At 36.7% G+C, this 230686-nt stretch carries 219 protein-coding genes, 3 pseudogenes and 1 riboswitch (2 of these 223 only partly in view); of the genes and pseudogenes, 36 read left to right on the top strand and 186 right to left on the bottom strand.

The annotated features are described in order from the left end of the window. The 4 genes in view from RBU59_RS06975 to RBU59_RS06990 are tightly spaced (at most 51 nt apart) and all read right to left on the bottom strand, a layout consistent with a single transcriptional unit that may run on beyond the window. Positions 1 to 97 carry the 5' end (the start) of a hypothetical protein gene (locus RBU59_RS06975; protein WP_308147160.1) on the bottom strand. 407 nt of this gene lie to the left of the window's left edge, so only the first 97 of its 504 coding nucleotides appear in the window; its start codon is at positions 95 to 97; the stop codon falls past the left edge of the window. Positions 98 to 148: 51 nt separating this feature from the next. After that, positions 149 to 2404 (bottom strand): siphovirus ReqiPepy6 Gp37-like family protein, encoded by a 2256-nt coding sequence (locus tag RBU59_RS06980; protein WP_308147161.1) that lies wholly within the window; start codon positions 2402 to 2404, stop codon positions 149 to 151. Positions 2405 to 2407: 3 nt separating this feature from the next. Further along, positions 2408 to 3259 carry a phage tail family protein gene (locus RBU59_RS06985; RefSeq protein ID WP_308147162.1) on the bottom strand — a complete coding sequence of 284 codons (852 nt, stop codon included), beginning with the start codon at positions 3257 to 3259 and terminating at the stop codon, positions 2408 to 2410. Between the two features lie 14 nt (positions 3260 to 3273). Then, positions 3274 to 5700 (bottom strand): phage tail protein, encoded by a 2427-nt coding sequence (locus tag RBU59_RS06990; protein ID WP_308147163.1) that lies wholly within the window; start codon positions 5698 to 5700, stop codon positions 3274 to 3276. Between the two features lie 136 nt (positions 5701 to 5836). Between RBU59_RS06990 and RBU59_RS06995 the strand changes: the two genes are divergently transcribed. Beyond that, complete coding sequence (locus tag RBU59_RS06995) at positions 5837 to 6289, top strand: hypothetical protein (protein WP_308147164.1); 453 nt, start codon at positions 5837 to 5839, stop codon at positions 6287 to 6289. Here RBU59_RS06995 and RBU59_RS07000 read toward each other — a convergent pair. The 34 genes from RBU59_RS07000 to RBU59_RS07165 all read right to left on the bottom strand — a co-directional run bounded on the left by RBU59_RS07000 (position 6286) and on the right by RBU59_RS07165 (position 32498). Beyond that, positions 6286 to 6420, bottom strand: a complete 135-nt coding sequence (locus RBU59_RS07000) for a hypothetical protein (protein WP_308148672.1) — start codon at positions 6418 to 6420, stop codon at positions 6286 to 6288. The genes RBU59_RS06995 and RBU59_RS07000 overlap by 4 nt on opposite strands. Positions 6421 to 6473: 53 nt before the next feature. Further along, positions 6474 to 6866, bottom strand: coding sequence for a hypothetical protein (locus RBU59_RS07005; RefSeq protein WP_308147165.1), 393 nt, complete (start codon positions 6864 to 6866; stop codon positions 6474 to 6476). A 15-nt stretch (positions 6867 to 6881) separates the two neighbouring features. Continuing rightward, a complete protein-coding gene (locus RBU59_RS07010) occupies positions 6882 to 7472 on the bottom strand; it encodes a major tail protein (protein WP_308147166.1) in 591 nt (196 codons plus the stop codon). A 3-nt stretch (positions 7473 to 7475) separates the two neighbouring features. Next, a complete protein-coding gene (locus RBU59_RS07015) occupies positions 7476 to 7817 on the bottom strand; it encodes a hypothetical protein (protein ID WP_308147167.1) in 342 nt (113 codons plus the stop codon). Further along, positions 7814 to 8245, bottom strand: a complete 432-nt coding sequence (locus RBU59_RS07020; protein WP_308147168.1) for an HK97 gp10 family phage protein — start codon at positions 8243 to 8245, stop codon at positions 7814 to 7816. The genes RBU59_RS07015 and RBU59_RS07020 overlap by 4 nt, the downstream gene beginning before the upstream one ends. A gap of 5 nt (positions 8246 to 8250) precedes the next feature. After that, positions 8251 to 8586, bottom strand: a complete 336-nt coding sequence (locus RBU59_RS07025) for a head-tail adaptor protein (protein ID WP_308147169.1) — start codon at positions 8584 to 8586, stop codon at positions 8251 to 8253. A gap of 1 nt (position 8587) precedes the next feature. Then, a complete protein-coding gene (locus tag RBU59_RS07030; RefSeq protein WP_308147170.1) occupies positions 8588 to 8908 on the bottom strand; it encodes a head-tail connector protein in 321 nt (106 codons plus the stop codon). A gap of 20 nt (positions 8909 to 8928) precedes the next feature. Further along, a complete protein-coding gene (locus tag RBU59_RS07035) occupies positions 8929 to 9141 on the bottom strand; it encodes a Head fiber protein (protein ID WP_308147171.1) in 213 nt (70 codons plus the stop codon). A gap of 13 nt (positions 9142 to 9154) precedes the next feature. Continuing rightward, entirely contained in the window at positions 9155 to 10360 is a 1206-nt protein-coding gene (locus RBU59_RS07040) for a phage major capsid protein (protein WP_308147172.1), read from the bottom strand. A gap of 18 nt (positions 10361 to 10378) precedes the next feature. Further along, positions 10379 to 11065: a head maturation protease, ClpP-related gene (locus RBU59_RS07045; RefSeq protein WP_308147173.1), complete on the bottom strand. Its 687-nt coding sequence runs from the start codon at positions 11063 to 11065 to the stop codon at positions 10379 to 10381. Then, positions 11062 to 12315 carry a phage portal protein gene (locus RBU59_RS07050; protein ID WP_308147174.1) on the bottom strand — a complete coding sequence of 418 codons (1254 nt, stop codon included), beginning with the start codon at positions 12313 to 12315 and terminating at the stop codon, positions 11062 to 11064. Before RBU59_RS07050 ends, RBU59_RS07045 begins: the two co-directional genes overlap by 4 nt. Beyond that, the gene (locus RBU59_RS07055; protein WP_308147175.1) at positions 12312 to 13913 is read right to left on the bottom strand and encodes a terminase large subunit; all 1602 of its coding nucleotides are present in this window, start codon (positions 13911 to 13913) and stop codon (positions 12312 to 12314) included. The genes RBU59_RS07050 and RBU59_RS07055 overlap by 4 nt, the downstream gene beginning before the upstream one ends. Before the next feature lie 117 nt (positions 13914 to 14030). Beyond that, positions 14031 to 14207, bottom strand: coding sequence for a DUF5049 domain-containing protein (locus RBU59_RS07060; protein ID WP_308147176.1), 177 nt, complete (start codon positions 14205 to 14207; stop codon positions 14031 to 14033). Beyond that, positions 14167 to 14652, bottom strand: coding sequence for a gamma-glutamylcyclotransferase family protein (locus tag RBU59_RS07065; RefSeq protein ID WP_442871701.1), 486 nt, complete (start codon positions 14650 to 14652; stop codon positions 14167 to 14169). The genes RBU59_RS07060 and RBU59_RS07065 overlap by 41 nt, the downstream gene beginning before the upstream one ends. Before the next feature lie 30 nt (positions 14653 to 14682). After that, positions 14683 to 15582: an amidoligase family protein gene (locus RBU59_RS07070; RefSeq protein WP_308147177.1), complete on the bottom strand. Its 900-nt coding sequence runs from the start codon at positions 15580 to 15582 to the stop codon at positions 14683 to 14685. Between the two features lie 137 nt (positions 15583 to 15719). Further along, positions 15720 to 15944, bottom strand: a complete 225-nt coding sequence (locus RBU59_RS07075) for a DUF4314 domain-containing protein (protein ID WP_308147178.1) — start codon at positions 15942 to 15944, stop codon at positions 15720 to 15722. Next, the gene (locus RBU59_RS07080) at positions 15931 to 16716 is read right to left on the bottom strand and encodes a virulence protein (RefSeq protein WP_308147179.1); all 786 of its coding nucleotides are present in this window, start codon (positions 16714 to 16716) and stop codon (positions 15931 to 15933) included. Before RBU59_RS07080 ends, RBU59_RS07075 begins: the two co-directional genes overlap by 14 nt. 99 nt (positions 16717 to 16815) lie before the next feature. Further along, on the bottom strand, positions 16816 to 18846 hold the full coding sequence (locus RBU59_RS07085) for a DNA cytosine methyltransferase (protein ID WP_308147180.1): 2031 nt from the start codon (positions 18844 to 18846) through the stop codon (positions 16816 to 16818). Further along, the gene (locus RBU59_RS07090) at positions 18839 to 20056 is read right to left on the bottom strand and encodes a site-specific DNA-methyltransferase (RefSeq protein WP_308148554.1); all 1218 of its coding nucleotides are present in this window, start codon (positions 20054 to 20056) and stop codon (positions 18839 to 18841) included. Before RBU59_RS07090 ends, RBU59_RS07085 begins: the two co-directional genes overlap by 8 nt. Before the next feature lie 185 nt (positions 20057 to 20241). Then, positions 20242 to 20820, bottom strand: coding sequence for a P27 family phage terminase small subunit (locus RBU59_RS07095; RefSeq protein ID WP_308147181.1), 579 nt, complete (start codon positions 20818 to 20820; stop codon positions 20242 to 20244). 115 nt (positions 20821 to 20935) lie between these two features. Continuing rightward, positions 20936 to 21295 (bottom strand): HNH endonuclease, encoded by a 360-nt coding sequence (locus RBU59_RS07100; RefSeq protein ID WP_308147182.1) that lies wholly within the window; start codon positions 21293 to 21295, stop codon positions 20936 to 20938. A gap of 131 nt (positions 21296 to 21426) precedes the next feature. Continuing rightward, on the bottom strand, positions 21427 to 21882 hold the full coding sequence (locus tag RBU59_RS07105) for a hypothetical protein (RefSeq protein ID WP_308147183.1): 456 nt from the start codon (positions 21880 to 21882) through the stop codon (positions 21427 to 21429). A 71-nt stretch (positions 21883 to 21953) separates the two neighbouring features. Beyond that, positions 21954 to 23321, bottom strand: a complete 1368-nt coding sequence (locus RBU59_RS07110) for a DEAD/DEAH box helicase (RefSeq protein WP_308147184.1) — start codon at positions 23319 to 23321, stop codon at positions 21954 to 21956. Next, complete coding sequence (locus RBU59_RS07115) at positions 23302 to 23583, bottom strand: VRR-NUC domain-containing protein (RefSeq protein WP_308147185.1); 282 nt, start codon at positions 23581 to 23583, stop codon at positions 23302 to 23304. Before RBU59_RS07115 ends, RBU59_RS07110 begins: the two co-directional genes overlap by 20 nt. Before the next feature lie 147 nt (positions 23584 to 23730). Next, the gene (locus RBU59_RS07120) at positions 23731 to 25977 is read right to left on the bottom strand and encodes a phage/plasmid primase, P4 family (protein WP_308147186.1); all 2247 of its coding nucleotides are present in this window, start codon (positions 25975 to 25977) and stop codon (positions 23731 to 23733) included. Beyond that, the gene (locus tag RBU59_RS07125; RefSeq protein WP_308147187.1) at positions 25977 to 26402 is read right to left on the bottom strand and encodes a DUF7768 domain-containing protein; all 426 of its coding nucleotides are present in this window, start codon (positions 26400 to 26402) and stop codon (positions 25977 to 25979) included. Before RBU59_RS07125 ends, RBU59_RS07120 begins: the two co-directional genes overlap by 1 nt. Continuing rightward, a complete protein-coding gene (locus tag RBU59_RS07130) occupies positions 26392 to 27189 on the bottom strand; it encodes a phage antirepressor KilAC domain-containing protein (RefSeq protein WP_308147188.1) in 798 nt (265 codons plus the stop codon). The genes RBU59_RS07125 and RBU59_RS07130 overlap by 11 nt, the downstream gene beginning before the upstream one ends. 98 nt (positions 27190 to 27287) lie before the next feature. Then, positions 27288 to 29270 carry a DNA polymerase gene (locus RBU59_RS07135; RefSeq protein WP_334307752.1) on the bottom strand — a complete coding sequence of 661 codons (1983 nt, stop codon included), beginning with the start codon at positions 29268 to 29270 and terminating at the stop codon, positions 27288 to 27290. 71 nt (positions 29271 to 29341) lie between these two features. Further along, positions 29342 to 29482 carry a hypothetical protein gene (locus RBU59_RS07140; RefSeq protein WP_308147190.1) on the bottom strand — a complete coding sequence of 47 codons (141 nt, stop codon included), beginning with the start codon at positions 29480 to 29482 and terminating at the stop codon, positions 29342 to 29344. 98 nt (positions 29483 to 29580) lie between these two features. Beyond that, the gene (locus RBU59_RS07145; protein WP_308147191.1) at positions 29581 to 30147 is read right to left on the bottom strand and encodes a DUF2815 family protein; all 567 of its coding nucleotides are present in this window, start codon (positions 30145 to 30147) and stop codon (positions 29581 to 29583) included. 14 nt (positions 30148 to 30161) lie between these two features. Then, entirely contained in the window at positions 30162 to 31301 is a 1140-nt protein-coding gene (locus RBU59_RS07150; protein WP_308147192.1) for a DUF2800 domain-containing protein, read from the bottom strand. Beyond that, positions 31298 to 31651 (bottom strand): DNA ligase, encoded by a 354-nt coding sequence (locus RBU59_RS07155; RefSeq protein ID WP_308147193.1) that lies wholly within the window; start codon positions 31649 to 31651, stop codon positions 31298 to 31300. The genes RBU59_RS07150 and RBU59_RS07155 overlap by 4 nt, the downstream gene beginning before the upstream one ends. Then, the gene (locus RBU59_RS07160; protein ID WP_308147194.1) at positions 31648 to 31854 is read right to left on the bottom strand and encodes a hypothetical protein; all 207 of its coding nucleotides are present in this window, start codon (positions 31852 to 31854) and stop codon (positions 31648 to 31650) included. Before RBU59_RS07160 ends, RBU59_RS07155 begins: the two co-directional genes overlap by 4 nt. Before the next feature lie 86 nt (positions 31855 to 31940). Then, positions 31941 to 32498 (bottom strand): sigma-70 family RNA polymerase sigma factor, encoded by a 558-nt coding sequence (locus tag RBU59_RS07165; protein WP_308147195.1) that lies wholly within the window; start codon positions 32496 to 32498, stop codon positions 31941 to 31943. An 852-nt stretch (positions 32499 to 33350) separates the two neighbouring features. Here RBU59_RS07165 and RBU59_RS07170 point away from each other — a divergent pair. Continuing rightward, positions 33351 to 34538, top strand: a complete 1188-nt coding sequence (locus RBU59_RS07170; protein WP_308147196.1) for a hypothetical protein — start codon at positions 33351 to 33353, stop codon at positions 34536 to 34538. 56 nt (positions 34539 to 34594) lie between these two features. Here RBU59_RS07170 and RBU59_RS07175 read toward each other — a convergent pair whose 3' ends face one another. The 7 genes from RBU59_RS07175 to RBU59_RS07205 form a co-directional block, all read right to left on the bottom strand. Continuing rightward, a complete protein-coding gene (locus RBU59_RS07175; RefSeq protein ID WP_308147197.1) occupies positions 34595 to 35863 on the bottom strand; it encodes an LlaJI family restriction endonuclease in 1269 nt (422 codons plus the stop codon). A gap of 32 nt (positions 35864 to 35895) precedes the next feature. Further along, positions 35896 to 37794, bottom strand: a complete 1899-nt coding sequence (locus RBU59_RS07180) for an AAA family ATPase (RefSeq protein WP_308147198.1) — start codon at positions 37792 to 37794, stop codon at positions 35896 to 35898. A gap of 18 nt (positions 37795 to 37812) precedes the next feature. Further along, positions 37813 to 38928 (bottom strand): DNA cytosine methyltransferase, encoded by a 1116-nt coding sequence (locus RBU59_RS07185; RefSeq protein WP_308147199.1) that lies wholly within the window; start codon positions 38926 to 38928, stop codon positions 37813 to 37815. Then, entirely contained in the window at positions 38925 to 40052 is a 1128-nt protein-coding gene (locus tag RBU59_RS07190; RefSeq protein WP_308147200.1) for a DNA cytosine methyltransferase, read from the bottom strand. Before RBU59_RS07190 ends, RBU59_RS07185 begins: the two co-directional genes overlap by 4 nt. Further along, positions 40049 to 40270, bottom strand: a complete 222-nt coding sequence (locus tag RBU59_RS07195; RefSeq protein WP_308147201.1) for a helix-turn-helix domain-containing protein — start codon at positions 40268 to 40270, stop codon at positions 40049 to 40051. Before RBU59_RS07195 ends, RBU59_RS07190 begins: the two co-directional genes overlap by 4 nt. Positions 40271 to 40735: 465 nt before the next feature. After that, positions 40736 to 41659, bottom strand: a complete 924-nt coding sequence (locus RBU59_RS07200; protein WP_308147202.1) for a recombinase family protein — start codon at positions 41657 to 41659, stop codon at positions 40736 to 40738. Between the two features lie 42 nt (positions 41660 to 41701). After that, positions 41702 to 42418, bottom strand: coding sequence for a sulfite exporter TauE/SafE family protein (locus RBU59_RS07205; protein WP_308147203.1), 717 nt, complete (start codon positions 42416 to 42418; stop codon positions 41702 to 41704). A gap of 131 nt (positions 42419 to 42549) precedes the next feature. Here RBU59_RS07205 and RBU59_RS07210 point away from each other — a divergent pair, with 131 nt between their 5' ends. Continuing rightward, a complete protein-coding gene (locus tag RBU59_RS07210) occupies positions 42550 to 42996 on the top strand; it encodes a hypothetical protein (protein ID WP_308147204.1) in 447 nt (148 codons plus the stop codon). 181 nt (positions 42997 to 43177) lie between these two features. Here RBU59_RS07210 and rlmD read toward each other — a convergent pair whose 3' ends face one another. From rlmD to RBU59_RS07230, 4 genes are all read right to left on the bottom strand, one after another. Then, the gene (gene rlmD, locus RBU59_RS07215) at positions 43178 to 44638 is read right to left on the bottom strand and encodes a 23S rRNA (uracil(1939)-C(5))-methyltransferase RlmD (protein WP_308147205.1); all 1461 of its coding nucleotides are present in this window, start codon (positions 44636 to 44638) and stop codon (positions 43178 to 43180) included. Between the two features lies 1 nt (position 44639). Next, positions 44640 to 45542 (bottom strand): radical SAM protein, encoded by a 903-nt coding sequence (locus RBU59_RS07220; protein WP_308147206.1) that lies wholly within the window; start codon positions 45540 to 45542, stop codon positions 44640 to 44642. 275 nt (positions 45543 to 45817) lie between these two features. After that, positions 45818 to 46291 carry a GNAT family N-acetyltransferase gene (locus RBU59_RS07225; RefSeq protein ID WP_308147207.1) on the bottom strand — a complete coding sequence of 158 codons (474 nt, stop codon included), beginning with the start codon at positions 46289 to 46291 and terminating at the stop codon, positions 45818 to 45820. 671 nt (positions 46292 to 46962) lie between these two features. Then, complete coding sequence (locus RBU59_RS07230; RefSeq protein WP_308147208.1) at positions 46963 to 47769, bottom strand: HD-GYP domain-containing protein; 807 nt, start codon at positions 47767 to 47769, stop codon at positions 46963 to 46965. 285 nt (positions 47770 to 48054) lie between these two features. Between RBU59_RS07230 and RBU59_RS28565 the strand changes: the two genes are divergently transcribed. Both RBU59_RS28565 and RBU59_RS28630 read left to right on the top strand, forming a co-directional pair. After that, on the top strand, positions 48055 to 48402 hold the full coding sequence (locus RBU59_RS28565; protein WP_330698494.1) for a tyrosine-type recombinase/integrase: 348 nt from the start codon (positions 48055 to 48057) through the stop codon (positions 48400 to 48402). Positions 48403 to 48427: 25 nt separating this feature from the next. Beyond that, positions 48428 to 48616 carry a hypothetical protein gene (locus RBU59_RS28630; protein WP_334307753.1) on the top strand — a complete coding sequence of 63 codons (189 nt, stop codon included), beginning with the start codon at positions 48428 to 48430 and terminating at the stop codon, positions 48614 to 48616. Between the two features lie 214 nt (positions 48617 to 48830). Here RBU59_RS28630 and RBU59_RS07240 read toward each other — a convergent pair whose 3' ends face one another. The 10 genes from RBU59_RS07240 to RBU59_RS07285 form a co-directional block, all read right to left on the bottom strand. Then, positions 48831 to 50189 (bottom strand): MFS transporter, encoded by a 1359-nt coding sequence (locus RBU59_RS07240; protein WP_308147209.1) that lies wholly within the window; start codon positions 50187 to 50189, stop codon positions 48831 to 48833. After that, positions 50182 to 50757, bottom strand: a complete 576-nt coding sequence (locus RBU59_RS07245; protein WP_308147210.1) for a winged helix-turn-helix domain-containing protein — start codon at positions 50755 to 50757, stop codon at positions 50182 to 50184. The genes RBU59_RS07240 and RBU59_RS07245 overlap by 8 nt, the downstream gene beginning before the upstream one ends. 434 nt (positions 50758 to 51191) lie before the next feature. Further along, positions 51192 to 51908 (bottom strand): ABC transporter permease, encoded by a 717-nt coding sequence (locus RBU59_RS07250; RefSeq protein WP_308147211.1) that lies wholly within the window; start codon positions 51906 to 51908, stop codon positions 51192 to 51194. Further along, positions 51908 to 52804 (bottom strand): ABC transporter ATP-binding protein, encoded by an 897-nt coding sequence (locus RBU59_RS07255; protein WP_308147212.1) that lies wholly within the window; start codon positions 52802 to 52804, stop codon positions 51908 to 51910. Before RBU59_RS07255 ends, RBU59_RS07250 begins: the two co-directional genes overlap by 1 nt. 1 nt (position 52805) lies before the next feature. Beyond that, complete coding sequence (locus tag RBU59_RS07260; RefSeq protein ID WP_308147213.1) at positions 52806 to 53258, bottom strand: DUF3021 family protein; 453 nt, start codon at positions 53256 to 53258, stop codon at positions 52806 to 52808. A gap of 108 nt (positions 53259 to 53366) precedes the next feature. Continuing rightward, positions 53367 to 53804 (bottom strand): LytTR family DNA-binding domain-containing protein, encoded by a 438-nt coding sequence (locus RBU59_RS07265; protein WP_308147214.1) that lies wholly within the window; start codon positions 53802 to 53804, stop codon positions 53367 to 53369. 247 nt (positions 53805 to 54051) lie between these two features. Then, entirely contained in the window at positions 54052 to 54888 is an 837-nt protein-coding gene (locus RBU59_RS07270; RefSeq protein ID WP_308147215.1) for an alpha/beta hydrolase, read from the bottom strand. Between the two features lie 144 nt (positions 54889 to 55032). Next, complete coding sequence (locus tag RBU59_RS07275; RefSeq protein ID WP_308147216.1) at positions 55033 to 55455, bottom strand: MarR family winged helix-turn-helix transcriptional regulator; 423 nt, start codon at positions 55453 to 55455, stop codon at positions 55033 to 55035. Positions 55456 to 55595: 140 nt separating this feature from the next. Further along, a complete protein-coding gene (locus RBU59_RS07280) occupies positions 55596 to 56942 on the bottom strand; it encodes an amidase family protein (RefSeq protein WP_308147217.1) in 1347 nt (448 codons plus the stop codon). Positions 56943 to 57249: 307 nt separating this feature from the next. Beyond that, entirely contained in the window at positions 57250 to 58938 is a 1689-nt protein-coding gene (locus RBU59_RS07285; protein WP_308147218.1) for a methyl-accepting chemotaxis protein, read from the bottom strand. Positions 58939 to 59377: 439 nt separating this feature from the next. On the opposite strand from RBU59_RS07285, the gene RBU59_RS07290 reads away from it, so the two are divergent. From RBU59_RS07290 to RBU59_RS07305, 4 genes are all read left to right on the top strand, one after another. Beyond that, positions 59378 to 59848 (top strand): NUDIX hydrolase, encoded by a 471-nt coding sequence (locus RBU59_RS07290; protein WP_308147219.1) that lies wholly within the window; start codon positions 59378 to 59380, stop codon positions 59846 to 59848. A 2-nt stretch (positions 59849 to 59850) separates the two neighbouring features. Then, positions 59851 to 60522, top strand: a complete 672-nt coding sequence (locus RBU59_RS07295) for an HAD family hydrolase (RefSeq protein ID WP_308147220.1) — start codon at positions 59851 to 59853, stop codon at positions 60520 to 60522. A gap of 196 nt (positions 60523 to 60718) precedes the next feature. Further along, a complete protein-coding gene (locus RBU59_RS07300) occupies positions 60719 to 61081 on the top strand; it encodes a BlaI/MecI/CopY family transcriptional regulator (protein WP_308147221.1) in 363 nt (120 codons plus the stop codon). Between the two features lie 2 nt (positions 61082 to 61083). Continuing rightward, positions 61084 to 63147: a DUF5301 domain-containing protein gene (locus RBU59_RS07305; RefSeq protein ID WP_308147222.1), complete on the top strand. Its 2064-nt coding sequence runs from the start codon at positions 61084 to 61086 to the stop codon at positions 63145 to 63147. Positions 63148 to 63267: 120 nt separating this feature from the next. Here RBU59_RS07305 and RBU59_RS07310 read toward each other — a convergent pair whose 3' ends face one another. The 7 genes from RBU59_RS07310 to RBU59_RS07340 form a co-directional block, all read right to left on the bottom strand. Continuing rightward, a complete protein-coding gene (locus RBU59_RS07310; protein ID WP_308147223.1) occupies positions 63268 to 64185 on the bottom strand; it encodes an aminoglycoside phosphotransferase family protein in 918 nt (305 codons plus the stop codon). A 14-nt stretch (positions 64186 to 64199) separates the two neighbouring features. Then, positions 64200 to 66356 carry an ATP-dependent helicase gene (locus RBU59_RS07315; RefSeq protein ID WP_308147224.1) on the bottom strand — a complete coding sequence of 719 codons (2157 nt, stop codon included), beginning with the start codon at positions 66354 to 66356 and terminating at the stop codon, positions 64200 to 64202. A gap of 136 nt (positions 66357 to 66492) precedes the next feature. After that, on the bottom strand, positions 66493 to 68151 hold the full coding sequence (gene ilvD / locus RBU59_RS07320; protein ID WP_308147225.1) for a dihydroxy-acid dehydratase: 1659 nt from the start codon (positions 68149 to 68151) through the stop codon (positions 66493 to 66495). Between the two features lie 435 nt (positions 68152 to 68586). Beyond that, a complete protein-coding gene (locus RBU59_RS07325) occupies positions 68587 to 69261 on the bottom strand; it encodes a FadR/GntR family transcriptional regulator (RefSeq protein ID WP_308147226.1) in 675 nt (224 codons plus the stop codon). Between the two features lie 109 nt (positions 69262 to 69370). Continuing rightward, a complete protein-coding gene (locus RBU59_RS07330) occupies positions 69371 to 71437 on the bottom strand; it encodes an SPFH domain-containing protein (protein WP_308147227.1) in 2067 nt (688 codons plus the stop codon). A 151-nt stretch (positions 71438 to 71588) separates the two neighbouring features. Then, the gene (locus RBU59_RS07335; protein ID WP_308147228.1) at positions 71589 to 72779 is read right to left on the bottom strand and encodes an aldo/keto reductase; all 1191 of its coding nucleotides are present in this window, start codon (positions 72777 to 72779) and stop codon (positions 71589 to 71591) included. Between the two features lie 140 nt (positions 72780 to 72919). Continuing rightward, a complete protein-coding gene (locus RBU59_RS07340; protein WP_308147229.1) occupies positions 72920 to 73678 on the bottom strand; it encodes a nitroreductase family protein in 759 nt (252 codons plus the stop codon). A gap of 414 nt (positions 73679 to 74092) precedes the next feature. On the opposite strand from RBU59_RS07340, the gene RBU59_RS07345 reads away from it, so the two are divergent. Further along, positions 74093 to 74521, top strand: a complete 429-nt coding sequence (locus tag RBU59_RS07345; RefSeq protein ID WP_308147230.1) for an FMN-binding protein — start codon at positions 74093 to 74095, stop codon at positions 74519 to 74521. A 157-nt stretch (positions 74522 to 74678) separates the two neighbouring features. Here RBU59_RS07345 and RBU59_RS07350 read toward each other — a convergent pair whose 3' ends face one another. Then, positions 74679 to 75005, bottom strand: a complete 327-nt coding sequence (locus tag RBU59_RS07350; RefSeq protein WP_308147231.1) for a hypothetical protein — start codon at positions 75003 to 75005, stop codon at positions 74679 to 74681. Positions 75006 to 75247: 242 nt separating this feature from the next. Here RBU59_RS07350 and RBU59_RS07355 point away from each other — a divergent pair, with 242 nt between their 5' ends. Beyond that, the gene (locus RBU59_RS07355; protein ID WP_308147232.1) at positions 75248 to 75553 is read left to right on the top strand and encodes a YerC/YecD family TrpR-related protein; all 306 of its coding nucleotides are present in this window, start codon (positions 75248 to 75250) and stop codon (positions 75551 to 75553) included. A 124-nt stretch (positions 75554 to 75677) separates the two neighbouring features. On the opposite strand, the gene RBU59_RS07360 is transcribed toward RBU59_RS07355, so the two are convergent. Then, the gene (locus RBU59_RS07360) at positions 75678 to 76292 is read right to left on the bottom strand and encodes a DUF1836 domain-containing protein (protein WP_308147233.1); all 615 of its coding nucleotides are present in this window, start codon (positions 76290 to 76292) and stop codon (positions 75678 to 75680) included. A gap of 129 nt (positions 76293 to 76421) precedes the next feature. Between RBU59_RS07360 and RBU59_RS07365 the strand changes: the two genes are divergently transcribed. The 3 genes from RBU59_RS07365 (at position 76422) to RBU59_RS07375 (ending at position 79565) form a co-directional block, all read left to right on the top strand. After that, on the top strand, positions 76422 to 76625 hold the full coding sequence (locus RBU59_RS07365) for a DUF6774 domain-containing protein (RefSeq protein ID WP_308147234.1): 204 nt from the start codon (positions 76422 to 76424) through the stop codon (positions 76623 to 76625). Positions 76626 to 76791: 166 nt separating this feature from the next. Further along, the gene (gene pcrA / locus RBU59_RS07370; RefSeq protein WP_308147235.1) at positions 76792 to 79143 is read left to right on the top strand and encodes a DNA helicase PcrA; all 2352 of its coding nucleotides are present in this window, start codon (positions 76792 to 76794) and stop codon (positions 79141 to 79143) included. A gap of 77 nt (positions 79144 to 79220) precedes the next feature. Beyond that, on the top strand, positions 79221 to 79565 hold the full coding sequence (locus tag RBU59_RS07375) for a DUF4366 domain-containing protein (protein ID WP_334307743.1): 345 nt from the start codon (positions 79221 to 79223) through the stop codon (positions 79563 to 79565). 116 nt (positions 79566 to 79681) lie between these two features. On the opposite strand, the gene RBU59_RS07380 is transcribed toward RBU59_RS07375, so the two are convergent. From RBU59_RS07380 to RBU59_RS07405, 6 genes are all read right to left on the bottom strand, one after another. Continuing rightward, complete coding sequence (locus tag RBU59_RS07380) at positions 79682 to 80239, bottom strand: ABC transporter substrate-binding protein (RefSeq protein WP_308147237.1); 558 nt, start codon at positions 80237 to 80239, stop codon at positions 79682 to 79684. After that, positions 80217 to 82103 (bottom strand): recombinase family protein, encoded by a 1887-nt coding sequence (locus RBU59_RS07385; RefSeq protein ID WP_308147238.1) that lies wholly within the window; start codon positions 82101 to 82103, stop codon positions 80217 to 80219. Before RBU59_RS07385 ends, RBU59_RS07380 begins: the two co-directional genes overlap by 23 nt. A 211-nt stretch (positions 82104 to 82314) precedes the next feature. Beyond that, entirely contained in the window at positions 82315 to 82509 is a 195-nt protein-coding gene (locus RBU59_RS07390) for a hypothetical protein (RefSeq protein WP_308147239.1), read from the bottom strand. A 591-nt stretch (positions 82510 to 83100) separates the two neighbouring features. After that, positions 83101 to 83574, bottom strand: coding sequence for a hypothetical protein (locus RBU59_RS07395; protein WP_308147240.1), 474 nt, complete (start codon positions 83572 to 83574; stop codon positions 83101 to 83103). A gap of 12 nt (positions 83575 to 83586) precedes the next feature. Continuing rightward, complete coding sequence (locus tag RBU59_RS07400; RefSeq protein WP_308147241.1) at positions 83587 to 84978, bottom strand: Y-family DNA polymerase; 1392 nt, start codon at positions 84976 to 84978, stop codon at positions 83587 to 83589. A 148-nt stretch (positions 84979 to 85126) separates the two neighbouring features. Beyond that, the gene (locus RBU59_RS07405) at positions 85127 to 85651 is read right to left on the bottom strand and encodes a TetR/AcrR family transcriptional regulator (protein ID WP_308147242.1); all 525 of its coding nucleotides are present in this window, start codon (positions 85649 to 85651) and stop codon (positions 85127 to 85129) included. A 155-nt stretch (positions 85652 to 85806) separates the two neighbouring features. Here RBU59_RS07405 and RBU59_RS07410 point away from each other — a divergent pair, with 155 nt between their 5' ends. Beyond that, positions 85807 to 86322 carry a hypothetical protein gene (locus RBU59_RS07410; RefSeq protein ID WP_308147243.1) on the top strand — a complete coding sequence of 172 codons (516 nt, stop codon included), beginning with the start codon at positions 85807 to 85809 and terminating at the stop codon, positions 86320 to 86322. Between the two features lie 179 nt (positions 86323 to 86501). Here the strand turns inward: RBU59_RS07410 and RBU59_RS07415 are convergent, their stop codons facing one another. The 5 genes from RBU59_RS07415 to RBU59_RS07435 all read right to left on the bottom strand — a co-directional run bounded on the left by RBU59_RS07415 (position 86502) and on the right by RBU59_RS07435 (position 96152). Continuing rightward, positions 86502 to 87560: a glycosyl hydrolase gene (locus RBU59_RS07415; RefSeq protein ID WP_308147244.1), complete on the bottom strand. Its 1059-nt coding sequence runs from the start codon at positions 87558 to 87560 to the stop codon at positions 86502 to 86504. A gap of 28 nt (positions 87561 to 87588) precedes the next feature. Next, a complete protein-coding gene (locus tag RBU59_RS07420) occupies positions 87589 to 89424 on the bottom strand; it encodes a glycoside hydrolase (protein WP_308147245.1) in 1836 nt (611 codons plus the stop codon). 13 nt (positions 89425 to 89437) lie between these two features. Further along, positions 89438 to 91306 carry a glycosyltransferase family 2 protein gene (locus RBU59_RS07425; protein WP_308147246.1) on the bottom strand — a complete coding sequence of 623 codons (1869 nt, stop codon included), beginning with the start codon at positions 91304 to 91306 and terminating at the stop codon, positions 89438 to 89440. Between the two features lie 88 nt (positions 91307 to 91394). Further along, complete coding sequence (locus tag RBU59_RS07430) at positions 91395 to 94811, bottom strand: polysaccharide deacetylase family protein (RefSeq protein WP_308147247.1); 3417 nt, start codon at positions 94809 to 94811, stop codon at positions 91395 to 91397. Positions 94812 to 94832: 21 nt separating this feature from the next. Continuing rightward, entirely contained in the window at positions 94833 to 96152 is a 1320-nt protein-coding gene (locus tag RBU59_RS07435) for a nucleotide sugar dehydrogenase (protein ID WP_308147248.1), read from the bottom strand. A 147-nt stretch (positions 96153 to 96299) separates the two neighbouring features. Beyond that, positions 96300 to 96394: riboswitch (cyclic di-GMP riboswitch) on the bottom strand. A 538-nt stretch (positions 96395 to 96932) separates the two neighbouring features. On the opposite strand from RBU59_RS07435, the gene RBU59_RS07440 reads away from it, so the two are divergent. Further along, on the top strand, positions 96933 to 97661 hold the full coding sequence (locus RBU59_RS07440) for a DUF5131 family protein (RefSeq protein ID WP_308148555.1): 729 nt from the start codon (positions 96933 to 96935) through the stop codon (positions 97659 to 97661). Positions 97662 to 98040: 379 nt separating this feature from the next. Here RBU59_RS07440 and RBU59_RS07445 read toward each other — a convergent pair whose 3' ends face one another. From RBU59_RS07445 to RBU59_RS07460, 4 genes are all read right to left on the bottom strand, one after another. Beyond that, positions 98041 to 98487 carry a hypothetical protein gene (locus tag RBU59_RS07445; protein ID WP_308148556.1) on the bottom strand — a complete coding sequence of 149 codons (447 nt, stop codon included), beginning with the start codon at positions 98485 to 98487 and terminating at the stop codon, positions 98041 to 98043. Then, on the bottom strand, positions 98459 to 100636 hold the full coding sequence (locus RBU59_RS07450) for a glycoside hydrolase family 2 TIM barrel-domain containing protein (RefSeq protein WP_308147249.1): 2178 nt from the start codon (positions 100634 to 100636) through the stop codon (positions 98459 to 98461). Before RBU59_RS07450 ends, RBU59_RS07445 begins: the two co-directional genes overlap by 29 nt. Beyond that, positions 100590 to 100967 carry a PHP domain-containing protein gene (locus tag RBU59_RS07455; RefSeq protein WP_308147250.1) on the bottom strand — a complete coding sequence of 126 codons (378 nt, stop codon included), beginning with the start codon at positions 100965 to 100967 and terminating at the stop codon, positions 100590 to 100592. The genes RBU59_RS07450 and RBU59_RS07455 overlap by 47 nt, the downstream gene beginning before the upstream one ends. Before the next feature lie 219 nt (positions 100968 to 101186). Beyond that, a complete protein-coding gene (locus RBU59_RS07460; protein ID WP_308147251.1) occupies positions 101187 to 102260 on the bottom strand; it encodes a hypothetical protein in 1074 nt (357 codons plus the stop codon). Between the two features lie 259 nt (positions 102261 to 102519). On the opposite strand from RBU59_RS07460, the gene RBU59_RS07465 reads away from it, so the two are divergent. Both RBU59_RS07465 and RBU59_RS07470 read left to right on the top strand, forming a co-directional pair. After that, positions 102520 to 103002: an RNA polymerase sigma factor gene (locus RBU59_RS07465; RefSeq protein WP_308147252.1), complete on the top strand. Its 483-nt coding sequence runs from the start codon at positions 102520 to 102522 to the stop codon at positions 103000 to 103002. Continuing rightward, positions 102992 to 103582, top strand: a complete 591-nt coding sequence (locus RBU59_RS07470; RefSeq protein WP_308147253.1) for a hypothetical protein — start codon at positions 102992 to 102994, stop codon at positions 103580 to 103582. Before RBU59_RS07465 ends, RBU59_RS07470 begins: the two co-directional genes overlap by 11 nt. 331 nt (positions 103583 to 103913) lie before the next feature. Here the strand turns inward: RBU59_RS07470 and RBU59_RS07475 are convergent, their stop codons facing one another. From RBU59_RS07475 to RBU59_RS07670, 40 genes and pseudogenes are all read right to left on the bottom strand, one after another. After that, on the bottom strand, positions 103914 to 104483 hold the full coding sequence (locus RBU59_RS07475; protein ID WP_308147254.1) for a 2-phosphoglycerate kinase: 570 nt from the start codon (positions 104481 to 104483) through the stop codon (positions 103914 to 103916). 66 nt (positions 104484 to 104549) lie between these two features. Continuing rightward, the gene (locus RBU59_RS07480) at positions 104550 to 105308 is read right to left on the bottom strand and encodes an SAM-dependent methyltransferase (RefSeq protein ID WP_308147255.1); all 759 of its coding nucleotides are present in this window, start codon (positions 105306 to 105308) and stop codon (positions 104550 to 104552) included. A 38-nt stretch (positions 105309 to 105346) separates the two neighbouring features. Then, the gene (locus RBU59_RS07485; protein WP_308147256.1) at positions 105347 to 105844 is read right to left on the bottom strand and encodes a VOC family protein; all 498 of its coding nucleotides are present in this window, start codon (positions 105842 to 105844) and stop codon (positions 105347 to 105349) included. A gap of 474 nt (positions 105845 to 106318) precedes the next feature. Beyond that, positions 106319 to 106885, bottom strand: a complete 567-nt coding sequence (locus tag RBU59_RS07490) for a class I SAM-dependent methyltransferase (RefSeq protein ID WP_308147257.1) — start codon at positions 106883 to 106885, stop codon at positions 106319 to 106321. Between the two features lie 325 nt (positions 106886 to 107210). After that, on the bottom strand, positions 107211 to 107594 hold the full coding sequence (locus RBU59_RS07495) for a VOC family protein (RefSeq protein WP_308147258.1): 384 nt from the start codon (positions 107592 to 107594) through the stop codon (positions 107211 to 107213). A 244-nt stretch (positions 107595 to 107838) separates the two neighbouring features. Next, positions 107839 to 108363, bottom strand: a complete 525-nt coding sequence (locus RBU59_RS07500) for a GNAT family N-acetyltransferase (RefSeq protein ID WP_308147259.1) — start codon at positions 108361 to 108363, stop codon at positions 107839 to 107841. Between the two features lie 129 nt (positions 108364 to 108492). After that, on the bottom strand, positions 108493 to 108951 hold the full coding sequence (locus tag RBU59_RS07505) for an HIT family protein (RefSeq protein WP_308147260.1): 459 nt from the start codon (positions 108949 to 108951) through the stop codon (positions 108493 to 108495). Between the two features lie 139 nt (positions 108952 to 109090). Then, positions 109091 to 109696 (bottom strand): lactate utilization protein, encoded by a 606-nt coding sequence (locus RBU59_RS07510; RefSeq protein ID WP_308147261.1) that lies wholly within the window; start codon positions 109694 to 109696, stop codon positions 109091 to 109093. Positions 109697 to 109808: 112 nt separating this feature from the next. Next, a complete protein-coding gene (locus tag RBU59_RS07515; protein WP_308147262.1) occupies positions 109809 to 110306 on the bottom strand; it encodes a GNAT family N-acetyltransferase in 498 nt (165 codons plus the stop codon). 41 nt (positions 110307 to 110347) lie between these two features. Next, entirely contained in the window at positions 110348 to 110578 is a 231-nt protein-coding gene (locus RBU59_RS07520) for a hypothetical protein (protein WP_308147263.1), read from the bottom strand. A gap of 5 nt (positions 110579 to 110583) precedes the next feature. Next, complete coding sequence (locus RBU59_RS07525; protein WP_308147264.1) at positions 110584 to 111288, bottom strand: helix-turn-helix domain-containing protein; 705 nt, start codon at positions 111286 to 111288, stop codon at positions 110584 to 110586. Positions 111289 to 111640: 352 nt separating this feature from the next. Continuing rightward, positions 111641 to 112444 carry a SagB/ThcOx family dehydrogenase gene (locus tag RBU59_RS07530; RefSeq protein ID WP_308147265.1) on the bottom strand — a complete coding sequence of 268 codons (804 nt, stop codon included), beginning with the start codon at positions 112442 to 112444 and terminating at the stop codon, positions 111641 to 111643. 268 nt (positions 112445 to 112712) lie between these two features. Next, positions 112713 to 113810, bottom strand: a complete 1098-nt coding sequence (locus RBU59_RS07535) for a helix-turn-helix domain-containing protein (RefSeq protein WP_308148557.1) — start codon at positions 113808 to 113810, stop codon at positions 112713 to 112715. Positions 113811 to 114017: 207 nt separating this feature from the next. Then, the gene (locus RBU59_RS07540; protein WP_308147266.1) at positions 114018 to 114626 is read right to left on the bottom strand and encodes a class I SAM-dependent methyltransferase; all 609 of its coding nucleotides are present in this window, start codon (positions 114624 to 114626) and stop codon (positions 114018 to 114020) included. Positions 114627 to 114804: 178 nt separating this feature from the next. Then, on the bottom strand, positions 114805 to 115335 hold the full coding sequence (locus RBU59_RS07545; RefSeq protein ID WP_308147267.1) for a GNAT family N-acetyltransferase: 531 nt from the start codon (positions 115333 to 115335) through the stop codon (positions 114805 to 114807). A 151-nt stretch (positions 115336 to 115486) separates the two neighbouring features. Beyond that, on the bottom strand, positions 115487 to 116206 hold the full coding sequence (locus RBU59_RS07550; protein ID WP_308147268.1) for an HAD family hydrolase: 720 nt from the start codon (positions 116204 to 116206) through the stop codon (positions 115487 to 115489). A gap of 481 nt (positions 116207 to 116687) precedes the next feature. Next, complete coding sequence (locus RBU59_RS07555; RefSeq protein WP_308147269.1) at positions 116688 to 117440, bottom strand: hypothetical protein; 753 nt, start codon at positions 117438 to 117440, stop codon at positions 116688 to 116690. A gap of 223 nt (positions 117441 to 117663) precedes the next feature. After that, a pseudogene (locus tag RBU59_RS07560) lies at positions 117664 to 117882 on the bottom strand (ABC transporter substrate-binding protein); the annotation flags it as partial. Next, positions 117873 to 119510, bottom strand: coding sequence for a recombinase family protein (locus tag RBU59_RS07565; protein ID WP_308147270.1), 1638 nt, complete (start codon positions 119508 to 119510; stop codon positions 117873 to 117875). The gene RBU59_RS07565 and the pseudogene RBU59_RS07560, both read right to left, overlap by 10 nt. A gap of 31 nt (positions 119511 to 119541) precedes the next feature. Then, the gene (locus tag RBU59_RS07570) at positions 119542 to 119802 is read right to left on the bottom strand and encodes a hypothetical protein (protein WP_308147271.1); all 261 of its coding nucleotides are present in this window, start codon (positions 119800 to 119802) and stop codon (positions 119542 to 119544) included. 288 nt (positions 119803 to 120090) lie between these two features. Further along, a complete protein-coding gene (locus tag RBU59_RS07575) occupies positions 120091 to 120960 on the bottom strand; it encodes a carbohydrate ABC transporter permease (RefSeq protein WP_308147272.1) in 870 nt (289 codons plus the stop codon). Further along, positions 120960 to 121859: a carbohydrate ABC transporter permease gene (locus RBU59_RS07580; protein WP_308147273.1), complete on the bottom strand. Its 900-nt coding sequence runs from the start codon at positions 121857 to 121859 to the stop codon at positions 120960 to 120962. Before RBU59_RS07580 ends, RBU59_RS07575 begins: the two co-directional genes overlap by 1 nt. A gap of 246 nt (positions 121860 to 122105) precedes the next feature. Then, a complete protein-coding gene (locus RBU59_RS07585) occupies positions 122106 to 123557 on the bottom strand; it encodes an extracellular solute-binding protein (protein WP_308147274.1) in 1452 nt (483 codons plus the stop codon). Between the two features lie 98 nt (positions 123558 to 123655). Further along, the gene (locus RBU59_RS07590; protein ID WP_308147275.1) at positions 123656 to 124672 is read right to left on the bottom strand and encodes a LacI family DNA-binding transcriptional regulator; all 1017 of its coding nucleotides are present in this window, start codon (positions 124670 to 124672) and stop codon (positions 123656 to 123658) included. Positions 124673 to 125257: 585 nt separating this feature from the next. Next, a pseudogene (locus RBU59_RS07595) lies at positions 125258 to 125458 on the bottom strand (ABC transporter substrate-binding protein); the annotation flags it as partial. 223 nt (positions 125459 to 125681) lie between these two features. Continuing rightward, positions 125682 to 126413 (bottom strand): zinc ribbon domain-containing protein, encoded by a 732-nt coding sequence (locus RBU59_RS07600; protein ID WP_308147276.1) that lies wholly within the window; start codon positions 126411 to 126413, stop codon positions 125682 to 125684. Between the two features lie 189 nt (positions 126414 to 126602). Continuing rightward, positions 126603 to 127445, bottom strand: a complete 843-nt coding sequence (locus tag RBU59_RS07605) for a serine hydrolase (protein ID WP_308147277.1) — start codon at positions 127443 to 127445, stop codon at positions 126603 to 126605. A 112-nt stretch (positions 127446 to 127557) separates the two neighbouring features. Continuing rightward, positions 127558 to 128553, bottom strand: coding sequence for a dipeptidase (locus RBU59_RS07610; RefSeq protein WP_308147278.1), 996 nt, complete (start codon positions 128551 to 128553; stop codon positions 127558 to 127560). A gap of 359 nt (positions 128554 to 128912) precedes the next feature. Beyond that, the gene (locus RBU59_RS07615) at positions 128913 to 129737 is read right to left on the bottom strand and encodes an SH3 domain-containing C40 family peptidase (protein ID WP_308147279.1); all 825 of its coding nucleotides are present in this window, start codon (positions 129735 to 129737) and stop codon (positions 128913 to 128915) included. Positions 129738 to 129960: 223 nt separating this feature from the next. After that, positions 129961 to 130740, bottom strand: a complete 780-nt coding sequence (locus RBU59_RS07620) for a serine hydrolase (RefSeq protein ID WP_308147280.1) — start codon at positions 130738 to 130740, stop codon at positions 129961 to 129963. A 20-nt stretch (positions 130741 to 130760) separates the two neighbouring features. Continuing rightward, positions 130761 to 131480, bottom strand: a complete 720-nt coding sequence (locus tag RBU59_RS07625; protein ID WP_308147281.1) for a hypothetical protein — start codon at positions 131478 to 131480, stop codon at positions 130761 to 130763. Then, positions 131473 to 132312 (bottom strand): ATP-binding cassette domain-containing protein, encoded by an 840-nt coding sequence (locus RBU59_RS07630; RefSeq protein WP_308147282.1) that lies wholly within the window; start codon positions 132310 to 132312, stop codon positions 131473 to 131475. Before RBU59_RS07630 ends, RBU59_RS07625 begins: the two co-directional genes overlap by 8 nt. A gap of 344 nt (positions 132313 to 132656) precedes the next feature. After that, complete coding sequence (locus RBU59_RS07635; protein ID WP_308147283.1) at positions 132657 to 133598, bottom strand: ATP-binding cassette domain-containing protein; 942 nt, start codon at positions 133596 to 133598, stop codon at positions 132657 to 132659. Next, positions 133595 to 134635: an ABC transporter ATP-binding protein gene (locus RBU59_RS07640; protein WP_308147284.1), complete on the bottom strand. Its 1041-nt coding sequence runs from the start codon at positions 134633 to 134635 to the stop codon at positions 133595 to 133597. The genes RBU59_RS07635 and RBU59_RS07640 overlap by 4 nt, the downstream gene beginning before the upstream one ends. Positions 134636 to 134647: 12 nt before the next feature. Then, a complete protein-coding gene (locus RBU59_RS07645) occupies positions 134648 to 135640 on the bottom strand; it encodes an ABC transporter permease (protein WP_308147285.1) in 993 nt (330 codons plus the stop codon). Beyond that, positions 135640 to 136581 carry an ABC transporter permease gene (locus RBU59_RS07650; RefSeq protein WP_308147286.1) on the bottom strand — a complete coding sequence of 314 codons (942 nt, stop codon included), beginning with the start codon at positions 136579 to 136581 and terminating at the stop codon, positions 135640 to 135642. The genes RBU59_RS07645 and RBU59_RS07650 overlap by 1 nt, the downstream gene beginning before the upstream one ends. 267 nt (positions 136582 to 136848) lie before the next feature. Next, positions 136849 to 138735, bottom strand: coding sequence for a peptide ABC transporter substrate-binding protein (locus RBU59_RS07655; RefSeq protein WP_308147287.1), 1887 nt, complete (start codon positions 138733 to 138735; stop codon positions 136849 to 136851). A 577-nt stretch (positions 138736 to 139312) separates the two neighbouring features. After that, positions 139313 to 140395 (bottom strand): dipeptide epimerase, encoded by a 1083-nt coding sequence (locus tag RBU59_RS07660; protein ID WP_308147288.1) that lies wholly within the window; start codon positions 140393 to 140395, stop codon positions 139313 to 139315. A 60-nt stretch (positions 140396 to 140455) separates the two neighbouring features. Continuing rightward, positions 140456 to 141316 (bottom strand): serine hydrolase, encoded by an 861-nt coding sequence (locus tag RBU59_RS07665; protein ID WP_308147289.1) that lies wholly within the window; start codon positions 141314 to 141316, stop codon positions 140456 to 140458. Positions 141317 to 141379: 63 nt separating this feature from the next. Next, positions 141380 to 142477 carry a KamA family radical SAM protein gene (locus RBU59_RS07670; protein WP_308147290.1) on the bottom strand — a complete coding sequence of 366 codons (1098 nt, stop codon included), beginning with the start codon at positions 142475 to 142477 and terminating at the stop codon, positions 141380 to 141382. 242 nt (positions 142478 to 142719) lie between these two features. Between RBU59_RS07670 and RBU59_RS07675 the strand changes: the two genes are divergently transcribed. Beyond that, positions 142720 to 143286, top strand: coding sequence for a hydrolase (locus RBU59_RS07675; RefSeq protein WP_308147291.1), 567 nt, complete (start codon positions 142720 to 142722; stop codon positions 143284 to 143286). Positions 143287 to 143657: 371 nt separating this feature from the next. On the opposite strand, the pseudogene RBU59_RS07680 reads toward RBU59_RS07675, so the two are convergent. Beyond that, positions 143658 to 144740, bottom strand: a pseudogene (locus RBU59_RS07680) (M23 family metallopeptidase); the annotation flags it as partial. Positions 144741 to 145048: 308 nt separating this feature from the next. Between RBU59_RS07680 and RBU59_RS07685 the strand changes: the two are divergent. Beyond that, on the top strand, positions 145049 to 146806 hold the full coding sequence (locus RBU59_RS07685) for a M3 family oligoendopeptidase (protein WP_308147293.1): 1758 nt from the start codon (positions 145049 to 145051) through the stop codon (positions 146804 to 146806). A 161-nt stretch (positions 146807 to 146967) separates the two neighbouring features. On the opposite strand, the gene RBU59_RS07690 is transcribed toward RBU59_RS07685, so the two are convergent. Next, entirely contained in the window at positions 146968 to 147504 is a 537-nt protein-coding gene (locus tag RBU59_RS07690) for a nitroreductase family protein (RefSeq protein WP_308147294.1), read from the bottom strand. Between the two features lie 147 nt (positions 147505 to 147651). On the opposite strand from RBU59_RS07690, the gene RBU59_RS07695 reads away from it, so the two are divergent. Continuing rightward, positions 147652 to 148251 carry a TetR/AcrR family transcriptional regulator gene (locus RBU59_RS07695; RefSeq protein ID WP_308147295.1) on the top strand — a complete coding sequence of 200 codons (600 nt, stop codon included), beginning with the start codon at positions 147652 to 147654 and terminating at the stop codon, positions 148249 to 148251. A gap of 159 nt (positions 148252 to 148410) precedes the next feature. Here the strand turns inward: RBU59_RS07695 and RBU59_RS07700 are convergent, their stop codons facing one another. Continuing rightward, on the bottom strand, positions 148411 to 149739 hold the full coding sequence (locus RBU59_RS07700) for an MATE family efflux transporter (protein ID WP_308147296.1): 1329 nt from the start codon (positions 149737 to 149739) through the stop codon (positions 148411 to 148413). A 362-nt stretch (positions 149740 to 150101) separates the two neighbouring features. On the opposite strand from RBU59_RS07700, the gene RBU59_RS07705 reads away from it, so the two are divergent. Continuing rightward, positions 150102 to 150866 carry a MerR family transcriptional regulator gene (locus tag RBU59_RS07705; protein ID WP_308147297.1) on the top strand — a complete coding sequence of 255 codons (765 nt, stop codon included), beginning with the start codon at positions 150102 to 150104 and terminating at the stop codon, positions 150864 to 150866. Between the two features lie 141 nt (positions 150867 to 151007). Here the strand turns inward: RBU59_RS07705 and RBU59_RS07710 are convergent, their stop codons facing one another. Next, positions 151008 to 151604, bottom strand: coding sequence for a DJ-1/PfpI family protein (locus tag RBU59_RS07710; protein WP_308147298.1), 597 nt, complete (start codon positions 151602 to 151604; stop codon positions 151008 to 151010). 316 nt (positions 151605 to 151920) lie between these two features. On the opposite strand from RBU59_RS07710, the gene RBU59_RS07715 reads away from it, so the two are divergent. Both RBU59_RS07715 and RBU59_RS07720 read left to right on the top strand, forming a co-directional pair. Beyond that, complete coding sequence (locus RBU59_RS07715; RefSeq protein ID WP_308147299.1) at positions 151921 to 152487, top strand: chromate transporter; 567 nt, start codon at positions 151921 to 151923, stop codon at positions 152485 to 152487. A 33-nt stretch (positions 152488 to 152520) separates the two neighbouring features. Then, the gene (locus RBU59_RS07720; protein WP_308147300.1) at positions 152521 to 153093 is read left to right on the top strand and encodes a chromate transporter; all 573 of its coding nucleotides are present in this window, start codon (positions 152521 to 152523) and stop codon (positions 153091 to 153093) included. A 4-nt stretch (positions 153094 to 153097) separates the two neighbouring features. On the opposite strand, the gene RBU59_RS07725 is transcribed toward RBU59_RS07720, so the two are convergent. The 24 genes from RBU59_RS07725 to RBU59_RS07840 all read right to left on the bottom strand — a co-directional run bounded on the left by RBU59_RS07725 (position 153098) and on the right by RBU59_RS07840 (position 185125). Then, positions 153098 to 153268 (bottom strand): hypothetical protein, encoded by a 171-nt coding sequence (locus RBU59_RS07725; RefSeq protein ID WP_308147301.1) that lies wholly within the window; start codon positions 153266 to 153268, stop codon positions 153098 to 153100. Between the two features lie 157 nt (positions 153269 to 153425). Further along, positions 153426 to 155243 carry an ABC transporter ATP-binding protein gene (locus tag RBU59_RS07730; RefSeq protein WP_308148558.1) on the bottom strand — a complete coding sequence of 606 codons (1818 nt, stop codon included), beginning with the start codon at positions 155241 to 155243 and terminating at the stop codon, positions 153426 to 153428. A 37-nt stretch (positions 155244 to 155280) separates the two neighbouring features. Continuing rightward, the gene (locus tag RBU59_RS07735) at positions 155281 to 157536 is read right to left on the bottom strand and encodes an ABC transporter ATP-binding protein (protein ID WP_308147302.1); all 2256 of its coding nucleotides are present in this window, start codon (positions 157534 to 157536) and stop codon (positions 155281 to 155283) included. 36 nt (positions 157537 to 157572) lie between these two features. Continuing rightward, positions 157573 to 158067: a MarR family winged helix-turn-helix transcriptional regulator gene (locus RBU59_RS07740; RefSeq protein WP_308147303.1), complete on the bottom strand. Its 495-nt coding sequence runs from the start codon at positions 158065 to 158067 to the stop codon at positions 157573 to 157575. A gap of 298 nt (positions 158068 to 158365) precedes the next feature. Further along, on the bottom strand, positions 158366 to 160936 hold the full coding sequence (locus RBU59_RS07745) for a homocysteine S-methyltransferase family protein (RefSeq protein ID WP_308147304.1): 2571 nt from the start codon (positions 160934 to 160936) through the stop codon (positions 158366 to 158368). A gap of 36 nt (positions 160937 to 160972) precedes the next feature. Further along, positions 160973 to 162118, bottom strand: a complete 1146-nt coding sequence (locus tag RBU59_RS07750) for a metallophosphoesterase (protein ID WP_308147305.1) — start codon at positions 162116 to 162118, stop codon at positions 160973 to 160975. Positions 162119 to 162256: 138 nt separating this feature from the next. Then, complete coding sequence (locus RBU59_RS07755) at positions 162257 to 164038, bottom strand: bifunctional homocysteine S-methyltransferase/methylenetetrahydrofolate reductase (RefSeq protein WP_308147306.1); 1782 nt, start codon at positions 164036 to 164038, stop codon at positions 162257 to 162259. Between the two features lie 270 nt (positions 164039 to 164308). Continuing rightward, positions 164309 to 166420, bottom strand: coding sequence for a beta-galactosidase (locus RBU59_RS07760; protein WP_308147307.1), 2112 nt, complete (start codon positions 166418 to 166420; stop codon positions 164309 to 164311). 45 nt (positions 166421 to 166465) lie between these two features. Beyond that, entirely contained in the window at positions 166466 to 167272 is an 807-nt protein-coding gene (locus RBU59_RS07765; RefSeq protein WP_308147308.1) for a carbohydrate ABC transporter permease, read from the bottom strand. Further along, positions 167269 to 168159 (bottom strand): carbohydrate ABC transporter permease, encoded by an 891-nt coding sequence (locus RBU59_RS07770; RefSeq protein WP_308147309.1) that lies wholly within the window; start codon positions 168157 to 168159, stop codon positions 167269 to 167271. Before RBU59_RS07770 ends, RBU59_RS07765 begins: the two co-directional genes overlap by 4 nt. A gap of 149 nt (positions 168160 to 168308) precedes the next feature. Further along, a complete protein-coding gene (locus RBU59_RS07775; protein ID WP_308147310.1) occupies positions 168309 to 169664 on the bottom strand; it encodes an ABC transporter substrate-binding protein in 1356 nt (451 codons plus the stop codon). Positions 169665 to 169799: 135 nt separating this feature from the next. Continuing rightward, positions 169800 to 170819 carry a LacI family DNA-binding transcriptional regulator gene (locus RBU59_RS07780; protein WP_308147311.1) on the bottom strand — a complete coding sequence of 340 codons (1020 nt, stop codon included), beginning with the start codon at positions 170817 to 170819 and terminating at the stop codon, positions 169800 to 169802. 254 nt (positions 170820 to 171073) lie between these two features. Beyond that, entirely contained in the window at positions 171074 to 171469 is a 396-nt protein-coding gene (locus tag RBU59_RS07785) for a DUF2500 domain-containing protein (protein ID WP_308147312.1), read from the bottom strand. 96 nt (positions 171470 to 171565) lie between these two features. Then, the gene (locus tag RBU59_RS07790) at positions 171566 to 173122 is read right to left on the bottom strand and encodes a sodium/proline symporter (RefSeq protein WP_308147313.1); all 1557 of its coding nucleotides are present in this window, start codon (positions 173120 to 173122) and stop codon (positions 171566 to 171568) included. Positions 173123 to 173433: 311 nt separating this feature from the next. Next, entirely contained in the window at positions 173434 to 173580 is a 147-nt protein-coding gene (locus RBU59_RS07795) for a hypothetical protein (protein WP_308147314.1), read from the bottom strand. A gap of 116 nt (positions 173581 to 173696) precedes the next feature. Beyond that, a complete protein-coding gene (locus tag RBU59_RS07800; RefSeq protein ID WP_308147315.1) occupies positions 173697 to 176153 on the bottom strand; it encodes a transglutaminase-like domain-containing protein in 2457 nt (818 codons plus the stop codon). A gap of 16 nt (positions 176154 to 176169) precedes the next feature. Beyond that, positions 176170 to 176916: a copper homeostasis protein CutC gene (locus RBU59_RS07805; RefSeq protein ID WP_308147316.1), complete on the bottom strand. Its 747-nt coding sequence runs from the start codon at positions 176914 to 176916 to the stop codon at positions 176170 to 176172. A gap of 2 nt (positions 176917 to 176918) precedes the next feature. After that, positions 176919 to 178361: a leucyl aminopeptidase family protein gene (locus RBU59_RS07810; protein ID WP_308147317.1), complete on the bottom strand. Its 1443-nt coding sequence runs from the start codon at positions 178359 to 178361 to the stop codon at positions 176919 to 176921. A 46-nt stretch (positions 178362 to 178407) separates the two neighbouring features. Then, positions 178408 to 179169 carry a DeoR/GlpR family DNA-binding transcription regulator gene (locus RBU59_RS07815; protein WP_308147318.1) on the bottom strand — a complete coding sequence of 254 codons (762 nt, stop codon included), beginning with the start codon at positions 179167 to 179169 and terminating at the stop codon, positions 178408 to 178410. 231 nt (positions 179170 to 179400) lie between these two features. Further along, on the bottom strand, positions 179401 to 180378 hold the full coding sequence (locus tag RBU59_RS07820) for an ABC transporter ATP-binding protein (protein WP_308147319.1): 978 nt from the start codon (positions 180376 to 180378) through the stop codon (positions 179401 to 179403). Then, a complete protein-coding gene (locus RBU59_RS07825) occupies positions 180378 to 181376 on the bottom strand; it encodes an ABC transporter ATP-binding protein (protein ID WP_308147320.1) in 999 nt (332 codons plus the stop codon). The genes RBU59_RS07820 and RBU59_RS07825 overlap by 1 nt, the downstream gene beginning before the upstream one ends. Positions 181377 to 181387: 11 nt before the next feature. After that, positions 181388 to 182290: an ABC transporter permease gene (locus RBU59_RS07830; protein ID WP_308147321.1), complete on the bottom strand. Its 903-nt coding sequence runs from the start codon at positions 182288 to 182290 to the stop codon at positions 181388 to 181390. 10 nt (positions 182291 to 182300) lie between these two features. After that, positions 182301 to 183221, bottom strand: coding sequence for an ABC transporter permease (locus tag RBU59_RS07835; RefSeq protein ID WP_308147322.1), 921 nt, complete (start codon positions 183219 to 183221; stop codon positions 182301 to 182303). A 221-nt stretch (positions 183222 to 183442) separates the two neighbouring features. After that, positions 183443 to 185125, bottom strand: a complete 1683-nt coding sequence (locus RBU59_RS07840; RefSeq protein WP_308147323.1) for a glutathione ABC transporter substrate-binding protein — start codon at positions 185123 to 185125, stop codon at positions 183443 to 183445. A gap of 674 nt (positions 185126 to 185799) precedes the next feature. Here RBU59_RS07840 and RBU59_RS07845 point away from each other — a divergent pair. Next, on the top strand, positions 185800 to 186828 hold the full coding sequence (locus RBU59_RS07845) for a substrate-binding domain-containing protein (RefSeq protein ID WP_308147324.1): 1029 nt from the start codon (positions 185800 to 185802) through the stop codon (positions 186826 to 186828). Between the two features lie 660 nt (positions 186829 to 187488). Then, positions 187489 to 187707 carry a hypothetical protein gene (locus RBU59_RS07850; RefSeq protein WP_308147325.1) on the top strand — a complete coding sequence of 73 codons (219 nt, stop codon included), beginning with the start codon at positions 187489 to 187491 and terminating at the stop codon, positions 187705 to 187707. Positions 187708 to 187833: 126 nt separating this feature from the next. Here the strand turns inward: RBU59_RS07850 and RBU59_RS07855 are convergent, their stop codons facing one another. The 16 genes from RBU59_RS07855 to RBU59_RS07930 form a co-directional block, all read right to left on the bottom strand. Continuing rightward, positions 187834 to 188715 (bottom strand): transposase, encoded by an 882-nt coding sequence (locus RBU59_RS07855; RefSeq protein ID WP_308147326.1) that lies wholly within the window; start codon positions 188713 to 188715, stop codon positions 187834 to 187836. 223 nt (positions 188716 to 188938) lie between these two features. Beyond that, positions 188939 to 190417 (bottom strand): leucine-rich repeat domain-containing protein, encoded by a 1479-nt coding sequence (locus tag RBU59_RS07860; RefSeq protein ID WP_308147327.1) that lies wholly within the window; start codon positions 190415 to 190417, stop codon positions 188939 to 188941. 129 nt (positions 190418 to 190546) lie between these two features. Continuing rightward, complete coding sequence (locus tag RBU59_RS07865) at positions 190547 to 191398, bottom strand: hypothetical protein (protein ID WP_308147328.1); 852 nt, start codon at positions 191396 to 191398, stop codon at positions 190547 to 190549. A gap of 218 nt (positions 191399 to 191616) precedes the next feature. Continuing rightward, positions 191617 to 192627 carry a GGGtGRT protein gene (locus tag RBU59_RS07870; RefSeq protein ID WP_308147329.1) on the bottom strand — a complete coding sequence of 337 codons (1011 nt, stop codon included), beginning with the start codon at positions 192625 to 192627 and terminating at the stop codon, positions 191617 to 191619. Between the two features lie 18 nt (positions 192628 to 192645). Next, positions 192646 to 193338, bottom strand: a complete 693-nt coding sequence (locus tag RBU59_RS07875) for an iron-sulfur cluster assembly scaffold protein (RefSeq protein WP_308147330.1) — start codon at positions 193336 to 193338, stop codon at positions 192646 to 192648. A gap of 224 nt (positions 193339 to 193562) precedes the next feature. Beyond that, positions 193563 to 194156, bottom strand: coding sequence for a DNA-3-methyladenine glycosylase (locus RBU59_RS07880; RefSeq protein WP_308147331.1), 594 nt, complete (start codon positions 194154 to 194156; stop codon positions 193563 to 193565). Positions 194157 to 194546: 390 nt separating this feature from the next. Next, complete coding sequence (locus RBU59_RS07885; RefSeq protein ID WP_308147332.1) at positions 194547 to 196439, bottom strand: thioredoxin domain-containing protein; 1893 nt, start codon at positions 196437 to 196439, stop codon at positions 194547 to 194549. A 38-nt stretch (positions 196440 to 196477) separates the two neighbouring features. Further along, positions 196478 to 196648 (bottom strand): DUF255 domain-containing protein, encoded by a 171-nt coding sequence (locus tag RBU59_RS07890; protein WP_308147333.1) that lies wholly within the window; start codon positions 196646 to 196648, stop codon positions 196478 to 196480. 90 nt (positions 196649 to 196738) lie between these two features. Further along, positions 196739 to 197620 (bottom strand): hypothetical protein, encoded by an 882-nt coding sequence (locus RBU59_RS07895; RefSeq protein WP_330698501.1) that lies wholly within the window; start codon positions 197618 to 197620, stop codon positions 196739 to 196741. Next, on the bottom strand, positions 197589 to 198155 hold the full coding sequence (locus tag RBU59_RS07900; RefSeq protein WP_308147334.1) for a leucine-rich repeat domain-containing protein: 567 nt from the start codon (positions 198153 to 198155) through the stop codon (positions 197589 to 197591). The genes RBU59_RS07895 and RBU59_RS07900 overlap by 32 nt, the downstream gene beginning before the upstream one ends. 277 nt (positions 198156 to 198432) lie before the next feature. Then, on the bottom strand, positions 198433 to 199035 hold the full coding sequence (locus tag RBU59_RS07905) for a recombinase family protein (protein ID WP_308147335.1): 603 nt from the start codon (positions 199033 to 199035) through the stop codon (positions 198433 to 198435). A 192-nt stretch (positions 199036 to 199227) separates the two neighbouring features. Continuing rightward, complete coding sequence (locus RBU59_RS07910; RefSeq protein WP_308147336.1) at positions 199228 to 199710, bottom strand: hypothetical protein; 483 nt, start codon at positions 199708 to 199710, stop codon at positions 199228 to 199230. Between the two features lie 187 nt (positions 199711 to 199897). After that, positions 199898 to 200302: a hypothetical protein gene (locus tag RBU59_RS07915; protein ID WP_308147337.1), complete on the bottom strand. Its 405-nt coding sequence runs from the start codon at positions 200300 to 200302 to the stop codon at positions 199898 to 199900. Between the two features lie 115 nt (positions 200303 to 200417). Then, positions 200418 to 201062: a HEPN domain-containing protein gene (locus tag RBU59_RS07920; RefSeq protein ID WP_308147338.1), complete on the bottom strand. Its 645-nt coding sequence runs from the start codon at positions 201060 to 201062 to the stop codon at positions 200418 to 200420. 341 nt (positions 201063 to 201403) lie between these two features. Beyond that, on the bottom strand, positions 201404 to 201688 hold the full coding sequence (locus RBU59_RS07925) for a hypothetical protein (RefSeq protein WP_308147339.1): 285 nt from the start codon (positions 201686 to 201688) through the stop codon (positions 201404 to 201406). 40 nt (positions 201689 to 201728) lie between these two features. Continuing rightward, a complete protein-coding gene (locus tag RBU59_RS07930; RefSeq protein ID WP_308147340.1) occupies positions 201729 to 202148 on the bottom strand; it encodes a hypothetical protein in 420 nt (139 codons plus the stop codon). Positions 202149 to 202532: 384 nt separating this feature from the next. Here RBU59_RS07930 and RBU59_RS07935 point away from each other — a divergent pair, with 384 nt between their 5' ends. Next, positions 202533 to 203129: a recombinase family protein gene (locus tag RBU59_RS07935; RefSeq protein ID WP_308147341.1), complete on the top strand. Its 597-nt coding sequence runs from the start codon at positions 202533 to 202535 to the stop codon at positions 203127 to 203129. A 3-nt stretch (positions 203130 to 203132) separates the two neighbouring features. Further along, positions 203133 to 203597 carry a hypothetical protein gene (locus tag RBU59_RS07940; protein ID WP_308147342.1) on the top strand — a complete coding sequence of 155 codons (465 nt, stop codon included), beginning with the start codon at positions 203133 to 203135 and terminating at the stop codon, positions 203595 to 203597. 180 nt (positions 203598 to 203777) lie between these two features. Here RBU59_RS07940 and RBU59_RS07945 read toward each other — a convergent pair whose 3' ends face one another. Then, positions 203778 to 204170: a hypothetical protein gene (locus tag RBU59_RS07945; RefSeq protein WP_308147343.1), complete on the bottom strand. Its 393-nt coding sequence runs from the start codon at positions 204168 to 204170 to the stop codon at positions 203778 to 203780. A gap of 2 nt (positions 204171 to 204172) precedes the next feature. Next, on the bottom strand, positions 204173 to 204931 hold the full coding sequence (locus RBU59_RS07950) for a ParA family protein (RefSeq protein ID WP_308147344.1): 759 nt from the start codon (positions 204929 to 204931) through the stop codon (positions 204173 to 204175). A 1163-nt stretch (positions 204932 to 206094) separates the two neighbouring features. Here RBU59_RS07950 and RBU59_RS07955 point away from each other — a divergent pair. Then, positions 206095 to 207888 carry a hypothetical protein gene (locus tag RBU59_RS07955; RefSeq protein WP_308147345.1) on the top strand — a complete coding sequence of 598 codons (1794 nt, stop codon included), beginning with the start codon at positions 206095 to 206097 and terminating at the stop codon, positions 207886 to 207888. Between the two features lie 198 nt (positions 207889 to 208086). On the opposite strand, the gene RBU59_RS07960 is transcribed toward RBU59_RS07955, so the two are convergent. The 14 genes from RBU59_RS07960 to RBU59_RS08025 form a co-directional block, all read right to left on the bottom strand. After that, entirely contained in the window at positions 208087 to 209049 is a 963-nt protein-coding gene (locus RBU59_RS07960) for a hypothetical protein (protein ID WP_308147346.1), read from the bottom strand. Positions 209050 to 209060: 11 nt separating this feature from the next. Further along, positions 209061 to 210221: an AbiH family protein gene (locus RBU59_RS07965; protein ID WP_308147347.1), complete on the bottom strand. Its 1161-nt coding sequence runs from the start codon at positions 210219 to 210221 to the stop codon at positions 209061 to 209063. Between the two features lie 34 nt (positions 210222 to 210255). After that, on the bottom strand, positions 210256 to 210564 hold the full coding sequence (locus RBU59_RS07970) for a hypothetical protein (RefSeq protein WP_308147348.1): 309 nt from the start codon (positions 210562 to 210564) through the stop codon (positions 210256 to 210258). Positions 210565 to 210707: 143 nt separating this feature from the next. After that, on the bottom strand, positions 210708 to 211319 hold the full coding sequence (locus RBU59_RS07975; protein ID WP_308147349.1) for a hypothetical protein: 612 nt from the start codon (positions 211317 to 211319) through the stop codon (positions 210708 to 210710). Between the two features lie 354 nt (positions 211320 to 211673). Next, positions 211674 to 212165 (bottom strand): hypothetical protein, encoded by a 492-nt coding sequence (locus RBU59_RS07980; RefSeq protein ID WP_308147350.1) that lies wholly within the window; start codon positions 212163 to 212165, stop codon positions 211674 to 211676. A gap of 266 nt (positions 212166 to 212431) precedes the next feature. Further along, a complete protein-coding gene (locus RBU59_RS07985) occupies positions 212432 to 213127 on the bottom strand; it encodes a M48 family metallopeptidase (RefSeq protein ID WP_308147351.1) in 696 nt (231 codons plus the stop codon). Positions 213128 to 213130: 3 nt separating this feature from the next. Beyond that, on the bottom strand, positions 213131 to 216235 hold the full coding sequence (locus RBU59_RS07990; RefSeq protein WP_308147352.1) for a type I restriction endonuclease subunit R: 3105 nt from the start codon (positions 216233 to 216235) through the stop codon (positions 213131 to 213133). A 3-nt stretch (positions 216236 to 216238) separates the two neighbouring features. After that, positions 216239 to 217507, bottom strand: a complete 1269-nt coding sequence (locus RBU59_RS07995; protein WP_308147353.1) for a restriction endonuclease subunit S — start codon at positions 217505 to 217507, stop codon at positions 216239 to 216241. Beyond that, positions 217501 to 219840 carry a type I restriction-modification system subunit M gene (locus tag RBU59_RS08000; protein WP_308147354.1) on the bottom strand — a complete coding sequence of 780 codons (2340 nt, stop codon included), beginning with the start codon at positions 219838 to 219840 and terminating at the stop codon, positions 217501 to 217503. Before RBU59_RS08000 ends, RBU59_RS07995 begins: the two co-directional genes overlap by 7 nt. A gap of 18 nt (positions 219841 to 219858) precedes the next feature. Beyond that, positions 219859 to 220047, bottom strand: a complete 189-nt coding sequence (locus RBU59_RS08005; RefSeq protein ID WP_308147355.1) for a DNA-binding protein — start codon at positions 220045 to 220047, stop codon at positions 219859 to 219861. A gap of 583 nt (positions 220048 to 220630) precedes the next feature. Further along, the gene (locus RBU59_RS08010; RefSeq protein ID WP_308147356.1) at positions 220631 to 220792 is read right to left on the bottom strand and encodes a DUF255 domain-containing protein; all 162 of its coding nucleotides are present in this window, start codon (positions 220790 to 220792) and stop codon (positions 220631 to 220633) included. A 368-nt stretch (positions 220793 to 221160) separates the two neighbouring features. Then, the gene (locus RBU59_RS08015) at positions 221161 to 221985 is read right to left on the bottom strand and encodes a linear amide C-N hydrolase (RefSeq protein WP_308147357.1); all 825 of its coding nucleotides are present in this window, start codon (positions 221983 to 221985) and stop codon (positions 221161 to 221163) included. A 261-nt stretch (positions 221986 to 222246) separates the two neighbouring features. Further along, positions 222247 to 223188, bottom strand: coding sequence for an alpha/beta hydrolase (locus RBU59_RS08020; protein WP_308147358.1), 942 nt, complete (start codon positions 223186 to 223188; stop codon positions 222247 to 222249). Positions 223189 to 223221: 33 nt separating this feature from the next. Beyond that, positions 223222 to 223749, bottom strand: a complete 528-nt coding sequence (locus RBU59_RS08025) for a helix-turn-helix domain-containing protein (protein ID WP_308147359.1) — start codon at positions 223747 to 223749, stop codon at positions 223222 to 223224. Between the two features lie 593 nt (positions 223750 to 224342). On the opposite strand from RBU59_RS08025, the gene RBU59_RS08030 reads away from it, so the two are divergent. From RBU59_RS08030 to RBU59_RS08040, 3 genes are all read left to right on the top strand, one after another. Then, entirely contained in the window at positions 224343 to 225089 is a 747-nt protein-coding gene (locus RBU59_RS08030) for a hypothetical protein (RefSeq protein WP_308147360.1), read from the top strand. A gap of 223 nt (positions 225090 to 225312) precedes the next feature. Further along, positions 225313 to 225993 (top strand): YoaK family protein, encoded by a 681-nt coding sequence (locus RBU59_RS08035; protein ID WP_308147361.1) that lies wholly within the window; start codon positions 225313 to 225315, stop codon positions 225991 to 225993. 37 nt (positions 225994 to 226030) lie between these two features. Continuing rightward, complete coding sequence (locus RBU59_RS08040; RefSeq protein ID WP_308147362.1) at positions 226031 to 226399, top strand: HsmA family protein; 369 nt, start codon at positions 226031 to 226033, stop codon at positions 226397 to 226399. A gap of 75 nt (positions 226400 to 226474) precedes the next feature. Here RBU59_RS08040 and rd read toward each other — a convergent pair whose 3' ends face one another. Further along, a complete protein-coding gene (gene rd / locus RBU59_RS08045; protein ID WP_308147363.1) occupies positions 226475 to 226639 on the bottom strand; it encodes a rubredoxin in 165 nt (54 codons plus the stop codon). A 337-nt stretch (positions 226640 to 226976) separates the two neighbouring features. Between rd and RBU59_RS08050 the strand changes: the two genes are divergently transcribed. The 4 genes from RBU59_RS08050 (at position 226977) to RBU59_RS08065 (ending at position 229234) form a co-directional block, all read left to right on the top strand. Then, positions 226977 to 227180, top strand: coding sequence for a hypothetical protein (locus RBU59_RS08050; protein WP_308147364.1), 204 nt, complete (start codon positions 226977 to 226979; stop codon positions 227178 to 227180). Between the two features lie 165 nt (positions 227181 to 227345). Further along, positions 227346 to 227846, top strand: coding sequence for a GAF domain-containing protein (locus RBU59_RS08055; RefSeq protein WP_330698502.1), 501 nt, complete (start codon positions 227346 to 227348; stop codon positions 227844 to 227846). Between the two features lie 4 nt (positions 227847 to 227850). Then, positions 227851 to 228666 carry a MerR family transcriptional regulator gene (locus tag RBU59_RS08060; protein ID WP_308147365.1) on the top strand — a complete coding sequence of 272 codons (816 nt, stop codon included), beginning with the start codon at positions 227851 to 227853 and terminating at the stop codon, positions 228664 to 228666. A 91-nt stretch (positions 228667 to 228757) separates the two neighbouring features. Next, a complete protein-coding gene (locus tag RBU59_RS08065; protein WP_308147366.1) occupies positions 228758 to 229234 on the top strand; it encodes an SAM-dependent methyltransferase in 477 nt (158 codons plus the stop codon). A 134-nt stretch (positions 229235 to 229368) separates the two neighbouring features. On the opposite strand, the gene RBU59_RS08070 is transcribed toward RBU59_RS08065, so the two are convergent. Both RBU59_RS08070 and RBU59_RS08075 read right to left on the bottom strand, forming a co-directional pair. Next, entirely contained in the window at positions 229369 to 230037 is a 669-nt protein-coding gene (locus RBU59_RS08070; RefSeq protein WP_308147367.1) for an acyltransferase, read from the bottom strand. 129 nt (positions 230038 to 230166) lie between these two features. Next, on the bottom strand, positions 230167 to 230686 hold the 3' portion of the coding sequence (locus RBU59_RS08075; protein WP_308147368.1) for a DNA topoisomerase. It continues 1595 nt past the right edge of the window; the window shows 520 of its 2115 coding nt (coding positions 1596-2115); the start codon falls outside the window, past its right edge; the stop codon is at positions 230167 to 230169.

Consider the following 230686-nt stretch of genomic DNA (forward strand, 5'->3'; position numbering starts at 1 on the left):
TGCCATTAGAAACCAGACTTCCGAAATATGCTGCAAAGTCGGTAGCATTGTAAATTCTGTCGCCACTGGAAGAATTAAAAAAACCACTCTTTTCCACCTCTTATACCCTCCTTTCATCATGGTAATGCCACACTTTTTCCCGCTTCTATCAGCTTACAAACCATGTAGCATTAAACGTCAGCCATTCTGTTCCTGCAATGCTTGTAGCATAGGCATTTGTTCCATATCTGCTACAGGAGCACACGCCCACGTTAGTTATCTGTAACAGCCAGGTATTAATTCCTGATCCCTGGCATCTTACCGTAACATATCCTGATATTGGTCTATACTCACTAGGCAGAGTATAAAAGCTTAAATTCGTTGCTGAATTTATTGCAGCTCCTGCGGCAGGTGACATCGCACCATAAAAATGTACCATTTTTCCTATTTTTCTTAATCTAGGTCGTTGAGCCGTAGAATAAATCGTAAAACTGTTTTCCAAATCTATATCCGATAATTCAAGATACCCTGTATCCCCACCGTAAATAATACCAGTAGTAGAGTCACCGTTAACGCATACCGCACCTCCCTCTAGGTTGAGATACATTGGGGAACCCGAGCCATTATTACGGGCTTGTATTTCGTTTGCATCAAAAACCATGTTCACACCCGTGGAAACGCCTATCTGCAATGGATTGTCTGTTGATGTAAGGCTGACATCACGGTTTGGTAGCTGTAACTTATAAAATGAGCCATCCTCACTATAGGTAGACGTCTTTATCACTCCGTTATCAACTGCCAATACTGTAAAGGTCTGACCGCCATATGAGAAGGTAGATGATACCGTCGGAAGGTTTGCAACAAGGATTAGTGCCCCGTTATCTGGATCTGCAATCAGATTTCCTGATTCACTAAATGCATACTGACCATTCAAATAAGCAGTTCCGTAATCCGATAGCCAAATATAGATATCCCATATTGTCTTGGTGGAACTTGCTGACTTTACAATTTTAATATCCGTCGATAAAAACGGACTTTTATCCCTTGTATAGGACTGCACAAAGGATTGTATGGACATTGTTGCAAAAGAGGACGTCGAGTAAACATAACCCTCTATCGTACCTGACTTTGGAGTTGTCCCCGTCCCGAAGTAATCAAACTTAAAGGCAATACGATTATAGGAACCGTTAACGACCACTCTTGCTGCATGAAAGTATTTTGCTAGAGTCGGGTCATTCCCTCCGGCAGTTGAGGTATTCACAGCCAACTTTGCAGAGTTTATCATGACACCACCTAAAAACCTCTGTAAATCAGCCCAACTGTTTTCATCCACCAGTAATTCCGAAATTCCCGCCGGAGCACCAAGAGCTGTCCTTACCTGACTAAAATCAGATTTAATCTTTTGTGTAATCGTAAGTTCTGCTTTTCCAAATGTAACGCTGATGCTCTGTCCGTCCCTGTCATAGCTTTCTTCTATCTCCACAATGCGTGTGGTCATGGATACACCCCACTTTTTCGAGATGACCTGTACCGTCTGACCAAGATCATAATCTGTTTTATAGATTAAATTCCCATGGTTATTTACGGTGACATCAAAGGACTGCGCTGTGGCAAGTTCCGCAAGCTTTGTCTGCCCACGGTAGGTTAGAGCCTCCGTATAATCAGAAGGAAAATCTGCAGAGCGAAGATCCTTTGCATCTACAAAGGCTTCTCTTCGATTTTCTCCAGTACCATCTGTGATATATGCAAAGATACGGTCTGCATCATTCTCCCCTTCTCCTCCTATTTTGGCGGTATTGGCATACCCTGCTGTGTTTTTTGTAAAGGTCTGATCAAGCAGGTTCTCATATTCCTTTGAAAATACAGCCTGAGAAGGCTCTCCGATATAAAGTGTTACCGTAAGGTGCCCCGATGATGGTTCAAATACAGTTTTGATACCTACGGATGATGCATCACAAAGTTCTTGTATTTCATCTAGAAGATTGTTATAGGAAACCTGTTTTTTCACTGGTTTACTTAAAGTTGATGATGAAAAGCTTAGGTTAGTAATCTTACGATTCGTGTCTGTAGGTGATATGACATTATGGTTAATCAACTGTGCAATACAGGAAGAAAGATCACCATTTAGGATTTCCGTATTCCAAATGATACGCCGACCTAATAGTACGGTGGCAAACCGTCCGCTTACCGTTATACTTTCACTGTTAGTCTGCGACAGCTGCAGATATTCGATTACCCCCACTTCCTCATCATCATTTTTCCAGATATAATTTCCTTCTTGGAGAAGAGTGGCATTTTCGGAAGATGCATTTGCCTTTAGTTCAAAGGAACCGCACTGGGAGTATCGTCTGGTCCATCTTAGATACTCAAAGGATTCAACAACTCCGATTAATGCACGGTTCTGATTAAATACATATAGTTCCATAAGCTACACCCCCAAAAACTGCGGACGATAATAAATACTTACATCAAGCAGTTCAAGATTAACTGACGCATCATAACGAAGGTTGTTTATTCCAGGTGCGAGCTGAAAGAAGTCTGAGTCAGTATCCAACAGATAAAAGGCATTGCTCAGTGTAGTACCAATGATGCTTATCACCCGTTTTCCAGCAAAGTGTGTATATATGTGAAATTCATCTCCTGAATTCATAGTGGTGAGAATTTTTACATACTCTCCGGTATCCAAATGCAAAAGCTCCGGATTTGTAACAGAGCCAAGTGCCTTGAATACAATCTCACAGCCACAAGGTACATCTCCGATGTTATCCAATGCAATAATCTGACTTGGCTGTCTTGCTCCAAATTCCATACCACTCACTGGTATCTCTAAATCAAACTCAAGCATTGCATCCCAAGAGGCAAGCTCCTGTCTCACCTCTTCGAGCAATTCAAAGAAAGGCGAAGGGCAAAGCAAACTTAAGAAAAACTTTGGTATTCTCTCTCTTACAGATACAATCAGTGTTACTTCCTCCACAATGCAAGAAATCTGCTTATCACGATAGCATAAGATACCAGTCTTTTTTGGACTGAAAAATCGAAGGAGTTCTTTTCGTAACTCATAGGCTTTACTTGCATCTTCTGCTACAATCGTACCCTCTAATATGATGTTTCGCATATCCAGAGTGGAAGATACGAAAAAAGCACCATCTTGCTCCGGTGCCTTGAAGGTATTGATAATGTTCCGGATGCTTCCCGTTCCATCCAGCTTTTCTAAAAAATAGGGTTTTGCTTGCTTTATCGTAAGACTTTCCCCATTGGAATTAATATAGGTTATTTCCACATGAGCCCTCCTTCCTAATATGACATGGCTAACTTCTGTGATAGGTTCTTGAACTCTCTTGCCAGTTCCTTTTCAGAGAGAGCCTTCGGTGTCACCACAGAAAGATTTTGTGTGATGGTTGTACCAGTAGGAGCAATCCCCCCTTGTCTAGCTTGACTGCTGTAATTTAAATCAAGGTTTGTTGGGATCGCATTTTGCATATCTCTCGCAACATCTGACATAGCAGCTTCAAATCCCACACCAATCCCTTCACCCATGTTGCGACCTAGTCCTGCAAACAAAGTGGAAGGCGAATGGATACCAAAGAAGTCTTTAATGTTTGATACCACATCTCCAAAGAAGCCGGAGATTTTGTCTCGCAACCATGCCCCTGCATCAGAAATACCATTCCATAAACCATGAATCAGATCGGTTCCTACCTGTTTGATTTGCCCGAGAGAATCCGTAAAGCCTTTTACAATCCCTTCAATAATCTGTGGTACTGCTTTGACTATTTCAACGATAATGGTAGGTAAATTTTCAATGAGTGCTACAAAGAGTTGAACTCCGGCTAAGATTATCTTATCGATATTATTTACAATGGCACTCACCAGAGAGCCAACGATTTGTGGAATTGCTGGCACAATCGTTGCAATGATGGTTGGCAATGCCTGAATGAGGGCTACTAATAACTTGATACCTGCCTCAATAATAATTGGAATAGACTTAATCACTGCAGTGATAATACTATTCACAATTTTAGGAATTGCCGGAACAATCGCCGTTATTATGGTAGGTAGTGCGGTTACCAAGGAAGTCAGCAATTGAATTCCCGCATCAATAATCAGAGGAATGGACTCCACAAGAAAATTTACAAGTGCTGTAATAATAGCAGGCAAAGCAGAAACAAGCTGAGGAATTGCATCAAGTAGTCCTTGTGCCAAGCCAAGAATCAGCTGTAAAGCTGCGTCCAGGAGCATAGGCAGATTATCTACCAAACCTTGTACGATGGTTGTAATTGCACCTACTGCCACTGGTATAAGCTGTGGCAAAGTCTCACCGATGCCACTCACAAGAGCCGTCACAAGTTGCACCGCTGCATCAATGAGAAGAGGTAGGCTTTCAATCAAAGCACCAACGATTGTCATCACTGCGTCAACAGCGGCAGGGATAAGTTCTGGAAGTAGACTTAAAATAGTTTGCAATACCTGTGTGAACAGTTCCGTTACGGTTTCAAGTAGCATTGGCAAGAGGTCACCGACCGCTTGTAAAATTGCTCCTGTTGCCTGTGGTATAGCTTTCACAATGTTCTCAAGCACAGGCACGATATTTTTTACCACGACCTGAAAGGCATCTACAAGATTTTCTGTCAGGTTTGTCATATCAGCATCTGCATTTCCAAGTCCTGCTGTGAAACTACCGACTGCAGCTTGCAGCAGACCAATGGAGCCCGTGACGGTTTGTGTTGCCTCACGGGCGAAGTTTCCTGCGTATTGCTCCGTATTCTCAAAGAACATCTGCATAGCGACTTCTGCTTTTTCAGCATTGGAAGCCGTTGCCCAAGTGAAGTCCAGACCTTTGGCGAGGGCATAGGCTTCCACATTGGTGGCATTCATTGAAACACCGAGGTTATCCATCATTGTAAAGTTGCCCTTTGCAGCACCCGCTACGGAATCAAGAGCCATCTGCATATCGATACCCATAACAGACGCCATATCAGCGGCTCGTTGCATTGCTTTTTCCGTGAGTTCCAGCGATTTTTGTTGCTCGATGCCGCTACCTTGAAACAATGCCCCCATTTTGTTTGCGGTGGCGAGATATTGGCTCTGAGACACACCGAGATTTTTGTAAGCCTCCTCTCCAGACTTCTGAATGGAGGTAGCGTACTTTCCAAATACAGCTTCACTACCACCGAGGTTCTGCTCCAACTCTCCGAACTGTTGAACAACATCTTTACCCAGTTTAATTGCAGCAGCGCCTATGGCAACGGTGACAGCACCCATTGCCACACCGACACCTTTGAGGACTCCTCCCATCTTTTCAAACTTACCACATGACTTCTCAGCTTCATCTCCTGTTGCTTTTAATTCATCTCCCAGATCGTCAGTACCCTCACCCGTTTGTGCAAGTTCACGCTCCATGCCGTTAAGTTCAGCTTGTGCTTTATTTAACTGTATCTGCCAATTCTGTGTACGACGGTCGTTTTCACCAAAAGAGGAGGATGCATTGTCCAGTGCAGCCTTGAGGGTAGCAATCTTATCTTTTTGTGCATCGATTTCTTTATTTAAAACTGCATTACGGGCGGTGAGTGCAGTAATAGATTTATCATTTTTATCAAACTGACTAGTCACAAGAGTCATCTCACTGCCTAATACCTTAAAGGATTGATTGATATCAGAGAGTGCCTTTTTAAACTCACGTTCCCCTTCAACACCAATTTTTAATCCAAAATTATCTGGCATACAGCCTCACCTCCGTTCATAAAAAATTTAACTTGACAAACCTAAAATTCTCCAGTATTATATTTGCATAAGCATTTGCTTGTGCAAACAAATGTGTACGCAATAAACTTACATAAAAATACAGGAGGTAGTTATAATGAGAAAATCTTTAATTGCGCGCTACGAGGTCTTAGTTTTTAACACGGGTGAAATTGAGTTTCGCCCAATCACCGATGATGGTGGCTACACCAAATGCTCCAGTTCTATTAGACAAATTTTATTAATCGTCGAGTCCGTATTGGAGTATATGGAAGATTACCCAGAGCGTAATATTCACTTTGCTGTTGTAACAGCCGTTAATCAAGTGGCAGCGACAGAAAGTGTGAAGCAATCGACAGTTCATTCCAAAATACTTCGTAAGCTTGGATTTTCTATGCAGGAATTTAAAGATCATTTAAGAGACTGCATAGATAATAGAGCTCCTGAGGGTGATGTTTTTGTGAACACTCTTTTTAATTCATGCGTAAGCAGGACAAAAACTGCTGACGAAGAAGGAGTGAGAAAAGTAGTAGAAAAAATCAGGAACAGACATGTTCCCACGGAATCTTAAATACCATTAGGGATAATGTCGTCAATCGTAATAATCTTCTTTGGTTTCTCCAACCCAAGGAACTGTTTATGGCAGGTCCATAGGTCAAAAAATAAACCGATGGGCATAAGCCAGAATTCATCTGTACTCATACCCATCTGCACTGTTCCATAATAAAAAAGCCGGGTAAAGACTTCATTGTCCGTTACCCGACTTCCACGTTTTTTGTTGCAATGCCTTCTTCCTCACTTTCCACGTTTCGCTTGGTACCGCGAAACATGGCTTCGGTAATCGCATTTTTATATGCTGCTAAATCAAGTGGCGAAGTTAATAGTTCTACCTCTTCCTCAGTTAGCAAATCTTCTGGTGTATTCTTGTTCTTAAGGTTTTGAATCAGAATTGACTGATTAGCTAAAAGTGTTAAAAGCCACACAATCTCATCCAATGCCATCTCAAAGTTTTCAGATTTCATCAGTTTTTCTCCGAGGTTCTCAAGACCGCCATAACGGTTTGCTATTGCTTTGGTAGCACGCGTAGTTAATATCAGTTCAAACTCTTTGCCGCCAATTTGAATCGTGGCACTTCTTTCATGATCCATTCTTTTATCCTCCCATTAAGGTGCTGGTGTGTATACGGGTTCATAAACCTGTGTATACCAACCGGTAATAACAAGTGCCGGAACACCTGCATCCCCTTCGGTAACTTCTGCTTTCCAAGGGTGTTTCCCATTACCATCCAATTTGTTTCTACGCATCACCGTTCCTTCAATGGTAGGTGTAGAAAAGGTGATGGATTCACCTTTCGTTTGTAGATTGGTTGCCGGGAGACCAAATTTTACGCGGTAAAGCCAAAAATAGCGGTACTTTCCATTGGCTTTCTTTGCTCGAAAACCGACTGCGACTGGTGCGCCTGTACTCTCACTGGCAGAGATTAGTACACCATTATCATCTGCTGTTGCTCCGGTTAAGTCCGATGCTACAGCAGTACCAATGTCATCAATTCCAAGAGAAAGTGTGCCATTATTAAAATCCTTTACTACTTCAGCAGCACCATCATCTGCATATAAAATTGCCTCCACTAGTTCCACCGATAACTCAGCACTGATAGCTTTGGCTAATACTTTGGGAGTACCATAGGTTTCTTCCCCTAACGTATCTTCTGTAATCGTTGCATAGTATAATTTATCAAGACCAATTGTTGCCATACATTATTCCTCCAATTCGTAATGTTTTTCTACATCTATCGCCATATGGTGATACCCCGTATCATTTTCATACCCAAGGTATCGACGGTCTGTCACCGTAAAGTCTAATTGAATCAGACCTCCCACAATTTGTGTTTTGGTTTGCTGATAATTTCCTTTGGAAAACAAGGAGATCCTTGCTTCCTGTACATCAAATTCTGGTTGGTTATCTGCATGGTATCCAAAGGTATCTGCAATTGGGGTAATTACAACATAGACATCCGGGGCAGTGTCACTAAATACACCCGTTTCCACAGGAATTAGGATGCTATTGAAAAAGCTGATAAGCTCTGTCAAAATACTCATATCTTCCCTATCTCCTCCTCCAGTTTTGTAACTATGGCATCTACACAAGCACGACGAGAAGCGGATTTTGCAGGTGCCAGGAATGGTTTTGCAGGCTGACCATGTTTTCCATACTCGATAATACTTGCTATCTTAGCATTGGAAACTCCATTAGAACGCGGCTCCGCAAAGCCTATCTTCACGTTATGGTTACCATTCTTATCAATCATTGCTTTCGATAGTCCAAGCGCTCTTTGGAGCTCTCCCGTTGCTTTTGAAGGATATTTTGTGCCACTACCAATGACAGATCGAAGATTATCCTTAACCTTGTTTAGTACCACTTCTCCTCCTACCTCCAACGCTTTTGGAAGTATCTCATCTGTTTGATTTCCTAGTCTAGATACCTTCTGCATAAAATCTTCCGGTAGTTTTGCTTGCAGCTTAGCCATTCTTATCACCTCACGGAAGGTTCCAGCTTCTCTGCAAGAACCTCGATATACATTTTTCTGCCACGGACATCTTCTGCACTTAGGATACGAAATCTCTCTCCAATACAGACAATGGTCATTTTCGTGGTTACTATTAATCTGGGAATCCTACGAAATCGAAAAAGAGCACTCGCATCTTGAAATACGGCTTGGTTTGCCCATCGCTCACTCCCATGACGCTCCTCTCGGTATGCCCGAACTGATGCTAATACCGTATCAGTCTGTGTCGCAAATCCCTCACTGTCTTTTTGGGTAACGGTCTGAATAATATCAATTGGTGTATTCATCTTTCCATAACTCATATTAAACACTCCATTCCCGGTCAAGTCTTAAGAGTAGATTTACTGTGTTCCACACCTGTTGTCCTGCCTGCACATTATCAACAAAAAATCCTGCTGTCGAGCCATCTCTACTTTCATAGAAATGGCCAGACAACATAATAACAGCTTGCTCGGTAGTAGGCGGCATGGTATGTGTTTCATACCAATCAACTGGTACATGTTGATAGCTTTCTGCATAGGATACTGCCGCTGTAATGTATTGAATAAGAAGGCCATCATCCTCATCATGCGACAGGATCAGGTTTGCTTTGGCTTTTGGAAGAAGATTTTCTGCAATTGCCATACCACCGCCTCCTTCACCGATTATTCATCTGCCATAAGCCCTGCTGCCTTTAACTTTGCAAGCAGTGCATTAAAGTCAGTAACTAATCCCTCAACTGTTGTGGCTACACTATCAGCTTGGTATGTTGCGGTAGGGAGTCCTGTAACTTTTGCTCCCGGTAGAACTTCCAATGTGCCGCCAACAACCCATTTCTCGCCACCTTGTTCCATATGGTTTTTCGAGTTATAACTCATAGGTCAGACCCCCTTATGCTTTCTGCTGAAGAACCTTGATAGCCTCAGGTAAAATCAACTTGCCATCCACACGCTGGGTAGCAACAAAACCTACCTGCCCTGTTGCGGCATAAAGTTCATTCAGACGCTTAAACATACGTCCTTGACGGTCAGCTACCCAATAATAGCTGAAATCACCGAATGCAATCGTCTTAGCAGTCGAAGCAATCGTTGGTACATATGCCGAAGTGTACAAAGGACGATTCAAAATAGTATCAGGAGTACCTGCCTGCAAGGAAGGCTGCCATAAATACTGACCTTGACCATCTTTCAGCTTACGGATTGCTTTTACAGTAGCATCATTCATAACGAATGCGGACTTATTACGATAAGGTGCTTTTAACGAATAGAACAGATCTAGCAACTCATCAATGGTGATAGCTGTAGCGCTTGCTGTGGTTACTCCAAGTTGAGCACCACCTGTTGCAGCAAGAATTCCAGTTGGCTTGCCTGTACCATCACCAATAAAGAATGCTTCCTCTTCCTTATTACCGATACGTCTAGCAAATTCTCTAGAAATATAAGCTTCAATGTTGAACACGCTGTCATTTAAAAGTTCCTCGGAAACCTTAATCATGGTTCCAAGCTTGTAAGCACCGATGGAAGTTTGACCGAAGCTATCATCACTTTCTGGAATAGCACCTTCCTCATCAATCCAAGATGCTGTGCCCTTGGAAGCAACAACCGGAATTTTACGGTCGCCGGATGAAGTTGTGATTACTTTTGCCAGTCTACGGAAGATGTTCTCATCCTCAAGAGCTTCCACAAGGGTACGTTCAAATTCATCAGGGACAAGGTAGCCACCTTCGGTGTCGGTTCCAACCTGCAGTGCATTTCTCACAACTGGATCAAGTCCTTCACCAGCACGGGTACGCATAGCATTCCAGAATGCCTTTTTATACTCAGCTGATGCACGACCAGTCTTTTCTTCCATACCTTTGTAAGGGGTATTAATAATAGGATTACTTGTGGCTTTCGAGAGTTCCATGTCAATCGATGCCTGACGTTCCAATCGCTCGATTTCTTTACCTAGAGCTACAACATCAGCCTCCATCTTGTCATAGGTAGCGGTGTCCTCAGTGGATAAAAGACCATCGCCACCACGTTTGGTATCAAGGAATGCCTTGGCAGCATCCCATGCCTTTGCACGTTTTTCACGCAGTTCTAAAATTTTACTCATCGTATTTCCTCCTTCAAATTAGTGGGTAATTAAAGAAAGCCGCTTATCAAGCGACTCAATTGGTGTACCTGTTTTCGGTTTTGATTGTTTTGGCAGCTTGTTGATAAGGGAGTTCGTTATTGCCATACGTGAGAAGATAAGACTGTCAGTGCTGGTCTTTTCTCCTTCTGTAAACATAACCTTATCAGCGAAACCAAGTTCAATAGCTTTATTTGCATTCATCCACGTCTCAGCATCCATTAGGTGTGCTAGCTTAGTTCGAGAAAGACCCGACTTCAACTCATAAGCATTAATAATACTTTCCTTGACCTCATCTAATAGAGCCTTTGCTCGCAGCATTTCCTCGCTGTCACCTATTGCAATAGTCGATGGGTTATGGATCATAAGCATGGAAACCGGGGACATATATACATCTCCACCTGCCATTGCTATAACAGATGCTGCACTTGCTGCAAGTCCATCAATTTTTACAGTGACTCTTCCGGAATACTCCATGAGCATGTTGTAAATCTGAGCTGCTGCAAACACATCACCACCAGGAGAATTAATCCACACTGTGATATTCCCGGTGCCTGCCAGCAATTCATCTTTGAACATCTTAGGTGTAACTTCATCACCCCACCATGTTTCATCAGATATTACTCCATTGAGATAAAGAGTGCGTTCTTCGTCAGAATCTCGCACCCAGTTCCAGAACTTCTTCATTTACTGACCTCCTTTACTTGATTTGTGGCAAACGCTCCTGCGTCAGCCAGTTTTGTCATATTGCCGTTGACTAGATACAAATCTCCGCCTTCCTCTGTTGTGATGCGGTTCATATCTTCCAGTTCACGGATATCATTGGCTGACATCCATCCGTTCTGTCGCCCAACAGCATAGCCATTCATACGACTTTGGTAATCGCCTCTCAGAAGCCCATCCAGATTGAACTTAATAAACAAAGATGATTTCTCAGAAGGCAAAATTAATGACTGCTGAAGACTTTGCTCCCAACGTACCACCCAAGGGTCAAGGGTGTATTTTACGAACTCCAATGACTGCTGCTCTATGTTAGAGAAACTTGATTTCTCTAAGTCACCCACCATATGAGGTGGTATTCGAAATATCCTTGCAATCTCATTAATCTGAAACTTGCGTGTTTCAAGAAATTGTGCTTGCTCCGGCGGAATTCCGATTGCCTGAAACTTCATGCCTTCTTCCAAAACAGCAACTTTATGGGCATTTCCGCTACCTTGATAGGCACTGTTCCAACTATCCTTAACCCGCTGAATGTCTTTAATTACCCCTGGGTGTTCCAGTACACCACCAGGATTAGCACCATTGGCAAAGAATGCTGCACCGTACTCCTCCGTAGCAAGTGACATACCGATAGAGTTTTTCGCCATGGCAATAGGACTGTAACCAACTAGCCCATCAAAACCTAAGCCAGGAATATGAAGAACGTCTTCTTTTCGAAGTGTAATATAGCCACCTTTAGGGCTTAGTCCGTTTTCATCATAATCACGGTAGTAGGTGTAGATTAACTCACCGTTATTCGCACGATTGACCTCCATCTTGCTTGGGAGAAGAGGATAAAGCGCTACCGGCTGACCACGACCGTTTCGTACTATTTGTGCATATGCATTTCCCCATAATAAAAGATGACTCATCAGCGTTTCTCGAAACACAAATGATGTCATCTCTGGGTTTGGTTCATTATGAAGAAGATAATACAAAGGATGCTGAGGGATACGTTCCTTGCCGCCGTCCAATCTGTATCGATAAACGTGTAGTGGTAATCCTGCTATGGCCTCAGCCAGTATCCTTACACAAGCATACACTGCTGTGGTTTGCATGGCGGTGTGTTCATTAACATTTTTACCACTGGTTGTACTGCCGAAGAGGAATGACCATCCACCACCGATACGATTTTGCGGTTTATCCCTTGAACGAAATATTGATGAAAATATGCTCATAAAATTAATAACCCCCTTTCGTTGTACACAGAAGCACCAGTTTCATTGCCACAACGAATTGCTCTATCAAGAGCCATTATCGTAGCTACAGCACCATCTATTTTTTCAGTAGATTTTTCTTTATCCGCTTTGATGTTTCCGGCTGGGTCAGTTCTAATGAAGATATTATCCATCATCCATCTAAGAACCGGGTGACCTCCATGAGCAATTTTTTGCTCTAGTGTCAATTTCATAAGTTCCTTTGTTGGCGGACTCATATCTTTAAAACCCTGTCCAAAAGGAACTACAGTAAATCCCATACCTTCAAGGTTCTGTACCATCTGAACAGCACCCCAACGGTCAAATGCGATTTCACGGATATTATACTTTTCACCAAGCTTTTCAATAAATGTTTCAATAAATCCATAATGCACTACATTTCCTTCTGTAGTTTGCAGAAAGTCTTGCTTTTCCCACACATCATAAGGAACATGGTCACGTTTTACACGAAGGTCGATGGTTTCTTCTGGTATCCAAAAATAAGGCAGGACACAAAACTTATCATCCTCATCAACTGGAGGGAATACTAGCACAAAAGCTGTGATATCCGTTGTACTGGAAAGGTCAAGTCCACCGTAGCAGACACGACCCTCCAAATCCTCCTCACAAACCTTAAAGGAACAAGCATCCCATTTATCCATCGGCATCCAACGTACTGCTTGTTTTACCCATTGATTTAAACGTAGCTGCCTAAATGAGTTCTCTTCGGCAGGGTTTTGCTTTGCTGATTCACAAGCAACCTTTACTTTGTCAATCCCAACCGTAATACCAAGTGACGGGTTTGCCTTCTTCCACACCTTAGAATCTGTCCAATCATCACTCTCTTCTGCTCCGTATATAACAGGGTAGAAGGTAGAGTCATTTTTTCTACCCTCTAAAATGTCCTTTGCCTTTTGGTGTGTTTCATAGCAGATGCTCTGTGTATCCGTTCCTGCTGTTGTTATAAGAAAATATAGTGGTTGCATTCTGGCATCGCCAGAACCCTTGGTCATAACATCAAACAGCTTTCTATTTGGTTGAGTATGGAGTTCATCAAACACCACACCGTGAATATTAAAACCGTGCTTAGAATAAGCCTCTGCCGATAATACTTGATAAAAACTATTCGTAGGGATATAAATAATTCTCTTTTGGGAAGCCAGTATTTTCACCCGTTTACTGAGTGCAGGACACATACGCACCATATCAGCAGCTACCTCAAATACAATAGATGCCTGTTGGCGGTCAGCTGCACAACCATAAACTTCGGCTCTTTCTTCAAAATCACCACAACACAAAAGTAATGCTACTGCGGCGGCTAGTTCTGATTTACCTTGCTTTTTTGGAATTTCTATATAGGCTGTATTAAACTGTCGATAGCCATTTGGCTTTAATGTACCAAAAACATCACGAACAATCTGTTCTTGCCAATCAATCAGTTCAAAAGGTTTACCTGCCCATGTACCTTTGGTATGACATAAGCACTCAATAAAATTGACAGCATAATCCGCAGCTTCCGCATTGTAAACAGAGTCCTTAGTTTTAAACTTGGTAGCCTTATACTTTTTCAGTTTTCGCATTTGCCGTCACCATCCTTTTCTGCAATAAAAATAGCCGCCTGTGATAGCGACTTTAAAATGTATGTGTACGAGGAACAGCCCCTCTGTGGAGCTGTCCTTTGCGATATAAATTATTTGCTATTCTTCACCATAGAGAATAAAATGCACATACTCCTCGTGGTGATTTTCCAGATAAACAACCAGTTCAAACAGTTCCATGTCATGGGCAATTCGTTGCACCATTGATAAATCAAACATATTGGTAAGTCCTGTATTACGAATCTTTAGAATCTGTTCCTTGATTATATTGTCCATAGCCATCCTCCATAGAATCTTCAACAGCCTGTTTTAGAATGTCGATGTCAAAGCCTGAGCTTTGATATCCTACCAAGATGATGCTGTAGTAATGACAACTTGGAGTGCCTAAGGGGCGACCTTCGTTCATGAGGTACACCATAGCTTCCACGTTCTTTTTACCAAGTTTGACTTTAACCGTTTCCTTACGGTAAAGGAATGGGAATCCCTCATATCGGTCAAGTGCTGCTTCATCATCCGAGGTAATCTCCCACAGCAGACACGGTACTGTCTTGCCCTTACAAGGCTCCACAGTCGCCACAGCGCCTCCCTTTCCTCCGTAAAACAATAATCGGTAGTCCATTAGTACGGTCGCCCCGACAGTCTTTGCCGTGGGACATCGGTGCGCCATTTGCTCAAGGTTGAGGTTCGAACCATAGGCAAGATAAAGTGTTTTATTCATCATATTTTGTTCTCCTTATTATGGAGCAACCGTTCAGGCTGCCCGAAATCTCCATGCCGCTGAACCATCAAGGTGTGCGGTCAAGTGCTCTCTGCAGTTTGCAAACTCCTCACCAATAAATCCAATGCGGTTGAGGTAAGTTCTCATTGCAAATTTCTCATTGTCGGTTTGTGGTTTTTTACTGCTCGCACACTTTTGTGTCAAGGCTTGGTTGTTAAGTGCTAGTGCAAGCACAATGTAGCTTCTAACCTTACCTGCGTGGAGTTCACTGTTAAATCCTCGTAGCTCAACCGTGTGATTACCCGTAAAAAAGCTATGCAGGTTTAGGAAATGGTACCGACTTTGATGATAATGTTGGTGGGTGCTTTCGCTGTAGCCCTCATACCAAAGTTTCTCAATAGCTTCCATGGTCTCTGGCTTGTGATGGTTTGCTTTCTCTACCAAAAGGCTATCCATCTTTTTGCAATAATTCATCCGTTCTGGAGCAATCTGCAAAGCCTTGTAAAAAAGGTCATTCTTACTTGCAACAATATTAATGAAGTTTCGAATGCTCCTTGGTGTATGGTCTGCACCGTTTAGGTGAATGTGAATTCCGCAGGAGTTGTTGGCAAATCCACCCGCACAACGAAGTGCCCTAACAAGTTCTTGTAAAGCTTCAATGTCCTCTCGGTAAGTAAGTATCGGGCTGACCAGTTCAACACTGTAGTCCTTGCCTGCAGATACAGTTCTGCCGTTTTCCTTGCGGCGACAGTTAATCGAGCCGTCACTCATCAGCTTCCAAGTGCGTCCGTCTACTGTGTGAATTTTATAAGCGTCATAATAATCGTGGGTGCGTTCGATTGTCCCATTTAGAAACGCCGCTGTAACCTCTGCGGCTTTTGCTCTAGTGATTCCTGTGAATTCAATTTCGATTCCAAATTTTGTTGTAAGCATGGTTGTTTGCCCCTTTCAAATGTGTAGTTAACCTTTCGGTATTACATATATCACTCTAAAAGGGATATATAGCAAGTCATATTTAAGGTATAAACCACACAAATGTAAAAGCTGTACCGTTATAGAAATCGTGTATTCTACACCTCAATTTTCCGGCACAAATCTGCACCATAAACAACATTTAATGAACTTCCATTATCCCAACGAACCATAATAGAGCCAGTATCATCAACACCCTTCACTGTACCTTTAGTTCCTATGGGTGGTGCTTGGCAATCATCCATCTCTACCAGTTCTACTCTTGTGCCTGCGGGATATTGCTTTCGTAGCATTTCAACTATATTTCTATTAGGAAACTGCATTCTTGGCACCCCCTTTAAAAGCTGATGAACCAGAAAGGTTCTTCAGCAGAATTTTTCTTTCAGCCTTGAACTCTGCCCCGATAAACCCAAGTCTTAAAAGGAAACAGCGAAAGGCATACTTATCATTTTCTATCTCTTTTTCTTTGGCGTTAATACGCTTTTGGCTTTTTGCCATTTCACATAATGCTGTAACAAAATGGGTATACGCTTTTACTGTATCGCTGTCCTGTTCGCCATGAAACCAAGGAAAGCTGATTGCTTCTTCATCTGCAATGATAGGAATAGAATCCGTACCGATTGCTCTTTTTATAAGTCTCGACTTACTTTCAACCAATCGCTTAAGGTTTTCAAGTGCTGAATCGGTATGAGTTGACCTCGGAATTTCTACGGTCAAACCATCAAGTTCCATTGTTTCACTCTGATCAGGACTTCCGTACATCAGTGGCTCCATATAATCATGGTAAGGGTTAACCCTACCGCCAAGTGCTGCCTCATATGGGATTGTTAAACCTTCTGGTATAGGTTCTGCCTCTGGAATAGGTGTATCATATTCCTCATTGACTGGTACCAAGTTGTGTAATCCTTGCAGATCTGCTATTAACTCATAATTATCTTCACCTGTAACCACACCATTTTTATCAATATGATATCCATCCACTTCATAAGCAAAGGTAGGTGCACCAAGGTATTTTGTTGGAACGTTTAGTTCCTCACTGATTGCACTGACCAGAGATTTTCGTTTATCTCCTGTCACATTATAATTAATTTGCATATTTCGTACCGCCTTTCTTTTTTCGGTACTACATATATCACTCTAAACGCTATAAATAGCAAGTCATTAAAGGATTTTCTGTAGAAAATAACTGTGGGATTAATCAACAATTTCTTGTGTAAATAACACAATGCCTGTCAGAACGAAACACACACATGGCAGAGCCACACCATTTCCCCACATCTTATACTCTGCAGAATCAGAAGGAGGGTCTTGCAACCACTTTATAATCTGCCTTTCTGTCTTTGGTTTTGCAGACTCGCCTATAATCTTTCGATGTGTTTCAAAGACATCTATCCAAAATGCGATATCTTCTTTATTCGGATTCTCTGTGCCAAGGTTCTCACACCAAAAGTCTGGAAAGCCTTGAAGTCTTCCGCATTCCATTGGAGTAAGTCTGCGAACCGTATAGTTTGGTTCAACCACTGATGTGAAGTTGCCCTTATCCGGCATTCTCTGATTACCACCCGCATTATTTACTGTAAGTGTTGGAGATACAGTTTCCCCATTCCAGGCAACTGCCGATGGACCCTGTGCATTTAAGGTTGCTGCAACTCCATCTTCCTTAATTCCAAGGTTTCTCGCAAAGTTCTTACCACAGTTAAAGGTTTCTCTATCGATAGAATAACAAGGCTGTGACACAACATTGGGATCTTTATAATCTCTTGCTGCCAAAGTCGGTGCTTTTTCAATGTTGACCTGCATAAAATCACCCGTTGTCATTGCGTAAACTGCGTGTCTATCTGTGGTATTAAGGGTGAAAGATACCTCTTTATTAATGCCATCACCGTTAGGGCCGTTTTCATCTTTACGACCAATCATAGAACCCTGCAGAGAAAAGCTTTCTACAACAGCAATCCCACCCTGATTGCACGATGGATTACCTCCGTTTCCATCAATCGTTCTTGAAGTATCAGCCTCATAAATACCACTGTGAGGATTGTTTGATTTCATGGAGTTACTGCCATCAGAGCATATTCCATATGCCTTCGGCTCGAACAGTGTCTGATCGTTATTACAAGATAAAGTTGCAGATTTATTATCCTGTATTAATGCACCTTTTCCTCCACCCTCGCAGCCACTACGGATTTTAAGGGTTTTGGGAGTATCGTTTAATTCCATAGCTGCTGGAACTGTTCCTGCCCTTAATGTCGGTGAAACTTCCTCCTCATAACCAATTCCACGGCTTTTGGATGAATGCTCTGTGCAAAATCCTGCCGTTGTTACAAAAGGCTGATTGTTTCCACCAGTTCCATAAGTTGCAGAAACTGTTGGCGCAACATCTAAAGGTCCGGTGTAGCGGGTATCCTGGCTATGATTTTCAAACATAACACAAGGTGGGTGGTTCGCCTTTGCTCTAAGTGTCGATGTCCTATCATCAAGCACATCCATACGCTGACCGCCCTGGTCATTTAAAACAAGAGTGCTTGCCTCTCCAAAGCCAACCTCAGCACTTCCGGCAATTCCTTGCCACGAGCAGAAGCTCTGCGGAGAATACCCTGGCAAGCCTTCGGACTCAAATAATATTTTTCCGGCACACCTATCTGCAAAATCTGCGACAAGGTAGATACGTTTTCGACGTTGGGGTACTCCCCAGTATTGCGCATCAAAAGTTCTCCATGCGATGGAGTAATCTCCTCCCACGATTTCTCCTGCGTTAAGCCATTTGTTAGGCTTAGGAATAGATATGGTTTCATTTTTAACTCCTGCGATGCTTTCAAGGACGGCTTTAAAGTCCTCTCCTTTGTTTGATGAGAATGCTCCCGGCACATTCTCCCATACGATAAATCTTGGATATTTGCCATTAGTAGCACACCTCATCTCTTTTATAATTCGTATTGCCTCATAAAAAAGGACGGATTGTTTTCCATCAAGTCCTGCTCTTTTCCCAGCTACCGACATATCGGTACAGGGTGAGCCAAATGTAATAATATCGACTGGTTGTATTTCAGCGCCGTTAATAGTGCTAATGTTTCCTAAGTGCTTTACCCACGGCATTCGCTTTGTTGTGACCCGAATAGGAAAAGGCTCAATTTCCGATGCCCACAAAGGTGTAATACCTGAAATTAAGCCGCCTAAAGGAAACCCACCACTTCCATCAAACAGGGAACCAAGCGTAAGATTACTCATCTTTAGCCACCTCACTGTAAGGCACTTGATTTCCATCCCTTATTAAAAACACACCCTCATCACCAGAAATCTGTTCTATATACCTTTTTACAATAACATCACAGAACTTCTCATCCAGTTCTGCGGTGCAGCAAATTCTATCTGTTTGCTCACAAGCAATCAATGTGCTACCAGATCCACCAAATGGATCAAGAACGATTGAGTTTGTAAGGCTTGAGTTTCCGATTGGATAAGCTATAAGCGACACTGGTTTCATCGTTGGGTGATCTGCGTTTTTGCTTGGTCTGTCAAATTCCCATATAGTGGTTTGCTTCCTATCCGAATACCATTGATGTTTACCCGTTTTCTTCCACCCGAAGAGGATTGGTTCGTGCTGCCATTGATAAGGGCTTCGCCCTAGAACAAGACTTTGCTTTTTCCATATACAAGTACCACTCAAATAGAACCCACTATCTGCAAAAGCTTTTCTTAAGTTAAGTCCTTCTGTATCAGCATGAAAAACATAGATAGAACCATCAGCTGCAAGAACCTTTTCCATATTAGTAAAACTATCAAAAAGGAATTGAAAAAAGGCATCTGTGGAAAGATTATCATTTTGTATCTTTCCTGCAGTGCCTTCATATTTTACATTATACGGTGGATCGGTAACGATTAAATTTGCTTTCTTACCATCCATCAATTTATCATAGGTTTCTGACTTTGTACTGTCCCCACATAAAAGGCGGTGTCTTCCTAAAATCCACAAATCACCTTGCTTTGAAAACAGAGGCTTTTTCAGTTCTTCTTCCACATCAAAATTATCTTCTTGTACATCCTCAGCAGTATTTAAAATTGTATTTAACTCGGCGGCATCAAATCCTAAAAGGTCAATATCAAACTCAAGTTCCTTCAAGCTTTCCAGTTCTACGGATAACAAATCTTTATCCCACCCTGCATCTTCAGCGAGCCTGTTATCTGCAATAATATAAGCTTTCTTTTGTGCCTCAGTTAAATGGTCTACAAATACACAAGGCACTGTATCTAATCCATCTTCTTTTGCAGCTAATACTCTGCCGTGTCCTGCAATGATGTTATATTTTCTATCAATCAAAATTGGGTTCACAAAACCGAACTCCCTAAGACTTGATTGTAGCTTTTTTATTTGCTCTTTGCTGTGGGTTCTTGAATTGTTCGCATATGGTACCAGCTTTGATATCTCCACTTGCTGCATTTCCTGTGTATACTTATTTTCTTTGTCCAAATTAATCACCCCCGGCTTAGTAATTTGATAAGACCTTTATTTGCACCAACAATATCACCGGCCATTGCTTGCCCTCGTATTGTTTTATACTGTTGCTTGGTTAATCGTTCTCTTTGCATTTTCAAATGCTCTAAAAAAATATTAAGAGTCATATGCTACCTACCTTTTCTGCCTGATAAAAGTGCCTCCATGATATCGTCTTGAGGGTTTCCAATAAATGATGTAGTGCAATTTTGCTTTACAATATCAAAAATCTCATACCAGATGAGATTTGCCTGCTTTTGAAACGATTGGCTCATCTGTACAAATGGACTTGTTATAGCGCCACCTGTTGTTGGATGTTTTCCTAAAAGTCCGTATGTACTAATCGCTTCCTCGCACTGGATATACCTGGTGAATGCTTGAGCATAGGCCTCAATCAATCTAGGGTTGACGAACTTCTCACACCCACGTTCTTTCAGCCATTTCCATGTTTCAGTGAATAATAAATCTGCACCTAACGGCTTACCATCCCTTTGTCTTGCGCTAAGGTAGTCACTTGGTGCTGGCATATCTTCGCCGCATAAATCCGCTACTTCTTCTGGTTCATCAATCTTAAGTACTGTTTCAGGCTGTAGGTCTGGCACATCCAATACCTTTGCCGACTTTCCCTTTGTAATTTTTTCTGAAAGAGGTAGTGGCTTATCACCTGCGCGAACTCGTCTGCCGCCTCTATTTGTTCCATCTTTAGCCACTATTTTCACCCCTTTCTGAACTTGCTGGGTTTAATCCCGTGTTTGAACCGTGGTTTTTGTGCGTGTGCCCCCACGCCCGTTGTCCAATTAAAAAGCTGTAGAGATTTGACTCCCCCTACCGGTCATGCCAACGATCACCATCTCTTGCTGTTATGGCAGAGTGACAAGGAGTACAAAGAGCCATAAGATTACTCTTCGCATGGGTTCCCCCACGAGATAAAGGAAGAATATGATGTACTTCCTCGGCTCTTGTCAGCTTTCCGTTCCTTTCACACTCCTCACACAATGGATGCTGTGAAATATAACTGTCACGGATTCTCTTCCATGCTCTGCCGTATCTACGGCGTACAGCCGGATCTCGGTCGTACTTCTCGTAGCGTTTATTCTCCTGTTTCTCATGTTCTTCACAAAATCTATTGTCTGTAAGATTAGGACAGCCAGGGAAGGAACACGGCCTTCTAGGCTTTCTTGGCATCTGCTCACCTCCATTTGGGCATAAAGAAAGCCCTGCAGGATTGCTCCCACAAGGCTCGCTGTTCTCTATGCAGTTTTTCATGTTACCATTATACATCGAGTAAAAGGCAATTGCGTCCACGATATTACTCATTACTTCCCAAACAACAGAACTGCCAAATGCTGCACCGCACGGTTCTTTTTGTTATACGCAGAGGAACGCTCAATGTGGAAATGGTCGCATATGTCATATACCGCACCTGTCTGACCATCCTCATCTATATAAAATGTTTCAAGTACATAATGCTCATCATCGGTCAGCTGTTCCCATGCAGGCTTGAACCATTCCATGTACTCCAACGCTTGTCTGTAACGTTCTTTCAGCACATCTATTTCCTCAATTCCATTTAAGATACGTGCTTCTCCCGCCTGAGGATTATGGACTCTTGGCATCCCGTCAAACTGGGGACTTTGGATACCGCTCATCTTATCATAGGCATTTTTGATTTCCTCATCCGTATGACTGATAATATATTCCATACTGCTGTAATCCTTCAGTGCATTCACGGCTGCACTGCGTTTGTCTAAATACTGCCAGATAATGTTCATATCCTTACCTCCGAAATTTTATTTGCACTCGGATTGGCTTGGATTGTCTTAGGTTGTCTTAGATTTTCCTATTATTTTACTGAAATTTCTGCCTTAACAGCATCAATCAATGCAGACTGTGTGCTATCTTTTAAGGATAATGCCCTCATCACACGTTCATCGATTGTGCCTTTGGCAATAATGTGTTGTACTACTACGGTATTAGAACTCTGACCCTGCCTCCATAATCTTGCCACTGTCTGCTGATACAGTTCCAGGCTCCAAGTAAGTCCAAACCACACAAGGGTTGAACCTCCACTCTGAAGATTAAGTCCGTGTCCGGCAGATGCCGGATGAATCAGTGCCACAGGAAGTTCTCCTGCATTCCACTTTCGGATACTTGCATCGGTATCCAGTCTGGCAAACGGTACTTTCAGCTTATACAGCCTTTCGGTGATTCGCTGAAAATCATGTTTAAACCAGTAAGCCACCAATATAGGTTTTCCATTTGCCGCCTCGATAATATCTTCAAGGGCATCCAGTTTCTTATCATGAATTTTTAAGATATTCTCATCATCGGAATATACTGCACCATTTGCCATCTGACACAGCTTGGTGGAAAGTGATGCAGCATTGGCAGCTGTTATATCACCATCAGGCATCTGTAATACCAGGTCCTTTTTCAGTTCTTCATATCTTTCCTGCTCTTTTTCTGATAAATGCACCACATATCTGGAATTTACAAGTTCCGGCATCTTTATATGGTTGGTAGACTTCATGGAAATCGTGATATCTGATATTTTGTTGTAGATTTGCTGTTCTGCTCCTGGCAGTGGCTTATAGGAAAAAACAATCTGACCATTCATTTTATCCGGCTTGAAATATGCACTTCTGTACTGACCAATAAATCTTCCAAGCCGTTCTCCCATATCCAGCAACTTAAATTCTGCAAATAAATCCATAAGTCCATTGCTCGATGGCGTACCCGTAAGACCTACCATTCTTCTGACCTTCGGTCTTACTTTCATTAAGGCTCTGAATCGTTTTGCCTGGTGGTTCTTGAAAGATGACAACTCATCTACAATCACCATATCAAAATCAAAAGAAACACCACTTGCCTCAATCAGCCACTGTACATTTTCACGGTTGATGATATAAATATCTGCTTTGGATATCAGCGCCGCCACTCTTTCAGATTCTGTGCCAACCGCTATGGCATAACGCAGGTCACTCAGATGTTCCCATTTGCTGATTTCATCAGACCATGTATTTCTTGCTACACGAAGAGGCGCAACCACAAGGACTTTATGAATATCAAAGCTATCAAACAGCAAATCATTAATGGCAGTCAGCGTAATGCTCGTTTTTCCTAAACCCATATCCAAAAGAACTGCTGCCACAGGATGTTCCTCAATATATGAAATGGCAAACTGCTGATAACTATGTGGCTCGTATTTCATCCAGTATCCCTCCAATCTTGCTTTCATCATCCAAGATGTATACTCTAAATCCTAAACAATGTAATAATTTATGCCTTGCTGCCTGCAGTGGTCTTGGTTTCTGCCCCGGAGCCTTAACCTCTACAAAAGCAAACCTACCACCAGGCATCAATACCAATCTATCAGGCATTCCATCAAAGCCTGGAGATGTGAACTTCGGACAGATACCACCATTTTTCTTTACTGCTGCCACAAGCTTCTGTTCTATTACTTTTTCTCTCATGAATACCTCCATCAGTCATAATTTTGGGTAGGTGAGGAGGTCTATGGAATGCATTTCCTTAACTTTTTATATAGTCTTATTTTTTTACTTCTAAGAGAAGTTATATATAAGACTTCCATAGACCTCCACACTATTGGGAAAATGGCTTTATTCCAAGAATTCCGACTTTAATCGGAGTCCAGTGATAATGTTGCAGGCTCTTGTTTTCTTACGGCCGAATCCTGCGGATTCCAAGGCAGTGTAGAAATCTGCTGTACTGCGAATAAACTCACCCACCTGTATACAATAGGCACGGTATGAGTTATAGACCTCGCCGGACTTTGCGGTATAAGAATCTTCCACCTCACAGCATTCTGTCAAAAAATGGCTAAGCCAGTCATTGTTTTCTTTGTAATCCTCAATGGCATCCTTGACTTGCTGCGGAGTGGTAATTTTATAGTTATGGCTGATTACCTTTTTCGCACCCTCAATGACCCATGAAAGAATTGCTCCTCCTGCATTTTCAAACAGAAAATCCGCATAGTTCTTCACATCTGCACTGCCTTCAATCTTTGCCCCAAAAGGAATTACAATCAACCTTCGCCATGTGCCTTTGTCAATCGCACCGACCTTTGGCAGATGGTTGGTATACAGCACCAATGTATGGCTTGGAATATAGGAAAACGGGTCTTTGTATTTTTTCTCTGCATAAATTTCATCGGTGGAACACAGCTGTTTAACATTAGAGGTGTTCAGCCTCATACCTTCTTCCAACTCAGCTGCAATCAACAATCTTTTACCTTTGGCTTCAGCCAGTTCAGGCTTTACATTTCTCCTGCAGCCAACGGTCAACATATCTGCAGACATATTTCCGCTGTATGAGCCAAGAACCCTGGACACTGCATTCCAAAAGGTTGACTTTCCGTTTCGTCCTTCACCATAAGCAATGATAAGAGCCTCTACATATACTTTTCCAATAGCAGATAACCCTACAATTTCCTGCACATAGCTGGTAAGGTCTGCATCACCACAGAAGAATGTATCAAGTGCATTCTCCCATATTTCAACACCCATATTATCAGGATCAACAGCCGTCTGCTTAGTAATAAAGTTGAGCGGATCATGTTCCATTGGTGCTGTTATTCCATTACGAAGGTCATAAGTAACTGATGGAGCATTCAATAAAAATTCGTCGGCATCCAAGGTACGCTGTTCAATTTCGAGCATAGGGCGAGCCTCCTTTAATGCTGAAGTAATATACTTGGAATCCCTGCGTTTGATGGCATAGTTTCGGTAGGTAACAGCACTTTGATATTTATCAAAAGAGTGTGCCTGCTGTTCATTAAATGAGGATACAGCTTTCTTCGGACCCATTGCCGCAAGTATCTCCCACGCACCATTTTGCATCATTTCGTTGGTAACTTTCTTGATTTCAGTTTCAGCCTCTTCAAGCTGTCTGGAAGTAAGTTCCTGTGCAACCGCCTGTGATTTAGGTTTTGATTCTTCCCAGAAGCTTCCGTTGTACACAATATAATCTGTAGCAGGTGAATATCGTAAAAGACATTCATATTCTTTTGCCATTACCGTTGCCTGACCTACATCAGAATAATCCTCCGGCTTAAGCTGCAAGTTTGAATTAAACTGCTCCGGTGGTATATAGCCATTCTGAGAGGATACCTTTTTTCCAAAATTGACAGCACTGCCCCAGATGATTTTTAACTCACTTTCTTCAAGCGGTGGATTGCAATTCTCTGCCTGTTTCAAAAACAGATTATATGCTTTTTCTGAATTCCCATAGCGCTTGATGATTTTTCCGGCATAGTGTGACATGGTGCTATTACGCTGCCCTTGTGGGATTTCCTCTTTACTTTGTTCCCACTCTTCAAATGCAATTTCATCAAGATACTCCACAATATTTTTACTGCCGCTATAAATTTCTACTTCTGCATCCGCAGTACCAAAAAGGAGTCTGGCACTATCCAGTGCATTGTTATCAAAATATGGGAAAGAGGCAGCAATTTGTTTTTTCAGTTCAGCATATTCCTCTGGAGCTGTAATCACAGGTGTAATGAAGTAAACATGAAATCTTGGACGGGCAGATTTATTTTCTTTTGTTTTCATATGGTTTCGGCTGTAAACAACTGCAAAAGAAACATCTTGAAAAACAAGTGCAACTTCAAATGGAGTAACCCATTCGTCTGGGTTATCTGAATGATCATTATCACAATCAAGCGGAACATTATCAGCTTTTATAAAATTTGCATTACTGCGATAGTTGTTCTTATACTCAGCTGTTACATGATCATGTATTACCGCTCGTTTTAATGATTCTTCATCTTTAATTACAGCTTTGTGAGGATAAACACAATTAGACAGACTCCCCACACAGTCTGCCGTAAATAAGGTTAATTCCATTATGCTTTCTCCTCCAAATCTTCCGTAAAGTAGCGGATTACTTTTCTTTGTTTCTGTGCCTTTGCAATCTCAGCTGACATCCCTTCCGATATGGTGTTGCCAAATACCCATACTTCACTGCATTTTCCAAGCAGAACCATATCCATAAACATAGCAAGACCTCTTTCCGTGCTTTCATCCATAAACTGTGGGAAAAGAAGATGTGGTGCAATCGGTATTGCATTTTTCACAACTGCAAATCGACTAAATAACTTTGCTAGATATACGTTTCTCGCCACATCGCCTGAATAGGGAGAACAGATATACACCAAAGGTCGGAAAGAGGCAGCCTTGCGGGCTGCTCTCTCTTCATTTTCAACTTTGGTTAATGCTTCATAGGGAGTCGGGTCAAAATAACCCTCGCTGTTAAATTTATCAATTCCCATATTCATCCTCCTGTTCAATCAAAGGATAATATCCATCTTCCTTCATAAGACTGTAGATAAAGAGTCTGCCTTTTTGCGTCCAGTAAGTATGAACCTTTGTATGAATACTGCCGTCATTGCCAGGATAGCTGTGAGTTTTCGTGCTTGTGTATCCTTTTTCCGCATATTTCTGATACAAAAGCCAGATAGCACTCTGCTTAAACTGAACACCCTTGTCATGAAGATATCTGTTCATACGATTGGCACTCCAGCCGTAATCTTTCGCAATAACAGAAATGGCAACTAGGTCTTTACAGTTAAGTACCACCTCATAATAAGATGCTTTGGGTTTCATCTCTACAATCTGCTGATTTTGTACTGCTACCGTTTCAGAAAGAGCCTTATTTCTATCACGCTCTGACTTTAGTTTCGTAAGTGCTGCAATCAACATATCTGGGTCAGCCAATAACTCGTCAACTGCATAAACACCATGTTTGCGGATAGCAGGGAGAACCTCACTAGTTACCCAACGCTTGAACTTTTTCGCACTTGGCATCCTACTTGAAAGAATAAGACTATAAAGACCACTTTCATTAATAACAGGTGTGTTTTGCATTCTTCCGATGGCGTCCTGAATTGGGACTTCATCTTTATCATCTTCATCTACATGATCGAGAATTGCCTTTGCGGGTCTTTCATAGCCAAGAATATCGGCTATATCTCTTCCCACAAAATAGGGAACACCATTGACTGTGACTGCTCTTACAGAGCCAAACTCTGTACTTTGGAAAACTTGTAATTCATTCATAAGAATTACCTCCTGTTATAAGATTTTTTGAAGAACCTTTGTCCCTCAAGTCACAGTCAAAAAAAGAAGGCTATATTTTAGCCCCCTTGAAAAAATATTTAATCTTTTTTATAGAACATAGTTTCATATCCATCAGCACGAAGTAACAACCCGCTAATCCACGGTGGTGTCCTGCCCATTTGTTTACATATGGTATCAACAGAAGTTCCCATGCTGCATTCAAGAATCAGTTCATCATGAACATGACCACAGATAAAGCAGTGACTCAGTGTTTGCATTGCAAACATAAGAATATCCCGACTGATTGCCTGCACGATATTTTCCACGAACTTAGGTCCATAGCTTTCGATACGTTCCCATTTCTTTGTGCCACCGATACCTTCGTAATTTACAGACTCACCACCAAACTGATTCTCTCCGATGCGAGGTTTCACATAAGCAAGTCTTCTCCTTGATGGCAGCTGAATAAAGAGCATTCCACTTTTACAAATAAAATAGATCCCGTGGCACTCTATTGTTGCTTTCTGTTTAATAGCAGTTTTAACAGCACGGTCAACATCCCACCAGAACTGCACAATATTTGGATTTGCCTTTCTCCAGGCATCCACAAGCGGCTGCAATTCTTCTTCCTTAAGCCCCATATCCAAGGCACCCATTGCTGTTAATGCACCAACCGAGCCACCGTATCCCAGTGCCAATTCAGCTATTTTCCCTTTTTGTCTGAGACTACTGTTCAATCCGTGCTTTTCTACAGGTACACCAAACATAGCTGATGCAGATGCACAATAGATATCACCATTATTCTTAAAGACATCGCTTCGCCAGGACTCATCTGCAAGAAATGATAACACTCTTGCCTCGATCGCCGAAAAGTCTGCTACCACAAACTTATATCCTTGTCTTGGCACAAAGGCAGTACGGATAAGTTGTGATAAAGTGTCTGGAATATCGTCATATAAAAGTTCCAGTGCCTTATAATTTCCGTTTCTCACAAGACCACGAGCCTGTTCCAAGTCCGGCATATGATTTTGTGGTAGGTTCTGCAATTGAATCATCCTGCCAGCCCATCTTCCACTGCGGTTGGCACCATAAAACTGAAACATCCCTCTCGCTCTGCCATCTGCACATACTGCGTTCTGCATTGCTTGGTATTTCTTTACCGATGATTTGGCAAGCTGCTGACGGAGAGATAGCACCGTTCTTAGTGGTTCAGTAGTTGCCTTTAATAATTCTGCCACTGCCTTTTTACCTAAGGTATCTGTTTCCAATCCATTATCAGAAAGCCACTGTTTCATCTGCTGCACAGAGTTAGGATTATCAAGCTGTGTCAGTTCCTTAATTGCGTTATTAAGTTCTGTTTTTGAGCGAGCATCCATATCAATAGCCTGTTCTACTACAGTCATATCAAGTTCAATACCACGGTCATTGATCTCCTGGTCAAGATGATATTCATCCCATATAAAATCGGGGACAGGGAACTTGGAGAGTTTTTTCTGTATGGACATTTCCACTTCAACATCCCGCTTATTGTAGAAAACAAAAGTATCCCACTTAGCTTTATCATGATGTGGCAGATTACGATTACGTCCACCATTCGTCTTAGTTGGTTTACAAGGAACACAGAAATATCGGATAAGGTCTTTGCCTTCTTTCAACTTCTGTTCTTCTAGTCCCAGTACAGCACCTGCTCCTGCCAGTGATAACGGCAGTCCCATATAGGCAGACCATATCATGGAGCATTTCCACGAAGACGGGTCTAGGAATTTTTCTACCATATCTTCCTCTATACTGTAACTGCAAAAATGTTCAGGGTAATTTCTACGAAGCCATGCAGATAGGCAGATACGCTCAAAGGATGAATTAAATGCCCACTTGGTCACAGTATCATCTGTCAGGGCCGCAATAATCTCCATTGGAAGTTTCTCACCATCGACAAGGTCTACCACCTGCACTTCACCGCCGTTTACCGCGTAGCCAAATAGCAGAATTTCAAAGTTCTCGGACTCAGCATATTTATATACACCGCATTTACTCAGATCGATATCACTGTATGTTTCAATATCAATTGAGAGCGTTTTTATTTCACTCAAGAATTTCCCTCCTTCCATAACAAACAAGGCGGCAAAGATTACTCCTGCCGCCCGCTCGTGATTTACTGCTGATTAAGCTGTTCTTTTTTCTTCTTGCGTTCGGAGCGAATGTCATCACGAATCAGTGTGAAGAACATATAAGCACTGCCACCCATATTGATACTGAAGAATGTAACTAAAATAATTACCAAAATTGTATTCATATCCTTTACCTCGTTTTCTTAGATTATCGTGAACATAGAGGCTGGCTCAAATATGAGCCAATCTCCACGGCCACTTGATTGACATTGTTACATTGCGATTAAGACAGGAAATCGTTCTCGTCTTCGGTTTCAAAATCATCCTCCGCACGGGATTTGCCACCTAGAGGTTCACCATCCTTGATTTTCTGAAGGTTATTGAGGCCACAGGCAATACCCTTGTTGCCGTTGGAATTAAAAGCATAGAAGTTAATGCTTGCACGTCCGTAAACACCAGAGTAAACCTCAGAGCGGTCAATGATAGGTTGGCGGTCTGCATCCACAATGCCAGGAGCTGCTGCACTGTTGGCATTGATAAAATAGCAATCAGCATATGCCTCATCATCTGGTCTTTCGGTATCGCCGTCACGAAGAGGTGTTTTAAGTACAGAAAGTGCAGGAACTGTTCTGCCATTGCCCTTCAGCTTGCTTTCGCCCTCCTTGTATGCGGCCTCAATTGCAGCCTGGATTTTTGCTACCGTTTTGGCATCAGACTTTGGAATGATAAGAGATACGCTGTACTTTGGAGTGCCACCATTAATAGACTTTGGCTCATGAACATTTGCATAACTCCAGCGAGTATCTGGACCTGTGATTACCTTCATAGGGTTGTTAACTTTGTTTGACATAATATTGTCCTCCTTTAATTTTCACTAAAATCTTCAGCTGCTAATGCAGCATTGCTGTTATTGATAGCCGGACGCTTATCACTCTCCGGTACGAGTGTTGGTTTACCCTGTGGCTTATAAGTAAAGTTGCCAAGGATTTCATCAAATTTCTTTTTGCCAAGTTCTGATACCATTGCCGTGATGCCAAGCAGTTTCTGTTCATATGGATCAAAACCTGCTGCAGTAACGGCATCTGCCACAGCGGATTCATCCGTGTATTTTCTGTTGGAACGACCCTCGACAACCTTGAATCCGTGATAATCGGTACCACTAAGAGCCTGCTGAAGAGCATATTCCTTGATGTCATTCACCCAGGAAATCAGTTCATCCACCTTTGGTAGAATTGCTGCAATCTCATCAGTTTCCAATGTTGCAGGCATCTCAAAATCATAACGGGCAAGTTCCAGATTGTACTCAGCACGTTTACGGCATACCGCCTTTGCCTGACAGAACTGACAGTGTTCTCCTGCTTTATATTCGCCTTCTCCTGCATAAGCAAGTTTCGCTGTAGGTGCAAGGATGTTTTCTGCCCAGGAATATAGATCATCCTTTGACATAGTGAACATACTGACATTTTCTTTACGTGGCTGATAGATTGTCATGCATACAGCATTGATATCATAAATCCCATCAAAGAGTTCCAATGCACCTATGGCATAACATTGCATCTGCGTGTTCTCCATAGCCGATACAAGAACACCTTGACCATGCTTATAATCGATGACATACAGTGTACCGTCTGCAATAATTACGCAGTCCCCAGTACCAAACCCATTCTCCACAAACCTTGAAAAATCTAGTTTCTGTTCAATCAGAACAATAGGATCTTTACAGATTTGTCTTACCGCCTCCAGCAGTTCCAGAACATAGCCTGCATAATCTTCCGCACACTGTTCCATCTCTGCATCATAATAAGTAAGGTTGCCTGTGGGGTCTTTGGTTTTTATGCCCAATGCTTTTTCTAATTTGTACTGACAAAGGCTGTGAGCATCCGTACCTTGCTGTGCATATTCGCTACCCTTGTCCTCATAGCTTTCACTAAGCCTTGCTGAGGGTGGGCACTCCAGCCACCTGTGACTGGAGGATGCAGAAAGTAATGCGTGTTTGTGGCTCATCCAATTGCCTCCGCATCCGCAAGCAGTGCCGGATATTCTGCTGGGTCAATCTCAGACAACTTGTCTGCACCATGCTTATTTAAAAGTGCTTTAACCTCTGCCGTATAACCGTTACGGGATTTCTCAGCAAGAACTGCACGAACATCCGTTAGGGATAGGATTTTCTCCTGTTTTGGAGTTTCCTTTGGCTTTTCTTCCTTTTTAACAGCTGTCTTTTTTATATGCTGCTTTTCCGTATGTTCCTCTGATGCAGAAAATATCGCAGTCAGCGATTCTGAAATACCAATAAGAATTTCACCACAGTGTTTCAGTTCAGCAATTTCTGCTGCCAGTTCGCTCATCTTACTCATGAAACGTTGCCTCCTTCCTCGACTTCTTTTACATCCACGGATGCAACCGACTGTCCCGGTGCAAGAAGATATACCTGGGTGAAATCTCCAAAAAGGAACTTCACAATTCTCGAAGGCAATCTCATATCTGCACCTCTTAAAACAGTGGCTTTCTTTCCGCTAGGATCAGTGACATTAATAATGATTTTGTGTTTCAATGCCATATCACCACCTCGCTTTCTGTAAGGTCATCTCCCTTACAAGTCACAGTCAAAGAAAACAGTCGGTTTATTAGCCCCTTGGAAATTTTTTAGAAATTCTTTTTGATAATTTCTAAGATACGTTTTTTATGGTTGTAAACAGTTGGTACGCTCATACCAAGGATTGCTGCAGTCTCTGTTAATGAGCATTCTTCTATAAAGAGAAGCTTGTATACTTCCTGCTGTCGGTCAGTCATGGTATCTACTAGTTCATGCAAATGCTCTACTTCTGACGATACATCATCTCCATTTGAAACAGATGTATCTTCTAAGAAATTCTGCTTGTCCGCTGAATCATCATCAGAATCTGCATAATAATCTAATGACAGATTCCAGCCAGTAGAGTACTTTTCACCTGGATGTTCTTCTTCCCAGTCCTTTCTTGCAGCTTTTTCATCTGCTGTCATAGGTGGATGTCCATTCTTACAGTTGTAATAAACCTCACTGTCATCCAATGAATGAAGTGTAGATATCCAAGCTTCGGTTATTTCATTTTCTCCTGGTCGAATAATAATGTTGTCTTGACGATAGCCTCCATTACCATCTGGTACACTGATTGGGTATCTATATACCCCACGTTCTTCTTTTCTTGTTTTACGAATTTTCATAAAAATTCCTTGCCTTTCTGCCTGGTACTCGCATAGGGGCAAGGAAACAAATAAGGTATGTGCTTTTGAAGTACACCAATTGAAAAGGCCTGATTAGGGCATAGGAAAATTAGGGTACTTCATATTGCACCCATCACTGCTTTCACAGTGACGGTTTCAATATTTGTATCCCAGCCCCTATAGCTAATCAGGCCTGTGATATTATTTATTCAGCCTATTAAGGTTGACTGCTCACCTTATAAAAAATGATAAATGCTCACATATTCCATACCAAAAAGAAGAAGTTGTCTTTAAGGTGGAATACAATTCGTTCGAAAACTTCCGGACTATAAGCGTGAAACCCGCATAACATATCCTAAAATCTATCTTCTGAGTTACTGGCAGGTGCCAGATTGCGCAACAAATGAAAATGAAGGCTGCGTTATTACAGAAGCCATTCAATGCGGCAATGACACTTGCATGAGACCACTGAACGTTTTTCATTGTCACTTCATAGAAATTTTTGATCTCTATGTCAAAAGTGAATTTCCAAGGAAACTTATAATTAGATTTTATCTGATATGCTGAACCGTCTACATGAAACGTGATATTTCAGTTCAATTTATCCATTAGCTTGTCACCCTTTTAAGCACTTTTTCATTTTACTATTCAACTAATAATAAGAAAATACACCTAAAAAAGCCCATTACTGATAACGTTATAGTAATGGGTTTTATATTGTATTCTCTTTATTTTTAGTATATAATAATATAAAAAGTAAATGTTAATATTCCACAAATCCACTTCATAATGAACACTGTCATTTTTGAGATATTTTTTTTATCATTTTTTTCCAAGAGAGGTGTAATAAGAATGAAAAATAATTTAGATTTTTTTCTTAATAATCTATTTGAATATGAGAACTGCACTTGCGTGTGCCAAAAAGAGACAGTCTACACAACGCCAGGGCAACCACCACATTATAACTTAAAGCTGTTTTCCGTTCCGGAGGAGGTAATCCATTTTTCGTATGCACCACAGAAAGGGTTGAATCAGTCAGGAAACGCTGGTGGCGTTATTTCGGAGAATATACTGGGGCAGCTTTTAGCCGTACCAATCGGAGATGTGGATGCAATTATCGCATTCTTTGAAAAATATGGTTTTCTTTTTCCTATCAGCAGTGAACAATATGAAGCCATTGATGATAATGCTCTGCTTGAAATCGTAAATCGTATCAAAGCAACTGTAATGCTAATGAGTACGATTGCTGGGAAAAGAGATTATAAGAAAATGCTAATCTGCGCTACTTACTTATTATTCACCGAGCCCGTCCATTTGACAATGTCCACAGGGGAGTATGACTCAAATAATCATTTATTTACTAAACTCATTCGAGAATACAACATCATGCCTGACACAAACAGAAACCAAGAATTATATGACAATGAATGCATTGCTATTAAAGATACTATCGTCAACGGCTATAATAAGGTATACATTGATGAATTAGCAGGAATGGTCATGAGTGATGGGATAAGCGGATTAACAGGAAGTAGAGACTGGCATTTTAAAAACCTCTTTGCCTTATACACAAATTATCCTAGTTCTGATGATAAGCTGCGTACAATTATAGATTTTTACTACCACTACGAAACAAAAGTAGGAGTATTCAAAGATGTCGAGGTTAATCGAATATTATATCATACAGAACCAAAACGAGATAAATTTACGGATACAATGAAAGATTCTCTGTTGAAGATAGCAGAAATTGTTATAAGTGAAGAAATTAATGCAAACCTAAAAGGAATCTCCCCTCAGTTTAGTGCAAAAACCTTAGCTCCGTCATGGAAACTCAACAGTTTGCTTGAAGCACTTTATTTTTCAATCTTCTATATGAAGCCGGGAGTAGAACTTTACAAGGAATGTGAAAACCCGAATTGTCAGCATCAGAAGTATTTTCTGATAAATGCCACTGTTACAAACAAAAAATATTGTTGCCCAGCTTGTGCAAATGCGGCAGCACAACGCAGAAGCCGTCAACGCAAACTTGCTAACAAATAAAAAAAGACCTCCGCTTAATAGCAATCAACTGCTATAAGCGGAGGCCTTTATATTTGTTAGCTGCGTGGCGGTGAAACCAATCCTCTGGACACAACCTTTTCGATGCAACGAATTAAATCTTGCTTTTGCTGTTCCGGTGTACCAATATAATTATACATAAGATACCTGGTATCCATTACTATTCCTTGAATACGCTCGTAATTCTTCATTTTGGGGTTTGAAGCATCATATCTCCAATCTCCCACTGCCTCACCAATATTACCAACATTACCGTTCATATGAAACAAATTATCATCTTTGTTGTACGGCATGATGAAACAATTGAACAATCGCTCATTGGGAATACCCTTTACACGTTCTATGTATTCGCCATAGGTTATCTGCTTATTGATATCAGTGCCATTTGGCAAATTCTCTCCCTTTGCAGTCCATCCATATCGGTAGCATTTCGCATCCAGCACATAGTATTTATCTCCGTATATCATAATGGAATCTGGATACAATGGTGTTTTCTCTTTATCTGGGCCGTAATCCAAAAGCCATCGTGTACGTGGGAAATACTGTGCCTTATCTTCAACCCCAAATGCCTTATCAATCATTTTTTCCCAGACAGTATCAAAATGATCCGTTCCAAAAAAGTACTGTGCGTCCGAACTTTTTTCATCCAAGTATTCAAGCATGGCTTTCATTGCACCAAACAATTCCTGTTCCACATCATTATTTGTACTTGCTAGTTTCTTTGTAAGCATATAAATGGATGCACGAATTCCAGAATATGTTCCAGGTTTCTCCGGCATAAATGGAACATATAACCATCCTAATTTTTCAAAAGCTTCATACACACAAAAGCGATGAATTTGCGTTATTTCTTTGTTTGCGTTTGGAGTTGATGAACGCACTGTCATGTTAGTGAACACTAAGGATCCATTTTTTTGAATTAATGCCCTTTGATCTCTCACTGTACGAGGCCAGGATGTTCTTCCTTTTGTGTCAGTTATGAACTGTGGGTCTGTCTCAACATAATAGCGCCCAGTTCTGAGAAAATCTCTGATTACTGTTAAATATGCATGAATTGGAAAATCTACGGTTCTGGGTGCTTCAAACTTTGGTGATTCAATAACTCTATCCTCTTTCATGAAAGCAGCCAATACCCCAAACAAATTATTGATGTCGACCCTTAAATCATCATCATTGTCTGGAAGCCGATAACCGATTGGGAAGTAAATTACGGCATCATCGGTATCAGCTTTAACACCAACAAAACTGTCTCCGTCTTCATTTGTATTTACATGACATCGTTGCCTTAGATTTTTTGTTAAATCCAACTATTATTCACCACCGTTCTTTGACATCTTTTTTACTGCTGCTGAGCCGGGTATAGTTTCTCCCGTACAGACTGTCTAAAGATGCTGAAACGGTTTTCACCTCTTGAATATACAAATGTACGAATTACTCTTTCAAGACTATCCATATTATCAGTGTTAAACAATGCTTCTGGATTAAATTTAAAAGCATCATCCCAAAGATACTTAATGACCTTTTCAGGGAACTGCCGATTATGAATAAGAGCTTCACGAATCTCAGATAAACGCTTTTTCTGAGGCTCCGTAATATCTTTCAGTAATTCATGTCGAACTAAATCATTTAATTCTATTTGTAAAGTTTCAAAGCCTTCTGATGGCATTGCTTTTTGATCAAATAACAAATCGTTTTCATGAACAAAATACACGCCCAATCGTTTATCTTCAGCGGATGCCATCTTAGCCTTATTCCCGATAATAATTTCATTTACTGTTTCACAGAATAGTTTCCAAGTAACTTTTGTATCAAGAATATGCGCATTTGCCAAAGACTCTCTCACATTATCAAAATTGTTTTCTATGAGACGCATACGCCATCTACGTTGAAAAGCAGTATCTAATGTAAACACATTTTGGTCAGAAGTATTCATTGTACCCAATATAGATAAATTGGATGGAATACGCACTTTGTGTTCTGCATTACCATAAATACATTGAGCAACATTTTCATTTGTAATGTAATATTCGCTTGTTCCTATTGGATACAAAATTCCATTCTCGGTTTTTTCAATCACCATTCTATCTAATAATTGAAAAACATCTCCAAAAATTGCAGGAGCATTTCCTCTATTGATTTCTTCAATAATCAAGATGTATTTCTTGTTGGGGTGTACATATGCATTATGCATAATAGTCGTAAATGGTCCTGGTGTGAACTCATAAGTGACCTGTTTATCTTCATCAACCACTGGAAGGATTTGTCCAACGAAATCTGCATTTGTATAATCGGGGTGAAAAACTAAACGCTCAACTGCACAATCAGAAGAACAATATTCATGTTCAATAGTCCAACTTTTACCCGAACCTGGAACACCATATAAAAGTGTATTCATTCCACCCGAAATTCTTTCTACACGGTCATAATCAATACTATCATCTGAACCTGAATGTTCTTGATATGATATAGTATCAACTTTTCCTTGTAACATATTTAATTGCACAATACGTGCAAAATCCCCATTTAATGCAAAACAAGTTACGGTTTCATTAGGAACGTTCACCTTATTTAATACCTGCCATAACACAAGACGTGTGAGAATTCTGTCACTCTTTTTAGCTTCACACGAATTTCCATTTTTTCTAAATTGTAAAATGGCATTTTTTATAGTCGGATATTGCGAATCTAATAAATACGAAGAATTATTGATGAAACTGGCCCATTCGTCTCTGGTTATATATCCATTTAGTTCTGCTTCACTTAACAGTTTGAACAATATCAAATAAGGTCTTATATTACGTCCGTACTTTTCTTGCTTAACAGAAATTCGAAGAAGTAAATCCAATAATAGCTGATTTTTATCATCTAACGTCAAAAGATCTGTTAGTGAAAGTTTAACTTTTCCTCCATCTGTTGGAGTCTCAACCAACTCAAACGAAGCAAGAAATTCATTCCCCAAATCGGAAACCTCAAATTTTGACTGTTCTGCATCTACATAGCGAATAAATCCCATTTCTCTCAATGTCAGTTCAGCATGGGTATCTCTTTTGTCTTCAGACCATTCGCCACCACGTTCCTGCGAGATACGCGCCCTGGCAACAGGGAAAATTGTATCCTTACCATCAGCCGAAGTCATTGGCTGATTTTCTTTTACCACTTTCAGCAAGTAATAAATTGCTTCAAGACTGGTAAAACTGGTTTGCAATATGGTTTTGTTGTATTCTTTTGTTACACCCATATGGTACCTCCTCATATGTTACACAATCTGTGCAATTATTTTTTTAATCAGTAAAGGTGGAATTCCTTCTCCAATCACAGTTCTTATTAAATTATCTGTAGCCCATTCAGGAATGTGCCAATCCACAGGTAAACTGGAAACTACAAGTAATTCGTAAATTGTCAGTACACGTGGATTCGTATACATCATATCACCATTAGCATCTTTCTTCCAAGGCTTACCCGGATGAACATTATTCTGTGAACCAATTCTAAAATTATATGTTGTTATCGTAGTTCCAGGCTTATCCCAAAACATTCTATGATAAGCTGTGTCATAGCCTTTTACTCTTTCGCCATTTGTTTTCTTGGGGTAATGAACTGAATTGTCATAGGCTGTGTTTCCAGTTGGCGTGTACAGCATACATTCAATATTACGCCATACATGAGTCATTGGCCGATGCCACTTATTGAAAGCCAGTACTTCTTCTGTGTTTTTAGGCAAAATATCACGAAACTCTTTTTCTTTCACATTAGGCCATATATCTGGGATCCCAGAAAACACCTTCGAAAGTGTAACAATTTCTTTCTCTTTCTCCGGAAACTCCCATATAATCCCAGTGCCTTTTTCCACACAAAGAATAATTGCACGTCTACGCATCTGTGGAACACCATAATCCATTGCATCCAACACTTTATTTTGATTTATATTGTAAAAGGCACCTATTCTTTTCTCAATATACTCCGGAATGGTTATTTCCTTATTTTCATATGTTATTGGTGTCGTAAGCTGTTGAGGAACATTTTCAATCAGCACATATGTTGGTTTCAAATCGAGAATAGCATCAATTGCATACTTAATTAAGCTATTTCTTTCATCATATGGATTCATTTCTCCCGCAATGCTCATTCCTTGACACGGCGGAGTAGCTATCAACAAATCAACCTTTTCTTTTCGTGCAGCAGAAATGACTTCACTATAGATTGACGGATCTGTAATATCACCAACAATCATCTCTGTTGTTGGATAAAGATGTTTATAAAAAGCTGCTCTTTGCGGTATCAATTCGTTTGCAACCGCAACATGAATATTTAAATCTCCTAAGTAGGTCTCTGCAATTCCTACATTGGAAAATAGTGAAACTGCTCTAATCATAATTCCTCCGCATTTAGCCCAAGCTGAGCTACTATTTTTTTAATAAGCAACGGTGGGATTCCTTCTCCTATTACTTGTCTTATCAATTGCGGTGTAGCCCACTCTGGAATATTCCAATCATCTGGCAAAGTGGTCACTCTCATTAGTTCCAATATGGTAAGTACACGGGCATCTGAATATATGCCTTCCTGACTTGTCGGACGTCCTGGATGTACATTTTGGAATGAAGAAATTGTGTGATTATATGCAGTAATGGTTGGAGCAGGACGATCCCATTCCATGCGCATATAAGTTCTTAATGCACCTCCGACCATTGTTCCGTCTTTCTTCTTTGGAAAGTATACAGGATTTTTCCTTGCACTTTGTCCCTCTGGCGTATGCATCATAACTTCAACATTTCTCCATACGTGTTCTCGTGGACAATGCCATTTTGAAACCTTAAGTCCTGCCACCTTTTTCATTTCATAATCTGGTAAAATATTTCTATGCTCTTTTTCTTTAATCAATGGGTCTAATGATGGTAAATCTCCTATTACATCACGCAATGTAACAATTTTATCATCCTTTTTAGGAAATTCCCAATGTACTCCAGTTGTCTTCTTTGAGAGAAGAAATATAGCCCTTTTTCTTTGCTGAGGTACTCCATAAAATTTTGAATCAATAACTGGATATTCATTAAAGTTATATACTTCTCCAAGTCGGCGCTTCAAATACTCTGGTATAAGGATTAACTCTCCATTATACTCTATTTTCGTTTTTAACTGTTGCATGACATTTTCAATCAAAACAAAATCCGGATTAATTCTAATTATCATATCAACAGCACTCATAATCAAATTATTTCTTGAATCTCTCGGGTCTTTTTTCCCAGCCGGACTCATTCCTTGGCATGGAGGCGTAGCAATGATGAATTGAACATTGCGTTCAACAGATTCCCTATATACCTCCTCGAAAACTTCTGCATCAAGGATGTTCCCACATACCATATGACAGTTCGGATAGACATCTTGGTAAAAACGTGCGCGTTCCTCCAGAACCTCATTTGCAACTACAATATCTACACCAACTTCGGATAAATAGGTTTCAGCTATTCCGACATTGGCAAACATCGATAACCCGTTCATTTAACATTCTCCTCATCGTCTTTTTTATATTCAAGCAAATCAGATATACTACAATCTAAGACGGTACATATTCTATCAAGAATGTCAATATCGATTTTGTGAAGCTTTTCATTATACAAATCACAGATTGTATTAGGGCGAACATTCGTAAGTTCTGCTAACTTCTTACGCGTCATTTTCTCTCTTCCCAATACCTCTGATAATTTTATTTGAATCATTACATCCTCCAAATAACGAATTTCGTTATTTATTATCATAAGTTTGTTAATTTGCAACAGACCTATGTTACCACAAATTCCCCGAAAATTCAACAGTTCATAGGAAGCTTAATAGGAAATAACCGCTGTCAACTCAATCTTCAAAATAACAGTTCTGTCAACTCAACCTACCAAAAAACACTCCTGTCACCACAACCCTATACCACTTCCAGGCATACCTAAGTTCTGACAGATAAATGAAAAGAGATTCCCGGCATCCGGCAATCAGCTGCTCGATACCAGAAATCCCTTATTTAAGCCGTTTTTCGGCACTTATTTATCAATCCTTGACATCAATACTACTGTCTCAACATGTAATTTTTAGGCTATTTTTCACATTACGCTTTTTTCAGTAAAAACACTGTATTTAAGCGGTCTAAATAGTATTTTTGTCATGTCGAGGTAATCAATCTCGATTAGGCTATTTTACTTTTTGGAACTGTATTTCTTGTTCTTTCTTTGATTTCCGTCTTCTGCTTGTGTCACATTACTTCGACGAGACTTTTCAATTTGAACTGCCTTAAAAGTCTCTTTTGATATAATTGCCGGATTATTATTTTCTGAAACATACTGCACTCCATGCTCTCCAGAATCTAAGAGCCGTACTGTGCCTACATATTTCTCATTACTCAGCATCACATCTATGCTACGCTTACACCATTTATCCTTTCCGGTAGGTGATTTGATACCTTGCTGTTCAAGTTCCTTCAAAATTCCAAGAACGCTTTTCCCGTGAAGATAAAAATTAAAAATTTTTCTTACATTATCAGCCTCGACATCATCAATGATAAGGCTGCCATTAGGATCGTGTTTATAACCGTAGCATTTTCTATCATAAAGTTTAGAACTGCCATTGGCAGCTCGTTGTTTTATGCCCCATTTTATATTTTCACTTCTTGATTCGTTTTCTGATTGAGCAATTGCTTCTACAATAGAAATCATCAAGTCACTATCTGTATTCGCAGTATCCAAATCTTCTTGTTCAAATATTACACGAACACCGAGAACCTTTAACTGATTTAAAGCCTCCAAAATCTCAACGGTATCTCTTCCAAAACGGCTGATGTTTTTTGTCAGAATAATTTCTATTTTATGAGCCTTGCAGTCCTCAAGCATACGAGCGAATTCTTTTCTTGCTGTGCCAGCTTTTCCGGATGCAACATCCATATAAACATCTACCAGAAGCCATTGAGGGGTAGATGCTACTAACCGTGTATATGCTGATACTTGTGCTGAAAGGCTTTTTAATTGCTCTGCATCGTTTGTGCTTACCCGAGCATAAACAGCTACCCGTTTATCTCTTTTAGGAGGTTTGGGCGGTATAAAATGTATTCTTGATTTTTCTGACATACTGCACCTTCTATAACACCATTTTTATGAGCATCTATGAACTTATGCACCAATAACTGCCATATATATCCCTACTACACACAATAAGACTGCAACATATTTTTGGAACTTCCCTTTTTCCATTTTCTTTATGAAATGATTAGCAACATATGTTCCTATTATCATACACAAACCCATTGTAAGTCCAATTAATAATGCACGATAATTCATATTTGTAAATTTACTATATATTACGCTTTTAAGTATATGCATAGCTGTTGCGGTAGCCGCTTCACTTGCTATATAAGCCACTGGTGGCAATCCTAGCGAAAGAAAAACTGCTGCTCCGATAGGACCTCCGCTCCCTGCAAGTCCTGATACCCCACCAGTTATGGCACCACCGACTAAAAGTGTAGATTTCGATTTTGGTAAATTCTTTTTACTTACAAACTTTACAATTACCAAAAGAATTAACGCTACTCCTATACATCTTGTTACAATATCCTTTGGTAAAAGTGCAAACCCAAAAGCTCCAAGCGCTGCCAACGGAAGTGATGTCAAAGAAAATAGGCCAACCGATTTCCAGTCAATCTGCTTCCAACCAGTAGTCATTCTCGCTATATTTCCTATCAGCTGTGCAATTGTTAGTACTGGCACTGCTACCTCTGCACCAACACAAGCCGTTGCTATCGGAAGAAGAAGTAATGAACCACCAAATCCTGCCGCTCCCGAAACTAAAGCTGCTAAAAAGCTACCTACTAATAGGATTAATATCTCCATTTTGCCCCCTCCAAATCCTTCATTTTTATTCGATATAACTTATATTCAAATTCTAATTTAATGTTCATTATACAACTTGATAATAGTAGTCTTTAGAGTTAATATGTGATACTACCAAAGGAGGTATTCTCATGAATAACAACAAACCGATACTACACATTTCCATTTATTATCGAGGTAGTTTGCAAATTAAAAGGGAACTTAGGAAAGCCTTAAAGAATTTCTCAAAAAAACAATCTGAAGATCCCTGCAATCCTATTGTGAATATAAAATTTGATACCTTGGACACACAAAAGGAAAAGCAAGTTCTTCTGGAATTATCATACTATGATGTGGTAACCACCAGCTTTGAAAAACCATTTAAAAACTTTAGTTATTTTTATACTTTCATCGCCATACAATCCAGTTTAACCATAAACCGATTCTATGAGAATAATCCAAATACAGGAACAGAAAACTGGTTGTTAATCTCACTTACTCCATTAAAAGCAGGCGATGAAACATATACCATTCAATGGTGCACAGGCTATAATTGTTGCCAGGCTAATCATCATTGGGATTCATTTCAGCAATGTTAATTAGCCTATTTTACAGCATTTCTATCTCCACAACCTACCCAAAAGTAATTCTGTCTACTCAACTATGCGACTTTTTCACAGTAGATATATTCCCAAGGAATAGCCATTTTACATAGGGTTCTGCCATTCTGCAAATCAGCAAAACACGCAGAACCCCATATTTTCTACACTTTCCAAGTTTCTACTTTTCAACCCTTGACATCAATACTACTGTTTCAACATGTTCCGTTCCTGGGAACATATCCACCGGTATAATTTTCTCAACCTTATATTTATTTTTAACAAGGTAATTAAGGTCTCTCTCCAATGTTACCGGATTACAGGAAATATATACAATCTTTGCAGGTGCTAACGTGCACACGGAATTTAAGAATATTTCATCACTTCCGGCTCTGGGCGGGTCCATAAAAACCACATCCACAGATTCATTCTGTGCGGCCATCTGCCGCATAAATTCTCCCGCGTCTTTGTTGTAGAAATCAACATTTTTAATGTTATTTCTTGATGCATTGGTTTTGGCATCCTTTACTGCATCCGGATTTAATTCTACTCCGATAACTTTTTTAACATTGCTGCTGGCTATCAGTCCTATAGTACCGATACCACAATATGCATCTACTATAGTTTCTTTACCTGTAAGACCCGCAAGCTCTATTGCTTTTTTATATAGTATCTCTGTCTGTACCGTATTTACCTGGTAAAATGATTTGGGTGAAATACGGAAAACTCTCTCGCAGAGAGTGTCTTCTATATAACCTTTTCCATAAATGACTTGTTCTTTTTCTCCCAAAACCATACTAGTCTTTTTATTATTTACATTTAATACGATGGTGGTGATCTCCGGGTGCTGTTTCAAAAGTGCCTTTACAAAATTGTTTTTCGATGGGAATATGGGTGAAGAAATTACTAAAACCACCATAATCTGCCCGCTGTGATATCCTTTACGGATCAGCACATGGCGAAGTAAACCAAATTCCGTGTCCTCATCATAAGTTTTAATTTTAAATGATTTTAACATTCCACGTATCGTTCCAATAATTTCGTCTGCTTTTTCATCTTCTATTAAACAGCTCTCTACAGTTAATACCCGATGTGTTCCGGCTTCATAAACACCGGAGATAGGATTGCCTTTCCTGTCATGATCAAAAACTGCATGTACTTTATTACGGTAATGATAAGGATTGTCCATACCAATAATTCGTTCCGCTTTAGTGAATTTATTTAGCAGTCCCTCCACCTGTTTCTGTTTTGTTATCAGCTGCTGTTCATAACTGATATGCAGCAACTGACATCCGCCGCATTTTTTTATCACGGGACAAATTAGTTGATTTTTATTACTCTTATCCGATCTGTTTTTATTACTAACACCTCTTTTATTCTCCTCAAATATTTTTTTATCTCCAGTTATTTTTTTGTCTCCAGCTATTTTTCTATCCCCAACTATTTTTTTATCTCCTGCTAATTTTCTATCTCCGGATAATTTTCTATCTCCGGCTATTTTTTTATCTCCTGCTATTTTTCTATCTCCGGCTATCTTTCTATCTCCGGATAATTTTCTATCTCCGGCTATTTTTCTATCCCCGGCTATTTTTTTATCTCCTGCTATTTTCTTATCTCCATTTTTCTCTCTGTATACTGACATGTTAAACTCCTTCTTCATTAAATTCCGGGATGAAACTGTCCGATGCTGTTTCTCCCTCTTGGATAAAACCATTCTCAACTCCCAAGTAAAGTGCATAATCAATTAATTCATCATATTCTTCTTCTGTTATCTTCCGGTTAATCTCAGGATATTGTATTACATTGGGCATTGGCGTATACTGATTCATAATACTTATATAGATATGATTTCCGAAAGTTTCATACAAATATTCCATTATATCTTTTGAATCCTTTAGGCATCCCGGAAGAGCTAAATGCCTTACTATGACACCTCTTGTCATAATACCAGCTTCATTAAAGGCTGGTTCTCCAGTCTGGCGAACCATCTCATTTATCGCCTTTGTTGCATACTGAAAATAATTTTCCGCATTGGAATACTTTTTTGATATTTCACCGGACTTATATTTTAAATCGGGTAAATATATATCTACATAACCTTCTAATAACTTTATCGTTTCTACCTTTTCATAACCGCTGCTGTTATAAACGATAGGTAGTTGAAGCCCTTTTGCTTTTGCCAACTCGATTGCTTTAATAATCTGGACTACAAAGTGACTTGGTGTTACCAGATTAATATTATTGGCTCCCTTATCCTGCAGTTCCAGAAATATATCTGACAGACGTTCTATACTAATGTTCCTGCCGGCCAGGCCTCTGGCTATATTATGGTTCTGACAATAGACACATCCCAGGGAGCAGCCGGAAAAGAATACGGTTCCAGAACCTTTTTCACCGGATATACAAGGTTCTTCCCACATATGAAGTGTTGCCCTTGCAACCACCAGTTCATCAGTTTCCCTGCATACGCCCATCTGCCCCACAGTCCGGTCTATGTGGCAATTTCTTGGACATAAGGTACAATCTTTAAGCAAATTATTATCCATAATAATTAATTCCTTTTATTCGTTTATCTTAAAATATCTGCACTTCATACATTTTAACTGAAATACCTTTAAAATACAATTACTACGTATTTAGAACCGTAAGAATATTTACTGAGTATTTAAAACCAGTTGATATTTTATACTTTCAGAAAAAAATAAAGTGATTCAAAATAATAATTTTCATCATTTTGAATCACTTTCGTCAAATATAATCATTCATTATATCAGCAGATTTTCATCTGTCTAGTAAACTCATTCGCTTCTATATCCTTTTGTTACAAAATTATTTCAAACTCAATTTCATGTTTTAAAGGAATACCAAAGTCTCCTGACATAGGAATAGTGGGTTTTAATTGTCTTGAAATATCCAAAGCGTTGGGATAAAGATGTACCATGTCAAAGCCTCTTTTCTGATAATAACGAAGAGCATTAATATTATCATTAGTTGTTATTAATTTAACTTTTTTGCAGTTCTGTTTTACCGCTTCTTCTTTTACTTTATTAAGCAGGCTGGTTCCGATCCCCTGATTTTCCCTCAGACTGTCAAATGATGTAATTTCACACTCATCTTCCATTATTCTATAAGTGATGAGTCCGATCAAGTCTTCCGCGTCAAATACCGCAAAGCCATCCACTGTGGTCAAATCCACAACCTCTCCTCTTATCACCATATCTGTTGAATACCATTGGGAACTGATAAATTCATTAATTTGCTTCCGGTTTGCAGGATTAACAGAGCATATTTCCATTTTGACCTCCTTTATGAATATCGAATCTTTAAATTAATATTTATATTTACAATATTATAAAAATCGCACTGGTATACTTTTATTAGGTTCTAATAATTTCTAGGTTCTATTAATTTCTAGATTCTATTAGCTTCTATTTTCTAGTAGTTCTATTTTCTATTGCTTTCTAACTTTATTAATTACTAAAATATGTTATTTTTCATTTTATCACATCTATTTACTTTGTCAATTTTCCCACTCTGTCTTTTTTTATTATAATTGTTTTCTACCGAAAGAAGCTACTTATCACTTCGTAAAGAGGCAGTATTTCTCGCCGCCGAATATCATCCCAGAGTACTGCTTTTGTTCCAAGTTTTATTTTACAAGTAAGTTCCACGCTTACAATTGTAAGCGTAATGGTGGGCTTGGAACTTACTTGTTTCAGTCGGAGGTAGGGCTCCGACTGAAAGACCTGCGTAGCAGGAATAAGTCGGTGTCCTGTTAATCGTCCTTAAAATACTGTTTTATGTAATAATCTGTAAGTGAACCATCTGAAATACAGTTCTGGACCATTAACGCGGCACCTGTTACAATTATACTTTCATCAGACGGTTCCTGTAATTAGCAATTTTAATGTTTCTATCTCAATATAATCCCTATCTTATGTAAGAATCTGATAAGTTATCACTCTGTCAGCTCATTAGTATTAATTCCAACACAGGAATAATCTCCTGGGGATACTTCCCAGTTTCACTGCTCAATATTTTTATGGCTGTATCCATGCTTTTTGGCTGTTTATACGGCCGACCGGAAGTGATGGCATCAATCGTATCTGCTACCATTACGATTTTGGCATTAAAACAGATTTCATTTTCTTTAAGGCCGTATGGATAACCGCTTCCATCTAGCCGTTCATGATGCTGTATTACGATATCTGTACAATCTGCAGAAAGATTATACGCTGTGAGGGAGCTTAAACCTAATTCGCAGTGCTGCTTCATATAAAACATTTCCGTATCATTCAAGGGTCCTGGCTTTTGCAGTATGGATTTCGGAATCATAATCTTGCCTACATCGTGCAATAAAGCTCCCAAACCCAGGTTCCATAACTCATTATCCTTATATTTTAATTCAGCTGCAATCATAAGTGAGATCATTGCAACATCAAGGGAATGGGTGTACATCCAATCCACATAGTTCGTTAATACATTAACCAACATCCACCAGGGCTTTGTTTTAGACTCAAATATGATCGTACTTAATACCTCGTTGGCATAAGCAAGAATGCGGTCATCCCGGAGATTCCATCTTTCTTTAAATTCCGGTGTTACCGGAACAGCCGGTACTTTTATCTTATTATTTGTTGCAGCCTGTTCCTTTTCATAAATTTCATGTAATCTTAATTTTTCCAGAACAATGTCTGTTGCTTTTTGTCCTTTGGCCAATAACAGGACCCCGTTTTTGTCATAAATGTTTTTACTTGCGATTATATCTGCCATTTACCCAGCTCCTTTCTATCGATTTGTCCTGGAAGCCATAACTGTCACTTTTGGCTGTTTTTCTCTAAACTCAGGATGTGTACAGGTATCGATGTTAATCAGTATTTTCTCATTTAGAAAATAAACATTATCATAATTATGTTGCATTTTTAATATCTTAAAACCCTTTTTTAATCAGCCTCTAAACTACATTTTAATAAATTCCTATCAAATTTATGTATATTATGATGTAATTTTTTTGTATAATATATTATAAAAAAGATGCATTAGGAGGATATGTTAAAAATGACTGTAGAACCAATTCGAGAAAAAGCCAAAATCAGACAATTATACCAATATCTGAACGGAAATGATCCAAAATATGCTTTACTATTTAAGTTTGGGATTAATACCGGCTTAAGAATCAGTGATATAATACCGATTAAAGTGAATGACATTTTTAATGATAAATGGCATTTCAAAGAATACCTTATTTTAAAAGAAAAGAAAACGTCTAAAGAGAAAAAAATCAAATTAAATGACACTCTCCGCAGGTGCCTTATTAATTATGTTAAAAGCCGGGATGTTAAGTTGAATGATTACCTTTTTAAAAGCCAAAAAGGAGGTTATCTTGGAAGAATCCAGGGTCTATAAAGTATTGAAAGAGGCCGCATCCGTAATGGGCATTGAGAACTTCGGAACGCACAGTTTAAGAAAGACATGGGGTTATTGGACTTATAAAATATCGAAGTATAATATTGGACTTATTATGGATACTTTCAACCACAGTTCGCCCAACATCACACTCCGGTATATAGGCATTAATCAAGACCAAAAAGATGAATTATACTCCATAGTTCAACTATAACATCCATTTTTAAACAATATTTTTAACTATTTTTATACAAAATATTTGATGTATTGACATTTAAACTGTGGTAGTTTAAAATGATTTAAAATAAATGCAACAATATTATGATATTGTTGTATTTTTAGGATTAATTTCCCATATATAGAATAAATTTCCATATAAATAAATCTCTGCATTTAATTTATCTTATGGATTGCTTTTATGCATCTCATTATACTTTATACTCGTAATCAGCCCTCGCCTTTTCTGTCAGTTCATCTTTATCTTCGATTTCTCCCGGCATTTTAACCATATGATGCGCAAGTTCATTACCTGGTTGTAAACTATCCTCTATTTCACAGCTATTATCCTGCTGTAATTCTTTAACAACTTTACCGAATAATAGACCCCTCTTAAGATATGTAACGGAGGCTGTTATTAAGACATAACCTCCAAGCAGTAAGCCGGTTATCATCCATAACCCGGTAAAGTGCAGCCGTTTAATCATGATACTGCTGAAAACGGAAGCACACATTACTCCAAGTTGGGTTATAAAAGAAATCAGGGAAAGTAAACTGGCTCTCATATGACTGGGTGTGACCTGATTGACTAACGTATTTTCCGATACATTACCGGCACCTAACATAAAATAGATTCCTGCATACCCTAAGATAAAACCGATACTGCTTTGTTGAACTGCAAAGATAAGAATACCTATCGCAAGGATGAAACGGAATATATTATAGATGCACCAATGATAGTTACTGAATTTATCAAGGATTTTTTGTGAAATTGAATTTCCTGCTGCAGCGGCCAAAAATCCCAAAAATGTAATAATTCCAAGTACCCAGGTTCTGTCCGATGCTGAAGATAAATTTATAAATGCCGGCTGCCAATAGGTTTCTATAGTAATTAAAAAAAATCCTACAAAAAATACACCTGCAAAAATATATCGCAATAAAGGAGCAGACACTATTATTTCCCACCCTTTTTTTAAATGAATAAACAAGGATATCGTTTCTTCCCTTTCAGCCAATACCACCGATTCTTTCATATAAATAAAGCATAAAATAAAAATAACAGCTGTAAAAAATATTCGAAGAATCAGGTTTGAGAAATAGGAACCATATAGATATGAAATAAATCCGCCGGCAATCCCTCCGGCTGCTAAACCGCTTCCCTCTAATATAGCCAAACGGGAGGTAACTTTAGCCAAGCAGGAATCCCCATAAAGAGCCAGCGTTTGATCGATAATCAATGCATCCAGACTGCCGGAAGAAAATGCACGGCTTAACCCATTAAAGATTACAACGAATACCAGTAACACAATATTATTTGAAAAAATTAGAAGTATCAGGGAAATTATTTGAAATCCACAGGATATTAAAAATACTGTTTTACGCCCATACAAATCCGCACATACTCCACTAGGTAATTCAAGTGCAAGAACCGTAACCGCGTAAATTGCCATAAGGATCGGAAGTGTCTGTAAGCTTGCACCTCTCTCCAGTAAAACCAGATTTAATACAGGGAGTATAATCCCTAAGGAAAAGCTATTCATTGTTACAAGTGCCTGCTGCAGTTTAGTCATCCAGATTCTCCTTTGCATTATATAAAATAATGGCATATTCCCAAGGTGTCCGGTCTGCATCAGGTATTGCATGCAAACGGATGTATTCTGAAATCATACTTAAAAGTTCCTTGGATTCCTCTTCTTTTAAATAAAGCACACCGGTTACTATATCACCCCATTGATTTAAAAATTCCGAATCCGCATTCTCATATTTCTTAAGCAACTTTTCTTTCGTCGACTGGAAACCATCATAGACCTGGGCTATTAAATTCTGCGTCAGCGCTTCCCTCTGAGGAGCTGTTTCATCGCTCTTTTCCAAGCCAATCTGAACTGTCACATAGGTAGGTTTATAAAAACTTGCTGTAATACCATTAATAATTTCGGTATGATCTAATTCAATTAATCCTAAGGATATAAGCTTTTTAATATGGTGCTGTACACCGGAGGCCGATATATTCAATTTATCTGCCAGCATTTTAGGTGTCATAGGGATACCGGTAATATTTAACTGACGAAGCAGCTGCTGTCTCACCGGATTCATGTAGATACTCAATTCTTTTTTTGTAGTAAGTTTAACTTTGTTCATAAAACACATTTTCCTTTCCATCTCTAAATATTTGTGCTTCCTAATTAATTTTAGATATACTAATCATTACACAGATTATAACATTACGCATTGCGTAACGTCAAGGCAATATTTAATAATTTATTATCATATAATTGATTAGGTGTGTCAAAAGCCAAGTTTAAATTGTGGTTTGCCAATTTACACAATTTTATTACTTGATTGCGTAATACGGAATATACTTCATCCCAGGTACGCCCTCCCTTGGATGAAGTACATAATTACACAAGTACACCACTGCCTCTACACTTGCCACCACTGCATTCTTAGATTATTATACCCGATCCGTAGCTAGGTACATTCAATCTTTTTCCATTTTTATTTGATTATCCGGGATTTAATGAAATATACAAAGATTACTCAAATCCAAGAGGTTATCCCTTATACCTTACTCTTTATTCTTTCATTATCCTGATTAACCGCAAACTAATTAACAGAATTGCTATCCCTAAGATAATAAATTGCGGCAACACAAAGGATAATTGGAATTTCGCACTTTTCATGGCTTCAAAACCCCAGGTTGCAGGAAGCAGTTTACCTGCCAGTTCAAATGCTTTTGGCAGCATCGCAGCATCGAACATAATACCGGATAACATAAGAGAGGGCATATATACTATTTGGGAATAAATCGTCAGTTTTCCCTGGTCCTTTACATATAAACCAATAACACATCCCACAGAAATGGACGTAATCAAAAAAAGTAACAGGAATATCACATAAAGCGGGATATTTTCAACCGCTTTAGTATGAAAAGTAACCGGTGTTAAAAAATATATAATTACACTGACTATGCTTAAATGTATAAATGCTGATATAAAGTTACTAATGACACCAATCCATAATTTTATATTTCCGGCAATATAGGATTTTTTAATATCACCGGTATAGGATTCACTTAACGATATGGGTACACCGAGCAACGCTCCGGTGGATACTGCAATCACCGTCAGTACTTCCAATAATACACTTTTCATATTCGGATTGATCGAAGAGAATATTGCGCCCATAAAAGCCCAAAATCCCAGTGGAATTATATAATAAAGCAACAGGACATTTTTATTCCGTAAATTTCTCTTCCATTGCAAAATAATCGAATAAGCTAATACTTCCATCAGACTAAATCCTCCTTCGAAAACTCCATGAACTTTTCTTCTAACGTTGCATGGTTAATTTTAACGTCCAGAACTTTTTGATTGTTCTCTTTATAAGTTTGTAAAAGCTCCAATAATGCATCGGATAAAACACCTGATTTATAATAAACATATCCATTATCCCTTTTTAGATATTCACTGAATTTTAAACTGCCTGTTTCATAAGAATTCTCTGTCTTTAGAGCAATTTCAGTTGTGTCGGTAAAAGCCGGAATCAATTCTTCTGCACTTCCGATATAACCGATTTTTCCCTCTTTCATAATAGCAATCCGGTCACATAATTTCTCAACCTCTGCCATATCATGAGAAGCCATAAGGACGGTTTTACCGGATTCTTTAAGTTTGCTTATTTCTTCGTGGAGAGCAACCTGGCCTTCCACGTCAAGCCCGGCAGTAGGTTCATCCAGAAATACAATTTCCGGATTATGTACCAGCGCAAGAACTAAATGAAGTCTTCGTTTCTGCCCGGCAGATAAAGAGTCATATTGTTTGTGAATTACATTTTTAAGTCCGAATCGTTCTAATAGATTCTTATTTGTTTTAACCTTATTAGCCAGACAAAATAAACGGTACGCTTCGTAGACTGTAATATTTCCCGGTAAAACACTGGATTGCAATTGGATACCGATTAAACTGTGCAAATTGGTCTGATTCTCTTCTTTATTAAAAAATTGTATCCTGCCGCTGTCATATCGCTTTAACCCTTCCAGACATTCTAATGTAGTCGTTTTACCTGCTCCGTTTACACCAAGAAGTGCAAATATCTCACCTTTCTCTACCTGAAAGGAAACACCATGAAGCACTTCTTTTCCGTTATAACTTTTCACCAGATCTTTTACATCCAATATAGCAGACATATTACTCTCCTCCTTTTTCTTTTTCTTTATTCTCTTTATATTCCGCTAATTTTGTATTCATTAATTTCACTCTTTTTCTTTGGATAACTCCTTTAATAAGTAAAATTATGATATATCCTGTTGTAAATAAACTGATGATAATTATAAAAAAGGACTTACCGCCAAATATTCCCTGTCCGTTATCATACCAACGGAACATGAGGGAAAATGATATAATTACGATAAACGTAAAGATATAGGTTAATACGACCTGTAAATAATAGTTTAGCCGATTGGAAGAAAAAACCGCACCGATAAAAGAACAGCATGCAGCTAATCCAAAAGCCTCAATAATCATAAATACCGGAATGGAATCCAACCCGGATAATATAACTGCAACTGCCATAACCAATATCTCAATTGTATAAGATATAACTAATCCGAATAGAAAATTTAATAAAATTTTTTTATACATATTTATTCCTTCCTGTCATTATATTTCTTACTGGTTTTACTAACACCATGTTTCCCGGCATCCTCTAAACAAATATCTGCTTTGATCAAATTTCTAATGCCAGGCAGATTATATCCCTAATTTCTTTTTAAAATTATGTATATATTGTCTGGATATAATAATAGATTCCTCATTTTGCAGGATCGCTTTAATCCTTCCGTTCAACAGCGGAGTTATCTGCTCTACTTTCATAAGATTTAAAATGGAAGATTTACTTACTCTGATTACACTGGTATCTGCAAATTTTTCCTCAATCTCATATAGTCTCAGACCTGTCTCATATACCTTGTTTTTTGTATAGATAAAAACTCTCTCATCCACTGTATCAAAGTAAAGAATATCTTCTAACTTTACAAAATAGGTTTTTCCTTCTGCTTTTCCCGTAATGGTATGGTTCAGTAACTGTATGGCCGATATGATTCGCTCTACCTCTTCCGTCTGACTTTGACATTTTATAGTAATCTCAGTTTCATTAACATCCTTGGACTGTTCTATATTTATCCTCAAGAGTTCTCTTCCTCCCATAGAGTTTCATTAATTCTATCTTACTATAATCTCTTTATTTTTCAATAGATTTCCGGTTTCCTGCCATAATTTAGGATGTAAGTTGCATACTCATATGGTTATACTAAGAGTCTGGCTTGCCGGTCGGGTTTTTAATTCTTAGGAAGTTCGGAGAACTTTCTATGTATTAAAAAAAGAACAGGTTTTCCCTGCTCCTTTTATACCTGCAGCAATATGAATCTACCGTGATTTAAAAACGCTTGAGCCATTTAATTATTCTTTCCACTGCTTCTATATATCTTTGCCCAACCAGAAGACCTGTATGAGTTGTTTTATATAGTCCTAAGTACTCCCCTCTTAGGTGCAGCGCTTCGGTCTGTCCCCGTCTGTCATCTTCTTCACTGTTTATCGCTTTGATAACCAGGCAAGGAGTCTTTATGAGACTGCTGTCAATGGATATCCCATCTTTCGCTCCAAAGAGAAAAGAAGAGGCCAGAAATGCATGTGTCGATTCCGCTGCCAGGTATTTTTTCTGAAATGTTATGTCCTCCGCTGATTCGTCCATGCTGTATTCCTCATTCCGTTCCGGAGCAGGTACAATGATTCCCGGTTTCACATTTTCCGTATTTTCGTAGGGAGCCATATCATGCACTTCCCTGCTGATACTCGAATCAATTAAAACCAAACCTGTTAATGAAATACTTTCCGCTGTTTTTTGGCACAGAATTCCTCCCATACTAAATCCAAGAATAATAGGTGGTTCACCACATTCCCTTATTACTTCCCCAATTACTTCCTTAATATCTTCCAAATAATCTTCAAAGTACACTTTCGTTAGATCCATAACCCTGCTTTTGTAATGACCTCTCATATTCATTACATAGCAATCCCATCCACCATTCACAAAATGGGGGATATATTTACTCCACATCCAGCTTCCCGTATAGGCACCATGTACCAATAACAAAGGAGGCCTTTTGTTCTTTGTACCGGCCCTTTCTATACCTTGGTATATTTCTAAGAATAAATCATTTTCTCCGATATATCTCTCCATATGATCCGGTAGTATTTTTGTATAATCTATCATTTCTTATTTCCTTATAATCCGCAGACCTACTGCGCTATAGCCACAAATTAGAGTGAAAGAATTGTTCTCGTGGCTCCTTTTCTTTTTTATTTTCTATCACCTTTTGTTGTTTAGTTTGATATCAAACTATTATAATAAATAAAATTAGAAGTTACTATAAATTTTATTAAGCATTTGAAATAATACCTCCTTTTCTTTATCTGATATGTCATTATAAAAAACCTTTAATACTTTTTGTGAAATCTCGTCAAATACGGGTTTTAAATCAAATCCTTTGACGGTAAGGGAAACATAAATGATTCTTGTATCCTCTTCATCTCTTTCCTTTTTCACATATCCAAGTTTGACTAATTTATCAACCAGCGCAGTAACGGTAGACTTATCTTTGCCGATTTTTGCGGCAATCTCTGCCATGGTCATCTTAGATTTATGAATAAGAGCAAAAATAATATCTCCATGAGATGTTACAAGTCCATCCACACCATGTGCTGCCAATTCTGAAATAATCAGACGATTGACTTTCTCTCTGATCTTTGAAATTAATGAAATAATGTCGTTTGAATTCATGGTTTCATTATAGTTTTATATCAAACTATTGTCAACATAAAATTTTATTACTATACAAAATAAATTTTCAGCACACCAAAACAGCCCTTGTTTCTCCGGTGCCATCTGTTATTATAGAAACACCTGATTCCACAGCATACTTATAATGGCTTTACTCTCTGTCCAACAATCATTTCTACTGCATTGGCATATTTTAAGAGCTCGAAATCAGTTTTTGCTGTTAATATAATGCCATAAGGCATTCCGTTTTTGTATAAACCGCAGGGTACCGTTATACTGGGAAGTCCGGTATAGTGCAGAATATTATTTGTTATGAGCATAATACAGACATCAATATTCCTTAACTGATAACGGATCTTTTTTAACTCTTCCGTCCTGTCAGCCAATATTTCCTGGTATTCTGCCTGATTTTGGTTACCCCATGTATTTTCCTCGGCTTCAATAAGGTATGATTGCCCATACCGTAATGTAAGGTCTTTATGCTCCATATTAAAATGAATAATATCCTTTAAACTCCGAATTGGATAACCGGCCGGCAGCTCTGACAAATAATGGTTTATGGCATTTTTGAATTCATATTTCATTAAAGGCATTACATTTTTTGTTGCCGGAATCTCTATTCTCTTTATATCCCCTCCTGCTGCTGCCAATTCTTTTATAATTTCATCCGTTTTTACAGTCTCTTCCTCTGTCATTACCTCTTTTCCCCATTCATTGATTCCGACGGTAACTCCATCTAAATTAATAATATTATTTATCTTTATTTGAGTATTGGTCAGTTCAGAGAAAAGAATGGAAGCATCGGTTACCGTTCTTGTCATTGGACCGGCCGTGTCAAGAGTATTGCTGATTGGAATGATGCCTTTCCGGCTAATAGTGCCTATACTGGGTCTAAATCCTACAATACCATTCTTTAACCCGGGAGCTATAATGGAATTACAGGTATCCGTACCAATGGAAGCAACACATAAATTAGCTGCTGTTGCAACTGCAGAACCTGAACTGGAGCCGGAGGGATTCTCCGTAACTTTATAAGGCGATTTGACCTGACCTCCTCTTGAGCTGTAACCACTGGGCATATCTTGTGTCATATAGTTGGCAAATTCCGTCATATTAGTCTTACCAAGAATAATCGCTTTGCTTTCCCTTAATCCCTTAACCAGATCAGCATCGGAGGCCGCAATTGAATCTGCTAAAGCTAATGATCCTGCTGAGGTATGCATAAAATCAGCGGTATCAATGTTATCTTTTATAAGAATCGGAATACCGGCTAACATTCCGGCTCCTTTGAACCCTTTTTTATCTAATTGATCTGCAATTTCTATTGCCTCCTGATTTATCTCGATCACACTGTTTAATCCATTCTCTCCCTGATCCAATAATTGAATCCGTTTTATGTAGTGCTGCACTAACTCTTTAGCGGATATGTTTTTATTTCTTAACATAATAACAAGTTCTAATATTGTTATCTCATTCAGATCTTTCATAAATCATTCTCCTTGTATAAGCATTCTGTTTTCACCGATTTCTAAAAACTCTTGTTTGTATATAATGTTGTTCCTTATACATATACTATAATGAGGTGATAATTATGATTATTACAATACAGGATTATTACAAATATACCCGCGGTTGGAATATCGTGTTTTTAAAGAAGTTATAAGCAACCGTCTTCTAACAGATGCCCTAGTGGAAATGCAGGTATCCTTTTAATACTAATTTCTCAACCAAGAAAAGACCTCCTTGAACCGGATCAAACCGGGAAATCGGAGGTCTTTTACGTTAATACAGTCTTTACACTTTAAATTTTTCTATAGAAATCCGAAGTTCATTAAATAAACGGGATAAATCTAAACTTAAGTTTGCTATCTCTTCAATCATTGCAGTTTGTTCTTCCATTGAAGCACTGGCTTCCTGCGTACTTGCTGCGTTCCCCTCAGCAAGGCTCGACAACTTCTTTATGGTATCCAGTATTTCATTTTTCATCTCTTCCATCTGATTACTTTCGGCTTTCATAACATCTGCCGATTGAAAGGAGGTTCTGGCTGCCACTGCTATATCCCGGTAATTACTTTCCGTATCGCTTACATTACGAGCCTGTTCTGCTAATACGGCTTTTACTTCTTCCATTGTATCAACCGAATTACCGGAGTCATTTTGCAGACTGGACACCATATCAGTTATGACTTTTGTTGTTACTGCAGACTCTTCCGCTAATTTTCTGATTTCCTCTGCTACTACATTAAAACCTCTTCCTGCTTCTCCTGCTCTTGCAGCTTCAATTGCGGCATTTAATGCAAGTAAGTTCGTTTCCTCAGCAATTGAGGCAATTAAATTGCTGGCTTCGCTTATTTTCCGAACGCTCTCATTTGTTTTTAGTATATTCTCATATACACTTTCAGTCGCATGGCTATGTTCCTTGGTTTTTATTGCAAGATTATCAATGACCTTTAAGCCCTCTTCCACTAGTACATCCACTTTAGAAGAAGCTTCTGCCGCTGCTTGGGCCTGCCTTTTATTATTTTCAATGAGTCTGCCTAAAATCAATAGTTTTTCAGAACCATTTTCGGTAAAAACAGCCTGGTCTGTTGCATCTTTGGCTATTGCATTAATAACCTCAGCAACTTCTTCTGCTGCCGTTGCCGATTGCCTTGAAGATACGGATAATTCATCTGCCGCTGCCGATGCCTGCAATGATAAATTTCTTACTGATGTAACTATGCTTTTAACAGTATCTGCAAAATTATTAAAATAAACAGATAAACTTCCAATTTCATCTTTCGATTTTACTGTAACGCGTTGTGTCAGATCTCCCTCACCTTCCGAGATATCTTTTAAGGTATTGGTCACCAGATTAATTCGATGTAAAACAGTCCTTATGATAATAATTACAGAAAATATGCTGGTCAGAATAATTAAAATAAATAGAATCATTGATTTTATGTATAAATTTTTTGTATTCCGTATAATCAAAGCATTTCCATTATTAAAGTTTTTATCAGCTTCATCCAGTAGAACCTTTACACTTTCTTCCATCTTGACCGCATATGGATCAAACTTCTCCATATAAGTATTTCCTGCATCCGTACCTTCCTTAATGTAAGCATTTGCCATATCAATACCCATTTGATAATATTCATCCAGGTTCTCTGATATAGATTCAAGAATTTCTTTCTCTATGCCCAATCCTTTTAAAACTTCAAGTCTGTTTTTGGCACTGTCATAATAAACGGCTGCTTCATCAAAGCCATCATCAAACCCCGGTTCTGCTCTGGTTGCTGAAATATCCGTCAGCCACTGCTGTATCTGAATAATGTCTTTTTGCAGCGATAAAGACTGTATCATAGTAGGTGAATTAATCTGCTGATGAGTCCTTGTAACATTCATAATATGGTTTAATCCTGTAAGTATTAAGAACATCAAGATTCCTGTATAAATAGTAATTCCTAACATCAAACTGATAAATTTTGCTGATATTTTCATAAGTACCTCCATCTGTATGCTGTGTGTTATGTGCTGTTAAACTCAGAATGCTAATAATTTTCTTAATATTTACCAGTTCCTGCTATAATATGGTAATTTATTAATAAACCGGATAATTCTGTTTAGTTTATTATACAATAATATTCGACTTCTTTCTATATCCATAATAGGAATTATTCTCAACTGTTATTTATACGTTACTGTCATTGGGAAGTTCTTAATATAGTAAAATTTATAATAAATTAGAAGTAAAATCAATTAAATGGGATCACCATAAACTATGAATTACAATTTTAGGAAATGTCTTTATGGTAATTGTTAGTAATATAATGTATAATAGTATCAAATTCTTGTTATATCGTCTAACGAACAGTTATTGAATATCTATTTATTATTATGAAACCAATAGTTTTAGTATATTATATTTAGGGAGATCTTTATGGAAAAAAATCATTTTGTATCAGTTGCCGGATTAGTTATTAATAATCAGAATGAGATTTTATTAGTAAAAAATCCTTGGAGAGGGTGGGAATTCCCCGGCGGAATGGTTGAACCCGGTGAATCTTTACAAGAAGCACTGCATCGGGAAATTTTTGAAGAAAGTGGTATTCATGTTATTATAACTGGATTCATCGGAGTTTATAAAAATGTGAAAAGTGACATCGTTAATTTAGATTTTTGCTGCAGGTATGAATCAGGCACCCCTACGACCAGTGAAGAAAGTCTTTTAGTCAGCTGGTTTCCAATAAATCAAGCCGCTAATATGATGGAAAATCCTTTATATGAAACTAGAATAAAAAATATGCTTTCCAACAATCCAGATATGTACTGTTATGCTTTTGAAAAGGATCCTTTTAACTGGACAGTTAAAGATGAGTTCGAAATTGGGTTGAAAGGAGCATTGAATTAAAGATGAATAAAGTAATATTTTTTGATTTATTTTTCACGCTAATAACACCCAGTTATTTAGAAAGTAAAAATGAAAATGATGTATTAGGACTGACGATAAAAGAATGGGAACAATACGCAGAAAATGATGTATTATATAATAGAAGAGCAACAGGGCAAGTCTTAAGTCCAGAGAAAATAATTGATGATATTGTTTCAATGATACCTGCCAAAGTAAATGAATTACAAAAAAGAGAAATACTTCTCCTCCGGCAAAAAAGAATGCAGGCAGCATTGATAAATATAGATCATCAAATTTTATCTACGATTCAGAAACTTAAAGAGAATGGAATAAAAACTTGTATCATTAGTAATGCCGATGTTATTGATACTATGTATTGGGATAAATCACCACTGTACGCTTTATTTGATGATGCTGTCTTCTCCCATAAGGTTAAATATTTAAAACCTGACAGTTACATATATAACGTAGCAATGAAAAAAATGAATGTAAATTCAAGTGAATGTATTTTTGTAGGTGACGGAGGTTCAAACGAATTGTTCGGCGCCAAACGAACAGGTATGAGAACTGTTTTCACTGAATATTTAGAGAAAAAACCGGAAGAAAAAAGAATAGATTTATTGGAATTTGCAGATTTTCATATTACAGAATTCAGTGAATTATTAAAGATATGAAATAAAATCAAACTTAAGCAGGTGATATACCATATAAATATCTCACGTATACGAGAATATAGGTATTGACATTTCGGTCTAAATAATATAGACTATGTTCATATGGTCTATAATTCATAGACCTTTTTTAAATTTATTGTATACTAATTTAGGATTTGGTTGTCAAATTCATACTAATTGTTAAGGAGGAATTGTTTTGAAAGAGATAAAACTAACCAAAAGTGAAATGAAATTCGCAGAACTAATTTGGAGATATGAACCAATCGGCTCCGGGAATCTGGTAAAATTATGTGAGAATGAATTGAATTGGAAAAAATCCACCACCTATACAGTCCTTAAGAATCTATGTGAAAAGGGAATTTTTCAAAATCGGGGCGCCATTATTACATCCCTGATGAAAAAAGAAGAGTTTTATGCTAAACAAAGCAGATTCTTTGTGGAGGATGCTTTTGGAGGTTCTCTGCCTAAATTTCTCACAGCTTTTATTGGAGGCAGCAAATTAAGTGAGGCCCAGGCTGCCGAACTGAAAAAACTGATTGATGAACATAAGGAGGAATAACGTTGGATCGATTATTTCTTACTGTTTTAAATATGAGCCTTACAGCAAGTTATGTAATATTGTTTATTATGCTGGTCCGGCTGCCTTTGAAAAAAGTACCTAAATTCATTTCCTATGCTCTTTGGAGTGTTGCGGCTTTCAGACTTGTATGTCCTGTTTCCTTAGAAAGTATATTCAGTCTTATACCGGCAGGAACCGCATCCGTTCCCAGCTATATAACCAATCGGCAGATAACTGGAAACGAAAGCGGTATTAACGATACCGGCTTCCATGCAGGATATACCCTGGTCACTCCAACTCACAACATTGCAGCTAATGCAACTCTTCCCCTTTATTTAAAGATAAGTATAGTTGTCTGGGTCGCAGGTATCCTCGTAATGCTGGCTTATAGTATTTTTTCCGTAATATCCTTAAAAAAGAAGCTGCAAAATGCCCGTAGTATAGGGAGATATCTCTACGAAGCCGATAACCTGAAAACTCCTTTCGTTCTTGGAATTATAAGACCCGTAATTTACATTCCCTCCGGTTTAGGTGATGAGGAAAAAAGATATATTATCCGGCATGAGCAAACCCATATTCGTCGTTATGACCCTTTGATTAAATTTTTATCCTATTTAATACTTAGTATCCATTGGTTTAATCCGCTGGTTTGGGCCGCATTTGTTCTGATGAGTACTGACATGGAACTATCCTGCGATGAATGTGTTATTAAAGAGATGGGCAGTGAAATTAAAAAACCGTATTCTATGTCACTGCTAACGCTTGCATCAAAGAAGCGCATTATAAGTGGAAATCCCCTCGCATTCGGGGAGGGAAAACTTAAGACCAGGATTAAAAATGTACTGGGTTATAAGAAAACAGCATTTGGGATTGTTATCGCTGTGGCCGTAATAGTAGGCGGAATCGGTATAGGATTAACATTAAATCCAAAAGAGCTGAACAAGGTTAATGATAATGATAATACTATTAATTATATTCAAATTGAAGTCACTGAGATTACCGACGATAAGATAACCGGAAGGATTGTTATGGATAAAGGTGACTATAAGGCCGGAGAAATAGCTTTAGTATCTATTGGCGATACCGTTACTTATGACGTAACTTCGCTCAAACCCGGTGATTGGGTTAATTTCGGTTATGACATGGCCAGTAAGTATAAACCTATGGAATTTGAGGCCTGTGAATTATCTATAATTGCAGACCATGATTACCTGACTACTTTTACATTGTTTGACAACGGTGCGATTATAAAATCAACTACCGTGTATAACCCTGATTTATCCGCTGAAATAGGCTCGTTTATATTAAGCGGAGCCCCTACCCTAAAACGAAACAAAAATGATTTTTTTGATACTCCAAATGTCTCTCGTTATTTAAAAATAAAAATTGGTTTGGGCGATGATAAATTTAACATATATTACGCCTATAAGAAAAACGAAAAATATTATATAGAAAATCCATATGATTCGATTTATGAAGTATCCCGTGAGACTTTTGATACACTGAATGAATACTTATATAAGGATGAAATCACGATATATCCCGCCGAACAGAAAGAACTTGAACCAGCAGTTCCCAAATGGTCGCCCGAACAGATCCTTGGTACCGATATGACAGAGCTTGATTACGCTTCGGATGATATTGTAATCTTTCACGGTTATTTCGGTCTGTATTTCTATGATATACAGGCCCGTCAAATCATACGCAGCCTAGACTTAAAACCTCTTGGCTGTCATCAGACCCAGGGTGACAATTATTGCGAAGTATCAGTCAGCACGGACGGAAACACAGTGCAGCTGCATCCTATGAGCAGGGAAGAAATGTATGTCTATGCGGTTTCGGACAATACCCTGACTAAAACAGCTTATGAGCCCATGAAAGACCGCTTTATCAGTTTTGTCCCGATTCAGGAAGTTATTGATCCTGCGGAACTTGGCAGCTACAGCTACAACGCGGTCAAGTTTGATAACAGCGACTATGGAATCCTCCACACTTACGACTGGACATTAGGCACTCTCTCCTATACACGCGGCGATATGATGTATGAACTGTTTGATACATATTGAATTGAAAAAGGCAAATATTTTTAGGAATATGTTAAGTTCTGATTGTATTCCCAGTCCCACCGCATAACTTGTAAGACCACCGCTTAGACTTCGCTGAAAAGCGGTGGTCTTACCGTAACGTTAGAAAATATTTTCTTTTAGTATTTGTTTTAAAGTCTTAAGATCTTCTACCTGATTATAAGGGATATTAAGCCTGGTTAAGTAATCTTTAATTAGATTTCCGCAAAAATCATGAAGAGCTAAACCATTGATTAAATGATTCAGGAATACTTCTTTATTTTGATGTCCTATAAATTCATTTATATAGTCTTTATCACCCTTAAATAACTCAAACACAATTGGTGCCAATTCGTAATATTCCGGTGCCAGGGTGCAATCAGCAAAATCGATTAACCGTATATGACCATCCGATTGAACTAATACATTTTCCCCTGTGATATCACCGTGAACCAAAACACAAGAATTAAGGCTCTGTCCGTTCACGTTTTCCTCTAAGTCCTTGATTAAACCACTAGTTAAGCCCTCTAAACGTGAATTATATATGGTTTGCCTTTTTAAATCCTTTTTTATAGGCAGATTATCTGCCGGCTGATTCAGGTTTTTCAGCGTGGCTTTCAGCTGTTTAACAACTTCTCTCTTTTGTTCCAGATCATAAAAAGGAAGTACATCTTTTGCATCTGCACCAGCTATATATTCCATTATAATATAGCGGAACAGGTATTTATCCTTTATCTCACCTTTTGAAATAATCCTTGGGGCGGAAATTCCTCTCTTACCGATCTGTTCCATAACTGAAAGCTCTGCTATAAAGTCATATTCCGTATCAAGACCTGATTCCTTAGGTACAAATATTTTAATAACATATTGATCCGCCTTGAAAACCGCATTGGTTCCGGGTGTCAGAATACTAATATCCTCTTTAATATTTAATCCCTCTTTTTTAAAAATGGCTCTGGTTAATTCTCTGAAAGCTTCCGTGGAATTAAAAACCTCAGACCAGGATTCCCATCCGTCTATAACCTGTTTAAAATAGTACATAATGAACTCCTGCCTTACTCTTCATGCCCGATATATTCCAGCATAATCTTAAAACTGATATTTCTTGTTGTCTCCATATTCTCAAATTTAATGACATAGGATGACGTATCCTGGTTAATATCTAATATTCTACCTTTTCCAAAAACATGATGATCAACTAAATCATTTATTGCAAGACAACGGCTGTTTTGTTCCAGTTTCTGCTCATTCAGCTGGATATACAGCTTAGCATCACTTGCAAGCCTGCTCTCTAACTCAACCATATAGTTGATATAAGTTTTCTCTATATTAAAAATAAAACGGGACGGATACCGGTAAGACCCATCATAATTAACACCTTCCGCATCACTTAAAAATAAAGCATTCTCAGCCCGGGTAAATGCTACATAAGCAAGCCTTCTCTCCTCTTCCATCTTATCCGCCGTATCAATATGCTTCGTAGGGAAGATTCCTTCATTCAAACCACATACAAACACATAGGGAAATTCCAGTCCTTTCGCAGTATGAATCGTCATCATCTGCACAGAATCGGAATTCTCTTTTTGATCTAAGTTGGTAAATAAAGATATTTTCTCCAAGTAATCAGCCAGAGAACATTCTTCTCCGGCAGAATTCTCATAATCAAAAATGGATTGTTTTAACTCAGCTAAATTATCCAATCTTTCCTGTTCACCATCTGTTCGCAAAAGGGCTTCATAACCGCTATCATTTAAAATATCGGATAGTAACTCTGATATTTTTTTATCTTCGTTAATTTGCTTATTTTTTTCAATTAATGACACGAATTCCCCGGCTCCGGTTTTACGAAACAGGTTATCTTCCAGATTATCCAATAAGGAACGGTACAAAGAACAGGCATTGTTATTAGCATACTCCTTTAAAAATGCCATACGCTTTTCCCCAATGTTTCTTTTGGGAACGTTTATAATACGGCTAAAGGAAATATCGTCGGAATAAAGAATCATCCTCAAATAGCATAAAACATCTTTAATTTCCTTTCGTTTATAAAATTCTATTCCGCTGTAAATAGTATATCTGATATTTTCTTTAATAAAAACTTCCTCAAAGCTTCGGGATACAAAATGGGATCGGTACAGAATCGCAATATCTTTTAGTCTGATACCTCCCTCCTGTATCTTCTTTATCTGGGTCGCTATCCATTCTGCTTCTTGCTGTGATGTTTTCATATGGTTGTAAATAACCGGGATATCGGTCTGTTTTATGGGAACTAAACTTTTATCAATACGCCGTTTATTTTTCTCGATTAATGAATTCGAAGCCTTAATAATATTAGGGGTTGAGCGGTAATTTTTATTCATAATTATAGTCTTGGAAGAGGGAAATGCTTTATCAAAGTTTAAAATGAACTCCACGTTGGCACCCCGCCAGGAATATATGGTCTGGTCAGGATCACCCACGATAAACAGGTTATGGTGATAATCACTTAATAATTTAGATAATGTGTACTGCTTTGGACTTACATCCTGAAATTCATCTACCATAACATATTCCATTTTTTTTTGCCATTTGAGCTTAATCTCTTCTTGATTCTCAAATATATATAAGACATAATTAATTAAATCATCAAAATCAAGAGCATAACATTTCTTTTGTTCATAGAGATACCTGTAAAAGATCGCATCTTCGTTGCTTTTTGCAGTTATAAATTTATCTTTTAAAACATCATTATTGGTATCTAATATATAAGTTAAATAGGGTTCTTTCTCTTTTCTTGCTGCTATCATATCTGTGATAGTACTAAAGGTATAATTTTTAGAATTGAGCCCCATGTCTTCAAAAATAGTATGTAGAATAGAGGTTACATCTTCCGTATCTATAATCAGAAAATTCTTAGGGTACTTAAGCACATGAATATCCTCTTTTAATACCTGTACGCAAAAACCATGAAAAGTGCAGATATAACCCGTATCGTTATCCCCAATCATATTACGAATCCTATTTTTCATTTCATTTGCTGCTTTATTGGTAAAAGTAACGCAAAGTATATTGGAAGATGCGATTCCAAGGTCATTTACCAGATAAGTAAACCGGTGGGTCAGTGCTCTGGTCTTACCGGAACCTGCACCGGCAATGACCCTTATATATCCCTCGGTTGCTGTCACTGCCTGAATTTGTTCTTCGTTTAAACCGTTCAATAATGTATCTGCCACTTACAGAACCTCCTGTATTTATTAAGAATCCGGCACTCGGCCTGATTTATTTTCATTTTTATATTATCACATACAAACATATGTTTCAATAATATATACTGAAGTTATATAAGTAGTTTGAACAAGAGGTTACCAGCTAATTTAAAATTGCTCCTTTACACCCGGAGGATACACTTTTTGCATACCTTTTTAGATATCCGGTAGTGATTTTTGGCTGTCTTGGCTGCCATTTCTGTCTCCGTTTATCTAATTCTTCTTCACTTAATAGTACGTTAATGGTACACTCCGGAATATTTATTTCGATGATGTCTCCGTTCTTTAGGAGTCCTATATTACCACCATCCGCAGCTTCCGGTGATACATGACCGATAGCAGCTCCTCTGGTCGCACCGCTGAATCGTCCGTCCGTAATAAGTGCTACTGTGCTGCCTAAACCTCTTCCCATAATTGCAGAAGTAGGATTTAACATTTCACGCATCCCCGGGCCGCCTTTCGGACCTTCGTAACGTATCACCACAACATCTCCGCTCACTATATGTCCATTATTAATTGCTGTGAGGGCATCCTCTTCACAGTCAAATACTTTGGCGATACCTTTGTGGTATAACATCCCATTTGCTACCGCTGACCGTTTAACGACACAGCCATCCGGTGCAATATTTCCCTTTAACACCGCGATTCCGCCTGTGTTGCTATAAGGTTCTTTTATTGTTTTAATAATATTCGTATCTTTTATCCGGCATTCGCTTATATTTTCCGCTACTGTCTTACCAGTACAGGTTAAAATTTCGGTATGTAATAAGCCTAGTTTATTTATTTCGTTCATAACGGCATAAACACCACCGGCTTCATTTAATTCCTCTACAAAATGGTCACCGGCAGGAGTGAGATGGCATAGAGTTGGAGTTTTTGCAGATATTTCATTTGCCTTATCCAAATTTAACTCAATACCGCATTCATGGGCAATAGCGGGAAGATGAAGCATACTGTTGGTACTGCATCCCAGTGCCATATCAATGGTAAGGGCATTATAAAAAGCATTTTCAGTAAGTATATCTCTTGGACGGATATCTTTTTCCACCAGCTCCATTATCTTCATACCTGCCTGTTTTGCAAGACGGATACGCTCTGAGTAAACTGCCGGAATCGTTCCGTTTCCTTTTAGCCCCATACCAAGTACTTCTGTCAGGCAGTTCATACTGTTGGCGGTAAACATTCCGGAACAGGAGCCACAGGTTGGACAGGCTTTGTTCTCATAATCACTTAAAGTAGAAGCATCTATTTTCCCTGCCCCATACCGGCTGACTGCTTCCGATACTGTAGAATAACTGATTTTTTTACCGTTTACAGTTCCTGCTAACATAGGACCGCCGCTGACAAATATGGTTGGAATATTTACTCTCGCCGCTGCCATTAACAGTCCCGGAACATTCTTATCACAATTCGGAATCATAACCAGTGCATCAAAAGCATGGGCAATTGCCATAGCTTCCGTAGAGTCTGCAATTAATTCTCTTGTGACCAAAGAATATTTCATACCCTGATGACCCATTGCAATTCCATCACAAACCGCTATCGCCGGAAATACGATAGGGGTTCCTCCCGCCATAGCTACTCCCTGCTTTACTGCTGATACAATTTTATCCAGATTCATATGTCCCGGAACGATTTCGTTATAGGAACTGACAATTCCGATTAAAGGTCTGTTAATCTCTTCTTCCGTTAATCCCAGCGCATGAAGTAAAGCTCTTTGAGGTGCTGCGGCGATCCCTTTTGTTATCTTTTCACTGTTCATAAAAATTACCTCCTGGTTAAATTATTAATAGAATCTGAATGTCAGAAGTCAAATTTAGTTTTCGAATAAATACAAGTCTAATACTTTATCTTGACTTTTGAAAATCAAATCAAAATGATAAATATTTCAATATATGTATGATTCATTATACGTTGTATGTTGTCTGATGTCAATACACATATCGTACAGCTTCAAGGTAAAAAATAGTAAAAAATAAAAATCATAGCTATAAAGAATAATCGGAAAAACGCCTAAACAAACCTTTATTGATTTGTTTAGGCGTATTTCCGATCGCAGTTTTTACTTTTGAAATCCTATACGTTAAAATTGAAATGATCTCTTATAACTTTCTATTTAACTACAATACCTTTTTGAAATACTGTTTATGCTTTTCATTGCTGCACTCTGTTCTTCACTCCTGATTGCAACAACTTCTCAGATATCAAGTTCTTTCATAGCATGGAGGATATGCAGCTTCATTGCTGTCTTTGCTCCTAAGGCATTCCTCTGTTCCAGAAACTCCATAATCATACGATGATCATATAAAGTATCCTTTACAGCCTGTTCATTTTTCTTTGAAAGAGTGACCCCTTTATGAATGGCCTGATATATAATCGGCATTAATTTATTCATAAACTCATTATGGGTAGCTTTAGCGATAGATTTATGAAAAGCCTGTTCCTCTTCGGTTCTGTCTTCTCCGTTGATTATTTTTTGCTCAACCTGCCTGCCATATAACAAAATTCTCTTTAATTCATTTTCCGTAGCTCGTTCTGTTGCATAATAGGCAGCTTCCGGTTCAAATATCAACCGCATTTCATATAAATCTTTCGCATTTACTTTAACGCTGTTAAATTCCTCAAATCCAAGATTCTGGGCAATATTTGTATGATGAGTTACAAAGGTTCCTTTTCCCCGTCTTATCTCCAGAACATCATTGGTTACCAGAATTCGAATGGCCTCCCGCAGGGTAGTACGGCTTATATTTAATTCCTCTGATAATTCATTTTCATTGGGCAGTTTATCTCCCGGAAAAAAACGTTTATCGATTGTTATCATGGATAAAATATCGTCAGCAATTCGTTCTGATAACATTTTTGACTTTGGCATTCTAATATTCCTTTCGCTGCAATAAAGTAATAAACACAAAATAACTGAATTATACTAATCATACTACAAAAGATATTTTGTATCAATGGGGATGTCTGATGTCTGAGTTTTAATTTTGGCTTGTAATCGCATCCGACTTCTGATCCGGATCAGTTTCTATTGCATCGGCATTATCTTCTGGCAGAATCTCACTTGCAGGTCTTCTGACTTCCTGGGTTGTAAGGACGGAATCTGTTGAATGTTCCAGATTAACACCCAGTTTGTCTAAAGTAATAAACTTTAATAAAGTATCCATAACCGTATTGCTGCCGGTATCACCCTGACCGCCGTTTCCGTTACCCATGTTAACAACAGTCTTAGGTACAATGTCTACCTGTGAATTCTTGATTGCATCCGCCAGTTTATCAACAACTTCCTGAATTACCCTATATTCTGCTCCGCCGTATGCCTTAACCTGGGCATCAATAGCCTGCGCTCTTGCCAGTCCGACATTCGTTTCTTTGGAGGCTTCTGCCTCACCCTCTAAGCGAATTCTGGAAGAATTTGCTTTAGCCAGGGCAACAATCTGATTTGCTTCCTGTTCTGCTTTACTTGCAAGTGCAGCACCGCTGTTACCTTCAATTTCAATTTGTATTTTAGACTTAGTCAAGAAACTTTGCTGTTCAGCAATAGCCTGAGCTTCTCTAAGTGATTTCTCACTTTCGGCTGCGGACTGTTGTTTCTGATAGGTGATTTTCTTCTCTTCTGCAATTTGTCTTTCCCTTAATTGAGTCAAAATATTTTCTATCTGTAAATCACTGGCCGTCGTTTTGGGGGTACCAATAAGAACTTCTTCCAACTGCAGATTGTACTTCTGAAACTTTTCTTTCATTTCAAGGACAGCCCTTTCACGGATTTCGCTTCGTTCCTGTATTAACTCGATCAAAGTCTTAGTCTGGGCAACATCTTTAAAATATGCGCTGACTAATGGGTCTAAGGATTGATTGACCAGCATATTAATATCACCGAATCTTTGGATTACCCAAGGAGCCTGCTTATAATCAATATGCATAACAACGGACAACGGCAGCGAAGGTTCAAAAGCATCCTTAGTTATTATATCTACTTCCGTAAGGTTTTCATCGTACTTATGATCACCGGTTTCGGTTTTGTTCCATTTTAAGATAATATTGGTAGTGGGTACTAATACCACTTTACCTGCATCCGTGTTAAATGCATATTTACCTGGCATCAAAGGTTTCTCCAATACACCCTTACAGCCTTCTCCTACTAATTCACCATGTTTATAATCGACTCCGGTGGTATCCACACCCTCTTTACCGAAGAATGATACCACAACACCTACGAAACCAATCGGCACTACGGTTTTCGGCCTGAATTCCACAGTTGCAAATAAACGGTTAACATAATACGTACCATCTGTCAGGACCTGAATCTGCTTACCTCTTCTGCCGCCAAGTTCCAAGAATTTCTCCGGGTCCTGGAAGTTGGAATGTTCCGCACCTACATCCTCGGCAATGATTTCTCCCTGCAACAGAGGAAGTCCGTCATGGATGGTAACAATACCCATAAGGTCACTGGATTCATTTCCGTTACCCATAATTACGATCGGACTGAATGCACCTCTGGCAGCAAGTGTCTGCTGCATACTCACAAGTTCTGATCGCTCCTGTTTGGAACCTGTGTTAATCGCTTTTATATCATTTGGAGTAATTACAATAAATTCTGCTAAATTTATAGCGTAAGTACCTTCTCTTAGTATTCCTCTCTGTGGTCCTCTCTGTCCGCCATTCTGCAGAAATCCTCTTACATCCTGGAAGTTGTTTGCCTCCTTCACTACTTTGCCTAAAGTCTGGGTAGGGGATAAAGGCAGTCCGTCACGGGCAAATATATAAGCAATCTGACCCTGCGGCACCGTGATTAAAGGATACTTATGAATCTTGTACATTAATACGGATTTGAAGTGAATACCCCCGCGAAGCAGATCGGGTGAATATCCGGCTTCTCCATTCAGAGCAATAATGGAATCCTTTAAGGAACCTTTCATGCTCCACCATTTTTCAATTACAGCTACTTCGTCGGAATCAATTACCCTAAGACCTAATATTTTAAATATAATCAGATACAATAGAAGTAATCCGCCAACTACAGCTCCTGCCACATAATATAACACCATATTACCATCTCCTCATCAATATTAATATATATATGACTCTACATTCCTAATCATACTCCTATTATGGTAGTTAAGCAATGACATATTATGCTAAGAAAGACGAAAAAAGGACTGAATTCACCATATGGAATCAGTCCTCTTTGGTATCACATTATTTTACCTTCATTATTTTTCTTGCTATACCAACCATGGGTTTATAGAAGATACCCTCCATCTCTTTGCTTACCACCTTAAGTTGGGAACGTATTGCTATATGCTGTGGACAATGTGTCTCACATTTACCGCATTCCTTGCACATGGAAGCATTGGCTGGTTTTACGGACAATGCACCCAATGTCTGCATATATTTCCATCGCATTGATTTATCATTTAACAGATATTTATCATTATAACAGGAAAAACAGCCCGGTATATCGACCCCAGCCGGACATGGCATACAATAACCGCAGGCAGTACAAGGTATTTTGGTCTTTTCCAGCATAACAGACTTAACTTTATCAAAGATGGCAAGTTCTTCCCTGCTCAGCGAATTTGCGTCTACATCACTGGCAATTCGAATATTATCAGTTAATTGCTCTTCGGTACTCATACCGGATAATAATACATTTACTTCCGGATGATTCCATACCCATCTAAGAGCCCATTCAGCCGGAGAACGTTTAACAGCATAGCTATTGAATGTTTTGGTAACTTCATTCGGTAAATTATTAACTAATTTTCCACCGCGTAACGGCTCCATAATAATGACCGGAATCCCTAAACTTGCTGCGAGCCGTAATCCATCCTTCGTGGCCTGATTATTTTCATCCATATAATTATATTGTATCTGGCAGAAATCCCAGGGGTAAGCTTTTAGAATTTTTTCAAAATCCACCTTTCCTCCGTGAAAAGAGAATCCGATATTGCGTATCTTGCCCTCTGCTTTTAACTGCTCCATCCATTCCATAACACCCAGGGATTGCAACCGTTCAAACATCGGTTGGTCCGTTAGCATATGCAACAGGTAATAATCAATATAACCAGTCTGTAATCTGGCTAATTGTGTAGCGAATATTTTCTTGGCATTATCTAATTTATTGACCATAAACGGAGGCAGTTTCGTAGCTATTTTAACCTTTTCCCGGTAACCGCCGGCTAATGCAGCACCAAGAAACGACTCACTTTTTCCTCCATGATAAATATAAGCTGTATCAAAATAATTCACCCCTGCTGCAATAGCATCCCGAACCATAGCAGTGGCTCTGGGTTCATCAATACTGCCGCCCTTAGTAGGAAAACGCATACATCCAAACCCTAATATGGAGAGGTTATCCCCGTTTTTTTGATTTATTCTCGTTTTCATTATTTTCTCACTTTCCGCTGTCATCAGCTACAGTTTACTGTAAAGCAGCCGTTGGCGGCATCTCAATTATTAGGGGCAAAACATATATGGTCTCCCTAATGTTTATCTAATACCCTTATAAAAATATCTTTATCCGCCTATTAACGAGATTCACTTACATGTATCGTTGTCATATAATCATATCCTTTTGGTACATTTACTTTCTCCCAGGCAAAATCAGGCGTTAAACCATGATATTCTAATGACAGCCATAAATGACATAAGGCTATACCAATATCAATCTGATTCATTTTATTAAATAAAGGCGCCATTATAATATTTAAACTTTTACGGCTGACTATAATCTCTTCCTTACTTCCGCTGATATACCAGGGCTGTGAGTTTGATGCCGACGGAGCAAGCCTCACAGGTTCCAGCAACTCCTTACAATCCGTTAAATTAGTAATCTCGGTTAGGTTCTTACGTTTGAATTCAGAAACATTACTTCGATAGAGCGGTTCCGTTGTTTTACCGAAAGCAATCATAATAACAAATTCCATACCGTTCCTTTTATCCGGTATATCTCCCGCTACCTTAGCCATACCAAGCCAGCAGCTGCCTAAATGATTTGCAGAGAAATAAAGATCCATCTGCTGAAGTAAAAAGCCGGCATTTGTAAGGAAGCCCTCTGTTTTCTCCGAATATATGCAGATATAGTGGGGAGCTTTAATCGGTAAAAGATTTTTAATATCATTGGAACCAAGATATACAAATTCACATTTTATTTTCCTATCCAAAGGTCTTATTTCTGCTGTATGATTCTTAATGTCTGTTAACACTGCCGCATCAAGAGGTGTCATGTCAAATTTGCGGATTGACTTCCGTTTATAAATTGTTTCATACAATTGTGAATTTGTCATTTTTAATACCTCCTTCTAATTTTCATTTTATTGTTCCTTGTCTTCTGCTAAGATTTTACTTATAAATAATACTTTACGTATTATACCATTTTACTTACCCTATGTTAATAATACAGCGGGAATAACTAAAAATTTAATAAAATTTTTACATGTAATTCAAAGTAAATTTATAAGTATTTTACATGTAATTCTAAGATAAATTTATAAGTATTTTACAGATTGAAAAGAGAATAAGTGTTAATAATAATATCAACTGCAGAATCAATAAATTTACAGTTAAATTACACCAAAGGATAACTTATTACAATCAAATTATAATTTACCTATACTAACGGAATTCTTTGTTATGGCTTTATTATGGAGGTCATCGGTCTTTATAAATATTTTCTAATATTATTAATGGAGGATTTTAGTATGCAATTTCATTTCAATAGCAAATTAACACTTAACATTAAAGTGCATAAACTAATGGGGTTAAAATTATATATTCTGCCTTTTCTCATAACTGCACTGTTATTAACCGGATGCAGCTATATTAATACTAAGGATACTAAAGTCAAAAAATATTCTGCTGCCGCAGCCGGATATGGCGGAGATGTTACTGTAGAGGTAACTGCAGCAAGTACCGGTAAAATAGGTACATTACGGGTTGATGCCTCACAGGAAACTCCTGATATCGGGGGTAAAGCCGCTTCCAGAATGGCTAAAACGATTGTGGCCAAACAAAGCCTTTCAATTGATTCCATATCCGGTGCCACCATTACCTGTAAAGCTGTTTTAAGTGCTGCAGAAACAGCACTAAAAGAAGCCGGAATTGATACGGAAGCATTAAAAGGTAAGTAATTTAAAGGTCTATGATGAAATATTGAGTAATCTTTTGCAGAAATAAAGTACAAGCTGATTACTCAATAACACCCAGGCTTTCTTAGCAGTCATCGCGATGAATAGCTAATTGCTATTCTTCCCAAACCTCGTATCCAAGGCTTTTGGCCCGCTAATTTCAATATGTCCCCTCCGATATATCTAATTCTAATTTTATATCCGCTTTATTTTTTCCTACCAGTTTTAATTGGTTTGTTCCCTTTTTTAAAGAAAGAGTAGTTTGTTTCTTATCATCGTTTTCTATCTTCTGATCACCGAAAGCAATCACATGAATTATATTATCAGGAGTTATAAGAACTAATTTTGCTTTTCCAGAAGTAACCGAAAAAAGATAACTGATATTAATATCCGTATCTTCGTCACATTCATATTTCCAAATGGTATAGGAGCCGCTTATTTTAATTCTTCCGGAATATTTATCCCCATCAGCTTCCAGTTCATTCACATGAATACCGCTTTAAACTGTTTATAGTCATAATGTGTATCATAATACATATTATTCCATACTGCAATCATTTCTGTTTGTTGCGGCAGTCAATTATAAGTCATTTTATAAGTCAATGAATATAATCAATATCCCAAACCCAGTAAATAAGCCATTCCCGGCACCCAAAAATAATCCTTTACTTTACGACTTCATCGTGTTAAAATTATACTGTTAGAATATACTTATCAGGAGATGGAAATATGAGCAAAAATATCAGAACTTCTGCCGTGGACCATTTATTTGAAGCAATATTAAGTTTAAAAGATTCGGAAGAATGTTATACTTTCTTTGAAGATATCTGTACTGTGAATGAACTATTATCCTTATCCCAGCGTTTTGAAGTAGCACGCATGCTGCGTAATCATAAAACCTACTTAGAGATAGCCGAAAAAACAGGAGCTTCTACTGCAACCATCAGCAGAGTGAATCGATCACTTAACTATGGTAAAGATGGATATGATATGGTCTTTTCAAGAATATCGGATACAAAAGATACCAATGACTAATCAGTAGTAATACTTAACATCAATATGACTTAACAACTGACCAGCAAAATTGTTATAATTTAAGGAATTGGACATGTATGTTAAAACCCCCTCCAAGTATTACTTTGTGAGGGGGTTTTTATAATTAATCTTTTTTCTTTACTTTCTTTTTATCTAGAATGGATTCATCAATTAATTTTTCTATCATCTGTTTTTTAACATATACATCAAAACTCAGCATACATATAAAAGAAAAAGTATTAAGAAATTCTCTTTCTTCCTCTGATTCTATATTGGGGAAAGTTTCTCGTGATTTATTAAATTTTCGAATAACATCTTTTAGCAGATTATCCATCTGGTCTTTTTCATAACTGAATACTTCTTTATAGATAGCTTCCAAACCGATGTCAGAACCTTTACCGTAATATTTTTCCGTAAGGGGATTAAAGATATGCTGAATATCACTTATTGTCAAAATATTCTTAAAATAATAGATAAAGATTAATAACAAAATATGCTCTTTTGAGTATTTCTTTTTATTCGGCGGTGGTAACAACTCATTTTTAGTATAATTATTAATCATGGTTTTTGTAAGAAGCTTATCTTCACTGTAGCGCTTGGAAGATTTTAAGTGTTCATCCATGAAAGTGGTAACCTGATCCATATATAAATCAATATTAGGAATATCATCCGGATTAATATAATCCAGTTTTCTAATACTTTCTATTAAACTTTTCAAACATTCTTCATCATTACTCATATCCACTGTTATCACCTCTTACTGTATATTATATAGTATTTAATACTAGATGTAAACACATATTTTTCTTTTCACCATGCCCAAGCACGCTTCCAAAGGGGATACATATATTAAAACTGAGGTGATTCTATGAGTCCGGAAGAACTAGCTGCTTTGGCAACCTCTCTGGCGATAGCAATAGCAAAGGATAAAACAACAGATGAAATTGATTTGATAGCCATATTGTTAGCACAAATCGGTACGACTTTAGGAACCATTTCTCTCCAGAGAGAACGTTTAAAACCTAAATCGGAATCCGGTACCACACCGCCTGTACCTCCAATTATCTTATAAATCCAATCTGATTTGGCCGGAAAAGATACAGGTTGTACAGTCCCTGTTTTCATGTTATAATATAAACATATGTTTGCAATTAACCGGCGGATTGTTGTACCTTTTACCGGTTTATCATTATAATTAGAAAATTTACATGAAATACATAAGTCAGGTGGTAATAAACATGAGCATATATGATACACTTAATAAAGAACAACGAAGAGCAGTTGAACATGATAAAGGTCCTTTGCTTATATTAGCCGGTGCCGGTTCAGGAAAAACCCGAGTCTTAACTCACAGAATAGCATATCTGATTGAGCACCGGGATGTAAATCCCTGGAACATATTAGCTTTAACTTTTACAAATAAAGCGGCCAGTGAAATGCGTGAACGTGTCGATAAAATCGTTGGATATGGTTCTGAAAACATATGGGTGAGTACCTTTCATTCTACCTGCGTAAGAATTCTAAGACGATGGATTGATCATATCGGATATGACAGAAGTTTCACTATCTATGATTCGGATGACCAGAAATCCTTAATGAGGGAAGTCTGTAAGCATCTGAATATTGATACCAAGATGTTTAAGGAACGCTCTCTTTTATCCGTTATTTCTTCAGCCAAGGATGAGCTCATATCCCCGGAGGAATATGAACTCCGTGCGGTAGGAGATTTTACAAAAGCTAAATTTGCCGCTGTATATAAAGAATATCAAAGAAGATTAAGGTCTAACAATGCTTTGGATTTTGATGACTTGATTTTTAAAACAGTTGAGTTATTCCAAACCAGCAGAGAAGCTTTAAATTATTACCAGAATCGGTTTCATTATATTATGGTGGATGAATACCAGGATACGAATACCGTCCAATTTAAATTAATCAGTCTTTTAGCGAATGGAATTAACGAGGATGGTAACAGGGAGCATAATCTCTGTGTTGTTGGTGATGATGACCAGTCCATTTATAAATTCCGTGGTGCCAATATCTATAATATTCTTAATTTTGAGAAAGAATATACTAATGCTAAAGTTATTAAACTGGAACAGAATTACCGTTCAACCAAGCGGATTCTGGAAGCGGCAAATGAAGTAATCAGCAATAATGCCGGCAGAAAAGAAAAAGCTTTATGGACAGATAATGCAGAGGGTGAACCTGTACGTTTTACACAGTTTGATCATGATTATGAAGAAGCTGACAGCATTGTAAATGAAATTGCCGGGACCGTTTCATCCGGTGAAGCAACTTATCAGGATTTCGCCATACTTTATCGAACCAATGCGCAATCCCGTGTATTTGAAGAAAAATTAATACTAAAAAATATTCCATATAAAATCATCGGAAGTATCAATTTTTATGCAAGAAAAGAAGTAAAGGATTTATTATCCTACTTAAAAACCATTGATAACGGTTTGGATAATCTGGCAGTGAAACGAATTATTAATATTCCAAAACGTGGTATTGGTCTGACAACCATTGACAAGATTGATGATTATGCCTTTAAAAATGGGATCAGCTTTTATGAAGCATTAAAACGTGCGGACTATATCCCTACCCTTGGACGAGCCGCTGCTAAAATATCTTCTTTCGTCAGCATGATAGAAGTATTAAAGTCCAATTTGTCTTCCTCTGATTACACCCTAACAGATTTATTGGAAGAAATCCTAGATGCAACCGGTTATATCAGTGCATTGGAAGCACAGGATACGGAAGATGCGGAAGACCGCATTGAAATTATCGGCGAGTTAAAAAGTAAAATTAAGACATATGAAGAAAATGCATTGGAACAACCAACTTTAAGTGATTTCTTAGAGGAAGTTGCATTGGTTTCCGATATCGACAATTTATCGGAAGACAATAATATGGTAGTCCTTATGACCTTACATTCTGCTAAAGGTTTGGAATTTCCCTATGTGTATTTATGCGGTATGGAAGAAGGTATATTTCCAAGTTATATGTCCATTCATGCAGATGATCCGGAAACAGAAATCGAAGAAGAACGCAGATTATGTTATGTAGGAATTACCAGAGCCATGAAACGGCTGGGATTAAGTGCCGCATCTCAGCGTATGATAAGAGGCGAGACACAATTTAACCGGCCGTCCCGGTTTATTAATGAAATTCCCAGGTATTTGTTAACCCTGGAACGTAATCCTTTTAAATCAAACCCTCTAAAAAGTAATTCCTATATGAGTTTATCCCGTGATTCAAATAACCGCCTATATCCTGCTGGTGTTAACTTAAGAGGTGCTGCTTTCGTTTCTAATGGAAAAACAGATTATGGTACCGGAACTTCTAATAAATTAAATGATATAATCTTTCAAAAACCATATGCTGCCTCCGCTCCCAAGGAATTTGAGGGTAAAAATATGGGTACTTTGGATTACGGTATCGGCGATACTGTGCAGCATATAAAATTTGGTGTTGGTATCGTAACGAATATTAATTCCGGCGGTAAGGATTATGAAGTTACGGTAGAATTTTCTAATTTTGGTATTAAAAAAATGCTGGCTTCTTTTGCAAAGCTAAAAAAATTGTAGCAATTTCATGCATTTTCCAGAATTTCTATAGTAAAAAGCCTCATATCGTGGTATAATAGGATAGAACTCATTTTACGATGAAAGGATGTGTTATAATGAACATGAACAATAAACTAGAAGAATTATTAAACGCAGCTAGATTAGGTGATTTACTTCACAGTAAAAAAGCAGCAGAGGAAAAAAGAACCAACTGCGTACTTATGATATTAGCTGTAATTGGTGCAGTTGCTGCGGTTGCCGGTATTGCTTATGCAGTATACAAATACTTAACACCGGATTACCTTGAAGATTTTGAAGACGATTTTGATGATGATTTTGATGATGACTTTGATGATGAAGAAGAAAGTGCCTGCAATTGTAAGTTTGGAGACAAAGCTACGAAAGCTTCTTCATTAGAAGATGAGGCGACTCCGGAAGCTTAATTATAACTTCTTTTATACCTCAATATTAATAATTATACAAACAAGTAATGAGCCTGCAATGATAACAGGCTCATTTTTAAGTGAACAATTATTAAACTTGCTTATTGCTTATTTAATTACTTTTTATAAGCTTTGGCTGCGTATTCTGTAGTAACTAAATCTTTATAAGGTGCCCTTGTAGTGATAACCCCGGCATCCTCCAGGATATCCTGTAATAAATTAAAACTTTCTTCTTCAAAAACCGTATTTTCTTTCCAGGTATTCTGTTCATAATATCTTGTTACAATTGCGGTAACCGTATCAAGATCAGTTTCTTTAAATTGTGGAGCAATCACCTTAGCTATCTCTTTAGGAGTATGTGAATTAACATAATCTAATCCTTTTTGAATAGCATTGGTGAATTTCTGGATTACTTCAGGATTTTTTTTGATGTAACTCTTCTTAGCAGAATATGCAGTATAAGGAACTTTTCCGCTTTCTACTCCTAAAGAAGCCACTACTTTACCATTTCCTTCTTTTTCAAGTGCAGTTGCGCTTGGTTCAAATTCCACTGTATAATCTCCGGTACCTGCAGCAAATGCCTGTGATGTTAATCCAAAATCAATATTCTGTACAATTGTTAAGTCATTCTTAGGATCTATCCCATTTTTCTTAAGGATATATTCCAAAACCATTTGCGGCATACCACCGGTTTGACATGGACTCCATGTAAATTTTTACCCTATTATTAAGTTCACTCTTTGAAACAAGGATTTCATAAGGTTTTAACCGGTCCCCCGTTTCTTTCAGGATACCTTTGCTTATCATGATTTGGATATAGGGACGTACTGCTTTTTTACATTTTTTATAGCCCCGTTTTGTCAGCTCCTCCGACAGATGTTTTGCTGATGTATACGTTCTGTCTTCCTGCTGAATTAATTTCATGGTTGTAAGAATAATCTCATGCTCATATTTGTTGAGGTCTTCTGCCGGACTGTATTTAACTAATTTACTAAGACCGTATTTTAATTCGATTTCAGGTAGTCCGTCTTTATCTACTATGATTTTCTCAACCAGAATTTCTATATCCTTTCGGTTGATATTGCCTTTATCTATTATGGAATCAACAACCTGCAGAGCAGTTGCTAATTTGCCCTGGTTGTTGGAATTGGTAATTCTGGTATCCTCCAGTTCTTTCAGTTGGGATTCATAACTGTTTATTTTCGCTAATATTTCGGTCATCAGTTCAGAATAAGTTTCATTAATAATCTTTTCATCCCCGGCATTCGATGTTAGTTCATTTAATTTCTGTGAAAGCAGAACTTTTAACTTACTTTTGTTTTTCTTTATAGAATCCTTTAATATTCTTCTTTTGTCCTCAATCGACTCTTTCTCCTTGATAAAATCACTCATATCATAAGTCCTGATAATTTCTGCCAGAACATTTCGACATAACTTTATATAATTAATAACATCCTCTATCAGATCGGACTCATTAATCAGATGGGTATATTCACAATATCTTTTTCCTTTTTGATTATAGGTATTACACAGATAATATTTCCGTTTGGTATTATTTTTACGAAGTATCGGCGTAAAGCGGCTGCCACAGTCTTTACAGATTAAACATCCTCCTAAAATATTACCCTCGCTGCTCTGTCCGCGGTAATTGGTATGTATTCTCTTCTTCCTGATTTCCTGTACCAGATCATAGGAATTTTTATCAATAATAGGTTCATGGTTATCCCGAAAGAGAATCTGGTCTTCTTTCGATACTCTCCGATCCGTACCGTTAATCGTAACCCGTGCTCTCTTATGAGCTCTTAGGTTACCGATATAAAAATCATTTTTTAATATATCAGCAACCATTCCGTCCGTCCAGGCAGAAGAAATTTTATGTTTTAAAACTTTACCCTCGCTCAGATATCTATTATGAATCATCATAGAGGGAGTTGGTATCCCCTGCTCCGTAAGTTTAACCGCAATTTTCCGATATCCGTATCCCTGAAGATAAAACTCAAAAATCAGACGAATATATTCTGCTTCTTCCTCAATAATAATAATTTTTGATTTATCATTTTTATCTCTAGCATATCCAAATGGTACTCTTAATATCAAAGTTCCTTTTTCCTGACGCGCTCTTATGACTTTACGTATTTTCCTGCTTGTGTCTTTTACGTATCTCTCATTATACCACGTTTTAATACCTATAATATCGTCTTCATCCTCTAAGGTATCATAATTATCGTCAACCAGCAATAAGCGTTTACCACGTTCTTTAAAATCGTCAAGAAGTAAAAGCACTTTTGCATTATGTCTCCCGATTCGTGATAAGTCTTTCGCTATTACTGTATCAATATTATGATCCAGATCTTCCAGTAATTTTTTAAAACCGGGCCGGTTGAAACTGTATCCGGAGATACCGTCATCTTCATACCAGGTATCGATGACATAACCTGATTCAGAAGCGAACTGGTTAATCAATAACTTTTGATTCTCTATAGAAACATAATTCTTTTTATCATCATCTCGAGAAAGTCGTACATATCCCGCAACCATTGAAATCCCTCACTTTTTATGTAATTATGTATTATAGTTCCCTGCAAATATAAGTTATAATTGTTTTATGATTGAGCTGATAAAAGCCATATGAATCATTCACTTTCGTCGATCAGGACATTTTATAATTCTACGTTGAATATCATGCAATAAATAAATAGTGCAATTGGGCAGAATCACAAATTGATTTGATTTTTTTCGGGACAATCATTCAGCATTTATCAGATGTTATATGATTCTTTATCACTGCCTTTAATCCTTCGTTTATATCTTTATTACTGCTTCCATCTACAAAAGTAACCGTACGGAATCCTAGTGAGGTCCAATAATTCTTTATATATTCATATTCTTCCTGTTTCATCTCATCTGTTTTCCAGATATAATACGTTGGTTTCGAATGTGTCACTCCATACACATCCTCTCTAAATATGATACTTAAGATAATATATTTTAAAGTTTTGTAATTAACAACAAAAAAGAAGCTGCAACTGCAACTTCTTTTCTTTCAGTTTATGAATTTAAAATTTCAATATTCGCTAAAACTTAGATTTAAAAAATAATGTTTGAAGTATAATTTTTTAATACCTGCCGGTTTATGTATCCATTTTCACCGGATTACGCAAAATGACGGGACAGCTAGGAAAAATTCCATTAATCGGCAAGGCCTTTTTGCGCGTTCTTGTGTGCAATTTTCTATTCTAAAGCAATGGTCATGAGTGTACATCATTTCTAAAAATTATTATAATTGAATACATTGCTATATAAATTAAGCATACAAATATTCTAATTATATTGAACATGCTCATTTAAATAATCCAATGCTTCTTCTTTTCTATTTATTGTTGGTACCTCTAAAGTAAATTTTTCCATGTCAACACACTTTCCGTTCGTGATAATCAATTACTAATCATATTGAAAGTACTTTTTGACTATTTCGCTACGATAATCATCACTACGTATTTTTAAATCGCCCATTATTCCTACTTCTCATTCATCTTCAGATACCATCCAGATCCTCACCCTCAATACCATAGATATCGTCCAAACGCAATTTCTTTTCAACAATCTGAAGGATACGTGAGGTCAGGTCAAATTTGGCTACCAGGCCAGTGAACTGAATATATTCTCCGCCATCTATATTCCTCGCTTTATCCTTTTTAAAATATACAACTGTGATGACCGGGTGCTGCCCTTTTGTCAGCAAAAGCTCAATCTTACCAAGCTGTAAATCTAAATATTCTTTTGCTTCCTCTGACAATTCTATACGAGGCACAACAATTTTCTGTTTTGCTGCAATCGCTTCCTCATAACCTTTTAGAGCCGCAAAAGGAGCAAATATCTTTGCCCGGTCTTCTACCTGCATTCTTGGATGTTTGATTCCATCTGAGCTTTTCAATGGATATTCTAAATTAATAATGTCATCATATTTATGTGATGCCTGCGCACCTAACTGTACCGGATTCTTTACCATGATAAATCTCTCCTATGCTTTATGTCCACCAATCTGATTATTTCTTTCCTTTGTAGTGGCACCCTCTTCCAGATTCAAACCTTTCAAAATAGCATTCTTTCCAAACTTCTTTTTAATATTAAGCATGGCTTCCTGCATCTTACGCTCTTTTGCCTGTTCCACCGGATCCGTAAAGAAATCAAACTGCTCATATCCCTCTTCCACAAGATTATTGGCACAAAGAGTAACCCGCCTGACTAAGAGTTCTTTTGAAACGATTCTATCGTAAAGCTCCATAACTGCTGTCATAATTTTTTTGGTGCTGCTGCTGGTTGTACCAAGATTCGCAGTACCATGAGCGGATTTGGGTACACCCCGCCCGTATCGATCATAAGTAACTACCCCCGTGTATTTTCCTTCATCTACACTGCTTCGATCATAACCAATGGTCAAGGTCAGACTATCTGTTACCACACCCTTGTCCACAAGGTCAAGTACCAGCAAATCTGTCATCTCCTGTACAATAATTCTTGCCTTAAAAAAATCATACGGACTCTGCAGGACTTGTCCTGAAGAAATACTGTTTGTGCTGGGTTTATAGAATTTAATATCTTTCATGCTGCAGGGTTCATACCCCCACGCATGGTCGATTAATAGTTCAGCATCAATACCAAGCATTCTATATAATAAATCTTCATTATATATCGAGGTTCTCGCTATATCGCCCATCGTTTGCAGACCGCTGTTTTCAAGTCTTTTGGCTATACCTCCACCAATTCTCCAGAAATCAGTTAACGGTTTATGATCCCACAATAACTTTCGATAAGTCAGTTCATCAAGTTCAGCAATCCGTACTCCGCTTGCATCCGCGGCTACATGCTTTGCAACGATATCCATAGAAATCTTACACAGATACAGATTCGTTCCGATTCCTGCCGTTGCAGTGATTCCGGTCTTCTTAAGTACGTCAGAAATCATTTTCACCGCTAATTCCTTTGCAGACATCTGATAAAGATGCAGATAATTCGTCACATCCATAAAACACTCATCAATACTGTATACATGAATGTCATCCGGACTGATATATTGCAGGTATGTCGCATAAATCTCTGAGGATACTTCAATATAGCGTGCCATCTGAGGTGGTGCAATAATATATTCTATCTCTTTACCTGTATGCTGTTTTATTTCCTTTAATTTCTGTTGCACCTCAAATAACCGGGCTCTTCCAGGTATGCCATATTTCTTCAAAGATGGTGACACTGCAAGACAGATTGTTTTCTCGGTACGAGTTGGATCAGCCACTACAAGATTGGCAGTCAGTGGATTTAATCCCCTTTCAATACACTCAACGGAGGCATAGAATGACTTCAAATCAATTGCAATATAAATATGATCCTGTGTTCCTGTTCTTATATTAGACATCCTAACTGCCTCCTTTCTTAGGTCTCTATTCACCTTGGTATTGTAATACCATATATCTTCACATATACATGTATGATATTGCCCTTGCTTGATATTTGGTTTCCTACTTTATTGACTTCAAATGATAATTACATAGATTTAAATGCTTTCATATTTGAGTGATGATCGTGGCCATTTCATCTGGAGACAACTTTGCATCACCAGCCATCCATGTTAGCATAGCATTCCAAAAACCACCGATTCTATATGCAAATACATACTCTATTGGTAACTTTAATACATTATCACCTATCAGCAGTGCAATATGTTCTTTCGTAAATTTCTCAAACTGCTGAAAAATGAAATCACTCAAACCGCATTTCTTTATTTTTTTTATAAAGCTCAAATGTCTACTCCAGAACTCAAAAAAGAATTTTACCGCAGTATAACTGCAGAGGTTATCGATTGCAGAATACATTTTAATATATTCTTCGCCCAGAATCTTGATATATTCTTCCAATACATCATTTTTCGAATCAAAATTGCGATAGAAAGTGCGCCGATCTAAATCAGCCCTACGGCAAATCGCTGATACACTGATTTTATCGTACTCTGTGATTTCCATCAAATCCAGTAATGCCTTAATGATCCATCTCTGAGATTGCTTTGCTGTTGGATTAATACTTTGAAGCATATCCTATTCTCCTCTATTACCGCTACAAAATCAACTTCTATGTAGCACTTGTTTTCAACTTATTGATTCCTATCATATTCCATATTATACTATATGAGACAAACCGCTACAAGTGTTGCGGTTTGTCTCATTCAAATTTAGAGAGGAGCATTTCATTGATAAAATTAATAAGAGTAATCGGCATATTCGGATTTCTTATATGTCTGTTGGTCATGTATATGACCGGCCATGGAATACGAAGTATTCAAACTTTTGACAGTTCTTTTCGTCTGCTGGATATGCGTTTTCATTACAGCAGTGAAACAGTGAAGCAAACTTTTGAGCAAATACAAAAGGGTGGGCGAATAGCTTACCAAAAGTATCTTGTGTTGGATTTTATCTTTATATTGTGTTTTTTAATTACTATGGTCACACTTTCAGACGCTGTACACATGTCCCCAGAGATCAAAACATTTCTTTACATACTGTGCGTTTTGAGAGCATTGTTTGATGTTTTTGAAAACATATTACTTTTACATATGCTTAAACAATATCCTGTGTTCAGCAAGATCACGGCAACAATATGCTCCTGGTTTACAACATTAAAATTTGTTATGCTTTACATCTGGCTGCTGACTATTATAACGCACACTATCATATGTGGGATAAAATCAATCAGGAAATATCTGTAATGTCTATACACTGTCCAGTTTGATAAGACCAACAACCAGTTGAGCAAGGCGGATGCTTTCCTCTATAGACAACTCGCGCGCATTATTCCTCCCAATCAAAAGGATATCCGTGTCTTCCCTTGCTTACAGCAATAGCTTGGGCATCCGGTCTTTCCGCAGCTTAGTAAACCGTTTGTCACTTATTGTAAATCAGTACAAACATTACCACCGATTCTCCAAAGAGTAAATCCATAATCTCCGTACTTATTGATTACACTGTACCAGAAATTCAACGTTTCTTTATCTGCATACCATACTTCATGGGATAAACCATTTAGGTCTTTATACTTAAATACAATACAATTACTATCCTTATCTCTCGTTATAGCGGTATTGTATTCCGTTCTTAGAGTTTCCGCTTCTATTTCCGTTACCTGCTTCGCTGTCCCGTCTTCTGCAAAATCATATCCTCCGGAAGAAAATGCAAAATTTACTTTTCCAGGAAATGCTTTCATTTTCTCTGCCATTTGAGTCAAAAATTTCTCATTAGCTTTCGGCCCCGGTACTGTTCCCGCTCCATATAAATTATAACACATTATAACATACTCCGGACCTTGGGTAAATTTTAGTTCTTTTTCCGGCACATTTGGTTCTAATACAATTCTTACCGGAATACTTTTAGCCAAAGCAGCTGCATAAAGCTGATTTATAAAGTTTAAATATAAGTTCCACAGTTTTATATCGCTTTTTATACCCTCATAATCAATTTCAATTCCGTTATAACCGCCGTTTACTGTCATATTTATAATTTCGTTAATATGGTTTTCTATCTGCTCCGGTGTTGAAAACAAAGTGTATAAAAGTTCTGTGTCTTTCAGTGAAGAGGTCCCGTCAGGTTTTAATAAATCATTTACAAAGGATAGATAGCTGTGATATTTATTCTCTCCGTACTTGCTCTTTATCTGTTTATATGTATTTGTTATTTCCTGGGGGATAAATAACTTTCCGTCGGTATTAAAATAGGCAGCAAAGTAACAGATGTTATCTATATTATCTTTAGCCGCGCTTATTTCCTGTTCAAAGTTTTTCAAATCCCAATAAGTAAGCCAAACGGAAAAGTCCTTATTATCCTCTATGATTACGTTCTCTGTTGTTTGACTGCTATTGATGTTATTAGTATCTGATGAATCCTTCTTCCCGCAGCCTAAAAGCAACAGACATAACGTACACAGGATATATGCCGATATTATTCTTCTCATCTTTTTCTACTCCGTTATTATAATTATTTTATAGTGTTTTTATAAACCAGTTCAGTATACTGCTCCACGTATTACTGATATAGAATTTTCCCTTTTCTAAGCCATGCAGTTGATTGTCATATAAAACTTCACTGCTGTCATCGATATTGGTAATATTAAGATTTTCAAACACACCATCATATACATCATCTGCGATATTTCTCTGACTATATCCATATTCTCCCCAGGCCGATTCAAGATAAACAAACCCTGCGGACTTTCCGGTTAGAGCTAAATCTTTAACCGCTTCTCTACCATCAATAGATAAGGATATTTTATCATTCTTTAAAAACACAGTTAGCTTTCTTGACCCTGCTTCCTGAATCTGAATCGGTGAGACATATTCATCAGCCCCCTCTTCTATTGTTTTGGCCCTATCCTCAATAACCTTTGACTGCCTATCCATATTGGTGACTTTTCCAAAGCTTGAATTCTTCTTATATACTTCATATTCTGTTCTCAAGGCTTCCTGCTTATTTTCATCAATCGATTGTTTTTTAACACCATCAAATTCATCAAGATCAAGCTCAAATAAACGTTTTCCATTTTCATCAATATAAATATGATTATTTTGCAATTTAACTGACAGATATCGTTTCAGCTCTTGATCTGCACGCATAATAATTGATTGCGTACCCAGTTTATTCCCTTTTAGAATAACAGATAATTTGAAATTCTGGTAATCCATGCTGTCTTTTAATCGAAGCAATCCATTACTCTCTGATTCTGATGTAAGAGCAATAACAGATTGTCTAAATTCTGCAGCCCCTCTAATTACATCCCAGTCTTTTTTTCTTTTTAAATCTCCCTCCACAAAATCTATGTCTGTTTTCGCATCATCTTTAATTCTCATTAGTAAATGATTGGGATACCAATAGGACTGGGGCTGCATCCTTGTTAAATCATAGATATCGTTTTTTCTATTGTTTAACGAATAACCCTCCCTGTTAAAATTCATAGTAAATAGATCTTTGATACAGGTTTCATTAACGGAACTAACCTTTTCATTATTAGCAAAACTTCCTGTATTAGCATGCATTAATGCATATAATTTAGGTACTTCCCCTATTTCTTCCGTATAGGTATCTTCCATCAGCTGATAATCTTTTTTAATACGGTTAGTCATCTGGAGATAGGATTCTTTGGGTATAAAATTGCCATCCCTTATATAATCCATAAGATATTGGTTATAGTCTCTGTCCAGGTAGGGCTTAACGTCATAATATTCCAACGAACTAAGCTCTCCCAAATAATTGCTGTATCTGTCAAATACATTAATATAAGATAAGCGGTATCCATTGGTACCCAATTCCCAGAAAGTGCTTTTCTTTAAGCTTATTAAATCATTTCCTTTTAAGAACTTTTTATCCCTATTCTTTAGTCTGTCTCCATAACTTAACATGGTTCCGATGTAATTGTATTTTTCCATAATTTTTCCGGCAAATATGGAAGTATCTGTTCGTCCGTCTTCAAACATTAAAAACATTGCTTTTTTAGGAAGTGCCATCCCATTATTATAATAATTTATTATATCATCCTGGGTTATTGTAACATATCCATTCCGATACAAGGCTTCCAGTTGTTCCTGCAGCCGTTTGGTGCCAATCATTGTTTCGCTGCCACTTCTGTCGACTGCCAGATAGGATATTCCCAGAAATCCATTATCCTCGCCTGTTACAATCGTATTATCATTCTTATCATAGGGTTCATATTTACCAAAATCTAAAAATGCCCGTATTAATATGACCAGTAATCCTGCTATAATAATGCCCTCAATAATGCCGCGCAGAATCTTTATTTTATCCTTATCCCTTGTTGATATCATGGGAGCTTTCCCCCTATTCTATACTATGCTCGCTTCTTTTGTCATTACTGCCCTGCCCTCTTTTTCTCTGCTGTTCTAAAATATCGCTGGGTGTCAAACGTGTACCCCAGGTTGATTTCCAAAATGTAACCCAGGCAATCGGCATCTGCCATAATAGAACTGCTTCATAATAAAAACAAAACAGTAAACCAAAAATCCATGTCTTGCTCTTTCTAAAAAACATCTGAGCAACACTCATTAGAAGTGACATTAATAACAAACCGATAAGAAACGTTTTTGGAAATATTCCCTGCGTCAATGGTACATATAAAAGATTATATAATACCACAACCGGAGCTGCTATGGGAACTACTAATCCCATATAAAAAGACAGAGCTGCAAAAGGTTCCTTTCTCCACATAAATTTTCCGGCTATCAGCGATTCCCGCAGCCAGGACCGTTTCCAACGCATTTGCTGCTTTAGAAAAACCTTGTATTTATTTGGAACAACCGTAGAGCATATTGCCGAATCCTGATAACTTGTTCTGTAGTCCTTTAATACAAAGTTTGTCATTGCCCTGTCATCACCAAAGGTTGCCTTTTGACCAAGAAATTTTTGGTTTAACCAAAGCTCCCGGTTCTTTAAAATAATCTCTTTCCGGTAACATGCCAGGGGACCTGATAAACAGGTTACCGTATCAAAATAGGCTTCCGCTGCTTTCATGATCCGAAATGCGATGTAATAACGGACGGACTGCATTTTTGTTAAATCATTGGTATATGTATTAGCTACATCCGTTCTTCCTGAAACTCCGCCCATTTTAGGATCTTTAAACGGCTGTACCAGATTACGAATTGCAAAAGGGTCTAAAAAACTGTCAGAATCAACGAAGACAATAAGATCATGTTTCGCCTCTAATGCTCCTCTTGCCAAGGCTTCCCTTTTCCCGCGGTTTACTTCCTGTACCATATATTTCAGACGATTTTTAACATCATATTGTTCACCGGCTTCATAGAGTTTTTGACAAATTTCATCGATTCTTTCTACCGATTTATCAGCAGAACAATCATCAATCACAATTACCTCTAACTTATCAACCGGATAATCCTGATTCATACAGCTGGTTATGGTCCTTTGTATCCATTCTTCTTCATTAAAACACGGAATTAATATGGTCACACCCGGTGTATAATCAACATCAATCGGTACTTCCCGGTACAAAAATCCAAATACATACCTGCTAAGTAAAAACCCGGCTGTAATTAAACTATAGAAATATAACCATTTATTAAATTTAAAATATATAATGCTTTCTGCACGCATTAAGATAATAAAGACTGTGATACAAATCAGTAATAGGCTGGATAAGGTCAGCATAAACCTGCCTTTTCTTTTGGAAGCATAAACTGATAACGGTTGTATAAATGCCATACCGCATAAATATTCTTGATCGGATACCATTTTTATTCTGGCTATTTCAGCATACATATTTACTTTCATCTCCAGGCCTTCCGGCATGGTACCAGGTAAAATATCAAATTTCAGATGAATCTTCTTAGCCTCTTTCATCCCGTCTATATGGTATTTTTCAGTAATTTTTAATAAAATACCTGACATGGATATATCAATACCCGAACAGATAAAACTTACCTTTCTTCCATCTCTTCTATACGTAACCAGTATATTATACTCTACTTTGTAACGGAGTCCTTTCTGAAGATTTTCAATGTACTCATAAATAGTTTCTTGCGAACCGGTATCGGTTTTCTTGCCCCTTCGATCCAGATTACTGCGTACTTTCGTCTTATCCGGTACATTGGGCAGTATCCTCCTGTCACTCTTGGTTTCCAGCAGTATGTCCTGCCCATTGTTATTTATTTTTTTTGCATTTTTATATAACATATCTCGCCTTTACTTTATGTGATAAATTAAAACCCTGCTTGCTGATCTGCTCAGTTATTATTTTATTTCCTGCCGCATCGGTTATAAATCAATTATTATTTAAATAATCACTTAACCTTGCGAATTTATATCCGTCTGCTAATAATTTCGGAATTGCAATATCTAAGGCCTGCGCTGTCACATCGGCTTTTTGTGTTGGTGTAAATGTATCATCCGACATATGCATAACCATTATACTTCCGTTATTCAGCGGCTGTATAGATCCATCACCACGTTTTAAACCATTCACCAGGCTGTCAGCCAGGACTGCAGAATCCGTTTCAGCATAATCATGAGTACTGTAATCCCCGCTTACGGAATATTGAAATCCCATATCAAATATAGCCTCCATGCCCTCTTTACTCATTGCCAATGTAGGCGGCCGGAATATTTTTGTTAAGGATGGCTTTCCATCCGCTTCTATATCACCGATAATACTCTGAAGCTTATTATAAGAGGTTAATAAATCAATTTTTCTTAGATTAATCTCATCATATGTCAGTGGAGTAAATTCCGTACTGATATCAAATACATCTCCAGTACGGGAATTAGCGAAAGGCAGATGCTTATCCGTATGGCTGCCTACAGCATGCCCGGCCTCTGCAATTGCTCTTAGTAAATTGGGATTATCCTGTACATAACTGGTTCTGACAAAAAAAGTTGCCTTTACCTTATATTTATTTAAGACATACAGTATCTGAGTAATCGGTTTGTCTGACCCCCAGTCATCAAAGGTTAAAAATAATACTCTGTCATAGGTAAATCTGCCTGTCTGATCCAAATCCGCTACTTCAGACGAAGTAAATCCGGGCAGCGTAGAACACGTATTAATATCCAGATTGCCTACATAATGACTTTTCATAAATTCAATTTGCTGTTCTGAATCCAGATTCCGCATGTGCCCCGGATATATAGCATCTTTAACGGCCGGTAAAATAACTTTATCCGATAAGGGATAGGTATATACTTTATCACTGGCAAGTAAGCTCCCCAACGTTTTAATGGAATAGGAGGAATCATTATTCTGATATTCATCTTTAAATGTGATTGGCTCAATTCTATTTTTTACTATATTTAGAATCAGGTTACCCACTAATTTAGAGTCTTCATAATAATCCATTCTGATATAAATAATATAACCTCTCTTTACGGTTACATTACCGCTGTTAAATGCAAATCTGGTTACATCCTCTAGCGTTGCATCAGCCCCCAATCTGGAACTGGTAAGCGATAAGTCCTGCCAGACAACTTTACATCCTGTGCTGGACACCGCTTTTAGTATTTCATCCGATAGCTCCACCGTATAAGCATATCTTACTAAGGTTGGTTTTTTACCGCATAACTTTTTTACTTGGCTCTGAATCGTCAAAATGTCCCTGCAGACAGAATAAAAATCTGCTTTTTCAGGCATAATCAAACATATTCCGATTTCATGTCCTTTCTTAGAAATATTTTTTATTTCCTTTGCATTAGTCAGCAGATCCTTTTCTGTAACAAAAAAAGTACCTTTTGCATTTATCGAATCCAACTTTTCTAATACATCCTTTGTAACAGATTTATTACTGACACCATAGAAAGTAAAGCTAAGCGCCTGTTCGGTTGTATGTACTGTATTAATAACTTCCGCTTTTTTATTTTTGTTCGTTTTACGTAATGCATCCAGTTTCTTTTTTGTATAACTTGTTTTTTCTGTCTGTTTTGAAAGTTTTACTGTATTGGAATTAACCGGATTAATAACCGGAGGACTTAAGTAAATTGGCATCCGGCGGCTGTAACTTAACACATTGATAATTGATTTTTCTGTTCCATTTTGTTTTTTGGAATTATTATTTACAATTGTATTACTGTAATCTGCATTATTGTTACTCTCTGTTCTGCTACTAACTTCAGCTTTATATGTTTGTTCTTTGTCTGCACTGTTAATCAAAGCTTCGACATCATATACTTTATATTTACCTTTAATATAAAACGCATAAATCTGGGTAATTACGTTTAGAATCTGCTTGTAGTCCGTATTAAAATAAATAATATCACCTTTACTGTAACCGTGTTTGTATTTATTCATAATATTATCCAGAGTCGCTTTTTGATTTGAAACGGGTACTCTGTTGTAGGTTACAACATTATATTTTAATGCGGCTGCCGCTTCCAGAACCTGATCATTATATTTACCATAGGCCGGCATAAATAAGTCACAGTTAATCAGGTATTTTTCCATGAGAAGTTTGTCACATTTATAAATCTCCAAACAGATTTCATCAAAATCCATGGCGGTAAGATCTTTACCGGTCATACCTCCATTGGCAATCGTTTGATTTTTATCTATAATAAGCTGAATTCGATCCGGATAGTGTATGATATCCTCAGCTGTAACAAAAAAAGTAGCTTTCAGATGGTTAAATTCCAGAAAATCCAATACTTCAGTCAGCTTAGTTTTATCATCGATACCTCGAAAGGACAGAGATATCCTATTTTTACTTGTTTTCACATTTTTATATACCTTTGCAAGTACTCCTTTATTTTTCTTCTTTAGGTCAGCAAAATTTATATTATAATCCGCATCATAATAATTTTGTAACTCTTCCGCAAACACGGTCTTATAGTTTGTATCACCAAGAGCTTTTAATACCCATTCAACAACTGAAAGTAACCTTTCCTGCTCCGTTAGCTCCTCCTCTGTTGATTTACTCTTTTTCGTACCCGGAGCTTTATCTTTTGCAGGAGTAGATTCTCTTTCTGCAGGTTCATATTCTTCTTTATCCAGTACTCCACTCATTTTAAATGTCAAAATACTGCCTTTATCCAGATTATTAACATATTCCAGAACCTGCTCATAACTGTTAAAACTTTGATAATTTAAATAATGGGTGCTCTTAAGAACCTTTTGATTTCCCGATACATAAGCAGCTTTTAATAAATCTTTCGTATATTCGGTGGAATTACATAATAACAGCTCAGGTTTTCTCTTTACAATGGACTGAATTATACTGTTGGTATTACAGAAATCATCCACTAATTCAAGTGCAGAAGACTTTTCCATGTGTTTTGTCTCTGATAATGTATTGCTTTCTATCTGATTTCCGCCTGCATACATAACCTCTATAGATTCTGCATCTTCCGCAGCCAAAATACCAGGTACAAAAAAGCTTGCTTTCCTTTTATAAGTATCTAAGAGTTTAACAATTTCTTTATTGGTGTCGGTATCGGATAAACCTTGAAATGTTAGTGCAACTACTTTTTCAGAAGTCCGGACATCCTTAATTATCCCAGCCTCTTTCGCGTCCTCCGTTTGCAGCTGGCTCATTGCTTTGCTTATAGCGTCTGTTACTTCATTTTGAGTCTGAGTCTGCATAACAGGTTTCGCATCCTTTTTTATATATTTGATACGCGTAAATACAGTAATTGTAATAGTAATACAAATTAGTAAAAATACTAAAACTTTTACATACCTTGATAATTTTCCCACTTTCTATATTCACCTCTTTTCTTACAAGCTCCAGTAGGAGAACCCCATATTTTCCATCTCTGATTTATTAAATATACTTTTTATGTCTATAATCACTTTTTCCTGTGCCGGAAGAGTCCGGAACATACCATCTAGCTGCTGTTTTGTTAAGGCAGCAAATTCTTTATGTGCAACTGCAAATACAATACAATCCGCATCTTTAACCTCCGATAATTTTACAACATCCAAATTATATACCGCTTTTACCTCGGAAACTTCTGCCTGTGGATCTACAACCGTAACTTTTGCATCGTATTCTTTTAATTTATTAATAATATCAAATACCTTAGAGTTTCTGATATCAGGGCAATTTTCTTTAAAGGTGATACCCATAATGTAAATTTTGGCTTTATTAACAAGCTTTTGGGCCCTAATTATTCTCTTCACGATGATCTCGCCAATAAACCTGCCCATGTCGTCGTTAATCTTTCTACCTGCTAATATAATCTGGGAATGATAACCAAGTATTTCGGCCTGATAGATAAAATAATATGGATCCACACCTATACAATGCCCTCCTACTAAACCCGGTGTAAATCTAAGTGCATTCCATTTTGTATTCATAGCATCAATAACTTCTTTCGTATTAATATCCATCTTATCAAATACCATAGCAAGTTCATTCATGAAAGCAATATTAATATCTCTTTGCGCATTTTCTACTAATTTAGCTGCTTCCGCGGCTTTAATACTTCCTACTCTATGTATTCCTGCCTCAATAATCAATTCATATACCTTAGCTATCGTTTCTCTTGTTTCAACATCCATCCCCGATACAATTTTAACTATATTTTTAAGTGTATGGACTTTATCTCCGGGATTAATTCGTTCAGGGGAATAACCTACTTTAAATTCTTTACCACATATTAATCCGGATTCACGCTCTAAAATCGGTACACATATTTCCTCAGTAACCCCGGGATATACTGTTGATTCAAACACTACAACGGAATCCTTAGTAAGATTACGTCCAATCAACACACATGCTTCTGTCACAGGTGATAAATCAGGTGTTTTATCAATATGAACCGGTGTTGGAACCGCCACAATAATAAATTTAGCTTCCTGCAGTTTTTGTTCTTCATATGTAAATTCTACAGTAGTATTTCTTATGGCCTCTTCTCCGACTTCCCTGGTAACATCCTCTCCCCTAAGATATTGTTGGATTTTAGCCTTGTTAATATCAAATCCAATGGTTTTTACTTTTTCAGAAAATGCAACTGCAATTGGCAGTCCGACATATCCTAGACCGACTACCGCAATCTTTTCTCCACCTTTAATTAATCTTGCATATAACTCCATTATTTGCCTTCTTTCTCTAATGTATAAATACGGAAAAATTTTTACCACATAAATTTTATTCCTCTTTTACAGGTAAGCTTCTATTCTAAATATATCAATTTCCGGGACAAAAAAAGCAACCGAAGAGAATTAAATTAATTCTGCTCTAGTCGCAACTGAACTACCATAAAAAGATTATCCTAATCTTTTGACAGGCTCTAGCTTTGCGCCCTTATTTTTCAATAAGTTTGCCAAGTTTTTAAATTATGTACTACTGTTAAGTTCCCTTATTCTACCACAATCTCACAAAAATTACAAGTAGATATATGAATAGCAGCATAAATAAGAATAGGCAGATTATTGTTCACAGGCAACAGCGCGACAAGTTTTTTGTGAGTGTATTGTCACAGAAAACCGGAGAATTGCAGCGTAGGAACGCTGCCCCCTCGTTTTGTGTGCATCGCGAAGCATGTTATTGTTCGCGGAACTGCTGCTTTTTGCATGTTAGTGAACAGTAACATAGGCATGAGATTTACATTGTGTTTTGTCGGCCATCAATTTTTTTTATTTTCTAAATTCTCTGCATATAATCGATAATTGTTGACTCAGCTACAATTGTATATTACGATATTACTAAGGATATTGAAAATAATCAATAATCAAATCTGTCCGACTGCATTCTTGTTTGGAAAATCGTAAAACAGTACGCGTCGTGCTTGATATATGAAACATATCGTACACTTATTATAAAAAATGGGGATTGTACATATTATGACATTAAAACCCAACAAAATCAGGAGGATGCCTATGAACTGGGAACCGTGGACAGGTTGCTATAAAGCAAGTGATGGCTGCACAAATTGCTATTTTTATGGACCACTTGCGAAACGCTATGGTCAAAACACCATACAAAAAACAGATAAATTCGATTGGCCTATAAGGACAAATGCAAAAGGTGAATACAACATCAAAGGAAACAAGATTCTTGCAACCTGTTTTGCAACCGATTTTTTCCTTCCCGAAGCGGATGAATGGCGCAAAGAGATATGGTCTATCATCAAGGAAAGAACCGACATCGATTTTTTATTTTTGACAAAACGAATTGACCGTTTCCCTGTCTCCCTTCCGTCCGATTGGGGTACAGGTTATGACAATGTGAATATTGGCTGTACTGTCGAAAATCAAGAATTAGCCGATTACAGACTTCCACTCTTTTTATCCTATCCAATAAAGCGGCGTTTTATTGCTTGTGCCCCACTTTTAGAAACAATAGATTTAACGCCGTATCTTCATGGGGTAGACCATGTTACCGTAGGCGGCGAAACAGGTCGAGAAGCTCGTGTGTGTGATTATGATTGGGTGCTTAATATTCGTGAACAATGCGTAAAAGCAGATGTAACATTTTGGTTCAAAAATACAGGCTCACTTTTCAAACGTGACGGCGTAGTAGAAAAAGTAAATCCATTTAGGCAAACCAGTGTGGCAAAAGAGCTTGGTATCGATATTTTAGATGGAAAAAGGTTGTTCTGACAAAATAATTCATTTTCTGCTGCAAAGCCATGGAGCAAGATGCTATCACCCTGGAAAGCATTCCCTCCCTGGCAAGCTTTGATAAAATGTATGACAAAATAGTGATGAAGATAAAAAATCTTCATTATTCAAAGAAATAGAGATTTTCCAATGTGACGAGGCTGCATTGCCTTTGAAGTCTATTTTATTCAATTTCTGTTTATAAAGACGTTGGAGATGTTTGCGGGTTTTTGTGGGACAAAAGTACGCATGTCTGTGGCTTGTGCACAAAAGCCGGTACCTCCTGGAGGAAAATATTATCTGAAAACATCTCCTGGATAAATCTGAGTTAAGCTTGATTCCTTATCTATGAAAATCGAGAAAGGCTTTATTATTTACTCTAGTAAATAATAAACTCTTGAATGTATTCCTGGAGCGGATGTATACGATAAGGTGGTTTTAACAGTGTAAACCCGGGAACATCCCCACCCACACCACATTGTAATGAATCAATATGCAAAGTGATAGAATCTCTGACAGGTAGTTCAAAAATATGTTCTGCTGCGTCCAGATCTTCCTGACTGTAAGGCTGGGCGCTAAAACCCATATGTTGTCCGGTTAAATCCTGCACTTTAAAACCATTGCCATAGGGTGTCGTTATCTGCAGGAAACGTACATCCGTCCGATTGCCGTTCTCCTGAGGTCTCATATAATTATGCTGTAATTCCGGTAATGCAGCATGCCACAGTCCCACTTTTGATGCACTCTTACGATCACAGTAATTTTCATATGGACCGCGCCCAAACCAAGTAAAGTGATTAAAGTCCGGCCGCACTTGTGCAAGCATACCCAATACGGTAAGGTTCTTCTAACGGTGTCGCTATATGTTTTACTCTCAAGGCACCACTGGCTATGATTGTATATTCCAATACAATTTCCTTCCGGAACAGAGGGTGGGTAAACCGGCAATTTAATAAAATACCATTATCATCATCTGAAGCAGTGCATTCTAAAAGTTTAAATTCCTGGGCTGCATTTTTCCATTTAAGTCCTGTTACGGTTCCAAGCATTCTGGAAGGATTGATATTAGCAAACATACGATCATTGTCAATCAAAGCCCGAAAATAGTTCGGCATCAGAGTGTCGATAACCGGCATACCGGCGATAGATAAGTTCTGGGCGAATCCTGTTCTCGTATTTAATTTGAGAGAGACATTTGAGTTAAACACCGTTAAAATCTGATTACGTTCTTTTAAATGCAGTGAATCTTTGACTATACCAGTGAGGATGGGCGGTGTTATAAATTCCGGCTTTTTTAGTTGAAACTGTTCATAAGCCACCACATGACCACGCTTCGCCCATTTAGTATCCTTTTTTAATTCAAAGCTAACATTGAAAAAGCATTCCGCTTCAGGAAGCTCATTTATATGAAAAGGAATACAGTAATCCGTCTGATCACATGGTTCCAGTTTGAAACTACTGTCAATGCCGTTTGAAATTACTGTGCCGGCTGATTCTATGCTCCAAACCAGTTGAAAACAATCCAAATTTATAAATCTATAATCATTTCGGATTATTATGATTCCTTGAGGCAGATCTTTAGCAACTATACTAATATTCTGGTAGACTTTTTTTACTTCATACAAAGACGGATGAGGAGTACGGTCAACAGCCATAATACCATTGGCACAGTAATAAAAATTTGATTCCGATTCTCCGAAATCTCCTCCGTAAAGCCATTGATCCTGTCCTTGTACCGACTTTTGAATCGCCTGATCTGCAAAATCCCAAATAAATCCTCCGGCATGGCAGTCATAACGGCTTAGTATATCCCAATATTCCTGAAAATTGCCAAGACTGTTTTCCATGGAATGAGCATACTCACACAGCATGATCGGGCGGTTTTTAATAATATCTGCATTAATTTCAAATCGGCTGCCCAATTGTATCTGTTTCGCCAGTTCTGCCATGCCAAGCTTCTCATGGGTAACATTTTCTCCATTGGCAAGGAGCTCCATGGCCAATGGAGGCATATACATGAACGAGACGAAGTCGGTGCATTCCGGACGCTGATCTCCCTCATAATGAATGGGTCGCATCGGATCAATCTCCCGTAGCTTATTATAAAGAGCATCGAAAGCGTTTCCTTCTCCCGCTTCATTACCCAGACTCCATATAACAACACAGGGATGATTTCTATCACGCAGAACCATACGTTTGGCCCTGTCTAACATAGCAGGTTTCACATCGTCCCGGTCTCTTGGAAAAAAATCCCGGATGCCATGTGTTTCCAAATCACACTCATCCATCACATATATTCCATATTCATCACAAAGCTGATAAAAATAGGGGTCATTTGGATAGTGACTGGTACGTACCGCATTTATATTATTGCATTTCATTAACTGGATATCTTTTATATAAATATCTTTTGGAACCGCCCAACCCGTCTCGCCGTAGAAATCATGCCGGTTAACCCCTTTTAGTTTCACTTTCTGTCCATTAATCAGGAATACTCCATTCGAAATCTCCGAACGACAGAAGCCGTGTTTCACAGCCTTATATTCACAAGGAGCATTTTCCGATTGAAGTTCAAGGATAAGGGAATAGAGATTGGGGCTTTCTGCTGACCATAACTCAATATTTTCAGAGAGGCTTTTCTCGTTAATCTGCAAATCACTATTTTCATTTATGACAGCTTCCACTTCACATATGAGCTGTTTTAATTCATCTTTGCATAACCATGCGCGGAGCCTTATCTTATGGCTCTGTAATCCGGCATTGTGCAGCTTTACAGTCAATACGTTCTCAGCGCAGGTAAAATTGTCTGACACCTTACTGGATAAATGAAAATCGAATATTGACACGTTAGCCTCACTGTAAATATATACCTCTCTGTAGATGCCGCTTAATACCCACATATCCTGATTTTCAAAGTAAGACCCGTCACTATACCGAAATACCATTGCGGTAACATAATTTGTTCCTTCTGTCAAATAATTTCTTTCCGGAACATACTCTTTCTTGATGAAGAATGTTTTCTTCCAGATTATCAAATGCCTTACTTTTACAATCTATTCCATATCCAAGAACATGTAGATTTATATCTCGGTATGTGCAGTCTATTTCAATTGCATTAATATAATGAATATGATGTTTAAAAGCTTCTTTTCTTGCCTCTTCTACTGCCTTTATATTGTTATGATCCGCAATAGCCATAATAGTAACTCCTCGGTTACTGCATCTCTTTATTAGCTCAGCAGGTGAGAATTCCCCATCATCACTATAATAACTGTGCATATGTAAATCAATGAACTTGTCTGTCATAAATTTTATTCATCCTTTCTACCATTACAGATATAAAAATACTAAAAAACATTAAACATATTGGATATACGAATGCTGATTACTTGATTCTCCAATCATTATTCTTCGAATTAATGCACTATCCATACTTTCTCTATCACTCTAAATAAAATTACTTCTATCTGCAAAAAAACTATGTTCTCGGCGTGCACCTTGCTATTCCACAAAACCAGTACTAAATCATAAAGTTAATATACCGGCTGTTTTTTTTATTTTAAGAATCCAAAATGTAGATTCAATTTCATTCGCTAGCCGTTGTCTTCGATTCTCTCCCAGTCCCATATGCATCCCCATTACCCAATACCCTTCCTTTTCCGTAAGAAATTGTTTTGGCAATATATATGTACCATCTACTGTTCGAAAAGATTCCAAATAGTTAACAGCAGAAATAAACCACCAAGAGTTAACTGCATTTTTAAAATGTGCCATAAGTTCTAATCTTTGCAATAATAATGAACCACATTTATCAAAATCGGTAAACGAACTATTAAAACATGGCAGCTTTACATCCCATCCCATAGAATAATATTTTCTTCCCTGCGCAGAAAGTATTCCATATCCATCTGGTAAAACTTGATATTCCGTATTAAGAATATAATCTATAATATTATAAATTTTATCCTTATCACAAATATCGCAAGTATCAATCATTGCTGAAAATCCATATACATCAAATATTAATGGATATTTATACCACCCGTTTTTATATAAATCAGGTTTTATGATAGGTCTTCCCCTAAAAGCTACTGGAATTCCCCCATATACCTCTTCATTATCATATAGGTTATAGTCAAGCGAACGTGTGAAATCATACACATAAATTAACCTCTTTTTTAAGAAAGTTATAATAGCTTCATCCCTGTAACCTGCCAGCAGAAAGGATGCAGCAAAAATAATCATGGCAAATACATCCCACTTTTCTTCCTCTTTCTGTATCATATTCGAAAACCATCTTCGTAGAGGTAAGGTCTTTTCATCAAATTCCTTGATGCCTGCATGTAATCCCAGATTAACAAGTTTATTCATGCAGTTTTCAAAACAGGTGTTAAAGCTCCCATGATAATTTTTTAAGCTTACTTCATTTGGATTGAAATATGAGAGCCATGTTTTAACTTCATTACTACTTAATAATTCTTCTTCCAATACTGAAATACCTACCGGTATATTATCTTTACATATTTCATCAGCAATTCTATAGCGAATCACTGCATTACCATTTTTAAAAAGCCAGTCAAGTACGCTCTGACAACCCATGATATATCCTCCATTATACTGTAATATCTATTATATCAGATTGTCAAATAAATACAATTACCATGTCTTTTTTAGAAAAAATATTAGTTTAAGCTTATTTTTGCAGATCACCGTATATTTTACGAATTTACTATAATTTTTAATGCCTTCGTCATATAATGGTATTTTATATTTTTTTATTTGTTTTTGTAACTTTTCCGTTCTTTCATTTGTACTATAAGTGAAAGGCCTTTCATAAACATAAGCTAAAGGAGCGCTCATGAAACAACCTATACAAGAAATGATCGAACGTTATCAGAGCAACTTATATGCAGTAGCATTTAATGTTTGCAAAAATGCTGTGGATGCAGAAGATGTTGTTCAAGATACGTTTATTCAGTATCACTTATCAAAAAAAGATTTTGATAATGAGCAGCACATACGTGCATGGTTAATACGGGTGACAATCAACAAAGCAAAAAATGTGAATCATACTTTTTGGCGACAAAATAAATTGTCTTTAGATGATTACATGGAAACCTTGACCTTTAAAGCGCCGGAATCCGAAAACCTTTTTGAAACAGTAATGAGACTTCCGGAAAAGTACCGCATCGTCATTCATCTATTTTATTATGAGGATTACAATATCCGGGAAATTGCAGATATCCTAAAAATAACAGAAAGCAATGTTAAAGTCAGACTATCCCGTGCACGAATGCTGCTCAAAGAAAAATTAAAGGAGGAATGGGAAGATGACGAATAAAGAAAAATATAAGCAGGCATTTTCAGTTTTACAAACCTCCGAAAACTATTCTTTGGAGGTAGAAAAAATGGCTATGTTAAATAAAAAAAGGACAGTGAAAGCTGTAGCAGTTGCTGTCGCTGTTTGCTTAATACTTATTGGTGGCAGCGGGATTGTATATGCTGCTAATCTAGGAGGAATTCAACGAACTATCCAGCTTTGGATACATGGTGATCAAACAGATGCCGCAATAACATTTAATTCTGATGGTTCCTACAATATGTCTTATCAGGATGAAAATGGGGAACTTATTGAAGCAGATGGTGGTGGTGTCTCCATAGATGATGACGGAAACGAACAAGCATTAACAGATGAAGAGTTAATGGACCACCTCAATGATCCAGAGGTAGAATACGAAGATGATAGTACTGTATGGGTATACTATTATGATCAAAAAATCGATATCACTGACAAATTTAAAGATAACGTCTGCTATGTAAAAGTATCAAATGGAGATGAAACCCTTTATATGACAATCAAGTATCATGGGGGTTGGTGCACAAGTCCAAATAAATACCTTTCTCCATCAAACTCCAATTAGGCTCTTCAATATATTTAATAACATTTACTTATAAAGCCACATCTAACAGATGTGATCTAACAGATGTGATCTAACAGATGTGGCTTTTCTCCCTATATCAGCTGCGAATAGTAACGTACAAATTCCTGTTATCAATCCTCAATTCTTATTTTACAGACTTTTTACATGGTCACTATTCTTTATTATTTCACGCTTATAAAATTTATATAAATAATAGTTTTATCCCAACATCTTGGATAAGTCTAACCTTTTAGAATATGGATTTGTTACAGTTACCTTTTTATGTTAGTTCGCTACATATCACAATTATAAAATTAATAAAAAGTTATTCTTATCGCAATATTTCTACCTGTTTGTCAATCCACATGTATATATCGTTCATTTCCCCCTCATAATCATCTATGATTTCAAAGAACTTTGAATTATTCTCCTGACAGCATTTTTTTAATTTTGTGTGGAGTTTATAAAAATTGTCCAAGTTCATATAATCATCATGTTCATTATATTCTTTCAGCTCAATCTCACTTCTATGTTCGACAATCCCTGAAATAAAATTCTTTTCAAGGTACCTCTTTGAAAAACCTATATATAGAGTAATTATCTGTTTTAAATATTCAGGTTCAAAATCATTAACATGCTCAGGTGGCAAGTAGCAACCTTCTATTATAATATTTTGCCCATTTTCAATATTTGTCATTATAATACCTTTTACTATCGGCCACAGTTTATTTGTAATTTCATCATCGTCATCAGTTGCAGAAAAATCACAATATTTATTTCCACGAATCAGCCCCATTTTTATATGGTCTATCGACAGATATGGAATCTTATACTTCTCAAGTAATTTTTGAGCCATCAATGTTTTTCCTGTACAACTAACCCCTCCAATTAATATAACCATCGCTATCTCCTTCTAATATCCTAGTGTGACTGTCTCCTACACCACGCGTACATCCCTGCCAATATTTCAAACTTTTTTCTGTGAAAATGCCATCATCTGAATACTGTTTGCATCAGCGGGTGTTCCATTTATATCCGCATAAGCCTCTCTAAAGGTCATTCCTACTAACTTCATGATGTCTGCTACTTCATCAATCGTATATAATCTTGTCGGTGCCCAAGGGGTCATTTCAGGTTTGGGTAAAACTTCTCCGTACTTGTAATCAAATTGTCCATAAAGCATAACTCTGGTATCCCGGTTCCAATTGAATTGTGATAATGTCAATGCCTTATCACCTGCATCCCAGAGTTTGCACGGAAAATGTTTATCCGCATAATCTCCGCTTACGATATCCATAAAATGCTGGCCGCCTGGCTTTAATGCCCTTGAAATCACTTTAAATATCTTCATATTTTCTTCATCGGTCTCTAAGTATCCTATAGCACCATCTGCCATATTTAGGACTACATCAAACTTATTTTCATAAGAAACCTCCCGAATATCAGATAAAATAAATTCGGCATTTAACCCTTCCTTTTTGGCCTGCTCATTTCCATAGTTCACAAAGTCAACCGTAATGTCAACACCTACAACCTCATATCCCTTTCTTGCAAACTCCAGCGCATGCCTGCCATAACCACATGCCAGATCCAGAATTCGTTCATGCCCCTTAAGTCTCATCTTATCAATTATGAAATCTACCTGTGCCACTGTATTCTCGGTCCATGACTGATTCATGATATCCAGAGACCATCCTTGTTTATACCAATCAGAATTATTACTCATATCAATGTGTCCTTCCGCTTATTATGATGCATCTATTCTCAAATAGTACCTGTAGATAACGGCTTACCATTCCAGTAATCAAAATCTTCTGGTGGACGATGTGAAGCTGCAGATAAATACCACCATATGCCAAATCTATCAACGATTGAAGTCGCACAAGGACTCCAGGGCAGCTCCCCTATCGGCATATCAATTTTTCCTCCTTCTTTTAGTAAATCATAGGCACGTTTTACTTCCTCCGGACTACCAAATTCGAAACCTAGCTGAACTAAACTCTCATTTACATTATCCCTTGATGCTTCCACTACGGATAAAAAGCATTCTCCATTTCTAGAAAGCTCTGAATGATAAAAGGAACCATCTGGATTTTTTACATGATACCCCAATTTCAATCCAAATACCTGTTGATACAGTTCAACTGCTTTCGCACTATTTTTCACATATACTCCAATACCTAATCCCATTTTTTCTTCTCCCATAATTTCTAATTTATCTGTTTTATTGATTGTAAAAATTTTGATTCCCAATTGTAACAACTACGAATCTCTATTCCTTAACACGACCCATTTTGATAAATACAATGAGAATACTTTATTTCATAAATATTGGTAATTCAAATATTGGGTAGGCAGTAATCACCATGTATTACTACATCATTTTTTAATAGTCCTTTCATGGCTTTTACTTCTTCAGCCGCATTATTAGCATTTGCTTTCCCAATATACTCTGCAATATCATATAAAGTTATATCATTTACCCATTATAGAGAGTCGGCAGAACCGCAGAGATATAAAAATTGCACTGCCCAGAAGGTCAAATCACATTCAAGGGCGTATTTACGCTTGTAATCCGATTCCAGACGCACATCAGCATAAGGATTAGGATATTCAATACAAACTAAATCAACTTTACGTTATTTTCACATATTCTATCGTAGCAAAATACTGTACTTGAATATCGTGTGGATCTATTCAATTCTTTCACTTGATATAAGCCGTTCACAAGAACATTTAGATTTTCAATTTGTAAATCTTGAATTCATTGGTTCTATAACTCTTGGTGATATGTAACCATTGCTCCATTGTTTCAATTTTTTCTTCTGTAGCTGTAGTTCTGTAAGATTGTCGGAAGAATAACATAGGTGCATCATTTTCAAAACAATTAAAAGCATTTTTTAGATATTTCATTCGGTCAGCATCAAGAATAAGCATATGAAAGCCCATTATATCAATAGCAGCATCATATTTTTCGAGTATTGGATCATTTACCATATCAAGTAATGACACCGTAGCTTGTGGATATTGTTTTATTGCAGCTTTTGCCTTTATAATCGCTGATGGGGCTATATCCACACCATGATAAATACATCCGAGCTTCGATAATATTTCGCCGCCCGCACCCTCACCGCAAGCAAACTCAATGACCCTTTTATCTTGAAGCTTGTTTTCTTCAACCCATTTTGAAAGAGTTGAAAATAGGACTTTATCGTCAGGGGCATGTCCCCATCTTTCAATACCGGCTGAAAATACTTTCTGATATCGACTTTCATATGCTAAATAATAAGGTATTTCATCCATAATCGCACACCAACCTAATAAGTTATTTTTAATTTGCATTATCCTGTTAATAAAATGAATATTATGCCAGTGGACATAAATGAGACTACACAGCTTTATCGTAATATATTACTGATATCCATGGCAAATAACAAAAAGACATTTGTAATCGAAAACAATTACATCCATAACTATGAAACCCTCCCCAAAAGTGCATTCTGTGAATACAAAATAAATAAAGTTCATTTCAATATATACTGCAATTTCATATATCCTGTATGATGCTTTACTTCATAAATATAATGGGTAGTGTGGATAACTTCTGATTATGCTTAGTTGCGGAAAGTTATTTTTGTTTCATTCCAAAAGCAATCCATCGTCCGTCTATATCTTCTAACACAAATTCCATATTATTATAATCTGTCATATTGAGCGGACTAACAATTTTAGCTCCTTTACTTATAAATTCATTTTGTAATGCTTCTTGATTGTCTGTAATAAAATAAGCATCTTCCCCATAACCGTATAGTTCCCTATTCGTGTAGACTTTTTCGGCATTAGCCTTAGTCAATACTATTTCCACACTATCACGATAAAGGCATATGTGGGGTTCTTTTACATCTAAATATTTAACCATTCTAAATCCCATAATCTCGTTATAATACTTAGCGGTTTCTTCGATATTCGGTGTAGGAAACACCGCAAGTATTGAATAAATAAATTTTTCCATACATAATTTCTCCTTTATGATATTTAATATATATTCATCGCGTCAATTTTTATAGCTGCCTTATCATCCTTTAGAAGTTTAATTAATCCATCAATCCCTTTTGTAATGGCATCTTCCATTTTCGCAAATTTATTTTCTGTATAATTTGTTTGAATATATTTACCACTAGAATCCTTATCCTCATAAATATCTCGTTCAGAACAAATATCGTTAATATTAGTTGAAATTTACTTTAAATCGCAAATTAGAATTCTTTCTTATAAATCAACATACCATTGCCATTAGGATCATCTTCTGCTCCAAATTCTTCTTTGACAAATTCATAACTATTCTTTTCAAGAACTCTTACAGAAGCATCATTCCCATGCATAACTCGGCCATATAAAACTTTTATTTCAAAAGTCTCAACTATAAACTCTGTCATTGCCTTTAAAAGTTCTGTAGCATAGCCTTTTCCGCTATGCTTGCTACAAATTCCGTAACCTATTTCTACTTCACCTGATTTTCCTTCAACTTCATTTACTCCTGTATCGCCTATCAATTCACCTGTTTCCTTTGACTCGACAGCTAGTACATAAGGTAAATGCTTGTTATTCACACAATTAACATAGAAATTGATTGCCCCTTGTGTTTCTTCAATATTGCTATAAATTTCATTGGGAATCCATTGTTTCACTTCTGCCTCCAAATGGTTTTCATATAAGCGTTGATCATCTTTAAACACGAATTTTCTGATTCTTAAATGCTCTGTTTCAAACATATAACCCATTTTGCTTCTCCTGCAAATTCAAGATTTTCTTTTCTATGTAATACCAACTTATTCAAAATAAGTATAATCATATTTTTTCTTCATTTGACTTATATAACTTACATAAATATAATGAGCAGTTGCATTAATTCATCTATTTACTCCTTTGGCAAGTAACTGATCTATTTCACTCTTAATCATTTGTTTTAAATCTTCACGTTCTTCATCGGAAGGTCGTGTTGTTTCATCAAATAGAACAGAATCAGGAAGTTGATACACAGAACTTACTATTGGAGTATCACCTTTTCTTCTTGGATATAGATGCCAATGAATGTGAGAGCATCCATTTCCTAATAATTCATAATTCATTTTATCCGGTTTGAAAATATTACCTACTGCTTCGGCAACAATTGCCATTTCTTCAAGATGTTTTATCATGAAGTTTCGCTCTAAATTATACAATTCAGGCCCATGCTCTTTACAGTTAAACACAGTATAACCTCTAAAACGTTGAAACCACCCTAAGATTACATATCCGGTCTGAAGTTCCATAATGAAGTATGGATCCTGATAAATATTTTTTTGACTTTCACACATTTTACACGCCATTGTTATTTCCTCCCCGTCTTTACTTTTGCACTTGTACCAGTCATTACAAGCAATTGCTTTTTAATTTCTAGCTGGATTTTAGAGCGCAGACAAACTGATTTTAACTTTGGTGGGATTTACTCAATTAAATATCATAAACCTAATATCCAAGTTTTTCATGAATTAAAATTACTTCATATTCACTCCCTGTAGGTTTTTCCCATAATACAGAAGAATTTCTGCATATTCTCTGCGGGCTTTTACAATCGTAACATTTATCACCCTTTAGCGCACATGGCGTTTTTACTCCTAAACGTTTTGCATTAAGGGGTGCAGCTATATTTCTTGCTCTGTCTAAGGCCTCTTCATAACTTGAAGCTATTTTATTTTCGCCAATAATTAAATAAACTTTATCATGTCCAAAACTGATCGCAGATACACGATTTCCAGTATTATCAATATTGATGATTTCTCCTGTTTCGGCAATTCCATTTACCGAAGAAATATAAAAATCTGCAAGATTTGCCCTCTTTCTTACTTCCATGGCACTCATGTTTTCAGGTAATCGCATATGCCAATACACATCATTATGAGACACCAGTGCATCATACAGTTTCATTTCATCTACTGTAACTGAACCTCCGATTCCAATAGTTCTATTACTCATTTGATTAGATAAATACTTAGTTGCTTCTTCTGCATGATTAAATTCACTTACGATATACCCTAAGCACTCTAGACTATTTTTGATTTTTGTAAATTCCATAATTGTAGTACTCCTATTCATACAAGTTTTCTTTTTATAATCTGCATAAGACCATGGAATTAATTTAAGATTATGTTACCAACCATATTGCATTTTTTATAACATGGACCTTTCATATAACTCGCTTTTCCATCAAAAAAAATCTGCCTTTTCTCCATTCCGCATATCCTACATTTTTGTAAAAAGCTTTTGAATACAATTTTAAGGCAAATGGATTATTAGAATAAGCATCCAATCTGACTGATTGATATCCCCTGTCTATCATTTGTTTTTCTGCATATTCAAGAGTTATTTTCCCAATTCCCTGATGTTGAAATTCAGGATTTACACATAATCTATGGATTACGCAATATTCATCGTCAGGATACTCCCAAGCTCCATTTCTATAATCCGCATCGCATTCCTCGTTGATAACATAAATAACAGCAATTATTTGATTCTTTAGCCCGATAAATAATTGTTTTTTTTCGATGTCGTTGGCAAAATCTTTTCTGGTGGGATAGAGTTCATCCCACTGGTAAATTCCATTTGCCTCCATATTTTTGACGGCTGATTTAACAATAGTAAAAATTTCTTCTAAATCTTGCATTTCTGCTAGTCTAAAATACATATTATAATCTCCAAATATTTAAATTTCCTATATACCATTCTTTACTTCATGGATATAATGAAAGCTCGTTTAATAAAGTTCCTCATGCCATTGGGATATGCGTATGCTGCAGCAAAAAGATACTGTCCAAAACCAAAGCCAAAATCTAATATCCGCGGGCTGTCATTTCCATTTAATGGCATTGACTTCATGAATTTAACGCCTTCTGTTTTTTCCCACATAGCGATGTCTTCATATAAATATTCATTTGTATTTTTATATTTATTTTCCATATTTATTATGAATCCTTTTCCTCAACTGCAATATACACATCCATATATGGAATTCCATCTATATCATATTCTTTTTCAAAACATGAGATAAGCTTTTTATCCTCTTTATGACTTATTCCATTAACATGCATATGTGTCATCAACACTTTGTACGCATTTGGAATTAAACGAAATGGTGCTATTATTGGATTTTTTATTGTGATAACGATATATTTTTGTTTTTCTTGGCTAACAACATCCATTGTATCAGCAGTTTGTGCTACATTATCTGGCAATACCAATGCAGCGGCATAACCATGCATATTAAACACATTTATCTGCTCCTGTGATAAAACTGGAAAATCCCAGCCAATAATTTCCGGAGTGCCTATTTTCAATATATCTGCCCATTTTTTCACATGACTAATGGCATCATCTTCTGGTTCTGTGCTAACAACTGCATATCTAATATATCTGAATGGCTCTACATATTCCATTCGAATATCAGAATAAGCTTCGTCGCACACATTCATATCTTCTCGTATTAATTCATCCATACTACAAGAAAACAACTTACATATCTCGATAACTTTATCCATTTCTGGATACATCACATCCAACTCCCACTTCGATACGGTTTGTCTACTGACTCCAAGTTTTTCTGCCAACTCTTCCTGTGTCATCTTGTTTCTCATTTTCCTTAAAAATTGAATATTCTGTCCAAAACTCATAATTTTTCTCCTTTATAAAAGTTGAAACAAGCTTACATCAAGAATAGTATATATTCCACCAACCTTATGTTTCTTTATAAATAAATACAGCAACTTCAAGTTGCGGGATTTCAAGATTAGATTATCTCTTTAATTTATAAATAATCTTTGCTACGATTTAAATTTGTTGATGAAATCATTATACTATTTCATCACTGAATTTTCTTCATACTAACATCCATGCTATATGGGCATAAATCCTGAAGAATAACGTCTTTGACTACAGTTAATATAATAATTACTTTCCTCATACTTAACCCCACTTATTTTTTATAGTTAAGCTCTGCTAGATAATAATATAGGAACAGAATTATTAATCCATTACTTTTAAATCTGCCCTTAGGCCTACTGCTGAACAGAGAACCGTAAACTGCCTTTCTCCATCTAATCCTAGTAACTTGTCCGCCTCTTTTTGTTGAAAAGCCCCTATTGCACAATTACTGCAATTTGATGCTTCAGCTGCTAGATATAACTGTTCAGAAATGTGTCCAACGTCAATAAGCATCAATCGATGTGCAGTTCCTTTATATCTCCATTCACCTTTATAAGGAGTGCAACACCAAAAAAATACAACTCCAGCCAGTGTAGTATAATTCTGATTCTGTGAACCATTCGAGAATATCATGTCCATCTTATCAGTTAAATCAGGAATCTCATCTTCCATCACCAAATAATGTTCCACCGGAAGATAGCGCCATATTCCGCTCTTCATACCCTCTACATTAAGTATAGCTAAATATGTATCATAAGCATTAATACATCCACCAGTTGCAACTGTCCTTAAATAGTTCCTGCCTGAACCGTCTTTCATATATCTCAAATATCCAGGCACAATATCTCTGACTCCCTGTGTAGCCCACAACAAAAAAGAAAGTGTCTGTAATGAAAGTGCTTGCTGCCCATAGGTTCTTCTACTTTTTCTTTCCCTTATAGCATTATAGAGTGTCATTTTCGGAGCATTGTCATCTGAAATCTTAGGTAGATATAAAACAATAGCATCTTTCGAAAATTCTTTCTCGAAAACTGGTTGTGGAATCCCTTTCGCAATATCAGCTGTAGCAATCAAATCTTCATTACTCATTTGTGATTTCATAAAATCCCTATTATCTTGATACAACTCATCGCCTCCCAAATTATGGATAATATGATTATAGGCGTATTTTCATGCTAAAAACAGTCTGTTTTTAATTAAATGGCTATGTTATAATATAAGTGTAAGGAAATTATATATTTGTAAATATTACATTTTCCTTTTTCTCCACTGCACAGAATTATTAGACCATCGCATACATTTCTCCTAACCTGCTTTCTAATACATCCAATTCCAAATTTGCTAGTTCCATAAGTGAATAGTCTTTTGACAAAGACTTTATCAATTCACAGCCCTATGTTCTAAGTTTTTTAGAAATAAAAATATATTCAGCCATCCATTGAGCCATTTCATTTTCAAAAGGAAATGTTTCACAATCGGGAGCAGGAAGCTCCCCATAGATTTGGATACTTTTATTTTCTAAAAACCCTGAAGATATACAGATATTAAGCCAATGCTCCATATCATTAAATTCACTCTTCCACCATTCCTTTTCTTCTTCATTAACAGAAGCAAGAAGAAGATTCATCCATTTTTTTGAATTTTCGCTTTCAAAACTCTCAATAACGGATTTATTATAAATAGTATGTTTTTCATTTTTTAAAACTCTGTTTGCTTCACGAAAACCATCTAACATTTTTGCCTGCATACTTTCATAACCGGAATATGAGAACACAAGATCAACAGATTCGCTTAGAATTGGCAAGTTAGCTCCGTCACAGGCAAGATAGATCATTTCAACATAAGGATTTTTCCATTCGGTTGAGTAGAATATTTTGTTCCATTTTAAAATGCGGTGGCTTAAATCGACCATAATAATTATTACGGGCCAATTTATACGTTTTATTTGATGTTTTATTCCTTGACCCGTTCCACAAGCGATATCAAGTATAACTCGCGGACGGAGTTCTGATATTTTTTCCCAAATAACCTCAGATTGATTTAAACCTCTGTTATAGTTTGGATTACACGGCCCGTATTGTTCATGCATGTATTCTTCGTAATTACGATAGCTCAAAGACCATTGTTCGCCGGATATTTCTCTTGTTCTAAAGTCGACTACTCCATCAACCACATAGTATTGATGATTATTTTCACATTCATATATCAAAGTATCATTTTTCTGTATTTTTAACTTCATTTGCTTTTTGCATTTAGGGCAAATAAGAAGTTTATTCAAGTGCATAAGACCTCTGTCGATATTTATATTTTCATCAAAAAAATTATCACCTTCAAGAATTGCATTGATTGAGGTATTGCAAATCCATGAAATATTCAATAATTTTTCAATATCTGGAAGGGAAGCCCCTGTTTCCCATTTTGATACAGCTTGTGTACTTACATCCAGTTTTTCAGCAAGTTCCGCTTGCGAATAATTTAGATTTTTACGCAGATGATTCTTTTACCAACCTCAAGTTTGTCAATCATTTGAATTCCTCCTGTCTTTTAGTTTCATGTTACTGCTAAAAACTAACCAGTGCAATGGATTGACGGTTTAACTTTTTGACTTTGCTATCAACTAACGGTAGATATTCTTAAAATTCTCTACTTTTTATATGTAATGATCATTCCGTAATCGATGATAACAACGAGGTAAATATTATTTTCTTTGTTTTCGTTGTAATTTTTTAGATAAGTGATTTGTATTCATAGATTTTATAGGAATATGTGCTAAACGCTTTTCTGCGATAAATACATAATAGCCATTTAAATTGATTACTTTAGTACCTCCAAAAATAGATGTGAGTTTATTTTTATACCAATCTTTACGTTTTGTAACCATTACCATTTTTCCACCAATTGTAAGTTTTTTAAACCCCATTTCAATAAATTGTTTTGGTACAGAAAAATCAACATGATAAGGTGGATTAGAAAGAATCAATGTAAAATCATTGTCTATGATATTTTCTAAACCATTACTCTTAATTATTTTTAAATCTGGTACTTCGTTTATATCTGCGTTAATTCGCGATAATCTGATTGCATCATCAGAAAAATCGCACAATGTTACATTGTTTTCACCAATTAGTTTACTTGCCAAAATACCAACAACGCCATATCCACAGCCTAAATCAAGAATTTTATCAGTACTTTGAAATTCAATTTGAGTTAACATAGTGATTGTTCCCATATCAATTGCCGATGGAGAAAATAATTTATCATCCGTCTCAAATTTGAGTGTTATGCCCTTTATTTCTGTTATAATCATTAATTGTACCTTCCAATCTTAATGCATATTTAGTATTTGCTAAACAATTGCTCCACGTATACGAACCAACTAAATATCATTTTACATATCACTTTCACAAAGGTGAGTGTAATCACTGTTCGTAATCTCCAATGATGACAAATGGAATTATTTAATGCATAGGATATGTTCTGTGCCATTATATAGTTATCCAATATCTTTTTATATACTCTCCATCAATGTATACTTCTTTTTCATAAATCCCACCATTGGCAATGATAGTTTTCTCACTTGCAAGATTATCCCGGTTACAAGTAATCATAACTCTATCCATACATCGATCTTTGCATTTTTTTAAGTTTTGTCTTAGCATTTCTTTTGCATACCCCTTATTTCTTTCGGAAGGGCGTATAGAGTAACCCATATGACCTCCCCAAAGTCCTAAAATAGGATGGTTTATATGATGTCTAAGGTCGATTACTCCAACTATTTTGTTGTCAGAAATACGAACTGCAATATATGTATTTGATGTGACGCTTCCAGTTGGACAAGTTTCAATATTTTCCTTTTCAGCGAGAATATTAAGCCATTCTTCAATAGTTGAACATTGTCTTAAACTACCACATCCTGCAAATGAATCCTTATCGTTAGCTTCTAAAATCTCTTTACGAAACTGCATTATATCATCACCATATTCTATTGATGGTCTGATTACTTTAATTTCTTCCATTTACTCATCTCCATATATTCAAATTTTATCTTAGTATTACAGTAAAAAACATCTATTTCATTGAATGTAGGAATATCTGCAGGATTTTTAAACTTGTCTAAAATATATTCGTCCACATAATCCTTGCGCAGTATTTCTTCTAACGAGCAAGTTACATGAACATATAATTGTGGGTATTCACATCTAAGATATCACTAAATTTTGATATGCTACAAACATCCAGATTCTTAGCATTAATCAGTTCTTTTTCATTGTACCAAATCGTTTTCAAACCGACGTTCAAAGCGCCTATAACATCGGTCTTATAATCATTACCCATATAAACGATATCTTTCTTACATACTTTGGGGTTTTCCTGTAATATTATTGATATAGCATATTCAAAAAAACTATTATCAGGTTTCCTTTTTCCGAAATCTGCACTTGAAAATAAATTAATAAAATATTTACCTATTCCAAAGTCATTTAATAAGTGCTTATTAGAGGAAGAAAGAAAAATACTATTTGAAAGTATATACATTTTTATTCCCTGAGCATGTAATTTTTCTATTGTGATTCGTGTTTCATCTTCTAAATACTCCTCCTGCATTTCGTTCATAATTTGATAATCAAGTACTTCCGTATCTACTTGTAAATTCACATCAAAATTTTTGCAATACATTGGAAAATCATCACGTATAAATGAAATTTCATTGTTTGTCGTTTTTCTCTCCTCATAAAAAGGTATGAATGTTTCTGAATATTCAATTAACTCCTCATATGAACAACTTTGTTGGAAAAGCGTATGTAAATATTTCAAACCTCTATCAAATTCAAACGATTTATCTTTTAATATTGTATCGTATAAATCAAAAAGAATAACTTTCTGCATCAACATCTCCTTATGTAAATTCTATTTTATCACTGCATTACTGCAAAATTTTCAGTTCTCCATTGAATCCTACAATGAATCATTGCTCATATTATACCACCATAACCACATTATCTCTACCTATTTATTCCAATTCCATCGTCTCTCATAATTTAATTGTCAAAAACCATCGTTCAGGTAAGAACAGGGGGATTATTTTTTGTATTCTTTCTTTTATTGGACTCTTAATTGCTTAAGAATCTACAAAAAAAGGGAACATCGTTAGATTAACAATATCCCTGCGTTTTATTTTTAATTCTGTTATTATATATCTATACACTTGTCCAGATTTCTTTCCCGACGACGAAATAGCCGCTTACTTAGAAATTTATGGCTTAATAGTTTATTAATATATCTGGGCTAATGTGAAAGAATGTGAGTACCCTAACTGCAGATTATGCTTAAATGGGGTGGTACTGCTATAGGATTAACTGAATTTTCATCAGCCTGCCGGAACAAGAAAAAGAGTAGGTATCTCACGAAACGACATAGACTGATCATAATCTCCGTAGTTATATTTATCCAGTTTGGGATAATCCTCATTCTTCCCGTAGTCAAGCACACCGTCTGCAATTTTTTGTGTTTTGAGTGTTGTTCCCTCCAATGTTGATACATCAATATTATATACCCCCATATGACCCTCATACCGCACAAATCTGCCAGAACCATTGGTATACAAACTGGAATGGCTACCGCTAAGTTCTCCACATTTAATAAGTTTATCGTTAACAACCGTATAAACCGTATATTTATATGCAGCCTCACAGCCACCTGTCTTTAATATAAACTCTGGAATTCCATTCTGATTCATGTCATATAAGCAATAACTGGAAAGCATAAGATAAACACCGTGTGTATGGTCATTCGTGTCTTCGTCTAAAGTTATGGTATCTGCAGCTATCCCCTGTAAAAGTAATATTATATAATTTCGTGTGACATCATCAAATTGCTGAAAATATTTTATAAATTCATCCTGTTGTTCTGTTGTCATTGTACGGCCTTCTGGTAAAAGACCGGTAAGTTTCCATCTTTCAATAAAAGCTTGGAATTCATCATTAACGGCGGTATCTTTCACAGTGTCAGACGGCAAAATAATTTGTGTTGTTTCACTCTTGGCAAAAAGTGTTGATTCTGATAGCTCTCTATATTTGTCTCCACATACTGTTAATATTAATATCAATACCATCTTCCACATTTTAATTAAGTCCCCAATCATATAAATGATATTTTGTTCACAATCTCCAACTAAAGCAAATTTATTATTTTATTATACTGCCTTAAATAGAATATTTCTACCTTTTTATCCTCCCTCTTGTCACATAGGGAATTTATAGTAATACCTGCCCCTTGCTTTCTGTAATTGCTTTGCCTATTACATTTAATAAGAATAGATTCCAGATTTACATTATGCCTTGCCGGCCACCGGCCCTGCCGCCGATAACCGTTTTTCCTTTTACATTATCCCATTTAAAGTTTTCATTTTTGTCTCTTGATACTAAGAAATTACCTGCACGCTGTGTTAATTGAGCAAAATTGACAACATAATCCTCTTTGCCCTCATTATACACATAAATAGAAGCCTCCGAACCCATGAATCCAATATCTGCATCACCGGATAATACAGCCGTCAAGGTCTTTTACCTTTTACACTTAAGAATTCTTCCAGGGTCAGGTTTAATTTAACGGTTACAATATGACCATCAGCATCCACCCGATTAATTAATTTTGCTAATATCATTTTCTGTTGATCTGTATCCAGAGAAAGAAATTCCTCCCTCCAGTTTGGATGAAGTTCATTATTCGTAAAACTGTCAATATTAAGCTCATTTAATTTTATTTCTAATTCGCTTAACAGCTCTTTTTCTTCCTGAATTTTTTGAGTTAGTTCTTCCATTTGTTCTATAATCAATTCTTTCGTAAATACACTTCTTCCTTTTAATATATTCAATACCTCTTTCTTTAAAAGATTACGTTCCGTTTCCAGTTCTGTAATTATACCCTTCTGCCGCCGCACTTTCGTATTTAGCTTTTTTATTAATGTATTATGGTGCCTGACTAATTCAGGCTTAATATCTTTTTTGTCATAACACTCCAAAAGCTGTCCAATCTCTTCCAGTACAGGTATCTCAAGTCTTTCCGCCGGAATATATCCGGTTTTACATTCGCTTTGGCCATTCCTTCTACCATAACATACATAATAAGCTTTTCTATTCTTTTTATAGTCTTCGAAGCTTTTGACAGCGTATTTTTTTATCTCCTGATTACTATATGTATGGGGGTAGGAATAGTGGAGCGTTAATCTGGCACCGCATTCTTTGCAAAAAGAATACCCTGTAAATAATAACGGACTTTTCGTCTGTTTTGGGAAATTACTTTCTGTTTTGGATCTTCTCTTTATTATATTCTGTGCCTCTCTCCATTGCTTCTCCGATATAATAGCCAGCTCCGGATATTTTACTGATGATATCTTGCACTTCCATTGGTTTGTATACTTTTTGTCACCGTATTGATTTGTATTTCTGCCATAAGTAAAATAACCTTTGTAGATTGTATTTTTTAGTATTCCTAATATGGTTGAACCTGACCACAGCTTCCCTTTCTTCGTAGGAATTTTACCCTCATTTAATTCCTTTGCAATTCTTCTTGCTCCATATCCTTTCATGGTTGTCAAATCGTATATTTTGTGAATGATAACAGCTTCCTTATCATCTAAGACCAGTTTTTTTATTTCTCTGCCTTTAGCATTATGTAGTCCAGCAGAAATATGTTTATAACCATATGCAGCGGCACAGCCTAAGAATTTACCCTCGTTTGCCATCTGCTTTTTTGCCTCTAACGTTCTCTGCTGAATTTTTTTACTTTCTCCTTCTGCCTGCCAGAATGTTATATAATTAAGAAGAGTATCTATATGGCTGTCTAAAACCCTCTGTCCTTCCTTAACCGACCAAACCTCAATGCCGTGTTCCACAAACCATTTTAGAACATACGGTGTTTCTTCTTCAATTCTTCCAAGCCGGTCGAACATAAAAACAAGTAACACATCAAACTGGTTTTGCCCAGCCTCTGTCCGCAACTGCTCCAGTACTTCTCTCTGATCCGCCTTCCTTTTATAACCGGATACACCTTTCTCATAAAATTCTTTTACAAACCTCCAGTCGTTATGCGTTGAAATAAAATTCAAACAGGCATTTCGCTGCATTGGAATATCATCCTCAGTCATTTGTTTTTTAGTACTTACCCGGTAAAAACAAACTACCCTTTTCATGATACACACTCCTAAGCAAAATTATACTATGCTACAACAAGTTGTATTTCTCTAGGAAATTATCCTTAAGTAAGGTAATAACATTGGTCAAGGAATCCCCAGCTTTTTCTGCAAAATCCAGTTTTATCCACATATTAGATTTTTTATTAAACCGTTTAAGTGATTTTGTACCATCTTCATTCGTTATTATTTCATAATCAGCTGCTTCTGGATTACTCTCTGTTTTTAGAGATATGGACTCGTCTGAATCTTCTTTGGAACTATTAACATGATACGAAACTTTATCTATCATTAATTTCATCCCCGGTGCTAAGTCTTTATATATCCTTATGCCGGCTGACTTGTTCAGATTCGATAAACCCAATAAAAGTATAATAAAATTATAAAAACGAAAAAATCCCCCTATCCTATAAAAGCTTTTGGGAGATTTTCTCGTATGAAAGATATAAACATATAAGTTAAATTATACTAATGATCGTTACTAAATATTAGATTAAAATTACGCCTCACAATATGGCTCCCTATACCTTGCCATGTTAGATTTCCACCTACTAAACCAATTGTCCTTTTCCGGACTCACTCAGCCTTTAACCGCTCCGGCAACCATACCTTGAATAATTTGTTTACTGAATACAAAATAGAATACGACAATAGGGGCCATCGTTATAAGCATTGCAGCCATGATTTTTGTATAATCTGAACTGAATTGTCCGGTAAACTGCGTTACAGCCAGAGGTACTGTCTGCAATCTTGGATCCTTAATAAGTACTAATGCAAAAGAGAACTCATTCCAACAGGAGAACGTTTGGATGATTGCAACCGTCGTAAGAATCGGTTTACACATAGGCAATATAATAGAAAACAGTGTTCTGCTGAAACTGCTGCCATCAATTGCTGCCGCTTCTTCCAAAGCAACCGGTATTCCTTTCACATATCCCTCTACTAAGAATATGGCGATTGGAAAACCGAATGATACATATGGCATAATTAAAGTAAACCACTGGTTACCTAATCCGGACCGTGTAAATACTACATAAATCGGAACCAATAAGGAATGAATCGGGATTAACATACCCATTAAAAACAATATATATAATAAACGATTTCCCGGAAATTTAATCCTGGCTAAAATATAGCCAATAATGTAACCAAAGAGAACAATCAAAAATACCGAAATTATAGTCGTTCTAAAGCTGTTAATAACGGATTCAAATATGTGGTAATCTTTGTTGGTCAGAATATTAATGTAATTATGAAAATCAGGGCTTTTGGGTAATCCCATAACGTTCGCATTGAATTCTCTTTTCTCCTTTAAAGAAGAATAAAACATCCATACTAAAGGGAAGATACAGGATAATGAGAAAATAAACAAAATTACATTCATAAATATGGACAAAACTCTGCTTTTTATAATGGAACCGGTATCTATTCCGGAATTTTTATTTGTCATTATCTATCTCCTCCTTTTTCCCTTGATAATACTTTAACTAATAATTGAGAGCCGCCTATTACTACTAAACTTGCTATAAAGATACCGATTGATATGGCACTACCATATCCCATGTTTTGCTGTGCGAATGAAATCTTGTATCCATATAGAGCCATAACCATGGAAGCATTACCGGGTCCGCCGGCAGTCATAACGAAAATATGATCGAATGCTTTCATATTACCTGCTACACAAAGAGTTACACAAACAAGTAAAGTATTTTTTATTAAAGGTAACACAATATAAATTGCTCTTTGAAAACCATTTGCACCATCAATTTCAGAAACTTCGAAAATTTCCTTATCAACAGAAGAAATAGCTGATAAAATAATAACCATGTAATAACCGATAAACTGCCAGATCAAAGGAATGGAGATTAATAACATAACCAGTTTAGGTTCATTTAACCATACCTTTGCCGAATCGTGTTTTCCGACAGCATCTAAAAACCAGTTTAATACACCACGTTTGTAGTCATATATCATAGTCCAGATAAAACCGATTGAAACTGCTGATACAGTGCTTGGGAAAAATCCAAAGGTACGATGAATCCCTTTAAATTTAACCAAACGGGAATTAATCATTAAAACAAAAACAAATGCAAGGCCTATTTGGCCGATAATACAAGCAATTACTAAATATATGTTATGACTGAAGGAATTCCAGAATACAGAATCCTTTAAAAGAGTCGCATAATTTTCAAATCCAATGAAGGTTTTATTAGGTCCACCTTTCCATTCAAAAAAACTGTAAAAAGCTGCAGTGACTAAAGGAATGAAGACTGCAAATACATACAATGCAATTGGCAATAATAAATATGCAAAAATAACTCTATTCTTAGGTCGAATTGAACTTAACATTTTTCGCCTCCTTAAAAATGTGTCGTTATAAAAACATAGTGATAAAACTTCTATTAATATAAATTCATAGTTATAAAACTATCTAATGTAAACCTTGGCTATGATTACTTATTTATAATCATAATCAGGAAAATCCATTGTGACTTATTTAGTCAGGCCTCATCTGAGAAACTCTGCTCAGACAAGGCCTGTTTCAAGTTATATTATTACTTTTAAATTTTAAGAATATGATAGGAAACTCAGAAATTAATAATTATCGTCATATGCTTTTTGTGCATTTTTTGCAACATCTTCCGGTGAAATCTCTCCATTTAACATAGTTTGAAGATCTGTATTTAATACATCCCATACAGCACTGGAAACGTAGGAGTCATAGATTTCACAAGGTTTGTTATCAACATACTGATAGTTGTAGAAATCTTGTGTAAATTGATCAAATTTACTTAAATCAACATTTTCTACTTTTGTTAAGCCGCTTAAAGCATAGTTGGATGCTACGTAATTAGCAAATGCAGGGCCTGTTACTTCATATGCTAAATCAATAGCTGCATTTAATTTATCCTGATCATCAGCTAACTTAGGATTAATAGCAACTGAATATCCAAGACCGATATCATGTGTCTTAGTAGATGCTGTAGCACCGGTTGGTTGAGGAAGTACAGCAAATTTAGTTGTATTGTAAAGGTCCGTATCTTTTAAAGCAGACTGGATATAAGAAACATCCCAGTTACCGCCGATATATGCTGCTGCATCACCGGAGATATAATATTCTCTTGCATCTTCGTTCGTAATTGCATTGAAATCCTGATTGAAAACACCGGAAGCAAAAGCATCTTTAGTGAATTTAAGTGCATCTACAAATGCCTTATCTGTAAATTTAGCACCTTTCTTTTCAATTAGAGAATGTGTCCAGTCAGGACCTGTAAATCTGTCACCGATTGTTGCTAAGAAAGTGGAGTTAACCTGCCATTTACTTCCATTACCAAATGCGATTGTATCAATGCCTTGATCTTTGAAGTAATCTTTTGCTTTCAAAACATCTTCCCAGGTTTCAGGAAATGTGTCAAAACCTGCTTCTTTCCATTTAGCGGAATCATATACTACAACTGCACAAGTACCAGCTGTTAATACTGGGAAACCATAGATCTTGCCATCTGATGTAAATGGATAGAAAGTTGATTGTTCATATTGTGAAGCATAAGGCGATTTAGAAATGATATCTGTTAAATCCATTACAAGACCCTGAGAAGCCCAGCCTTTTGTATTCATACCTTGTAATAGGAATACATCCGGTAAATCGTTAGCTGCTGCAAGTGTCGCAATCTGTGTTTTATAATCATCATTTGCTAATACATTTTGAACTAATTTAATATCAGGATGAACTGTTTCCCAATCTGCAATTACAGAACGAAAAGATTCAGAACCGCCATTTCCTTCAGATTCTTCTGATGTGGAAAAGTGCATAAGTTCAAGTTCACCTTTGTAAGCAAGATTAGTCTGAGCTACACCGGTTTTTGTAGTTGCTGTTTCTCCGGTTGCTGTGTTTTCCGTTGCGGTATCCTGAGTCTGAGTCTGAGTTTGATCTGTTGTTTCTGCAGTTGTATTCCCCTCAGAGGCAGGTGCTTTTTTACCACAGCCTGTCAGTAATGTTGCGACCATTGCAGTTGCAAGTAGTACACTTAAAAACTTCTTTTTCATAAGCTAGTCCTCCATTTTTTTATATATGTTTCATTTATATTATTATCACCATTAAGGTAATAAAAATACCAGATTACTATAATCATATTTTTTATAAATTATTTTAATTTACTTACTGTTGCACCCTTATCCAGAACTCCGGGAACGATAATATGTTCCGTAAATGTTGTTTTAGGTCTTTCTATTAAATCAATCAGTTTTTCTGCAGCGTACTGCCCCAGTTTTATCGTATCCTGATTTATCGTAGTCAGCTGCGGTTCTAAAATTTTTGTAATTCGTATTCCATCATAACCTGCAACCGATATATCCTTAGGTATCTTAAGTCCTCTTGCTTTAATTGCATTCATTCCCCCTAAACCGGCGTAATCATCCGGAAATAATATACAGGTAGGTGGATCGGAAAGCTCCAGAAGTTCATTGGTAAGCCGTGCTGTTGTTACCGTATCTCTATAGGCAGATTCTCTGATATACTCATCCGGAATGTCCAGACCATATTCTTCCGCTATCTTATAAAAGCTGTGCAGACGGTTTTTTGTTACTGCTGCATTACCCGCACCATGAATATAAGCTATTTTTCTATGTCCGCATTCATAAACATAGTTAAATAGTTCCCTGATACCCTTTATATTATCAGACATAACTGCTGTTCTGTCATTGAACAGATGATCAATCGTTACAACCGGTAAATCACTGTGTATTAATTCTAAAACTTCTATTTCATCATAATCAATACAAGCAATAACCACACCATCAAGACCTCTGTATCTGCAATGCTCCAAATAGGACATCTTATCTTTTCTCTGCTTGCTTCCGCTGATAAAGGTAATATCATATCCATGTCTTTCCGCTGAAACTTTTAAACTTTCCAATACCATAACAAAATGGTCATGTGTTAAACCGCTGTTTGCTTCATCAATCATAAGGACACCGAGATTATAACTTCGATTCGTCTTTAATGTACGTGCCGATGAGTTAGGAAAGTATCCCATCTCTTTTGCCGTTTCACGAACCAGTCGTTTTGTTTCTTCTCCAATATCCTTATGTCCGTTTAAAGCTTTACTCACTGTAGCGACTGATACGCCACAAACAACCGAGATATCTTTCATAGACACCATGAACGTTCCTCCTACCCAATACAGGTTAACGTTTAGCTAAAATAATAAGACTTTCCAGTAATATGTATACATTTACTACTTAATCGATTTACTATAACGATTAAGTACTGCTATAGTATATAATAATTTACTATTTATTGCAATACTTATTTTATTAATTTTGTAATTCTTAATAATTATGTCTTAATTCCGTCTATTAATATGTTGATTATTACTTTTTTTATTATGGATAATCCCAACTTTTTTTGCTTTATTGTCTTAATTATATATATATAATGATATAAAGTCAAAATGTACGTAATAGATCCGACTTGGATACTATATATGCATGGATTATTCAAATTTTTCATTAAAAATAAAGCTTAAACGATTTCTAAAATAATAATAAAATTAGTATTCCACAATATACATGTATTTGGGATTGCAAAATATAGATATTTCAGGAACATAGCCGGAATAAATCGATTAACAAAGATAATATTGAAATTATTTATTTAAGTTAATAATAGATTATAATTACTTTATTTAGTTAATATGCAAGTGTAAAATTAGGATTTATTAAGTAACATTAGGTACTTTGTAACATATCGCCGTCATGGTTTTATCCGCACCTAATCCGTTTACTAACTCTACATCCAGGCCCTCGTCCTTAAAATAACCTAATTCAAAAGCTGCGTATTGAGGAGCATAGAAAATGGAATGTGCAACTTCATTTAGTTGAACCTTTATTAATGCATTGTCTTTTTTACAGCCGGTAAATAATGCTGAAATCAAAACAATGACCATAACCGCAACGATTCCTTTTTTCTTCATTGTAATCCCCCTTGAGGTGAGTATTATACAATATAATATATTCTTTCCCAGGTTTTGTGCTTGTTCTACATTATTAAGTGCAGAGTATAACAATTATATTTTGTACATGGCGACTTCTTTTAAGTATAAAAACAGGGTTGAAGCAAATTTATAATCCACCTGCTTCAACCCAAAATGTCAAACATACATGCTGTTATTATGCCTGCTTCCATCTTTTCAATTCAGGAAAATAAGTAAGCATGCTGTCCCTGGCTGTCTTTTCATCCGGATAAACTCCTGCTTCCAAGGTAAATGGTACGCAGCTGTTTATCATATCTTCCATGGTATCATTTGATGTAAATTCTCCTTTTTCGTAACAGTAGCGGCAATAATCTTGACTTTTACTTAAGTCTTTCTCGTCTCCCCTGTCTTCATCACTAATCATTGGCATTCCACAGCTTTGACAGAAATAACTTCCTTTCGCTATAGGAAAGTATAATTCTACAATATCAGGGTTCCCGGGATCTGGATAATGTTCGTGTACAGCACCAATTAATTTCAAGTTATTTTTAGGAATAAAATCATTAATTACATTATGGAATACCGAAAGATATTCTTCCTGATTGCTTGCTGCCACAATATATGTTTGTGACGGAACATCCCATTTAACCCAGCCAACAGGGGCTGCTGTTTCTTCTTTCACTTCACAGCAGGCTAAATACTTGCCAGCCTTGTCATCCCACCTGTTAAAATTTTCATCCAGATCACTCATGATTCCCCATATTGATGTTTTACCATTATTCTTTATTGCCAATCCCTCAATTTCTGTAAAATTGCCGTTGGCATCATCCCAAAGTGGTTTTATCCAGCTCCAGGGATTTTCTGCTGCACCTTGTCCGAGCTTTCCTAATACTGAAAATTTTTCTTTGTATACATACTTCATATCCATTTTATATCGCTCCTTTATTTTTGATAATTCAATAATATCAAATGGAATATGACAACAGTATGTCATGTTAAAAATCAAATAAAACATTTGTTCTTTTTTATGATATATTTGAAGATTTAACAATGGAAAAAAAAATCTGGGAAAACTGTCAAATGGCTTATTCTTAATGTCTTTATTCGTTTCTAATATTTATTTCAGTTTCCCCTGTAACGCCAGATACTGGTCAAAAATCAGGCGACTTATTTTAGCACTAAAAACAGTAGCCGGATGATCCGGATAATAAATCGAGTCCGTGAAATTCTTATTAAACAGTACGATAACATATTTGCCGTAAGGTGTTGAAATAATTCCGCCGTCATTTCTGCAAGCGTTCATACTGCCGCTTTTTGAAGCAACATAGATTAATTCTTCTTCGCCCGTATCTTCACTGTCCAAGAAATACTGAGGAAAATATTTGGTAAGGGTAGAATTATAATGCTGTTTTTTAAATATTTCAAGCATCTGTCTTGAAGCATTGGTACTGATTAATTCTTCTTTACAGATTAATTCAAAAATTCTTCCATAATCCTTTGGTGTCGTTGTCCCTAGTTGATTATACTTCACAAAATCAATTTTATTATGTAAAACAGTGTCCATAAACCCATGGGCTTTAATAAAATTATTTATGGTATCCAAACCCAAATAATCGATCATAATATTCGTTGCCACATTGTCACTTACTATAATCATAAGGGTTGCCATGTTTTTTGCGGTTAACTGTACTCCAAAATCCAAACTCCTTAATACACCGCTGCCTTCTATCTCATTCTCTTTTGTATAGGTTAAAATATCTGTAAGACTTTTATTTCCCTTATCCACTTCATCAAATAAGGTTCCTAAGATGAATGTTTTGACACAACTTGCGGTTTCAAATTTTTCCTCTGTATTAATTTCCACTTTATTACCTGTAAAATCATTTACGTATATCCCCATCAAACCGTTATAACTGGCTAATTCCGCTTTGATTCTTTCTTCCAATGTAATTTCTCTCATATTTTTTTACTCCGTTTCTTTATAGGATGATTGCTTATCTAAAATCTGTATGGAAAACTTATGAATGAACTCAGTACTTGCCCATAAGTTTTTATCTATAACCAAAAGATACTTATTTCAATACATCTTTATATAAGCGCATTACATTTTTATAGAAAAAGGCTTCTATTTCATGTTGTTTAAACCCTTCTTTTTCCAAAGCTTCCGCTAACCGCGGCAGATAGGAAGCATCCGGCATATCCTTATGAACAGGAATTCCGTCGTAGTCCGAACCTAACCCAAGGCACTCGTATCCACCAACTGAGGTAATATATTTAATATGATCCACAATGGACGAAATAGTACCCACCGCATCCTTTTCATCAGCCACATACTGTAAAAAACTAGGGCAATAATTCAACCCCATAACACCGCCTCTTTCGGCTAATTTTCTTATCATACCATCAGACAGATTTCGAACATGGTTACAGACACCCCTGGCATTGGAATGACTTGCGACAAAAGGCTTTTTGGTGTTCTCAAGTACCTGGTAGAATCCGGCATCCGACAAATGGGAAACATCAATAATCATTCCCAGACTCTCCATCTCCTGGATAAACCGGATACCGAATTCTGTCAGACCGTCCTTTGTATTAGGTGATTGAAAATCCGGTTTTTCTCCCTCGATCAATTTAAAATTCGGATATCCAATTCCATTTTCATAATTCCAGGTCAAAGTAAGCATTCTGACACCTAACCGGTAGAAATTTCTTAAATGGGCCAGTTCACACTTGGTTACACCCCCCTCTTCGATCGTTAATAATGCCGACATCTTACCAGCCTGTTGGTTTCTTATGATATCTTCATAATTAAGAGCTAATGCTATATTATCCTGATTTTTATGTAATTCCTTATAAAATAGATCAATTAATTTTAAACAATGTTCTAAAGGATTGTCATATTCTTTAAGACTTACAAACATTGCAAAATTCTGAACCAGATAATCTGCTTTTTGCATTTTAATTAAATCCAAATGTAAATTATTACTTTTAAGTCCTATATCCTTTCCATCCCGTTGTCCATAGAAAATCTCGGATATGGTGTCACAATGCATATCAGCTACTTTCATTATAATACCCGTTGTGTAACACATCTGCTTTAAGATGTATTACCGGCCACATATAAAAGTGTGAAAAAGAATTTTGAAAAGGCCAAAAATTCTTTCGAAGAACTCCGAAATAAGCACGGAGGGTGCTCATTCCAAACTTCTTCCCAAATATTTGAGATGCCACTTTGCGGCATTATGTTTGGAAGTGAGCGAATCAATATGTGGTCTTCCTTTCTTTATTAAATTTTAAGCAAAACTGTAAAGCGGTTCTTTTTTATATCTAAGTCCTATCAACAAATGGTCGCTGTATAAATGCAATCAAACTAAAACTATTACTATATATATTTGTTATCTTTGCAGGTTGCAACAGTTTATCATTATTAAAATAAACTTCCCACAACTTTTAGCTTACAATGTAAATCCTCTCTGTAATCTTTATCTCCGGGGTTCAAGCTGTTAATAACCACTCCGTCACTTCCGTTTTTACCCGTGGAATGAACATATCTGTTCTCTCCGATATACATTGCTACATGTCCCGGGAAGAAAAGAAGATCAGCCGGTCTCATAGTTTCAATAGTAATCTCATGAATAGGGAATCCCTCTGCTATGGCTGCATCACGATAAATAATAACTCCATTTAACATATAAGCAACGGAGCACAAACCGGAACAATCAATTCCCAATGGGCTTTTACCTCCCCACCTGTATTGTGTTCCCATATAGGTGAGTGCCGTATTTACAATATCCTGCCGTAATTTCTCTTCCATTTCAAGAGAATAGGAAGTAATATAGTCTCCTAAAAATTTCTCTTTCATATAACCACAACTTCCATCAAATAACAATACCTTTACCCATCCGTCTTCATTGGCAGGTTTTAGGATGCCAACCAAAGCTCCTTTGGTTAGACTGGCCAGATGATGTCCCTGCACTTTTGGCATGGACAACACATCTGCATAGGGCTGTTGCACCAGCTTTTTATCAATGTTTTCCCAAGTATTGATTTTCTCCTCATCAAATAAAAGCTGCGATACATGAACAAATCCGGTATAGTTGTAGTGTGTTCTCACCTTATACCATTCATGCTTCTCACATGATAGAATTTCTACTTTTCGACCATAAAAATCTTCATCTTCCAGTGAACTGTCCCAGGTAGGTTCTTTCATCAAAAATGCCAGGGTATGGTTAATTAATGCATTATTCATCATTTTCTCACCTTTCTAAATTATTGTAAACCAGTAAATTCCTAAAAAATATTTATATACCGTACTATTAATACAAATTTAACATAAAAATCTTCGCAGGCCGAGAATTATAGAATTTATATTAATATTACAACCTATTTAAAAACCTATTTTATTTTGGAAATTACCTAATATTAATCAGATTAATATACTCCTATATTTATTTTCTGCTAATCTAAATATTACTTTATTTATAATATTCATAAACCATTTTAGACACACGGCCAATCCACTTTCTTCCATATACATCATCCGGTGCCTCCCATACAAAAGCTCCAAAATAATAATCGCTTTCACCTAAATAAAAGATACCGGCATCATGATTCAGAAAATCCAGGCCCCCTGTTTTATGAGCTGCCTTAATGTCATCTGGGATATAACGCATAGAATTTTGTTTATCACGCTGCCTCAATAAGATACTGACTGCGTAATCGCAAAGCTCCTCCGAGAGTATGGATTGATCATATAAGGACTTATATAGTTCACACATATCCATTGCCGAAGTATAATTATTAAACCCAATCTTTACTGCGTTAAAATCTAGCATCTTCCTCTCCAGTTTAGTAGATTTTAAATTAAGTTTTTTACAGGTCTGATTAATTTTATCCATGGTTAGTAAATCAATTAAACAATTAGTTGCAGTGTTATCACTGTTTATTATCATCCACACCAATATTTCATCCAGAGTGTACTCTCTCTTGCCGTATTCAAATACTTCCGAATCCTCCAGTATAGTTGATTCCGTAACAGAAATCAGAGTATCTTTAGAAAGTGCTCCTTTTTGGATTTCTTCTAAGGCCGTAACCATTATGAGCACTTTTATAATGCTGGCTGAGACCACTTGCAAGTCTTCCTTATAACGAAATAATACTTCACCAGTTTTAAGATTTTTTATGTACAGGGAAATTTTAGCCTGAGCTCCCTTTATTTCTTTTTCAACCGCTTTCTGTAAAGCTATTTTATCCATACAGCCTTTATCCTCCCTGATTAAAATTTATTCTTTTTAAGCATATATAGTTGTATGGTTAAAAGTATCGAACCATAACCCACTGTCAGAGCAGTTGCATTTGCTATAACAGATAAACTAAAGTATTCTTTGTTTGTTAATTTTAGCAATACATCATAAACAGGCGGAAATAACCATAAGAAAAATTTAGATACTGGATAATCTTCCATTATTCCTCCTTTGATATATCCAAGAAGACCTATTAAAAATACTATTACCAAAGCAACCTTCCTATCGCTTACTATTCTTGGATGAAATAATGACCCAAGCATAACTCCTAAAAAAGCGAAAACATACAATAAAATAAAGCCATATATTAAGTCTTCAATTATTAAATTACGAGTAAAAAGAGAATAACTATTTATCATATGTTGAGTAAGCGGAACTATAATTCCTAATAAACTCATACCAATTGCACTTAATATAAGAAATAATATTTTACTTATGTTATATTTAGTTGCACTCCGAACCTTTAAAATTACGAGTTGACTTGAAATATTATCTTCCAATTCCATGTACCCAAAGCCCATCCAAATCATAATTAAGTAAAGCATTCCCGCACTGGAACTTAAACATGGTACGACGGAAGCTGGTTTTACCGTATAATTAGCATATAAAAATATAACCCATAGTAATACCGGAGCAATGAATTTGTTTGATTTGGAATATATCTTTATGTGATAACGTATTAAGTTAATCATATTCAACACCTCTCATAGACCGTAGTAAAAATCCTTCCTTTAACATATCAAGAAGAATCGCATTGCTTTTATCTTTTTTAACAAGAATACGAATACTTAAGTCGTTATAATCCAGCTTCTCGATATACTGTTTAAATTTTTCCGGCACCTTTTGATTCTTACTGTTATCAAAACATAATATGTCATAATCCATATCAGATGATTGATCGACATTAACTCTTGCTAACTGATAGTTATCAATTTTATATGCAATATCAGATATCTGGTTTACCAAAAACATTTCATGACAGGACATAACAATTGCAACCCCCTGCAATTTTAATTCGTTGACCATTTGTATAAAATACCTTTGTGACAAGATATCTTGTCCAGATAATGGTTCATCCAGCAATAATACATCCGGCTTTTTTAAAAGTGCTTGTATCACCGCAACTTTCTGTAAACTTCCTTTAGACAAATGTTTCATTGGTATATCCATCATATTATCCAAGTGGAAATTATGAACTAACTCTTCACATTTATCTTCTAATTCATTTATGGGTATATTTTCAATCCGTCCCATATATTTAATATATTGTTTGGCATTAATATTGAGCTTTGGGAAATGTTCAGGTATATAATTAAATTTTATATTTTCATAATATATTACTCTTCCGGTGCTGACATTCGTTAAGCCACTAATAATTTTTAACAATGTACTTTTTCCGGTTCCGTTATTACCCAGTAAAGCAATAGATGTTCCTTTTTCTATTGTTAGGTTAACATTTTCTAATATCAGCTTTTTTGAATAGAATTTAGATATATTCTCTAGTCTAATGATAACCTTTTTCATATTCCGTTCCTTTCTGTCTGTACCACCAGACCCTTACAATTTAAATTTCATATCGGCAGTGATTTATAATACACCTTATCTTTTCTATCTCTATACAATTATCTAGAAATCATTCATTTTTTCACTTAATCATTATACCATTTATTCCGGCTGCATACCAAATTTTTCATGCAAAAATTTTATTCCTAAATAAAACGGACCTTATCAATACGTGCTTTATTTGATTTAAAGCAACATACCAATATTGTCCGTTTTATAGTTACAGTGCAGCCTACGGCTGAATTGAAGTAATGATACACAAAAATGTTTTTCATTGCCATTACTTATCCATATCAGGTCCGGAGTTATTTCAATATTTTCTTATATTTCTCTATTTCCGGTTCATTCCCCAAAACAAAATGATTTTCTTCAATTTCCACCCAGCTCGGTTTATTTATGGAATAATCATGTTTAGAGGGATCATAAACTTTAAGAACCTTTTTCTTTTCCGCTATAGGATCCGGCATAGGAATTGCAGACAGCAATGCCTGGGTATACGGATGAAGAGGATTGGCATAAAGTTTCTCAGTTTCCCCTAGCTCTACTAAAACCCCTTTATGAATTACCGCAATACGATCTGCTATAAACCGCATAACGGATAAATCATGAGCAATAAAAAGATAAGTTAAATCTCTTTTCTTTTGCAGTTCAGATAAAAGATTTAATACCTGGGCACGAATGGATACGTCTAAAGCTGAGATCGGTTCATCGGCAATAATGAATTCCGGCTGCATAATAAGTGCTCTGGCAATACCTATTCGCTGTCTCTGTCCTCCTGAAAATTCATGAGGGAAACGGCTTGAGAATTCCGGTAAAAGCCCTACATCCAGAAGTGCTTTATCCACCATCTGTTTCTTTTCCTCTTTGGTATATTTCTGATTGGTATTATAAAGGCCTTCCGATACAATATAATCAACCTTGGCCCTTTCATTTAAAGATGCCATCGGATCCTGGAAGATCATCTGAATCTTCTGTGTAACTTCTCTGTCCAATTCCTTTGTTATATTCCCGTTAATTTTTTTCCCGTCAAACAGTATATCACCGCTCATCGTTGGATTAATACGGATAATTGCTCTTCCGATAGTTGTTTTACCGGAACCGGACTCTCCAACCAAACCAAAGGTTTCCCCTTTATAAATATCAAAGCTGACATCATTCACAACAACTGTTTTATGTTTATGTTCTCCAAAGCTGACTTTCAGGTTTTTAACCTCTAACAGCTTCTTTTTTTTATTTTCTCCTGTCACTTGTAAATCCCTCCCTGACTGCGAAGTTTCTTAATATGTTCCGGAGGATCTACTTTAGGAGCCCTTGGATCCATTAACCAGGAACGTACCTTATGGGTTGGGCTCACATCAAAATAAGGCGGCCGTAAGGCAAAGTCGATTTTAAGGGCCTTAGGATTTCTTGGTGCATAGGCATCCCCTTTAATGGTTTGAAACAGGTTAGGAGGTGTTCCTTTTATGGTATATAAATCTTCCCCTCTTACACCTAACTGAGGCAGGGATGATAACAATGCCCAGGTATAGGGATGTTTGGCATCATAAAATACTTCTTCACAGGTTCCTATTTCCACTATGTCACCGGCATACATAACGGCTATCCGGTCAGCGACATTTGCCACCACCCCTAGATCGTGGGTAATATATATGGTAGTTAACTGATATTTTTCCTTTAAATTCTTTAACAGTTCTAATATCTGCGCCTGAATCGTAACATCCAATGCAGTTGTAGGTTCATCGCAAATCAGCGTCTGCGGCCTGCAGGCAACCGCAATGGCAATTACAACCCTCTGTCTCATACCGCCCGAGAATTCATGGGGATATTGTTTGTATCTGCGTTCCGGATCGGTAATACCTACATCTTTTAATATTTCAAGCACTGCGGCCTTTAAATCACTTCCTTTTAACCCCTGATGAAGTTCAATCGCTTCGCCTATCTGTGCACCAACCGTTTTTAAAGGATTCAGGCTGGTCATGGGATCCTGTAATACCATGGCTATCTCCCGGCCTCTAATTGAACTCCAGTCCTTTTCCGTCTTAAAATCGGCCAAGTTTTGGCCTTTATATAAAATCTCACCGGATTCAATATATCCGTTTTTATCTAATAAACCCATAAAAGTTTTTGTAAATACGGATTTACCGGAACCGGATTCTCCGACTATGGCCAGACTTTCCCCTTTATATATATCTAAGGAAATATCACGGATCGCATGAAGCACTTTTCCGCGAAGATTAAACTTCACATTTAAATTTCTAACGGATAATGCAATCTCATTTTCCATATTGAATGCCTCCTATACATGATTTTTCGGATCTGCAGCATCTGCAAAGGCATTTCCGATGATATAAAATGAAATAGTGACAATAGATAATACTACGGTCGGAAAGATTAACTGATAACGCAGCGCAGCGCTTGCAAGTAAATTACGTCCTGTTGTTATCAGGTTACCAAGGCTTGGTATCTCAACCGGTAATCCTAATCCGATATAAGTGATAAACACCTCACTTCCGATTGCTTCCGGGATTGCTAACGCCATACGAAGCATAATAACAGAGACCAGGTATGGCAAGAGGTTCTTTATTACAATTCTTCTTGTGGGTGTCCCAAGACAACGGGAAGCTAAGTTATAATCTCTGTCCCTGATTATCAGAATCTGGTTACGGATAAACCTTGCCATACCAATCCATCTGGTAAGACTCATACCAATAATTAAACTGATAACACTCGGTTTCATAACATAAGAAAATAAAATTAATACAATTGTAGATGGTATATTATCCAAAACATTATATATTTCCGTAAAAATAAAGTCTAACTTACGGACATAACCCCATAAGACACCAACGGTAATCCCAACAATTGCTTCAATCAATGCAACTAAAAAACCAATGGTAATGGAAGTACGGGTACCTGCCCATACACGACTCCATAAATCCTGTCCGATGGAATTGGTTCCAAACCAGAATTTTGAGTCCGGTTTATGATTGCTGATCTGCATTCCGCTTACATCATTATTAACCAGATTCGGATCGATCTGACCTGGTAAAAAAGGCTGGATACAGGTAAATAGTAAAATAAATAGAATTACACCAAGTAAAATTAAAGCCAGTTTATTATGTAAAAATGCCTGCAGCGTGCTTTTCCAATAGGAATAATTGGAATACCCCGCTTTTTCCGCTGAGCTTTCATCATATTCCGCAAATTCAAATAAATCGTCCTGTGCCCCTTTTGCTGTTTCAATTATACTGTTCTCTAACTTAACGGATTTATGTCCTAATATCGTCACTAGCGGGCACCTCCTTTTTTACTGAAACTGATTCTGGGATCTATGATGGTCATTAATACATCACCAAGAATTAGACCAAGAATACCAACACAGGCGAAAAGAATAACAATTGCCTGTACCATGGTATTATCCTGACGTTTTACTACATCCACCAAAAGTCCTCCCATACCTGGTACACTATATAATGATTCTACATAAATAGAACCAACTATTGTATTTAAAAATGAACTGGGCAAATATTGTATCATGGGGACAAATGCATTACGAAAGATATGCTTCATCATAATATTCTTACTGGAAACACCTTTGGCAACTGCAAGTTTTACATAATCCTTATTACTCTCATCCACCATATATCGGCGCAGCCACATAGAATAATAAGCAATATTGCCTAAAGATAAAGAGATGATAGGTAATATCCAGGATGCAAAATTATCCTTGTTAAATAACATGGAAAAACCAAAGATATCATGTCCGTATACCTGAATAAATAAATAATATACGGCAGCCGGTACAGCCTGAATAAATACAATAAAAGCGGTTCCGAACTTGTCCCAGAACCTGCCTTTAGACCTTGCCATTAAAGTACCAAGAGGAATACCTACTACCAGGGATAGGAATAAAGATATTCCGCCAAGAGTCAATGAAATGGGAATTTTTCCGGCTAAAATCTTAGTTATGGGAACGTTAGCACGGTAGATACGGGATACTCCCAGATCCCCGTGTAATAGTTGAATAAAGAAATTCTTTAGCTGTATCACAACAGGTTTATCCAATCCCATATTTATGATACCCGTATGAATCTGTTCTTTTGTGAGTTTATCAAAATTTTGAAAATACCCCTCTATAGGCATCAAACGAAGCAACATAAATACAATCGATATAATAATAATTAATGTAATAACAGATCGTACTAATCTTTTGGCAAGATATTTTATCATTGTACAGCTCCTTTTTCTTTTTTTAGAAAGATAATTGTTGATTTACCGGTTAGACTTAAATCGGATAAATATGATGTAAAAGCACTTTGGCTTTATGATTAAATAATGTTTATGAATCATTTTTACTCCGCTAGACAATATGATTGAAATATGAACCTGTCTTTTTTGTCAATCCCATTGCTTAACAGAGTAATAAAAAATCGTCCCATGGTGGTTGTAAACCACCATGGGACAACCTCTTTCTTGAATTTTATTTACTTTAACCGATTATTTCTTCGTGGCAAGTTTTTCACGAGCTGCCCTCCAATCATCCTGAGCTTTATTAAATTCATCCAGAGACATTGGTTTATCTAACAGATGCTGTCCTTTATAACGTAATATGGATACACCGAAAGGAGCATACTGCCCTTCATATACATTCTTCTTATCTACCACATAATAAGTACTGCTTATGGAGTATGGTACTACCATAGCATGTTGTATCAAATATGCTTCCGCTTTGGCAAACGCTTCATATCTTGCATTCATATCAATCGGTATTGCCTTGGCAGCATCTACTAAGGAATAATATTCTTTCACGGTATCCGCTACCCCATCCCCATTCTTCATGGCAATATCCATAAAATTGTAGGAGTTTTCAGCTGTGAAAGGATCCGTCCAGGTCTGAGGATCCGCATAGTCCGCACCCCAGTTACATAACATAAATGCATACTTACCGACACGGCGTACCTGGGATAAGAAGTCTGTTCCCGGGCCTGCTTCCACAATAATATCAATATAATCTTTTCCAAGTAATGCTTCCATCTGCTGTTCTACTACGACACATTCTTTATCCCAGTTGGTGGTAGTCGGATTATAAGGCATTAAAACCTTAACCGGGAATGTAACCCCTTCTGCTTTCAATTCCGTCATTGCTTTCTCCTTATAGGATAAAGCAGCCTTTTCATCAAAACTGTCTCCGCTTGTGATAGCAGCAAGATCACCGAATTCCGCATAATCCTTACCGTCTAAATCAACGAAGTTAGCTGGATTAATCGTGTTACTAAGACGTGCTTTAGGATCTTTCGGTTCACTGATGGTGAGCGCTTTAATACGATCTAATCCTGCTTTTAAGGATTGACGGAAATCTTCATTATTGACTGCCAGTTTCCAGTTATCCGGCTCATATTCTGCATCAAACTTAGGATCAAAATTAAAGCTGTAAAAATAGGAATAGGATGTCTTCATACGCATCTTACTTACCATTTGTGATCTATTAGAATCTGATAACCAGTCATCCGCTATATCTGCACCAATCTCAGCATAATCTATTTCATTATTCTCAGCCATAATAGGTGCAAGAGTTAATGCTTCCGAATTGTAAGTTTCTTCTATTTTGGTTATATATACCTTATCTGCATCCCAGTAATGTGTGTTCTTAGTATAAACATGCTTTTCCTGAGGCGCAAATTCACTTAGAATATAAGCTCCGTTATAATACATCTTTGTGTTATCCGTACCGAATTCCGTACCTAATTGATCTAATAATGGTCCGTAAGCAGGCATATAACATACATAGGTTAATGAAGATAAGAAATATGGTGTAGGCTGTGCCAAGGTATACTGCAAAGTATAATCATCAAGTGCCTTAACACCAACTTCGGAAAAATCAATATCCAGGTTGTTGCCCTCAACTTCTTCGGTTTCCGGATCATCGGTAACCTGGCTGTTATAATATTCATCTGCGTTTTTAATAACACCAAATAAATTTTGAACTGTACCACTTTCATACGTAGGCGTTAACAGATATTTTGCTGCACTTACAAAGTCATTCGCAGTAACATCTCCCATTTCATTGCCTTCGTAGTCATACCACTTCTGGCCCTGACGAAGCTTAAAGGTATAAGTAAGACCATCCTCACTCATCGCCCAGGATTCTGCCAGAGATGGCTGTAATTGTCCTAAATTATCATATTCCACTAAAGTATCAATAACATTGGCTCCAATCTGGTATTCATTTTCTTTATCTGTCACCAGATAATTCATAGTGGTTACCTCACTGGCATATAACCTCCGATACACGGAATCATCCGATCCGCCTTTTTTACCGCAGCCTGAAAATACAGATGCAATGAGAGAAAGGCCTACTGCTAAAGCTACTAATTTTTTCTTCATAAATTTCCTCCTCTTTTTTCAAATTACTCAATTCTATTAAATTTTCATATAGATATATTCTTACTCTTCCTAATACGTATTGCTTTATCAGTCAAATACGAGTATTCTATATTATGATAAGAAATTAACGCGGCAAAGCATTAAACAAAAACCCGCCCTGCAGTTTCTCTGGAATAGGTCTAAAACCTTTTGACTAATAGTACCTTCCTTTGGAATATTAACCACCATTTACAGCCCTGTAGAAGCCATGTGATTTAACTTCCTTACTATCATTTTACAAAACATTATTTTAAAAAAATACTTTGATAATGCTATAAATATTGCAATAAATGCTGTATCTATTGAAAGATGATATGTAGTTTATGATTAAAATTGTAACAAACACACAGATAGTTAAACTCTATGGTGTGATAAATGTAATTTTCTTTAAACAGCAAATCGGCAAATAGGATACACGTATGCAGATATACTCAAGACAAGTATACATTATCCGGCTTGCTGATTCAAGTACAAAGTGTAATCCGGCTTTGTTGGAGTTCGTTGGATTCACTGGAAGAAAACGCACATTTAATAACTATCAGTTTAATCCCGGAACTTCTATAATTCCAATGCCCGGTGTTTCATTCATACGAATCAAATTTTCTTCATATAGCGGTCCTCCGGTAAATGGATCTATTTTACAAAGAGACGGACCATCTAAATCTGCTTTTGTAATTACCCCTTTGGCCGCTGCCAGATGTGCTGCCGCACTGACGGAAAGTTTGCCCTCCAACATGCAGCCAATCATACATTCCACACCATAAATTTCTGCAATATCACATATTTTTAAGGCATTATAGATACCACCGGTCTTCATAAGTTTTATATTAATCAGATCAGCACCGCCTTTTTGTATTAGATTGATTGCATCTTCTGCCGAAAACACACTTTCATCTGCTAAAATCGGTGTTGTAACATGGCTTGTAACATACTGCATTCCTTTAAAGTCATGTGCCGAAACGGGTTGTTCTACTAATTCTATATTAAGTCCTTTCTCTTCCATCGCCGTAATGATCTGAACAGCTTGTTTTGCATTCCAGCCTTGATTGGCATCAACTCTGATTTTTATCTCGGACCCGACTGCTTCTCTAATGGCGCGGATGCGTTCCACATCCATTAATCCCTCTTTGCCTACCTTTATTTTTAAGATGTTAAATCCGTGATTCACAGCATCCAGACTATCCGCAACCATTTCCGGTATTGGATTTACACTGATTGTAATATCCGTTTCTACCAGATTCTTATTTCCTCCCAGTAACTTATAAAGAGGAGTATTATGCTGTTTTGCATATAGATCATAAACAGCCATATCTACCGCTGCTTTGGCTGATGTATTCTTCACGATACAAGTATTTAATTTATTAAAAATTCCATCCAGATTATCAAGCTCCATTCCCACCAGGGCAGGTGTGATAAAATCCCTGACAGCTGTTACAATAGAGCCTTTGGTATCTCCTGTTATTACAGCCGTGGGCGGTGCTTCCCCAAAACCGGTAAGTCCCGTATCTGTTTCAATCTTAATTACAATATCTTCTACATTATTAACCGTTCTGAGAGCCGTTTTAAATGGTCTTGCCAGTGGAATAAAGATCTCGCCGATTTCAATATTTTTGATAAACATATGTAATCTCCATGCGCCTCTTAAGGCTTTGATATATTTTTTACTCCTATATTTAACTTTTTACTTATCCTGCATTTCCACAAGTTCAAGGGTTACCTCCTGCATTAACCGCTCATAGACAGGTACATCAACATTATTACTGCAAAAGCAAACCACAAATGGCTGCGGTGCGTAAACTATGCCAACATCATGGGTAATTCCGTCATCTTCACCGGTTTTATGTGCTATATCTGCCCTGCCATGAATATAAAATGGAATTTTACCGTTTAATCGTTGATTTTTAAGTATTCTTAGCATTTCTAAAGATGCTTCAGGGGATATTAATTCTCCGAAATACATTTTTTCTAACAGATATCCCATCTCACCTGCTGAAATATAATTCTCAATTCCTAATGCAGACTGCTTTGCATCAAACAGCAGACGGTTTAGTTTCGTCTGCTTTAACCCTAAATTCTGCATGGTATAATTGATTTTATCCATACCAAGCTGTTTTATTAAAAGGTTGGTTGCAGTATTATCACTTAATATAATCATCAGCGTATATAGATCTTCAAAAGTAACATTTAAGTCGTCATGCATATAATTCAAAGCACCGCAGGATGGTAATTTATCTTCTTTTTTTATTGTAAATAAATCCTCTTTCTGTATGGTTCCCTCTGATATTCTTAAGAAAGCTTCAATTAAAATAGGAATTTTAATGACACTCGCTGCCTGTAAAGGTATCTTCTCGTTAAACCCTATGGCTTCTCCGGTTATTAGATTTTTATAATAGAAACTCACGTCACCTTTCAGGGATTTCAACTGTTCTAATAATTTCTCTTTCATGTGTATTACCTCTCCACATTCATTAACAGTAGTAATTACTCCTGTTATAAATAAGGGAGTAATCCCCCCGACTACTCCCTTGTTTGTTGTAAACATTATAGTAAATACTCTTTGTAATGTCAATATCCTTTCATAAACTATTATAATTATGCATTTTTGTCAATCAATCCAGCACTGATCCTTCTCCACCGATTTCATAAATACTCTCCCATAATTGGATTCTTCTTTCGATTCGTGATATTTAAAAAGCATCGTATTCTCTTTTAAAATACCCAGAATCTCTACTTTACCGTTTCTGTTTGACAAAACATATCGAAAACACTTACCTTGTCCATTTAATCTTGCCTTTGCCTCTTCTACAATTTTATATCCCTTTATAAGCGGTAACTGGAACTGGTTCTTGACACCTGCAACCGGACGGCATTGAAATATATAATAAGGGATGATACCCCAAGCTGTCATTTTATCAATTAATTCTGCCAATATATAAGAATCGTCATTCACTCCTTTTAATAAAACCGTCTGATTTTTTATAATGATTCCGCAGTCAATTAATGCTTTAATTGCCCTATGGGACGATTCCGTCATTTCATTCGGATGATTAAAATGAGTAATAATATATATTTTTTTCTTGTCGTTATATTCCCTTAAAAGCTTCAAAAGCTCGTTATCCTCATAAATTCTCATTGGAAAAGTGATTGGAACTCTAGTTCCGAAACGAATAAAATCAAGATGCTCAATTGCCGATAGCTTGTCTAAATAATTCTTGATTGTGCTATTCGTATTTAATAATGAATCCCCACCCGAAATTAATACATTACTAATCCCTTTTTGATTATTTATATATGATATAATATCATCCATATGTTTGATAATTTCTGTACTGCTCTGACCTACCAGTCTTTTCCTGAAGCAAAACCTGCAATACATGGCACATTGATTTGTTGATAAAATTAAGGCTGTTTGCTTATATTTATGCTGCAGGCCGGTTACAACCGTATTATCTGATTCACCGCTTGTATCCAGGCTACCATTCATATCCGTTTCGCTTATGGATGGGATACACATTCTGCGTATCGGATCTTTCTCATCATTTAAATCAATCAGAGATAAATAAAAGCGTGTTACAGACATAGGATAAGTATCAATAATCTCATTCAGTTTTTTCTTTTCTTCCTCTGTAAAATGATGTTTCAATTTTTCTTCCAACTCTTCTACCGTTGTTACATTCTGCTCAAGTTCTTTGGCCCAATCCATTTATTACCTCCTAAATATAAAGTGCTGAAATAACTGCAGCAGCCGTAAGGTTACAATTTAGTTTAACACATATTTATAAATACTGTCAAATTTAGGAAATCTGTTAATTATGGCAATTTGCTGCTGGTATCCTTATTCTATCCGGCAATTCATAGCAGTTGACAATATTTTCATAAAGATATAAGATATGGACAAACCAACACACACAACTGAAGAAAAATACGAATGGATAGGAGAAAAAAATGAGTTATATCCCAACTGTCTTAGAAGCATATGATTTATTGAAGCAATATAATAAGGATGAGTTCCATTTAAAACATGGAAAAATTGTTTCCGGTGTTATGGGTTATTTTGCAAAAGAGTATGACCCAGGCAAAGTAGATTATTGGAAAGTAGTCGGTATGCTCCACGATCTGGATTTTGAACTTTATCCTGAAGAGCATTGTATTAAAAGCCAGGAATTAATGAAAGGCCTTGGTCTGGATGAGGGTATTATAAGAGCCACTGCCAGCCATGGCTATGGTATTACTGTAGATATAAAACCGGAATTATTTATGGAGAAAGTATTGTATGCAGTGGATGAATTAACCGGTTTAATCGGCGCCGTCGCTATCATGCGTCCTTCTAAAAGCGTATCGGATCTGGAAGTGAAATCGGTTATGAAAAAATATAAAACTGTCAATTTTGCTGCCGGATGCTCCAGGGAAGTTATAAATAATGGGGCTAATATGCTGGGATGGGAAGTAAGTGAATTAATTGATAAGACCATACTGGCTATGAGAAGTCTGATACCGGATATGGAAATTTAATGAAATATAATACGGACAGCGGTATTCTCTTTTGTCTACCGCTGTCCGTATTATATGTTAAACAATGTTACTGTATCGTTTTACGCAGGTTTATTTTTAATCTATAGGTTTATTATTTTACTGTATATTTCCCTGAATTCATCTTGATCTATATTTCCCTAGTTTCCATCTTGATTTTTATTTTCTTGTGTGTTTCCCTGATTCTTTTCTTTACTGTTATTGTCCGGAGTGTTACTCTGGTTTTCTTCTTTACTGTTATTGTCCGGGGTGATACCCTGGTTTTCTTCTTTCATTTCACCAGGAGACGATTCATCCGTATTATGCTTTATATTTGTATTTTTAATTTTATCTTTATTTTTAATATAATAATCCACAGCCGGATCTTTTATCTCATAAATCCGGTTCCATTCTTTTGTCTCCATATTTTTAACAGTTTCTGAACGGTTACGGTATAAAAACTTAACAATATCATAACAGTCTACCCAGATTTCATTATATCCCTCTTTTTGCGATTCATCAAAAATCAACTGCATACCAAAATGGAGATGAGGTGTATCTATATTATTGACATTTTCATTGGCGCTGTAACCAGTCCTGCCAAGATATCCGATTACATCTCCCGCCTGAACTATACCTCCCACTGCTAAGGATTTATTATACGGGAAATTTTTTCTCAAATGAGCATAATAATAATACCGTTTGCCATCAAAGCTGCGAATACCGATTCGCCAGCCTCCATATTGGTTCCAGCCTAAAGCTTCCACATATCCGGATTCTACGGCAATGACAGGAGTGCCTGTCTGCCCCATCATATCATGACCAAGATGTCTTCTCTTATAACCGTAACTTCTGGATACTCCAAAATCATCATAATCGCTGTATGGAAAATATTTTGCAATAGGTAAAAAGGCTTTCAGCCCGTATTTTTTTACCCAGACTTTTTCCTGAGTGTTTTCTTCCGTGTTGTTTTCTGTGCTGTTTTCCTTCTTTTCTTCTGTGCTGCTTTCTTTTGGTACCTGTATCTCATATTCACCTACAAAGCCACCGAGTACCGCACTATAGGCCTCATAATAATAATTATAGTATTTAAGTTCTTCTGTCAGTGAACCGATGCTTTCTTCCTTGCTTTGAAGTTTTTGGACTAATGCATTTAAATCTTTTTCTTTGTACCTGGAAAAGTCTCCTCCATATCTGGTTCCCAAGTATGCTAACAGTTCAATCCAGTTCAGCTTCACATCCTGCTTCTGGGATTCAACATCATATTCATAGGCTTTTCCCATGGCAGAAGAACAGACATCAAAGTCTACCCATTTTATATATTCTTTCGTCTCGGAATTAGGAAAAAAAGCACCTATAGATCCATCCATATTTTCATAAAACATATAGGAAACCAGAGCAAATAATATGATAAGTTCACCTATTATTCCATATTTGATTTTAACCCTTTTAATCATGAGCACCCTCACATATAAACTGTAATATAATTTTATGATTTATGGTGTGCAAAAATTCCCTGTCTCAAATAAAGATTATTTATTTTACCAATAAATATTATAACTTACGTATCCTAATTCCGAACAAAAAATAATAACGGAATATTCACCTGAAAAAATGATTCCTAATCAATTTTCTATCTTTACTAAATAAACATCTTTTCAGTTTGGAAAAATATGCTATAATTAAGAGTACAGTTAAAAATTATAGGATAAGGGGCTATGAACCAGTATTTTGGTTATATAATACCCCCTGGAAAGAGGTTACCATGAATTCAGAATGGTCATTAGATGTGCTTTATAAAGGATATCAGGATGAGGCTTTTCAAAGCGATTTAGAGAAATTTAAAGATTTAATCCAGACAATCAAAGGATATGTAAAAACACTAAAGGAACATACGGAAGAAATTGCAGTTCCGGAATTAGTCTCTTACCTTGAGGACTATACCGTACTTGCAAGTAAATTAAGCTCATACCTATTTCTTCGTCAATCCACTGATACAACGGATAGTGAAACAACTGCGCTACTCGGCAAGGTTGAAGAACTTGACAGTACCTTATCAAAAGAAATCGCTATGATTAAAAAATATATCGCAAAAGCCGAAAAATTGGATCAGTTAATTGAAACAAATGAAAAATTAAAAGGTTATAACTATTATTTACAGGAAATTAAAAAAGACTCCAAATATGCATTAAGTGATGAGGTGGAGGAGGTAATTGCCAGGCTGAATTTATCAGCCGGTTCTGCCTGGTCGATGATGCAGCAATATCTAACCTCAACCCTTGAGGTAGATTATAACGGCGAAAAAACTACCCTTCCTGCCATACGTAATCTAGCATACAACAGTGATCCCACTGTAAGAAAAAGTGCATATGAAGCAGAATTAGCTTCTTATCATAAGATAAAAGATTCGGTCGCATTTTCCTTAAATAATTTAAAATCCCAGGTGAACACCATCGTTGATTTAAGAGGTTATGAATCTGCTTTATCCATGACTCTGATTCAGTCTAAAATGAAACAGGAAACTCTTACTGCTATGTTTACCGCAATTAAAGAATATTTGCCAAAATTTCATGCTTATCTTAGAAGAAAAGCTGAAATTCTGGGACATCAAAACGGACTTCCCTGGTATGAATTATTCGCTCCCCTTGGCGAATCCAGCCGTACTTTTACTACAGAGGAAGCTAAGAAATATTTAGTTTCTCATTTTCGTGGATTTGCAGATGATTTGGCAGATATGATTGAAGAAGCTTTTGATAAGGAATGGATTGATTTCTATCCACATGCCGGAAAAGTGGGCGGTGCTTACTGCGATAATCTCCCATATGTAAAGCAAAGTCGTATTTTAACTAATTTTGACGGTACTTTAAGTGATGTGGTTACTTTAGCCCACGAACTGGGTCATGCCTATCATGGGCTTAATATACAGGAGCATTTGCCGCTAAATTGGGATTATTCCATGCCGGTTGCGGAAACCGCTTCAACTTTTAATGAAACAGTTATTATGAATGCAGCAATAAAAGAGGCAGAAGGTCAGGAAAAACTAGCACTTGTAGAAAGTCAGCTACAGGATGTTACTCAGATTATCTGTGACATTTATTCCCGCTTTTTATTTGAAAGCGCAGTATTTGAAAAACGCAAAGAAGCCTTTTTATTTTCACCGACATTAGAAGAAATGATGCTAAACGCCCAGAAAGAAGCCTATGGTAATGGACTTGACCACTCACAACTGCATCCGTTTATGTGGATCTGCAAGAGTCACTATTACAGTGATTCCATGAATTTCTATAACTTTCCTTATGCTTTCGGCGGATTATTTGCAAGGGGATTATACGCTCAGTATCAGGAAGAGGGTGCCGCATTTGTGCCAAAATACCGTGCCTTACTGAATGCAACAACAGTAAGTTCCGTCGAAGATGTTGCTCTTATGGCGAATATCGATTTGACTAACCCGGATTTCTGGAGACAAAGCCTTGAGACTGTTTCTGATTCCATCGACTTGTTTATGGAATTAAGTAATTATTAATATTAACTATTTCTGATTTATTTATAATATCGAATGTTTACAATTAAAGGTTGTATTAAATATTGAGACCAAAAATAAGTGTTAAGAAGAGGGTGTCGCAAAATCACTAAAACAGAGTGATGGAGCAATACCCTCTTTCTATTTGTTTCGCCATTCGGCCCCTATTCATTCACTGTTTCAGTATAACTTTCGTACATCACAGTATGAGAGATTGGTTTTCTTTCTACGCTATGACGATCTGGATTTAAAAATCCTTTCTTGGGATACCCCAAGAAAAGCAATGCAGTCGGTTCTATGTATTCCGGAATATAAAATTTTTTTCGGATTATATTTGGGTCAAACAAACCAACCATTACGCTTCCAATGTTCAATTCTCTTGCTGCCAGCATCATGTGGTCACAAATAATACCAATATCTAAATCTCCTGAACATTTCTGGTCAAATGGACGTATTAGTTCATTTCTTGTATCCCGGCATATAATCAGAACGTTTTGTGAGCCAAATGTCTGATACGCTTCCTGCACCTTAGTTAAATTCTCCGGGGTTTGAACAACTATAATTCGTTGCGGCTGCCGGTTGCAGGCCGAAGGCGCAACACGACCAACAGACAGTATTCTATCCAAATCTGTCTTTGAGATTTTTTCGTCTGTAAATCCACGTGTGGTACAACGTGCTTTTGCTAATTCAAAAAAGTCCATTTTATTCCCTCCATACAAATACGAATAAAGATTCATATTCTTATAATAACATTAAAATAATTCTCCGTCAATAGAATGCGAATAAAAGTTCGCATTCTATTGATTTTCCATCTATGAACCTATATAATTATACTGGAGGTGAGACGAGTGAAAGAAATACGAAAACCAGTCCAAAAACGATCCATGGAGAAAAAGAACAAAATTGCAGAAGTTGGATTCGAACTGTTTTGCGAAAAAGGATATCATGGAACAAATACAATTGAAATTGCGAAACAAGCTAATGTATCGATCGGTGCGTTATACAGTTATTTCAAGGATAAACGGGACATCTATATTGCTGCATTTGAGCAGTACATCAATTCATTTTCACATGTTTTGCATGAAAGATTAGAAGATTCTCAGCAGCCGTTTTGTCTTTCCACGTTTATTGATAGATGGGTTACGATCTATATTGAAGTATATGCCTCGTCAAATCAGGCTTTAGCTCAATTAAGAATGGTAATGATGGAAGACGAAAAAATTAATCACTACTTTTGTGATTTTGAAGTTGAATTTGTATTAGAAATTGTTAATATTTTGAACAGGAATAACATCTTTTTTGAAGACCTGTCGGAAAAGGTCTATGCATCCTGCATATTGATAGATGCGTTATGCCGCGAAAAATCCTCTTTTCCACACGACAAGTTAAATTATAAAGTCCTGGAAACTCAAATAAAAAAATCCATATTCTATCTGCTGAGTGCATAGATCCATATAATGATGCAGGCAAGCTGCATCTATTTTGACCTAATCTTTTTGCAACAGTCAATGGGAACTTGAAAACGTACAAGTCTTATACTCACTAGTCCTTAGTCTGTTAAAGGTTGTGATTGAATTGTAGCAAAACTCTAAATATATAAAAATTCATTAATGTATAAAAGAATGAAGTTTCCATTTACCGTTAATAAATCGAACCAAAAAGCAGATCGCCCTAAACAACCAATCAATTGTCATGGCAATCCATACGCCCAACACACCAAGCTTTAAAAAGTCAGCTAAGATATAACTGAAACCGATTCTCCATAACCACATGGAAATAATTGAAATGACCATGGTATATTTTACATCATTTGCAGCCCGGATGGCATTGGGTAAAGAAAAGGCAACCGGCCATATGGTACAACAGCAGATACTATGATAAACAATCAGCTGTAAGGTAAGTGCGTTCGTCTCCGATGATAAATTAAAGATATTAACAATTGGATATCTTAATAAAATAATTCCTATGTTAAGTATCAACATTATGATATATGTAAGTTTCAGCAATTTAATCGTGTATTTCTTCGCTTGTACGTAATCCCCTGCACCTACACACTGTCCTACTACCGTAATCATCGCAAGCCCTATACCGTTACCTGGAATAATTTCAAGTCCGGCAATGGTCTGTGCAACAGCATTTGCAGACATAGCAACCGTACCAAAACTGGCAGTGAGGCCCTGCACTAAAATTTTCCCTATTTGAAATATACCATTCTCAATTCCATTCGGAACACCTATTTGTAAGATACGTTTAATCATTGGTATGTCTAATTCTAACCTCATAACATGATTAATATAGATCGGATTCTTTTTATTGCGAATCAAAAAGAGCATAATTAAAGCAGCAGAAATTCGGGCTAATAAGGCAGGTATAGAAACACCCATAACCCCCATATGAAATCCCATAACCAGAACAGCACTTCCAACTATGTTAATGACATTCATAATCAGTGATGCGTACATGGAAATTTTTGAATTTCCCATAACTCGAAACAAAGCCGCACAGGAATTATAAATTGCTAAAAAAGGGAATGAAAACGATGTTACATAGAAATAAATTCTTGCATTTTTCATTACTGCCGCATCGATATCGCCATAAATAGTCCTTAGTATATAATAATTACCTATTAAAGAGAAAATCATAATAATAAGTGATATCAGAGTAGAAATAAGTAATAATTGTTTCGCTGATTTACAGGCATTATCCGTTTCTTTGTGACCGAGGTATTGAGCGGCTACGACTGCTCCCCCTGTTGCCAGAGATGAAAATATTGTAATGAGTAATACATTCAATGTGTCCACCAAGGATACACCCGAAACTGCTACTTCTCCGGCTCTTGCTACCATTATAATATTTACCATACCTACGGTTACGGCCAAAAGCTGCTCTATAATAAGTGGAATAATGAGTTTATATAGTTGTTTATTAGTGAACATGCTCTTCTCCTCGGTAGTCTGCATGATTTACGAACTGAGCCTAAAATTTACGTTACGTTTTGTATCATATCATAATGGAATATTTTAAACAATGTTTTATATTGTATAATTATTAGATAGATATAACATACCCACAGAATACTATCTTCAGGTGTATAAAATTGGGGATATAGAATCAAACAGGAAGCACAGGACAATATCTTAATATTAAAATAATTAAAATAAAAAATATAAAAGTATTGACATTTACGCAGCGTAATAGTCTATGATAAAACTTGCAAGAATACATCGATGATTCTTAAAGTAAAGCAATCTCTGATTTTATTACAAGAGACGTTATTACAAAAAGAGAGGAGATTTTTATGGAATATACGGTTCAAAAATTAGCGAATATGGCAGGAGTCAGTACAAGAACTCTCAGGTATTACGACGAGATCGGACTTTTAAAACCTGCAAGAATTAATTCCTCCGGGTATCGTATTTACGGGACCTCTGAGGTAAACCGTTTACAACAGATACTATTCTACAGGGAATTGGGAGTTAATCTTAACGATATCAGTGATATTGTAACTGCACCATCCTTTGATGGAGCCAAAGCGTTAAGGGAACACCATGAAAAACTTCTTGAAAAGAGAGAACAACTTAACCAATTAATTGCTAATGTTGAAAAAACAATAGCTGTAACCGAAGGGAGAACAATCATGTCGGATAAAGAAAAATTTGAAGGATTTAAACAGACTCTTATAGATGAAAATGAAAAAAAATACGGTAAAGAAATCCGTGAAAAATACGGTAAAGAAACCGTAGAGAAATCGAATCGAAAAATCAAAAATATGACGGAAGAAGAATATGAAACGGTATCAAAATTAGCGGAAGAAATAAACTTAAAATTAAAAGAAGCATATAAAACCGGGGACCCGGCTGGTGAACTGTCCCAGGAAGTTGCGGATCTTCACCGGAAATGGCTGTGCTTTTATTGGGATAGTTATTCAGGGGAAGCACATGCCGGGATAGCGCAAATGTATGTAGATGATGAACGTTTTACCGCATATTATGATAAAGAACAACCAGGTACCGCCAAGTTCTTAAGAGATGCTATTTTTATTTATACTGGTACCAAGAATTAAATTGACACTTAAATAACCAGGATAAACTTGTGATTACGATTTTTTACTAGTTTATATTGATGTAAGAAAATATGCTTAATCCTAACTCTTGAATAATGGTATGCCAGGAAATCTTTATTATCCTGGCATACCATTAAATATTTATATCTCATCTCCGGCAAAAATATCATTGTCCCGATCTGAATTCCATATATATTCTATCCTTTGCGCTATTTCTTTTGCTTTGCCCAATCCAAATTGGTCTGCTACAAATCCCAAAGCCATATCCATACCGGCGGATACCCCCGATGAAGTGTAATATTTACCATCTGTTACCCATCTCGCTTTTTTTATCCAATATACCTCCATATCAACTGACATCACCCACTGAAAGGCATTTTTATTGGATGTTGCTCTTCGATTCTTTAACAATCCGGTTTTGGCCAATAACGCTGATCCGGTACATACAGTTAGACAGAAAAGGGACTGCTCAGCTATATTCTTTAATTGATAAATGAACTCCTCATTAGACACCAGTTCTCTGGTACCCTGCCCTCCCGGAATTATAAGAATACTCTGTTTTTCCATTGTATTAAGCGGTTCTGTAACAACCTGTGTACCCTGGCTGCTTATAACTATCCCACCCTCCGGTGAATAAAATTTTATCTTGTATTCCTCTGGTAATTTACCCAATACCTCTACCGGACCAAAAACATCTAAAGTTTCAAAATCGTGAAACAGGATAATATTAATATTCATAGCTTCCCATCCTCTCTATTATGGAGTCCTTTAGTCAATTGGTTAAACTATTATTATTTATAAATATACCATAAATTAATTTTCGCATTTGCCTGTTTTAATTCTTGATACGATTAAATTCTGTAACTGACTCATTACTATCTAATGAGATAATACTCTTATTATTATCTTTTAACAAGGTGTAAAATTTTTATCGGATCGGGAATAATAGTGATATTAAGAATGTGTCTATGATTAAAAATAATAAGGAAAGGTATGCCAAAAAGTTACTTAGAACTTTAGTGGCAATATCCTATAGGATATGTTTGGTAAACATATGAACAAAAAATGGATCATATACCGTAAACTATTTTTTTCAACTTTTACGATAAGTGCATTTACCGTTGGAGGCGGTTATGTAATCGTACCTTTAATGAGAAAAAAATTTGTAGAGGACCTGAAGTGGATAGAAGAAAAAGAAATGTTAGATTTAATGGCAATTGCTCAATCCTCTCCCGGACCAATCGCTGTAAATGCCTCCATCCTGATGGGATATCGTATGGCAGGCCTCCCCGGTGTTCTGACAACTGTCTTAGGCACTGTTTTACCTCCGTTTATAATATTGTCCATAATCTCTTCGTTTTATATTGCTTTCCGTGATAATCCTTATATTAACGCCGTATTAAAGGGAATGCAGGCTGGTATTGCTGCAGTTATCATAGATGTAATACTATCTATGGGAAACAGTATCGTGAAAGAAAAAGAGTCAATATCCGTTATTGTAATGTTTGCAGCATTTATTGCTGCTTACTTTTTTCATATTAATGTTATCTACATTATACTTGTCTGCGGGACAATCGGTGCTCTGACTGTTCTATATTGCAGCAAGCTAAATAAGAAATAAAATAAAAATAAACAAATGAACGGAGTGTAACAATTGTTATATATAAAATTATTAATCAGTTTTTTTCAAATCGGTTTATTTAGTATTGGCGGAGGTTATGCTTCATTACCTTTGATACAGAACCAGGTTGTAGAGATTAACAAATGGCTGACTATGACAGAGTACTCGGATTTAATAACTATTTCAGGTATGACTCCGGGGCCGATAGCAATTAATGCCTCCACGTTTGTGGGAATGCAGGCAGGCGGATTATTCGGTGCTTTTATGGCTACCCTTGGCTGTATACTTCCATCCACTATAATTGTCGTATTTCTTGCAATTTTATACAGAAAATATAAAAAACTTAATATGGTCCAGGGAATATTAAAAGGATTACATCCCGCTGTTACCGCACTGATTGCATCCGCGGGGTTATCCATTTTAACCCTGACCTTCTGGGGTGATAAAGGAATAACCCTAAATCCTGCTGATGTAAATGCAGTATCGGTTATTCTGTTTGGTATCAGCTTATTTATTTTAAGAAAATATAAAGTAAACCCCATCTTTGTAATGCTTGGATCCGGTATCATAAGACTGACCATTTATCTGCTGCCTATAAATGGTTGAATTTTCAATTAATATTTGAATCTTTATCCTCAGCATTCTCCGGATTTTTATTATAGTAATGTTGATTCCCACAGTTATTTCCAATACCTTGCTTAATGGGTGCTATAAAAAACCCTATGATGATACCTCCAAATAAGCATATGATCATTACTAAAATATTTTTGTTTTTATCCATTAATATACCTCCATCCAATGATCAATTTTTCATTTATGATGTTCTGACTTACTTATTTCGGATCTTTGACTTTTTAGAATCTAATATCTTAATTTCATTATACCAAAAAATACCAATAACACAAATAATTATTGGTATTTTTTACTCTCTCTATTTATTAAGCTGTCTGTTCAAACTGGGAATTATAAAGACTTGCATAAAATCCATCTTTTAGAAGAAGTTCTTCATGATTCCCCTGTTCTACAATATCTCCGTCTTTCATAACAAGTATTAAATCCGCATCTCGAATCGTTGAAAGTCTGTGTGCAATAACAAAACTTGTTCTGCCTTTCATTAAGTTATCCATTGCTTTCTGGATTCTTATTTCTGTTCGGGTATCTACGGAACTGGTTGCTTCATCTAAGATCAGAATCTTAGGATCCGCCAAAATAGCTCTTGCTATGGTTAATAACTGTTTTTGGCCTTGCGAAACATTACTTGCTTCTTCATTTAAAACCATATTGTAACCATCCGGAAGAGTGGATATAAAATGATGTGCATGAGCTGCTTTCGCTGCCGCTATAACTTCTTCATCCGTAGCACCGCTTTTGCCGTACCGGATATTTTCCATAATTGTACCGTTAAATAACCAGGTTTCCTGTAAAACCATACCAAACAGCTGTCTTAATTCACCCCGGTTAAAATCTTTGATGTTAAAACCATCGATTAAGATTTCACCTTCATTCACGTCATAAAAACGCATTAATAGCTTAACCATTGTCGTTTTACCAGCACCGGTTGGTCCAACGATAGCTATTTTCTGACCCGGTTTAATTTGTGCAGAGAAATCTTTAATAATAATCTTATCAGGATTATAACCAAACTTAACATGGTTAAATTCAACATTACTGCTTATATTCTCCGTCTGTACCGGATTAACTGCTATCTGTTCTTCCTCTTCTTCTAAAAATTCAAATACGCGTTCCGCTGCCGCTGCGGTTTGCTGTATTTGTGCCGAAACTTGCGCAATTTGTGCAATCGGCTGGTTAAAACTTCTTACATATTGTATAAACGATTGAATATCACCGACTTTAATCCGGTCTTTCACTACCAGATATCCACCTAAGATAGCTACAGCTACATAACCGATATTACCTACAAAAGCCATAATTGGATGCATCATTCCGGAGAGAAATTGAGACTTCCAGGCTGAATGATAAAGTGTATTATTTGCCTTATCAAAATCTTCAATTACTTTATCTTCGCCATTAAATGCTTTCACTATATTATGACCGCCATAAACTTCTTCCACCTGACCGTTTACATGACCTAAATATTCCTGCTGCTGTTTAAAGTAAATCTGCGATTTTTTAATAATATATCCAATAAGTCCTGCTGATAAAGGTAACGTAAGAACAGCAACCAATGTCATGGTAAAACTAATGGTCAGCATCATGTATAAAATACCGATAATCATAGTAACCGATGTAATGATTTGCGTAATACTCTGATTTAAACTCTGACTTAATGTATCCACATCATTGGTAACTCTGGATAGCACTTCACCATGCGTTTTTGTTTCAAAATAATTCATCGGCATCCGGTTGATTTTCTCAGAAATCTCTTTTCTGAACTGATAAGTAACTTTCTGTGAAATGTCAGTCATGATAAAGCCCTGTATAAATGAAAACAACATACTGATTACATACAAACTTAATAGTATTAAAAGAGTTCTTCCGATACTGCTAAAATCAATACCACCGGTTCTATTAATTTTATTCATCAGTCCTTCAAACAAATCCGTAGTTACATTACCAAGTATTTTAGGGCCTACAATACCAAATACTGTACTGCCGATAGCAAATATAACTACAAACAAAAACCCTATTTTATATCGGCTCATAAATATTGCCAATTTTTTAATGGACTCCTTAAAATTCTTTGCTTTCTCACCTGCAGCACCCAATTGGCCGCCTCCCATAGGTCCGCGTCCCATGGAACTTTTTCTGGCAGGATGTTTATTATTGCTTTCATTACTCATATGTTAATTCCTCCTTTGACAGCTGTGATGAAGCAATCTGTTTATAAACTTCACAATCTTTCAGTAATTCTTTATGAGTTCCTTTACCAACTATTTTTCCATCGTCTAATACCAGAATCTGATCTGCATGTATAATTGTACTGATTCTTTGAGCAACAATAATTACAGTACTGTTACCGATTTCAGTTTTTAGTGCTTTCCTAAGTGTAACATCTGTTTTATAATCCAACGCTGAAAAGCTGTCATCAAATATATAGATTTCAGGATCTTTGGCAATCGCTCTTGCAATGGATAATCTCTGCTTCTGACCTCCGGATACATTCCCTCCGCCCTGTGAAATTGCTGCTTCAAATTTATCCGGTTTTTCTTCAATAAAGTCAAGAGCCTGAGCAATTCTGGCCGAACGATTAATTTCATCCTCTGTGGCATCTTGTTTGCCATATCTTAAATTGGAATCAATGGTTCCTGAAAAAAGAACACCTTTTTGCGGTACATAACCTAATTTATTTCTCAATTGATGCTGATTTACTTCTCTGATATCTACTCCGTTAACTTTGATGCTTCCTTGGGTCACATCAAAAAATCTTGGAATCAGTTGTACCAGTGTTGACTTACCACTGCCGGTACTGCCTATAATAGCCGTGGTCTCACCTGGTTTTGCAGTAAAAGTGATGTCAGATAATACATCATCATCTGCCTTGGGATAACGAAATGAAACATGGTCAAATTCTACATAACCTATTTTATCCGATCTAAACTGCTCCGCTTTTGCCGGATCATGTATCGTTAAATCCGTATCAATTACTTCCATAATACGGGATGCTGATACGGAAGCTCTCGGAAGCATAATGGAAATCATGGACAGCATTAAGAAAGACATAATGATCTGCATGGTATATTGAATAAATGCCATCAGATCACCAACCTGCATCGTTCCCTGATCGATTCCTTTGCCGCCGCTCCAGATAATTAACACGGTAATACCATTCATAATAAACATCATAAGCGGCATCATAAAAGTCATAACACGGTTTACAAATAAACTGGTTTGTGTTAAATCCTGATTGGCAATATCAAATCTTTTTTCTTCCTGTTTTTCTTTATTAAAAGCACGAATTACTGACAATCCTGTTAAAATTTCACGGGTTACCAAATTCAGCCTGTCAATTAATTTCTGCATTAATTTAAACTTAGGCATAGCAACCGCAAACAATGTGCCAACCAGACATAATATTAAAAAAACCGCTAATGCAATAATCCAGGTCATAGAAACATTGGTATTTAAAACTTTTACAATACCACCGATTGCTAATATAGGTGAATATATTACGATTCGGATCAGAAACACTAAAGTCATTTGAACTTGCTGTATATCATTTGTGCTTCTGGTTATAAGGGATGCAGTTGAAAATTTGTCAAACTCAGAATTGGAGAAACTGACAACTTTCTTAAATACTCTTCCTCTTAAATCCCTGCCTAAACCTGCTGCAATACGGGACGCCAAAAAGCCTACCAGGATAGTCGAAATCATAGCTAATAATGCCAGTCCAAGCATCTTAGCACCGGCCAGGAAAATATAATTTGTCTGTAATTCACCGGTATCAATTCCTATCGCTTTGTATTCTGCCTTTACAGCAGAGATCGCACCCTGTTTTAATATTGATTCCGGCATGGCAGATATTTTTTCTTCGATGGATGAAAGAATCTGTTTGGATTGTTCCTCCGGAATTTTTGTTAGTATTTCCATTAAGCTTAAATCAGCCATTTCAGCCGGAAGTTTAGCAGTTATCTGCTGTTTTAAAGGTTTCACCTGATCGGAATCACTGTTTAAGGTGGTAACCAGTAGAAATGCTCTTGACATAATGCTATTTAATTGATTCTCTGTCTCAGTATCTGTAATACTATCTTTATTTAATTTATATAAGACTTCATTTGCTAACTCAGGATATTTCTTCAGATAATTCTGATACTCCTTATCAGCTAGGGTATCCTTCGATATTAATTCATAGGAAACCTCTACCGTTTTCCTGCTAGCTGCATCCATAGTGAATAAAAGGTTATTCATCTCATTCTCACGGATAACTGTAGGAACTGCGTTTTTTATACCTCCCTGTTGTATACCGATATCAACAATATCGGAGGTATAAGCAGGCAGCGATAAGTCACAAAATGCCTGTAATGCTAATAATGCAATAACTATAATAAGTGGACCAACAGATGACTTCAGTAATTTTACAATTTTAAGCATGCTAACTCCTTTCAAATCTATTTCATTCTTATGTTCTTATTCTTTATCAAAATCGTCTTTCATTTTTTTCATGTCTTTCATTTCCTCATACACTGCATCATAGAATTTGTTAAGGAGGTTGATAAAGTCTTTTGCATCTTCTTCTCCCATTCTCTTAATAGTACGGTCAGCAAAAGCATGCATTATGTGAAAAGATTCTTTTATAATCTTTTCACCGGCTGCAGATAGTTGTATATAGACTACTCTCCTGTCTTTTTTATCCGAGATTCTCTCAATATAACCTTTATCTTCCAGAGCCTTTAACATTTTGGATGTAGCCGGTTTGGTGGAATGAATCATATCACTTAATTCACTTACCTTAACGCCCGGAACATCCTTTTGATTTAATTTATTTTCCTCCATACAGCCATGTATTGCTCCTAACATCATAAACTCACCCTGATGAACCATATCCTTAGGATGGTGTTTATGTGTCAGTTTACGCAGTTTATTCATAACTGATAAGAATTCATGAGTAATATTTTTTTCCATTATAACCTCCTTATGTTTTATCATTTGGTACTTTAGTATATCTTATGTGCAATGAGTATGAATTTTATTATTGCCGACTCCCTTCTAAAACAGTAAATTGATTAACCTGATTAATAGTTGAGTAGGTTAACAATTATTATAATTATTTTTCTAAGTATGTCAATATACGAAAAAAAACTTAAGTTAATTGTAAGAATTGATTTATAAAAATTTTATGAATGATTTCATTTTACCTATGCAATAAAAAGTCTGCCTAAAAAACTCAGGCAGACATTTTAACGAAAACCATATTTTCTTATTATAAGATTCCCAATAACTTCTTTGCTACTATAACCGTTTCACCGGCATCCTTGGCATATCCGTCAGCACCGATTTCATCCGCATAACTTTGGGTAATTACCGCACCGCCAATGATAATTTTTGCATTTAAACCGGATTCCTTTTTAAGACGTATCACTTCTTTCATTTCCAGCATGGTTGTTGTCATTAAAGCGGATAAGGCAATGATATCCGCATTCTTTTCCTTAGCAGTATCTATAATCTTAACAGACGGAACATCCTTACCAAGGTCAATAACCTGAAAACCATAATTTTTTAGCATTAGAACCACTAAATTCTTACCGATATCGTGTACGTCTCCTGCAACGGTTGCAATTACTATGGTACCCAATTTTTTATCATTACCGTCTTTCTTAAGTTTTGGTTCTAAAAAGTCAATTGCAGATTTCATTGCTTCAGCGGAAGAGATTAGCTGCGGCAGGAAATAAATCTGTTTATCAAACAACCGACCAACTTCGTTAATAGCAGGAATCAAAAGATTGTCCAATATAAAGGATGGGGGATTGCCCTCCTCCAAAGACTGGGTAACCAGCTGTACCATATTTCTTTTATTTCCCTTTATTACCCCTTCATAAACAGCCTGATTCGTCTGGTTGGATTTCTGTGTTTCCATCTGTGCTTTATCTTCTACCGGACTGCAACAGGAATCGTTGCCGGATATTCCTTTTTCCTTGTCTGAATGATTAACAGCATGAGCTGATTTATTTGCTGTACCGGCATTAGTTTCAGGTACCATGTCCTTTCCCTTGTCATTTACGTTCTTAATAACTACGGGATTTTTCGTAACTCTGTTAATGTATCGTATATCTGCCTCTTCTTTTCCTTTTAACAAATCGGCTGCAAATGCAGTATTAATCAACAAGTCCTGAGAAGGATTAGCTATTGCCATAGTAAGTCCTGTCTGTATGGCAAAGGCTAAAAAAGTACTATTAATAAACTGTCTCTCAGGTAATCCAAAAGAAATATTGGATAAACCTACTACAGTAGCCAGTCCTAACTCTTCTTTACAATACTGTATTGTCTGAAGTGTCTGGACGGCAGCATCCTTATTGGCTCCAACCGTGTTTACAAGTCCGTCTACTATAATATCTTCTTTCGTCAGCCCTTGCCTTTTTGCTTCTTTTAATATGGTTTGAATTATCTCTTTCTTTTCAGCTATATCTTTAGGCAATCCTTTATCGGATAATGGCAGGAGAATAAACATGGCTCCGTATTTTTTTGCCATAGGAATTAATTTCTCAAATTTTTCCTTTTCTAAGGATATAGAATTAATTAATGCCCGGCCGGGATAGATACGAAGTGCGGCTTCGATTACACTAATATGGCTGGAATCAATGCAAAGAGGTATATTCGCCGCCATGGTTACCTCTCTCACCACATTTATCATCATTTCTTTCTCATCGATACCGTTCATACCCATATTAATATCTAAGATATCCGCACCGTTTTCCACCTGTTCTTCCGCCATGCTAAGAACCGTATCCAATTCTCCCTCCTTTAATTCCTCTTGTAAAGCTTTTTTACCGGTAGGGTTAATTCTTTCACCGATTACCATAAAACGTCCGTCTAAATCTATATCAAGTGTTTTTCGTTCTGTTGTTAAGGTCCGTCTTTTGACTTGGTTTATGATATGAGGTTTCTTGGCATCAATCTCTTCTTTCAAACATTTTATATGTTCCGGGGTTGTACCACAACAACCTCCCACAAGACTGGCACCGGCATCCACTAACTTTTTGGCCTGTACTGCAAATTCCTCCGGTCCCAAACTAAATACGGTTTCATTATCAATTAATACCGGTAACCCAGCATTTGGTTTTGCTATAATTGGGACATTCGCGTATTCTTTCATGGCTGTTACAACCTGACACATTTTTTCAGGGCCGGTAGAACAGTTCACACCCACTGCATCCACTCCCATATTCTGCAGAACTACCATTGCAGTTACAGGATCGGTTCCGTAAAACGTGTGCATATTGTCATTAAAAGTTAAAGTAACCAAAACAGGCAATTCACAGCTTTCCTTAACCGCCAATACCGCCGCTCTGCACTCCTGCAGGCTCATCATGGTTTCTATAACAAATAAATCCACACCTTCCATTAACAGATAAGATATCTGTTCTTTATAGACATCCACTAATTCTTCAAACTCTATAGTACCAATAGGTGATAACTGTTCCCCGGTCATGGTCAGATCCCCGGCAATATAAACGTTCCTTTTATTTAATTGAGCTTCACTTACCGCCTTCCTGGATAATCTTACCAACTCCCGGTTAATACGTTCTATATCGTCTGCCAGTCCATATTCCTTCAATTTAATCCGATTACTGGTAAAGGTAGGTGCATATAAAATATCCGATCCGGCTTCAAGGTAGTCTTTCTGCAGCTTCACCAAGACATTGCTGTGTTCCAGAATCCACTTTTCCGGGCAAACTCCGGAGGGCATTCCACTTTTTTGCATATTACTTCCCATTGCCCCATCAAGAAGAACGATTTTTTTATTGATTAAATCCAAAAATTCTTTTTTTGTCATCGTTTGACCTCACTTCCTATTGGTACTTTATTTTACTTATAATAATTCTATATTACCAAAAAACCAACCGGTAATACCGTTTTTTTTAATCAGGTAACCTTTCTTCGTAACTTCTATGACGGAAACCAATTCCCCTGTTTTTACCGGCAGTTGATAATCCGTAGAGTCTTCACAGTAATAACCGTCTTTTTCTTTATAAATGTATTTATTTAAAATCCACATCCGGTATTTCGTGGAATTATGTTCACAGTAGGAAAATTCATCTTCTTTTTCTAATACATTAATCTTATTATCTATCCAGTGAATCAGCATAGAATTTTGTTTATCCGGTAAGTCCGGTTCTTGATTTTCTTTTGATTTAGGGCTGTTCCAAAACCTGTTATTATCCTCTGTCGTACTTATAATAATACCCTCTCTGATTTCATCAAAAGAAAGATAGGAAAATTCTTCGGAATTGATATGAGGAATAATAAAAGCATTAAGCTGTCCGTTTCTTTTGACTACATTTCCTCCGTCAATACTGATTATTTTATGTTTATTATCAACAATCGGATTACAGTCCGGTATTGCTTCTGAATATAAAACCACAGGCCAATGACCCACAATACAATACTTATCCAGGTATACTCCCTGATTTAAAAATGCATCGAGACTTCGCACCTTTTCTGCCTTTTGTTTATCCAGCTCTTTTGACGACAAACCCGCATGGACAAAGGTAAATTTCTGAGTATCAATGATATCAGGCAATCCCGCTATCCAGTTTAATTCTTCACTGAAATTCTGATCGAGTGCTTCTTTTATTTTTTTCATATCCGATTCTCTGGATACTTTGATAGATAAAATTTCACACATTTCATTGAGAAGACATTTCTTTCTCCGTAACATATAATTTAATAATTCCTTATGAACTTTGTCATGATATATTTCCACCGCAGCAAAATCGCAGTTTCCTTTTACCGGAAATACATTATGGGTTTTGCACAATTCCATAATAAATCTAAGAGTATTTAAGCTTTGAGGACCTTTTTCAATCATATCACCGGCAATAAATAAGTAATCCTCCTTACTGAAGTTCAATTTATTAAGAAGCTTTTTCAGCCCTGACAGGTTCCCATGTATATCACTGACAGCAATCATTCTACGATTTTCTTCCACTACTATTCTCTTAACACTGGCTAACAAACTATCACTTCCCCTATCGTTAAATTATTGTGACAATTTAGTCACTGCGGTTCTAACGAACAGTGTTTTGATGCGTGCTTTTAACGCACTAATCCCTGGTGTTCTGAATCGTTACAGATTATTGCTGCCTCCTGTGTTTTATTTTATTTTAATCTTATCCATAAGACTTACCCTGTTGAAAGGAAGCATAAAATAATATCCATCCGCAAAAGGATTTAATCTTTCAATAATTTCACCGGCTATTTTAGCTCCGGTCCATTCTGCTTCTTCCTTAGTCATCTCTGGACTGTAGCGTTCTATAACCCAATCCGGGACATGGATTCCTGAAATTTCATTTTTAATGAAATTTGCATTCCGGTAACTGACTAAAGGCATAATACCACATAATATTTTGGTATCTACTTTACTCTTAATTGATTTAACCCTTTCGATATCTTCGTCGGTAAAAATAGGCTGGGTTAAAAAATATTTGGCACCCCCTTCTATTTTTTTCTCCATTCTCTCAATTACTTTCTCTAGCGGCCCCCTGCCATAATTTAAGGCACCCCCATAATATATGGGTTCTTCACTGAAATGTTCCCGATTCATTTCTTTCACATACTCCATTAATTGAATGGAATTATAATCAAAAACACCCGTTGTGGACTGACGATTTTCACTGGGTATGGGATCACCTGTTACGATTAGCACATTTCGTATTCCATTGGCATAAGCCCCCAGAAGTCCGGATCTCATAGCAATCATATTTTTATCTCTGCAACATACATGAGGCATTACAGACATACCAGTTTCCTTCATAAGTTTTATACTCATCAGAATGGAATCTGCACGGCTTCTTCCCATAGGCGAATCAGCCATGGTAATGATATCTGCTCCTGTCTCCTTTAATTTATGGGCGCAGGTTATAATCTGATCATCTTTTGCATCAAAAGGCGGATCAAGTTCAACAGCAATCACCTTTTTGCCGGATTCCAATAAGCGGAAGAACTCATTTGCCCGCAGTTCTATCTGTTTTTCAGCTTTTACAGTAAGGCTGATACGAATTCCCCTCTTATTCTCCTGTAAGTCTATCTTATCGGTTATTTTCTTTATATAACCGGGTGTCGTACCGCAGCAGCCACCGATGATATCTACACCAAGCTCTACGATTCTCTGCATGTTTTCTTCAAAATAAGCTTCATTATCCATAAATATCATACGGTTTTGAAATTGTTCCGGGTAACCGGCATTTGGTGCAGCGACGATAAATTTATCCGTTGGGAAATTCAATTTTTTCAAGATATGATACATATGTCCGGAACCAATGCCGCAGTTAAAACCACCTGCATCTATTTCCTTAATTCCTGCAATTTCTTCTAATAATGTTCTTGCACTGATACCTTTCGTTGTATATCCGTTTTTATTCAGTAAAAAATTTGTTATAATAAAAATCTCCGGCGCCTTTTCTTTTATATAAGGAACCAATTTCTTTATATAAGTTAAATCAGAAAAGGTTTCAAATAATATAATCTCCGGATTTTCTTTTAAAAAGGTATCGCATATCAGCTTATATTCCTCTAGCAGCTCTTCTTCTGTTCTTGCGCTGTATTCAGGAATCGGCCCGATATCACAGGCTATATATACTTCTCTGCCTGATTCAATAACCGCCTGTTTTGCAAGTTTATAAGCTGCAGTAATTATTTCTGCCTGTTTTGCAGCTGTAATATTTAATACCTGCTGATTTGCTGCAAAGGAATTGGTCCGAATCAAAACGGCCCCTGCTTCTATATAACTTTGATGTATCTTAAGTATCTTGACAGGGTCAGTCAGATTAGCATATTCTGAGACAGCATTTTCATTATTTTCAAGTCTTGCAAAATACGTTCCCATTGCACCGTCTATAATCAATTTATGTTGTTTTAAATATTCCTGTATCTTCATGGACTTCTCCTTATGTTTGCATTCTTACTTAACTTTTTTATATCATAGCAAGAAATGAAGCAAATGAAAAGAGGAAATAAAGAAAATACAAGATTGTGTATTTTTATAAGATATCCTATCTACAATAATATGTAAATTCCTAAAAATAGTGTCATATTTCATCAAAAAAGAAACTGCTGCAGAATTTAAATCTATATGCTCATAAGCAGGATAGATTTAAATTCTGCAGCAGTAAAGAAAGGATATCCCTCCGCTATTACCTAATCTTATTTATCCAATGATTGTTACATATTCAACTTCCGCTCTTATTTCGAAAACCCTGCAGGCTTTACCGTTTTCCATAACAGGCCATTCTTCTAAAAAAACCGGAGCATCCTCTTCTAAAGGATATACCTCAAGCCGTAATTCATTGGGAAAATCAAAGCGTTTTAAACCAATTTCCCAGGTCTTGCCGTAATAAAACTGGTCGGCTATACACTCCTCTTTCTGATATAATCTTGCTCTGTCACCCTCATAGGATATCTGTATAAAGCAATCTTCCAAACTTTTACCCTGATAATCTAATTTAATTTCATATACTTTCTTATCCGATAAGTCAGCCACGAGCTCATATCCGACATTCACACTTGAGTCATTTGTTTTCTTTTTGTATACAGTAAAATCTCCATCCATACCAATATACTCAAAATCTTTTCGGATGAGACTCTCTTTCAGGGAGTTTGCAGCAGAAGATGTATTGACATTTTCCCGGATAATTGGAGGATAAATTTTTGTTAAGACATCTTCTCTTCCGATTATTTCGATCCCATTCTCTGTCTGAATTACAGCAGAATTACTTATAATCAGATATTCCTTATCCAGATTAACCCTCCAGGCATTCTTAGCCTCCTCCCTGCTTAGGCTAACTATCTTATTATCACCTAAATCCCCGGTAAAATTATATTGCGGAGGATGATTACTATAGAAAACATAAGTTTTTATTTCATTATTCAGAATACAAAGCGGCGTTGCCAGTGCTGTTTTTAGTACAGCATCCCCAATTTTCATATTAAAAGGATAGAAGAAATACTCCTTATCCCTAATATCAATGGGTGGAAACTCAATCTTTTCCTTTTCTAAATCTACTTTTAAACTAAGACCGGTATGTTTTTTCATTGGATATCTTCTCTGATAGTTATTTACAAAGATATAACCGCTATTCTCATTATGACGTACGGAAGATCTCAGATCTGTAAAATTATTCGGATATAATGGATTACTTTTTGGGATATCCGTTTTCATCTCGCACAGCTCACTTCCGAAATCCTTAATAAACATGGTTAAGAGCTTAAGTTCTTTAAAGGTTTCCGTTATTTGCCCGTATTCTCCCACAGGGGCCCTGAAATCATAATTAAACTCAGGCAGATCACTGGGATAACCCGTAGCCCTGGTCTCCTGCAAGGTAGTTAATTTTCCTTTAGGATTGGTACCGCCGTGATACATATAATACCCTAAGAGATTAACCCCGCTGCCTAATTTAACTAAGGACATGGCACCGATATCCGCTGCATAAGCTACCGGCCGCCTGTGATTGGTAACCTGCATACCGCCGCCAAGTTCAGCAGTAAGGTAAGGAAATTTATTAAGGTCATAGGTAATACCCGTACCGAACCCATAATCACTGCCTATATTATGATCGTTTCTCTCGTAGGTAAAGATGTAATTCCCGCTTGGTTCTATTTCTGTCAGTCTCTGATCCCAGGGTGCTTCAGGATAACCGCCCATAACCGGAAGAAGACCGCCGGTAACCGCTCCGCCCCATCCTGTGGCAGTATAAAGAGGTACCTCAAAACCGATTTCCTTTGCCATCCGGTACAGGATAGACATATGTAATTCCCCTGCTTCCCCGTTTAAACCACCACAATGACCATATTCATTCTCAATCTGCAGACCGATAATCGGTCCTCCGTCTTTTAATAGAAAACCTTTCACCTGTTCATATAGTATGGAATAATATTTTCTTACTTCTTCAAAATAGGCTGGGTCATTGGTTCTTGGCTCAAAAGACTTCTTAAGAAGCCAATCGGGAAAACCACCGTTTCGCACTTCCCCATGCGTCCATGGCCCAATACGGAGTATCATATATAATCCACATTCTTTGCAGGTATTGACAAAGGTCCTTAAATCTTTATCACCTTCAAAATCATATACTCCCTCTATTTCTTCATGATGAATCCAGATGGCATAAGCAGAAACAATCGTTACACCACCGGCCTTCATCTTATACAAAGAATCTCTCCAATAGCTATTAGGATATCTGGAATAGTGAATTTCTCCCATAATCGGAAACCACGGCTTCTTATCCTTCGTTAAATATCTGGGGTTAAAATTAAATTCTGTCATTTTCCTATTAGTCTCCTATCACGTTTTGTAATTTATTATATAAGTTTATTTTACCGCTCCTGTAATGCCTTCTGCAAAACTCTTCTGCAGCAGGAAGAAAACAATAACCGTTGGGATGGTACATACTAAAACACCTAACATCACCATGCCGTAATCAATTACATATCCGGAAAGCAGATTTGCCACCATCATTGGCATAGTTATTTTTTCATTGGACAGCATAATTACTTTAGGCCACAGATAATTATTCCAGGCATTCATAAAAACGATAGTCATAGCTGCGGCATAAGTAGACCGCATGGTAGGTATAAACATCTGAAGGAATATTTTCAGTTCACCAAGTCCATCAATTCTGGCTGCTTCAATGATATCATGAGGAAAAGATCTTGCACTCTGGCGAAACAGCATTATTAAAAACGGTGTAGAGATAGTTGGAAGGATAAAACCAATTGTGCTGTTTAATAAACCCATCTTGGAAAACATCTGAAATAACGGTATTAATGTAGCTACAAAAGGTACCATCATGGCAAGGAGCAATATGGACATTACCGTATCTTTTGCCTTGTCGTGATAAACTTCAAAACCATAACCGGCAATAGAACATATAATTAGACTTACCAGGGTTAAAAGTATGGAATTCCGAAAAGAATTCATAAGTGCATTTCCAACATCCTGTGCCTGTAATAGACTTTTCCAATTCTCTAAAAGATAATTACCGGGTATTAATTTACCTCCAATTATATCTACACTTTTATTTGTGGCCGATACGGCCATCCAATATAACGGAAATACTGAAAGTATTGATACAACAGTTAATACGAAATAATTCAGAAAACTTTTAAACTTTCTCATCTCTTATCACCTACTTTCATTTGGATAAAAGCTAATACCGCAACTAAAATAAGTACCAGGAAAGACATTGCTGTGGCATATCCGAAATTAGGTGAATATTCAAAGGATATTTTATAGATATAATGAGACATAGTAATTGTGGTATTAGCCGGCCCGCCGTTGGTTAAGTTTACGGATTCATCAAATAACTGCAGGGTTCCGTTAGTAGACATAATAGCAGTTAAAAGTATTATAGGTTTTAACAAAGGAATTGTAATTCTTCCAAATTGCTGAAATGAACTGGCTCCGTCGATTTTTGCAGCTTCATAAATGGTATATTCAATATTCTGTAATCCGGCAAGGTAAAACACCATATTATAACCCGTCCATCTCCAGATTAATGCCAGAATAATAACTGCTCTGGCAGTACCCGCATTAGCCAGCCAGTTTATGGGAATATGGATGATTCCAAACTTTAACAGCATCGTATTGATAAAACCGTCTAAGGCAAACAACGCACGGAAGATAATAGCATACGAAACCAGTGATGTTGCGCAGGGTAAGAAAATAGCTGTCCGAAATAAACCTTTCAATTTTAAATTTCTGTTATTTAGCATGGAGGCCAGGCCCAGAGCCAACAACAGCATAATCGGTACCTGAATAATCAAATAGAAAAAGTTATTAAATAACGCCTGTGTAAATACCTTATCCTGCATCATTCTTATATAGTTATACATCCCTGCAAACTTCATATGTACACCGACACCGGTTCTAAACGATAATAACAGTGCCCTTATCATTGGAAAAAAGCTCATCCAGCAAATCAATAAAACTGCCGGCAATAGAAAAAACCAGCCAACCAAATTTCTTTTTTTGGTTAGACCTATCTTTTTCTTCCTGTTGTCCATAAATTAAGCCTCCTCCTAAAACTTAATGCCAGAATTTCCATAGTAAAAGAGACTGCTGTAAAAACCTGCGGCAGGTATTTTGGAAAATAATACTGTTTCTATTAAGCAAACAGGTACCTTTCCTTAAGTTATTACAGCAGCGCTCTATATTATTGTCCCATCTGGAATTTAACGGTATCTTCCGCATTCTTAAGTTCAGATTCGAGGTCAGCCCCACTTACTACATTAGTAATTGCGGTACCTACTGCGTCTCTTGCTTCATAATAATAAACACCGGTATTATTGCTTGGTACTTTTCCAGCAAATTCTGTTATATCCGCATAAATTTTCTGTCCTCCAAAAAATTCAGAGGGTTTTGCATAGACATCACTGTCACCGGCCGGCAGATAGGTTGCCAGTGCACCGGAAGACGGAAGTATAGTTTCATAAAGTTCTACACTTCCAGCAAAGGTTTTTGATAAGAAATCCACTGCCAGGTCCACATTCTTGCTATTAGAAGAAATAGCCCAGCTGGAGCCGCCATTATTGGTATAATTGGTTGCGCCCTGAACATCATTTAATTTTGGCACATTGGTTAATGCCCATTTACCGGATTGGTCAGCCGCAGTCTGAATGGAAGCAAGAATCCAGCATCCATTCATGGTACCGGCTACCGTACCATTTGTAAAGGTGCCGATATATTGATCCCAATCATTGACTTCAATTAAAACCCCTTCTTTTACTAATGTGGTATAGACATTTATTGCTTCTATTAAAGCCTGGTTACCGACAATGTTCGGTGAGCCGTCTTCTTTAAATAAACTTTGTCCGCAGGATTGAAGCATTTCGGTAATTAAATCCGGGCTGCCTGCCTGAACGGATAATAAAGGTTTCTTGGTTTTAGCAAGTATGTCCTTGCCAAGTTCTATATATTTATCCCATGTGATATCTTTAAAATCATTTATTGTATATCCGGCCTGTTCAAGAACATCCGTCCTTAGGCAATCAATACCGGTACCATTATCAAATGGAACTCCATAATTTTTTCCATCCACGACAGAATAAGCAACTTTAGCCGGAGCAAAGGAATCATAAGCAATACCTTTCCCTGTTAAATCTGTAAAAACTTCCGGGAAATTAGCATAGTTTTTCTGGAAAGCATTATCCTGCATCAGGAAAATATCAGGTAAGGTTTTAAGATCTCCTGAGGATGCAGCCGTCGTTAGCTTGGTTTGAACATCGTCCCAGGGCGTTTCAATTATATTTAGTTTAAAATCAGGATTTGTCTTTTGATAAACTTTTTCTGCTTCCTGCATCGCATAAATATTAAAAGCAGGATCCCAGCACCAAACGGTAAGTGTATTATTATCTCCAGAGGTTGATGCCTTTGTATCCTCTGTCTTTTCATCTTTAGTGGAGTTAACATTACCGGCTGTTTCAGTTTCTTTAGCACCGTTTCTGGGACTGCATGCTGTCAAAGCAGTTACCATAACGAAAACCAGTAAGTAAGAAAGTAATTTCTTCATAGATCTCCTCCTAAACATTATGTAGTTGTGACTATTCAGCAGCAACACGGTTTTTGCCGTACCTCTTTACGCGGTTGAACCAAATAGTGTCATAAAGTTAACAAAATACCATCATAAAAGCAAATCAACAAATCTTTACTTGGTCGACCTCTTAAGCACAATCTCATAATTAACCCAGGTTTTCTGAATTCCGGTAACCCCCGAAATAGTGTCAATTAATTTCTTTGCCCCATTTATTCCTAATTCTTTCGGATTAATACTGAGGGATGTGATAGGTGGATTATAACTTTCCAAATGTGCATTATTGTAAAAAGAAGCAACTTTTATATCCTCCGGAACTGAATAATTATCTTCATTTAACTTAGCCAGTACCCTGGAACATATTAAATCATCAGAACATACAATACAATCTAAATGCCGTTCCATAATCTGATTAACTGCACGGTCGATTAAAACGTTATTATTCATATCTAAGAATACCATGCTGTTATCCATGTTAATCTTTAAATCCTGAAATGCTTTCACAAAACCCGCATAGCGGTTCCGGTTGACAATGTGATTCTGATTTCCAGCTAATAAAGCCAAAGACCGGTTTCCGGATATCAGTAAAATTGATGTCAGTTCGCAGCAGCCTTCTACATGATTGTTATCAATCTGAATAATTTCATTATCTTCACAGGAGCCGATAACCACAAAAGGAATTCCGCATTCTTTCAGAAAATTAGCAGGAGCGTCATTTACTAAGGATCTGGTTAAAATGACTCCGTCTACTTTCTGATTATGTATCAGCCTTTTTAAGAAAGTAATATCATCTTCTTTAACAGTAGTAACTACAACATCGTAATCCTGTATAGCTGTTTCCTCACAAATGCCCATTAAACAACTTTGGAAAAAAGGTATTTCAATAAGATTTGCATCTGCAGGCAGAATAACACCAATATTATATGTTTTACTTTGGGCTAATCCCTTAGCAATGGCATTGGGCTTATAATTATGCAGCCTGATATATTCTCTCACTTTTAACATAGTGGATTCACTGATTCTGCCTTTACCGGATATTGCTCTGGATATTGTTGACTTTGATAATCCCAATTCTTCAGCAATATCGTCAATAGTAATATTCTTCGATGCTCTTATTTTATCTCCATCGTTCATTTCGTACCCCCTTTACATTGTGCAATCGGTTGTTCAATTATATATTATCATCAGTATTTTATGTTGTCAACGGATAATCAGCAGGCGGTTTTACTATATTTTAACTGATTTTATGACAAGTCTGCATCCATTTATCGGGTAAATAAATCATTTTATGAGCAATCGGTTGCGCTTCTTTTCTTTTAATCTATAAAAAAACAACATTTCTCAAAGAAAAATGTTGTTTTTATGATTCGCTTTATTATTCTGTCGTCTTATTTTCTCACAAAACCTAAGTATCTGGTACCTTGAAAAGTCAATTTTCCTATGTCACCTTCTGCAAGTAAACCATATTCGCTTCCTGTGACTTCTAACTCAATCCGATCACCACTCTCTACCTGAAAAGTGGTATAATACCAAGTAGAAGAATTATAGTGATCCAGAGAATTATCTGTTGCATTATTGTGATAATGGCTGGATACATCGGTTCTTTTCGATGTTATGACAGCATCCACCGTTAAAACCGGTGAATTGTTATTATGAGTATTCTGCTTTACCTTTTGACTGATACTATATACTGTAACGCCTATTATAAGAATTGACATTAGAAAAAATATAATTGGAAATATTGTGAACATAAAACTAAATGAGCCAAATTGATTCATTCCCATAGATTTTTTCTTCCTCCTTACACTATTTTATATATTATACCATAAAATGCTAAGGGTTGGAAACATTTAATACATCGATCAAACTTTCAGAAGTTACTAATCCCTATAATCTTTTGCCCTATCATATTCTTTTTGGATTTCGTCTGAAGGTTCTTTTGTCAAAAGGGATACAACCAAAATAGCAACTGCAGAAAGGATAAAAGCTGGAAGTAATTCATAAATTCCAAATATTCCGCCCATAGGTTTTATAAACAGTTTCCAGATAAACACTGCGATACCGCCTGTTAATAGTCCTGCAATAGCACCTTCTCTCGTAGTCCTCTTCCAGAATAGGGAGAACAGCATAATCGGACCGAATGTTGCACCAAATCCAGCCCAGGCAAAAGATACAATCGTAAATATAATGCTTTTTTCATCTAAAGCTATAATAGCACCTACCACTGCTATTGAAATTAAGATAATACGGGAAACCTTCATAACTTCTTTGTCTGTAGCGGATTTTTTTAAAATACCCTGAAAAATATTTTTTGAGAAAGCGGAAGCAGCAATTAAAAGATAGGAATCGGATGAACTTATGGTTGCGGCCAAAATTCCTGCCATTACAAGCCCTGCCAATACAGACGGCAAAAGATTTGTAGACATTGTTATAAATATGCTCTCTGCATCACTTTTCGTAAGCAGGACATCCGGATATATGGATCTTCCGATTAATCCGATAAATACTGCTGCCGTCAGGGAGATGCAGCACCAAATCGTCGCAATTCTTCTGGATTGATTTAATTCCGACTGTTTCCGGATGGCCATAAATCTTAAAAGTACCTGTGGTACACCAAAATAACCAAGTCCCCAGGATAGGGTAGATAGAATAGTCAAAAATCCGTAAGTGCCTGCTTCATTAAATAAAGGAGAACCGTTTTGTGATAGTTTCTGAACGCCATCAGCTACATCCGGTGTTGCTATGCCAAAAAAGGAAAGAAATCCTGGTATATCTTTAATATTTTCCATTACTGCGGGTAGTCCGCCGGCATAAACGACGGACGTCACTAATATTACAAGCAAAGCAAGAAACATAACGACACCCTGCATGAAATCCGATGCACTTTCTGCTAAAAATCCGCCTAAAAAGGTATAAACCACAACAAATATCGCACCTGCTATCATCATGGATTGATAGGAGAATCCAAATAAGGTACTGAATAGTTTTCCAACTGTTACAAAACAACTGGAAGCATATACCGTAAAAAATACGAGAATGAATGCAGCCGCTATTGTCATTATAACTTTATTCTTTTCTTTATAACGGTTACTGAAAAAATCCGGAATAGTGATTGAATTGCCTGCAACAATGGAATAACCATGAAGCCTTTTTGCTACAATCAGCCAATTAATATAAGTACCGGCTAATAATCCAATTGCTGTCCAGGCCGCATCGCTTAATCCAACCCAATATGCCACTCCAGGTAATCCCATTAAAAGCCATCCGCTCATATCGGAAGCTTCCGCACTCATAGCAGTAACCCAGGGGCCTAAGGATCTTCCGCCGATAAAATAATTCTCCGAGCTTTCATTTGCCCTTTTAGCATAATACACGCCGATTCCGATTACCAAAGCCATATAGCTTGCCATGGTCAGGAATATCTCCAGTTTACTCATTCATAAATCCTCCCGTACTATTTATACATTTTTGCAACCGCCTATATTGGAAATTTATCTAATTTTAGGCCTTTGCTAGACTTATTATATAATTTTCATGAATATAAATCCACTATTTTTTATATTATTTCATTATATTGTGAGTAAAAATAAATATGCCTTTTCTGACCTAATCTGCTGCATAGTTTCTATAGTTTCTGTATTCTTTTTATAGAACATTGTGTTGTGTCTTATTACATAAAAACAGCATGGGCCGATACAAAATTCTTAGAGTATAAACTAAAGATTTTGTAACAGCCCCATGCTGCTTTTTATCTTTTTTGATTAATCGGCCCAATGCCTTCATCTACAACATTATGGGTCTGGTTCTGATTTTCTACTTTAACCTTATTGGTAATGCTGTTAAATTTTTCATTTTCTTTTTTTTGCTGTTTTTTCTCTGTTTTTGATTTGTCCATACATAATCACCTCAGTATTAGTTTTTGTAAAACTGATATAAATATGTATTTACTTCTAGAAAAAGTATAGAATATTCCTCGCGGATTTTCTTTCTCAGAGATTTTATTTATAAACATTACACTTCTCTTAGAAGCCTTAACAGCATATCTCCGGTTCCTACGTTATAACCGCTGGCTGCATAAATCACATTTAATTCTTTCGTTGTCACGGCGATAAGCGGCAGTTTATCAGGGTCAACATATAATCTTCGTCCCAATACCTGAATATTTTCTTTAAAATCGTCATATAAAATTTCTACTCCTGGAAATATATTGATTACTTTCCTTATGGTAGGAACTGCAAGGGATTTTTTATTACGGACGATAAAAACCAGACTATCTGCGTATGTATCAAAATCATTGGATTTCTCCAGAAGCTCATTTAAAATATGTTCGGTAGGTTCTTTATTATCTTCCAGCCAAAGAAGAATCCGTTTTTTATGACTTGTCAGCTCACTGCCCGTTACCGTTTCTCCGGATTCCTTTTTTAACGTAAAATCACTTATGGAAATGTTCTCAAGCATATCGGTAAGCTTTGCTTCCCGTAAGGATAAATCTACTTTCTCATAAGCTCCTGCAATAAGTCTGAAACTATATTGATTGGCAAAAATATTGCCGTTTGGCAGACGATTCGATGTAATTATTCGGTATGTTCCCGGTTCCAGGATAAGCCTTAATTGTCCGTCCTTAAAAACTTCACCCTCCAATTTCAGGGTAGTATAAGTTCCCTTATTATACTTAGCAATGGTATAATTCTGGTAATAAGACCAGGTTATTTTCTCCTCTCTGCTTATTAATAATAAACTCGAAAGCTTTATGTTATTTTCTAATAACGAAATAAACTGTGTTTTATTCCAATATTCCATGGTATCGTTCCGGGAATTTAATCTGGCCGCTAACCCTAATGTCCTGGCTATTGCGACAAATAATATTTTTTTTGATAATTCACATCCAAAACCGGACTTTAGACAGCCCACCGGTGTGGTTACCACATTGGGATGTTCTTTTTCTGTTCGGCTTTGTATATTCTTGTTGATCCACTCCCAGATAAGTCTTGGCTGTTTTCTATATATTTCTTTTTCCTCTGGAGAAAAAAAATCATTAATGTAAGTGCGGTATTTTGTTATAGGTTCATTTTTTATCCTCGGATTTAACAGATATGTTATAAATATTTTCTCCTCATACGGGTCTATAAAAGGCAAGGCAGCCAATAAATGTTCCTCCAGTATTTCCGCCGTTATGTCAGTTTTATCTTTGGCCGTTAAACTTTCTAATACTTTATTTTTTAAGTATCTTGTACTTTTATCACTTTCCAAAAACTTATCTGCTTCTTTATTTTTAAGAGTTTTTACTTTAATCAGTCTTTTTTCTGAAGCCTTACGAAACTTTATGATTCCAGCTTCCTTTTGTTCCAGGGATGGCATTTGGGTATTTACCGGACTGTCAGTAGGTGCAACTATATCAAATACTTCCCATTTGTTTTCACTTGAAACTTCTTGCCTTAAGGTAACAGCAGCTTCTGCCTGAAATCTGGTATCAATTAAAATTTCCTTATAAACGTCATCCTTGCTGACATGAATTAAGATACTGCCCAGTCCTAGTTTAATTTTTACTTTACCTGCTTCATCAGTCCAAAGAGTTGCCAGGTCAGCTAATTCGGAATAATTTAAGATCTGAAATTCGACCTTAGCACTCTCCACCGGCCTTCCTGCTTCATCTGTCACTTTAACCCTAACAGACTGAACCGGCGCATATCTTTCCAACTGGTTTAACAGAGTTACCATTCCCTCTTTACTGATTATCTCATCTTCCTGTTCTATAAAATCAAACCACCTGGAATGGATCAGCATAGCCCTGGAAGAGGCATTGGTAAACCAGCCTTTGTTTAAGATTTCTTCCGGTTCACAGGCTCCGATAAAATACCAGCTGCCGTCACACCAAACCTCTACCCAGGCATGATTATCATCACAGTGAGACCATCTGGGTGCATAAACCTGTCTGGCCGGAATTCCAATACTGCGAAGAACGCTTACACAAAATGTGGATTCCTCACCACATCTGCCGTATCCGCAGTGATAAACAGCGATTGGTGCTCTGGTCCTTTCATCTGTGGATTGATAAGTAACTTCTTCTGCGCACCAGTAATTGGCCTCCAAAACAGCTTCTTTCATAGCAAGATATGGAATCCTGTCTTTTAACTTCTCATAGAAAAAGGTCCGGCAGGGTAAAATCTCTTCCTCATTAACACGGTGATACAGGACGTAATTCAAAAATATATCTTCCGGTATTTTGCTGCTGTAAGGACCATTTTGCCATATTTGTATCCCATGTTCGGCATAATCTAAAAAGGTATCAAAGGGGTAATTGGATATATCACTATAAGGCATAGTTACATATAAATATTTCAAAGCTAATACTGTATCTTTCCCGAAATTCTTAAATCTGTTAAACACTTCCTCCTGCAAAAACGGAAGTTCTTTCATTAATTGATTAAATTTATTGTCAATTCTATTTATATTTTTTTCTGAAAACATGAATCTACCACTCCAATTATATACTTTCTAAAACCTGCCGTGCTTTGTGGATCTTGCTTTCATCCGTTCTCCAGATGACATATTCATCAAGGGAGGGAAGTCCCATGCTGACTCCTTCTTTACGGAAATTCATATTACTCTCTTCATTCACTTTTCCTGACATATGAAACGCTTTCGCACCTGTGATGGGTCCTATTTTTTTAATTACCTCAGCATCTACTCCACCCCCCACTAAAATTTCTATCTCACCCTGACTATTTTCAACCAGCTCCTTAATCAGGCTGCTTCCCTCCATACAGGTATTTTTCTGGCCGGATGTAAGAATGGATCGGATTCCCAGCTGTTTTGCTTCTTTCAGGGTTTCTAAGGGATCGAAACAGACATCAAATGCTCTGTGCAGGGTTACCTCCATCGCTCCGGTCAAACCGATTAAGATCTCCATCTGGTTTCGATTCAAGGTTCCATCCGGTTTTAAAATTCCTAATGCCACACCATTCACCCCTAACTCTTTGAACATCCTGACTTCTTCTTTCATTATATTAAACTCATATTCCGAATAACAGAAATCTCCAAATCTGGGACGTATTAATACATTGATTTTTATATCCGTATACTTTTGAACCTCTTTTAATAACCATTTACTAGGTGTTGTACCGCCGATAATTAAATTACTGCATAGTTCCAGTCTGTTTGCTCCGCCTCTACTGGCTCCAAGGGCTGATTCAACCGAATCCACACAAGCTTCCAGAGTATAATTAACCATTCTTATCTCTCCTTTCGATCAGTTGACCGATTTTTATTGCAAAGGTAATAAATGGACGTTACACCGGCACCGGTGGCGCCTTGGGACTGATATTCAAAAATGGGAGAATCAACCCATGCAGTTCCGGCAATATCAATATGCAGCCATGGCAAACCGTTAGCAAATGCCTTAATAAATAATCCTGCAGTAATCGTCCCGCAATGCTTTTCACCCATATTTTTTATATCTGCAATTTTACTTTTTATCATTTTCTCATGTTCCGGATATACCGGAAGCCTCCAGTAACGTTCACCGGATATTTTATAGGCCGAACGAAATTCCTCAAAAAATTTCTGATCATCCGTTACAACACCGGCTACACTAAAGCCTAACATGTTTACCACAGCTCCGGTTAAGGTTGCAATATCAAGCACCCTGGTGACCTTTTCATTTGCCGTTGCATAAGCAACAGTATCTGCTAATATAAGCCTGCCCTCAGCATCCGTATTAATTACTTCAATGGTTTTACCGGAATAGGATGTAATAACGTCACCTGGCAACAGACTTCCCGGAGATATCCTGTTCTCACAAATAGGAATTAAACCGATTACATTTGTTTTTACCTTATTTTTTGCCAAGGCATAGATGGCACCTGTAACCGCTGCACCGCCAGCCATGTCACCTTTGATACCCAGCATGGAAGCAGCCGGTTTTAAGCAATACCCTCCCGTGTCACAGGTCACCCCCTTTCCCACTAATGCTGTAATTTCCTGATTATCCGGGTCTGCCAAATAACGCACTATCATAAAACAAGGCGGAAATTCACTGCTTTCACCGACTGCTGTTAATCCTCCCATACCCATTTTCTTTAATTTTGCATAATCAAACAGTTCTGTTTTAACTCCTGTATCCTTTAGAAATATTTTGATTTCTTCGGCAAATTGGGCCGGCCTTAACTGATTTCCCGGAAGATTAACCATATCTCTCGCAAATCGGACTCCCTCGATTACAGGAATTGTTTCCTTTAATAAAAACTTAGCGGCTTCCATTTCTTTATCCGGGATTCCGTTTAAATCGATTATAAAATCCTCCCTGTCTTGTGCAGGAAATTTAACCTGTTCGTAACATCCAAGCATAAGCCCTTCCGCTATATCCCGAATACAGTCTATACCATAAGCGGATATAACCTTGCCAATATTCATTGAGAAAGTGTTAATCTTATGCAATTTCATCTGCTTTACAGCTTTGGCGGATAACTCTTTTATATGAAGCCTGTCGTTAATTTCTGTTCCGAGTCCTACAAGTAATGACATGGTTCCATTCTCTTTTGCTAAAAAGACAGACTGAAGATATTCGCCGCCAAATATTTCTCTTATATTCGCAGATATTCCATTTAAATCAGTATCATTTTTAAAATAAAAATCTACCTGATAATTATCTGCATTGCCTTTAACAATACGAATCATAAAAACCCCTTTTTCTCATTTATTCCAGCTAATAACCCGGTTTTCACTAATACAAAGTTATTCCGGCAGCATCCAATACGTTCATCGTAGACTGATCCGGATTTTCATCCGTAATAATTCCGTTTATATCATCAAAATGTGCAAATTTGTAAGAGTCATTAAAATAAAACTTATCCCGTTCCATAACAATATACTTATGCCTGCTGCTTAGTAAGGCAGCTTTTTTAGTCAGTCCGTCTTCTACTCCCAAGGTAGTAATGGATAAGTCCACCATATCCACTCCACAGCTTCCGATAAAGGCCCGGTCAAAACTATATTGCTTAATGACCTCAATGGTAGCAGCTCCCATGAAACCATTTACCGTCCGATACATGGTTCCTCCTGTGCCGATGGGTGTTATCGTTGAACTTCGCGCCAGTATCTGTAATATGTCTATCATATTACTTACTACTACCAGCCGTTTTCTGGTTTCAACCAGAATCTCCGCCAGTTTTATATTTGTTGTGGATATATCCAGAAAAATTGTTTCATGATCCTTAATTAAATCAGCTGCTTTTTTTGCTATGATTATCTTTTTCTCTTCATTATAGGTTCTTCTGTCAATTACATCTCTCTCCAGCGGGTAGTCCTGGGATAAAATCGCACCTCCGTAAGTCCTTTTTAATTTTCCTGCATTCTCCAGCACTTTTAAATCTTTACGGATGCAATCCTCCGTTACCTGGAATTGTTCGCTTAAATTTTTAACCCGGACTTTTCCGTCCTGGTGAAGACATTGTAAGATTGCATCTAATCTTTCCTCTGTAAACATTTACCTGCCTCAACTTTCTTTCTATCATTAACTCTTTAACACTAAGAAATAGTTTTACATCCTTTTCCCAAATTACAATCACATAATTATTGGGTTAAATCTACATATAATACCATATTATCACTTTTTAACACATAATTAAATTATCTTTTAAAGTGATTATCAATGTAATCAAAGTGTTACCGTTACATATGTCAGAATCGTCTTTTCCTAATTATCTATTTCAACTTATTACTGTTCAGACAAGTCAGGATAATGGCATTTAACCGCATGGTTAACTCCAACCATCTTCACTTCGGGCTTCTGCATCTTACAAAGTTCCGTACAATGTGGGCAGCGGGTATGAAATAAGCATCCGGAGGGAGGATTTACAGGGCTTGGCAGATCACCAGATAGAAGAATACGTTTCTTCTCTCTGGTGGGATCCGGAAGCGGTACAGCGGATAATAAGGCTCTGGTATAAGGATGCCTGGGGTTTTCATATAATTCTTCTTTCTTTGCTGTCTCTACTATGGTTCCCAGATACATAACCCCGATACGGTCCGATATCATCTCGACTACACTTAAATCGTGGGAAATAAACAGGTAAGTCAGTTTGAAGTCTCTCTGAAGTTCTTTTAGAAGATTTAATATTTGCGCCTGAATGGATACATCCAATGCGGATACCGGTTCATCAGCAATCACCAATTTCGGCCGGACAGTAAGTGCCCTTGCAATACCGATACGCTGTCTTTGCCCACCTGAGAATTCGTGGGGATAACGTTCATAATACATGGTATTTAACCCTACTATTTCAAGAAGTTCCTGTACTTTTTTAAGCCTCTCACCGGCGCTTAAATCCGTATGTATTAATAACGGCTCTGCTATTAGGTCACCGATTCTCATTCTGGGATTTAAAGATCCATACGGATCCTGAAAAATCATCTGTACTTCTCTTCTAAGCGGACGCATTTCATTCTCACTAATATTAGCTATTTCTTTCCCATTAAACCAGATTTCACCCTCGTCCGGTGTTAATAAATGGTCTAGCAACCGGCCGGTAGTGGATTTGCCACAGCCGGATTCCCCAACCAGAGAAAAGGTTTCACCCGGCATAATAGTAAAAGAAATATCATTAACAGCATGAACATACTTTTTCTTAGCAAAAAAACCTTTGGAAACCTGAAACGTTTTTGTTACATTTTTAACGGATACCAAGGGAGTACTCATTAATTTGATTCCTCCTTAATTTGTATATTTAATAAATGGCAGCGGCATTTTTGCACAGGGTCCCCATCAATGCTTGTAAGCTCCGGTTCCCTAATTCTGCAAATGTCCATAACATATTGACACCGTGGTGCAAATTTACAGCCTTTTGGCATAACGGAAAGATCCGGAACATTGCCGGGGATGGAGGGCAGTGTGGTTACCTTAGAACCTAATTTTGGTACCGATGCAATTAATCCTTTGGTATAAGGATGTCTCGGATTTGCAAATAATTCATTCACCGGGGCTTCCTCCACAATAGATCCGGCATACATTACAATAACTCTGGAACACATCTCAGCCACAACACCTAAATCATGGGTAATTAATAATATTCCGGTATTTTTTTCTTTTCTGATCATAAGCATTAAATCCAGAATCTGTGCCTGGATTGTAACATCTAAAGCAGTTGTTGGTTCATCTGCAATTAAAAGCTTTGGATCACAGGACATGGCCATGGCAATTACCACACGCTGGCTCATACCTCCTGATAATTGATGAGGATAACTTTTTAACGTAGTCTCCGGATCAGGTATCCCAACTGATTTTAGCATGGTAAGGCTGTGTATTCTTGCTTCTTTGCGGCTTAAAGGTTTATGCAGACGGATTGCCTCAATTAACTGGGTTTCTACTCTCATGGAAGGATTTAAGGAACTCATTGGCTCCTGAAATATCATACCCATTTTACTGCCTCTGATTTTACGCATATCACTGTCACTGCTTTTTAATAAATCCTTACCCTCCAATAAAATCTCTCCGCCCGTCACTTTTCCTGGGGTGTCGATTAATAAACCCATAATAGAAAGGGAGGTTACGGATTTGCCGCAGCCGGATTCTCCTACAAGGCCCAGAATTTCTCCTTTCTGTATGGTAAAAGAAACGTCCTTCACTGCCGTTACCATGGACTTATCACGCCTAAATTCCGTACGGAGATTTTTCACCTCTAATAACTTATCTGACATTTTCTCTCCTCCTAATACATTTTCGGATCCAAAGTATCCCTTAATCCATCCCCTAGCAGGTTAAAAGCAAGGACGGTCAGGAATATTAAAATACCTGGGAACAAAACAATATGGGGGGCCGTATTTAAGTAATTGCGTCCCTGAGACAGCATAGCTCCCCAGTCCGGTTCGGTGACATTGGCACCAAAGCCCAGAAAGCTTAACGAAGCTGCTGCTAAAATAGCGGTTCCGATACGCATGGTAAAGTTTACAATCATAGACTGGATTGTACCGGGAAAGATATGAACCCACAGAATACGTCCGTTTTTACAGCCGACAGACCTTGCCACTTCCACGTACAGAGCTTCTTTAACACTTAAGGTAGCACTTCTCATTATTCGTGCAAACGAGGGAACTGTAAAAACGGCTACTGCAATTACCACATTAATAACGCCCGGTCCGATAACGGCTACAATGGCAATCGCCAGCAAGATATCCGGAAAAGAAAACAAAATATCGGAACCGCGCATAACAACCGTTTCAATCCATCCATTATAAAATCCGGCCAGCAGTCCTAATACGATACCAATGAAAGCACCTATTCCAACGGCACTTAAAGCAACAGATAAGGACAAACGGGTTCCCACCAGAAGTCGGCTTAAGATATCCCGACCGAACTCATCCGTTCCCCACCAGTGGCTGGCACTGGGAGCCTTAAGCAGATTGTTATAATCTGCAGCTGCCGGATCATATGGTACAATAAAAGGCGCTAAAATAGCGGCTGCGGCAAGGAGCAAAATGAAACCTAACGCAATTACAGCTGTTTTTCTTTTTCTAAACTTTTTTATAAATTCCTTGACTTTACTTTTTGGTTTTGGCAGCAAGCCATCTTCTGCAAAGCTGCTATCCGGTTTTATTTTCTTACTATCAGACATAGTGAACCTCCTAATCATAACGTATCTTAGGGTTGAGTACACCATACAATAAATCAACCACCAGATTTACAAGAATATATTCTACTGCAAAAAATAGCAGCAAAGCTTGAACCACTTTATAATCCCGGTAACCTATGGAATCAACTAATAGTCTGCCGAGACCCGGAATCGAAAATACGGTTTCAATCAGTACGGAACCTGCCAGTAATCCTCCTATTTGCAGACCAGCTACGGTAACTACCTGGATTAAAGAGTTCTTAAAAGCATGTCTTCCTATTACAAGAATTTCTCTTAATCCCTTTGCTCTGGCCGTCCTTACGTAATCCTCCCTCAGTGTTTCTAACATGGAGGACCTGGTAAAGCGGGCTAAAATTGCCATAATACCTGCTCCCATGGTAAAAGACGGAAGAATATATCCCCTCCAGTTGTCAAGGCCTCCGGTAGGAAACCAGCCAAGCTTAACGGAAAATATCTGAATCAGAACAAGCCCTAACCAGAAACTTGGTATGGAAATTCCTGAAATAGCCGTAACCATACCAATATAATCTAAGAGTTTACCGCGCTTAACCGCTGACAAGATTCCAATAAGTACACCGATTAACACGGCCCATATCATGGCACATATAGTAAGTGTGATAGTGGGTTTAAAACGCGGCCCGATTAATTCTGCCACAGACATCCCGCTTTTAATGGAATTTCCTAAGTCTCCGGTAAATAATCCCTTCATATAGTCTATGTATTGTACCAGCAATGGTTTATTTAGACCCAATGTATCCCGCACCACCTCCACCTCGTCCTGAGTGGCCTCATACCCTACAATAAGCCGTACCGGATCTCCGGGGATTAAGTGGATAAACATAAATATAAGAAAGGAAATTGCCAATAATAACGGTATCGCTCCAAGCACCCTTTTAATTAAGTAGCGTCCCATGAACTTTCCTCCATCCTTTAACGGATATTCTTTTACGAAGAAAACTGTCTCATTCCATCTATTACAGATGCAGCTGACAGTTTTCTCCGTGAACATCACTGTTCTTTTTTCTTTTACACCAGATAATCGCTTTGAGTATCAAAATGCAGTATTGCTGTTGATTTAATGAATACAGCACTCAATTAAAACCTTATATTGGACTTTTGACACTCCGATCATTATTACTGAGTTAAGGTAGCATTTGCGAAATTAATTGCTCCGTCCGGTGCAACACTTACACCAGTAAGGTAGGTTTTATTAGCAAAGATGTTTTGATCATTTCCTAAAAATAACCAAGGTGCATCCTTCCAAATAGTTGATTGTGCTTCTGCATAAATTTTGGTTAATTCACTCGGGTCAGCGGATGAAATACCCTGGTCTAATAATTTATCTACTTCTGTATTGTTGTAATATGCTGTATTTGCGCTGGTCGGAGGACACATTTTACTATAGAATAAAGCACGCATCGCACCATCCGCATCACAGGAAGACGGAGACCAGTTTACATACCACATATTGATTTTAGCCTCTTCTAACGGTACATATATTTTATCTGAAACGGTTGCCGGTTCCATAGGAACTACTTCAACTTCAATTCCGATTTGTTCTAATTGCTGTTTAATAAAGGTCATACCTTTCACTTCCTGAGTTGAGTTATCTCCCCAAAGAGTTAATTTAAATCCATCCGGATAACCGGCTTCCGCCAGTAAGGATTTTGCTTTATCCAGGTTGTATTCATATGCCGGCTGTTCACTGTAATAGGAAATAGATGGTGCCATAACGGAAGTAGCCGGTGCACCGTAACCCGCATACATAAGCTGAACATAAGCATTGCGGTCAATGGCATAATTCATTGCCTGGCGTACTTTAACATCACTTAATTCTTTAAGATTAGTATTTAAAGTTACATATCTCATTATTGTAGATGTCGTAGCATTAACGGTGATATCGCCGGTTGTTTTCACTGCTGAAATCTGATCAGAGGGCATGGGATAGATAAAATCTGCCTCGCCGGTCTGCAGCATAGCCGTACGGGAGCCGGCTTCCGGTACCTCTTTCATCGTTACGGAATCAACACCCGGTTTCGTTCCCCAATAATCCGGATTCTTTGTTGCTGTCATGTGATCGCCCTCCACCCATTCTTTAAAAATATATGGGCCGGTTCCTACCGGATTGGTAATCAAACCGTCATTACCGTATTTCTCAATTGCGGCCGGACTGATCATAGGAACCAAAGTAAGTTTATTGATAAACGGACTGTAAGGAGCTGATAATTGAAACACTACCGTATTATCGTCCGGTGTTTCAATGCTTTTTATACGATCTGTTTCCACATCACCCTCTGTTAAGATAAAACGGCCTCTTATACGCAGGTTATTGTCTTTGTTCATAAAACGGTCAAAATTTGCTTTCACTGCCGCTGCATTAAAATCCGTACCGTCATGGAATTTAACACCTTTACGTAAATGAAACGTATATGTAAGAGAATCATCTGAAATTTCATAACTTTCTGCCAACTGACCAACGATTTTCATATTTTCATCAAACATAACCAGATTCTCATACATAGCTCGTGTTGCAGAAATTGAAAGAGTATCGCTTAAATTGTGGGGATCTAAGGAACTTATACTTGTTTCCACTGCAATTACAAGATCATTATCAGCCGAAACTCCTTGTGTAGTGCCGGTGACCAGCTCCCCTGTTTCCTGTGCCGTATCAGCTTCTTTTGTAGTGCCTGCTCCCTGATTGGCAGTTTTTACGTCATTATTGCCCTGCGTTGATGTGCTTTTGCTTTTACATCCTGCCAGCGATATTACCATAACAGCTGTTAGGAGCAGTGCCAAAATTTTTTTGTAGTTTTTCATAATTCCCTCCATTCCTGCGCATGTTTTATGCGCATCTGAAATTTGCACCAAATATGCTAAACAACTTCGTTTACACTGGCACAAATTTTGGAGATTGAAAGTGATTTTCTTTCAACCTTTCCGACATGACGCCGCATTACGGCGTCACAAATAACAGGAGAAGAAGCTTGGAATATGTACACTTTGCGCTCATTTCCATGTTCTTCCAGTGTAAAGATGTTTTTTTCTTTACACTTATCTCCTTTTCCCTAATAATAAGTTACAAAAATTGCCATATAATAGCGCAAAAAAAAGTACTTTTTATAATCTGCTTCATCGCATCGTGCATTTTGTTATTGCCCTCAGTTTTATTGCATAAAATAAAAAATACTTTTCTTTAAGTTGTTATTATTCTATCACATTTCAATTTTGTTGTCAATTGTTTTTTATTGTTTTTTGTACTAATTTATTATTGTTTTGTATTATTTCTACATTAAATGTATCGTACAGAAATAAATGACCTTAACCGGGCTATAAAATATAAAAATAAAGTTTACTATTCCAGTCAAATTAGGACAACAAAGATATTAGCATACATAAATAAATTATTGCATATTTTAAGTTATAGCAAACTACAACTCGAATCATGTTAATTACAAATGTGCTTGATAATAACTGTCTGAATGGAGTATTATATGAAAATGGTTCTTAATGTTTTATCTTGTATATTATTTCTGCTTTTTATGTTATATTTTGCATCATATGCAAGAAACACTGAGAATAGACAAACTATAAATCCGTCAAGTATAGAAAAACCCGTTCAATCTACCTCCGACGAAAAACAATTTACAATTGGCTGGTCTGTATATAACAGTTCCTATGAATTCTTTCATGCTATGCAGAATGGTGTTCTTAACGAAGCAGAAGAACTGGGCATTAAAGTCCTGACACAGGACCAGAAAAGCAATACGGCTACAATGATTGCAGGGGTTAATGACTTAATTGCCCAGGGTATTGACGCACTGGTTATCTCCCCGTTTAACCCAGATGCAATGCCTGTTATTACTAATGAGGCAAGAGATGCCAGTATTCCGGTGGTTGTCGTGGATATTGGTACCGGAGGAACCAATGTGGATGCATTTATCATTTCTGATAATTTTGCCGGAGGTTCCTTAGCCGGGGAGTATGCTTTAGAATTAATAAGAAAACATTCATTAACTAGTAAAAATGCTGCTATTATTAAAGTTGAGAAAACTGCCATTCATGCCAGACGCCGTGGGGAGGGTTTTAAAGATACCATGATTCAAAACGGATATAAGGTTGTGGCAGAAGTTACGGCAAATTCGGAAACTACTCAGGCTTATGATGCAATGAAAAAAATTTTAGCCGCCTACGGTGATGATTTAGCAGTAGTATTCGCCGAAAATGACAGAATGGCATTAGGTGCAGCCCAGGCAATTGAAGAAGCAGGAAAGATAGGTCAGATTATGGTAATAGGTTTCGACGGAGATCCGTCAGCGATAACTGCAATTAAAGAAGGCCGGATGCAAGGTACCATCGCACAGCAGCCATTTGAAATGGGTGAATTGGGTGTCGATGTCACATATAGGTTATTAACGGACCAAAGAGTAATTTATGATGATCTGGAATCAAAAGAACTATATACGGAAGTTTATCTAATTGATGATACAGGCAAGGCCAGGAGATATGATCAGAATCAATAATAAAAACAGGTAATCCAATTTATTATTTCATTTATAAATTCATTTCAGCCATAGGTAATAATTCACTAAAATAATAATATCTTATGATTTTTTTGTTAAGTTATCATGTATTTTTGATTAATTTGTCTACTTTTTTATAAAGTTTATATATTTATTTATAAACTTACTATATTTTTGGTCAAATTTGTCATTGTCATTATTGGTAAATTATGTTAGAATACGTAGGTTATATGCCCAGTATAACATCCCAAAATGTACCCTATGCGCCCACCAATGCATGGGGTTTTTTTTAAGACTAAGGAAAATGGTTGCTAAACCTTTTCCTTAGCTTATTATCCATTTTACTGATTCGTTAATGCCTCTATCATTTTAGTCTCAATGGTCGCTTATAATATATTCTATATTCTTTATAAATATCTCCTGTATCAAAAAGCTAACTTTCCTTGCGTAAATTGATGTTGTATAAATAAAGTTGACACCCTATTCTCAAGAATTTTGATATATAATTAAAAGAGAATAGGAGTGAAAATATTATGGCAACAAATCGTAATCAAAAATCTTATGACAACGAGTATAAACTCAGGCTGTAAAACTTGCCCAGGAAATCGGTGGGCATAAAGCGGCTAACGAATTAGGGATTCCAAAGGGTACTATGTACACTTGGATAAAAGCCTACAAAGAAGGCGCCTCAGTGCAAACCAAGCAGTTCATACACCTAATAATGCACTGACCCTTAACGAAGAACTCATTGAGCTCAGAAAACACGTTAAAGAGCAGGATAAAGAAATTCGCCGCTTAAAGAAAGAAAACGAATTTCTTGAAGAAGCAAGCGCTTTTTTCGCAGCCAGCCGTCGGAAGTCAGCAAAAAACAGAGATTAATGTTTATTGCAATCAAAACCGAAGACGGCGTGATTAAGGCAAAATTTCTTTTTATTGCAGAATGCTTAGAGTTTCCAGACAGGCATTCAACAATTACCTGAAAACAAAAGATTCTCCTTGGAAATATCAACCTTTGGCAGATGCTATGCTGGATATCTGCAAGGAAGATGAGTCTTCTTTCATATGCATAAAGGTAGCATCTGGATCCGTTTTTGAATAGCTATTTCGATTATCAAGCTGCTTATTACTGTAATCATAGGATTTCTGGCGGATTATGTATTTTAAAAGCGTATCATACCACCTTTGTAACTGGGTTTTTCGTTTCCCAATTCCATGAATGAACTCGATACCCTCTTCTTGTTTCTTTAATTCCAGAAAGTCTTTTAGCTTCGTCATAGAATCTAATGGAGATTTTTTATCAAAAGAACAGTCCGTCAGATAACTCTGGCATACGGAAGTAAACAGTTTTTGAACTTTCAGATGCATCTTACTTTCATTCTTACAAATGACCTTTTTCCATACAAAAGTATATTTATTTGCGTTTGCTTCTATCTTTGTTCCATCAATAAAAACGTTTTTCAGAGGTATTTCACAAATTTCATGTAACTTTTGAATGAACTGATAAAAGAGATCTTCCATACATTCCGACAAGTATTTTTGCCGGAATCGTGCGATAGTAGAGTGATCCGGTGCTTTCTGACCTGCAAGCAGCCACATAAAGTTAATATCCCTGCGACAAGCATTTTCAATCTGATGGGTACTGTATAAATCTTGGGAATAGGCATAAACAAGTATCTTGAACATGGTCTTTGGATCAACTGCTGGATTTCTGCCTTTTGCAGAGTAAGCCTGATATAATTTATCGTAATTTAATTCCTCCAATATGCGGCTTAGCAGTCTGACGGAATCATTGTCTGGTACAAGTCCATCTAATTCCAATGGAAGTTTTAGTTGATAAACTTCTCTAAATTCGGTATAATTTTTATGGTTAATTATTTTACTTGACATAACTTAATTATACCACTTTAGCGGATTCTTCGGAATCCGCTTTTTCCATTACTAATATAAAAAGGAGCTTTTGCCCCATAGCTTATTTAGCTATTTTGCAAAAGCCCCATTTGTTATATATTTTGTTTACTTTTGTGAAAAGTTGTGAACTATCACTCTTATTGTTCTTAATAGACATTACCATTAATATATTAAAGGCTGTTTCTTAACATCCTCTTTTAAGTTATGGAAATTTTACATCTTGATGATTAAAATCTACTTCCTTTATTTCAGAACCACTTTTGACGAAAGTATTAGTATCTAACCCATATGGTGGGTTATGTGGTCCTACAAATGTCCTTAATACAACCTTTATTTTTAAGCCATCTTGAGTAGATTCTATATCTATAATACCTTCATTCATATATTGTCTAAATTCACCATAGTATTTTTGAATCGACTTTTCTATATATGGGAAAAGCATAGAAAGTATGAACTGTTGATATAGCTTATCATCAAATACATATTTCGGTAATGGATTATCAGAAAAATTGATATTCGTTAGAGCTAATGCATCCACCAACATTAAAGGAGTAATATCACTAATTTGATTTTGAGATATATCTACAACCATTAAATTTCTCAATTTACCTAAACTTTTAACATCTCTAATTTTATTATTATTGACTTTTAATAGTTTCAAATTATTCAATGAGCCTAATTCATCTATGTTGCTAATCTGATTATTAGATAATACTAAGGATTCCATACTTTTTAATGAACCAAGTCCTTTTACATCATCTAATTCATTGTTCTCTATACTCAAACGCTTTAAGTTCTCCAATAACCTTAATCCACTTACATCAGTTATTTTATTATTTGACAGGTCAAGATATTTTAAACGCTTTAATGAACCTAAAGGTTTAATATCGGTTATTTGATTTCCGTATAAATATAAATCATTTAATTTGGTAAGCTTACTTAAAGGCTCAATATCAGAAACATTATTTTCGGCTAATTCTAATGTTTTTAGATTGTTTAGGCTCTCTATAGATTCAATATTTGATATTTGGTTCATTCCTAACGATAAACTTTCTAAGTTTACCAATCCACCTAAAGGATTTATATCCTGAATTTTATTAATATATAAATTTATATCCTTCATCTTTACCAATGTATTCAAGGGTCGTAAATTACTCACTTTATTATTGTATAAACTTAAAAATTCCAATTGAACTAACTTACTAAGTTTATCAATATCAGATATCTTATTGCTCTCTAAATTTAGATCCGTTAGGGTAATTAAGTTCTCTAACGGGCTTATATCTGAAATATTATTATAACCTAAATGTAAAGATTGAAGGTTTTTTAAGTTACTTAACAAACTAATATCTTGAATGTCGTTGAACTTCAGATTTAACTTTTTTAGACCAGTTAAATACTGGATACCCTCCAAATCAGAAATATTTTTATTATTAGCAATTAATTCCTCAATTTCTTTTACATCACCTACATAAATATTCCCGTTAGGTTTATTTATTGCTTCCCTAACTGCTTCCTCCAAATTTTTATCAGGAAATTTAACTTCCTTACTATCTTCAACGATACTATGGTTAGAACTAAACTTTATAATAGTATGACCTTCTGCATTTTCATTTAACTGAATGGGAAATAACAATAAAACAAATAAACTTGAAAAAAAGATACTCCGTTTTTTTTTCAATAATATCCCTCCAAACATGTATTATTTCTAATAATACTGTTTGCTCAAATTGATATTTTGATACATGGTTTTTAATGAGAGACATATTACACATATATCCACATTTTAATTTTTTATTTTCAATTCTTTTTATTCGGCGAACTCAACCTCAATACCTTTAGGTGCTGAGTTCTTTATTTCTACGTTCTTTTTGCTATTCTTAAATATTACTTTTCTCAAGTCGCCGTAATCTGGATTTGTAATAACCCAACAAAAATATGTTACTGTACTTGGAAGAACCAAAGTCTCTACACCATCATAATAGGAATCGCCAGCTGACTCACCATGTGCAGTAAACCCAGTTACTGTAACACCATTAATTTTCTCAGGAATTGTTAATGTTTTACTAGTTCCTTGATATACTAAATAATCATAACTTGAACTCGAAGTATCTTTCGTATAAGATTCTCTTATCTTTATAATATCAGCAGAATATGACCTGATTACTGCTTGGAAAGCAGTGGTTAAATCTAATTTATTTGTTGAATCATCCCAAATTGCTCCCATATACTCGACTTCTACATAGACAGCATCCTTGCTGTTTTCTGCGGTCTCTGTTTTAGTCTCTGTCTCTGTCGGCACTGGAAATGTTTGTGCATTTTTAGTCAATTCAACCAAGCCAACTTTATTGTCTTTTAGAAGGAACCTAATTCTGTAAGTATCTGAATTTTTCTTAAAGGAGTATTCATAATAGTCTACTGAACGATTATAATAAAGTTCATATAAGCCATTTAAATCATCATTTCTCAATTTTACAAATTTCGCTGCTATATCATTTTGGGGATTAAGTTCTTTTTTCACTGCATACCCATATTTCTTTATTACTTCACTTTTTGATGAGCCTATTTTAATGCCACGGTTGGATTTAATATTATAGTCCCCATCCATATCGTCAAAATAGTAAAAACTACTTGTATAATTATTATCGTCACAATATTCCATGAAGCCTTTTTCTAACGTTGTACTCCCTGTAAAATAAAAATCATTTGCCGTTATTACATTTACTACTGTTATTTTACCATAATTGTCATGTGTGGCTTGTGTGGCTTGTAAGTGTCTTTTACGAGTCTTGCAGACAAAAAAAGAGGACTCCGCAAGCCATCCTACGACCCACGAAATCCCCTAAAATAAAACATTTTATTAGAATTTATAAACGTTTCCTAGAAACGTTTTGCGTCAGCTGCTTCTTGAATTGCAACTGCTACAGCAACGGTAGCACCGACCATAGGGTTGTTACCCATACCGATAAGACCCATCATTTCAACGTGAGCAGGAACGGAAGAAGATCCGGCGAACTGTGCGTCGGAGTGCATTCTACCCATAGTATCTGTCATACCGTAGGAAGCAGGACCTGCTGCCATGTTATCAGGATGAAGTGTTCTTCCTGTACCACCACCGGAAGCTACGGAGAAATACTTCTTGCCTTGTTCTACACATTCTTTTTTATAAGTTCCTGCAACCGGATGCTGGAATCTGGTAGGATTTGTTGAGTTACCGGTAATAGATACGTCAACGCCTTCTCTATGCATGATAGCAACACCTTCTGTTACATCATTAGCACCATAGCAGTTAACTTTTGCTCTGTCACCTTTGGAGTAAGATTTACGGAATACTTCCTTAACTTCTCCTGTATAATAATCCATCTGGGTCTCTACGAAAGTAAATCCATTGATTCTGGAGATGATCTGGGCAGCATCTTTACCAAGACCATTTAAGATTACTCTTAATGGCTCTTTTCTAACTTTGTTAGCAGATAATGCGATACCGATAGCACCCTCAGCAGCTGCGAAAGATTCGTGACCTGCTAAAAATGCGAAACATTTGGTTTCTTCTTCTAATAACATCTTTCCTAAGTTACCATGTCCTAAACCAACTTTTCTTTGGTCAGCAACAGAACCTGGAATACAGAAAGCCTGAAGGCCTTCACCGATTGCGGCAGCGGCATCAGCAGCTTTTCTGCAGTCTTTTTTAATTGCGATTGCAGCTCCTACTAAATAAGCCCAACATGCATTTTCAAAACAAATATTCTGAATGCCTTTTACTTGATTATAAACATCAAGTCCGGCTGACTTTGTAATCTTTTCAGCTTCTTCAATGGAAGCAATTCCATAGCTGTTTAATACTGCGTTAATTTTGTCTATTCTTCTTTCATATGATTCAAATAAAGCCATTTTATGTATCCTCCTCTATTATTCTTTTCTAGGGTCAATGATCTTAACAGCATCAGCAACACGGCCGTATTGTCCCTTAGATTTCTCATAAGCAGTAGCCGGGTCATCACCCTTTTTGATAAAGTCAGTCATTTTTCCAAGGTTAACAAACTGATAACCAATGATTAAATCTTCTTCATCAAGTGCAAGACCGGTTACATAACCTTCTGCCATTTCAAGATAACGAGGACCTTTCTTTAATGTACCGTACATTGTACCAACCTGGCTTCTTAAACCTTTTCCTAAGTCTTCAAGACCTGCTCCGATTGGTAAGCCTTCTTCGGAGAAAGCACTTTGTGTTCTACCATATGCGATCTGTAAGAAAAGTTCTCTCATAGCTGTATTGATAGCATCACAAACTAAGTCTGTATTTAAAGCTTCTAAAACGGTTCTTCCAGGAAGAATTTCTGCTGCCATAGCTGCAGAATGAGTCATACCTGAACATCCGATTGTTTCAACCAATGCTTCTTGGATAATACCGTCTTTTACGTTTAATGTTAATTTACAAGCACCTTGCTGAGGTGCACACCAGCCAACACCATGTGTTAAACCGGAAATATCCTTTACTTCTTTTGCTTGTACCCATTTTGCTTCTTCCGGGATAGGTGCTGCTCCATGGTTTACGCCCTGCGCAACTGGACACATCGTTTCTACTTCATGTGAATAAATCATGTCTAGACTCCTTTCAATGTACATAAATAATTACTTGTCAGCGGTATGTTATTATTTTAACATCGCACTCGCACTTATTTTCTCATAAAAATACAAATTAGTCTATAGTTTTTAAAAAAAATTATGAAAAATGTCATGCCAGTTTATGGGTTGAATTTTTATGAACAATCTTATATTTATCCTGTCTTGAAAGATTATTCAGCTATCTGTTCTGTCTATCCGGTTTAATTGACTTTAACCGATATATACTTATTATCTTTAATGGTAAACCTCCATAGGTAATCTTTCGCTTCTTTCGCATAATCAATATTAATCCTTTTCGATGCAAGAATTTCAATAGGTTTAGGATAAGTCTTATCCTCCAGATATAACTGACTGTGACATAAATCCATACCATAATTATCCGTCCTGATACCCATTGCACCGCAAAGTTTACCCGGACCGCTGCACAGATTTTTGATTTTATCCGTCCCCCGCCTTTTTTGCATTAATTCAATCCCCTCTACAGGTTCTAAAGCCCGCAGTAATACTACTTCCGGAACATTAATCTCATTTGTTACAATGTTCATACAGTAATACATACCGTAAATCAGGTATATGTACGCATATCCGCCCTCTTTATACTGTACATTCGTTCTGCCGGAAGGCTTACTCTTATAGGAGTGGGCTGCAGCATCCTTCGTTCCCATATACGCTTCTGTCTCAACAATGATTCCTTTCGTTATTCCCTCTTCTGTTTCATGGACAAGTACTTTTCCCAAAAGGTCCCTGGCAACAGTGACTGCATCTCTTTGATAAAAATCTCTATTTAAAATCATTCTTTCATCTCCTTATTATTAACTAATTATTATATCAATTATGGAACCAACAAATTATTGAATTCGGGATACAACTCGTACATGCTCTTGCACAGTGAACTCTTAGGTTTAGCATTCGAGCTATTAAACAAAGCCGTTTCTGATTTTTTATACTTATTATATAAAATTAACTTCCCGATGTCAAAATGTAACAATATGTACGTCATAAATAATGAATCCATATAAATACGTGAATAGGTTTTACATTTAATAAAAACTTATATCTGCTGAAATTAACAAAGCCGCAGCACCAAAAGCTTCTCTCCACAACAATCAGGATGAAGGAGCTGCTTTTAGCCTACAGCTATTTATATTGTAAACCGAATATTATAATTTTATTTGCATTTATAGTTAATTAATCAATAAATTTACCACTTCATTACTATCCATTAAAGGTGACCTGCAGGTATGATTCTCACACAAATAGTACCAAGGTTTGTCTCTCACTTCATATTCTTTGGTATATTCTGCGAATCGGATAAGCCGGCCCTGGTTCTGCTTTGTTAACGCTATAACAGTGACGTCAGGAAGAAAATGCTTGGATAATATATCTCTTATATCCTTTAGATTATCTTCATCCGGAATTATACAGATTAACTCCCTGGTGGGATAAACCAGTTGCATCATAGCCATTAAAGAGAAACAATAAGCACTTGGATAATCTGCAATCCCCTTTGCGATGAAATTCATCTGTTTTTCCGCCGTTTTCATAAGATCGGAATCGCCTGTATAAAATGCCAGTTTAAGTAAAACATAAGCTGCTACCGAGTTACCTGAGGGAATCGCACCGTCATACAATTCTTTCGGCCGGTGAATTAAAGTTTCTGCATCATCTGCGTACAGATAAAAGCCTCCATTAACCGCATCAAAAAATTTATTTATTAATACATGGATATAGCGGTTTGCCTGTTCCAGATAAGTTATCTCTAAAGTAGCTTCATACAGACTGATTAATGCATAACTGTAGAAGGAATAGTCATCTATATGGCCTAACCCGCTGGCAACTCCATCGCGGTAATGAACAAATAATTTATCTTCTTTGCATAAATGATTCTGTAAGAACTTATTTGCTTTTTCTGCTGCCTGTATATACCTCTCTTCCCTTGTTATCTGATAAGCTTTTGCAAATGCAGCAATCATAATACCGTTCCAGGAGGTCAGGATTTTGTCATCTTTATGGAGTTTCATTCTACGTAACCGATACTCATAAACAACTTTTCTAAGTCCAGAAATTCTTCCATCTTCCATGAAATCTGTTATACTATGTGATGCAAATTGATTTATTTCAGATGCTATTCCGGTTTGAATACGGTTTGGAATACTTCTGCCCTCAAAATTCCCCCTCTTTGTTATGCCAAAATATTCATTAAAATAGTTACCCTCTTTTTCCCCCAATAATTCAATTATCTCTTCCGGTGTAAATACATAATATTTACCCTCCTCCCCTTCGCTGTCAGCATCCTGGGCGCAATAAAAACCACCCTCTTCGCAGGTAAGTTCTCTTAACACATATTCCATGGTTTTATCGGCTATAAGTCTGTAATGTTCTTTTTTAGTGATTTGATATGCTTCCATGTAAGTAAGAGTTAGAAGTGCATTATCATACAGCATTTTTTCAAAATGAGGTACCAACCACTTGGAATCCGTCGAATATCTGGAAAATCCATATCCGATATGGTCAAAGATTCCTCCCTGATACATACTATCCAGTGTTTTTTCTACTGCATTTAGGGCTTCCTGATTTTGTTCATAGTAGAAAAACCTTAATAAAAACATTAAATTATGAGGTGTGGGAAATTTAGGAGCTCTGCCGAATCCGCCGTACGACTTATCAAAGGAACTGATTAAATGAGCAGCGGCAGCTTTTATTGATTCATTCGATACTTTAAGATCATTAGTTTTCTTATTTAATTCCTGTTTAAGGGAATCCGTAATTTCTTCACTGGCCTTAATTAAGACCTCCTTGTTATTTTCCCATTTTTCTTCTACTGCTTCTAGTAAATCCAGCAATCCCGGCATATGATGTTTTGCTCTTTTAGGAAAATAGGTACCGGCAAAAAAAGGTTTCTGATTGGGGAGCATAAATATACTAAGAGGCCAGCCTCCGCTGCCGGTCATATTCTGGCAGATATTCATATAAATACTGTCAATATCAGGACGTTCTTCTTTATCTACTTTAATTGATATAAAAAAACGATTTAAATAAGCTGCTACCTCTTCATCTTCGAAAGATTCATGTGCCATAACATGGCACCAATGACAAACAGTTTACTGCACCCACGTCAGGAGTACCCAATAGAAAGGAAAATCGGCTTATTCTCAGCCTTTGCTTTTGCAAAAGCTTCATCACACCACGGAAACCATTTAACTGGATTATAGGCGTGTTGTAGCAGATAAGGCGACTTTTCATGTATTAATCTATTGGGTACTTTATTCTTAACAGTAGTTGTCATTTAATATCAACTCCTTTCATATTTAGGATAGGTTTAGTATATCCACGAATCAATAAAGGATACTGCTTGTTTTACAGTATCCTTTATTTTTTACTTGAACAAGATATTCAGTTCAATGCCGCCTGCTTCAGTCCTTTTATATTCAACACATTCGAGTATTGTTTTATATAACTCATTCTGCATTTCATATGTTAAATCAGGGTTGACTATTAGTCGCTTAAACTCCAATAAAACATTAAGCTTTTCAGCACTTGAAGACTCCTCTAAAAACTTTATTTCTGTTTTGGTTGCAACAATTTCATTATTCAGAGCAGTAATGGAGCCTTTTAATTTTAATACGATAGCTTTGTACTCATCAACAGTATATATATCGGCCTGAAAAGCTTTTTGTTCTTTCTCTAATGCCCGCTCCTTAGCCGTCACACCCCTATTCAGTTCTATCAGCTTATTTTTCAAGTGTTCAATTCGGTTTGCATCCACGCTTGTAATTTTTAGTTCAACATCTCTGATTTGTTCTTCAACTGCTTGCTGTACGGCTGCATTAATCTGAACCATAGATACAGCCATATTAGGACATCTGACTCCATATGGGTCTGTATACCAACACTTACGAACTTCAACTGGTCTTTCTTGGCGTTGCTGAAAACCTAAGAAATGCCCGCATAAACCACATTTTAGTATCTTTGTGAGCGGATAAATAGTCTTTGATGTTGACCTTTTCACCATCTTCGTTTTTCTCGCTAAATGCATTAGAATAAAATCGTGTTCCTCCTGAGTTTTAACGGCCTCATGTAAACCTTGGTATTCTTTCCAATCCTTCTGGTCTATCATAACAACACCATCAGCATCTTTCGGTCTTTTCTTATGTCCATTACCCTTTGTTTTGCCAATAACAATTTTACCAAGATGAGTCCTATCAAGCAATGTATCACGTACAGTTTTATCGCTCCATAATCCAAGCCTCAGCATCACCTGCCGCATCCTTGAAATAGGCACTTAATGCAGTAGCGTATGGATGTGTGCTGACAGTAGTATTTGAATTAGGCAATGTAGCAAATTTGAAACCATTTTTTATTGCATAAACTTGTGCTTGTGAACCAGCAGTACCTTTAATCACAAATTCTTTCATAGGTGAATGAAATTGTCCTTCACGCTCATAACCGAGCGCATACTTACCAATAGAAGTTACTGAACTAGGAACAACAATGCTATCTAATGAAGAACATCCCCAAAAAGCTTCTTCGTCTAATTTTTTTACACTGTTAGGGATGGATACCGATGTTATCTCATAGTGACTATAAAATGCGCCTTTTCCAATTTCGGTTACCCCGTTTGGTATGATGACGTTTTCTGGCCCTGGGCTTCCAAATTCGTCACCGTAATAAACTAAAACGCCATCCTGAATGTTAAAGTCACTTGTCGCTGCTTTCGCCGGCAAAGTAAACGATGGAACAATCCCCAAAACCATACATAGTGCCACTACTATTGATAAAACTTTCTTACTCATAATAATTACTCCTCCAATAAATATTTATTAAATGCCGTACAACAAAGTGAACCATCTGTCACTATGACAACTACCAACATGTGTACTTTTTTCAATTAGCCCAAATATAAAATAAAACCCTATGAAGTCCTATCAAAAGAAAATAATTGATAGGACTTCATAGGGTTTTATTGTCGTATACTATATATTTAAGGAAAATATTTGTATTTTCACTAACTTTTTGGTATAATTTTAGAAACGGTTCCAACTATCAAAAAGTACACATTCTGATAGCAAACTATTTCTTTTTACTTACTCGATGTTCTCTCAAACGCCTGTAGAATGTGGCTTCTTTTAAATCAGTCTTCTCTAATAAATCCTTAAAAAGCAGTTCTCCATGTTCCCATTGCTTAACCAGATTTCCAAAATCATCGGGTGGGGTTTTGATAGGTCGCCCGAATCGTACTCCTTTAGCACGGGCTGCCGCTATTCCCTGTGCTTGGCGTGTATGAATGTTTTCGTATTCCTTCTCAGCCACAAAAGCTAAAAGCTGGAGAACAATGTCGGCTAAGAAGGTTCCCATCAAGTCTTTACCTCTGCGTGTGTCCAGTAACGGCATATCAATAACAATTATATCTGCACCGATTTCTTGAGTAATGATACGCCACTGGTTCTGTATTTCTGCATAATTTCTCCCAAGTCTATCAATGCTTAAAATATAGATTAAATCGTCCTTGTGAAGTGCATTTAAAAGGTCTTGATAACGTTCTCTTTTAAAATCCTTGCCACTCTGCTTATCAATATAAATCCGCTCACTTGGTATATTAAGCTCACTCATCTCCATTAATTGTCTTTCTTCGTTTTGCTCCTTCGATGACACTCTTACATAAGCATACTCCATTACAAAAATCCTCCTAATAACAGCTTTTGATTGTTTTAATATCATAAACCATGAATGGCCTAGCATCAAAAAGCAATCCTGCTATCGTATACATATGGAGTATTGATAAATGCAACTGAACATGAAACAAGAGCCGACATCTTGCACTGAATAACGGCTAACTGAATATCCTAATTATACCCTTCGTTTATATTAGCAAAGAAAACTAGATATTTCAGATATAGAAAACATATTTTCGTTATCGACTAATTTTGAAAAAGTGTTAGACATTAATTCTTGTACCCCAAAATTACTATTTTCGAAATATTCTTTCTTTGAATATTCTTTGTCTTTAAAAATTCCATCATCAGAATAATCTATATGAGCGTTTACTGATAATAAAACCAATTCAAAAAAATCATCAAACGAAAGTTTATAATGCAAATTATGAGCCATTTTATTTCTTATACTATTAACTTCAAGTAAGAGTTTTTCCATTTCATCTGTAATTCCATTAACAGCTCTAATTAATTTAACCTTTTTAAAAAAAGAATTATCAATATTGTTTAAAGAATTAGGATTAGGATACAGTTTTTTTATTAACTCACTCATTATACCTTCTAAATACAAATGGCCTTTAATAAATATAAACTCTCTATCAGAATATGTTTCTGATACATAATCTATAATATTCATAATACCTCCAAGTTCTTTAGAGCGTCTTGTACTATCACTTTATTTTCCCCCAATCATTTTTTTAATAGGCGTTCTTTGTACCACCACGGAGAGAGTCCGCTTAAGCACAAAAGAGTATCCCAGACAATATGCTACCGAGATACTCTTTAAGCAGATAAAACCTCACATTCAGTTTAGCAGAATAAGATTAATTAACAGTAATTCCTGCTGTTTTAATGTATTCATCATATCTGTCACACGCTCCGCAGTACGGAATATTTATTATTCTTCCAATTCTGTATTGCTGTTGAGTTATTGTCATTTGTTGAAATTTTGGATAAGGTATACACATTCTGCATCCATCCACAATAGCAGTATAGAAATCATCTATTCTACTGCCATTATAGTGAAATTCAACAACATGAACATACGCCGTCTCAGATGGAAAATTCTTTACCCATTCCTCAGGAAATTCTTTATCTTCCTCATCATATTTCACGTACATCATAATAGATATGTCCAGCTTATACAAATAGCTTTGCCGATTATCGTCATATATCCAATCTTCTACGTTAGAATCAGCTATAATACTTAAATATTCGTTAAGTGTCATTTATTTATTCCCCTATGTGTTTTTTAGTCTATTATAGTCCAATATTATCCACCTATCAACAATAAAATGTAAATATTATGGTACTCATCAATCTGCTTTTCATTACTTATCTAACTTAGTATGTATTTTTCCAAGGTTTTTTCTTTATTGTATTTGGTAATTTACTATATAAAATCTTATCAATTTCAGTAACTACTGCTTTTATCGTATCTCTATACTCTACAAGTGTAGCTCTTTTTAGATATTTATCACCAAATAAATTATGTGCAACATCTCCTCTTGCAGAGACTATATCGTTAACATTATTAAAAGGAAAAACACTATCATCAATATCTGAGTTCTGAATACCAAAATAATTATGCAAAAGTTCTTTAATATTATCAATTTTTGGAGTATTCAAATGTTTTGTATCATAGTAAATTAAGTCAGTGTAATACTTTTTCCAGTCATCAAAAAATAGTATAGGTGATAATTCATTTTTCTCTTTCTTAACAGCATCTGAAATCTTCTTCTTTACTGACCTCGGAAACTCACTTGGTGCATTTATTGATTTTACAACTATGTCTCCACTTTCCATTATGCAAGACTCAACATACACTTCAAATGATGAACATAGGAATACCAGACCAGCTCTTGTTAAATGGTCAAGACTTCTCTTTCCTTTTCCTATTTTTCTAGCCAATTCTCTATCGTAAGTTTCCAATAACCTGTCCACTTGTTGTAAATTCGTTTGAAAGTTTTGATATGCTTTGGATGGCATTTAAATCCTCCTAAAATATATGTTTTTACATATTATACTGTTTTTGTAAACAGCAATAAATATTATTTTTCAATGTGATACAATTTACTCAACGAAATCTTAATTGCTATAACCTTTCAACAACAATTGAAGAATAATAGTGCCATCTGACTTTTATTTCATGAGCCAGTTTAGAGTATATCTAAAATGGCTGGTTTGGAGTGTCATTCTAAGAAAACTTCCTATCGGCACCACACAAAGCTATAGGGCATTAATATAGTCTAATTGTATTTAACTATTAATGAGCCACAAAGCCAGTGGCATCGAATAAAACCTAATAATGAAAGTAAGTACAATCTTTATTAAAATCCTATTTTTTTCTTGTTTCTGTTAGCTTCCAAGAAGTTTAATCCATCGTCTGTTATTTCAATTGCTGAAGAATGGATATCTTTACATTGCAGAGGATACATCTCAATTAATCCTTCTTTACTTAACTCTTTTAACAGAACTACGTACTCGCTTTCCTCCAAACCCATATAATCCATTAAGCTTATAGCAGCAAATTTTAACACTTCATATCCCACTTGTCCTATTGCATTTTCTTCTCTTTTTGCAAGCTTAGAAAGCAACTTTATTTTATTATCCATATCCTATATTTCCCCTTTAATAAATTAATTTTTCCATACATTATTCATCTTCTAATTCTTTAACAGTATTAGTCCCGGCTGGAAATACCATCATATGTGCCAAACTTATTGTAACATCGTTTTCATCAAACTTTACATTATCATACTTAAAACGCAAATCTACGTTTCCTAATACAATTTCAACGGCAGATACAACATTCCCTCCTAAATCGTTCAGTGTAATAAAACTAATTTTGTAATGATAATCACCTAAATTTTTAAAGTTATCTTTAGATATGTTAATTTCATCAATTATCAACTCCTGATTATCACCCCTCACGCTGCTAAGGAGTATATCTTCTATATTTCTGGCTGACTGTTTTCGAAATACAATAGATTCTATAAATACTACTGTATCACCCATAAGTTGTACTAATTTAACGTCCATACATCTTAGTTGTTTCGTAAATCTGAATATCATATTGCACCTCCATTATGTTTGTTAATTACCATTATAATCCAACACAATATATCTATCAATATAGCTTTATAACAAAGTAGTAAAATAAGTTAATCAACCCTATAAGGTGTTTTTCCCGGCCACCACGGGAAGAAGTGCTTGACTAAAGATTTCCAGCTGCTTATAATGTGCTAAAGTTCAGACGTAAATGTATATTGAAATTGCGAACGTTTGTATATAGGCCAATAAAACTTTACGAACGGAAATGTGATTAGTTTTAAGGTGCTCCGTAAAGTATACTTTATGGAACGCTGGTATCACGGGAAGAAGTTTGCAGTCATTAAGATGTTCATAAACAGATATAAAACTTTTTACGGAAATCAGATTTAAGGGAGGATAAAGATTATGAGTAGAACCTATGGCTATGCAAGAGTCTCATCTAATGACCAAAGCCTACAACGCCAGCTGGATGCACTTACAGCATACGGATTAACAGACAGAGACATTATTACAGATAAAGCTTCTGGGAAAAGCTTTGACAGGCCAGGTTATAAGACCTTAAAAGAGCAGATGCTACACAGAGGTGATGTATTAGTAATTAAGGAGCTTGACCGTTTAAGCCGTGACTATGATGGTGTTAAGCTGGAATGGCATGATTTACAGGCTATGGGCGTAGATACTATAGTATTAGATACACCTATTCTTAATACCGCCGATAAAAGTGATTTAGAAAAGAGCCTGATTTGCAGCATCGTGTTTGAGCTTTTGGCGTACCTTTCAGATAAGACCCGCCGTAAAATCAAGGACTCTCAGGCTGAGGGAATTAGGGCTGCTAAGCAGAACAACGTTAAATTCGGGCGTCCCGCTGCAGTAGCTCCTCCCGGCTTTGATACTGAGGTAGTTAAATGGCGTAACGGAACACAGACAGCAGTAAAAACATTTACTAATCTTAATATGAGCAAGACTACCTTTTACAAACTGGTTAAAACGATGGAGGTATAGGCTATGCCATATAAATTCTGTTCACAGTGTGGTGCAGTGCATCGTAAGGTATCCCGTGTATGCTATGAATGTGGTTATCCCATGATAATTACAAATAAAAATATGCAGGCACTTGCACAAAAACTTTATGAATGTGATTTCAACGTATTGGCAGCAACCTCAACCATAAGCGATACTAGTGATATAAGTCATAAATCAGTTCGTTTGAGCATTGAGTTCCGAGAGCACTATGATATAAAAAGAGTATTTTGTAATCTTCCAGACGGATGGACTGCCTATTACACCTTCAGCTTGCACGATGCTATTGTCATAGATGATATTGTAGAGCTTAACTGTGGTTTTATTTATTATTATATGGGTTTTTGTAGTGTTGAGGATGAGATAGCGACCGAGATTGGCAAGATGATGGATTGGCTTAGTAATGATGCACATATTGCAGTTCTTAGGCTGTCTGGGTTCTTTCTATGACTGCCGATAAAACTGTGTGTCAAACCGCTACATAACCTTTTGTAGGTTTACAGCGGTTTTTATTATAGATAAGTTTCACATAAAATACATATAAAATATACATAAATTATTTATAAGATACATATAAGATATGCTTTCAAAACAAAGAAGAACCCCGCATTTAAAAGGGTTCTTCCAGCATTAATCCTCTTTGACATACTGCTCGATGTAACGGCCTATTACCTCAGAAAGGGAGCGACCTTGCTCAGCTGCTTTTTCACTTGCTTTGGCATAAAGGCTTGGTAGCATAGTGATTGCATAACGCTTTTTGGTCTCTCGGGTTACCTTTGGACGGCCTTTCTTTTTAGTAACAGGGATTTCTACAGGGGTCACGGAGTTCGTGGTATCGGGTACTGGTGAGTCAGGAAGTCCCGCAGATAAAGCTGTTTCTGGTTCGATGATGGAGTTCGTGGATTCTGAATTTACTTCCACAGTGTCCTTGGATTCTTGACTTGCTCTTGCATTAAAAAATGTAGTTGCAGCTCGTGCTGGTGCATCCTTGCGTGCTTTTTCATGTTCTTCAAAGTTTTTCATTCTTACACCTCACAATTCTTAAGTATGTAATCGGCTACTTGATTATAAGCTACTGCAATTTGATTGTTCTCTGACTGCTCAATGACTGCCTTGCCGTCATAAAGGCCTTTATTAACAATAGATAGTTTCTTAGTAACAGCTAAAACATTGTAATTCTTCTCCAAAGCCGATAAAACATCCCGACAATCTTGGATTTTCTGCTCGTACATCGTTGCTATTACACCGAGGATTTTCAAATCCTCATTGCACTCCTGTTGTGTGACACTTATAGTTTCGAGGAGTAACTCGATACCACGGTAAGACAGATAATCGGTCTTTGATGGGATAAGTACATAGTCTGCGGCAGATAAAGCATTGATAGTCAATATGCTGAGCTGTGGTGGACAATCAATTAAGATATAAGCATAATCAGCTTGGATTTGTTTTAATGCTTTTTTAAGGATTAATTCCCTCATTGTTCTGGCTGTTAAAGCAATTTCAAGTCCCGCAAGGTCTATTATCGAAGTTATGATACTGAGATTAGGCTTAATTGACTGTATACACTCTGAGGGGTTCTGTGAGCCTTGTAAGAGGGTAACAATGTTGTTTTCATAATTGTAAGGTTCAAGTCCGGCACATATGGTCAAGCTGGCCTGTGGGTCAAGGTCAATAAGCAGTACCTTGCGATTTTTCTGAGCGAGAGATACGCCGAGATTATAAGTGCTGGTACTTTTCCCCGTCCCACCCTTTTGATTTGCAAATACAATGACTTTAGCTGGCATAATTGTATTTTCCTTTCTTTATTGTGTGTATTTTATATCTATCTTATGGGTATTTTATATACATAAATTAGATATAAATTAGTTAATTTTTAGCAATATTTTATGGCTATAGTATACGAAGCAACAAATATATTGTCAAGCATTAATGTATATATTTTATTCATACAATAAATCATATGATTAGTTGTACTATGGTTAGTTATACGGATAGAAATAGGCAAATAAAAAATAGTTGACTGGTATGGTCACCTACTATAATTTAAACGCTTGCTAAGACCTCTGAGGGTAGGTGCAGATGGTTTTGTGAGTATTAATTACTAAGTGTAGATAGATGGGTGTTCTTGGGGCTTAATATGTCTTATTAGTGGCGGCTGAGATTAGGGTGAGAGTATCTTGCAGAGAGTATTAGGCAAATGAGTATCCCGCAGTGCGTATTTGACAAGTTATAATCCCACATAATTCTGTGAATAATTCCGCAGATAAAACAGTCTGCTTTGGCTGTCACACCTGTTTAGGATTACCTGTAGTATCCCGCTCGATTTTGATTTCTGTTATAGTATGCAACAAGGCCTGATTTCTTGTGGAAATAGGTAGTTAGGGCTTATAAGACAGTGACAGTGATGGACAGAACTGCTCGGCCCAAATTTCTGTTGAAAAATGAAGAACTATTTTTAAGAAATTTTAATAAGCTTTAGCCTAAGTTCATATTTTTAACTGATTTGCAAATAAAGAAATAAGCGACTACGTACAATAACGTATGCAGCCGCTTATTTCTTAGTTCTTGTATCAATGTGTATGGGGAATAAGTATATTGTACCAATCGCTGGTGCGCTGGCTAGCGATATGGTACAATATATTAATTAATTGTATATTGATAACCCACAGTTTAGGCTTAAGTTCTACCTTCTACATCTATAAAGAGAGTATATATTTCTTTTTAGCTACTGTCATAAGATATTGTAATAAAAAGGAGTAGACAATGTCAATGGCAAGCTTAAAGAAATCTGTAAAAGTATGGTGTATTATTTAAAAATGTATTTATTGCTATTATAGCTCTATATAGGGCACATCAGGCATGTGGTGTAATTCTATAACACGGATTTATTACTCATACACCTCAAGAAATAATATAAAGAATGGAGCACTTTTTGATTGGAGGGATTATGTTGAATAGAGAAAGTATATTAAAGAGGTGTCTAGCGTATATAGCACATGAGAATCTATCTAAAATGGAGTATATATATCAATATGATAAAGTTGATATAGCCAAACAGTTTATAAAGGATACTATGGAATTAGACCCTCACACTCAGTCTTTTGAGGATATTAGAAAGAATGTCTGCTACATTGTAAGTCATATGCGGATTGAATTTCCGGACGATGATACTGAGTTTTATAACACAGTTTTTAATCGACTTCTGTTTTTGGAAGGACTGCCAAGGAAAGAGTATGAGATTTTGAATAACAAGGTACAGGGGTTATACCAAAAAATTGATAATTTGAAAGCACAAATCCGTGCCAAAGAAACCCAGATAAAAACGAGTGAGAATGAGAATGAAAGACTTTTTGATGCTTTAGAAAGAAAAATAAATATGCTCCGAAGTAAATGTCAATCATTTAAAAATGAACTGCAACAAAAGGAAACGCTTGCAGTTGAGATATTTCCAAAACTTGATTATGAAGGAAGAAAATGCAGGCATTATAAACAGTTATTAGATGCTGAATTAGTTGAAATACAAAGTATTGATTTAAGAAAAAAGGCTTTGTCAATCTGCTCTAGTATTACATCCGAAGACAACAACTACAAGTATTACATATCTTCTTTAGAGGATAGTGAAGCTGTATTTCTGCCTGACTGCGACTATAGTATATCAGTGAAGTTTGCTAAAGAGATGAATAAATTTATTGAGAGGTTCGATAAGTTTACTTTTGATGAAGAAGCGTTTAAAGAAGCCAGCTTAGCATATCCGTACCACTCCAATATTATAGAGAGTCTAAGGAATAACTCAGTTGTAGAATATAGAGACTTTTTAGCAAGGTATATTCAAGAAAAGAGTATCTGTGATTATATAATTGAAAATGTTAATAATAACCATGTTATTAACAAAAGACTTGATGTGCTGAAAGGAGCTTTAGAAAACTATAACAGCAAGCAATATTTATCGTTTGTGAATATTGCGGCTATACAGATTGAAGGTATGTTTTATGATTATTGTTTTGAAATGGACATTCAACCTAAAAAGCTGAACTCATTTACTATAAATACAAAATTAGATAGATTACACGATAAACAGGCTTTTAATGCTTATGAGTATTTTGCTTTTGACTTTCCTCTGATAAGAAATAAAGTCGCACATGGATTATTGACTAATGGAGAAGCTATAATTGAAATTGAAAAAATAGCCCATGAAACCCTTTTGGATTTACAATATCTGGTTTACGTGTTTCAGACAAATAAAAAGTTTCCTTATAGCTCACCTTTAGAGTTTATTGAAGCATATAAAAACTCAAATATAAATGGATATGCTTTTCATGCAAAATTAAATAACACTGACCCAAAAGATGAATGTCTGTATTCTCATATAAAAAGATATAGATATAACATTACCCCACATGACCCATTGAACAATTTACAATGGATACTAAATCCAATGTATGATGACGTATACCAGTTCTATGAAATATCAAAAGAACATGAAGAAACGAGAAATCGACTGTTAAGTTGTGACTTTATACAATTTATCGGTGACAAAATAAACAAGTATCTTCCTCCGAGAGGTCTTTCTTCACATGATGAAGAAATTGTTGACGAACTTGAAACATGGGTTCAGCTACTTCAACCTATTATATGTTATTGCAGGGATAACAATATTAGTAAAGAAGTTATTAAAAAGGTTATTAGCCTTAAAGAGTTAACTGAGAATAATATTACGTGTTATAAGCAAAGCATCTATTAATAAATCAATATGGAGATTTACAGTAGTTTACTAGGGACTGTTTATAGTTTCTTTTAACTCGTTTTACAGAGTTTCTCATTTTGGGCTTAACGATAATACACAAAAATCCATGAAACGCAGTCAAGGCAAGGGTTTCAGCCTTTACGGCGATTCTTGGATTTTGTAAAATTTTAAGGCTCCACGAAAATAAACCCTATGTTAATATTCTTGTGATAATACCTTAGTCCCCATATCAAACTGCTGATAAAATACAGGAATATTGTACACTTGTCTTAACCCGGTTAGATACTGAATGTCCTCATTATTTGGCTCTGACTTGGTTACGATTATTAGCTTATCAGCTCGCTTTTTGGTTGGGTAATGATTATACTCTAATAACTGGCCCAAGGCTTGTCTGATTGCTAATTTTACAGTAGTAGCTGTTTTTATCTCGAAAAATATTTGCCTACCCTGCAGGTCTATTGCCCGGATGTCTACAAAATCTTTATCTGTCTCCACCTTTGTAAACCCAATCTGTATTAAGTAATCTTTCAGAGCATTGGATACCTCATTGTGTTGTAAGTGCATCATATAATCCGATGCTTTTACTGTTACTTCTCCGGTCTTCTTAGCTTTTTGAGATGCTTTTTCCAAATATGCTTCATACCCCGGTAGTTTCTCTAAATACTTATCTACCTCTGCATCTGCATTGGTTATACCCGATTGTGGATTATTACTTACAAAATCATCAATTATCGGTTTTACCACCGTTATGTAATCATTGAGTGCTTGCATAAACGGTAAATTGGCCGCATAATGCCATTGCCATTTATGTTCTTTCATTAATTTGAATTTTCTACCTATAGCATCTTCCAAAATTTGAGTTAATTTATCTGTATAGGCTGCTCTCTCCTCATTATCCCGACAGCTTATTTCCAAGTATACCTCAGACTTGTTATTGATAACCATTGCAATATTATATATTTTCTCTAAGGAATCAGTCCCTAACCAGAATGTAATCTGAAGGTATTCATCATTTCCTCGGAAATACAAACCCTCTGACAATCTACCTTTATTATCAATCATTCGAGGTACAAAGTGAAAATCTTTGTGATTAATTTTATACTCTAAAAGGTAATCCAAGCACTCCGCATGAATTGGGTGTAAGTCTATCTTTGTCATAATTTTGCTCCTTATATGAGTTTCATAGGGCTTTGAAGTTTAAAAGTAATTGTTTTGGTAGGTCCACCAGTCCTTTGGATTAATTCATTTTGACCTATTACTTTTACTAAGTTAGTAATTTTTCTACCCAAGTCATCTTTATCATAATAAAAGATAGTTGTCTGTACCCACTTATTCAAGATTAAGTCACTTAATATATCTTTATCTGTAATATCACATGAATGCCCAAAGATATATAACTCATGCGCTCCTTTATCAATCATTTCTCCATAAACTGGTTCTTTTTCCTGTACTTGATGCTGTAATATGACTAACCAGTCCTTATACTTACAACCCGTTCCTTTAAAAATGCGTTGGTAGTACTTCTTAAACCCAATAAATGATACTTCTGAATCCCTCTTATCTTTATGAAGATACTCATCTATTCCAAGAACCATATTATTATCTTCAACTGCTCTGGATGAGATTGCCTTTCCATGAATATAATCATATTCAATTTCCTTGTCGAAATTATAAACTTTTTTATATGTATCAGTATAATTGAAACTTAATATACTATCTGGTTTAATACCCTCTATATCCATAGACTTCTTTTCAATTTCAATCTTATCTACAAATAGGGTTAAATACAATTCAAATGCTCTTATTAAGTTGTTTAAGTCCCCAAGCAAGCGATTCCTTACACCCTCAAATGATATGAAAGCTTCTCTATCTTCATTATATTTTAATGCATTACTGCAATTATTTCTGCAGTAAAAATCAGATAAATATTTATTACTTATTTGGATTGTTCCATTCACAATTATCTCATCTTTGATTGAACCTTTTATATCATTTTCCAATGATTTGATTACTGTACCAATTTCAGATTCAAAATCTATCCAATTTTCATTTATATAGCTTTGGTTTGCCCAAAAATATTCTACCCAAAAGTTATACCCAATTAGCTTTTGCCACATAGCTTTATTGTTATGTATACCATTATCATTTAAGAAAACATCATCAGTGATTATTCTTTTTATAATCTTGTTTAGATATCCCCAATCAACACTTTCTAATGTCTCACCATTTAATAAAGAATTAACTACCCTTATGAACTCCAAAAAGTCTGCATATGTTGTTGGTAGTTGATGTGCGAGGTCAAATCCATTACCTATTACTAGAATTTTCATTTTTCTATCCGACCTTTTCTTCCATGTATCTTGATTAGTTTATCCCCTTAAATCCATATTCTTTTAATCTTTTTCTACATGCTTGTATTTCATTTTCTGTAAATAATTCCTTATATTTTGGCTCTACAACAAACCGCTCAGCTGTTAAGTCTAATCTATTCAACTCGAACAACCTAATATATCCGTCTGTTGGTTTATCTTGCATTACTAACTTCTTCGCAGTAGCTAGTCCTCCGTATTCTCCGACCATAGCTGCAAAGATTTTCGGATTATAGCCTATTTTCCTTGCTTCTCTACAAATAAAACTCATATCCCCATTAAATTGCATTTCCAAATCAGTCATAAAATCATCCCTTTCCTTTGCTACCATATTAGGTTATTTCAATCTTAGTAAAGAACGTAAAATTGGTAAAAGATTTTCCCTCTCTTGCTGACGATAGCTTTCTGTAATTTTTTTATACCATAAATATAAATAATTTTACTTTTTTACAAATTATCCACCAGGTCAGTTATAAAACTAACCATCTGTTGTCTTTCTTTCTGTACTTTAGCTTTTTGCTTATTTTCTTCAAATTTATCAAAAGCTTTATTTGTGATGTTTTGTAGTTCTTCGACTTGGTTCTTGTCCAAACTTACCACATCATTATTTCTATTTCCATATTCAGTATTAATGTAATCTAAACCACTATTACCAGTAATATTATCTGATTTTGCTGCATCTTCTTTAGTAAGTAATGCGTCAGTACCCAATGCATTATTTATCACAGTCGCACTATGTGATTGTAATACATTCTTATCATTGTTTTTGCCATATTTAGCATCTTCCTTATTATTAGCTACTAAAGCCGCTTTACATATTTTTTCAGTAGCCTTTATAAGTTGATTACCAGCTTCCGAATAAAAATCTGTACAATCATCAACAATGCCTTTATCTTCGCATTCCTTAGCATCCTCCATAAGTCTTTCACCTGTTTTTTTATTTCTAAGTGCATGTGCTTCCATAGTTTCAGACTGTTTCTTTTCATAATCCGCTGTTACCTCTTGTTGCTGTTGTACCTTACTTTCTATTGCAGGAACTATAGGAACAATTCTATACATCTGTACCTCCTACTAATTATTAATATTTAATTTGTAATTAATGCGCTATATCAAAACCATTACCCAATACAAGTATATTCATTTTGGTTCTTCTTAAAGTAAAATTTAATCTTTAGGATAATAATACCATATTATCTGTATAATACACTATTTTTTTACAATTTTATTTAGGGAGAAGAACGGTTATTTGATGATATGCGAACCTCAACAATTCTAAAGCAAAATCCTTATATGCTTAACAGACGAGCGATTTTGAGCAACAGACTTTGAAGTTATTTTAAGGTATTAATATAATACTAAAGGCACGGAAATTTTCGTGCCTCTAGTAAATCTACGTTATTAAATTGGAGTTTATCAATTTGTTTCTCTGGCTTTATCAATCCAGCTATACTTCTCATCCTTGTACCGACCGATAAATTCATCTCTGTCATCATAACGATGTCCTATTAAATTAGGACGAATATAGTCTCTTGCGGATAAAATTATATCCGCGGGAGTATCGTTATCTGCCAGAGCCATCATCGCAAGGATATATCCTATATAAAGTCCATCTAAATATCCCTCCTGATGGAAATTTGAAATCAGATGATTATCTGACAAGCCATTATAGCCCTTCGGCACGAGACCTTCCTCAAAGAGATGTTCAGACCACAAAGCGGCTATTTCCTGTTCTATCTCTGTGCTATTGTGTAACTGTTCAATTATTTTTGGAAAATCTTGTACTTTACCTTCAATATAATCAAAAATAGCATCTATGCCTATTTTTATCAATCCCTTTGCCCTGTTGTTAATATCAGCTTTAGCTCCATCAAGCATTCCATCACCCAAATGCACATTATTATTCATTGGTTATCCTCCTCTAATTCCAATTCAAATTTATTTAAGAATACCATAAGCTGGCATAAAAATATACACTACATCGTAATCATTAGTTATATATAGGTTTTTCTTTCATGGTCATTTCACACCCCGCATCCTCAAAGGTCATAATTCTGTATTATTTGTTAATGATTACATATTGAAATCCGAACAACCGTTCGATATAATGGCATCAAAAGGAGGCGAACACTTGTTTGGAAAAGTTAATATTTCACATAGATGTAAACTCAAAGCTATTCCATAAAATCCAAGGTTTGCCCGTTGAGAGTAACTTTTACCTCACGCCACAATGGCATAAATTTATCCATATATGCTACAAATCGTTCGTTGTGTGTTCTTTCTAACAGGTGAGTAAGTTCATGTATTATAACATATTCTAAGCACTCTGGGGTCTTTTTAGCAAGCTGCAAGTTAAACCATAGCTTACCTGTATCAGTGTTGCAAGTACCCCACTTAGAGGTCATATACTTTGTCTGCCAGCCTGTTGGAACACACCCGGTAATCTTGATACACTTAGGTAGTACACGCTCGATTTCAGCTTTAAGCAGCTCACGATACCATTCTCTCACAAAGCCCTCTCTTAAAGCCGCAGAACTTTCCTTTCGTACGGTAAGTATTGCCTTGTTACCAGATAGAACCATACCGTTCTTGTTACCATACTCGGTCTGCAAATAATACTGCTTGCCCCAAACATACAACGTTTCGCCTGAAACATACTCACGCTCTGACTGCCTTGCTTGTTCGTCGTACTTGGCAATTTGCCTCTTTATCCAGCTTGCCTTTGTTCGTACAAAATGTTCTATTGCTTCATCGCTCATAGAAAGTGGTGCAGAAACAGACACATCTCCGTTAGGCGGCTTTACGTACAGGTGCATATTCTTGATATTCTTTTTACACACCTCTATCGGTATACCAGATATTATTAGCATTTATTAGTACTCCTCTTGTTCAATAATTAAACTGTATATACGCTCAACCTCATCCTTGTTTTTAAGTATCTTATGAAGTGCTTGCTTGATACGTCGCTCCTTAAACTCATTATGTCTGAAATCAGCTTGTTTACTCTCCCGAACCGCCTTATCAAGAGCGATTGCAAGTGCTTCGTCCTCGCCACAATTATCATATAAGGCCCTTAAAGCACCACTGTGCCTAACACTTTCAGGGTAATGTGTGTTATTTTCAGGTGTTTCTGCATTTTTAACCAGCTCAACATATTTCTGTAATAGTTGTTCATATGCAATAGCACCTTCATGACGTGCTTTTACAAGTTCGTCAAGTATCTCAGACATACGAGCATAGTATTTAGGGTTAATAAGTATCTTTTCTACAACCTTACGCCGAATGTTGTTCTCGATAGCCTCAGCTGCCGCTTGTTTACCTTTACCACCAAGCTGCTCTCCTTGCACCAAAACAAAGTCAAGTAATGTGTAATCATCAAATTCACCAAGTTTTCGGCTATCGTCAGCTTTGATATATGTATCAATAAGCCTACGCATATCAGACTCATAAGATTTAAGGTCAATAAAGTCACCACTTGCATTTCCGATAGTTTCTTTAAGAGATGTATAAAATAGTACCAGCTTCTCAATTTCAGCCTGCTCGGTATCACTATAGCCAGCGTCAGACATTTCACCCTTAATCTCCGCATAGGCACGTACAAGACGATTTACAAGCTTATAGAGCTTTTCACGACTACGTGAGCATAATTCATCGTCAATACCACCTACACCATACTCACCACAGAAATAATGAAGAAAGTCTATTTCTGCTCTCGGTGCAGGCACACCACCACATAAGTCATCCAGTTCTTCTAAAATGGTGTTTAAGTACTTTTTGGCCTCGTTGAGCCTATCTTTAATCAAGCCTACAATATCTTCCTCAGCATAGCCTTCAAACGCTCCTGAGGTGTATTTATTAAGTGCATCAGCAAGATTACCAAATAGCTGTTTATAGTCTACGATATACCCGAAATCTTTTGCTTCACCGTCTAAACGATTTACACGGCAGATAGCTTGGAATAGGCCATGGTCGTGCATTGACTTGTCTATGTAAAGATAAGTGCAAGGTGGGGCATCAAAGCCTGTAAGGAGTTTATCAACCACAATAAGTAACTTCATCTGTGCAGGCTCATCTATAAATTTACGCTTAACTTCAGCTTCAAAGTCCTCAACTGTTTGTCCGTTAAGCATCTTCGTGTAAACTTCGTACTTTTCAAACTCCTCTGCATCTTCTGTCTCTGTACGCAGATTGCTTGCAAGAGGTACGAAAGAAGTAACTATTGCACACTGCTTAAAACCACGTGATTGGAATATTTCATAATACTTACACGCTGAATAAATAGAATCAGCAACAAGCATAGCATTACCATTACCGTCAGCGATACGAGCCTTAGTATCAAAATCAGCCATAATATCCTCAGCTATAACCTCTAAACGCTTGCGAGAGCTGTACATCTTTTGCATATTGCCCCATTTAGACTTAAGCTTGGCTTTAGCCGCATCATTAAGCCCACGTGTCTTTGTTTCAAAGTATAGGTCAATCTTGTCCTGTGCAGTAATAATTTGCTCAATGTCACGAGCCTCATAACGTAAGTCAAGCACAACACCATCAGCAACAGCCTCGTCATACTTATATGTGTGAATATAGCCAGGTGAGAATACCTCTATACTGGTTTCTTTATCCTTAACAAGCAACGGAGTTCCGGTAAAACCTATAAAGATAGCATTAGGAAGTACCTCTTTCATCGCCCTGTGTAAAAGACCGCTCTGAGTTCTGTGACATTCATCTACGAACACCACAAAGTCACCCTTAGCCTTGAAGTTGGTAGGTAACGCAGCTTTTAAGTCCTTAATAAACTGCTCTACATTTTTCTTAGCTTGGTCCTCAGTGTTTTCGGTATTGTTACGAACACCAAACTTATGAATAAGTGAACTTATAAGGCGCTTTTCACTCTTGTCTAAGCGTTCAATAAGGTCGGCACAGGAGCTTGTGCGATAAATAAGCTCATCAACACCCTTGTATACCTTTTCCATTTGCTCGTCAAGCTCATCACGGTCGGTAACGATAAGCACACGGGCATTAGGATTATTTTCAAGAATCCATTTAGATAGCCACACCATAGTCAGCGTTTTACCGGAGCCTTGTGTATGCCAAATAATGCCGCCTTGCTTGCGGCTGAGCTTTATTTGAGCCTTCTTTATACCAAAGTATTGGTTATGTCTGCACGCTTTTTTAACTCCTTTATCATAAACAATAAAATTGTGCATAATGTCAAGGAATCTACGTTTATAAAACATACTGAAAAGCTGACAGTCAAGCTTATCGGACAGAGATTTGCACTTATCTAATATACTAAGTGACATTTCATCTAACGGTTGTGCCGCTGTGTTTACTTCATCATTCTTCCATTCGAGGTAATACTTTTCAGGTGTTTCTATGGTGCCATAACGCAAGCCTTCGACACTGTTTCCAGCCATAGTAAACTGGATAGTGGTAAAAAAAGGCTTGTTAAAGTGCTCACTCTGGTTAGAAATATTCTGACGGATACCTTGTGATACCGATACAGTTGACTTTTTAAGCTCGATAACAGCCAGTGCAATTCCGTTTACGTACACTACAAGGTCAGGACGACGTATGTTTCCATCCTTGATAGTTACTTCCTCAGCTACGCCAAACTCATTGTTATGAGAATGTTCCCAGTCGATAAAGTACACCGTTGTGTCGGTCTCACCCGGATTTTCGTGTACCTTCGCACCGTATTTAAGCAGAGAATACACGTCTTGGTTTGCCTTGTACAGCCCTTGTTGAAGGTTTCCCGCTGCGCGAGTCAGCATATCCACTGCCTTAGTTGCAAGTGCCTTGCTATAACCGCCACCCTTAGGTGAGCAAAGCCACTCTGTCAGTTTGTCGGTCATAATATTGGTGTTAATCTGTCCGTGCAGTTTGCCGTAATACTTATAGTCAAGCAGAGCCTTATTACTAAATAGTTTTATAACACGCTCCTGCGTCTTGCGTTCTGCTTCGTTAATTTTTGCCACTGATTATACCTCCTCCAAAAGTCTAATTCTACCAGTTAGAAGTTCGCTCATCATACCTTTCTTGATGTTACGGAGCTTATCAAGCTTAGTTTTTAGTGCGTCAATCTCTGCGTCCATATCGGAGAGTATTGAGGCTATAGCAGTTTGTTCTTCGAGGGTTGGACAAGGTATAATAAAGTTACGCATATCCTCGATTGTAAGATTATGCTGTGCGCCAGCCTTTTCATTAGCAAAAATCATCCTTTGTCCTATTGGAGATTGCAAATAAAGCATAACCCACTTAGCCATTTTACTCATATGAAATTTTGCGACACCTACCGCACCACCAACAAATGCTATATCTGAACCATTAAAATAAGCAACATTACCTATTCGACCAGAAATCGACACAAGTAAACATGGTTCATTTAATAATATCTTTGAAAATTGGGTAGCTATTTCCATTGGAACATAAAAATCAGTCTTGAAGTTAATCTTTTCACCTTCAAAGTCTTTGTTCTGAATAAAAGGAATATATCCATATCGAAATTCATTTATTAAACTCGGCTTAATAGTAGCAGTATAGTCAAATCCTGTTTGTTTAGTTATGAGGTAACACAAGGACTCAAGTGTATTCTCCACCCATTCATCCTTAAAACCGTCAAGTCTATGCTTACCTGTGAGCAGTTCTTGCATAGTACCCTGCTTGATAGCACGCTTCTTACTAATCAGTTTTTCAAGTGCTGAAATTAGTTCATCAGTGTCAGAAAGTGCCTTGGCTATGCGACGCTGTTCTTTAATATCAGTTGGAAACACAAGAGCAATCTTTGCTATATTTGCCTTACTTATACCAGTAACCTTCGTACCTACCGAATAAAATTTAAACTGCGACTTTATATGATTTGTCTGAAAGCAGAACTCCCTAAACTTATTGTCAAGTTCATCAGTCTTTGCTTTTGCAACAATCGTGTGTAACCCAGAGATGAAGGGAACACCGTCTTTATTTCTAATGACAACGTGACGGCTTGCTCCGTCATCGTCTTCTGAAGCGTCAACAAATACAACATCACCGTCATTTAGCAAAGAAGTATTTGACACCTTGTTAATATTTATATCTAAACATGGAATATTGCTATCAATACACACGTCTACAAAGGTTTTTGTAGAGCCATGTATATCTCCATAATGTAGATACGGGTATCCTCTAACCGACAAATCCGCTCTTGAAGCTGAAAGGCCTCCTGAAAAGTTGAATAAATCACCAAATATCTTTTCGCTCCAACCCACTACCATACAAACCCCATCCTTTCAAGATGAGATTTCACCTTGCTTTCAAGCACTTCTACTTCGCTTTCAAGCTGTGGCAATTTTTGCTCGTAACGTTCGTTAAGCTCTGCCACACGGTCGGCAATGCTGTGACTCACCGCCGTATAAAGCCCAAAGATACCGTTTACAATAGTGCGGTACCATTTGCAGTTGAGAAGTAACTCCATACACTGCTCATCAGTAATATTAGGGTACTTGTCACGACACTTTGCATCAAGTGCAGATTGTAACTCTTTCAATACCTTGTTCTTCTCGCTTATCTCACGTTTACGCTTCTTAACTTCCTTTTCAACACCGTCCTCGTCATCATCTTCAGTGACATTCTCAACAAATTCATCAAGCTCTGTCTGCAAGTTTGCAACAATTAAATCAGCAGCATCAATGGCTTTTTTCTCTTTATCATAGAACATCTCAACAATAAGCGTCTTAGGGATAAGCTTACCGTCCCATCCTGTTTCTTTCTTCTCAGAAGTGCCGTCTTTCTTTTTCTTTTCCGAATAAAACACTTCAATATCACGAATAACCTTGTAACCGTCTTGCACAATCAAATAAACATCATCTGACATTACTTCATTCCAATATGATAGCAAAACCTCGTAAGCGTCATACTTATCAACAAGGGTTACAGCTTCAAAGTTTGTTAAAATAACCTCTGCCAGTTCCTTTATAAACTCTTTTGGCTTAGTGTCATCGCTGATAGTACGTAATTTATCATCAACGGTAGCCTTAAAGGTTTCAAAAGCGTGCTCTACTGTGCCGGCATAGGCAGAAAATTCTGCATCGCCATAGATAGTGTCACGGACTTCATCCTTTGTAACCAAAAGTTTATAATAGCCATCACCCATTGGCTCAAAAAGTTTTCCACGCAAGTTTGGGAAAGCAGTCCAATAGCGTGAAAGGCTATCCACATCAACGGCCGGTATACCACCATTTAAGTGACCATAAATGCTTTGTAAATCCTCAGCCACACTGCTGTCAATGTAGCGTGGAATATTCAAATTATATGCGTTCTTCTCCTTAATCTCCTCCAGTGTTACGAAACGAGAGTACTTATCAAGCTGTAACTGGCTGTTAAACACAGTAGAAATCTTATAAACATCACGCTCACGCAGACGGTTCTTATTGCCGTCCTTTACAAAGTCACGGCTTGCATCAATTATAAATATGCCGTCACGCTCGTCAGCATTTTCTTTATCTATAACTATAATACATGCTGGAATACCTGTACCATAGAATAAGTTTGCAGGCAAGCCAATAATGCCCTTTATAAAACCTCTATCTATCAAAGACTTGCGTATCGTTGCCTCTGAATTACCACGGAATAACACACCGTGTGGGAGAATAACCGCTGCCTTACCATTACGTTTAAGTGACTTAATAATATGCATAAGCCAAGCAAAATCACCATTCTTTTGTGGTGGCATATCGCCATAACCATCAAAACGTCCATATTCTACAAGACCGTGGGTCCAGTTCTTGTCGGAAAACGGTGGGTTTACCACTGCGAAATCAAACTGACGTAACACACTGTCATCATTAAGATTCTTAAACATTGGGTTAGAAAAAGTGCTGTAACCACCTTTAATTTCAGCTGTTGTATGGTTATGTAACACCAAATTCATACGTGCAAGACCTGCCGTTGTTACATCTTTTTCTTGACCATAAATGGCAACTTCAACAGGAGCAGCCTCAGCCGCACGAATAAGTAACGAGCCAGAACCCGCTGCACAATCGTATAGTGTAACATCATTACCAGTTGCGTGTTCAATTCCTACAACCTTTGCAAGAATACGAGAAACCTCCGCAGGCGTATAAAACTGCCCTTTGCTCTTACCGCTCTCGGTAGCAAAGTTCTTCATTAAATATTCGTAAGCATCGCCAATAATATCGTCGCCATCAGCACGGTGACTGCTAAAGTTTGGCATCTGGTCACGAAAAATAGCGAGCAATTCACTTAATTTGTCAACCATTTCTTTGCCCTTACCAAGCTTATCTTCATCATTAAAATGTGCATTATCAATAACACCACGAAGGTTATTAGCCTCCGCAAGTTTAGCAATAATCTTGTCCATTTCTTCGCCAATATTCTTAGCACCAATAAGGGCAAGCATATCATCAAAGCTACCACCTTCAGGCACTTCTATATCACCGTAGTCAACACCCTTGTATTTATCTGAAACATACTTCACAAATAAAAGTGTTAGTATATAATCCTTATATTGGGAACTATCCATACCGCCACGCAAGCTATCACAGCTTGCCCACAGACTTGAATACAACTCACTCTTTTTTACAGCCATTCCATCTTCCTCACACAGCTAATGCCATTCTTTCACCTTATTGTCTTTATATCTGCCATCCTTAGGCTTAGTTGTATCTTTGGGTATTGCCCAAGTATTTGCAAATTTAGTAACACCCTCGACTTTACCTTCTTGGCACAGCACCTGTACCCGTCTTACAGAAATACCCCACAATGTGGCGGCTTCTTTCGGTGTAATAAAATCCATACTTTGCACCTCACTGATAACTGAACATAATTAATTATTATATTAATAGTTATACAGCGTTTCAACGAATAATACAATAGATTTAGGTGAATTTTAACGCTGGTGCCTAAATAATTTTGGCCTTAAATAAAAAACACCGCATCTATAACGACTACGGTGTCAGTTATTACTACTTTATTTCCACTATAGTGGATTTAGCATTAGGACCATGTTCATATAATGGAATATTAATACCAAAATCATCAGCATCGATTAGTATCTTACTTTTTACTTAATGATTAAGTAATTTCATTACCTTTCAGATTACACTTATAAAAGATGCAGTGCAAATCCCCTTTCTTTAAGCCTATTTTAGAATTGCTGTGAGGGTTCGAGTCCCTTAAAATATCCAAATAAAACACAGGAGTTTAGTATATATGCTGACTCTAAAAATATATACGAGGCATTGATATATACCTCAATATGTTCGATTGGTTCTTATTTGGAGTTACCTTATGTAGCTAAAACCCAGTAAAATCAACGGTTTGTTTTGGGTGCAGTAACATGATTGCCACCAATGGCAACAAGATTTCTATAATCAACGTTAGGAATACCCAATAGATAAGAAAATAGGCTTATCTTCTGCTTTTGCTTTCGTAAATGCTTGATCACACCAAGGCCACCAGTCAACTGGATTATAAGCGTGTTGAAGTAGATAAGGACTTTTTTCATTTATTAATCTATTGGGTATCTTGCTAGTTGTCATAGGGCATCACCTCCTTAAATAAAGATACAACCTTATTATGCCCAAACAAAAAGTGACTATGTAAGCCACATAGCCACTAATTTTTATTTGAACTTAATCTCAATCGTCAAACTATTTTCAACATACTTATAGTCTATATACATTAAGCTGACGAACCGGACCGGCAGAGCCTTTCCCTTTTGAGGCGTACGCCCGGTGGGACGGTTTGGCACGCATACCCACGAGCACGCCCGAAGAGTGAAAATGTTGTTAGGCGATTGACCATGCCCTGTTATTCAGAAATCGCCATGGACGGCTATTTCCTACGCTTTCTTGAATACCCTAAAAAAGTCTGTCTTACCAATTAATCTTCTTTATTTAAATGGTTTTCACTTATATAAGCTAATAAGATCCTTCACAAATATTTCTCCATTTGTAAATTGAATTTTATTATTGCTTAAAAATCCATCCAATGATTGGATTGTTTTTTCGATAATAGAAATCTTCCATTTTTTGCTTAAATCTTTTTTAAAACTAATATAAATTTCATTTTTTAATGGTTCATATACTATTGTACACAGAGTATCTCCCCGACTAGTTTTACTTAAAACTTCAAAGGCTTCATTTATTCCAAAGCTATGAATATTATTATGAATATATTCATGAGCACAAATATATCTATCAGCACCTATACCATATACTTTATTATAATTTGCTTCCTTAAAATTACCATTTGGAAAATTAGTCATAATAATAAAATCATTATGAATAGTACTTACTATATTTGTATCATTTCCTTCTTCCAGAATAAATGCATCACCAGTTTTATCAGCGATAATAGTATGTAGCCCTAAATCTGGGAATAATGGATTTCTAGGATACGAGATTACTCTTTTATTAAGAATTTCAAAAAATTCAGATGTTTTTCTTGTTTTCTTTAGCGCCTCATCAAAAATATCAAAAGCAAACCAATCATTTTCGTTACAACTTGATTTAAAACCTGGACTATATTCTACTGCTTGCGTACAGATAAAAAGACCCTCACTATTAAAACCAGCGATATCCCTGTATTTGTTATCTACTAAGCCTGAAAAGTAAAATAAGTTCATATCATTAAAACTATTGACTTTTAGTTTTAAATCAATATCTTCAGCATCGAAATTCATACCATAAATAGCTTTTTCTTGATTGTATACTGCAAAACTTGTACACATTTAGGAACCTCCTTTTAATATATAATTCTGTCATATAATATGCTAGAGTATTTAGAGAATCATTTAGCTATTTTACCATTGGCTTCACCACTTTCTTAAACTTCCATCCATATGATATCATCAGGCATCTCGATGGTTCAACCTACAACATTTTTCAGAATCAAAGATGCGCCACTTAAGCTTATGCTTTATGACGCATTTTGTTATTCGTTTCTAACAGATATTCCTGCGAGAAAATATGCTTTTCGGCGTATTCATTTTCTAATTACCCCTATTTTGCAAAAAAGTGGTCATTGCAATACAAATATCCTCTATATGACCGTGGTAAAGGAAATGGTTTCCCTCAATGACTATCCATTCGGCATTTGCACCCAATCTGTCCATGTGCGCATTTTGGTATTTATCGCCTGTCTGTTTTCCTTGTGCAGTTTCGGAAGCCACAAGTTTTAGTATGGGTATATCATGGGGAAAATTCATACTCATCACTTCTTCAATGTTTTCGTTGAGCCGTGATAACTGGTCTGCAATTGTGTCATTGTAATAGTTGTTCATAAATTTCGTGTAATCATCAACTTCCGTTTGCGTATATCCATTTTCTTCGTTTATCCCAAGTGTGGACGATACTAAAATAGAATTGAACGGGCGGGCAAGACCGATGGCCTGTTGTACCTTGCCAAAGCTATAAACAAACTTAGGTACATTTATGCTTGTTTCAGCTGACGACGTAGTATCCAGCATAATGATTGCGCTCACTTCTTCCGGGTATTTGGTTGCGTAGTATTCGCTGTAAATACCAGAGCCGGAATGCGGCATTAATATATATGGTGCTGAAAATCCAGCCGCAGATAATGCTTCGCGTATTTCTTCGGTGTAGTTCTCATTCGTTCGGGACGTATCTATTTCATCACTGAACCCAACGCCAAAATACTCTATACACACTACCGTATAGCTCTTTGATAATTCACGCATTAACGGGCCAAAGTCTGCGCTTGGTAATGGAACAGTGAAACCCGACAACAGCACAATGGTTTCCTCTCCGTCCCCCATCGAGTAAACATGCATATTTTTTCCATTGACTTCAACTAATTCGCCATAGGGAGCAAGATTATCAAGCTCATTGGAAAAGAAAACCTGATTAATAAATAAACTGAAAAGATTCAGCAATACGATAATACCAAAAATAATTGCAAGTATAGTCAACATCCTTTTCCCCGTTTCTTATTCATCTTCACTTTTTCATTTTTCATTTTCGCTTGCCTCCGGCGGAGCGGAAATAATTGTTATATCTCTCGGCTTTCGTTTGTCAGCGGCCTCATAATGGTATTTCACAAATACTTTTTGCAATTCAGATAAGAACTCGTCAAACTCTCGGTCGGTCATCATCATAACAGTATTATTGAAAAATATCTTATTGTTGCCGGATACAAAAGTATCTTTGTCAAAATACTTTTCAAACTTTGAGTAAATTCCCATTAGAAATCTTAATGCCTGTTGAGGAATATTTTCCGCATTGCTCGGCTTATTCAATTCGTCTATGTTAAGTGCGAGTGTGCGCTCAACACTGCCACGAATTTTCTTTTCTTCAATAACTGTCAAAATATTGGCTTCAATTAGAATATTTATATGCCGATAAAGCGTGGTTCGCGGCACATCACTAATTACTTCACATATTTCATTTGCTGTCATGCTATTGCTAGAAGCGAAGGCCTGTACAATTCTCATTCGCGTTGGGTTGAGCATAATATCGTATATGTCTTTGTGCATAACACACCTCCATTTTTTCCATTTATGATTATAATACCAATATTGGAATAAGTCAAGGAAACCATACTATCTGATGTTGTTATTTCCAAGGTTTCCGCTAAACGGCAAGCAGGGCAACCGTGTGGCCACGGTTGCACGTTTTTGAGATTTTCCCTTGCGGGAAAACTCAAAAACTGCTTGTTGGGGAGTGCCTTCCCAAAACCCTGCAACTTCGGGCCTAAATGGCCCGAAGTAAGCTGCCACATACAGAAATACCGCCCATTTGTCCTCTTGGGCGGTATTTTGTGTAGGTTAGCCTAATGTTTTCAGTTGTTTTATTGAGTTGTACATTGTATACTATTGTCAACAACAGTGTGTCATGTTTGATAATGTAAATACTCTCCACATATCCACTAGCTTAATCCTTTGGAATTTGTAACTCCAGAAAAACTTACTAATTCCATACTCCATAATTAACCATCAAAAGTATTTTCAGAATGTAAATGGCTTGAATATTGCCAATCCATGCGGTTCCAGCGGGCAAAAAGCTGTTGCACTAAGGAAAGGCAGCTAATCTTACAAGGTTAAAAAAATCTGAAAGGGAGTTTATTTTTATGGGTGACATAAATATCGAGTACAGTAATAAATTTGGTATCAATACTTTCAAGTTTGAGATTATTAATGAACTTGGAGATGAGGTATGGCAAGAACTTATTAAGGACAGCGGTATTCCTGACATTGATACCGAAGCCAGTTGCAAATGCAAAAACATGGCAATGTTTATGGAACGATTCGATGAAATTATTGATAAACAAATGGCTATTAAAATTTTATCAAGAGTACGGCACGGACTAAAGCCGTCTCAATGTGCTTGGGCAAGAGAAAAATTCTTGAAATATAATGATTTAGATGTTTTTATTAACGATAGCGTTAAGGAAGGTTTTGCCGATTTCGAAAAATTGTATTACAAGGGTAAAGACTTTTACGGCCAGGCAATAACTAAAGAAGTGCTCGATTTTATTAGGCAAAATCCAGGAATGCTTTCAGGTGTACGAGACGGAAATAAAATGTATTTTACAGCTTTTCCTGCAAATATGTCTGAATATTTACAAGCTTCAGATTCGCGAATGAAGCGTTACCATGCCTGTCACTGCCCTTTTGCCAAAGAATCTATATTGGCAGATGATACAGTTTCTTCTACTTTATGTTATTGTAGCTTAGGACATATAAAAAATTTCTGGGAAGCTGTTTTTGATACAGAACTTGACGGGGAAGTGGTTACTTCTGCTCTTAATGGAGACATGCTCTGTACCTATGTTGTCTTCTTACCAGATGACATTATGGATTCATATGTTAAGTAACGGAAATGAATAATATACTACAAAAGCAAATTAGATAGACAAGAATAATGTCACATTTATTGGGCATGAAAAAAATATGTATAGATAAATAAAAATACAATAACCGATAAATATTGATGTTTTTGCCAATTACATAAATATACCAGTTGTGATACAATTCTTTATAATGATATCCTATATTCTCAGATTTCAATTTTGCATACTTAAATGAAAGGCTGTTATTATGAAAAATATAAAACAAAAACATATGTCGGACTCCTTTTATCTTGGATTACTGTTAGCCCTGGTAGGAGGGTTTTTAGATGCATATACCTACGTTTTACGTGGGAAAGTTTTTGCTAATGCGCAGACCGGCAATATTGTATTATTAGGCCTTGCCATAGCAGATGGAAAAATCGGGCATGCCCTTTCCTATCTGATTCCCATTCTGTCCTTTATACTTGGAATCATTTTATCTGATATGGTAGAGAAAAATTATAAAGAAAATAACAGACTTCATTGGCGGCAGATAACTATTTTGGTAGAGTTATTCGTCCTTTTGATTGTTGGATTTATACCGCTTGGTGATCTTAATATGCTTGCTAATGTTTTAATTTCTTTCGTTTGTTCTATTCAAGTGGAGAGTTTTCGAAGAATGAATCATCTAGCCTACGCTTCAACCATGTGCACCGGTAATCTACGTTCCGGGACGGAACAGCTTTATAAATATATCCTTATAAAAGATGTGGAAGCCAGAAATAAATTTCTACAATATTATACGGTAATTTTCTTATTTATTATAGGTGCAATCGTCGGAATGGAATTCAGCAAATACCTTGGTGCACAGGCAATATGGTTGTGCTGTGTAATGCTGGCAATCATTTTTCTTTTGATGATAGAAAAAGATAAAGAATGGGAAACATAAACTTATCAAAGATCAACTTTCATAAGGAGGTCATTTTATGTTATTTGTTGCAGTTATAAGTATAACAGCGGCACTTATATTCTATACTATCGGTGTATGGAGTGAAAAGTTTCAGGGTGAATTAAAGAAATGGCATTTTATTATATTTTGTCTGGGTTTAATTTTTGATACACTTGGAACAATCTTTATGAGTTCTCTATCTGATAAAAGGTTCGAATTCAATTTTCATGGTATAACCGGTCTTCTTGCAATTATTTTGATGTTCGTGCATGTTTTTTGGGCCGGAATTGTATTAATAAGAAATAATGAATCTGCCAGGGCAAACTTTCACAGGTTCAGTATTATAGTGTGGTTAATCTGGTTGATTCCTTTTATCTCCGGTGCCTTTCTGGGTATGCGGCAATAAGAGTATAATAATACCCTGTAGACTGTGAAAATAATTCGTACAGTTTACAGGGTCTATTCATAAATTTTTGTTTCTCTAATCCGTATATTCCTCAAATTCATCCTTACCTACACCACATACGGGACATACCCAATCATCAGGTAAATTTTCAAACGGTGTTCCCGGTTCAACTCCATTATCCGGATCGCCCTCTTCTGGATCGTAAATATAACCGCATACCTGACATATATATTTTTTCATAATTAGCACCCATTGCATAACACCTCTTAAACAGATGTGTTACTGCCACATAATACAATGTGAAATAAATTTCACAGGCCGAAAGAATCTGTATGTGGCTTGCCTTTCTTTTATTATATTTTCTTTCAACCTTTCCATTGTAAAGCCCGTTTAAACGGTATTACCCTGCTCTCCTTTTTTACAAATCTTGGTTTATTTTATCCAGGATAAATAAAAAATATGCAATAAATTTAATTTATACTTTTATCCATCATAATATTTTTCGAACGATCCATACTAATAATGTAACTATATAAATAAATTTCTCTAAACCAAAAATGCAGGAGTGAAATTAATTATGGAAAAAAATTATGTTGATGGCAATGGTATCCCTTTAGGATTCGGTATGGCTCTGGCACAGAACAGCGAAGCTATGAATTATTTTTCCTCCCTGGATGATCAGAAAAAAAAGGAAGTCATTGATCATTGCCATGGTGTCCGTTCTAAAAATGAAATGAGAAATTATGTGTCCAGTCTGGTAGAGGGGAATAGTTTTAGATAGTTGAAGAATCCGTATATTTAGGATATACTAATTTAAGGTAATCCATCTTAAATTGCCGGAAGAAGGGATTGCTGCAGAAAATGCAGTATGTTTTATAAAACTCTGCAGTAACCTCTTATTCTGCATATAAAACAGAAACCTTAAGAACGAATAGGAGAGCAAAAAATGCAAGAAATGAACAGCATATATCCAACCGATAAAAAAGAATGTTATAAACTGATCCATACACAGTTAAAATCTTTATTGGAGGATGAACCTTATGTCATACCAAACCTAAGTAATACTTCTGCACTTTTAAATGATGCGCTGACAGACATAAACTGGGTAGGTTTTTATTTATTACATAATAACGAACTTTTATTGGGGCCTTTTCAGGGAAAAACCGCCTGCGTTCACATTCCCATCGGAAAAGGAGTGTGCGGAACCGCAGTTTTAAAAGATGAACTTCAATTAGTAAAGGATGTACATGAATTTCCCGGACATATCGCCTGTGACAGTGCTTCCCGTTCTGAAATTGTGATTCCGGTTCATCATAATGGGCAGATTATAGGCGTACTGGATATTGACAGCCCCAGTACGTCGCGGTTTGATTCTGTTGATCAGGAAGGGCTTCTTAAAGTAGTAAACATTTTAGAGGATGCTTGTGATTGGTCAACTGTGAGGTGATGTTTTGTTCAGAATCGGTGAATTTTCAAAATTAACACAGGTTTCTATCCGTATGTTACGCTATTATGACGAAACAGGTCTATTAAAGCCGGCAAAAACTGATTCTTCTTCAGGTTACAGATTATATTCCATCGAACAGATTCCCATTCTTAACAAAATTATCTTCTTAAGGGATACCGGTTTTAATATTGCAGAGATTGCAATTGCTCTTAAAAACTGGAGTCATACTTTTATAACAGATCAGCTGGATAACAAGCGTTTGGAAATTGAGGAATTGATACAAACCGAACAGTATAAATTGTCTAAAATTGATCTGGCCATAAAAGATATGAAACAAGATAAAATGACCATACATTATAATGTTTTGATTAAAAACATACCCAGTTACCAGGTCCTCTCTTTGAGGAAAATTATTCCGGATTATTATGGAGAAAGTAAGCTATGGGCAGAAATGGCTGCTTTTGCCGATGAAAATAAGTTATCAATTTCGGACAATACTTTCTCTGTCTATCATGATACAGAGTATAAGGAAAGTGATGTGGATGTGGAGCTTTGTGCCCAGGTTACTAAGATGGGCAGCGACAGGAATGGTTTTATATATCGTTATACAGAACCGGTTCCTATAATGGCTTGTACAATGGTATACGGAGATTTTAAAAATATTGCAAATGCCTACCTATCTTTTGCGAATTGGTTACTGGAACATAATCAATATAAAATGTCAGGACCAACCAGACAAATTGTTCACCGCGGCCCCTGGAACGAAGAAAACCCTGACCGGTATCTGACCGAAATTCAAATTCCTCTTATAAATATATAGTTAAAATTATTAATCAATTTTATATTGACTCTCACATCGTGGTAGGGTCTATACTGATTTTACGGACAAAAAACAAATGGAGGAACCTATTATGAAACAATTTCAATTGAAACAAATCGGTAAAATCAATGTTAAAGAAGATGGAATGTTTATTGAACTTGACCCGGCTTACATCCCTGCACTTAAAGCACTGGATGGCTTCAGCCATCTTAATATCCTTTGGTGGTTCAGTGATTTTGACGATGAAAGATCAAGAAATACCCTGGAGGTACCGCAGCCTTATAAAAAGGCTCCTTCAGTAATGGGTATCTTTGCTACAAGGTCACCTATCCGCCCAAATCCCCTTGCACTTAGTACTGTACAGGTAATAGATATTGATTATCTCACTGGGATTATTCAAATAGCTTACATTGAGGCGTATGACGGATCACCTGTGCTTGATATTAAGCCATATACGCCAAGTCTTGACCGGATAGAAAATCCTGGGGTACCTGAGTGGTGCAGACATTGGCCGAAAAGCGTTGAACAATCCGGAGGTTTTGATTGGTCAAAAGAATTTAATTTTTAATAAGTTTTTACTTATGGATAACTATGTAAAAACCAGGGGGCTTAACCACCTCCTGGTTTTATTCTTTAACTAAAAGCTGCTGCATAAATCAACTGCTGTTTTGCTTCTATTTTTCTAGCTAAATAATCAAATCTCTATTCCATTGATACTATTTCACCCTGTTTTTTATAAATGCTGCCAGATGGTACAAATCCTCTCACCATGGATAAAGGGTAAACATGAGCTCCTCTTCCAATTACGGTGCCAGGATTCATTACGGTGTTACAACCGATTTCAACATGGTCCCCAAGTAACGCTCCCACTTTCTTTAATCCGGTTTCAACCTTTTCTCCATTGTATCTTATGGTTACAAGCGTTTTGTCCGATTTAACATTGGAGGTAATGGAACCTGCCCCCATATGGGATTTATAACCTAAAACGGAATCTCCTACGTAGTTATAATGAGGAACCTGCACTTTATTAAAAAGAATAGTATTTTTCAACTCAGTAGAATTGCCAACTACAGCTCCCTCTCCGACAATGGCATTTCCCCTTATAAATGCACAATGACGAATTTCTGCTTCTTTTCCGATAATAGCCGGACCGTTAAGGAAAGCGGTTGAAGCAACTTTAGCCGTTTTGGCTATCCAAACGTTCTCACCCACTTTATCATATTCATCGGTTGATAACCCTTTTCCTAATTCTAGGATGTAACTTCCTATCTCAGGTAATACCTCCCAAGGATAAGTAAATCTTTCCATAAGGGAAGCCGCTATTGTCTGGGTTAAATCATAATTGTTTGTAATCTTCATATCTTCGTACATAGAACACTCCTAACTACGCTATCCTTGCGTCTCTTTTTATATTTTTTTAGATAATCCTTATTTGAATTAATTATTAAATATGATTCGAACATCAAAAGGTCTCACAAAATATATATTTATTTTAATTACTTACTTTTTATAATTTCCTATAATATCATGGAAGCAATTATTAAGAATATACTGATTATTTAATCCCTTAACTCCGTTGGTCATACGACTTACGAACCCCTCCAGCTTCTCCATATATTCTTCTTTGGTAATGGTTCCCTCAGCAACCAGAGTAAGACCTTTCTCCCAACTGGCGGTTAATTCGGCATTCAAGAGAGATTTAATAGAGGAATTCACAACATCATATACCATTTCGCCTAAAAGAGCCGGGGTTATTATCTGGGTTTTCTTATTCAGATTCAAATAATCAATTTTCACCAGCTTATTTAAGATTTCTGCACGGGTTGCACTGGTGCCGATACCGCTTCCTTTAATCTGAGCCCTAAGTTCTTCATCTTCTATTAATTGCCCTGCATTTTCCATAGCTAAAATCATGGAACCGGAATTATAACGTTTGGGAGGTGCTGTCTCACCCTCTTTAATAATCATGGACTTTACCGGAAGTAACATTCCTTTCTTTAAGCTCTTGATCACCTCAAAA

The organism is Anaerocolumna sp. MB42-C2, assembly GCF_030913705.1.
Taxonomy (GTDB): domain Bacteria; phylum Bacillota; class Clostridia; order Lachnospirales; family Lachnospiraceae; genus Anaerocolumna.

Coding starts and splice junctions, on each gene's coding strand:
- RBU59_RS06980 (WP_308147161.1), bottom strand. CDS start 2,404: ATGGAACTATATGTATTTAATCAGAACCGTGCATTAATCGGAGTTGTT.
- RBU59_RS06990 (WP_308147163.1), bottom strand. CDS start 5,700: ATGCCAGATAATTTTGGATTAAAAATTGGTGTTGAAGGGGAACGTGAG.
- RBU59_RS06995 (WP_308147164.1), top strand. CDS start 5,837: ATGAGAAAATCTTTAATTGCGCGCTACGAGGTCTTAGTTTTTAACACG.
- RBU59_RS07000 (WP_308148672.1), bottom strand. CDS start 6,420: ATGAGTACAGATGAATTCTGGCTTATGCCCATCGGTTTATTTTTTGAC.
- RBU59_RS07005 (WP_308147165.1), bottom strand. CDS start 6,866: ATGGATCATGAAAGAAGTGCCACGATTCAAATTGGCGGCAAAGAGTTT.
- RBU59_RS07010 (WP_308147166.1), bottom strand. CDS start 7,472: ATGGCAACAATTGGTCTTGATAAATTATACTATGCAACGATTACAGAA.
- RBU59_RS07015 (WP_308147167.1), bottom strand. CDS start 7,817: ATGAGTATTTTGACAGAGCTTATCAGCTTTTTCAATAGCATCCTAATT.
- RBU59_RS07020 (WP_308147168.1), bottom strand. CDS start 8,245: ATGGCTAAGCTGCAAGCAAAACTACCGGAAGATTTTATGCAGAAGGTA.
- RBU59_RS07025 (WP_308147169.1), bottom strand. CDS start 8,586: ATGAGTTATGGAAAGATGAATACACCAATTGATATTATTCAGACCGTT.
- RBU59_RS07030 (WP_308147170.1), bottom strand. CDS start 8,908: ATGGCAATTGCAGAAAATCTTCTTCCAAAAGCCAAAGCAAACCTGATC.
- RBU59_RS07035 (WP_308147171.1), bottom strand. CDS start 9,141: ATGAGTTATAACTCGAAAAACCATATGGAACAAGGTGGCGAGAAATGG.
- RBU59_RS07040 (WP_308147172.1), bottom strand. CDS start 10,360: ATGAGTAAAATTTTAGAACTGCGTGAAAAACGTGCAAAGGCATGGGAT.
- RBU59_RS07045 (WP_308147173.1), bottom strand. CDS start 11,065: ATGAAGAAGTTCTGGAACTGGGTGCGAGATTCTGACGAAGAACGCACT.
- RBU59_RS07050 (WP_308147174.1), bottom strand. CDS start 12,315: ATGAGCATATTTTCATCAATATTTCGTTCAAGGGATAAACCGCAAAAT.
- RBU59_RS07055 (WP_308147175.1), bottom strand. CDS start 13,913: ATGCGAAAACTGAAAAAGTATAAGGCTACCAAGTTTAAAACTAAGGAC.
- RBU59_RS07060 (WP_308147176.1), bottom strand. CDS start 14,207: ATGGACAATATAATCAAGGAACAGATTCTAAAGATTCGTAATACAGGA.
- RBU59_RS07065 (WP_442871701.1), bottom strand. CDS start 14,652: ATGATGAATAAAACACTTTATCTTGCCTATGGTTCGAACCTCAACCTT.
- RBU59_RS07070 (WP_308147177.1), bottom strand. CDS start 15,582: ATGCTTACAACAAAATTTGGAATCGAAATTGAATTCACAGGAATCACT.
- RBU59_RS07075 (WP_308147178.1), bottom strand. CDS start 15,944: ATGCAGTTTCCTAATAGAAATATAGTTGAAATGCTACGAAAGCAATAT.
- RBU59_RS07080 (WP_308147179.1), bottom strand. CDS start 16,716: ATGCAAATTAATTATAATGTGACAGGAGATAAACGAAAATCTCTGGTC.
- RBU59_RS07085 (WP_308147180.1), bottom strand. CDS start 18,846: ATGAGTAATCTTACGCTTGGTTCCCTGTTTGATGGAAGTGGTGGGTTT.
- RBU59_RS07090 (WP_308148554.1), bottom strand. CDS start 20,056: ATGCAGCAAGTGGAGATATCAAAGCTGGTACCATATGCGAACAATTCA.
- RBU59_RS07100 (WP_308147182.1), bottom strand. CDS start 21,295: ATGCCAAGAAAGCCTAGAAGGCCGTGTTCCTTCCCTGGCTGTCCTAAT.
- RBU59_RS07105 (WP_308147183.1), bottom strand. CDS start 21,882: ATGAACATTATCTGGCAGTATTTAGACAAACGCAGTGCAGCCGTGAAT.
- RBU59_RS07110 (WP_308147184.1), bottom strand. CDS start 23,321: ATGAAATACGAGCCACATAGTTATCAGCAGTTTGCCATTTCATATATT.
- RBU59_RS07115 (WP_308147185.1), bottom strand. CDS start 23,583: ATGAGAGAAAAAGTAATAGAACAGAAGCTTGTGGCAGCAGTAAAGAAA.
- RBU59_RS07120 (WP_308147186.1), bottom strand. CDS start 25,977: ATGGAATTAACCTTATTTACGGCAGACTGTGTGGGGAGTCTGTCTAAT.
- RBU59_RS07125 (WP_308147187.1), bottom strand. CDS start 26,402: ATGGGAATTGATAAATTTAACAGCGAGGGTTATTTTGACCCGACTCCC.
- RBU59_RS07130 (WP_308147188.1), bottom strand. CDS start 27,189: ATGAATGAATTACAAGTTTTCCAAAGTACAGAGTTTGGCTCTGTAAGA.
- RBU59_RS07140 (WP_308147190.1), bottom strand. CDS start 29,482: ATGAATACAATTTTGGTAATTATTTTAGTTACATTCTTCAGTATCAAT.
- RBU59_RS07145 (WP_308147191.1), bottom strand. CDS start 30,147: ATGTCAAACAAAGTTAACAACCCTATGAAGGTAATCACAGGTCCAGAT.
- RBU59_RS07150 (WP_308147192.1), bottom strand. CDS start 31,301: ATGAGCCACAAACACGCATTACTTTCTGCATCCTCCAGTCACAGGTGG.
- RBU59_RS07155 (WP_308147193.1), bottom strand. CDS start 31,651: ATGAGTAAGATGAGCGAACTGGCAGCAGAAATTGCTGAACTGAAACAC.
- RBU59_RS07160 (WP_308147194.1), bottom strand. CDS start 31,854: ATGGCATTGAAACACAAAATCATTATTAATGTCACTGATCCTAGCGGA.
- RBU59_RS07165 (WP_308147195.1), bottom strand. CDS start 32,498: ATGAAAATTCGTAAAACAAGAAAAGAAGAACGTGGGGTATATAGATAC.
- RBU59_RS07170 (WP_308147196.1), top strand. CDS start 33,351: ATGAAAAATAATTTAGATTTTTTTCTTAATAATCTATTTGAATATGAG.
- RBU59_RS07180 (WP_308147198.1), bottom strand. CDS start 37,794: ATGGGTGTAACAAAAGAATACAACAAAACCATATTGCAAACCAGTTTT.
- RBU59_RS07185 (WP_308147199.1), bottom strand. CDS start 38,928: ATGATTAGAGCAGTTTCACTATTTTCCAATGTAGGAATTGCAGAGACC.
- RBU59_RS07190 (WP_308147200.1), bottom strand. CDS start 40,052: ATGAACGGGTTATCGATGTTTGCCAATGTCGGAATAGCTGAAACCTAT.
- RBU59_RS07195 (WP_308147201.1), bottom strand. CDS start 40,270: ATGATTCAAATAAAATTATCAGAGGTATTGGGAAGAGAGAAAATGACG.
- RBU59_RS07200 (WP_308147202.1), bottom strand. CDS start 41,659: ATGTCAGAAAAATCAAGAATACATTTTATACCGCCCAAACCTCCTAAA.
- RBU59_RS07205 (WP_308147203.1), bottom strand. CDS start 42,418: ATGGAGATATTAATCCTATTAGTAGGTAGCTTTTTAGCAGCTTTAGTT.
- RBU59_RS07210 (WP_308147204.1), top strand. CDS start 42,550: ATGAATAACAACAAACCGATACTACACATTTCCATTTATTATCGAGGT.
- rlmD (WP_308147205.1), bottom strand. CDS start 44,638: ATGTCAGTATACAGAGAGAAAAATGGAGATAAGAAAATAGCAGGAGAT.
- RBU59_RS07220 (WP_308147206.1), bottom strand. CDS start 45,542: ATGGATAATAATTTGCTTAAAGATTGTACCTTATGTCCAAGAAATTGC.
- RBU59_RS07225 (WP_308147207.1), bottom strand. CDS start 46,291: ATGGAAATATGCTCTGTTAATCCTGCAAACCGGAAGCAAATTAATGAA.
- RBU59_RS07230 (WP_308147208.1), bottom strand. CDS start 47,769: ATGGCAGATATAATCGCAAGTAAAAACATTTATGACAAAAACGGGGTC.
- RBU59_RS28565 (WP_330698494.1), top strand. CDS start 48,055: ATGACTGTAGAACCAATTCGAGAAAAAGCCAAAATCAGACAATTATAC.
- RBU59_RS28630 (WP_334307753.1), top strand. CDS start 48,428: ATGGGCATTGAGAACTTCGGAACGCACAGTTTAAGAAAGACATGGGGT.
- RBU59_RS07240 (WP_308147209.1), bottom strand. CDS start 50,189: ATGACTAAACTGCAGCAGGCACTTGTAACAATGAATAGCTTTTCCTTA.
- RBU59_RS07245 (WP_308147210.1), bottom strand. CDS start 50,757: ATGAACAAAGTTAAACTTACTACAAAAAAAGAATTGAGTATCTACATG.
- RBU59_RS07250 (WP_308147211.1), bottom strand. CDS start 51,908: ATGGAAGTATTAGCTTATTCGATTATTTTGCAATGGAAGAGAAATTTA.
- RBU59_RS07255 (WP_308147212.1), bottom strand. CDS start 52,804: ATGTCTGCTATATTGGATGTAAAAGATCTGGTGAAAAGTTATAACGGA.
- RBU59_RS07260 (WP_308147213.1), bottom strand. CDS start 53,258: ATGTATAAAAAAATTTTATTAAATTTTCTATTCGGATTAGTTATATCT.
- RBU59_RS07270 (WP_308147215.1), bottom strand. CDS start 54,888: ATGATAGATTATACAAAAATACTACCGGATCATATGGAGAGATATATC.
- RBU59_RS07275 (WP_308147216.1), bottom strand. CDS start 55,455: ATGAATTCAAACGACATTATTTCATTAATTTCAAAGATCAGAGAGAAA.
- RBU59_RS07280 (WP_308147217.1), bottom strand. CDS start 56,942: ATGAAAGATCTGAATGAGATAACAATATTAGAACTTGTTATTATGTTA.
- RBU59_RS07285 (WP_308147218.1), bottom strand. CDS start 58,938: ATGAAAATATCAGCAAAATTTATCAGTTTGATGTTAGGAATTACTATT.
- RBU59_RS07290 (WP_308147219.1), top strand. CDS start 59,378: ATGGAAAAAAATCATTTTGTATCAGTTGCCGGATTAGTTATTAATAAT.
- RBU59_RS07295 (WP_308147220.1), top strand. CDS start 59,851: ATGAATAAAGTAATATTTTTTGATTTATTTTTCACGCTAATAACACCC.
- RBU59_RS07310 (WP_308147223.1), bottom strand. CDS start 64,185: ATGTACTATTTTAAACAGGTTATAGACGGATGGGAATCCTGGTCTGAG.
- ilvD (WP_308147225.1), bottom strand. CDS start 68,151: ATGAACAGTGAAAAGATAACAAAAGGGATCGCCGCAGCACCTCAAAGA.
- RBU59_RS07325 (WP_308147226.1), bottom strand. CDS start 69,261: ATGCCAAAGTCAAAAATGTTATCAGAACGAATTGCTGACGATATTTTA.
- RBU59_RS07330 (WP_308147227.1), bottom strand. CDS start 71,437: ATGGTGTTATATTATGTGGCAGGAGCTGTAGTTGGCGGATTACTTCTA.
- RBU59_RS07335 (WP_308147228.1), bottom strand. CDS start 72,779: ATGAAAACGAGAATAAATCAAAAAAACGGGGATAACCTCTCCATATTA.
- RBU59_RS07340 (WP_308147229.1), bottom strand. CDS start 73,678: ATGACAAATTCACAATTGTATGAAACAATTTATAAACGGAAGTCAATC.
- RBU59_RS07345 (WP_308147230.1), top strand. CDS start 74,093: ATGCAATTTCATTTCAATAGCAAATTAACACTTAACATTAAAGTGCAT.
- RBU59_RS07355 (WP_308147232.1), top strand. CDS start 75,248: ATGAGCAAAAATATCAGAACTTCTGCCGTGGACCATTTATTTGAAGCA.
- RBU59_RS07360 (WP_308147233.1), bottom strand. CDS start 76,292: ATGAGTAATGATGAAGAATGTTTGAAAAGTTTAATAGAAAGTATTAGA.
- RBU59_RS07365 (WP_308147234.1), top strand. CDS start 76,422: ATGAGTCCGGAAGAACTAGCTGCTTTGGCAACCTCTCTGGCGATAGCA.
- pcrA (WP_308147235.1), top strand. CDS start 76,792: ATGAGCATATATGATACACTTAATAAAGAACAACGAAGAGCAGTTGAA.
- RBU59_RS07375 (WP_334307743.1), top strand. CDS start 79,221: ATGAAAGGATGTGTTATAATGAACATGAACAATAAACTAGAAGAATTA.
- RBU59_RS07380 (WP_308147237.1), bottom strand. CDS start 80,239: ATGGTTTTGGAATATATCCTTAAGAAAAATGGGATAGATCCTAAGAAT.
- RBU59_RS07385 (WP_308147238.1), bottom strand. CDS start 82,103: ATGGTTGCGGGATATGTACGACTTTCTCGAGATGATGATAAAAAGAAT.
- RBU59_RS07395 (WP_308147240.1), bottom strand. CDS start 83,574: ATGGTAAAGAATCCGGTACAGTTAGGTGCGCAGGCATCACATAAATAT.
- RBU59_RS07400 (WP_308147241.1), bottom strand. CDS start 84,978: ATGTCTAATATAAGAACAGGAACACAGGATCATATTTATATTGCAATT.
- RBU59_RS07405 (WP_308147242.1), bottom strand. CDS start 85,651: ATGCTTCAAAGTATTAATCCAACAGCAAAGCAATCTCAGAGATGGATC.
- RBU59_RS07415 (WP_308147244.1), bottom strand. CDS start 87,560: ATGAGAAGAATAATATCGGCATATATCCTGTGTACGTTATGTCTGTTG.
- RBU59_RS07420 (WP_308147245.1), bottom strand. CDS start 89,424: ATGATATCAACAAGGGATAAGGATAAAATAAAGATTCTGCGCGGCATT.
- RBU59_RS07425 (WP_308147246.1), bottom strand. CDS start 91,306: ATGTTATATAAAAATGCAAAAAAAATAAATAACAATGGGCAGGACATA.
- RBU59_RS07435 (WP_308147248.1), bottom strand. CDS start 96,152: ATGGAGTTATATGCAAGATTAATTAAAGGTGGAGAAAAGATTGCGGTA.
- RBU59_RS07440 (WP_308148555.1), top strand. CDS start 96,933: ATGCCTATGAACTGGGAACCGTGGACAGGTTGCTATAAAGCAAGTGAT.
- RBU59_RS07445 (WP_308148556.1), bottom strand. CDS start 98,487: ATGCTTGCACAAGTGCGGCCGGACTTTAATCACTTTACTTGGTTTGGG.
- RBU59_RS07455 (WP_308147250.1), bottom strand. CDS start 100,967: ATGACAGACAAGTTCATTGATTTACATATGCACAGTTATTATAGTGAT.
- RBU59_RS07460 (WP_308147251.1), bottom strand. CDS start 102,260: ATGGGTTGTCAGAGCGTACTTGACTGGCTTTTTAAAAATGGTAATGCA.
- RBU59_RS07465 (WP_308147252.1), top strand. CDS start 102,520: ATGAAACAACCTATACAAGAAATGATCGAACGTTATCAGAGCAACTTA.
- RBU59_RS07470 (WP_308147253.1), top strand. CDS start 102,992: ATGACGAATAAAGAAAAATATAAGCAGGCATTTTCAGTTTTACAAACC.
- RBU59_RS07475 (WP_308147254.1), bottom strand. CDS start 104,483: ATGGTTATATTAATTGGAGGGGTTAGTTGTACAGGAAAAACATTGATG.
- RBU59_RS07480 (WP_308147255.1), bottom strand. CDS start 105,308: ATGAGTAATAATTCTGATTGGTATAAACAAGGATGGTCTCTGGATATC.
- RBU59_RS07490 (WP_308147257.1), bottom strand. CDS start 106,885: ATGGATGAAATACCTTATTATTTAGCATATGAAAGTCGATATCAGAAA.
- RBU59_RS07495 (WP_308147258.1), bottom strand. CDS start 107,594: ATGGAAAAATTTATTTATTCAATACTTGCGGTGTTTCCTACACCGAAT.
- RBU59_RS07500 (WP_308147259.1), bottom strand. CDS start 108,363: ATGGGTTATATGTTTGAAACAGAGCATTTAAGAATCAGAAAATTCGTG.
- RBU59_RS07505 (WP_308147260.1), bottom strand. CDS start 108,951: ATGGCGTGTAAAATGTGTGAAAGTCAAAAAAATATTTATCAGGATCCA.
- RBU59_RS07510 (WP_308147261.1), bottom strand. CDS start 109,696: ATGGAATTTACAAAAATCAAAAATAGTCTAGAGTGCTTAGGGTATATC.
- RBU59_RS07515 (WP_308147262.1), bottom strand. CDS start 110,306: ATGTATTTTAGACTAGCAGAAATGCAAGATTTAGAAGAAATTTTTACT.
- RBU59_RS07520 (WP_308147263.1), bottom strand. CDS start 110,578: ATGGAAAATAAATATAAAAATACAAATGAATATTTATATGAAGACATC.
- RBU59_RS07525 (WP_308147264.1), bottom strand. CDS start 111,288: ATGAGTTTTGGACAGAATATTCAATTTTTAAGGAAAATGAGAAACAAG.
- RBU59_RS07540 (WP_308147266.1), bottom strand. CDS start 114,626: ATGATTATAACAGAAATAAAGGGCATAACACTCAAATTTGAGACGGAT.
- RBU59_RS07545 (WP_308147267.1), bottom strand. CDS start 115,335: ATGGAAGAAATTAAAGTAATCAGACCATCAATAGAATATGGTGATGAT.
- RBU59_RS07550 (WP_308147268.1), bottom strand. CDS start 116,206: ATGCAGAAAGTTATTCTTTTTGATTTATACGATACAATATTAAAAGAT.
- RBU59_RS07555 (WP_308147269.1), bottom strand. CDS start 117,440: ATGTGGAAGATGGTATTGATATTAATATTAACAGTATGTGGAGACAAA.
- RBU59_RS07565 (WP_308147270.1), bottom strand. CDS start 119,510: ATGAAAAGGGTAGTTTGTTTTTACCGGGTAAGTACTAAAAAACAAATG.
- RBU59_RS07570 (WP_308147271.1), bottom strand. CDS start 119,802: ATGATAGATAAAGTTTCGTATCATGTTAATAGTTCCAAAGAAGATTCA.
- RBU59_RS07575 (WP_308147272.1), bottom strand. CDS start 120,960: ATGACAAATAAAAATTCCGGAATAGATACCGGTTCCATTATAAAAAGC.
- RBU59_RS07580 (WP_308147273.1), bottom strand. CDS start 121,859: ATGTTAAGTTCAATTCGACCTAAGAATAGAGTTATTTTTGCATATTTA.
- RBU59_RS07585 (WP_308147274.1), bottom strand. CDS start 123,557: ATGAAAAAGAAGTTTTTAAGTGTACTACTTGCAACTGCAATGGTCGCA.
- RBU59_RS07590 (WP_308147275.1), bottom strand. CDS start 124,672: ATGGTGTCTATGAAAGATATCTCGGTTGTTTGTGGCGTATCAGTCGCT.
- RBU59_RS07600 (WP_308147276.1), bottom strand. CDS start 126,413: ATGGATATGAAGTATGTATACAAAGAAAAATTTTCAGTATTAGGAAAG.
- RBU59_RS07605 (WP_308147277.1), bottom strand. CDS start 127,445: ATGAGAGAAATTACATTGGAAGAAAGAATCAAAGCGGAATTAGCCAGT.
- RBU59_RS07610 (WP_308147278.1), bottom strand. CDS start 128,553: ATGAAAGTAGCTGATATGCATTGTGACACCATATCCGAGATTTTCTAT.
- RBU59_RS07615 (WP_308147279.1), bottom strand. CDS start 129,737: ATGATGAATAATGCATTAATTAACCATACCCTGGCATTTTTGATGAAA.
- RBU59_RS07620 (WP_308147280.1), bottom strand. CDS start 130,740: ATGGATAAAATAGCTTTACAGAAAGCGGTTGAAAAAGAAATAAAGGGA.
- RBU59_RS07625 (WP_308147281.1), bottom strand. CDS start 131,480: ATGATTAACTTAATACGTTATCACATAAAGATATATTCCAAATCAAAC.
- RBU59_RS07630 (WP_308147282.1), bottom strand. CDS start 132,312: ATGAAAAAGGTTATCATTAGACTAGAGAATATATCTAAATTCTATTCA.
- RBU59_RS07640 (WP_308147284.1), bottom strand. CDS start 134,635: ATGGAAAATGAGATTGCATTATCCGTTAGAAATTTAAATGTGAAGTTT.
- RBU59_RS07650 (WP_308147286.1), bottom strand. CDS start 136,581: ATGATAAAATATCTTGCCAAAAGATTAGTACGATCTGTTATTACATTA.
- RBU59_RS07655 (WP_308147287.1), bottom strand. CDS start 138,735: ATGAAGAAAAAATTAGTAGCTTTAGCAGTAGGCCTTTCTCTCATTGCA.
- RBU59_RS07660 (WP_308147288.1), bottom strand. CDS start 140,395: ATGTTTATCAAAAATATTGAAATCGGCGAGATCTTTATTCCACTGGCA.
- RBU59_RS07665 (WP_308147289.1), bottom strand. CDS start 141,316: ATGTTTACAACAAACAAGGGAGTAGTCGGGGGGATTACTCCCTTATTT.
- RBU59_RS07670 (WP_308147290.1), bottom strand. CDS start 142,477: ATGGATTGGGCCAAAGAACTTGAGCAGAATGTAACAACGGTAGAAGAG.
- RBU59_RS07675 (WP_308147291.1), top strand. CDS start 142,720: ATGAGTTATATCCCAACTGTCTTAGAAGCATATGATTTATTGAAGCAA.
- RBU59_RS07685 (WP_308147293.1), top strand. CDS start 145,049: ATGAATTCAGAATGGTCATTAGATGTGCTTTATAAAGGATATCAGGAT.
- RBU59_RS07690 (WP_308147294.1), bottom strand. CDS start 147,504: ATGGACTTTTTTGAATTAGCAAAAGCACGTTGTACCACACGTGGATTT.
- RBU59_RS07700 (WP_308147296.1), bottom strand. CDS start 149,739: ATGTTCACTAATAAACAACTATATAAACTCATTATTCCACTTATTATA.
- RBU59_RS07705 (WP_308147297.1), top strand. CDS start 150,102: ATGGAATATACGGTTCAAAAATTAGCGAATATGGCAGGAGTCAGTACA.
- RBU59_RS07710 (WP_308147298.1), bottom strand. CDS start 151,604: ATGAATATTAATATTATCCTGTTTCACGATTTTGAAACTTTAGATGTT.
- RBU59_RS07715 (WP_308147299.1), top strand. CDS start 151,921: ATGAACAAAAAATGGATCATATACCGTAAACTATTTTTTTCAACTTTT.
- RBU59_RS07725 (WP_308147301.1), bottom strand. CDS start 153,268: ATGGATAAAAACAAAAATATTTTAGTAATGATCATATGCTTATTTGGA.
- RBU59_RS07730 (WP_308148558.1), bottom strand. CDS start 155,243: ATGGGACGCGGACCTATGGGAGGCGGCCAATTGGGTGCTGCAGGTGAG.
- RBU59_RS07735 (WP_308147302.1), bottom strand. CDS start 157,536: ATGCTTAAAATTGTAAAATTACTGAAGTCATCTGTTGGTCCACTTATT.
- RBU59_RS07740 (WP_308147303.1), bottom strand. CDS start 158,067: ATGGAAAAAAATATTACTCATGAATTCTTATCAGTTATGAATAAACTG.
- RBU59_RS07745 (WP_308147304.1), bottom strand. CDS start 160,936: ATGACAAAAAAAGAATTTTTGGATTTAATCAATAAAAAAATCGTTCTT.
- RBU59_RS07755 (WP_308147306.1), bottom strand. CDS start 164,038: ATGAAGATACAGGAATATTTAAAACAACATAAATTGATTATAGACGGT.
- RBU59_RS07760 (WP_308147307.1), bottom strand. CDS start 166,420: ATGACAGAATTTAATTTTAACCCCAGATATTTAACGAAGGATAAGAAG.
- RBU59_RS07765 (WP_308147308.1), bottom strand. CDS start 167,272: ATGAGAAAGTTTAAAAGTTTTCTGAATTATTTCGTATTAACTGTTGTA.
- RBU59_RS07770 (WP_308147309.1), bottom strand. CDS start 168,159: ATGGACAACAGGAAGAAAAAGATAGGTCTAACCAAAAAAAGAAATTTG.
- RBU59_RS07775 (WP_308147310.1), bottom strand. CDS start 169,664: ATGAAGAAATTACTTTCTTACTTACTGGTTTTCGTTATGGTAACTGCT.
- RBU59_RS07780 (WP_308147311.1), bottom strand. CDS start 170,819: ATGAACGATGGAGATAAAATAAGAGCATCGAAGAATATTACTATTGAC.
- RBU59_RS07785 (WP_308147312.1), bottom strand. CDS start 171,469: ATGGGAATGAATCAATTTGGCTCATTTAGTTTTATGTTCACAATATTT.
- RBU59_RS07790 (WP_308147313.1), bottom strand. CDS start 173,122: ATGAGTAAACTGGAGATATTCCTGACCATGGCAAGCTATATGGCTTTG.
- RBU59_RS07795 (WP_308147314.1), bottom strand. CDS start 173,580: ATGGACAAATCAAAAACAGAGAAAAAACAGCAAAAAAAAGAAAATGAA.
- RBU59_RS07800 (WP_308147315.1), bottom strand. CDS start 176,153: ATGTTTTCAGAAAAAAATATAAATAGAATTGACAATAAATTTAATCAA.
- RBU59_RS07805 (WP_308147316.1), bottom strand. CDS start 176,916: ATGGTTAATTATACTCTGGAAGCTTGTGTGGATTCGGTTGAATCAGCC.
- RBU59_RS07810 (WP_308147317.1), bottom strand. CDS start 178,361: ATGATTCGTATTGTTAAAGGCAATGCAGATAATTATCAGGTAGATTTT.
- RBU59_RS07815 (WP_308147318.1), bottom strand. CDS start 179,169: ATGTTTACAGAGGAAAGATTAGATGCAATCTTACAATGTCTTCACCAG.
- RBU59_RS07820 (WP_308147319.1), bottom strand. CDS start 180,378: ATGAGTACTCCCTTGGTATCCGTTAAAAATGTAACAAAAACGTTTCAG.
- RBU59_RS07825 (WP_308147320.1), bottom strand. CDS start 181,376: ATGTCAGATAAGTTATTAGAGGTGAAAAATCTCCGTACGGAATTTAGG.
- RBU59_RS07830 (WP_308147321.1), bottom strand. CDS start 182,290: ATGTCTGATAGTAAGAAAATAAAACCGGATAGCAGCTTTGCAGAAGAT.
- RBU59_RS07835 (WP_308147322.1), bottom strand. CDS start 183,221: ATGGGACGCTACTTAATTAAAAGGGTGCTTGGAGCGATACCGTTATTA.
- RBU59_RS07840 (WP_308147323.1), bottom strand. CDS start 185,125: ATGAAAAACTACAAAAAAATTTTGGCACTGCTCCTAACAGCTGTTATG.
- RBU59_RS07845 (WP_308147324.1), top strand. CDS start 185,800: ATGAAAATGGTTCTTAATGTTTTATCTTGTATATTATTTCTGCTTTTT.
- RBU59_RS07855 (WP_308147326.1), bottom strand. CDS start 188,715: ATGTCAAGTAAAATAATTAACCATAAAAATTATACCGAATTTAGAGAA.
- RBU59_RS07865 (WP_308147328.1), bottom strand. CDS start 191,398: ATGGAATATTGTGACGATAATAATTATACAAGTAGTTTTTACTATTTT.
- RBU59_RS07870 (WP_308147329.1), bottom strand. CDS start 192,627: ATGGCTTTATTTGAATCATATGAAAGAAGAATAGACAAAATTAACGCA.
- RBU59_RS07875 (WP_308147330.1), bottom strand. CDS start 193,338: ATGATTTATTCACATGAAGTAGAAACGATGTGTCCAGTTGCGCAGGGC.
- RBU59_RS07880 (WP_308147331.1), bottom strand. CDS start 194,156: ATGATTTTAAATAGAGATTTTTATCAAAGAGATGCAGTCACTGTTGCC.
- RBU59_RS07885 (WP_308147332.1), bottom strand. CDS start 196,439: ATGGCACATGAATCTTTCGAAGATGAAGAGGTAGCAGCTTATTTAAAT.
- RBU59_RS07890 (WP_308147333.1), bottom strand. CDS start 196,648: ATGACAACTACTGTTAAGAATAAAGTACCCAATAGATTAATACATGAA.
- RBU59_RS07900 (WP_308147334.1), bottom strand. CDS start 198,155: ATGAGTAAGAAAGTTTTATCAATAGTAGTGGCACTATGTATGGTTTTG.
- RBU59_RS07905 (WP_308147335.1), bottom strand. CDS start 199,035: ATGGAGTATGCTTATGTAAGAGTGTCATCGAAGGAGCAAAACGAAGAA.
- RBU59_RS07910 (WP_308147336.1), bottom strand. CDS start 199,710: ATGAATATTATAGATTATGTATCAGAAACATATTCTGATAGAGAGTTT.
- RBU59_RS07915 (WP_308147337.1), bottom strand. CDS start 200,302: ATGACACTTAACGAATATTTAAGTATTATAGCTGATTCTAACGTAGAA.
- RBU59_RS07920 (WP_308147338.1), bottom strand. CDS start 201,062: ATGCCATCCAAAGCATATCAAAACTTTCAAACGAATTTACAACAAGTG.
- RBU59_RS07925 (WP_308147339.1), bottom strand. CDS start 201,688: ATGGATAATAAAATAAAGTTGCTTTCTAAGCTTGCAAAAAGAGAAGAA.
- RBU59_RS07930 (WP_308147340.1), bottom strand. CDS start 202,148: ATGATATTCAGATTTACGAAACAACTAAGATGTATGGACGTTAAATTA.
- RBU59_RS07935 (WP_308147341.1), top strand. CDS start 202,533: ATGAGTAGAACCTATGGCTATGCAAGAGTCTCATCTAATGACCAAAGC.
- RBU59_RS07940 (WP_308147342.1), top strand. CDS start 203,133: ATGCCATATAAATTCTGTTCACAGTGTGGTGCAGTGCATCGTAAGGTA.
- RBU59_RS07945 (WP_308147343.1), bottom strand. CDS start 204,170: ATGAAAAACTTTGAAGAACATGAAAAAGCACGCAAGGATGCACCAGCA.
- RBU59_RS07950 (WP_308147344.1), bottom strand. CDS start 204,931: ATGCCAGCTAAAGTCATTGTATTTGCAAATCAAAAGGGTGGGACGGGG.
- RBU59_RS07955 (WP_308147345.1), top strand. CDS start 206,095: ATGTTGAATAGAGAAAGTATATTAAAGAGGTGTCTAGCGTATATAGCA.
- RBU59_RS07960 (WP_308147346.1), bottom strand. CDS start 209,049: ATGACAAAGATAGACTTACACCCAATTCATGCGGAGTGCTTGGATTAC.
- RBU59_RS07965 (WP_308147347.1), bottom strand. CDS start 210,221: ATGAAAATTCTAGTAATAGGTAATGGATTTGACCTCGCACATCAACTA.
- RBU59_RS07970 (WP_308147348.1), bottom strand. CDS start 210,564: ATGACTGATTTGGAAATGCAATTTAATGGGGATATGAGTTTTATTTGT.
- RBU59_RS07975 (WP_308147349.1), bottom strand. CDS start 211,319: ATGTATAGAATTGTTCCTATAGTTCCTGCAATAGAAAGTAAGGTACAA.
- RBU59_RS07980 (WP_308147350.1), bottom strand. CDS start 212,165: ATGAATAATAATGTGCATTTGGGTGATGGAATGCTTGATGGAGCTAAA.
- RBU59_RS07985 (WP_308147351.1), bottom strand. CDS start 213,127: ATGCTAATAATATCTGGTATACCGATAGAGGTGTGTAAAAAGAATATC.
- RBU59_RS07995 (WP_308147353.1), bottom strand. CDS start 217,507: ATGGTAGTGGGTTGGAGCGAAAAGATATTTGGTGATTTATTCAACTTT.
- RBU59_RS08000 (WP_308147354.1), bottom strand. CDS start 219,840: ATGGCTGTAAAAAAGAGTGAGTTGTATTCAAGTCTGTGGGCAAGCTGT.
- RBU59_RS08005 (WP_308147355.1), bottom strand. CDS start 220,047: ATGGATTTTATTACACCGAAAGAAGCCGCCACATTGTGGGGTATTTCT.
- RBU59_RS08010 (WP_308147356.1), bottom strand. CDS start 220,792: ATGACAACTAGCAAGATACCCAATAGATTAATAAATGAAAAAAGTCCT.
- RBU59_RS08015 (WP_308147357.1), bottom strand. CDS start 221,985: ATGTGTACAAGTTTTGCAGTATACAATCAAGAAAAAGCTATTTATGGT.
- RBU59_RS08020 (WP_308147358.1), bottom strand. CDS start 223,188: ATGTTGACTATACTTGCAATTATTTTTGGTATTATCGTATTGCTGAAT.
- RBU59_RS08025 (WP_308147359.1), bottom strand. CDS start 223,749: ATGCACAAAGACATATACGATATTATGCTCAACCCAACGCGAATGAGA.
- RBU59_RS08030 (WP_308147360.1), top strand. CDS start 224,343: ATGGGTGACATAAATATCGAGTACAGTAATAAATTTGGTATCAATACT.
- RBU59_RS08035 (WP_308147361.1), top strand. CDS start 225,313: ATGAAAAATATAAAACAAAAACATATGTCGGACTCCTTTTATCTTGGA.
- RBU59_RS08040 (WP_308147362.1), top strand. CDS start 226,031: ATGTTATTTGTTGCAGTTATAAGTATAACAGCGGCACTTATATTCTAT.
- rd (WP_308147363.1), bottom strand. CDS start 226,639: ATGAAAAAATATATATGTCAGGTATGCGGTTATATTTACGATCCAGAA.
- RBU59_RS08050 (WP_308147364.1), top strand. CDS start 226,977: ATGGAAAAAAATTATGTTGATGGCAATGGTATCCCTTTAGGATTCGGT.
- RBU59_RS08055 (WP_330698502.1), top strand. CDS start 227,346: ATGCAAGAAATGAACAGCATATATCCAACCGATAAAAAAGAATGTTAT.
- RBU59_RS08065 (WP_308147366.1), top strand. CDS start 228,758: ATGAAACAATTTCAATTGAAACAAATCGGTAAAATCAATGTTAAAGAA.
- RBU59_RS08070 (WP_308147367.1), bottom strand. CDS start 230,037: ATGTACGAAGATATGAAGATTACAAACAATTATGATTTAACCCAGACA.